This window comes from Brevundimonas sp. DC300-4 (assembly GCF_049897365.1).
Taxonomy (GTDB): Bacteria; Pseudomonadota; Alphaproteobacteria; order Caulobacterales; family Caulobacteraceae; genus Brevundimonas.
Map to the genome: position 1 here is coordinate 1 of NZ_JAFCWC010000006.1, position 167,150 is coordinate 167,150.

At 67.1% G+C, this 167,150-nt stretch carries 154 protein-coding genes, 3 tRNA genes, 1 other RNA gene, 3 pseudogenes and 1 riboswitch; of the genes and pseudogenes, 79 read left to right on the forward strand and 82 right to left on the reverse strand.

Annotated features, from left to right (window positions below; all coding sequences use genetic code 11):
• Nucleotides 1–912 (forward strand): annotated as a pseudogene (locus ACP7AZ_RS11145) (IS3 family transposase); the annotation flags it as partial.
• 91 nt (nt 913–1,003) lie between these two features.
• Here the strand turns inward: ACP7AZ_RS11145 and ACP7AZ_RS11150 are convergent.
• From ACP7AZ_RS11150 to ACP7AZ_RS11175, 6 genes are all read right to left on the reverse strand, one after another.
• Nucleotides 1,004–1,426 carry a prepilin-type N-terminal cleavage/methylation domain-containing protein gene (locus tag ACP7AZ_RS11150; protein WP_426038727.1) on the reverse strand — a complete coding sequence of 141 codons (423 nt, stop codon included), beginning with the start codon at nt 1,424–1,426 and terminating at the stop codon, nt 1,004–1,006.
• Nucleotides 1,423–2,631 carry a type II secretion system F family protein gene (locus tag ACP7AZ_RS11155; RefSeq protein ID WP_426038728.1) on the reverse strand — a complete coding sequence of 403 codons (1,209 nt, stop codon included), beginning with the start codon at nt 2,629–2,631 and terminating at the stop codon, nt 1,423–1,425. Before ACP7AZ_RS11155 ends, ACP7AZ_RS11150 begins: the two co-directional genes overlap by 4 nt.
• A complete protein-coding gene (locus ACP7AZ_RS11160; RefSeq protein ID WP_426038729.1) occupies nt 2,628–3,545 on the reverse strand; it encodes a glycosyltransferase family 2 protein in 918 nt (305 codons plus the stop codon). The genes ACP7AZ_RS11155 and ACP7AZ_RS11160 overlap by 4 nt, the downstream gene beginning before the upstream one ends.
• Entirely contained in the window at nt 3,542–4,222 is a 681-nt protein-coding gene (locus tag ACP7AZ_RS11165; protein ID WP_426038730.1) for a hypothetical protein, read from the reverse strand. Before ACP7AZ_RS11165 ends, ACP7AZ_RS11160 begins: the two co-directional genes overlap by 4 nt.
• Complete coding sequence (locus ACP7AZ_RS11170) at nt 4,219–6,000, reverse strand: GspE/PulE family protein (RefSeq protein WP_426038731.1); 1,782 nt, start codon at nt 5,998–6,000, stop codon at nt 4,219–4,221. The genes ACP7AZ_RS11165 and ACP7AZ_RS11170 overlap by 4 nt, the downstream gene beginning before the upstream one ends.
• Before the next feature lie 290 nt (nt 6,001–6,290).
• Nucleotides 6,291–7,865, reverse strand: a complete 1,575-nt coding sequence (locus ACP7AZ_RS11175; protein ID WP_426038732.1) for a hypothetical protein — start codon at nt 7,863–7,865, stop codon at nt 6,291–6,293.
• 370 nt (nt 7,866–8,235) lie between these two features.
• On the opposite strand from ACP7AZ_RS11175, the gene ACP7AZ_RS11180 reads away from it, so the two are divergent.
• Complete coding sequence (locus ACP7AZ_RS11180) at nt 8,236–8,871, forward strand: thioredoxin domain-containing protein (protein ID WP_426038733.1); 636 nt, start codon at nt 8,236–8,238, stop codon at nt 8,869–8,871.
• A gap of 128 nt (nt 8,872–8,999) precedes the next feature.
• Here ACP7AZ_RS11180 and ACP7AZ_RS11185 read toward each other — a convergent pair whose 3' ends face one another.
• A complete protein-coding gene (locus ACP7AZ_RS11185) occupies nt 9,000–11,513 on the reverse strand; it encodes a glycosyltransferase (protein WP_426038734.1) in 2,514 nt (837 codons plus the stop codon).
• Between the two features lie 639 nt (nt 11,514–12,152).
• Here ACP7AZ_RS11185 and ACP7AZ_RS11190 point away from each other — a divergent pair.
• The 5 genes from ACP7AZ_RS11190 to ACP7AZ_RS11210 all read left to right on the forward strand — a co-directional run bounded on the left by ACP7AZ_RS11190 (nt 12,153) and on the right by ACP7AZ_RS11210 (nt 18,949).
• Complete coding sequence (locus tag ACP7AZ_RS11190; protein ID WP_426038735.1) at nt 12,153–12,677, forward strand: hypothetical protein; 525 nt, start codon at nt 12,153–12,155, stop codon at nt 12,675–12,677.
• On the forward strand, nt 12,674–13,765 hold the full coding sequence (locus ACP7AZ_RS11195; RefSeq protein ID WP_426038736.1) for a glycosyltransferase: 1,092 nt from the start codon (nt 12,674–12,676) through the stop codon (nt 13,763–13,765). The genes ACP7AZ_RS11190 and ACP7AZ_RS11195 overlap by 4 nt, the downstream gene beginning before the upstream one ends.
• 1 nt (nt 13,766) lies before the next feature.
• Nucleotides 13,767–15,362, forward strand: coding sequence for a glycosyltransferase family 4 protein (locus ACP7AZ_RS11200; RefSeq protein WP_426038737.1), 1,596 nt, complete (start codon nt 13,767–13,769; stop codon nt 15,360–15,362).
• Complete coding sequence (locus tag ACP7AZ_RS11205) at nt 15,362–16,666, forward strand: glycosyltransferase family 4 protein (RefSeq protein WP_426038738.1); 1,305 nt, start codon at nt 15,362–15,364, stop codon at nt 16,664–16,666. Before ACP7AZ_RS11200 ends, ACP7AZ_RS11205 begins: the two co-directional genes overlap by 1 nt.
• Before the next feature lie 111 nt (nt 16,667–16,777).
• The gene (locus ACP7AZ_RS11210) at nt 16,778–18,949 is read left to right on the forward strand and encodes a glycosyltransferase (protein WP_426038739.1); all 2,172 of its coding nucleotides are present in this window, start codon (nt 16,778–16,780) and stop codon (nt 18,947–18,949) included.
• Nucleotides 18,950–18,954: 5 nt separating this feature from the next.
• Here the strand turns inward: ACP7AZ_RS11210 and ACP7AZ_RS11215 are convergent, their stop codons facing one another.
• Entirely contained in the window at nt 18,955–19,737 is a 783-nt protein-coding gene (locus ACP7AZ_RS11215) for an FkbM family methyltransferase (protein WP_426038740.1), read from the reverse strand.
• Nucleotides 19,738–20,056: 319 nt separating this feature from the next.
• Here ACP7AZ_RS11215 and ACP7AZ_RS11220 point away from each other — a divergent pair, with 319 nt between their 5' ends.
• The 3 genes from ACP7AZ_RS11220 (at nt 20,057) to ACP7AZ_RS11230 (ending at nt 23,310) form a co-directional block, all read left to right on the forward strand.
• A complete protein-coding gene (locus ACP7AZ_RS11220) occupies nt 20,057–21,283 on the forward strand; it encodes a class I SAM-dependent methyltransferase (protein WP_426038741.1) in 1,227 nt (408 codons plus the stop codon).
• 87 nt (nt 21,284–21,370) lie between these two features.
• Entirely contained in the window at nt 21,371–22,357 is a 987-nt protein-coding gene (locus ACP7AZ_RS11225) for a GDP-mannose 4,6-dehydratase (RefSeq protein ID WP_426038742.1), read from the forward strand.
• A 5-nt stretch (nt 22,358–22,362) separates the two neighbouring features.
• Nucleotides 22,363–23,310 (forward strand): NAD-dependent epimerase/dehydratase family protein, encoded by a 948-nt coding sequence (locus ACP7AZ_RS11230; RefSeq protein ID WP_426038743.1) that lies wholly within the window; start codon nt 22,363–22,365, stop codon nt 23,308–23,310.
• Nucleotides 23,311–23,355: 45 nt separating this feature from the next.
• Here ACP7AZ_RS11230 and ACP7AZ_RS11235 read toward each other — a convergent pair whose 3' ends face one another.
• Together ACP7AZ_RS11235 and ACP7AZ_RS11240 are read right to left on the reverse strand one after the other, a co-directional pair.
• On the reverse strand, nt 23,356–27,345 hold the full coding sequence (locus ACP7AZ_RS11235; protein ID WP_426038744.1) for a DUF4214 domain-containing protein: 3,990 nt from the start codon (nt 27,343–27,345) through the stop codon (nt 23,356–23,358).
• Between the two features lie 109 nt (nt 27,346–27,454).
• Nucleotides 27,455–29,668 carry an AGE family epimerase/isomerase gene (locus tag ACP7AZ_RS11240; protein WP_426038745.1) on the reverse strand — a complete coding sequence of 738 codons (2,214 nt, stop codon included), beginning with the start codon at nt 29,666–29,668 and terminating at the stop codon, nt 27,455–27,457.
• Nucleotides 29,669–29,828: 160 nt separating this feature from the next.
• Here ACP7AZ_RS11240 and ACP7AZ_RS11245 point away from each other — a divergent pair, with 160 nt between their 5' ends.
• The 7 genes and pseudogenes from ACP7AZ_RS11245 to ACP7AZ_RS11275 all read left to right on the forward strand — a co-directional run.
• On the forward strand, nt 29,829–30,590 hold the full coding sequence (locus tag ACP7AZ_RS11245; protein ID WP_426038746.1) for a sulfotransferase family protein: 762 nt from the start codon (nt 29,829–29,831) through the stop codon (nt 30,588–30,590).
• Between the two features lie 61 nt (nt 30,591–30,651).
• Nucleotides 30,652–31,578, forward strand: a complete 927-nt coding sequence (gene argB / locus ACP7AZ_RS11250) for an acetylglutamate kinase (RefSeq protein WP_303696045.1) — start codon at nt 30,652–30,654, stop codon at nt 31,576–31,578.
• Nucleotides 31,575–32,252, forward strand: coding sequence for a pyrimidine 5'-nucleotidase (locus ACP7AZ_RS11255; protein ID WP_426038747.1), 678 nt, complete (start codon nt 31,575–31,577; stop codon nt 32,250–32,252). Before argB ends, ACP7AZ_RS11255 begins: the two co-directional genes overlap by 4 nt.
• Nucleotides 32,249–33,121 carry a 2,3,4,5-tetrahydropyridine-2,6-dicarboxylate N-succinyltransferase gene (dapD, locus tag ACP7AZ_RS11260; RefSeq protein WP_426038748.1) on the forward strand — a complete coding sequence of 291 codons (873 nt, stop codon included), beginning with the start codon at nt 32,249–32,251 and terminating at the stop codon, nt 33,119–33,121. Before ACP7AZ_RS11255 ends, dapD begins: the two co-directional genes overlap by 4 nt.
• 123 nt (nt 33,122–33,244) lie before the next feature.
• Nucleotides 33,245–34,003 (forward strand): FkbM family methyltransferase, encoded by a 759-nt coding sequence (locus ACP7AZ_RS11265; RefSeq protein ID WP_426038749.1) that lies wholly within the window; start codon nt 33,245–33,247, stop codon nt 34,001–34,003.
• Nucleotides 34,004–34,149: 146 nt separating this feature from the next.
• Nucleotides 34,150–35,095, forward strand: a pseudogene (locus ACP7AZ_RS11270) (IS630 family transposase).
• Between the two features lie 112 nt (nt 35,096–35,207).
• Nucleotides 35,208–35,328 (forward strand): annotated as a pseudogene (locus ACP7AZ_RS11275) (IS630 family transposase); the annotation flags it as partial.
• 525 nt (nt 35,329–35,853) lie between these two features.
• Here ACP7AZ_RS11275 and ACP7AZ_RS11280 read toward each other — a convergent pair.
• From ACP7AZ_RS11280 to ACP7AZ_RS11290, 3 genes are all read right to left on the reverse strand, one after another.
• The gene (locus tag ACP7AZ_RS11280; protein ID WP_426038750.1) at nt 35,854–36,117 is read right to left on the reverse strand and encodes a hypothetical protein; all 264 of its coding nucleotides are present in this window, start codon (nt 36,115–36,117) and stop codon (nt 35,854–35,856) included.
• A 136-nt stretch (nt 36,118–36,253) separates the two neighbouring features.
• Nucleotides 36,254–36,751 carry a hypothetical protein gene (locus ACP7AZ_RS11285; RefSeq protein WP_426038751.1) on the reverse strand — a complete coding sequence of 166 codons (498 nt, stop codon included), beginning with the start codon at nt 36,749–36,751 and terminating at the stop codon, nt 36,254–36,256.
• Between the two features lie 334 nt (nt 36,752–37,085).
• On the reverse strand, nt 37,086–37,334 hold the full coding sequence (locus ACP7AZ_RS11290) for a hypothetical protein (RefSeq protein ID WP_426038752.1): 249 nt from the start codon (nt 37,332–37,334) through the stop codon (nt 37,086–37,088).
• Between the two features lie 1,356 nt (nt 37,335–38,690).
• Between ACP7AZ_RS11290 and recQ the strand changes: the two genes are divergently transcribed.
• Nucleotides 38,691–40,565, forward strand: coding sequence for a DNA helicase RecQ (gene recQ, locus ACP7AZ_RS11295; RefSeq protein WP_426038753.1), 1,875 nt, complete (start codon nt 38,691–38,693; stop codon nt 40,563–40,565).
• Here the strand turns inward: recQ and ACP7AZ_RS11300 are convergent.
• Nucleotides 40,562–41,095: a phosphoribosyltransferase gene (locus tag ACP7AZ_RS11300; RefSeq protein ID WP_426038754.1), complete on the reverse strand. Its 534-nt coding sequence runs from the start codon at nt 41,093–41,095 to the stop codon at nt 40,562–40,564. The genes recQ and ACP7AZ_RS11300 overlap by 4 nt on opposite strands.
• A complete protein-coding gene (locus ACP7AZ_RS11305) occupies nt 41,088–41,999 on the reverse strand; it encodes a zinc-ribbon domain-containing protein (RefSeq protein ID WP_426038755.1) in 912 nt (303 codons plus the stop codon). The genes ACP7AZ_RS11300 and ACP7AZ_RS11305 overlap by 8 nt, the downstream gene beginning before the upstream one ends.
• 77 nt (nt 42,000–42,076) lie before the next feature.
• On the opposite strand from ACP7AZ_RS11305, the gene ACP7AZ_RS11310 reads away from it, so the two are divergent.
• The 4 genes from ACP7AZ_RS11310 to ACP7AZ_RS11325 are packed head-to-tail and all read left to right on the forward strand — an operon-like array spanning nt 42,077 to nt 45,074.
• Nucleotides 42,077–42,787, forward strand: a complete 711-nt coding sequence (locus ACP7AZ_RS11310; RefSeq protein WP_426038756.1) for a cell division ATP-binding protein FtsE — start codon at nt 42,077–42,079, stop codon at nt 42,785–42,787.
• Entirely contained in the window at nt 42,784–43,716 is a 933-nt protein-coding gene (locus ACP7AZ_RS11315) for a cell division protein FtsX (RefSeq protein ID WP_426038757.1), read from the forward strand. The genes ACP7AZ_RS11310 and ACP7AZ_RS11315 overlap by 4 nt, the downstream gene beginning before the upstream one ends.
• Nucleotides 43,717–43,725: 9 nt before the next feature.
• Complete coding sequence (locus ACP7AZ_RS11320; RefSeq protein ID WP_426038758.1) at nt 43,726–44,352, forward strand: YdcF family protein; 627 nt, start codon at nt 43,726–43,728, stop codon at nt 44,350–44,352.
• Nucleotides 44,349–45,074, forward strand: a complete 726-nt coding sequence (locus ACP7AZ_RS11325; protein ID WP_426038759.1) for a lysophospholipid acyltransferase family protein — start codon at nt 44,349–44,351, stop codon at nt 45,072–45,074. The genes ACP7AZ_RS11320 and ACP7AZ_RS11325 overlap by 4 nt, the downstream gene beginning before the upstream one ends.
• Nucleotides 45,075–45,086: 12 nt before the next feature.
• Here the strand turns inward: ACP7AZ_RS11325 and hisC are convergent, their stop codons facing one another.
• The 6 genes from hisC to ACP7AZ_RS11355 form a co-directional block, all read right to left on the reverse strand.
• Nucleotides 45,087–46,184 (reverse strand): histidinol-phosphate transaminase, encoded by a 1,098-nt coding sequence (gene hisC / locus ACP7AZ_RS11330; RefSeq protein ID WP_426038760.1) that lies wholly within the window; start codon nt 46,182–46,184, stop codon nt 45,087–45,089.
• A gap of 29 nt (nt 46,185–46,213) precedes the next feature.
• Nucleotides 46,214–46,921 (reverse strand): hypothetical protein, encoded by a 708-nt coding sequence (locus ACP7AZ_RS11335; RefSeq protein WP_426038761.1) that lies wholly within the window; start codon nt 46,919–46,921, stop codon nt 46,214–46,216.
• Nucleotides 46,921–47,970 (reverse strand): DUF2125 domain-containing protein, encoded by a 1,050-nt coding sequence (locus ACP7AZ_RS11340; RefSeq protein WP_426038762.1) that lies wholly within the window; start codon nt 47,968–47,970, stop codon nt 46,921–46,923. The genes ACP7AZ_RS11335 and ACP7AZ_RS11340 overlap by 1 nt, the downstream gene beginning before the upstream one ends.
• A 401-nt stretch (nt 47,971–48,371) precedes the next feature.
• Nucleotides 48,372–48,956: a demethoxyubiquinone hydroxylase family protein gene (locus ACP7AZ_RS11345; RefSeq protein WP_426038763.1), complete on the reverse strand. Its 585-nt coding sequence runs from the start codon at nt 48,954–48,956 to the stop codon at nt 48,372–48,374.
• Nucleotides 48,934–49,470 carry a disulfide bond formation protein B gene (locus ACP7AZ_RS11350; RefSeq protein ID WP_426038764.1) on the reverse strand — a complete coding sequence of 179 codons (537 nt, stop codon included), beginning with the start codon at nt 49,468–49,470 and terminating at the stop codon, nt 48,934–48,936. The genes ACP7AZ_RS11345 and ACP7AZ_RS11350 overlap by 23 nt, the downstream gene beginning before the upstream one ends.
• Before the next feature lie 168 nt (nt 49,471–49,638).
• Nucleotides 49,639–50,214: a YqaA family protein gene (locus ACP7AZ_RS11355; protein WP_426038765.1), complete on the reverse strand. Its 576-nt coding sequence runs from the start codon at nt 50,212–50,214 to the stop codon at nt 49,639–49,641.
• A gap of 201 nt (nt 50,215–50,415) precedes the next feature.
• Here ACP7AZ_RS11355 and hppD point away from each other — a divergent pair, with 201 nt between their 5' ends.
• From hppD to ACP7AZ_RS11400, 9 genes are all read left to right on the forward strand, one after another.
• The gene (hppD, locus tag ACP7AZ_RS11360; protein WP_426038766.1) at nt 50,416–51,522 is read left to right on the forward strand and encodes a 4-hydroxyphenylpyruvate dioxygenase; all 1,107 of its coding nucleotides are present in this window, start codon (nt 50,416–50,418) and stop codon (nt 51,520–51,522) included.
• 357 nt (nt 51,523–51,879) lie between these two features.
• Entirely contained in the window at nt 51,880–52,932 is a 1,053-nt protein-coding gene (locus ACP7AZ_RS11365; protein ID WP_426038767.1) for an isoaspartyl peptidase/L-asparaginase family protein, read from the forward strand.
• Nucleotides 52,929–53,294, forward strand: a complete 366-nt coding sequence (locus tag ACP7AZ_RS11370; RefSeq protein WP_426038768.1) for a cupin domain-containing protein — start codon at nt 52,929–52,931, stop codon at nt 53,292–53,294. Before ACP7AZ_RS11365 ends, ACP7AZ_RS11370 begins: the two co-directional genes overlap by 4 nt.
• The gene (locus ACP7AZ_RS11375) at nt 53,294–53,554 is read left to right on the forward strand and encodes a hypothetical protein (RefSeq protein WP_426038769.1); all 261 of its coding nucleotides are present in this window, start codon (nt 53,294–53,296) and stop codon (nt 53,552–53,554) included. The genes ACP7AZ_RS11370 and ACP7AZ_RS11375 overlap by 1 nt, the downstream gene beginning before the upstream one ends.
• A gap of 114 nt (nt 53,555–53,668) precedes the next feature.
• The gene (locus ACP7AZ_RS11380; RefSeq protein ID WP_426038770.1) at nt 53,669–54,427 is read left to right on the forward strand and encodes a hypothetical protein; all 759 of its coding nucleotides are present in this window, start codon (nt 53,669–53,671) and stop codon (nt 54,425–54,427) included.
• Nucleotides 54,428–54,480: 53 nt separating this feature from the next.
• On the forward strand, nt 54,481–55,488 hold the full coding sequence (locus ACP7AZ_RS11385) for a fumarylacetoacetate hydrolase family protein (RefSeq protein ID WP_426038771.1): 1,008 nt from the start codon (nt 54,481–54,483) through the stop codon (nt 55,486–55,488).
• A gap of 83 nt (nt 55,489–55,571) precedes the next feature.
• Nucleotides 55,572–56,114: a CcdC protein domain-containing protein gene (locus ACP7AZ_RS11390; protein WP_426038772.1), complete on the forward strand. Its 543-nt coding sequence runs from the start codon at nt 55,572–55,574 to the stop codon at nt 56,112–56,114.
• A gap of 26 nt (nt 56,115–56,140) precedes the next feature.
• Nucleotides 56,141–56,926 (forward strand): hypothetical protein, encoded by a 786-nt coding sequence (locus tag ACP7AZ_RS11395; RefSeq protein ID WP_426038773.1) that lies wholly within the window; start codon nt 56,141–56,143, stop codon nt 56,924–56,926.
• A gap of 18 nt (nt 56,927–56,944) precedes the next feature.
• Nucleotides 56,945–57,739 carry a hypothetical protein gene (locus ACP7AZ_RS11400; RefSeq protein ID WP_426038774.1) on the forward strand — a complete coding sequence of 265 codons (795 nt, stop codon included), beginning with the start codon at nt 56,945–56,947 and terminating at the stop codon, nt 57,737–57,739.
• 3 nt (nt 57,740–57,742) lie between these two features.
• On the opposite strand, the gene ACP7AZ_RS11405 is transcribed toward ACP7AZ_RS11400, so the two are convergent.
• Nucleotides 57,743–58,786: an LLM class flavin-dependent oxidoreductase gene (locus tag ACP7AZ_RS11405; RefSeq protein WP_426038775.1), complete on the reverse strand. Its 1,044-nt coding sequence runs from the start codon at nt 58,784–58,786 to the stop codon at nt 57,743–57,745.
• Entirely contained in the window at nt 58,783–59,721 is a 939-nt protein-coding gene (locus ACP7AZ_RS11410; RefSeq protein WP_426038776.1) for an ATP-grasp domain-containing protein, read from the reverse strand. The genes ACP7AZ_RS11405 and ACP7AZ_RS11410 overlap by 4 nt, the downstream gene beginning before the upstream one ends.
• 154 nt (nt 59,722–59,875) lie before the next feature.
• Between ACP7AZ_RS11410 and ACP7AZ_RS11415 the strand changes: the two genes are divergently transcribed.
• A tRNA-Leu gene (locus ACP7AZ_RS11415) sits at nt 59,876–59,960 on the forward strand.
• 5 nt (nt 59,961–59,965) lie between these two features.
• Here ACP7AZ_RS11415 and ACP7AZ_RS11420 read toward each other — a convergent pair.
• A complete protein-coding gene (locus ACP7AZ_RS11420; protein ID WP_426038777.1) occupies nt 59,966–61,333 on the reverse strand; it encodes a DUF6880 family protein in 1,368 nt (455 codons plus the stop codon).
• A gap of 131 nt (nt 61,334–61,464) precedes the next feature.
• Between ACP7AZ_RS11420 and ACP7AZ_RS11425 the strand changes: the two genes are divergently transcribed.
• From ACP7AZ_RS11425 to ACP7AZ_RS11440, 4 genes are all read left to right on the forward strand, one after another.
• Nucleotides 61,465–61,785 carry a hypothetical protein gene (locus ACP7AZ_RS11425; protein ID WP_426038778.1) on the forward strand — a complete coding sequence of 107 codons (321 nt, stop codon included), beginning with the start codon at nt 61,465–61,467 and terminating at the stop codon, nt 61,783–61,785.
• 85 nt (nt 61,786–61,870) lie between these two features.
• Nucleotides 61,871–63,124 carry a multidrug effflux MFS transporter gene (locus ACP7AZ_RS11430; RefSeq protein WP_426038779.1) on the forward strand — a complete coding sequence of 418 codons (1,254 nt, stop codon included), beginning with the start codon at nt 61,871–61,873 and terminating at the stop codon, nt 63,122–63,124.
• Between the two features lie 80 nt (nt 63,125–63,204).
• Nucleotides 63,205–65,175 carry a M1 family metallopeptidase gene (locus ACP7AZ_RS11435; protein WP_426038780.1) on the forward strand — a complete coding sequence of 657 codons (1,971 nt, stop codon included), beginning with the start codon at nt 63,205–63,207 and terminating at the stop codon, nt 65,173–65,175.
• 496 nt (nt 65,176–65,671) lie between these two features.
• On the forward strand, nt 65,672–67,336 hold the full coding sequence (locus ACP7AZ_RS11440) for an amidohydrolase (protein WP_426038781.1): 1,665 nt from the start codon (nt 65,672–65,674) through the stop codon (nt 67,334–67,336).
• A gap of 193 nt (nt 67,337–67,529) precedes the next feature.
• Here the strand turns inward: ACP7AZ_RS11440 and ACP7AZ_RS11445 are convergent, their stop codons facing one another.
• Entirely contained in the window at nt 67,530–70,166 is a 2,637-nt protein-coding gene (locus ACP7AZ_RS11445; protein ID WP_426038782.1) for a TonB-dependent receptor domain-containing protein, read from the reverse strand.
• Between the two features lie 78 nt (nt 70,167–70,244).
• A complete protein-coding gene (locus ACP7AZ_RS11450) occupies nt 70,245–71,762 on the reverse strand; it encodes a hypothetical protein (protein ID WP_426038783.1) in 1,518 nt (505 codons plus the stop codon).
• Nucleotides 71,763–72,062: 300 nt separating this feature from the next.
• Between ACP7AZ_RS11450 and ACP7AZ_RS11455 the strand changes: the two genes are divergently transcribed.
• From ACP7AZ_RS11455 to ACP7AZ_RS11465, 3 genes are all read left to right on the forward strand, one after another.
• Nucleotides 72,063–72,136: transfer RNA gene (locus tag ACP7AZ_RS11455), tRNA-Gly, on the forward strand.
• 364 nt (nt 72,137–72,500) lie between these two features.
• Complete coding sequence (locus tag ACP7AZ_RS11460; RefSeq protein WP_426038784.1) at nt 72,501–72,707, forward strand: helix-turn-helix domain-containing protein; 207 nt, start codon at nt 72,501–72,503, stop codon at nt 72,705–72,707.
• Nucleotides 72,708–72,718: 11 nt separating this feature from the next.
• Nucleotides 72,719–73,435 carry an HNH endonuclease gene (locus ACP7AZ_RS11465; protein WP_426038785.1) on the forward strand — a complete coding sequence of 239 codons (717 nt, stop codon included), beginning with the start codon at nt 72,719–72,721 and terminating at the stop codon, nt 73,433–73,435.
• A 317-nt stretch (nt 73,436–73,752) separates the two neighbouring features.
• On the opposite strand, the gene ACP7AZ_RS11470 is transcribed toward ACP7AZ_RS11465, so the two are convergent.
• The 19 genes from ACP7AZ_RS11470 to ffs form a co-directional block, all read right to left on the reverse strand.
• Nucleotides 73,753–74,187 carry a hypothetical protein gene (locus tag ACP7AZ_RS11470; RefSeq protein ID WP_426038786.1) on the reverse strand — a complete coding sequence of 145 codons (435 nt, stop codon included), beginning with the start codon at nt 74,185–74,187 and terminating at the stop codon, nt 73,753–73,755.
• A gap of 104 nt (nt 74,188–74,291) precedes the next feature.
• On the reverse strand, nt 74,292–74,978 hold the full coding sequence (locus tag ACP7AZ_RS11475; protein WP_426038787.1) for a hypothetical protein: 687 nt from the start codon (nt 74,976–74,978) through the stop codon (nt 74,292–74,294).
• A 419-nt stretch (nt 74,979–75,397) separates the two neighbouring features.
• Nucleotides 75,398–76,180 (reverse strand): ABC transporter ATP-binding protein, encoded by a 783-nt coding sequence (locus ACP7AZ_RS11480; protein ID WP_426038788.1) that lies wholly within the window; start codon nt 76,178–76,180, stop codon nt 75,398–75,400.
• Entirely contained in the window at nt 76,177–77,163 is a 987-nt protein-coding gene (locus ACP7AZ_RS11485) for a FecCD family ABC transporter permease (protein ID WP_426038789.1), read from the reverse strand. The genes ACP7AZ_RS11480 and ACP7AZ_RS11485 overlap by 4 nt, the downstream gene beginning before the upstream one ends.
• Nucleotides 77,160–78,056: an ABC transporter substrate-binding protein gene (locus ACP7AZ_RS11490; RefSeq protein WP_426038790.1), complete on the reverse strand. Its 897-nt coding sequence runs from the start codon at nt 78,054–78,056 to the stop codon at nt 77,160–77,162. Before ACP7AZ_RS11490 ends, ACP7AZ_RS11485 begins: the two co-directional genes overlap by 4 nt.
• Nucleotides 78,056–78,211: a hypothetical protein gene (locus tag ACP7AZ_RS11495; RefSeq protein ID WP_426038791.1), complete on the reverse strand. Its 156-nt coding sequence runs from the start codon at nt 78,209–78,211 to the stop codon at nt 78,056–78,058. The genes ACP7AZ_RS11490 and ACP7AZ_RS11495 overlap by 1 nt, the downstream gene beginning before the upstream one ends.
• Before the next feature lie 3 nt (nt 78,212–78,214).
• Entirely contained in the window at nt 78,215–80,176 is a 1,962-nt protein-coding gene (locus tag ACP7AZ_RS11500; RefSeq protein ID WP_426038792.1) for a TonB-dependent receptor plug domain-containing protein, read from the reverse strand.
• Between the two features lie 154 nt (nt 80,177–80,330).
• Nucleotides 80,331–80,536, reverse strand: a riboswitch (cobalamin riboswitch).
• A 122-nt stretch (nt 80,537–80,658) separates the two neighbouring features.
• A complete protein-coding gene (locus tag ACP7AZ_RS11505; protein ID WP_426038793.1) occupies nt 80,659–81,630 on the reverse strand; it encodes a TraB/GumN family protein in 972 nt (323 codons plus the stop codon).
• 31 nt (nt 81,631–81,661) lie between these two features.
• Nucleotides 81,662–82,246 (reverse strand): hypothetical protein, encoded by a 585-nt coding sequence (locus tag ACP7AZ_RS11510; protein ID WP_426038794.1) that lies wholly within the window; start codon nt 82,244–82,246, stop codon nt 81,662–81,664.
• 5 nt (nt 82,247–82,251) lie between these two features.
• Nucleotides 82,252–82,449 (reverse strand): helix-turn-helix transcriptional regulator, encoded by a 198-nt coding sequence (locus tag ACP7AZ_RS11515; RefSeq protein ID WP_303695961.1) that lies wholly within the window; start codon nt 82,447–82,449, stop codon nt 82,252–82,254.
• A gap of 4 nt (nt 82,450–82,453) precedes the next feature.
• Entirely contained in the window at nt 82,454–82,873 is a 420-nt protein-coding gene (locus tag ACP7AZ_RS11520; protein ID WP_426038795.1) for a hypothetical protein, read from the reverse strand.
• Between the two features lie 109 nt (nt 82,874–82,982).
• On the reverse strand, nt 82,983–84,206 hold the full coding sequence (locus ACP7AZ_RS11525; protein ID WP_426038796.1) for a DNA recombination protein RmuC: 1,224 nt from the start codon (nt 84,204–84,206) through the stop codon (nt 82,983–82,985).
• A 289-nt stretch (nt 84,207–84,495) separates the two neighbouring features.
• Complete coding sequence (locus ACP7AZ_RS11530) at nt 84,496–85,542, reverse strand: SPFH domain-containing protein (protein ID WP_426038797.1); 1,047 nt, start codon at nt 85,540–85,542, stop codon at nt 84,496–84,498.
• Complete coding sequence (locus ACP7AZ_RS11535; protein WP_426038798.1) at nt 85,539–85,775, reverse strand: hypothetical protein; 237 nt, start codon at nt 85,773–85,775, stop codon at nt 85,539–85,541. Before ACP7AZ_RS11535 ends, ACP7AZ_RS11530 begins: the two co-directional genes overlap by 4 nt.
• A gap of 64 nt (nt 85,776–85,839) precedes the next feature.
• Nucleotides 85,840–86,454 carry a recombination mediator RecR gene (gene recR, locus ACP7AZ_RS11540; protein ID WP_426038799.1) on the reverse strand — a complete coding sequence of 205 codons (615 nt, stop codon included), beginning with the start codon at nt 86,452–86,454 and terminating at the stop codon, nt 85,840–85,842.
• 60 nt (nt 86,455–86,514) lie between these two features.
• Complete coding sequence (locus tag ACP7AZ_RS11545; protein WP_426038800.1) at nt 86,515–86,844, reverse strand: YbaB/EbfC family nucleoid-associated protein; 330 nt, start codon at nt 86,842–86,844, stop codon at nt 86,515–86,517.
• Nucleotides 86,845–86,949: 105 nt separating this feature from the next.
• A complete protein-coding gene (locus tag ACP7AZ_RS11550; protein WP_426038801.1) occupies nt 86,950–88,791 on the reverse strand; it encodes a DNA polymerase III subunit gamma/tau in 1,842 nt (613 codons plus the stop codon).
• Between the two features lie 47 nt (nt 88,792–88,838).
• The gene (locus tag ACP7AZ_RS11555) at nt 88,839–89,240 is read right to left on the reverse strand and encodes a DUF3597 domain-containing protein (RefSeq protein ID WP_426038802.1); all 402 of its coding nucleotides are present in this window, start codon (nt 89,238–89,240) and stop codon (nt 88,839–88,841) included.
• Between the two features lie 158 nt (nt 89,241–89,398).
• Nucleotides 89,399–89,492, reverse strand: an RNA gene (gene ffs / locus ACP7AZ_RS11560) — signal recognition particle sRNA small type.
• 75 nt (nt 89,493–89,567) lie between these two features.
• On the opposite strand from ffs, the gene nudC reads away from it, so the two are divergent.
• Nucleotides 89,568–90,494 carry an NAD(+) diphosphatase gene (gene nudC, locus ACP7AZ_RS11565; RefSeq protein ID WP_426038803.1) on the forward strand — a complete coding sequence of 309 codons (927 nt, stop codon included), beginning with the start codon at nt 89,568–89,570 and terminating at the stop codon, nt 90,492–90,494.
• Nucleotides 90,495–90,660: 166 nt separating this feature from the next.
• On the opposite strand, the gene ACP7AZ_RS11570 is transcribed toward nudC, so the two are convergent.
• Nucleotides 90,661–91,383 carry a 3-deoxy-manno-octulosonate cytidylyltransferase gene (locus ACP7AZ_RS11570; RefSeq protein ID WP_426038804.1) on the reverse strand — a complete coding sequence of 241 codons (723 nt, stop codon included), beginning with the start codon at nt 91,381–91,383 and terminating at the stop codon, nt 90,661–90,663.
• Between the two features lie 152 nt (nt 91,384–91,535).
• Here ACP7AZ_RS11570 and ACP7AZ_RS11575 point away from each other — a divergent pair, with 152 nt between their 5' ends.
• On the forward strand, nt 91,536–92,285 hold the full coding sequence (locus ACP7AZ_RS11575) for a c-type cytochrome (RefSeq protein ID WP_426038805.1): 750 nt from the start codon (nt 91,536–91,538) through the stop codon (nt 92,283–92,285).
• Nucleotides 92,286–92,378: 93 nt separating this feature from the next.
• Here ACP7AZ_RS11575 and ACP7AZ_RS11580 read toward each other — a convergent pair whose 3' ends face one another.
• On the reverse strand, nt 92,379–93,161 hold the full coding sequence (locus tag ACP7AZ_RS11580; RefSeq protein ID WP_426038806.1) for an NlpC/P60 family protein: 783 nt from the start codon (nt 93,159–93,161) through the stop codon (nt 92,379–92,381).
• A gap of 216 nt (nt 93,162–93,377) precedes the next feature.
• On the opposite strand from ACP7AZ_RS11580, the gene ACP7AZ_RS11585 reads away from it, so the two are divergent.
• Nucleotides 93,378–93,878, forward strand: coding sequence for a hypothetical protein (locus ACP7AZ_RS11585; RefSeq protein WP_426038807.1), 501 nt, complete (start codon nt 93,378–93,380; stop codon nt 93,876–93,878).
• Here ACP7AZ_RS11585 and ACP7AZ_RS11590 read toward each other — a convergent pair.
• Nucleotides 93,845–95,236: a leucyl aminopeptidase family protein gene (locus ACP7AZ_RS11590; RefSeq protein WP_426038808.1), complete on the reverse strand. Its 1,392-nt coding sequence runs from the start codon at nt 95,234–95,236 to the stop codon at nt 93,845–93,847. The two genes, ACP7AZ_RS11585 and ACP7AZ_RS11590, sit on opposite strands and share 34 nt — an antisense overlap.
• 72 nt (nt 95,237–95,308) lie before the next feature.
• On the opposite strand from ACP7AZ_RS11590, the gene ACP7AZ_RS11595 reads away from it, so the two are divergent.
• The gene (locus tag ACP7AZ_RS11595) at nt 95,309–96,142 is read left to right on the forward strand and encodes a tetratricopeptide repeat protein (protein WP_426038809.1); all 834 of its coding nucleotides are present in this window, start codon (nt 95,309–95,311) and stop codon (nt 96,140–96,142) included.
• A 3-nt stretch (nt 96,143–96,145) separates the two neighbouring features.
• Here the strand turns inward: ACP7AZ_RS11595 and ACP7AZ_RS11600 are convergent, their stop codons facing one another.
• Nucleotides 96,146–96,721, reverse strand: a complete 576-nt coding sequence (locus ACP7AZ_RS11600; RefSeq protein ID WP_426038810.1) for a DUF4168 domain-containing protein — start codon at nt 96,719–96,721, stop codon at nt 96,146–96,148.
• A gap of 147 nt (nt 96,722–96,868) precedes the next feature.
• Here ACP7AZ_RS11600 and ACP7AZ_RS11605 point away from each other — a divergent pair, with 147 nt between their 5' ends.
• The 4 genes from ACP7AZ_RS11605 to ACP7AZ_RS11620 all read left to right on the forward strand — a co-directional run bounded on the left by ACP7AZ_RS11605 (nt 96,869) and on the right by ACP7AZ_RS11620 (nt 100,140).
• Nucleotides 96,869–97,324 carry an iron-sulfur cluster assembly scaffold protein gene (locus ACP7AZ_RS11605; protein WP_426038811.1) on the forward strand — a complete coding sequence of 152 codons (456 nt, stop codon included), beginning with the start codon at nt 96,869–96,871 and terminating at the stop codon, nt 97,322–97,324.
• 13 nt (nt 97,325–97,337) lie between these two features.
• Nucleotides 97,338–97,604, forward strand: coding sequence for a membrane protein insertion efficiency factor YidD (gene yidD / locus ACP7AZ_RS11610; RefSeq protein WP_426038812.1), 267 nt, complete (start codon nt 97,338–97,340; stop codon nt 97,602–97,604).
• Nucleotides 97,605–97,617: 13 nt separating this feature from the next.
• Complete coding sequence (gene thrS, locus ACP7AZ_RS11615) at nt 97,618–99,552, forward strand: threonine--tRNA ligase (RefSeq protein WP_426038873.1); 1,935 nt, start codon at nt 97,618–97,620, stop codon at nt 99,550–99,552.
• 84 nt (nt 99,553–99,636) lie between these two features.
• Nucleotides 99,637–100,140 (forward strand): ferritin-like domain-containing protein, encoded by a 504-nt coding sequence (locus ACP7AZ_RS11620; RefSeq protein WP_426038813.1) that lies wholly within the window; start codon nt 99,637–99,639, stop codon nt 100,138–100,140.
• Between the two features lie 103 nt (nt 100,141–100,243).
• Here the strand turns inward: ACP7AZ_RS11620 and ACP7AZ_RS11625 are convergent, their stop codons facing one another.
• A complete protein-coding gene (locus ACP7AZ_RS11625; RefSeq protein ID WP_426038814.1) occupies nt 100,244–100,840 on the reverse strand; it encodes a CAP family protein in 597 nt (198 codons plus the stop codon).
• Between the two features lie 123 nt (nt 100,841–100,963).
• On the opposite strand from ACP7AZ_RS11625, the gene ACP7AZ_RS11630 reads away from it, so the two are divergent.
• Nucleotides 100,964–102,169 (forward strand): acetyl-CoA C-acetyltransferase, encoded by a 1,206-nt coding sequence (locus ACP7AZ_RS11630; RefSeq protein WP_426038815.1) that lies wholly within the window; start codon nt 100,964–100,966, stop codon nt 102,167–102,169.
• An 11-nt stretch (nt 102,170–102,180) separates the two neighbouring features.
• A complete protein-coding gene (locus ACP7AZ_RS11635; protein WP_426038816.1) occupies nt 102,181–104,358 on the forward strand; it encodes a 3-hydroxyacyl-CoA dehydrogenase NAD-binding domain-containing protein in 2,178 nt (725 codons plus the stop codon).
• Between the two features lie 76 nt (nt 104,359–104,434).
• Here ACP7AZ_RS11635 and ACP7AZ_RS11640 read toward each other — a convergent pair whose 3' ends face one another.
• Together ACP7AZ_RS11640 and ACP7AZ_RS11645 are read right to left on the reverse strand one after the other, a co-directional pair.
• Nucleotides 104,435–104,761, reverse strand: a complete 327-nt coding sequence (locus tag ACP7AZ_RS11640; RefSeq protein ID WP_426038817.1) for a hypothetical protein — start codon at nt 104,759–104,761, stop codon at nt 104,435–104,437.
• 122 nt (nt 104,762–104,883) lie between these two features.
• Nucleotides 104,884–105,720, reverse strand: a complete 837-nt coding sequence (locus ACP7AZ_RS11645) for an aldo/keto reductase (protein ID WP_426038818.1) — start codon at nt 105,718–105,720, stop codon at nt 104,884–104,886.
• Nucleotides 105,721–105,780: 60 nt separating this feature from the next.
• On the opposite strand from ACP7AZ_RS11645, the gene ACP7AZ_RS11650 reads away from it, so the two are divergent.
• Complete coding sequence (locus tag ACP7AZ_RS11650) at nt 105,781–106,740, forward strand: alpha/beta fold hydrolase (protein WP_426038819.1); 960 nt, start codon at nt 105,781–105,783, stop codon at nt 106,738–106,740.
• Nucleotides 106,741–106,893: 153 nt separating this feature from the next.
• Complete coding sequence (locus ACP7AZ_RS11655) at nt 106,894–108,249, forward strand: alpha/beta hydrolase family protein (protein ID WP_426038820.1); 1,356 nt, start codon at nt 106,894–106,896, stop codon at nt 108,247–108,249.
• Here the strand turns inward: ACP7AZ_RS11655 and ACP7AZ_RS11660 are convergent.
• Together ACP7AZ_RS11660 and ACP7AZ_RS11665 are read right to left on the reverse strand one after the other, a co-directional pair.
• Complete coding sequence (locus ACP7AZ_RS11660; RefSeq protein ID WP_426038821.1) at nt 108,246–109,181, reverse strand: pirin family protein; 936 nt, start codon at nt 109,179–109,181, stop codon at nt 108,246–108,248. The genes ACP7AZ_RS11655 and ACP7AZ_RS11660 overlap by 4 nt on opposite strands.
• Nucleotides 109,182–109,209: 28 nt before the next feature.
• Complete coding sequence (locus ACP7AZ_RS11665; RefSeq protein WP_426038822.1) at nt 109,210–109,698, reverse strand: Lrp/AsnC family transcriptional regulator; 489 nt, start codon at nt 109,696–109,698, stop codon at nt 109,210–109,212.
• A 143-nt stretch (nt 109,699–109,841) separates the two neighbouring features.
• Here ACP7AZ_RS11665 and ACP7AZ_RS11670 point away from each other — a divergent pair, with 143 nt between their 5' ends.
• From ACP7AZ_RS11670 to lpdA (ACP7AZ_RS11690), 5 genes are all read left to right on the forward strand, one after another.
• Nucleotides 109,842–111,074 (forward strand): 3-methyl-2-oxobutanoate dehydrogenase (2-methylpropanoyl-transferring) subunit alpha, encoded by a 1,233-nt coding sequence (locus ACP7AZ_RS11670; RefSeq protein WP_426038823.1) that lies wholly within the window; start codon nt 109,842–109,844, stop codon nt 111,072–111,074.
• Nucleotides 111,075–111,078: 4 nt separating this feature from the next.
• On the forward strand, nt 111,079–112,206 hold the full coding sequence (locus ACP7AZ_RS11675) for an alpha-ketoacid dehydrogenase subunit beta (protein WP_426038824.1): 1,128 nt from the start codon (nt 111,079–111,081) through the stop codon (nt 112,204–112,206).
• Nucleotides 112,206–113,909, forward strand: a complete 1,704-nt coding sequence (locus ACP7AZ_RS11680; RefSeq protein ID WP_426038825.1) for a 2-oxo acid dehydrogenase subunit E2 — start codon at nt 112,206–112,208, stop codon at nt 113,907–113,909. Before ACP7AZ_RS11675 ends, ACP7AZ_RS11680 begins: the two co-directional genes overlap by 1 nt.
• 90 nt (nt 113,910–113,999) lie before the next feature.
• Nucleotides 114,000–114,497, forward strand: coding sequence for a hypothetical protein (locus tag ACP7AZ_RS11685; RefSeq protein ID WP_426038826.1), 498 nt, complete (start codon nt 114,000–114,002; stop codon nt 114,495–114,497).
• 22 nt (nt 114,498–114,519) lie between these two features.
• Nucleotides 114,520–115,917, forward strand: coding sequence for a dihydrolipoyl dehydrogenase (lpdA, locus tag ACP7AZ_RS11690; RefSeq protein ID WP_426038827.1), 1,398 nt, complete (start codon nt 114,520–114,522; stop codon nt 115,915–115,917).
• Between the two features lie 179 nt (nt 115,918–116,096).
• Here lpdA (ACP7AZ_RS11690) and ACP7AZ_RS11695 read toward each other — a convergent pair whose 3' ends face one another.
• On the reverse strand, nt 116,097–116,852 hold the full coding sequence (locus ACP7AZ_RS11695) for a hypothetical protein (RefSeq protein WP_426038828.1): 756 nt from the start codon (nt 116,850–116,852) through the stop codon (nt 116,097–116,099).
• A 161-nt stretch (nt 116,853–117,013) separates the two neighbouring features.
• Between ACP7AZ_RS11695 and obgE the strand changes: the two genes are divergently transcribed.
• The 8 genes from obgE (at nt 117,014) to ACP7AZ_RS11735 (ending at nt 124,841) form a co-directional block, all read left to right on the forward strand.
• The gene (gene obgE, locus ACP7AZ_RS11700; RefSeq protein ID WP_426038829.1) at nt 117,014–118,066 is read left to right on the forward strand and encodes a GTPase ObgE; all 1,053 of its coding nucleotides are present in this window, start codon (nt 117,014–117,016) and stop codon (nt 118,064–118,066) included.
• 230 nt (nt 118,067–118,296) lie between these two features.
• A complete protein-coding gene (locus ACP7AZ_RS11705; RefSeq protein WP_303697095.1) occupies nt 118,297–118,944 on the forward strand; it encodes a nicotinate-nucleotide adenylyltransferase in 648 nt (215 codons plus the stop codon).
• Nucleotides 118,945–119,162: 218 nt separating this feature from the next.
• Nucleotides 119,163–119,663 (forward strand): ribosome silencing factor, encoded by a 501-nt coding sequence (gene rsfS / locus ACP7AZ_RS11710; RefSeq protein WP_426038830.1) that lies wholly within the window; start codon nt 119,163–119,165, stop codon nt 119,661–119,663.
• Between the two features lie 12 nt (nt 119,664–119,675).
• Complete coding sequence (gene rlmH, locus ACP7AZ_RS11715; protein ID WP_303697093.1) at nt 119,676–120,140, forward strand: 23S rRNA (pseudouridine(1915)-N(3))-methyltransferase RlmH; 465 nt, start codon at nt 119,676–119,678, stop codon at nt 120,138–120,140.
• Complete coding sequence (locus ACP7AZ_RS11720) at nt 120,140–121,192, forward strand: murein hydrolase activator EnvC family protein (protein ID WP_426038831.1); 1,053 nt, start codon at nt 120,140–120,142, stop codon at nt 121,190–121,192. The genes rlmH and ACP7AZ_RS11720 overlap by 1 nt, the downstream gene beginning before the upstream one ends.
• Before the next feature lie 179 nt (nt 121,193–121,371).
• On the forward strand, nt 121,372–122,733 hold the full coding sequence (locus tag ACP7AZ_RS11725) for a S41 family peptidase (RefSeq protein WP_426038832.1): 1,362 nt from the start codon (nt 121,372–121,374) through the stop codon (nt 122,731–122,733).
• A 276-nt stretch (nt 122,734–123,009) separates the two neighbouring features.
• Nucleotides 123,010–124,209, forward strand: a complete 1,200-nt coding sequence (locus tag ACP7AZ_RS11730) for a divergent polysaccharide deacetylase family protein (RefSeq protein WP_426038874.1) — start codon at nt 123,010–123,012, stop codon at nt 124,207–124,209.
• 143 nt (nt 124,210–124,352) lie between these two features.
• Complete coding sequence (locus tag ACP7AZ_RS11735) at nt 124,353–124,841, forward strand: RNA pyrophosphohydrolase (protein WP_426038833.1); 489 nt, start codon at nt 124,353–124,355, stop codon at nt 124,839–124,841.
• Between the two features lie 106 nt (nt 124,842–124,947).
• Here ACP7AZ_RS11735 and ACP7AZ_RS11740 read toward each other — a convergent pair whose 3' ends face one another.
• The 8 genes from ACP7AZ_RS11740 to ACP7AZ_RS11775 form a co-directional block, all read right to left on the reverse strand.
• Nucleotides 124,948–125,184 carry a DUF1272 domain-containing protein gene (locus ACP7AZ_RS11740; protein WP_426038834.1) on the reverse strand — a complete coding sequence of 79 codons (237 nt, stop codon included), beginning with the start codon at nt 125,182–125,184 and terminating at the stop codon, nt 124,948–124,950.
• A gap of 19 nt (nt 125,185–125,203) precedes the next feature.
• On the reverse strand, nt 125,204–125,632 hold the full coding sequence (locus ACP7AZ_RS11745; RefSeq protein WP_426038875.1) for a DMT family transporter: 429 nt from the start codon (nt 125,630–125,632) through the stop codon (nt 125,204–125,206).
• A 93-nt stretch (nt 125,633–125,725) separates the two neighbouring features.
• Nucleotides 125,726–126,049 (reverse strand): YnfA family protein, encoded by a 324-nt coding sequence (locus ACP7AZ_RS11750; protein WP_426038835.1) that lies wholly within the window; start codon nt 126,047–126,049, stop codon nt 125,726–125,728.
• A 15-nt stretch (nt 126,050–126,064) separates the two neighbouring features.
• Entirely contained in the window at nt 126,065–126,334 is a 270-nt protein-coding gene (locus tag ACP7AZ_RS11755; RefSeq protein ID WP_426038836.1) for an ATP synthase F1 subunit epsilon, read from the reverse strand.
• 2 nt (nt 126,335–126,336) lie between these two features.
• Nucleotides 126,337–127,884 carry a F0F1 ATP synthase subunit beta gene (atpD, locus tag ACP7AZ_RS11760; protein WP_426038837.1) on the reverse strand — a complete coding sequence of 516 codons (1,548 nt, stop codon included), beginning with the start codon at nt 127,882–127,884 and terminating at the stop codon, nt 126,337–126,339.
• 43 nt (nt 127,885–127,927) lie between these two features.
• Nucleotides 127,928–128,806, reverse strand: coding sequence for a F0F1 ATP synthase subunit gamma (locus ACP7AZ_RS11765; RefSeq protein ID WP_426038838.1), 879 nt, complete (start codon nt 128,804–128,806; stop codon nt 127,928–127,930).
• A 34-nt stretch (nt 128,807–128,840) separates the two neighbouring features.
• Nucleotides 128,841–130,376, reverse strand: a complete 1,536-nt coding sequence (atpA, locus tag ACP7AZ_RS11770) for a F0F1 ATP synthase subunit alpha (RefSeq protein WP_426038839.1) — start codon at nt 130,374–130,376, stop codon at nt 128,841–128,843.
• A 100-nt stretch (nt 130,377–130,476) separates the two neighbouring features.
• Nucleotides 130,477–131,031 (reverse strand): F0F1 ATP synthase subunit delta, encoded by a 555-nt coding sequence (locus ACP7AZ_RS11775; RefSeq protein ID WP_426038840.1) that lies wholly within the window; start codon nt 131,029–131,031, stop codon nt 130,477–130,479.
• Nucleotides 131,032–131,242: 211 nt separating this feature from the next.
• On the opposite strand from ACP7AZ_RS11775, the gene ACP7AZ_RS11780 reads away from it, so the two are divergent.
• From ACP7AZ_RS11780 to ACP7AZ_RS11790, 3 genes are all read left to right on the forward strand, one after another.
• Nucleotides 131,243–132,247: a cation diffusion facilitator family transporter gene (locus ACP7AZ_RS11780; RefSeq protein WP_426038841.1), complete on the forward strand. Its 1,005-nt coding sequence runs from the start codon at nt 131,243–131,245 to the stop codon at nt 132,245–132,247.
• A gap of 66 nt (nt 132,248–132,313) precedes the next feature.
• Nucleotides 132,314–133,144 (forward strand): TerC family protein, encoded by an 831-nt coding sequence (locus ACP7AZ_RS11785; RefSeq protein ID WP_426038842.1) that lies wholly within the window; start codon nt 132,314–132,316, stop codon nt 133,142–133,144.
• Nucleotides 133,144–133,980 (forward strand): glutaminyl-peptide cyclotransferase, encoded by an 837-nt coding sequence (locus ACP7AZ_RS11790; RefSeq protein ID WP_426038843.1) that lies wholly within the window; start codon nt 133,144–133,146, stop codon nt 133,978–133,980. The genes ACP7AZ_RS11785 and ACP7AZ_RS11790 overlap by 1 nt, the downstream gene beginning before the upstream one ends.
• A gap of 379 nt (nt 133,981–134,359) precedes the next feature.
• Here ACP7AZ_RS11790 and ACP7AZ_RS11795 read toward each other — a convergent pair whose 3' ends face one another.
• Complete coding sequence (locus tag ACP7AZ_RS11795; RefSeq protein WP_426038844.1) at nt 134,360–136,522, reverse strand: primosomal protein N'; 2,163 nt, start codon at nt 136,520–136,522, stop codon at nt 134,360–134,362.
• Between the two features lie 217 nt (nt 136,523–136,739).
• Here ACP7AZ_RS11795 and fsa point away from each other — a divergent pair, with 217 nt between their 5' ends.
• From fsa to ACP7AZ_RS11810, 3 genes are all read left to right on the forward strand, one after another.
• Nucleotides 136,740–137,393: a fructose-6-phosphate aldolase gene (gene fsa / locus ACP7AZ_RS11800; protein WP_425989386.1), complete on the forward strand. Its 654-nt coding sequence runs from the start codon at nt 136,740–136,742 to the stop codon at nt 137,391–137,393.
• Nucleotides 137,394–137,459: 66 nt separating this feature from the next.
• Nucleotides 137,460–138,170, forward strand: a complete 711-nt coding sequence (locus ACP7AZ_RS11805; protein WP_426038845.1) for a DUF484 family protein — start codon at nt 137,460–137,462, stop codon at nt 138,168–138,170.
• A complete protein-coding gene (locus ACP7AZ_RS11810) occupies nt 138,152–139,114 on the forward strand; it encodes a tyrosine recombinase XerC (protein WP_426038846.1) in 963 nt (320 codons plus the stop codon). Before ACP7AZ_RS11805 ends, ACP7AZ_RS11810 begins: the two co-directional genes overlap by 19 nt.
• Here ACP7AZ_RS11810 and ACP7AZ_RS11815 read toward each other — a convergent pair.
• The gene (locus ACP7AZ_RS11815; protein ID WP_426038847.1) at nt 139,111–139,398 is read right to left on the reverse strand and encodes a hypothetical protein; all 288 of its coding nucleotides are present in this window, start codon (nt 139,396–139,398) and stop codon (nt 139,111–139,113) included. The genes ACP7AZ_RS11810 and ACP7AZ_RS11815 overlap by 4 nt on opposite strands.
• A gap of 220 nt (nt 139,399–139,618) precedes the next feature.
• Between ACP7AZ_RS11815 and ACP7AZ_RS11820 the strand changes: the two genes are divergently transcribed.
• Nucleotides 139,619–140,623 (forward strand): retropepsin-like aspartic protease, encoded by a 1,005-nt coding sequence (locus ACP7AZ_RS11820; protein ID WP_426038848.1) that lies wholly within the window; start codon nt 139,619–139,621, stop codon nt 140,621–140,623.
• Here ACP7AZ_RS11820 and ACP7AZ_RS11825 read toward each other — a convergent pair.
• The 5 genes from ACP7AZ_RS11825 to ACP7AZ_RS11845 form a co-directional block, all read right to left on the reverse strand.
• Nucleotides 140,620–141,411 (reverse strand): SDR family oxidoreductase, encoded by a 792-nt coding sequence (locus ACP7AZ_RS11825; RefSeq protein ID WP_426038849.1) that lies wholly within the window; start codon nt 141,409–141,411, stop codon nt 140,620–140,622. The genes ACP7AZ_RS11820 and ACP7AZ_RS11825 overlap by 4 nt on opposite strands.
• Nucleotide 141,412: 1 nt before the next feature.
• A complete protein-coding gene (gene lpdA, locus ACP7AZ_RS11830) occupies nt 141,413–142,837 on the reverse strand; it encodes a dihydrolipoyl dehydrogenase (RefSeq protein ID WP_426038850.1) in 1,425 nt (474 codons plus the stop codon).
• 142 nt (nt 142,838–142,979) lie between these two features.
• Nucleotides 142,980–143,489, reverse strand: a complete 510-nt coding sequence (locus ACP7AZ_RS11835; RefSeq protein WP_426038851.1) for a hypothetical protein — start codon at nt 143,487–143,489, stop codon at nt 142,980–142,982.
• Nucleotides 143,490–143,563: 74 nt separating this feature from the next.
• Nucleotides 143,564–145,429: an ATP-binding protein gene (locus ACP7AZ_RS11840; protein ID WP_426038852.1), complete on the reverse strand. Its 1,866-nt coding sequence runs from the start codon at nt 145,427–145,429 to the stop codon at nt 143,564–143,566.
• Nucleotides 145,430–145,633: 204 nt separating this feature from the next.
• Nucleotides 145,634–148,351 (reverse strand): TonB-dependent receptor, encoded by a 2,718-nt coding sequence (locus ACP7AZ_RS11845; protein ID WP_426038853.1) that lies wholly within the window; start codon nt 148,349–148,351, stop codon nt 145,634–145,636.
• Between the two features lie 252 nt (nt 148,352–148,603).
• On the opposite strand from ACP7AZ_RS11845, the gene ACP7AZ_RS11850 reads away from it, so the two are divergent.
• Both ACP7AZ_RS11850 and ACP7AZ_RS11855 read left to right on the forward strand, forming a co-directional pair.
• Nucleotides 148,604–149,707, forward strand: a complete 1,104-nt coding sequence (locus tag ACP7AZ_RS11850; protein ID WP_426038854.1) for a phytase — start codon at nt 148,604–148,606, stop codon at nt 149,705–149,707.
• 32 nt (nt 149,708–149,739) lie between these two features.
• Nucleotides 149,740–150,165 carry a hypothetical protein gene (locus ACP7AZ_RS11855; RefSeq protein ID WP_426038855.1) on the forward strand — a complete coding sequence of 142 codons (426 nt, stop codon included), beginning with the start codon at nt 149,740–149,742 and terminating at the stop codon, nt 150,163–150,165.
• A gap of 364 nt (nt 150,166–150,529) precedes the next feature.
• Here the strand turns inward: ACP7AZ_RS11855 and ACP7AZ_RS11860 are convergent, their stop codons facing one another.
• The 4 genes from ACP7AZ_RS11860 to ACP7AZ_RS11875 form a co-directional block, all read right to left on the reverse strand.
• The gene (locus ACP7AZ_RS11860; RefSeq protein ID WP_426038856.1) at nt 150,530–151,708 is read right to left on the reverse strand and encodes a DUF819 domain-containing protein; all 1,179 of its coding nucleotides are present in this window, start codon (nt 151,706–151,708) and stop codon (nt 150,530–150,532) included.
• A 363-nt stretch (nt 151,709–152,071) separates the two neighbouring features.
• A complete protein-coding gene (locus ACP7AZ_RS11865; RefSeq protein WP_426038857.1) occupies nt 152,072–152,896 on the reverse strand; it encodes a DUF3667 domain-containing protein in 825 nt (274 codons plus the stop codon).
• Between the two features lie 710 nt (nt 152,897–153,606).
• A tRNA-Gly gene (locus ACP7AZ_RS11870) sits at nt 153,607–153,681 on the reverse strand.
• A 121-nt stretch (nt 153,682–153,802) separates the two neighbouring features.
• A complete protein-coding gene (locus ACP7AZ_RS11875) occupies nt 153,803–154,585 on the reverse strand; it encodes an SDR family oxidoreductase (RefSeq protein ID WP_426038858.1) in 783 nt (260 codons plus the stop codon).
• A gap of 57 nt (nt 154,586–154,642) precedes the next feature.
• On the opposite strand from ACP7AZ_RS11875, the gene ACP7AZ_RS11880 reads away from it, so the two are divergent.
• Nucleotides 154,643–155,053: a YkvA family protein gene (locus ACP7AZ_RS11880; RefSeq protein WP_426038859.1), complete on the forward strand. Its 411-nt coding sequence runs from the start codon at nt 154,643–154,645 to the stop codon at nt 155,051–155,053.
• Here the strand turns inward: ACP7AZ_RS11880 and ACP7AZ_RS11885 are convergent.
• Both ACP7AZ_RS11885 and ACP7AZ_RS11890 read right to left on the reverse strand, forming a co-directional pair.
• Nucleotides 155,050–156,051, reverse strand: a complete 1,002-nt coding sequence (locus ACP7AZ_RS11885; protein WP_426038860.1) for an NADPH:quinone oxidoreductase family protein — start codon at nt 156,049–156,051, stop codon at nt 155,050–155,052. The two genes, ACP7AZ_RS11880 and ACP7AZ_RS11885, sit on opposite strands and share 4 nt — an antisense overlap.
• 35 nt (nt 156,052–156,086) lie before the next feature.
• Nucleotides 156,087–156,815, reverse strand: coding sequence for a 2OG-Fe(II) oxygenase (locus tag ACP7AZ_RS11890; RefSeq protein WP_426038861.1), 729 nt, complete (start codon nt 156,813–156,815; stop codon nt 156,087–156,089).
• Between the two features lie 133 nt (nt 156,816–156,948).
• On the opposite strand from ACP7AZ_RS11890, the gene ACP7AZ_RS11895 reads away from it, so the two are divergent.
• Nucleotides 156,949–157,833: an isoaspartyl peptidase/L-asparaginase family protein gene (locus tag ACP7AZ_RS11895; RefSeq protein WP_426038862.1), complete on the forward strand. Its 885-nt coding sequence runs from the start codon at nt 156,949–156,951 to the stop codon at nt 157,831–157,833.
• Nucleotides 157,834–158,069: 236 nt separating this feature from the next.
• Entirely contained in the window at nt 158,070–160,916 is a 2,847-nt protein-coding gene (locus ACP7AZ_RS11900; RefSeq protein ID WP_426038863.1) for a M16 family metallopeptidase, read from the forward strand.
• A 166-nt stretch (nt 160,917–161,082) separates the two neighbouring features.
• Here ACP7AZ_RS11900 and ACP7AZ_RS11905 read toward each other — a convergent pair whose 3' ends face one another.
• From ACP7AZ_RS11905 to ACP7AZ_RS11925, 5 genes are all read right to left on the reverse strand, one after another.
• Nucleotides 161,083–161,628 (reverse strand): hypothetical protein, encoded by a 546-nt coding sequence (locus tag ACP7AZ_RS11905; protein WP_426038864.1) that lies wholly within the window; start codon nt 161,626–161,628, stop codon nt 161,083–161,085.
• A 78-nt stretch (nt 161,629–161,706) separates the two neighbouring features.
• Nucleotides 161,707–162,132, reverse strand: coding sequence for a translation initiation factor IF-2 (locus ACP7AZ_RS11910; protein WP_426038865.1), 426 nt, complete (start codon nt 162,130–162,132; stop codon nt 161,707–161,709).
• 70 nt (nt 162,133–162,202) lie between these two features.
• Nucleotides 162,203–162,715, reverse strand: a complete 513-nt coding sequence (locus ACP7AZ_RS11915; RefSeq protein ID WP_426038866.1) for a hypothetical protein — start codon at nt 162,713–162,715, stop codon at nt 162,203–162,205.
• A 78-nt stretch (nt 162,716–162,793) separates the two neighbouring features.
• On the reverse strand, nt 162,794–163,093 hold the full coding sequence (locus ACP7AZ_RS11920; protein ID WP_426038867.1) for a hypothetical protein: 300 nt from the start codon (nt 163,091–163,093) through the stop codon (nt 162,794–162,796).
• Nucleotides 163,094–163,203: 110 nt separating this feature from the next.
• Nucleotides 163,204–164,439, reverse strand: coding sequence for an argininosuccinate synthase (locus ACP7AZ_RS11925; RefSeq protein ID WP_426038868.1), 1,236 nt, complete (start codon nt 164,437–164,439; stop codon nt 163,204–163,206).
• Between the two features lie 132 nt (nt 164,440–164,571).
• Between ACP7AZ_RS11925 and ACP7AZ_RS11930 the strand changes: the two genes are divergently transcribed.
• The 3 genes from ACP7AZ_RS11930 to ACP7AZ_RS11940 all read left to right on the forward strand — a co-directional run bounded on the left by ACP7AZ_RS11930 (nt 164,572) and on the right by ACP7AZ_RS11940 (nt 166,343).
• Nucleotides 164,572–164,775 carry a DUF1674 domain-containing protein gene (locus ACP7AZ_RS11930; protein WP_426038869.1) on the forward strand — a complete coding sequence of 68 codons (204 nt, stop codon included), beginning with the start codon at nt 164,572–164,574 and terminating at the stop codon, nt 164,773–164,775.
• A gap of 56 nt (nt 164,776–164,831) precedes the next feature.
• Nucleotides 164,832–165,206: a hypothetical protein gene (locus ACP7AZ_RS11935; RefSeq protein ID WP_426038870.1), complete on the forward strand. Its 375-nt coding sequence runs from the start codon at nt 164,832–164,834 to the stop codon at nt 165,204–165,206.
• A 138-nt stretch (nt 165,207–165,344) separates the two neighbouring features.
• On the forward strand, nt 165,345–166,343 hold the full coding sequence (locus ACP7AZ_RS11940) for a hypothetical protein (RefSeq protein ID WP_426038871.1): 999 nt from the start codon (nt 165,345–165,347) through the stop codon (nt 166,341–166,343).
• Nucleotides 166,344–166,354: 11 nt separating this feature from the next.
• On the opposite strand, the gene ACP7AZ_RS11945 is transcribed toward ACP7AZ_RS11940, so the two are convergent.
• Entirely contained in the window at nt 166,355–166,927 is a 573-nt protein-coding gene (locus ACP7AZ_RS11945; RefSeq protein WP_426038872.1) for an SOS response-associated peptidase family protein, read from the reverse strand.
• Nucleotides 166,928–167,150 lie beyond the last annotated feature (223 nt).

A 167,150-nucleotide genomic window follows, 5' to 3' on the forward strand; every position in this document is an offset into this window, starting at 1 on the left:
GATGGAGCGGGACATCCTAAAAAAAGCCGCGCTCATCTTCGGAGCGGCCTCCCGGTGAAGTTCGGGTTCGTCGATGGGCATCGTCAGGTCTGGCCGGTTCGCGTGATGTGCGCGGTCCTCGGCCTGTCGGCCAGCGGGTTTGTTACGCCTGGCGTGGCCGCCCCGAGAGCCAGAGGTCAGTTGCCAACCGCGCTCTGACCGAGGACATCCGCCTGATCCATGCCGAGAGCAGCGGCTGCTACGGCTCACCGCGCGTCCACGCCACCCTGCGCCGGCATGGGCGACGGATCGGTCGTTCCCGCGTGGAGCGGCTGATGCGCCGCGGCGGCCTGCGGGGTCTGGCGGCCCTGCCGCGTCGGGCCCGGACGACCGACAGCCGTCACGGTTATCCGATCGCGCCCAACAGGCTCGCCCGCAACTTCGAGGCGGCGGCTCCCAATCAGGTCTGGCTTGCCGACCGGACCTACATCCCGACCGGCGAAGGCTGGCTCTACCTCGCCGCCATCCTCGACATGCACACCCGCAAGATCGTCGGCTGGTCGATGCGCCAGACCATGCACACTGAGATCGCCCTGGACGTGCTCGACATGGCCGTCGAACGCCAGCGGCCCGCGCCCGGCGATCCACTATTCGGACAGGGGCATCCAGTACGCAGCCGAGGCCTATCGCTCTGCCCTGGCCCGATCCGGGATCACGCCGTCCATGAGCCGCAAGGGCGACTGCTGGGACAATGCGCCCATGGAGAGCTTCTTCCACACGTTCAAAACCGAACGCGTCTATCACCACGTCTACGCCACCCGCGACCAAGCCCGGCGAGACCTGTTCGGATACATCGAGGGCTTCTACAATCCCCGCCGCCTGCACTCGTCAATGAGCTATATCAGCCCCGCCGAGGACGAACGCAGAGCGGCTAAACCCCGTCCACTTTTGCGGGGGAAGATCACAAAGCGAATCCCTCAAGCTCATGGGCAAAACTGCACCATCAAACTCCGGGATCAAACATCTAGTTCGTCCCGGACGCGTCCAGCCGGCGCCAACCAACACGATCGAAGACCATCGGCGCGGGCGAACGGCCCGTGGCGCGGTCTACCTCGACAGTCAGGGTGAACAGTTGAACGTCAAACTGGCCGTCGCCGGATGGAAAACCCGAATTCCGCTTTGGCGGGATCTTGGGCTCGGCCGTCCAGCGGATCACGTCTCCCGCCTCGAGCTCGATCCGCCCTTCCGGCTCCGCCATCGGATTGACCGATTGAATCAGGGCGATGGCGTTCTCCTGCGCCCTGACCTGATCCATCGCGTCGACGGCGCGCTGCTGTCCGCGGATCATCTGGATTTGCAGTTCGAAGATCGCGCCAAGGACCAAGGCCGCGATCAGCAGCGCAACGAGCGCCTCGATCAGGCTGAAACCTGGACGCCGCCTCGTCACACCACGCCCTCGTAGACGCTGGACAGGGCCAGAACCAGCGACAAGGCCACGAAGCCAACGATCAACGAGATGAACGCGATGGCCAGCGGCTCCAGCAGTGAGGTCATCCGCTTCATCCGATCGCGCAACCGGCCCTCGTAGTTGTCCGCCATGAAACCGAACATCGTGCCGATCGCACCGGATTTCTGGCCGGCGCGAAGCATGCTGAGGTCCATCGCTTCCAGCTTGGTGTGGGCGCCAAGGGACGCGTCCAGGGTCAGGCCGGCGCGGAGATCGCCCTCCAGAATATTCAGCCCTTGTCGGAAAGGCCCGATCGGCACCGCAGCCCGCGCCAGCGCCGTCGCCGACAAGATCGGCACGCCGTTGGTTAGTGCAAAGGCGGTCAGTCGCGCCCAGGACGCGATCTCGCGCGCCTGGATCACTGGGCCGATGACCGGCATGCCGTGCGCCAACGTATAGGCGCGGGCCCGGATCGCCGGGTTGGTGACGATCACCGCAATCAGGGCGAAGACCGCGGCGATGACGATCCCGACGATGGGCAGGTTGGCGTTCGCGAACTCCCCGGCCGACAGGACCCAGCGGGACATCATCGGAACATTGGATCGATCCTCTCCGATCATCTCGCCGAAGCGCGGCACGACCTGGGTGAAGATGAAGCCGACCGCCGACACGCCCGCGAACAGCAGGAAGGCCGGATAGGTCATGGCGTTGGAGAAGTCGCGACGCAGCCGGTCCTCATAGGCCATCTGCTCGGCGGCTTCCTTGAGGACCTCCGCGATACGGCCCGACGCCTCTCCGACCCGAGCCATCGCGTAGACGTAATCCGGGAAGTCCGGGACGTGGGTCTCCAGCGCGCTGCCAAGCGAATCGCCTCGTCGCAGAGCCGCGGTCGCCGCCTGGAACTGACGTCGACCCTTCCGCGCCTGCATCCCCTGGGCCACGGTCTCGAGCGACTCGAGCAAAGACACGCCCGCCTCCAGCATCAAGGCCAGCTGGCGCAGCACCAGGACCCGTTCAGCGGGCCGCAGGGCCCGCTCCTTGCCGTCCTCGCCCGCAGCGGCCGCAGGCGCGATCTTGACCACGGTTAGTCCGTCGCCGGCGAGCTTGCGCATAATTGCCGTCTCGTCGGAGCCGTTGAGGACGCCCTTGCTGACCTGCCCGTCGCGGCCGATGGCCTCGTACTGGAATGCGCGGGGTTCACTCATGGAGTCGTCGCCGGGAAGAACAGGGGCTTGACCTTCGCGTGGGTCAGCCTCCCATGCAGGACAGGATCGGGAAAGGACCGGACATAGGGTTGGCCGCGCAGGGCCTGATACTCACGAGCATAGACGTCGCTGAGCGGTTCGGCGGCCGGACCGACGGGGCGACGGACGCCGCCAGCTTGGGTCGTAGCGCCATAGTGCAACTGGTGGAACGTCCCCTCGCCGACCAGCATAACGAACGGCGCCGAGGGGTCGGCAGTGGCGCGCTCGAAGAAGTCATAGTTGCAGAATCCGCCGCCCAAGGCCTGGAAGCCCTCGTCAAAGCCGCCCAGGGCGCGAAACCGCCCGGTCGCCATGACGAAGAAGGTCGTTTCGGGCGGGGCGGCGAAGACGCCGTCGCGATAGCTTTCGCCCAGCGCGCAGATTTCGAACAGGCGATAGCCGTCGGACGGCCAGCCGATGCCGGCCAGCAGGTCGTCCTCCGCAGCCTGGGTATAGCCCTCGGTCACCGAGACCTGCTGGACCTTGGGTCCGAGGTGAAAGCCCAGGGTCGCGACGAAGGCGCTCGGGTCGATCCGGATTGCGTCGGTGGCCGCGCGCAACAGACCGGGCGAGGCCATGCGGGCGCCGTCGATCACCACGGCGATGAGCTCGCCCCGGGCCAGCGCGGCGGCGCGATTGATGGCGCGGCACGGCGAGACGCCGCCGTCCTCCACCCGGATCACGGTCACGTCGGCGTCGGCCGGAAAGTGGTCGCGCCGGACGGGTTCGCTGGAATTATTGTCCGCTACGATGATCTCAATCGCGTCCGCTGGAAACCCGCGCTGATAGGGCGGCAGCAAGGACTGGATCGTGCGCGGCAGTTCGCGGGCCATGTCGAACCCGACAACGACGACAGACAGTAGCGGCGTCGTCATCGCGCGGCCGCCCGGAGCGCGTCCCACAACGCCGTGGCCTCGGGTGGCGGCGGCGAGGTCACGGCCTGATGGTTGAGCTCGCCATCCCGGAACGGCATCGGGCGCTCTGACGGCAGGCCGAGGGCGGCGGCCATCGCGCGAACCCGGGCCTCATAGTCGGGCGCGTCATAGTCGACGACGGCGACAGGCATCCGCGAACGCCACCCCAGGACGGCGCGGTTGTAGGCCGCCCAGATCTCCAGAGACTGCTCCAGTGAAAACCCGTTGCGTGCCGCAAGGGAGCCGGCAACAGCCAACGGGTGACGGATCGAGGCGGTCAGCCGCAGCTCCGGCAGGACTTCGAGCCAGCCGTCCAGCAGGACCGTCGCGCGCGGATCCTTGAAACCCCAGGGGCGAGGCACGGCCTCGTACTCCGCCAGGACGGCCTTCAGCGCCGCCTTCTCTTCGACGGTCCAGGCGACGGGTTCCGTCGGCGGTCGATCCCAGGCGGCGCCGACGCGGGACAGGACGGCGTCGTGCACGACCCACAGGCGTGGATCCTCACGATTGCCCTTCTTGTTGTGCGGCGCGGCGGTGTTCACCTCGCCGAGGTTGAGGCCGAGATCCTGCAGGCAGCCGGCGAGGCACGAAGTCCCTGACCGATGCATGCCGATGACGACGACGGGCGCCCCGCTCATTCACCGCTCCCGGCGATCCGATAGACCTCGGTGAGGCTGGTTTCGCCGCGTCTCGCCTTGAGCAAGCCGTCGTCCGCGAAGCTGAGGAACCCATCCTCCCGCGCGAGAGCGGTCAGTGTGTCTTCATCTGCGCTGGTCCGCAGTCCGGCGATCATGCCGGCCGACATGGGCGCGACCTCATACAGACCGACACGACCACGGAAGCCGCTCAGGCCGCATTTCGGGCAGCCGACGGGCTCGCGCCATCTGGCCGGTTCGTCGCGGGCGACGGAGCGCAGGTAGGGCGGCAGAGCCAGTTCGTGGACGGCGGCCTCGTCCGGGGTCGAGGGGCGGGCGCAGTCGGGACACAGGCGGCGGACCAGGCGCTGTCCGGCGACGCCGCGCAGGACATCGGACAGGAGGTAGTCCTCGACGCCGAGATCCAGAAGGCGGGGGATGGCGGCCAATGCGGAGTTGGTATGGACGGTGGAGATGACGAGGTGGCCCGTCAGGGCAGCCTGCACGGCGATCCGCGCTGTTTCGGGGTCGCGGATTTCGCCGACCATGATCACGTCGGGGTCCTGGCGAAGGATTGAGCGCAATCCGGCGGCGAAGGTCAGGCCGATGTCGGCGCGCACCCGCACCTGGATCACGCCCGGCAGATCCAGCTCGACCGGGTCCTCGACCGTGATGATCTTGCGCTCGCCGTCATTCAGGTGAGTCAGCAGGCGATAGATGGTCGTGGTCTTGCCGGACCCGGTCGGGCCGGTGATCAGGAAGACGCCGTTGGGATGTTCGGCGAGATCGATCAGGGTCTTTTCCTGGGGGCCGCTGACGCCCAGTTCGCGCAGCTCCGGCAGGCGGCTGGTCTTGCCCAGAAGACGTAGCACGATCGATTCGCCCCACGAGCAGGGCAGGCTCGACACCCGCAGGTCGACTTCCTGGCCCGAGACGCGGATCGACTGGCGGCCGTCCTGGGGCAAGCGGCGTTCACCGATATCCATGCCGGACAGGAGTTTGATGCGCGAGGCCACGGCGTCGAAGCTGGAACGCGGCGCGGCGCGGGCTGTGGTCAGGACGCCGTCGATGCGCATCCGCACCAGCATCCGGTCCTCATAGGGTTCGACGTGAACGTCGGAGGCGCGCCGGGTCAGGGCCTCGGCGAAGACCGAGTTGACGAAATCGATGGTCGGAGCTTCCTGGGCCAGTTCGCGCAGCCGGGCCGCATCAGCCCCGCCGGAGAAGGATCCGTCCAGCGACGGGCCGCGATCCGCGTGGATGTCCTGGGTCAGGGCCTCGATCAGCGAGCGCTGGGCCAGCAGGAATGTGACGGGTTCCTCGGTCGCCTGGCCGATTCGTTCGGCCAGCAGGGGATCGAGGGGCTGGACGGCGGCGCACAGGACGGGTCCGGGAATGGGATCGGGGCCTGCGAGCGGGGCGGCGCGCCAGGCCACGGCCTCGCGATCGGCCCACCATGACAGCGGCGAGCGGATTTCGGCGAGGAAGGCTGCGACCGCTTCGGGGGCGGGCCCGTCTTCGGGAGCGAGGACGCCGAAGCCAAGGATATCGGACAGCACGTCCAGAAGCTGGGCCTCGGAAACGGCGCCGAGGCGGACGAGGTTCAGCCCCAGCAGCCCGCCGTTCTGCGCCTGCAGCGTCAGGCCGTTGGCCAGGTCGGCGGGACGGATCATGTCCCGCGCGATCAGCTCTTCGCCGAGACGCCGGCGGTCCGGCGCTGCGGCACTGTTGAATTGCGGAATGATGATTTCGGCGGTCAGGGCGCGGCTCCGGTCATCCACGCGAGATAGCGCGTCTTCAGGGCGGCGTCACGTCGAGAGCGCGGAGGCCAGGACGGGGTCGGTCGGTGAGGATCGCGAGCGGACGCCGGAACGGCTGATGCCAGGCAAGGAACACACCCGCCCGGTGGAGAGGGCGAATCGCAATCTTTTTCGCCCTGGAACCGCCAACACCGCCGACCGATTGGCCGACGCGGCCAAGACCGCAATCGTGCGCGACTTTGAGCATCAGGCAAAGAAAAAGGGAGGGCCGAAGCCCTCCCCTCCCACAGTCCCGAAGGAGGTGGTTTTTCTTAGAAGTTAGCGTTGGTAGAAGGCGAGCCGGAGAAGCGGCCCAGGGTCTGTTCGAAGACGTCGCCTGAGGCGTCTACGTTGCGAGCCTTGGCAGTCAGAGCCGTCGAGGACGACTGGATCGAGATCTGCAGGTCGCCGCGCAGGAACTGACCGAAGCAGGTGGTCAGGGTCGCGCCCGTGATCTGCAGCTCGCCGTTCGCCGGGATGGTGAACGAGGTGGAGCAGGTCTGGTTGGAGATCGCAGCACCCGGGCCGGTGGTCACGCCGGGGGCGCGGGCCTGGCTGCTCAGCAGGCGCAGGGTAACGCCGCCGGAGGCGTTGGAAGAGCCGTTCGACAGGCGGATAACCGTCTGCTGGCCCGACTGCGGGCCGGCGATCCAAGGCGCGATGAAGTTCACGCCGTCAAGCGACACGGTGCCCGAGTTCACTGTGGTCGCGGCCGGAGCCGTCCCCGAATACCCAGATGCGTATGTCGGGAGGAATGTGGTCGTGTAGAAGCCGGCCGGAATGGCATTCTGTAGAGCCGCACTCACAGGTTGCTCGAGAACGACGTTGCGCGTCCCATCGATAAACAAGTCAGCGTCCGTGTCGCCCAAAGTGAAGACCGCCGAGTTGGCGTTAGTCGCCGGAAGGGCGGTGATGCCAGACAGTGCAACAGTCATATTAGCCGGGATGCTGCCAGCGAAGCCGATGGTAGCTCCGTTCACGATGGCCGCGGCGCTGATAGCGGCATTGGATGCGAGACCGGCGTAGAAGACGCCGCCCGAGTTATTGGTGGTGCTTGCGGCGAATACAAAGTTCGAAGCGATTACAGCCGTCCGGCCGCCGTTAGAGATGACGGCCGCGGGAGTCACGCCAGCGCCGAACAGCTTGAAGTCCGGCAGCATAGCAACGGCGTTGTTGGAGGTAACGCTCATGGTACCAACAGCCGAAGCGTATCGAACGATGGTCTGGGCGGACGTAGTGTCGATGACCGATGCGACGCCGCCGGCCAGAACCGAGGTCGAGGTCGCCAGAGTGACCGAGGCTTCAGCAGCCGAGTTGGCGAGGACGCCGGTCAGGGTGAAGCCTGTGACGTTCGACGAAGCGACGGTCGGAGCGTTAACCGTCACGATGAAAGTAATGCTGTTGGCGTCACGGCTGCCCTGGACCACCGAGAAACTGCCGGGCGTGCTGCCACTGCCGGTAACGGTTGGGGCCTGCTCGACCGTCAACCCAGCGGCGGTGCCGGTCGGAATCGTACCGCCAGCGACCGTGAAGGTTACTTGATAGGTTTGGGCAGGAGCGCCGGTGGCAATCGTGCTCGGGTTGGAGAGCCTGAGAGCGGCAACGAAGCCGCTCGCGGGCGTCTGGTTGGCGGCGTTGTCGCGCTCCGAAGCGATCGTGTAGATCGTGCGGCTGCCGGGCGTGATGTTTTGCGGGTCGAACGCGACGGTGTTGATCGAGCCCGTGACCTGGCCGGCGTTAGCCGTGCCAGCAAAGACCATGGCAGCTACCGAAGCAGCGGCGAGAAGAGTGAACTTAGTCATCTGGATGGGGTCCCCCAAAGAAACCGGTTGTGTGGACGTAGCCAACGATTGAACGCCTTCCGGCCACAGTTCGTGCCTCGATATGAGACAGGGCTGCGCCCACGGCATACGCTCCATAGCGCGGGGCGTTTCCGAGCGTCAAGTGATTTGACGCCTCAGCCGGTATCCGGGCTATGTTAAAAATGTCATATAGACCCGCCGCTTACCCACGGACTCTAAGCAAGGAAAGCTTTGCTGGTTTTGATTGCGCGCGCCGACCTCGTTCGAGTTTATTGTAGCGCTGGAACAGAATTTCGCCTTCGACAGAGCTTCGTTCTGGACAGAATGCGGCCCCGGCCCTTTGGTGGCGTGAGTCTCTTCGCGTCACGGGCGATAAAGCCTATGCGACCCCTTTGATGCAGAAAGCCCCGACTTCATGCCGAGCACCCGGATTTTCCTCGCCGCTGCGGCGCTTCTGATCGGCTCGGGTCAGGCCATGGCCCAGTCGGAAACGGCCGAGGCCGTGTCCTCGCCCCCATATGAAATCGTCGTTCCCGTTCGGGCGATGGGCCTGGACGACGCGCCGGTTCAGATCGACTTCTATTCGTCGTTCAACTGCGTCGAGTGCGCAGACTGGTACCTGACCATCCTGCCGGAGGTGAAGTCACGCTACATCGACACGGGCCAGGCGCGGTTCGTGTTTCATGATGTCGCAGTCGAGCCGATCCAGCCCTCGGTCAGGGCGGCGATGATCGGCCTGTGCGCGGATCCGGCGCATTTCTTTGACGTCGCCCTATCGTTCATGAGCGGTCAGGCCGAGGTGGTCGAAGACGGATCCAAGGTCACCCAGTGGTACGCCGACGCCATCGCAGCGGCCGGCGGCGAGCCCGCAGAGGTCGAGGCCTGCGCCGCGAGCGAGGCGACCTATAATATGGTCATCGCGCAGAACGCCGATCCCGTCGCCCGGATCATGCCGTCGTTTCCCGGGGTCATGATCAACGGCCGGGTGATCGAGTATCCGACCTTGGACAGCATCGCCTCGGCCATCCTGTTCGCGCCCACGGCGCCCTGACCCAAGGCGTCCAGGGGGGCGTCCCGCGGGCGTCCAGGCCTGCAGCCGCGCAAGATCGGGGGTGAGCGTCTGGGGCCGTTCCTCGCGAGCGGCCGGGATATCCGGCGTCTCGAACGGCATTCACACGGCTACGACCGATGACTCAGGCTGTCGAAGACCGCCTTAACCTGACGGACGACGGCGTCGGGCCCGACCTTTGATACGCTCACCGCCCGCGACCTTGCCGGGCGGGCCGATCCGGCGGTCCCAGGCGGTTTAAGGCCGTCGCCGACTTCGAGAACCGGGCCGAGGCCGAGACTTTCGACCAGCGCCCGGTCCCGGTCGTCGACGGCCACCCATTGATCGACATCGATGGAAAGGATCAGTTCGCCGGCGAGGTCGGACAGGGCGGCCGCATCGCCGGCGTCGGGTCGTGTCCGCTCCGCCGTCTCCGGGCCGGACAGGGTCTCGAGGTCGCAGATCAGCTTCAGATTGAAATCGGCCCTGGCCTGGGCGAGGACGCCGCTATGCCGGGCAATGTTCCCGGCACGACAGACCCAGACGTGGCTGTAGTCGGCGCCGTGACGCTGGAGGATGTCCTGAAGCGATTGTCCCGGGAGCCAGCCCCGGAAGACCGTGGCCCGGGGGTCCTTGTGACAATCGACCTCCTCGTCGGCGCTCAAGGCCATGATGTCGAAAGCGATGCCGATCCGGGTGAAGGCGTCCAGGATCGTCTCAAGTCGTGCGAAGCGCGCGCCCAGGCCCGCCGCCGGGATCAGGTCCTGGACCACCAGGACACGGTTTCCGCCAAACACGGCCTGGCGCGAAGCCGACGCGCGGCCGGCGCCTGCGCGGCCGGTCATCTCTCTGAACAAGGCGGCATGTCTCGTCTTCAGCAGCAGCCTGTTCCGGATCGCACCAGACATGTTCACCGTGGCGGGGCGGCCCTTGGCGAAAGACGCGTTCTCGTAATGGATGACGGTCAGACCGGTATCGACCACCGTCGTCTTGTTCAGGTCGCGCCTCATCCGAAGTGCGAAGTCGACATCCTCGTAGTAGCCGGGCGAAAACGCCTCCTCGAACCCCGACAAGGCGTCGAAGTCGGCGCGACGGAAACCGATGAAACAGCCGGAGGCATAGTCCACCGCCAGCCGCCGATTGTTGGTGACCCTGAACGCGTCGACGCCCCGGCCCATGCCGTGGGTATTGCCGAGGCGGTCCAATGAGGCCCCAACCTCCTGAAGCGTCTCGTTCGGCAAGATGACCTTGGCGCCGACCAGACCGACGGACGGGTCGTCATCCAGAATGGCGAAAACCCGGTCGAAGGCGTCGGGCTGGAACTCGATGTCGTTGTTGGCCACCAGCAGGATATCGCCTCGGGCTTTCGCAGCACCGGCATTGACGGCGGCAGGGAAGCTGAATGGCGTTGTAAGCTTTTCCACAATGACATTCGGCACGGCGGCCAGCAGCGATTCCGTATGGTCCCGGCTGCCGCTGTCGATGATAAGGATTTCCGTCTCGATGTTCCGCCGCGCGCGGAGCACCTCCATGGCGAAGGCGGCGGATTTCAGGAAGCCGGCTGTGAAGTCGGCCTGGTTCGAGACCGGGACGATAACGGACAACCTCGGCGACCCGGCAGCCGGAACGACGATACCGCCGTCGAGGATTTCGCCATAGGCGCGACGGCCTCGCTTCTCGAAAAGCGCCCTGCCGTCGTCCGGCGTGACCGCCCGTTCGGCCAACGGCGGATTTGCGACCCAGCCCCGCGACTGCCCAATCAGAATGAAATGCTCCAGAGTACTGGAGATACCCAGACGCGCCATTTCTTCTGCGACGAAGGGATAGCGACTGGCGTAGTACCAGGCGTTGAAGAACGGGTTCGGCGCGCGACCTTCTCGGGCGCCATCGAACACGTAGTGCCACTCCGGAGACGGTATCCGGCCCTCGCCCAGGGCGTCGCCCACGTCCGGATTGCTGGATAGATAGAAGTGCCGGTCGAAGTCGGGCGAGAAGTCGTAACCGGCGGCCAAGCCTTGTCTTACGAAATGTTCGAGGGGCGACCCGAACAGTCCTGCCGCGATGTCGGTCCGGACCTGCGGCTGACGCGACAGGTAAAACTCGGGATCGAAAAGAGCGGAGGTTCTAAGATCGCACGCGTCAGGCTGCGCCACGAAGTGACGAAAACCGAGGGCTTGACTGACCGAATCACGATTCAGCGTGCGGTAGGCATGATGGCAGAAAAGCGGATGTGGAGAGACTCCCGCCTCGTCACCGACCGTCAGAAAATCCAAGAACGCGAGACCATCCGGCGGGCCCGCATCCAGGTCACTGTCGGTCACCGCACGGTTCCGTCGGTAGGTTCCTTCGTCCCAAAGCCAGTGCGTTAGCGCTCCCGCCAAGGCCGCGTTCTGGGTTTCGTCCAGCCACTCGCCAATCGTGAGGCGGCTGGGCCTGCGAACCCCGGACAGGCCTTCGCTGAACAGGGGCAGCATAACGGGTGCGGGCGATCGGCGTTCGATCGGCGCATTGAAGTCCAGCCCGCCCTGAGGACGGCAATATTCTTGATTGGCGGGATGCGCGGCGAATGCGGCGGCATCGAACGAGACCAACTCCTGGAAGGCGGCCTGCGCGCTGTGTCGTGCTTGTACGATGCCCTTGAGCACACCCGTCGCCTCAACGGAAAATACGGGTCCGCCCATTCCGATGAGATCGACAGAGGTGACCCCACTGAGAAGGAGATCTGCCCATCCTGCGCGGGGACTAGGAACGTGACCGGGCGCCATCCGGGCAAGCCAATAGTCAGCATCGATGACCTGCGCGCGCGAGAGGGTCTCGCCGCCTGAAAGAACAGCCGCATCGACCAGGATGTTTTGGATGTTTGCAAACTCATCCGAGCCAGCGATAACCCTGAGGAGCTCCGACAGCGGCCGAACTTTCCAGTAGCTCATCTGGGGCGCGACATCTTCTGGCGGCCGGCCGAGAAAGATGGCGAACACGGCGGCCAGATCCACCCTCTCGACGTGCCGGTCGCTCGATGACGATGCGTCAGTCAAATCCTGTTCACGCCTTCCCTTATGAGGTTCGTCGCGCACTACGCAGCTCCCGGCCAGCATGAGTTCGAGTGGGTAGCAGGGAACATTCCGCGTTGCGAGGGGCCCGGCCGGCCGCCCATTCGGGTTCAGGCCCCGCGTCTCGAGCGGGCCTGCCTCCTAGGGCTATCCTGCTGTAAGGATGCGATATTTGACTTGCGATGGCTAGCTACGTGTGTATAGCGATAAACTATAATGAGGGGAAGTTAAAGTATGGCCACTGGCGCATTGGCACCTGATGATGAATCCTTGGTGCGGGCAGCGCGTCGGATCGTCCGTCAGTTTGATGTTTCCGCCGCCGAGCAGGGCGCCCCGATCCGGGTCACCGAAGTCCGGTCTCCGCCGGCGTCGGATCCCGCGTCGACGCGGCTCGCTATCGACGGCCTGGTCACTCAGGTCGGCCACCTTAACAACCTGTTCGCCGTTCGCGAGAGCACCTACGAAGCCGTCGTGGAGCGGTTGGAGCGCCTGGTTGTCACCATCGAAGGCCGCGTCGACGCTTTGACCTCGGATCTCGACGAGTTCCGGAGGGGAAATTCGCTGACTCGGCTCGCAGAGGCTGACGAACTCGACCGGCTGAAGTCCAGCTTGGCTGCGGAACTTTCGCCGATCCTGGAATTGTGCCGGGCCATGATCTTCGATGCCCAGGCGACCCAAGGTCTGGTTGTGGCTGATATCCAGCAGGCCGTCTCGGCCCTTTCAGCCTCGCGGGATGAGCGGTCGACGCCCACCTCATGAGGGTCTTCCACTACTGCCAGTCTATCACTTCACGTGATGCGATAGGCTATTCGACCGTCCGCCTTCATGCAGCGCTCCTGAGCGCGGGCGTTGAGTCCTATTTGGTCTGCAACGATCACAACCGGCCTCTGGCTCCGGCGGGGACGCTCGCGCTCAAGGACCTCGCCGAGTTGTTGCCGACGCGGCGAGACGTCATCATTTTTCACTATTCGTTCGCCGATAACGACACTGATCTGATCCTGCGGTTTCGCGCCAAGATTATCCTCGTATATCACAACATCACCCCTGGGCATTTCTTCCGCGCCCATGGCCAGGACGGGCTCGCCAATGCATGTGACGTCGGCCGGGCGGCGCTACCAGCGATCGTCCAACGCGCCGATATCTGCATTGGCGATTCAGATTACAATCGGACGGATTTCCCGGCCGGCGCGCGTGTTGAACAAACGATTCCGGTTTTCTACAATGACCGCTTCTTCCGTCCTTCGGCCGCGGATCACGAGCGCTTTCTGAAGGTCGGCAGCACCGGCGCTGTGAATCTGACCTTCATCGGACGGTTGGTCCCGAACAAGCGGATAGACAACGTCATTCGTGTCGCGGGCGCGATCAAAAATACCATCGGCATGACGCCAAACCTGCGGATCTTTGGGAAGATCTGGGATCGGGAATACTTCCGCTACCTCGAAAACATCGTCCTGGACCTGGGTCTGGAGACGAACGTCAAGTTCGAAGTCAACCAGCCCGGGGCGGAGCTTCGCGCGGCCTTGGCGTCATCCGATGCCTTCATCTGCATGAGCGAGCACGAAGGCTTCATGGTGCCGCTTCTGGAAGCCTTCACCGCCGGCTGTCCCGTGGTCGGCATGATGTCCACGGCCGTGACCGAGACCTGCGGCCCCGCCGGGGCCCTCTTGCCGGCCGCGGATGTCGAGGCCGCCGCCGGCATGGCCGTCGCCTTGAAGCAGGACCGCGAAAGCCGAATGGCGCTCATCCGATCCCAGAGCCGTCGTGCACAGGCGTTTGCGGAGGGGCAGACCTGGAACAAGTGGCGGATGGTCCTCGAAGACTTCGTCCCTCAGCTAAGGAACGTCTGATATGCGCATCGCTTTCGATGGGGGATCTTTTCAGCAGGGTATTCTCGGAGGAATCCACAGCGTCGCCGTGAATTTCCTGAACGCTTGCCGGCGCCTTGATCCCACGTTCGATGTGATCTTGGTTCTGGATCCCCGCTTGGGACCGGTCAACCCGATCGCCATGGCGCAGCTCAGCTGGGAGCCGCAGACGATATCGGCCGGCGTTGGCCCTGCTTATCAGTCGGAGACCAGGGCCCCGGTAGGCAGCAGCGATCCGGGCGTCAGACTCTTTGTCGACGGCAAACTGACTGACCCTGGATCCAACGGCGATTCTGTGACCTACCAAGGTCCTCGCCCCGAACGGGAGTTCGTGATCCTAAGCCGGACGGCGATGCCTAGGGACATCAACGGATCGTCGGACCTTCGAAAGCTGGGCATCGCGATCACCGGCATAGTCGCAACCGATAGTTCCAAAAGACGGTCCATCGCCTTCGATGATCGACGTCTCCACCGCGGCTATCATGCGGCGGAAGCCACCTTCCGCTGGACCGAAGGCTCCGCTTTTGTCCCCGTAGAATTCTTTGCTGATTTCGAAGATCAAATCAGGGTTGAGATCACTTACAATAAACTCCCGATCTATCCACTTTCGCCCGGCCGCCTGAGCGAAAGTCTGGAGAGCTTCCGACGCGAACTCGACGCGTTGAAGCTCGAACACACGACGGCAGAGCTTGGGGCGCGGCTGAAAGCTGACGGGTGCGAAGCCTATTTCACCAACCACTTCATTCCTGCGAAAATGCCGCAGCTAAAGCGTTTCGCCTGGGCTTACGATCTCATCCCAGTCCTGTTCCCGCAGTTCTTCCATCCTGATGCCCGGCAAAACTTCGACGCCAACATCGAAGTCTTCCGGGCCGCCGATCGCGTCTACACAATCTCGAATTCGACACTCGTCGATCTGGCCGAAACCCTGAATCTCGACCGCGAGCGGCTGCGCTATGCCGGCATCGCGGCGGACGTGAACATAGGCCCCCGCAAGCCCGATGAAGTTCTGAAGGTCTTGAAGAAATTCGACCTTCAAAAATCCGAATATATCATCATGGTTTCGACCGTGGAGCCTCGCAAAAATCACCTGAGGTTGCTGCAAGCCTACGAGATGCTGAGGCAGAGACTTCCGAAATGCCCCAAGCTCGTGATGGTCGGGCAGATGGGTTGGGACTTCCAGGAGACCCTGAATTTTCGAGATTCGCGCGGCCTGACGGCCGACACTCTGATGCTGTCCAATCTTACCGTGGACGACCTATCGTGCCTGTATACCGGCGCGCTCTTCTCCGTCTATCCGAGCGTGTACGAAGGGTTTGGGTTGCCGATCCTGGAAAGCATGGAATGCGGCACGCCCGTGCTAACTTCCAACGTCTCAAGCATGGCGGAAATCGCCGCCGACGCCGCGCTCACCGTCGACCCCTACAGTGCCGAGGATATCAGCAAAGGAATGCACAGCCTCTGTACTGACGCGGCAATGAGAGCAAACCTGATCGCCAAGGGGGATCGTCGCCGCCAAGATTATACTTGGGAAAAGACCGCCGAGATCGTCCTCAGCGACATGCGCGGCCTGCTAGCCTGATGCGTATCGCCGTTTTCGCGACCTATGACGTCAGCCCGGGGGAGAACGGAGGTGAAGCGCGGTATCTCGCCCTGTATTCGCGCCTGGCGAAGAGCCATGAGGTGCGCGTCGTCGCCTACCATTCGGGCACAGGTAACGCCTCGGCGACGGAGGTTCTGACGCCGAACTTCATCAACGTGGTCTGTGGGATCTCGCAAGCCGACAGCCAGAAAATGCATTCCTTGTTCGCCAGAACAGGGCGGTATCTTCACGATATCCTCTGTATTGAGGAATACAGTTTTACTGACGCGTTTCGTGCCGAGGTGCGAGAGGCGATCGCTTGGGCGGACGCCGTCGTCATCTCGACGCCCTTCCTCGCGCCCTTCATCAGCCCCTTGTGCAAACGTACTCAGCTCAAGATCCACGAGTCTCACAACGTCGAAGCGGACGCCAAGGCCAGCTATCTCTCGGTCGGCCGCAACCCCGTTATGATGGCCAGATTCTTGGAGCAGGTAAGGGTCGCCGAAACCTTGGCCCTATGTTCGGCGGATGCGGTGATCGCCGTCAGCGACGGCGACGCGCAGAGATTCGCAGATCTGTACGATGTTCAGGCCAGCAAACTGGTAGTCGTTCCCAACGGCGTGACCTCAGCGGACTATGACGCGGTACCACCGGAGGCCGTGGAGGCGATGCGAGGCGTACTGTCGTCGCCGGCAGGCGTGGGCCTGTTCATCGGCAGCGCGTATGGGCCCAATATCGAAAGCTACAAGCAGACGAGACTCTGGTTAGACGAGGCGGGCTTCTCTGGAAAGGTCATCGTCCTGGGGCGGATGATCGAGGCAAGGGACGATAGCTGGCCCAAGGTCGGGTTCACGGAAAACTGGTTGGGTTTCGTCGATCTCGAAACCAAGCTCCTCTTGATGAGATCAGCGGACTTCGCCTTGCAGATCGTCACCTCGGGCGGCGGCACCAATCTAAAGGTCTTCGAATACATGGCCGCTGGATTGCCGATCATCGCGAACAACTTCGGGACGAGAGGGATCGCCGATGACGGGTGGTCGCTTCGGGCAGATGATGTCCCGGAGCTGGCGACCTTGGTAACGGATAAGGCGTGGGCGAGCCTTGCAGGAACGGCGGCCGCGACCAAGGCCAAGGCTGTCGTTGAACGGGAGTACGACTGGGATATCGGGGCGCGTCGATACGATGACGTTTTTTCCCTGGCCGCCTCTGTCTCTACCGCTCCTGCACCGCGCTTAGCGCCCAAGGTTCGGCGGACGACGCGCGCGCCGAGGGCTCAGGTGTCAAAGGCTGTGCGAAGCGTCTAGACGGCGGCCCGCTGCTTTGCTCTGAGGGGAATGCCTGCGAGACTGCAGGAGAGAGCGGCACCCAAGCCAGACTGCGAAGCCGGCATCGATGATCGCAAGGAGTTCAAGACGTTGCGCCTGAAATCTCTTTTGAATCCGAAGTCGTTCAGCCACCGCAAGACCGGCGACCGCCATCGCGACAGCCGGGAATGGAAACAGGCGGCGGCCGCCTACCGGAAACATCTGGTTTCTTATCCGGACGATGCGGCAATCTGGATTCAACTCGGCCATGCCCTGAAGGAGAGCGGGGACCTCGCCGCCGCTGAACAGGCCTATGACCGCTCCGTTTCCGCCGCGCCGAACGAGCCGGAAGGCCGAGTCCATCTCGCCCACGTCCTGAAGCGCCAAGGCAAACACACCGAGGCCCTGCAGTCGTTTCGCGGTGCCTCCCGGGCGGGTGCCGACGACCTGGGCGACGAGATCGGCATGCTCATGAAGGTGGTTCAAAGCGACCTGCCGCTGACCAAGGCGAAGAATGTCTATCTGTTCTCGCTCCAGGACATGTTCTTCTATCTGGGCGTCCACTCGACCATGTCCGGGATCCAGAGGGTTCAGGCGGGGATCACCCTGGCTCTGATGGAGATGCCTGACGTCGACGTCGGATTCATCCTGACCGACTTCTCCGAACTGCTTGAGAACGGCAGCTTCTGGCTGATGCAGAACAGCGACGTGAAGGCGATGATCGAATACGCCGCCAGCGCGCAAGTCGATCACAGCCGCCTTCGCAAGCTGCTTGCGGCTTGTGAGCACAGCGCCACGCCAGTCTTCGCGGGAACGGACAACACCATAGTGTTGTCAGGAGCATTCTGGGGCCTGAACAACACGATCGACCGCTACCTCCCGGCCAAGCGCGCCGGCGCCAGGCTCGCGGCCTATATCTACGACATCATTCCGATCTCTCATCCGGAGTTCTGCGAGGCGGAACTGACCCGAGAGTTCATCACCGGCATCGGCGAGCTCTGCCTGATCTGCGACTATATCCTCACGATCTCGGACTATACCCGCACGATCCTGGACAAGTTCCTGGCTGAGAACGGAGTGCGAAAGGTGCCCACGGCCACCGTGCCGCTGGCCCACTCGCTGACGGGACCACCTGGCGACATCCAGGTCTGGCCCAAGAGCATGCAGAAGCTGCGGGGCCGCGAGTTCGTCACCTATGTGTCGACGATCGAAGGCCGCAAGAACCACGCCTATGTCGTGAACGTCTGGCGCAAGCTGATCGAACAGGGCGTTGACGTTCCGGACCTGGTCTTCGTCGGCCGCAAGGGCTGGCGCATCAACGGTCTGCTCGACCTTCTGGACGGCACCCGCAACCTGGGGGGTCGGGTCCACATCGTTCACGACCTGACCGACGCCGAACTAAACGCGGTCTATGAGAACAGCCTGTTCACCGTCTTCACCAGCTTCGTTGAAGGCTGGGGCCTGCCGGTCGGCGAAAGCCTGTTGCACCACATTCCGTGCGTCGCCTCCGATACGTCTTCTATCCCGGAAGTCGGGGGCGATTTCGTGGATTACGTGGACCCCGAGAGCATCCAGACCGGCGTCGACGTGATCGGCCGCATGATCACCGACCGCGCCTACCTGGGCTCCCGCAAGCAGAACATCGTCGACAACTTCAAGCCGCGCGGCTGGGATGACGTCGCTCGCCTGTTCGTTGAGCAGATGAAGGCTCATGCCGATCTTCCGATCGCCCCGGCCCTGCTGCCGACCTTGGCCGAGGGCCTGCAGTTCAGGCCCGGCGATCTGCGGGAAATCCGCGCGGCTCTGATCGGATATATCACCACCCCATCCCGGCTGATGATCGCCGAGAATTTCTATGGTCCCGAGCGATGGGGTGCTTGGATGCGCGGCCGATACGGAGAGATCAGCTTCCAGACCTCTCTGCCGGAGGGCACTGCGATCACGGCTTATGTCGGGCTGAACGCTGCGCCTTGGTGCAACGCCTGCCACACCACGCTTTATTTCGCCGGTAGACGCGGCGCGGAAGCCCGGGCCATCCCCGGCGTAGAAATCGAAGAAAACGGTCTGTTCCGCTTGTCGGGCGAAGTCGGTCCGGATGGCGTCTGCCGTGTCGCGATCGACGTCGAAGGCGACTACGAGCTACCGCTCGGCGAGCCTCGGGATTTCGTCCTGGGTCTGACGGGTATCGGTTACGCGCGTCGTTCGAACCTCGAGGCGCGGGCCGACCTGCTGGAGTCCTTTACCTTCGGCGCCGCCTCGACGGCCCCCATTTCTGCCGGCTGAAGCGGCTAGAGGGGCGAGAACCGTCCGTAGAGATCCTCGACCGATCCAGCCGACACCAAGTTGTCGTGGATGAAGCTCAGCGCATCCATGTCCGATTCGATCAAGAGCAGGCCGTTACGCCAGCGGTAGACATAGGGGAAAAGGCTGCGGATTTGCGTTAGCAGATTCCTCGGGTTCATGTTCCTGAAGCCGACCATCGTGAACGCGTTATACTCGATCAACGCTGATGGCTGGAACTTGCGGATCGTTTCCTCGGCGCCCTTGAGAGCGTCGGTTTCGAACCCCTCGATATCGATCTTGATGAAGTCGAGACGGTCCAGGGCCTCTTGCTCGACGAAAAGATCCACGGTCGTGGCCGGCACGATCACCATGCCCTGACGACCCAGGGTATCGCCGCTCACCACATGGCTTGCGGAGTTCGAGGAAGGGTCTTCGAAGAAACTCAGTTCGCCTGGCGCGGCGCCGAGCGCCAAATTGACCGGCCTGACCTCGCCCGGGGTCTCATTGGCCGCCACGGTTTTTTGCAACAGGGCAAAGGTGTTCGGGCTGGGCTCGAAGGCATAGACCAAGGCCCCATGGTGGGCGGCCATGACCGACGTAAGACCGATGTTCGCACCGATGTCGAGAACGACGGCCTCCAATGGAAGTCCGCGCAGAGCCCCGGATAGCATGTCGTTCGCATGATCGTCGAGACTGACGTTTTCGAAATACGAATCCCCTGCTGAACCATGGATCGTGAGAATATGATCGCCGTAGGCAATCGACCGCGTCGCGTCAGATTGTTTCAACGTTACACCCCGGTGGCGCCGGTCCCCGGTTTTGCGCCGTCGCTCCCGCCACTGAGGGCGGGCGGCTCGACGTGCGGATACGGCTGTCACGTAGCGCGAAGCTCGACGGCCTGTCCAGTTCCCATCACGCGACGCGGAAGGCCCTCGGAGAGACCGCGCCCAACGCCTCCGGACAAAATAGTGTCGCTTCGCGCGGGCAAATCTGTATTCCGGGAGGCGGTAGGCAGCGGTCATGCGGTAGCGTGTTCGACCCGGCGTCGGGAATGCGCTCTGGTTACCTCGCCTTTAGCAAGAACGCGTCATCCATCAGGACCTCATCATGCGTTTCACCGAGCAGTCGCTGGACGAGTTCGTAAGCCTTAGCGACGCCCTTGGCGGTCCCGCCACGCCGGCCTGTGAGGAATACTGGGCGAACTTTGACTATGCGCCGACGGTGCAGGTGGATCAGTCGCTTGACCCTTTTTCGGAGGCGTATGTCGATCAACAACTCGAACTCTACAAGGAGTTGTCCGGTCGCCAGTTTAACCAGTCAATCAACGAGCTTTCGCCCTTCGCACTGGGGCCGCACATTCAAGCGGTCAATCCGTACAACCACCCCAACCCGGCCGAACTTGCGATGCATGTCCAGCGGCTTTCCAAGGCCTTTCGCAAGGCCGGCATCAAGCTGAACGGCCACTTGCTGGACATGGGATGCGGCTGGGGCCTGTCTTCCGAAGTCGCTGCCTATCTTGGCCTCCAGGTGACGGGCGTAGATATCAGCCCGGACTTCGTGGCGCTGGTTAATGCCCGCGCCGAGCGCAGCGGCTGGCGGATCAAGGCGGTTCAATCCACGTTCGACGACTACCTGCCTGAGACCGCGCACGACGCGGTCTTGTTCTACGAGTGCCTGCACCACGCGGTACGCCCGTGGACGGTGTTGCAGAGGATGGCGGACAGTCTTTCGCTGCCGGACGGCCGTCTGATCCTGGCGGGCGAGCCCTTCAACAACATCTGGTGGAAGAACTGGGGGCTCCGGCTTGACGCCCTGTCAATCTATTGCATTCGCAAGTTCGGCTGGTTCGAAAGCGGCTGGTCGCTGGACTTCATGGCGGCGGTATTCGAACGGGTAGGGCTGCGGATGGATACCTATTCTGACATCGACGGAGTGATCGGCTACACGGTGATCGGGGCGCCGACGCGCGGCGTGCATCGCCTCATGCCTGAACTCTTGGCGACAACAGCGCACGAGAATCTCCACGTCGAACAGACCTGGGTGCTGCTGTCCGGCAAGGGATGGTTCGAGGCGCAGTTCCCGGCCTGTTCGCAACAGGCCTGGCTGGAGATTTCCAATCATCGAGGCAAACCGGTCGCCACCTCTGTCCGCAACGGCGAAACCGTCATCTTCGAAGGCGAAATGTCGCCGGGAGAGAACAAGGTTCTCTTGGAACGACGCCAGGGCGCGAATCGGATCGAGATTGACGCTGAAACCTGGAGCCCCTCCGAAGAACTGGGCTTGGCGGATGACCGTCGGCTGTCGCTCCACCTCACTGGCATAACGTTCGGCTGACGGGCCCGCAGTCCCAAATTGTGGTTGTCTCACGGCCTCCAGCACAGCTAAACAATCCATTCCTCCGACAGATACTAAGGTTCTCAAATGGCTCAAAAATGCGCGGTGATCACGGGCGTCACCGGTCAGGACGGCGCCTATCTGTCGCAACTGCTGCTGGGCAAGGGCTACCGCGTCGTCGGCGTCGCGCGTCGGTCGAGCCACTACGGCATGGCGACGCACCGTCTCGACTGGCTCGGTATCGGTGGTCAGGTCGAGGTGGTCGACGGCGACCTTCTGGACCTCGGCGGCATGGCCCGCATCATTCGCGACGCCCAGCCTGACGAGGTCTACAATCTCGCCGCCCAGTCGTTCGTGAAGACCTCCTGGGACCAGCCGGTCCTGACGTCCCAGGCGACAGGCGTCGGCGTCGTCAACATGCTGGAGGCCGTCCGCCTCGAAGCGCCGAAGGCCCACTTCTACCAGGCCTCCTCGTCGGAAATGTACGGCCTGATCCAGGAGCCGATCCAGAGCGAGACCACCCCCTTCTATCCGCGCTCGCCCTATGCCGTGGCCAAGCTGTTCGGTCACTGGATGACCATCAACTACCGCGAGAGCTTTGGCCTGCACGCCTCCTCGGGCATCCTGTTCAACCACGAAAGCCCCCTGCGCGGCCTGGAGTTCGTGACCCGCAAGGTCACCGACGCCGTCGCCCGCATCAAGCTGGGCCTGGCCTCCGAACTGCGCATGGGCAACATGGACGCGACCCGCGACTGGGGTCATGCCAAGGACTACGTCCGCGCCATGTGGCTGATGACCCAGCAGGAAACGGCCGATGACTATGTCGTCGCCACCAACCGCACGGTCAGCGTCCGGGCCTTCGTCGAGGCCGCCTTCGCCCATGTCGATCTGAACCCGGACAAATACATCGTCATCGACCCCGCCTTCATGCGGCCGGCCGAGGTCGAGGTCCTGCACGGCAACGCTGACAAGGCCAAACGCAAGCTCGGCTGGACGCCCGAGATCACCCTGGAACAGATGATCGGCGAGATGGTCGATGCTGACATGGCCCGGCACCGCAAAGCCGGGGCCTGAGATCGATGGCCGCTGACCGGGCGGACCATCGGGTTCTGGTGACAGGCGCGGCGGGCTTCGTCGGCTCGCGCCTGATGCAACGGCTGAAGCAGACCCCGGCCACGGTCATCGGCCTGATCGGGCCCAACGGCACGAACGATCCGGTCGCGGTCGATCTGACCGACGCCCCGGCCCTGGCCCGCATCATCGCTGACTTCCGACCCACCACGGTGATTCACCTGGCCGCCATGTCGTCCGTTGGCGACGGCAGCGTGACGCCCGACACGGTCTGGACAGTCAACTTCGACGGCACCCGCGCCCTGGCCGAGGCGATGCGCGCCCTGCCCGACCCGTCTCGCCTGATCTTCGCCTCCAGCGCGGAGGTCTATGGCCGTCAATTCAACGCCGGCCCGCGCGACGAAACCTCGGCCCTTTCGCCGGCCTCGCCCTATGCCCGCACCAAGGCCGCCTGCGAATATCTGCTGGCCGATATGGCGAGCGAGGCCCTGTCGGTGGTCGTCCTGCGCCTGTTCAACCACACCGGTCCGGGCCAGGACGAGCGGTTCGTCGCCCCCAGTTTCGCAGCCCAGATCGCGCGCGTCCTGCGCGACGGCGGCGATGAAATCCAGGTCGGAAATCTGGATGCGGTGCGCGACTTCAGCGACGTCGACGACGTCATCGAAGCCTATGTCGCCGTCATAGAAGACGCCGCGCCCGCGTCGCCCTTCGATGTCTACAATGTCGGCTCGGGCCGGCCGGTCGCCATCCGCACCATACTCGACGCCCTGGTCGAGCAGTCCGGCAGGTCGATCAAGGCCGTACCGGCACCGAACCGCATGCGCGCGTCCGACGTGCCGCGGGCGGAAGGGGTCTTCGACAAGTTCCGCGACCGCTACGGCTGGTCGGCGACGACGCCGCTTCAGGCCACCGCCGCCGCCGTCCTGAAGCACGAGATCGGCCGCCACTCCGCCTGATCACTCCCGGGATAAGGCCCGGGGAACGATCAGGCGTTGGCCAACTCACATCCAGTCGCTGTGGGCGTGGCCGTTGTGCAGGGCGTCGATGACGCTGGCATCCGGCAGGATCGCAACCGGCACGAACTCTTCCGACGGCGAGGCCCAGCTCGGCGCAGCAGCGAAGACTTCGCGCGCGGCCAGCGCCTCCAGCTGATCGAAGACAATGGCGTCACCCCCGGCCGGCAGGACGAAGTCGTCGGCCAGCGGCGAGACCTGGACAAAATCGTCGATCACGGTCGGAACCGTCTGCGGCCCCTCGTCGACCCCGATCGCATCGAACTGGAGATCGACTTGCGCGTCGTCGGCCGGCGGCGAGACCTGGACGGCGGCGTCCTTCGCGTCGTGATGAGCGATAGCCGCGGTGTCTATCAGCGGCGAGACCTGCGGGGCCGCATCCTTGCCGTCGACAGGTTCCACCGGCGCGCCGACGTAGCCGACGTAGCGGATGCCGCCCGACCAGGACGGGGCGGTCAGCGAGATGTGCTCTGCGCTCTCAGAGAAGTTCAGCAGCAGCTGGGCCCGGCTGGTACCGCTGTTCAGCGCATTGACCTGGACCGCGATGCCTGCGGGATCACCCTCCCGGTCAAGGCAGAAGCGGTACAGTTGCTCCACGAACTGCTGGTTAGACAAGGCGCCGTAACGGGCCTGGAACTCGGCCGAGGCGGCGAAGTTCGCGGCCAGAGTAAGCAGAGGCACGCCAGAGACCAGGGCCGCCAGCTGCGCTGTCAGACCACCCACGTCGGGGAGGCGGTCGAAGGTCGCATCGTAAAGTCGGGCGATCTGCAGGGCCTGATCGTTGGGAACCCACAGCCCGGCGTTCAGCGTCGGCGCGGTGAGGCCGCGATGCTCCGGGCTTTCTGAGAAGTTGATCACCAACTGCGCCCGGCTGGTGCCGGTGTTCAGGGCGTTGACCTGCACCGCGATGCCGGCCGGGTCGCCCTCGCGATTGAGGCAGAACCGGTAGAGCTGCTCCACGAAGGCCTGGTTCGACAGGGCGCCGTAGCGTGCCTGGAATTCGGGCGAGGCCACGAAGTTGGCGGCCAGCTGCAGAAGCGTAAACGAGCCGCTCGAAACCGCCCGCGTCTGGAACTCGAGCCCGGCCTGATCCGGGAGACGGTCCAGCGTCGCATCGTACAGGCGCATCACCTGCGCCGCGACGCTGTCGACGTCGAAGGTCAGGACGCCGTCGACGAAGCGCAGGTTCTCAACCGAAGTGAGAGTGTCAGTTCCCTCGCCATTGCCCGAGACGGAGGTGGACGAGGCGACATACTGGCGGCGCACGCCGACGTAATCGGCGGTATCCACGCCTGCTCCGCCGTTCAGCAGATCGTTCCCGCCTAGACCCCGGAGAATGTCGTTGCCGTCGCCGCCGTTCAGAGTGTCGGCCAAGGGGCCGCCTACCAGCGTGTCCGGCCCTGCCGTGCCGTTCAGGGTCAAGCCGGTGGGCTGAACCGCGAGATCGACGACCTGGTCGGTGAACTGCAGGCGCTCGACAGTGGTGATCGTCGCGACCCGGGTGGTTCCCTGGGTGACGGTCGTCACGCTGCCGCTCGTCGACACCGTATAGGCGCTACGGGCGTTGGCGAAGATGACCGTATCGGTGCCGGCGCCGCCGTCGAAGGTGTCGTCGCCGCCGCCTCCGGTCATGGAATCGTCTCCGTCGCCGCCGTTCAGGGTGGATCCCAGAAGGGTCAGCGGCGTCACCGCGTGGTTCGGCGCCGAGATGTGGAGCGTATAGGTCTGGCCCGCCGCCGGCGCCTGGCTGGTGAAGGTGCTGCCCGAGTTCGCGGTCCATTGGGCGACCTGGACGTAGTATGTGCCCGCCGTCGTGAACGTATAACTCAGCCCGGAATCGGTGGCGTTGAAGCCATCAGTCGCGCTGTCATCGTTCTGGCTCAGTTCCATTCCGGCGGCGTCGAAGATCCGCAGGGTGCTGTCGAACGAGGCGCCGTCGATGTCGAAGACGACGCTGGCCCCGGCCGCTACGGTCACGGCATAGTACTCCACGCCGCCATGGGTGGTCGCCACGATGGTCGCATGGGGAATCGTGGCCGCGTTGGCGATTTCGAGGGACGGCATCAGATCGAAGCCGGCGTCTACGGAGATCGCGGTGGCGATGGTCGCGTTCGCTGTGCCTTGCGCCTTGACGATGTCCGGGGCGCCGCCCGTCAGGCCCGGCGAACCGGCAAACAACTGGTCGTTACCGCCCCCGCCGTTGAGGACGTCGATCCCACCCTCGCCGTGAATGATGTTGGCGTTGGCGTCGCCGGTCAGGGTGTCATTATAGGTCGAGCCGCGAATGTTCTCGATAGCGGACAGCGTATCCGATCCCGCTCCGCCGCTCGCCACGCCGGTTGTCAGGTTGACGGTCACCGCTGCGGTCGCAGACACATAGCTGGCCGTGTCCGCACCTGCGCCGCCGTTCAGCGTGTCGTTGCCCAGGCCCCCGATCAGCAGATCGTCGCCGTCGCCGCCGGAGATGTTGTCATCGCCGGAGCCGCCGTCCAGCGTGTCGTTGCCGCCGAGACCCGACAGGGTGTCATTGCCGCCGAGCCCGCTCAGGGTGTCGGCGGACGCAGTGCCTGTCATGGTGTTGGCGGTGATGTCGCCGCTGACGTTCAGCCCGCCGGTAAAGGCCGCCGCGATCGTCTGGTCGGCGAAGCGCAGGAACTCGACGTTCGAAATGACATCGGTTCCGTCTGGCCCGAACACCGTGGCCGTCTGGCCGTTCCAGGTGATGGTATAGGCCGAGCGATTGCCGCTGAAAACGACAGTGTCGGAACCCAGGCCGCCGTCGATCCGGTCGTTGCCGGCGCCGCCCGTCAGGACGTTGTCGCCCGCGTTGCCGAACATCGTGTCCGCACCCGAGCCGCCGATCGCATTCTCGATCACCGCGCCGATCGCGATGGAGACGTTGCCGATCAGGGCGCCCACGTTCGAGAAGCTGCCCTGGCGCAGATCGATGACCTGGGCGTTGTTGTAGCCCGAGAAGTCAAACGTGTCGGTCCCGCCGGCGTCCCACACCGCGAAGATTACGGCCGAGGTGTTCGAGGTCGCGCTGAACCAGGCCTGGCCGGCGTTGGAGTTGAAGCCGTAGGTGTTGTTACCCGTACGGGTCGTCATGTTCGCGCCGTACAGTCGCTGGGCCGCGGCGATATCGTCCATGAGCGGGGCCGAGGAGTATCGGCCGGAACCGAAACTGGCCCCGGTGTTGCTCTCGCTGAAATAGCTCATGATCGAGTACTGGCGGCTGTCCTCGAAATAGCCGGCGTTGGCCGCGTAGGTCAGGCTCTGGCCGGGTGCGGCGTTGTAGGCCGCGGGGTGAGACAGGCCGATGGCGTGGCCGATCTCGTGCGACAGCACCTGCTGCCCGTAGCCCAGCAGCACCGGCGCGGCGTTGTAGGACAGGCTGTTGTTGATCCAGACGTCGCCGCTGTTGTTACTGTCCGTCCGCGTGGCGGGCATATAGGCGAAAGCCGCCGCGCCGTCGGAACCGGACGCATAGTTGCCGAACAGCATGGTGGCGCCGTCGGAGAAGCCGTCGCCCGCGTCCACCCGGGTGAAGGTGATATTGGCGACCTCGGACCAGGACGCCAGGGCCAGCAGGGTGGCGGTGATCTGCGCGTCGGTGAAGCGAGTGAAGCCGACGGTATCCGACGGCATGGTCGTCGGGGCCGTGGAGCGGAAGGCAAAGGTGACAGTACCCGGCTGACCCAGCGTCGTGGTCCAGGCCAGGTTCGAGCGCGTGATCTGCGCTCCGGCGCCGCCCGTCGTCAGCGACACCCTGCCGTTGGTTCCCAAACCGCCGCGATCGTCGGCGTTCAGCAGGCCCATCGGTCCGCCGCCTTCCTCGAAGACCGCGTGGAAGCCACCGCAGCAGCCACATGGTGAATAACCACCAACATCGCCAAAATCGACGCGACCCTCCGTGGCGAACGAGCGGGCATTGCCCGGGAAGGTATCCAGCTCTTGCAGCGCCAGGGCAGCGGTCATGATGTTCGCACTCTGCTTACGTGAACGATCACCCTAGCGGATGGCTAGCCGGTCACAAGCGGTGCAGGCGATTTACGGAACAACTCCCGGTGAACCGTGTTCCCGGCGTCTACCCGAGGCCGATATCGGACATCCCGCGCAGCCCCTCGGCCCGGCCCGTTTCGGCCAACTGACCGAAGGCCGCGGCAATATGATAGAGCGAGCTCGCCGGCGCCGGTTCGTCGATGAATCCCCCGCGAGGCAGTCGCTTGTCGCGCCACAGCCCGTCCGGCGTCAGGTACAGCCACAGGGCTCTCAGCGCCGTCGCCGCATCGTCCATCAGCCGCTGGCGTTCGCCGTCCGTGGCCGTCTCGGCCAGGATCAGCGAGGCCTTCAGCCATTCTGTCTGTGGCCACAGCCGGGCCCGATGGCTGCGCACCGTTCCGTCGTCGTTCAACGCATCGATGGCGATCATCGGACGCTCGGAAACGCCCGTGCGACCGACGGCGTACAGACGCTGCGCAGCCCGGGTCACATCGGCCCGGTCGCGCGCCCGCCCGACCCGAGCCAGCAGCCACGCCCATTCGAACTGGTGGCCCGGCTCGACCAGCCGGCCGTCCTCGCCCGCCGCCGGAGCCCAGTCCGCGCCGAAGAACTCGCGCAGGAATCCGCCGTTCGGATCGATGAATTTGGTCAGGGCCAGGTCGACCACGCGGTCGGCCAGCGCCGTCCATCCGGCGTCGCCGCCCGCCGCCTCCCAGCCCAGACACGCCTCGAGCAAATGCATGTGGGCATTGGACTGATACGGCTGCTCTCCCGCCTCTATCAGCCCGCCGGTCGCCGGTCCCGCAGCTAGCAGGGCGTCGCGCAACCTGATCGCCCGGTCTTCCAGCATCGGGTCGTCGATCCCGGCGCTCTTCGCCGCGGACAGGGCGAACAGGACGAAGGCCTGGTCATAAAGGTAGGCCGTCTCGTCCAGCGGCGCGCCCTCGGGCGTCAGCGTGGTCCGGCACAGGCCGTCAGGCCTCAGATATTCGCTGTAGAGCCGTTGAAGGCCACGCTCGACGATGCCGCGCCACGGTCCCTGCCATCCGTTCATCCCGGCATTGGCGTAGACGAAGATCTGGCGGGCCTGCACCCGCGCCCGGCGCGGAAGCGTCAGCGCCCGCCCCTCCAGCGACAGGACTTCGGCGAAGCCGCCGTTCGTGGCCTGTCCCAGCGTCGACCAGACTGGCAGGGCTTTCAGCCGCATCCAGTCGGCGAAACGGATCGCGCCCTCGGCCAGCCCCTCCGGCGGCGCCGTCGCGAAATCCAGGTGGCGCGGCGAGGTCGCCTTGATCCGCTCGACCAGCTTCTTGACGCCTTGCGACTGCGACAGGTCGCAGACCAGGACCGCGTCCTGCTCGACCACGATGGCGAGGTTCCGCACCCCCAGGGCCGCCACCAGAATACCGTCCGGAGCTCGGACCAGACACCCTTCCGAGTCCTCGAAGATATGCTGCCCGGTATCGCCTTCGCCCGATGCGGCGATGGAGTCCCAGGCGCCCAGATCGGACCAGGCGAAATCGACCTCCAGCACCGAGGCGCGGGCGGTCTTTTCCATGACCGCATAGTCGATGGAGATTTTCGGCGATGTGACGAAGGCTGATCCCAGCGTCTGGACGGCTCCGGAACCTTCCTCCGGCAGGGCCGATCTCGCCGCATCGATGACGGCCGGAGCATGGGCCGCCAGTTCGTCGATCAGAGAGGCCGCGGAGACGATGAAGTTGCCGCTGTTCCACAAATAGCCGGCGTCGATGTAGGTTTGCGCCTGGGTCCGGTCGGGCTTCTCGACGAAGGAATCGACCGCCGACAGCCCGCGCCCGGACGGCTTGATATAGCCATAGGCCTGAGACGGCTCCGAAGGCATGACGCCCAGGGTGACGATCCGCCCCTCGGCGGCTCCGGCGGCTGCGGCGGTCACCGCCTCTCGGAAGGCCTCATGGTCGGGAATGTGATGATCTGAGGCGACGAAGGCGATGATCGCCTCCGGGTCGTGCCGCGCGGCCCAGGCGGCTGCGGCGGCCATGGCGGCGGCCGAGTCCCGCGCTTCGGGCTCCAGCAATACCTGGGCCTCGATCTCGAGCGCGTTCAACTGATCGACGATCCAGTCACGGTGACGCACGCCGCCCACGACGATCAGCCGGCCCTCATCGCCGGCCAGGGGCGCGACCCGGACCACGGTCTCCTGGAACAGCGACCGGTTTCCGGCCAGCGGGATGAACTGTTTGGGTCGAGACGGCCGCGACGCAGGCCACAACCGCGTCCCGGCTCCGCCGCACATGATCACAGGATAAAGAGCCATAGGCCTGCTTTAGCCGGATTGCGGAATTTGGCAAACGGGTCCGCCACGTTGTGCGACGCCCTCGACTGGGGCAAACAAGGTGCCGAAGGATCAGGGGGTTAGGCGAACCATGAAGACGGCTCTGGTCGTACTGGGAATGCACCGGTCGGGAACATCGTCCGTGGCCGGAGCTTTGACACTGCTGGGCGCAGCCGCCCCGCGGACCCTTATGGCCCCTGCCGCCGACAATCCCCGCGGCTTCTGGGAGAGCCACGTCGTCATGGTCCTCGACGACGTCCTTCTGGCCGAGGCCGGATCGAGCTGGAGCGACTGGCGGCGTCTGCTTCGCACGCCCGATCCCGCCGCCGCCCGGGACCGCATCGTCCGCGCACTAACGGACGAGTTCGGCGACGCCGGGACCATCGTCCTCAAGGATCCGCGCATGTGTCGCCTGTTCCCCGCCTGGCGCGGCGCGATGGAACAGGCCGGTTACCATCCCTTGATCATCACTCCCCTGCGCCACCCCTCGGAAGTCGCCGCCTCCCTCGTCGCCCGCAATTCGATCTCGCGCGAACAGAGTCTGCGCCTGTGGCTGCGCCATGTGCTGGACGCCGAGGCCACAAGCCGGGGCCTGCCCCGCCATTTCATGCGCTGGTCGTCCTTCATGGCCGACTGGCGGGCCGAGGTCGCCCTGATCAACGGCCGGCTCGGCACGGCCCTGGCCCCCACCGCAGGCGACGACGGGGCCGGGATCGACGCCTTCCTGACGCCAGACCTGCACCGCCAGCGCGACGAGGCCCCGACCCCGGCCCTGGTCGCCCAGGCCTGGTCGGTGCTCGGCGATCTGGCCCGCCACGGCGAGCATCCGGACCTGCACGCGGCACTGGACGCCCTGCGCCGGTCGGTCGACCAGGCCGAAGACCTGTTCCCGGACGCTCCATAAGCCGCGCCTTGGGCCGCGATCCCGCGTGACACGGCGAAGCCTCGCCGGTATCAGCGCCGCCATGGACGAGAACGACCGGCAATCCGAGGAACGGGGCTGGGCCACGGCGAAGACGCTGGCCGAAGCCCTGCCCTATATCCAGGTTTATGACCGCGAGACCGTGGTCATCAAATACGGCGGCCATGCCATGGGCGAAGTCGCCGTGGCCAAGCAGTTCGCTGCCGACGTCGTGCTGCTGAAGCTGATGGGGGTCAACCCCGTGGTCGTCCACGGCGGCGGGCCGCAGATCAGCGCCATGCTGGACAAGGCGGGCGTCAGGTCGAGCTTCATCGACGGCCTGCGCGTCACCGACAAGGACACGATGGCCATGGCCGAGATGGTCCTCTCCGGCGCCGTGAACAAGGAGATCGCCCACTGGATCACGGTCGCGGGCCGCGAGGCCGACGTTCGTGGCGTCGGCCTGTCCGGCAAGGACGCCGGCCTGCTGACCGTCGAGAAGACGACCCGCACCAAGCGCGACCCAGACAGCCTGATCGAGCACGAGGTCGATCTCGGCTTCGTCGGCGAGCCGACGAAGGTCGATCCCAAGCTGATCGCGGGCCTGATCGCCTCTGAGACCGAGGACTGGGTGCCCGTCATCGCCCCGATCGGCGTCTCCGAGGACGGCCTGACCTACAACGTCAACGCCGACACCGTGGCCGGCGCGATCGCGGGGTCGCTGAACGCCAAGCGCATGCTGCTGCTGACCGACGTGAAGGGCGTGCTTGACAAGACTGGAGCGATCATCCGCCAGATGACGGTCGCGGAGGCGCAGGCCCTGATCGATGACGGCACCGCCTCCGGCGGCATGATCCCCAAGCTGGAGACCGCCATGGCCGCCGTCCGCGCGGGCGTCGAGGCCGTGGTCATCCTCGACGGCCGGCGTCCCCACGCCATGCTGGTCGAACTGTTCACCGAATACGGTGCGGGCACCCTGGTGAAGGCGTGAGACTCGATCTCTCGAGCATCAACGCCTGGGTCTTCGACCTCGACGACACCCTCTATCCGCCTGACCAGGGCGTGATGGGTCTCGTCCAGGGCCGGATCAATGCCTTCATGGTGGACGCCGTCGGCCTGCCCGCCGACGAAGCCAGGACGCTTCAGCGTCAATTCCTGAACGAACACGGCACGACCCTGGCCGGGCTAATGGCCAACTACGCCGTGGATCCGGAGACCTTCCTCCGTGAGGTCCACGACGTGCCCCTGGACTCGCTGGAGCCGAACCCGCGTCTGGCTGAGGTGCTCACCCGTCTGCCCGGCCGCAAGTTTGTCCTGACCAACGGCGCGCGCTGCCACGCCTCGCGCGTCCTGGACCGGATCGGCGTCGCCGCCCTGTTCGACGGCGTCTTCGCCATCGAGGACATGGACCTGACGCCCAAGCCTGCACCCTCGACCTATCGGCATTTCCTGGAGCGTTTCGGCATCGATCCGACGCAGGCCGTCTTCTTCGAGGATACGCCGCGCAACCTCGAGCCGGCCAAGGCCATGGGCATGACCACGGTGCTGATCGCCACATCCGAACACCTTGCGGCCCGGGGGCTGGCGACCGGCGACTGGATCGACGCCACCGCGCCTGACCTGCTCGACTTCCTGACTCCCTATGCCCTCAAGGAGGCCGCATGACCGATCACGCCCAGCTTGAAGCCGTCATCGAATCCGCCTGGGAGGCGCGCGCCGACCTATCGCCCTCGACCCACGGCGAGACCCGCAAGGCCGTCGAGACCGCCATCGACCTGCTGGACTCTGGGCAGGCCCGCGTCGCCTCGCGCGCCCCGGACGGCGTCTGGACGACCCATCAGTGGCTCAAGAAGGCGGTGCTGCTGTCCTTCCGCCTCAACGACAACGAGATCATGCGCGCCGGCGAGCGCGGCCTGTCGGCGCCCTCCTCCAGCGGCGGCGTACCCGCCGTCGGCCCCTGGTACGACAAGGTGGCCAACAAGTTCGCCGACTGGACCGCCAACGAGTTCAAGGAAGCCGGCTTCCGCGCCGTCCCCGGCTCGATCGTGCGCAAGGGCGCCTTCATCGACCGCAACGTCATCCTGATGCCGTCCTTCGTGAACATCGGTGCCTATGTGGGCGAGGGTTCGATGGTCGACGGCTGGGCCACGGTCGGCTCCTGCGCCCAAATCGGCAGGAACGTCCACCTGTCGGGCGGCGTCGGCATCGGCGGCGTTCTCGAACCGCTTCAGGCCAACCCGACCATCATCGAGGACGGATGCTTCATCGGCGCCCGCGCCGAAGTCGCCGAGGGCGTCATCGTCCGCGAGGGCGCCGTCCTGTCGATGGGGGTCTATCTCTCCGCCTCGACCAAGATCGTCGACCGGGCCACTGGCGAGGTCACGCGCGGCGAGGTCCCCGCCTACAGCGTCGCCGTCCCGGGAACCCTCCCCGACGCCAACGGCGGCCCGTCGCTCTACTGCGTCGTCATCGTCAAGCGCGTCGACGCCCAGACGCGGGCGAAGACCGGCGTGAACGAGTTGCTGCGGGATTGATGAAGCCAGTTCGCTGCAGAGTAATAACTTTAAGCTGGAGTCAATCTGGCGGGCGACACCGGTGATTGCGTCTTTAGTGCAGGCTGATGTATCGACGAATCCTATGAATCGGAAACGAGTGAAATGAGCAAAATTCAAGAATCAGCGGATTACTGGCGCGATGAGCATGCTGCCGGCCGCTTTCCTGATTATGAGGATATGTTGCAGGCTGCCTATGAACGGTTCCTCATTCCCGGAAACACTGTCGTGGACGTTGGCGTTCATGTCGGACGTCACTTTTCCAGATTTCAGGAAATTGTCGGGGCGACAGGACGGGTTGTTGGATTTGAGCCGGTGCCTGCGTTCCTCGAGCGCAGCTTGCCGCTTTGCAAACAGCAGTCAGAAATCCGACAGCTCGCACTCTCAGAACAACCCGGCAGCAGCGAGTTTCTTTTCATGGCGGATGCGCCCGGGGAATCAGGCTTTAGGGAGAGGGTAACGCCAAGTGAGCGAGGCGTGACGCCTATAACCGTGACCATTTCCACGCTTGACATGGAAACAAGAGACTTATCTAGCCTAAGTTATATTAAAATCGATACTGAAGGTCATGAGATCAGCATAATAAAAGGTGGGCAGCAGACAATATCGCGCTTTCGACCAATTATCAGTGTCGAGTGGGGCCAGCCGACCTATGAGCTGTACGGCCATAGTAAGTCTGACATCTTCACACTAGCTCGCTCCCTTGGTTACGAGATGGGCGACCTGTTTGGAAATGTCGTGGTCGACCTCGATGAGTGGATGCGCGTTTCTGACTGGTCCTATTGGGACTTTTTCATGATTCCCGATGAACGTGTGATCGATTGGAAAGAACGCCTCCAAAACTCGTCTTACAGACTTGCCTGATCGGCCACGAAAAGAGGCGTCTGAATATGTAAGCAAGCTGGTCCCCACGAGGATTAGATCGCTTTGCGACCTGATTGAATCGCGGGGATTCCCAACGGACCCGGGTTCTGATTCAACCTTCATGCTGGGGGCGGAGGCCAGCATGAATGAGCAAGGCGCTTTCGGCGGATTTGCGGGATCGTGTGATCGCCGCGATTGAGGACGGAATGTGATGCCGTCAGGCGGCGGCGCGGTTCAGGGTCAGCGCGGCCAGTGCGATCCGCTGGCGCTCGCGGGTCCGCAGACAGGGCGACGTCCGGCCGGGGCCTCTGGGCGGGGATCGTCGCTCGGGGTGGATCGAAGGCCACGCCGACCTGATCCTCGGTCTGGTCGAGCGCAAGAGCGACATCACCCAGGCGGAACTCTGCGCGGCCCTGGCCGAACAGGACGTGGGGACCAGCCTGTCGAGCCTGTGGCGGTTCTTCGTGCGTCGCAGGATCACGCTCAAAAAAGTCGGCGCATGCGGACGAGCAGAGCCGCCCCGACGTCCTGAGCCGCCGGCAGGCATGGTTCGACGGCCAGCTCGACCTCGATCTCAAACGGCTGGTGTTCATCGATGAAACAGGAGCCTCCACCAAAATGGCCCGCCGCCACGGGCGTGCGCTGCGCGGCCAGAGGCTGAGATGCAGCGTGCCCAACGGTCACTGGAAAACCACGACCTTCGTCGGGGCTCTGCGGCTGAGCGGCATGACCGCCCCGATGGTGCTCGACGGCCCGATGAACGGGGCTTAGTTCCTGGCCTAAATCCAGCAGGTGCTGGCCCCGACCCTGAAGCCCGACGACGTCGTGATCATGGACAACCTCGCCGCTCACAAGAGCACGCCCATCAGGGATGCGTTCGAGGCCGTCGGCGCACGGCTGCTGTTCCTGCCGCCCTACAGCCCTGACCTCAACCCGATCGAGAACGCCTTCGCCAAGCTCAAGGCCCTACTGAGAAAGGCCGCCGCCCGGTCAATCGACCAGCTCTAGGATGCCAACGCCCGGATCATCCAGACCTACTCACCCAGAGAATGCGCCAACTACTTCGCCGCCGCCGGCTATGATGCAGACTGATCGGAAAATGCTCTAGAGCAATGGTTGGCTGAGTTGAAACGAATGTGATGTGCTTAGGGATTCCCTTGGCGAGCGAACCAGGAATCCATCGGCCTCTGTTCGGGAGGCTTTGATGGGCAAGGCGCATTTGGACGAACTACGGGAGCGGGTGGTCGCGGCGGTAGCGGCGGGGATGTCTCGACACCAGGCGGCGGCTCGGTTCCAGATGGGGGTGTCTTCGGCGATCCGCTGGGTGGCGCTGAAGGCGGAGACGGGCGGGATCGGACAGCGGCCTCGGGGCGGCAAGCCGAGGTCGCCGCTGGCGCCGCACACGGACTGGCTGGTGGCGTTGATCGCGGCGGAGAACGACCTGACGCTGGCCCGAATCGGTCAACGGCTATTGAACGACCGGGGCGTTCGGACCAACGAGGCCTCGATCCGACGGTTGTTCAAGCGCAACCGGATCACCGTCAAAAAAAACACTGCACGGCAGCGAGCAGACGCGGCCCGACCTGGCCGAGGCGCGCGCCCGTCGCATGCTGACATGCCAGGCAGCCCACGGATGATCCACGAGCTGGCGACGCCGGGCGGACCCTAAAGCTTTCGCTTGATCACATCCTGCAGCATTTCACGGTCCAGCGTCAGGTCCGCCTGACGCTGGATCATGGCCACCTGGGCCTCGCTGAGCTTCGACCGCTTCATCGTCTCTCCTCGTTCACAGGCCCAAGGGCAAAACGAGATAATTCTAGCTAAGATCGGTCCGATAATTCAGGGGCAGGTCAGTCCGTGCGTCGGACGAAACCCTTGCTCGTGCGCGTTTGCTGTTGGTCAGCGATGGACTTTACCCAGGCTCGAAAACGAGGCGTCCGATAGCGCTCAAGCTTTTCAAGCGCCGCAACGGCGCCGCTGATCTCCTCCAACCGCCGGCGGCTATCCAAAGTCTCGAGTTCTTCGGGTTGAATGACGAGGAGAGAGCTGAGCCGATTCAATTCGTGGCGGACCAGTACCTCTACTTCCAAGAATGCGGCTTCGCACTCTTGCATGTCAGGTGCTCGCCCCATCCGACCCGCACGGGACAGGCCATGCTTCACTGCGTTTGAGGCCGAGAGCCGCTTGCCCTCAAGAGACTTTGGACCCGTGCTTAGACGCGCATTTCCCCGATTGGCGCAGACACGCCGGTCAGACATCGCGGTCGGTGTCAACTAAGTTCACCACCTCTTCGGAGCGAGACGTATCGGCCGTCAACGCCAGGTTGGCGCGCCGCACTTGAACGTGTCTCAGTTTAACCAGAGGTCGGATGGCTCGCGAGTACTCGAAAGTCCGGACTGACCGATCGCGCCGACGCTCGGTGCGGTCGATCAATATGTCAAGCTTGGTCAGCTTATCGATCGCCAGGGAGTAGCCCTGCGCCAAAACGCTATCCAGGCGCAGTCCGATTGAGGCGAGTTGGTCCTTGAGTTCTTTGTGGTCGTTCTCTGTGCCGCCGAACACCCATTGGTTCACGATTCTGGTGGCTTTGTTCGGATCCGTCAGGTTCTCCGCCATCGACATTGTCGGCTTTACAAGCTTGATAAGATATTCAGACAACGCCAGCCTGATGACCCCAATCTTGGATTTTTCCAGCTGGTTCAACTCCCGTGTTTTACTGATCAGCGTCATGGCCAACATGGCTTCCATGCCAGGATCCGGGTCCATCTCCCGGAGAAAGTAGTCCTGAGCGGCCCGGGCTTCCGCAATGGTTTCGCCCACGAGCGGGCGAAGCGGAAACGGGTAAGCTTGTGTTGGCTCAGGTGGAGCTGCCGGAGCTGGTAGCGAGACCTGAGATTCTGCCGTTTCGACAGGCGCGAGTGTATCCGACGTTCGGTTAGGCGGCCGCGATCTTTGGCGAGCATCGGGCAGTGGCTGTCCAGACATAATCACGCTACTCCAAACACAGCCGTTACACCGCAGAAGGATTGGCCGATTTGCTCCACCGGGGCAATCGGCCAACCTCCACTTTCACAGCTGGGGTTCAGCCGTCGTCGACAGCGATCACCCGCGACCGCCTGCCTCTTTTCATGACCACCTGAGCGCCTGGGACATAGGCCTGCGGCGTCTGCTCATAGTCGATGTGCCAGCCTTTCCAGAGTAGTCTGCGATACTCGCGCACGGCCGGGTGCTGCTCAAGCGCTTTCTCGCTCGCTGACGCGCGCTGCTGGGATTGGACTCCTCCGAAGCCCGTCTTCAGACCATCCTGTCGCTGAAGCAGTTCTGCGATCATGCGGAACGTCTGCCCCAGAGACACACGACCCAACCGCCAGATGGACCCATAGGCCTGGCGATCGCGGTTCACACTCATCGAAGCGACCCCAGATCATCGCTGGTCGCGGGCGGCGGCCCCGGAAGATGTGAAATCATCGGCGCATGCCGCAGGCGGACAAACTCTTCATGGTCCAGCCTGTCGCGCAGCCACGGAACCACCGCTCCGTGGCTATCCACGCCGTGGAAAATCCATGTAACGTCTCCAACTTTCTGAGTCGCAACTATGTTATCTCCGCTTTCGAATACTCGAGCGCCGGGCCTCATTGTTCGCTTGTATCGAACGAAAACACACTGATCGCCGATTCTCATGATTAGTTTTCCTTGTGAACGCTTCAATACAAAGCAAGAGAATGCTTAGACCAGGTGTAAGACTAGTCAATAGTATGATTTAATTGAATAAAATATATCTCGCGCGCTCGTCAAAGGCGCTCTTCAAGATGCAAAGCGATCAAGCGCGCTCAGCCCGAACACCTCAGCGGCACCCACACAGGTGGGCCGCCTAACGCCATCAGCGCGAAGTCGGGTGGGCAAGGCGGGACGTCAGGTTCGCCCTGTCGCCTGCAGGCGCGCGGTACCGTGCTAGCTCAGTTGCCTCTAGCGCAGGCAATCCAGACGCAGATAGTGGCATGGCTACCTGGCTACCCGGAGCAGGTATCGGCAGAGCCCAGTCCGAGGGGTTCGCTTCTCGAGCTCTGGGCCGATCATTAGCGGCTACGGGCTGGGGCTTAGGCTGGGGCTTAGGCTGGGGCTTAGGCTGGAACTGGGGGGCGCCTGGGCTGAAAGCCAAGGGACAACGGATAAGACACGGGGCCGCGCAGCCAAGTGGGCCACGTGCTCAGGCGTGGTGTTGCTCGCGCTGCTTCCACGCTGTCGCCCGGGCAATCAAAGTTGCAACTGGTTGCAACGTCCGACGCCGAGATGGGCAGGGGTCCTTTTCGCAAAACGAACCCATCGTCAGTGGGGCGGCGGGTCTCAAGCGCAGAGGTTGATGCCTCCAAATCAGCAGTGAGTCACATCAGGGCGCATGGGCAGAACGACGACGGCTGACTGGCCTCATGTCCTGATGTCCTGGTGTCCCCGTGTCCCCGTGTCCACATCCTGCGCGCTTGGTGCCCCACACTGACCTGACCCCCACACATAGAACCCCACGCTCCTGCCCTCTTTCCTCTCCGCATTCACGGGGTGGGGCGCAGGTCGAGGTGAAACTCAAGGAGCAGATCCAGGGATCTCGGCCCGCAAACCGCGCGTGGGCCACCCTGCAGCTGGCCAATCAGGGACGGATGACACGCCAGCCCCTATGCGGCACAAGCCGTCCATGCTCGCCGACTCACCCACCTCCCCGCCCGGCCTCGACGCCGCGCGGCAGACGCTGGAACGGGTCTGGGGCCATGCCGACTTCCGGGGGCTGCAGGCCCAGGTCGTCACCGAGATCATGGCCGGCCGTGACGTCCTCGCCGTCCTCCCGACCGGCGGCGGCAAGAGCGTCTGCTACCAGATCCCGGCCATCCTGCGCCCCGGCCTCGGCCTCGTCATCTCTCCCCTGATCGCCCTGATGACCGATCAGGTCGAGGCGCTGAAGCAGCAGGGGGTGGCGGCGGCCCGGCTCGACTCCGGCCTGTCGCTGAACGAGCGCACCGATGTCCTGCGCGCGGCGCAGTCCGGTGAACTGGACCTGCTCTATGTCTCACCCGAAGGCCTGGCCTCCGGCGCCCTGACCGACCGTCTGCGCGACCTGCCCCTGTCGCTGATCGCCATCGACGAGGCCCACTGCGTCTCGCAATGGGGCCACGACTTCCGCCCCGACTATCGGACCCTCGGTCGCCTCGGCGAACTCTTCCCTGGCGTCCCCCGCATCGCCGTCACCGCCACCGCCGACGCCCGCACCCGCGACGACATCCTGGCCTCGCTCCGCCTCGAGCACGCCGCTGTCTTCGTCGACAGTTTCGCCCGCCCGAACCTGCAGCTCTCGGCCATTCGCAAGGAGAGCGCCTCGCGCGCCAGGACCGACGCCCACGTCATCGAACTGGTTCAGGCCCGACGCGGCCAGTCGGGCGTCGTCTATTGCGGCAGCCGCGACGGCTGCGAACGCGTCGCTGACGCCCTGAAATCCGCCGGGACCAACGCCATCGCCTATCACGCCGGAATGCCGGGCGGAGAGCGCGACAAGCGGCTCGAAAGGTTCCTGGCTGAAGACGGCGCCGTCATGGTCGCGACCATCGCCTTCGGCATGGGGGTCGACAAGGCCGACGTCCGCTTCGTCATCCACGCCGATCCGCCGGGCAGCCTCGAGGCCTACTGGCAGGAGATCGGCCGCGCCGGACGCGACGGCGAGCCGGCCGAGGGCATCACCCTCTACGGCCCCTCCGACATCGCCTGGACCCTGAAACGTCTCGACAGCCGCCCGATGGCCGAGGAGGTCAAACAGGTCCAGGCGCGGAAAGCTCGCCAGCTGTTCGCCATGCTGGACGGCGCGACCTGCCGGCCCCAGGCCGTGCGGCGCTATTTCGGAGAAACCGACGCCGGCGCGTGCGGCGTCTGCGACGTGTGTTGCGACCCGCCCGCCCTCTATGACGCCACCGTCCCGGCCCAGAAGGCGCTCGCCGCCGTCCAGCGCCTCGGCGGCCGCTTCGGCAAGGGGCGGATCGTCGACCACCTGCTGGGCAAGACGAAAGACGTCCAGCCGTGGGAGAGCGACCTCTCCACCTGGGGCATCGGCAAGGAGATCTCGTTGGGCGGCTGGCGCGACATCGTCGACCACCTGATGTTCGAAGGCCTGCTGCTCGAGGATCCCAACGACGGCAAGCCGCTGGTCGGCCTCGGCGACGCCGAACGTGTCCGCGCCGTCTATCGCGGCGAGATCGCCGTCGAGGTCCGCCGCACCCCGCCGGGTTCCGACACCGGTCGATCCGCCAGCCCGAGGAACCGCACCCGCAACGACCGCAACGCCGCGGTCGAGGCGCTCGACGCCGACGTCCGCGCCCGTTTCGAGACCCTGCGCGCCTGGCGCCGCGACCGCGCCGCCGAACAGCACGTCCCGCCCTATGTCATCTTCCAGGACAAGACCCTGCTGGAGATCGCCCAGCGCGAGCCCGGCTCGCTCGACGCGCTCGCCGCCATCTCCGGCGTCGGCCAGACCAAGATCGACCGCTACGGCAAGGGCGTCCTGGCCGCGCTGACGGGCGCGGATTAATCCAGCGCGCAGATGTCCGGCAGGCCGCGCAGGGCGCCGGCGTGGTCCAGGCCGTAGCCGACCAGGAACCGGTTCGGCGCCTCCCAGCCGACGAAGTCCGGCTCGGGGGCACGGGGCTTCGGCCAGGGCTTGCGGGCGAAGACGCAGGTCACGACCTGGGCGGCCCCCGCTTCCCTCGCATGCCGCACGGCCTCGGCCAGCGACAGGCCGGTATCGAACACGTCGTCGAGGATCAGCACCTTGCGATCCGTCAACGACCGCTGGAACGGCGCATGCACGTCGATCCGGCCCCGGCTCGACTTTTCGTCTCCGTAGGACGCCAGCCACAGGGCGTCGAAGCGGACATTCCGTCCGATCCGCGACAGGGCCCGCGTCAGGTCGGCGGCGAACCACAGGCCGCCGGTCAGCAGCACCGCCGCCACGGTCTCGTCGTCGATGACCGGGGCGATCTGTTCGGCCAGATCGGCGACGATCCGACCGATCTCGGCTTCGGAAAGGAGGACGGTGGGCGTCGGGGGAGCTTCAGCCATGCGAGGCGGATACCGCCTCGGCCCCATGGCTGTCGATAGACTCATGCGTCGGCGCGGCGGGGACCGGGGTCGCGTCGATCGGCTCGGCATGCATTGTCGGAGCCTCCTCAATCATGGCGGGCCGCAGGCCGTGGTCGTCGGGCGTCGGCAAGGGTCGGGCGCGGGCGGCGGGCGCGGCCTCCGTATGCGCGGCCGGTCCGGCTCCCGCCCTGGCGAAATCGACGCCGACATCGACGCCATGCGCGCCGGGGTCGCGGATCAGGGCGGCGAAGCCCTCGACCCCGCCCGGAAGGACGGGGGCCCCGTCCAGCTCGATCAGGGCGTACCCGACCTCGGCCCCATGGGCGTCGAGCAGGGCGACCCGGACCGGCGGCGCGACGATCTCGCGATCCCTGACGTTCCGAAGGGCGCCGGACACCATCACCATGTCCGGCCGTTCGGCCACGGCCTTGGCGGTCAGGGCCTCGAACTCGAGCCCGGTCGGGTTCACCGGCGTCCCGACCATGGCGTAGGCGGCCGCGGCGCGGGGATACAGTTCCACCACCTCGACCCGGAACAGCCAGCCGGCGCCGATCAGGCCGACGAACAGGCTGGCCAGACCGGCCCAGACCGCGCCGTGGGTCGCGGCACGGCGCAGCCGACGCTGCTGTTCGGCCCGGGCACGGAAGGCCTTGGGCAGTTCGGGCGCGGGAATCTCGGGCGAGACCGGCGGCGCGTCCTCGAAACTCCTGGGCTCCTGAGCGAGGATCGGTTCGCTGGCCGCCGTCAGCTCCAGCGGTTCGTCGCTCGGCATACCGTGCCAGACATGGGCGCAGGACTGGCAGCGCACCTTGCGGCCGCCGGGCGGAATGGCGCCGTCGGGGGCAAAATAGCTGGTGGCGCAGGACGGGCAGGTCAGTATCATGGTCGCTGACTGCGAGGCCGCTCGCCGGCCCCCTCCTGTCGGAACGCAATGCGGTCCGGTCCTAACGAAAACAATCGATGCCTCAGTCGCCCCGTCGCGCCGCCGAATCCGCGCCTTCGCCCGAAACCGTCCGCCTCTCGGCGGTCGGTTTCGGCTATGCCGAATCGCCCGGCGTGCTGCGGGACGTTAACCTCATCCTGCCGCGTGGCTCTTTCCACTTCCTTACCGGCGCGTCGGGAGCGGGAAAGTCTTCGCTGCTGCGTCTTCTGACCCTCGCCGACCGGCCCGCGGAAGGCCGCATCGCCCTGTTCGGAGAAGACGTCACAGGGATCACCGCCCGCGACCGACCCGCCTGGCGTCGGCGCATGGGGGTCGTGTTCCAGGACTTCCGTCTGCTGGATCACCTCAGCGTCTTCGACAACGCCGCCCTGTCGCTGCGGGTGCGTGGCGGCAAACGCAGCGACTACGCCGCCGACGTCCAGGAGATGCTGGCCTGGGTCGGGCTGGGCGATCGCGCCGACGCCCTGCCGACCGCCCTGTCCGGCGGCGAGAAACAGCGCCTCGCCATCGCCCGCGCCGTCATGGCCAAACCGGACCTGATCCTGGCCGACGAACCGACCGGCAGCGTCGACCCGGCCATGGCCGATCGGCTGCTGAAACTGTTCCAGGCGCTCAACACCCTGGGCGCCACCGTCCTGATCGCCAGCCATGACGAAGATCTGGCCAGGCGGTCGGGCGCGCGCCGGTTGCAGTTGCGCGACGGCCGCATCTCGGGGGTCGCGACGTGATCCGCTGGTCCACCCTGTTCGGCTCCGGCCCGCGAGCCCGACCGGTCCGGCCCGAGAGCGGTCTCCTGCCGCGCGACGCGGCCGGGGAGCGCTGGCTGGCCGCGGTCATCGCCGTCCTCTGCTTCCTCGCCTGCCTCGCCGCCGTCGGTGCGGTCGCCGCGGACCGGGCGGCGCACGGATGGGCCCGTGAACTGCGGGCCGAAGCCACGGTCCAGGTCCGTCCGCGTGTCGGTGAGAGCGGCGCCACCGCAGCCGCCCGGGCCGCCGAGACCCTGGCCGGCGTCAACGGCGTGGCCGAGGCCGCCGCCATGGACCGCGCGACCGCCGAGGCCCTGCTGCGTCCGTGGATGGGCGAGGCCGTGCTGGCCGACCTGCCCCTGCCCTTTCTGGTCACCGTCCGCCTGGACCGCAGCGCGCCCGCCAGCGCCCTGACCCTGGGCCGCGCCCTGGCCGAGGCGGGGCTGGACGCCACCGTCGACGACCACAGCCTGTGGCGCGGCGAGGTCGAACGGTCGGCGACCCTGATCACCGTCCTGGCGCTCGCCGCCTTCCTGACCACGGCCTTCGCGGCGGGGGCGGCCATCATCTACGCCGTCCGCGCCGGCATCCAGGCGCGCCGATCGGTGATCGAGACCCTGAGCCTCTCCGGCGCCACCGACGCCGCCATCGCCTGGTTGTTCCAGCGCCGCTACGCCCTGCTGGCCCTGGTCGCCGGCGCGGCGGGAACGGCGACAGCCATCGCCCTGCTCGCCCTCCTGCGGGCGCTCGGCGGATCCAAAGGCCTGACCCCCGCCCTGCCCGTCGCCTGGGCCGATATCCTGATGCTCTCGCCTTGCCCGCTGGTCGCCGCTACGGTGGCGCTTGTCGCGGCGCGACTTGGCGCCGGACGGGCGATGGCGAGACTTGGCGCGTCCCAGGTCGGCGGCTAGAGATTAAGCATGAAGTTTCTGGCGCTTGTCGGGATCGTGGCCCTGATCTGGCTGGTGGGGCTGTTCGCCTTCGCCGACCGGGTGCGCGGCTTCACGCCCGCACCGGAGCCCGCGCGCGCCGACGGCATCGTCGCCCTGACCGGCCCTTCCGCCGAGCGGGTCAACGCCGCCATCCGCCTGCTGGAACAGGACAAGGGCGAGCGGGTCCTGATCTCAGGCGTCAACCGCGAGGTCCGCCGCAAGGAACTGCGTGAACTGACGCCGGGGTCCAACCGCCTGTTCAACTGCTGCGTCGACCTGGGCTTCGAGGCCGAGACCACGAATGGCAACGCCCAGGAGATCGCCGCCTGGGCCCGCGCCAGGGGTTATGACAGCCTGATCGTGGTCACCTCGGACTATCATATGCCCCGTTCCATTCTGGAACTGCGTAGCGCAGCGCCGGATCTGGAGCTGACGCCCTACGCCGTCTCGACGCCGTCGCTGGACAACTCGCGCTGGTGGCGGGCGGCCGTCACGGCGAGACGGATGACGCTGGAATACGTCAAATACCTCGCCGTCCTCGGTCGGGAGACCTTGCACAAGGTCACCGGCCACGACGAGCGGCCGACGGCCGAGAAGGAAGCGGCGCCCGCGTGAAGAGCCTCCGCACATTCCTGTTCGTTGTCTGGTTCTACCTGTCGATGGCCGCCGTCGCCGTAGGCCTGTCGCCAGCTCTGCTGATGGGTCACCGCCAGGCGATGGGCGTGGTCCATATCTGGGCCCGGACGGCTCTTTGGGGTTACCGCTGGATTGCGGGCGTGAAGGTTCAGACCCTGGGCCGTGAGCATCTGCCGACCGGCGGCGCCCTTGTCGCGTCCAAGCATCAGGGGCTGCTGGATTTCGTCGCCCTGATCGCGGTCCTGCCGGACCCCTGTTTCGTGCTGAAGAAGGAGCTGACGCACATGCCCTTCCTCGGCTGGTTCGGCGTGAAGACCAGAATGATCGCCGTGGATCGCGACGGCCACGCCAAGGCGCTGAAGGACATGGTGCGTCAGGCCCGCGAGCGGATCGCCGAGGGCCGTCAGGTCATCATCTTTCCCGAAGGCACCCGAGCCGAAGTGGGCGCCGTGCCCGAGTACAAGCCCGGGATCGCCGCCCTCTACCGCGATCTGGAGGTCTCCTGCATTCCGGTCGCGACAGACTCCGGCGTCTGGTGGCCGGCGGAAGGGTCCATTCCGCAGGGCGTGGCCACCTTCGAATTCCTCGAGCCCATCCCCGCCGGACTGAAGCGCGCGCCCTTCATGGCGGAACTGGAGGGGCGAATCGAGTCGGCCTCGAAAGCCCTGCTGTCCCAAAGCGCGGTGGCGCCCCGCCTCTAGCCGCAAGGTCGATCAGCTCGCTGCGAACTCGCTCAGGGCGTCGATGACGGCGCGGTTCTGGTCTTCCGTGCCGACGGTGATGCGCAGGCCGTCGTGGATGCCGTAGCCCCCGACCGGGCGAACGATGATGCCCCTGGAGTTCAGGTAGTCGCTGGCGGCCGCCGCGTTGCGCTTCTCGTCCTTGAAAAGGATCAGGACGAAGTTGCCGGCGCTCGGCAGGACCTCGAAACCGAAGCCGCGGATGGCCTGGGTCAGGCGCGGGCGCCAGGTCTGGACCATCTCGCGCGACGCTTTCTGGTGCGCCTCGTCGCCAAGGGCGGCGGTCGCCGCCTCGATGCCGGGGATGGACACGTTGAACGGCAGGCGGATGCGGTCCACCGCCTCGGCCACGCCAATCGGCGCGTAGCCGAAGCCGACGCGCAGTCCGCCGAGGCCGTGGATCTTGGAGAAGGTGCGGGTGACGACCACGTTGGCCGCCTCGCGGGCCAGCGGGAAGGCGGTCTCCCAGTCGGCCTCCGTGACGAACTCGGCATAGGCCTCGTCAATGACCAGCACGATGTGTGGCGGCAGGGCCTCGTGCAGGCGGCGGATTTCCTCGCCCGAATTGTAGCTGCCGGTCGGGTTCGAGGGGTTGGAGACGTAGACGATCCTGGTCCGTTCATCGACCTCGGCCAGCAGCGCGTCGACCTCGGCCTTGTAGCCCGGTTCCGGCGCCAGCTTGACCTGGGCCTCGCAGCCAAGGGCGCTGATCCGGTAGGCGAGGAAGCCGTACTGGCCGGTGACGATATTGTCGCCCGGCGTCAGATAGGCCTGGTTCAGCAGGGCGAAGACCTCGTCAGACCCGTTGCCGAAGATCAGCCGCTCGGGCTCCAGACCGTGGTGTTCGGCGACCGCCGTGCGCAGCTTGGTGGCGCGGCCGTCGGGGTAGATGTGGATGTTCTTGATCGCGGCCTCATAGGCTTCGCGCGCCTTCGACCCTGCGCCCAGGGCGTTCTCGTTCGACGACAGCTTCATCGGCTCGGCGATGCCGACGATCGACGACTTGCCGCCGACATAGGGGGCGATGTCGAGGATGCCCGGCTTGGGCGCGGGCGCGTTGATCTCGGTCATGAGGCGGTCTTTCGGAACTCGGGGAGACGTCAGAACAGAGGAGCTGAGCCGATTATGCCGGACAGCGAACCGGGCGCATGGTGCAGCCGCCCGTCTTCGGCCTGCACATAGCCCGCCAACATGAACAGCTTCAAGCCGCTGACGGAGGCAAGCGGTTTGCCGACGAAGCCGCAAGCGGCCAGCGCCTCGATGATTCGTCCGTCGGACAGGGCGGAATCGGTCACCCAGAAGGTGCGGTCCGCGCCGGTCGGGCCGGTTGGCGCGGCGGCGATCATGAGCGTCGAAGGGAGGCCGTGGCGGTCGTCAGGCAGGGCGGCGATGACCCGCAACCCGGGCCGGGCCAGCAGCTTGCCCCACCAGGGATGGCCCGTCGCGAGGTCGATCAGGGCGCGGGCGCCGGACGCGGCCCGGGCCAGGGCGGCCTCGGGGTCGGCGACCGCCTGGGCCGACAGTCCGAACCGGTCGGCGGCCAGCAGTTGGGCGGCGGCGCCGGCGACGACCATGGCCGGACCGGTGCGGGTCTCGATCCGCCCCCAGAGGGCGCGTAGCATGGCGGCTTGATTAGGATCGTAGGCCTCGGCCAGCAGGGCGCGCAGGGCGAGGGTGGATGCATCGGGCGAGGGGTCGGGCCCGGCAGCCAGCCGGTCGGTCAGGGCCTCGATCAGGGCCTGATCGAGCACCAGCCGGTCGGCATCGACCTTGGGCTCCTCCAGCAGGGCTCCGTGCTTTCTCGCCATCAGAACAGCTTGGGCGCCGGGACGATGGCGAAGGGTCCGAGGAAGGTGCGGCCGTCGCGGAAGGTCAGCTCCAGCGCCATGTCGTCGTCGCCCCGCACGGCGGTGGCCGCGGCGGCCCCGGCCGCGCCCACGCGATTGACAGAGCCAGATCCCGAACGCGCCAGCCCGGCGATGGCGGCCATCGGCTTGACCGCCTGGAGTGAGACCACGCCCTGCAGACGGCCGTCGGCATTGGCGGACAGGACCTCGCTGGACAGGGTGGCGCGGCTCTCGCCCGCCGACAGTTCGCCACGCACGGCGGTGAAGCGTCCACCCGCACGGGTCCAGGCGGCGAAGACCCCGGCCGCATCCGCGCCCTGGAGGCGGTCGGCGTCTTCGATGACCGTCTCGATCTGCGCGGTCAGCTTGCCGTTGCGGGCCATGCCCTCGACCGGGCCGCCGGGGCGACCCTCCGCGTCGATCAGGCGGAACAGGACGTCAATACTGGTGTCGACGCCGGGGGAACCGGCGGGCGCCAGATGTGGCCGCAGATAGAGTTCGGCCTTCTCCGCGCGGGAGATGGGGAAGACCTCGGCCCCCTCATGCGAGGTGAATTCCGGCTTCGCCAACTCGATGGCGACATTGGGCCAGCGCTGGGTCAGGCCGTGGACGCTGGCGCGGATGAACTGGCCACGTACGGCGACCTTGCCCTTGCCCGGGCGGGTCAGGACCAGGCCTTCGCCGACGACGAGCACCCATTTGTCGGGATTCCACGCGTTGGCCTCGGCGGCCAATTCAGGCGCGGCGACGGCCAGGCCCGACGGCGCGGTGATGGAGACGTTCCCGGCGCCCAGCCGGACGCGGAACGGCCAGCCCGAGGTTCCCAGCGCGGTATAGGTCACATCCCATCCGCCGGCGCGCATCGCCTCGACCCGCTGGTCCAGCTGGTTGCGGACCTGACCGGCCAGGACGAACCACCAGATGGACCAAGCGATCAGCACGATCAGGAACAGGCCGATCGGCGCGAACAGACCGGAGCGTTTGTGGCGGATCGGCGGAGCGTCGGTCATCGTGGCCTTTGGCGAGCAAACGGGAAATGAAGTCCGAATAGTCCAGGAGGTCGGGACAACCGGACTCCCCGAAACGGAGTCTGGATAGTCTGTAGAGTCCGGAACGTCTGCCTGAGCAATAGGCGCTAAGACGGGCGGATATGGGGCTGGAACAATTCGGCGGCAAGCTGCCGCGCCGCTCACAGAACGGCATCGTCATCGTCATCGTGGTGCGGCCGTTCTGATCCGATCAGCGAAGGCAGACCGCCATGGAGACCCAGTCGCTGCATCAGCGTCGACGGATCGATTCTATCCAGGCGGTCATCCGCGACCGTCGTGGGCCGCACGAGCGGTCGGCGAAGCGTGGGGTGGTGACGTTCGAGCTGTGACCGCTTCCTGCTCCCGCAACCGGAGAAGGCAGGCTAGACCCGCTCCGACACCTTGATCGCCACCCGGCATCCCGCCTTGATCACGGCGCTGAGCAACCGATACCCCGGCGCCTCCCGGCTGCCATGCGCAACCGCGTGGTCGTGGTGTTCCAGCTCCTCGTCGCGGAATTTCGTCAGCTCCGCCGCCAGTTCCGGCTCGCGGTCCGCCAGCTCGGCGATCTGATCGGCGTAGTGTTGCTCGATCACGCTCTCCACCGCCTCGGTGCAGGCATGCGCCGCCTTCTCGCCCATCAGGGCTGTCGCAGCCCCCAGCCCGGTCGCCGCCAGGGACCATAGCGGCAGTATGGCCGTCGGCCGCACGCCGTGTTGTGTCAACAAGGCATCGAAGCGCGCCTTGTGCACCGCTTCGCCGGCCTGCATCTCGACCATGTCGGCAGTGATCGTCGCCTTGCCGCGCACGCCCCCGAAGATCCGCGCTTGCGCCTCGTAGATCTTCACGGCCCCAAACTCCCCGGCGTGATCGACGCGCAGGATCTGGGCCATCCGAGCGCGCATCGCTCCCCGCCCCGGACGGGGCAAAGGCGTGCGGCGGGGTTCAGTTGCGAGGGGCTCTGGCATCCTTGGGTCTCTTGGCGGCGAGCAGGCTGATCCCTGCAAGCGCAGCGGAGATCAGGGCGTTCCATCCTGCCATGGACAGGCCGAGGAAGCTCCACGTCACCGCGTCGCACAGGGCGATCCGAACGGCCGGACCGGTGCCCAGCGCCAGCGAGGTCAGGCCTTCCAGGTCCGCGCCCGCGCCGCCGCCGGCGCAAAGCGCCGGCAGGTCCCACCACTTCAGCTCACCCCCGGCATGAAAGCCGGCGGTGATCGCGCCGGTGGCAAAGACGGCGAACAGCAGGAAGGCGGCGATGCGCGGCGTGCCCCGGCGCGACTGACTGATGAGGGCCCAGAGCGTGGCCACGAGTGAGATGGCCACCGCGCCCCAGAACACCTCGCGCTGTTTGAGGCAGAGGTTGCAGGGGCTGAGGCCGGCGAACCGCTCGAACGCATGGGCTGCGCCTAGCATCGCCAGCGAAATCGCCAGGGCGAAGGCGGTCCACCAACGGGTCAGGAGACGATAGGCGCTTCTCATGATTTCGTTCTTAGACCGACCCTGAGCGTCCGTCGATCCAATCCTCCCCATCGGGGGAGGTGGCGCAGCGCGCCTTCGCGACGTGACGGAGGGGGCTAACGCCACACTCGGCGTCTGGAGTCGGCCTCCTCCACCACTGCATGGTCCCCCTCCCCCGATGGGGAAGGATCACAGAAGCTTCAGCGCAAGGAATCCGCCGACCAGCAAGACAAGGGCGATCACGAACGACAGGACCAGCCGCTTCTCGACGATCGCCAGCATGGACGGTCCCCAGGTCTTGAGAATCCAGGCCTCGAGGAAGAACCGGCCCGATCGCGTGATCGCCACGGCCAGGATGAACAGACCCAGATGGAAATGGGCCATGCCGGCGGCGATGGTCACCAGCTTGAACGGGATCGGCGTCAGCCCCTTGCCGAGGATGACGAGGAAGCCGTTCGACGCGAACCATGACTGATAGACGCGCATGTCCATGCCGTGGCCGAAGAACTCAAGCAGCCGCACGGCCACCGGCTCCAGGAAGACGCCGATCGCATAGCCCAGCAGCCCGCCCAGCAGCGATGCGATCGAACAGACCGCCGCATAGCGATAGGCCCGATCCGGCCGCGACAGGATCATCGGCGCCAGCATCACGTCCGGCGGGATGGGGAAGAACGACGCCTCGGCGAAGGACACCATCGCCATGGTCTTCTCGGCATAGGGCTTGCGCGCCTGTTCGAAGACCCAGTCGTAGAGTTTGCGCAGCATGAGCGTCCCCGGAGATCGTCTCCAGCCCTAGCAATGAACGGGATCGCCGGTCCATCCGCCTCGGCGCCGCAGCGTCGGTCTTTCCATCGTGATCATACCCGACTTGGCTTGTCGTCCCGGCACCACTAGGTTCCGCGCCAATCGACCGGCCCCGCCCTCAAAAAGCATGCTCCGGTCCCGCAACATTGCAGGAGACGCCCCATGGACGACCTGACCGCACGCACGGCTGACGCCACCATTCCCGCCTACGAGAACCCGCTGGGCGTCGACGGCTTTGAATTCGTCGAGTTCACCGGCCCCGATCCCCAGGCCATGATCAAACAGATCGAGGTGATGGGCTTCGTCCAGACGCATGTGAATCCGAAGAATGGCGTCGTGCGCATGAAGCAGGGCGACATCACCTTCCTCGTCCATACGAGGCCCGATGGTCACGCCGGCGAATTCGCGCGCGACCACGGCCCCTCGGCCAACGGCATGGCCTTCCGGGTCAACGATGCGAAGAAGGCCTATGACGAGGCCGTGGCGCGCGGCGCCCATCCGGCCGACATGCATGGCGGCGGGGCGCTGGGCGAGGGTGCCTATGCGCTGCGCGGCATCGGCGGGAGCCTGCTCTACATCATCGACGCCTATGGCGAGACCGGCTCCCTCTACGACAGCTGGGACGAGATCGAGGGCTGGGAGGAGGCCGAGCGCAAGAACAACGTCGGCCTGCACCTGCTGGATCACCTGACCCACAATGTGAAGCGCGGCCAGATGCGAACGTGGTCCGGCTTCTACGGCGACATCTTCGCCTTCGAGGAGCAGAAATATTTCGACATCAAGGGCAAGGCGACGGGCCTCTTCTCCCAGGCGATGATCGCGCCCGACCGCGCGATCCGCATCCCCCTGAACGAGAGCCAGGACGACAACTCGCAGATCGAGGAATACCTGCGTCGCTATAACGGCGAGGGCATCCAGCACATCGCCCTGGCCACCGACGACATCTTCGCCACCGTGGAAACCATGCGTGAGCGCGGCGTGGTGTTCCAGGACACGATCGAGACCTATTTCGAACTGATCGATAAACGCCTGCCCAACCACGGTCATGACGTCGAACGCATGCGCAAGAACCGCATCCTGATCGACGGCTCGGACGAGGAGGGCCTGCTGCTCCAGATCTTCACCCAGGACACCTTCGGGCCGATCTTCTTCGAGATCATCCAGCGCAAGGGCAACGAGGGCTTCGGCAACGGCAATTTCCAGGCCCTGTTCGATTCCATCGAGCTGGACCAGATCCGTCGCGGGGTCATCAAGGTCGACGCCAATTAAGATCGCGCCTCCCTCCTGGCTGCCGTTCCTCGGCCCGCTCGTCGCGGCCGTGGTCGGCGGCCTGATCGGACAGTGGCTCCAGATGGGCTTCTGGCCCGTCCTGGCCGGCGCCCTGATCGGCGGCTTCGCTCCGATCCTGGCCTATCGCGTCTGGAAATGGTCGCATCACAAGCGTGAGCCCTGACTGGTGTCTCCTCCCTGTCGCGAAGCGATGGGGAGGTGGCAGCGAGCCTCTATGCGAGCCGACGGAGGGGTTTTCGCCACCGTCCAGAACCCCTCGGTCTCTCCGCTTCGCTTCGAGCCACCTCCCCATTGCCTAAGGCGACAGGGAGGAGACAGATTGATATGGTGTGTCCCATGAAACTCCTGCCCGCCCTCATCGCCGCCTTGGCTCTCGCCTCTCCCGCCGCCGCGCAGGACCGCCCCCAGTGGTCCTTCGCCATCCATGGCGGAGCGGGCGTCATCGAGCGCGCGAACCTGTCGCCGGAACAGGACGCCGCCTATCGCGCCGCCCTCACGCGGGCGCTGGAGGCCGGGGCCGAGGTCCTTCGCAACGGCGGCGAGGCGCTCGACGCTGTCGAGGCCGCGATCCAGCTCATGGAGGACGATCCCCTGTTCAACGCCGGGCGCGGCGCGGTCTTCACCGCCGCCGGCCGCAACGAACTGGACGCCGCTGTGATGAACGGCTCGGACCTGACAGCCGGCGCCGTGGCGGGCCTGACCACCACCCGCCACCCGATCGCCGCCGCCCGCGCGGTCATGGAGCAGAGCCCCCACGTCATGCTGATCGGCTCGGGCGCCGATGCCTTCGCGGCCTCGCAGGGGTTGGAGCAGGTCGACCCGTCCTTCTTCTTCACCGAGCGCCGCTGGCAGGGGCTTCTGAAATTCTTGACTGACAACAACCTGCCGATCCCCGAACGGCCCGCCGGCGCCCCGCCCGCCGGCATGGCCTCGCTGGAGCCTGCCCCGCCCCTGAACGAGCGCAAGTTCGGCACCGTCGGCGCCGTCGCTCTCGACAGTCAGGGCCGCCTCGCGGCCGGCACATCGACCGGCGGCACGACCGGCAAGCGCTGGGGCCGGGTCGGCGACGTGCCGGTGATCGGGGCCGGCACCTACGCCTCCAACCGCGACGGCTGCGCGGTCTCGGCGACCGGCGACGGCGAATTCTACATCCGCGCCTCGGTGGCGCGCGACATCTGTTCCCGCATCGCCGACGGCGCGACCGGTCAGGTCGCAGCCCAGGCCGAGGTCGACGACGCCCTGTCGCTGGGCGGATCCGGCGGGGTCATCGTCATGGACGCGCAAGGCCGCCCGGCTTTCGCCATGACCACCACCGGCATGTACCGCGGCTCCATCCGCGCCGACGCCCCCGCCGCGGTCGCCATCTACGGCGACGAGCCGCGCCCGTGACCTCAGCCGTCGACCTCGTCGAAAAGTTCGCGGGCTTCTCCGACCACTGGCGGCCCCGGATCGCGGCCCAGCTGAACGGTCAGGACCTGCGGCTGGTCAAGGTCCAGGGCATCTTCCCCTGGCACACCCATGCCGAGGCCGAGGAGATGTTCCTGGTCTGGAAGGGCCGGTTCCGGGTCGAGTTCCGCGACCGCATCGTCACCCTCGATCCCGGTCAGTTCATCGTCGTGCCCAAGGGCGTCGAACACCGTACCGGCGCGGACGAGGAGGCGGAGGTCCTGATCTTCGAACCGTCCGAAGTCGTGAACACCGGCGACGCGCCCGTGTCCGGGTTCACCGCGCCCGGCGGAGTCATGGCCTGATGTCGGACGAACTGACGGTCATGGCGCAGGAGGAGCTCAACGCCGCCTGCGCCATGACCTGGCCCGAACTCAAGCGGATCACCCCCTGGGGCGACAGTTTCGAAGGCTTCGCCCCATCCGGCCGCACGGTCGAGATAGAGCGCCGCTACCTCTGGGCGCTGGATCCCGAGGGCGCGATCATTGTCGAGGTCGAGGTCCGCGACGCCGCCGCCGCCGCCCGCGAGGGCGTAGAAGCCCGCGCCATCCTGCACGCCCCCTGAGACGCTGAGCGGCGACACCCACAACCTTCACAGTCCGCCGTTAACCTTTTCCGTGGTCAGGCGTTCGCCCCTGCGCCATGATCGCACGGCGTTCGGCGATTGCGGGAAATGGGCATGTATCCATCGGATTTCGAAGCGGCCGAGGGCGTCTATTCCCGCGTGGACGAGCCCCTGTTCCTGGGCCTGTCGCCACTGCTGGCCCTGATCCTCTTTCTGCTCCTGCTGGCCGTCGCGGCGGGCATGTTCTTCCTCGGCCGGTGGCATCTGGAACAGTCGGGGGACCGGGATGCCGACAAGGCCCCGGCTGACATACACAAGGCCATCCTGAAGGCGTCCAACGCCGCCATGGGCGCCTCCAGCAACGACCTCAAGTCTCGTGCGGAAGCGCTGAAGGCCGTCATCCGCGAGCGCCTCGGCCCCGTGCTGGACCTGGCCGGCGGTATCGCTGGCCGGTTCGAAGCGCTCGAGAACGCACTGGCCGGCGAGGTCACGGCGGCCCCGGACGCCCATGGCGCGGGCCACAGCGCCGACCACGACGACAGAAACTCGCATGGCTGCACCTGCGCCACGCCCCGGAACTGCACCTGCAAGCCCGCGTCGGTGACGATCAATCAGGTCTACGTCGGCGGCCTGCCCGTCGCCGGGGCTGGAGGTTGCGGCGAGGCGGGCCATCATCATCCGGGCGGCGGCCACGACAATACGAATCACGGAAGCCACGTTGACGACGCCCATCCGGACGGGACCCGCCACATGACCGGGCCCGAACAGATCGATGCTCTCAGCCGGGCCGTGCGCAAATTCCACGATCACTGGTCCGACGGTACGGCGCGAATCCGCGAACTCCGTGAGGCGAGACGAGCGTTCTCCCGCTGATCTTGCGGCGCCTGATGGTTTGCAGGCGAGCCGAAAACGCCTAGCCTGAACTCATGAAACTCGCCTCGCTCAAGCACGGCCGTGACGGTCGCCTCGTGGTCGTCTCCTCGGACCTCGCCTGGTTCACCGACGCCTTCCTGATCGCGCCCAGCCTGCAGGCGGCGCTCGACGACTGGGAGCGTTGCGAGCCCAGGCTCCGCGCCCTGGCCGAGAGCCTCGATCACGAGGCCGTGCCGCGCGGACGCTTCCACGAACGCGACGCCGCCGCCCCCCTGCCCCGCGCCTATCAGTGGGCGGACGGTTCGGCCTATGTGAACCACGTCGAACTGGTGCGTAAGGCGCGCGGCGCCGAGATGCCCGCCAGCTTCTGGACCGACCCCCTGATGTACCAGGGCGGCTCCGACCACTTCATGGGCGCCCGCGACCCGATCCTGCTCGCCGACGAAAGCTGGGGCTGCGACCTGGAGGCCGAGATCGTCGTCGTCACCGGCGACGTGCCGCAGGGCGTGACGCCGGAGGAGGCGCGCGGCTGTATCCGCCTCGTCGGCCTCGTCAATGACGTCTCCCTGCGCAACCTGATCCCCGGCGAGCTCGGCAAGGGGTTCGGCTTCGTCCAGTCCAAGCCGGCCTCGACCCTGTCGCCCGTCTTCGTCACCCCCGCGGCCCTCGGCGATCGCTGGAAGGACGGCAAGCTGTCCGGTGCCCTGTCAGTCCAGTTGAACGGCAAGGACTTCGGCGCCGCCGACGCGGGCGTCGACATGACCTTCGACTTCGGCGTCCTGATCGCCCACCTCGCGAAAACCCGCAGCCTGGGCGCGGGCACGATCATCGGCTCGGGCACCGTGTCGAACAAGGGCGCCGACGGCGGCCCGGGCAAGCCGGTCGATCAGGGCGGCCAGGGCTATTCCTGCATCGCCGAGATCCGCACCGTCGAAACCATCACCGGCGGCGCGGCCGTGACCCCTTTCCTGAAGCACGGCGACACCGTTCGCATCGAGATGCTCGACGACGGGCGCCGCTCGATCTTCGGGGCCATCGAACAGGTCGTGCAACCCGTCTGACGCGATCCTTGACCGCTTCCCGGCACACGCTGAACGTGCTTATCTGACCCACACGGCGACGTGCCGTCACGGAGAGCCCGGCCATGACGCCGCAACAGTACGCACCGCTCATCGCGCTCGTGATCATGGTGCCGCTGATCCTGCTCAGGAACCGCGCGCCTCGGACGCTGCGACCGAAATGGATGTGGGTCACCCCTGCGATCATCGTTCCCCTGATGGGTCTGGCCCTCTGGGGCACCAGTATGGAGCCGGGTGCTGATCACACGCCGTTTGACGTGACCGCCTGGGCCATGCTCGCCCTCGGCTTCCTCCTCGGCTGCGCGGCGGGCTGGTGGCGCGGCAAGATGACCACCATCCAGCGCCACCCCGACGGCACGCTGAAGGCCCAGGCCTCGCCCCTCGGCATCATCCTGATCATCGGCCTTTTCCTCGGCCGCAGCACCCTGCGGTCGGTGCTGGAACCCCACGCTGCCGCCTGGCATTTGAATGCGTTGGCCATCGCCGACGCCTTCCTGGTCTTCGTCGTCGGCATGATCGTGGTCCAGCGGATCGAGATGTTCATCCGCGCCCGTCGCGTCCTCGCCGGCGGAACCGACAGCCACGTCGCGGCCGCCCCTGCCGCCTGATCCGTTCCCCAGTCGAGAGTGAGCGTATGCGTCTGAAAGCCCTCGCCTCCCTGATCGCCCTCGCCGGCGCCGGGTCCGCCCTGGCCCAGGACGCGACCACCGACTGGGAAATGGTCCGCCGGCCGGACCAGAAGTCGGTAATGGCCTTCATGCCGATGGACTCCGGTCTGACCGTGGCCTTCCGGTGCGTCGACGGGGTCTATGGCGCGGTGATCGCCGGCCTGCCTGCGGCGTCCCGCGGCGCCCGGACCCGTGTGCTGCGGATCGGCATCGGCGACGACGAGCCCCACGAGACCATCTGGAACGTGACCACCGATCTCACGGTGGCCGTGGCCGACTATCCCGCCCCTCTGGCGCGGGAAGTCCGGGAGGGCGGGCGCGTCAGCATCCTCATCCCCAACGGCGCGGGCGACGGTCGCAACCTTCGCCACGATCTCGAGCTGCCTGCCTCTCCGACCGCCATCGATGAGACCCTGACCGCCTGTGACCGGCCTACGGTCGATCCGCGCGACGAACTTCTGCCCGAGATCGAGGAGGACGGCCTGCCGCGCGGCGTGACCTGGGCGCGCGAGCCTCGTCCGCGTTATCCCCGAACCAACTACGCCGAGGCCTCGGCCATACTGTCCTGCGTGGTCCAGCCCGACGGCGGGCTGGAACAATGCGTCGTCGAATCCGAGTTCCCGGTCGACGGCGCCTTCGGACGCGCCGCCCTCGCCGCGATCGACAACGCCCGCATCGTCAGCCCGGGCGAAACGCCGGGCCAGTACGCGCCCCGCATGATCGCCTTCCGCAACGTCTTTCGAATGCGATAGCCGGTGATCGGAACCTGCATGCCCAGAGCCGTCATCGCCGGCGCACTGGCGCTACTGCTCGCCGCCCCCGCCTCAGCCCAGGACGGCGAGGACTGGGACTTCGGCCACGACGCCGATCGGGATCTGACCATCGCCGCCGTCACTTTCGACAATTTCGGCGTCGCCGTCCGCTGTCTGGGCGAGACGCTGAGCGTGGTCGTCTCCGGTCTACCGACGCGCGAAGGGATCCAGACCTTCGACTACCAGATGGGCGAGCGAACCGACGACGACAGCCTCTGGGTCAGCGGCGGTCGAAATCAGTCCGCCTTCGCCCTGTGGCCGGCCCACGTCGCGCGCGATCTTCGACGCGGCGGCCGCTTCGCCCTCGGGGTTCCTGACGGCGAGCGGGTGCGACGGATCGCTGTCGACCTGCCAGCCTCGCCCTCGGCGATCGGACGCGTCTTCGAGGCCTGCGGTCGCGAAATGCCGGAGGACAGCACCGCTGCGCCCGACCGCGAGAACCTCGCCGGGCTCCAGTGGCGTGACAGGCCGACGCCGAGCTTCCCCGCGCGGACTGATTCCGAAACGGGCGTCACGGCCCTGATCTGCGGGGTCGCGAGCAGCGGGGCGCTCCGCCAGTGCCGCGTCGAGAGCGAGTTTCCGGAAGGCGGCGGCTTCGGCCGCGCGGCCGTGCTGGGCGCGCACCGGACCGGACGCGTCGAGATGAAGGACGGTGAGACGGGGGCGATGGAGGACCGCCGGGTCTCATTCTACGTCCGCTACGGCCTCGGCCTCGACCTGCCGCCCATCCCGAGCCGTCTGCGTCCCCGCTGACGCTCAGTTCGGCCGGATCACCTGGGCCGAGAACCGCTCCATCTCTTCCTCCTGCGGCGACATCTGCAGCAGCACGAGGTCCAGACCGGCGGCCTCGAACTCTTCCATCCGTCCACGGACGGTCTCAGGCGTCCCCACGAAGCCGGGGCGCAGACCCCGGTTGGAGACGCTGTATTCGCGGATCTTCAGCTCCCGCTCCAGCTCGGTCCCCGACAGCCACTGGTCGAAGTTGGCGAAGCCCGCCGGGGGCGTGCCGTCCGCCAGACCGGGAATGGTCGTGATCCGCTCCAGCTCGCGTTCGGCCTCGACCTGGGTGTCGCGCACGATGGCATAAGCGGCCATGCCGTACGACATCGGCGGCAGGCCGAAACTCTCGCGCCGTTCGCGCATGTCGGCGATCTTCGCCGCGATATGCTCGGGCTCGTCGCCGTGCATGACATAGGCGTCGCAGTGTTTCGCGATCAGCGTCTTGGCCGCCTCGGATTCCCCGCCGGCATAAATGACCGGGCGTGGCCGTTCGGGGGTGGAGGTCGGCTTCGGCTCCACGATCGCGTCCTGCAGCGTGTAGTATTTACCCTCGAAGTCGACGCGCTTATCGGTCCACAGGCGCGACAGCACGGTCAGCCACTCCGCCGTCCGGCCATAGCGATCGTCGTGCTGGTCGAACTGCAGGCCGTAGCTCTCCGCCTCCTTGGCCCACCACGACGAGACGACGTTCAGGGCCAGACGTCCGTTCGAGATCCGGTCGATATTGGCCGCCTGTTTCGCGAACAGGGCCGGCTGGTGGAAGTTCGGACGCACCGCGACCATCAGCTCGATCGTCTCGGTCACCGCCGCCAGCGCCGCCGCCGTGGACCAGGCGTCCAGCGCCGGCGCCTCGATCCCCTTGATGTCGTTCAGGTTGAGCTCGGCGATCAGGGTCAGGTCATAGCCCAGGGCCTCGGACCGCTTGACCAGCCGCGACGCATTCTCCCACGACGCCTCCCGCTCATCGGCGACGTTGCGCAGCCAGCCGCCGAAGACGGGGGCCCAGTATCCATACCTCATGCGCGCTTCGCCTTTTCTTCCGCCACAATACCCTTGAGCCAGTCGACCAGATCGTCGTGCGGGTCGAAGCCCAGCACCTCGACCGGTCTGGCCACGAAGTTCGATAGTCCGTTGATGTCGTAAAACAGGACCGACCCGTCCCGGTCGTCGATCAGATATTCGACGCCCCCGATCTCCAGTTGGCCCGCGACGGCCAGCCGCTCGACCGCCTCGATGATCTCCGGCGGCGGCGTCGTCTTCGTCATGGTCAGGGTCGGCGCGCCCGGCCGCACCAGACAGGTGTCGGCGGGGCACAGATCAAAGGCGTCGCCCGGGCTCTCGATATCGATGGCGTAAAGATACTTGCCGTTCAGCGTCTCGACGCGGGTGATCTTGCCGTCCTGGCGCGGCGCATATTCCTGGATCAGGGAGATGCCGTTGACCCCTACCGGGCACCATTTTTCACCGGCCGCCTCGGCCAGCGCCTCAGGCGTCTCATAGCGGGTGATGCCGGCCCCGGCCCCGCCGATATCGGCCTTGACCAGCACCGGATAGCGCAGCCCCTCGGCCGCCCCCGGAATGTCCGCCTGCCGGTGCGCCACCCGCGTCGCCGGCCCCTTCAGGCCCAGACGGGCGATCAGGGACATCTGCCGCGCCTTGGAGGTGTCGATGTTCAGGGCCGAGGCGTTGACCACCCGCGTCCCCTGTCCCTGCCAGTGCTCGAACAGGCTCTGGGCGTAGAAGATCGGATGCTCCGGCTCGCGCAGGAAGGACGACATCGCCACCCTTGAGAACACCACCGTCGCCGGCGCCGGCGACCCGGCCGGATCGAAGGTGCTGTCGCCCAGCGGGACCTTCACATGGCTGACCCCGTGCCGGTTCAGGGCCGCGAACAGCGGCTCGAACCATTCGGGATGCTCATAGACGATGGCGAGGTCGGGGAGAGGCTCGGTCATGGCGGGGATGTGCGTTACACCATGATGGAACGCAAGGGGCGCAGCTGAGAATCTGGCTCAAGCAGCGAGCGACCGCGTCGCGAGCAGTAGCCCACAAAAAATGGCAGGGCTGCTGTAGCGCGAGGCCTTCCCTCGCTCTACAGCAACCCTGCGGGCCCCGGTGGTGGAACTGGTAGACGCGCCGGACTCAAAATCCGGTTCCGAAAGGAGTGCCGGTTCGACCCCGGCCCGGGGCACCACATTCTCAGCGCCAGCCGCGCCTTACCGGCCGCGCCGCCTCCTCCAGACCCATCAGAAACCCGTCCTGCCCGTCGTCGCCGGTCTGGGCCGCCAGCGCTGCGGCCTGCTGGACCAGATGCTCGATCTCCTCGCCACCGCTGCCAAGCGCGAGGCGGGCCAGGGCCACGGCTCGCGCCCGGATCAACGCCAGGGCCGCCGCCGGATGCCGTCCCTCCAGCCGCGACGCCCACAGCGGAACCTCATCGGCCGAGCCGCGCAGGTCGCCGGCCCGCGCCACGACCATCTCTCCCGCCTCGCGCAGCGCCGGCCAGGTCATCAGGAACCTCAGGCCCGCCGTCGCGTCAGGGTAGGCGGCGGCGTGGGCGAAGGCGCGGTCCAGGGCGACGACGTCCTCGAAGTCGGACAGTTTGGCGATCTCGGCCCGCAGCGGCGCCTCGGCCAGGGTCCGTTCGAACAGCATCCAGCGCGCATCGCTGGCGCCCTTCGCATCGCCCTCGGTTTCCAGCACGGCGATCTCGGCGGTCAGCCAGTTTTCCGGCGGAGGCGGCGGCGGTTCCGGTTCGCGCCGGCCCGAGCGTGACGCCTCGACCAACCTCGGCCGCGACGCCTCCAGCGCCGCCCGGGCCTCGACCGAACGCCCGGCCTCGGCCAGCCGTCGCGCGATCTCGGCGCCGATCTCCGGCTTGACCCGATCCTCCTCCGGCAGCGAGGAGACCCAGGCGTCCAGGTCGCCCGCCCGGTCCGCCAGCTTCCTCACCACCAGCGCCAGCCGCCCAGTGGGCCTGGGCCTCCCCTGGGTGATCCCGAGCAGCAACGCCCGCGCCAGGGGCCTGCTCAGCCCCGCCGCCCCGCGCCCGATCCAGCTTCCCCATTCCGACAGTCGCGTATTCAGCGCCTCGATCAGGATCGGCGCCGCCACCTCCGCCCCCGCCAGCGAGGCCGTCGCGGCCAGTTCCGTCGATGACCCGTCGAACAGCAGGGCCAGCTCGCCCTTTGGATCCTTCACCCGCGCGGCCAGCCCCGGATAGAGGTCGAACCAGGCCACCAGACGGTCCAGCCCCAGCCGCGCATCCATGGCCGCCAGCCTGTCCACAATGATCCGGCGGACGGTCGTCAGGTCGGCCAGCAACTCCGGCCGCTTCCGCCACGACACCCGGGTCCGGCTGCCCGCCAGGGTGTTCAGCCGCTTGTCGATCTCCAGCGCCAGATCGGCCGCCCCGACCTCGGCCGCCAGCTCCATGCGCAGCCGCCGCTTCCAGCCCGCGTCCTCGCCCGCCATCTCCATCAGCAGATCGGCCAGACGCGCGTCCCCGAGCGCCTTCAGGTTCGCCGCCGACAGGGTCTTCTTCGCCGTCGCCGGTCTCTTCGCCATGGATCGCCTTCCGTCAGGATCACACAGTGTGCCGAACGGGTCACATCAGCGATAGGTCCGATGTCGTCTGCCGCGCAGCGGGAACGCTCCGGTCCGCCGATCATTAATCCGGCAGTCCAAAGGCCCGTCCCATGATTGCTCTGACCCTCGCCCTCGCCCTGTTCGCCGACCCCTCGCTGGGCCGGCCCACTCTCACCCGCGCGGCGCTCACCGTCGAACCCGCGTCGATGACGGCGCTCGAACCCGCTCCGGCGCCGCTGCTCCAGAGCGTTGCGGTGACCCTCGAATGCACGGCCTTCGCCGACGGCCGCGTCGGTGAATGCGCCGTTCTGGAAGAGACCCATCCCGGCATGGGCTTCGGTGACGCCGCCATCGCCCTGATGGCGGATGCGACGACCGACCGGTCCGCGGTCGATCACAGGTTCGCCCGCACCATCCAGTTCATGCCCTAGTCCCTGCGTCGCAACCGTCATCTCGCAGTTGCGAAAAGTTACAGGCTGGCCGGTTGCGGGGCGGCGACCCAACACGCATCTGGACATGATGACCTCAACCACGGACGAAATCGCCAAGCCCAAAGGCCCGGGCTTCCCGGAGTTCGTCTGCATGATCGCCCTGATGATGGCGCTCAATGCCCTGGCCATCGACTCCATGCTGCCGGCCCTGCCGGATATCGGCGATGCCTTGGGCGTTGCCTCCGACAACAGCCGCCAGTGGGTCATCACCGCCTATCTGCTCGGCTTCGGCGGCATGCAGATCGTCTACGGCCCGCTCGCCGACCGGTTCGGCCGGAAGCCGATCCTGATGATCGGCGTCGGCATCTATGTCGTCTTCAGCCTGGTCGCCATGCTGGCCCCGACGTTCGAGACCCTGATCCTGGCCCGCGTCGGTCAGGGTCTCGGCTCGGCCGCGACCCGCGTTCTGGCCGTCTCCATCGTACGTGACCGCTTCTCGGGCCGGACAATGGCGCGGGTGATGAGCCTCAGCTTCCTCGTCTTCCTCGGCGTCCCCGTCATCGCCCCCTCCCTCGGTCAGGCCATCCTTCTGGTCGCGCCGTGGGAGGCGATCTTCGGCGTTCTCGCCTTCGCAGGCGTCGCCCTGATGATCTGGGCCGGCCTGCGCCTGCCCGAGACGCTTCACCCCCGGGATCGCCTTCCGATCGAGGCGAACCGCATCGTCCTGGCGTTCAGGGAGGCCGTCACCAACCGCGTCTCCATCGGCTACACCCTGGCCATGACGGCGATCACGGGCGCCCTGTTCGCCTTCATCAACTCGTCGCAGCAGATCTTCTTCGACGTGTTCGAGGCCCCGGCCCTGTTCACCACCGTCTTCGCCCTGATCGCCGGCGGCATCGCCATCGCCTCCGTCGTCAACGCGAAACTGGTCGAGAAGCTGGGCTCGCGCATGATCGGCCACACGGCGCTCCTGGGCTTCATCACCTTCGGCGCCCTCCACCTGATGGTCACGCTCAGCGGCCACGAGACCATCTGGACCTTCGGCATCCTGCAGGCCTGCACCATGTTCTGCTTCGGCCTTCTGGCCGGCAACTTCGGCGCCATGGCGATGGAGCCGATGGGCCATATCGCCGGCACCGCCTCCTCGGCCCAGGGCTTCATCTCGACCATCATCGGCTCGCTGATCGGCTTCGCCATCGGCCAGTCGTTCAACGGCACGGTCGTGCCCATGACCCTGGGCATCACCGCCTGCGGGATCGCCGCCCTGGGCTTCGTTCTGCTGGCCGAACGCGGCAGGCTGTTCGTGGCCCGCAATCCGGTCCCGGTCGCCGCCGAGTAGGCCGCGGGGCGCGACGCCCCCTTGATCTCGCCACGCTTTCAGGGCTCCCTCCGCGCCGAAACGTTTCGGAGTACGCCTTGATGTCCCGCGCCCGCCTCGCCGTGATGGCTTCCACCCTCGCCCTGCTCGCCGCCTGCGGTCAGGGCGACACGAAGTCCGACATGCCGCCCCTGCCCGCCTCGGCCACGGCGCCGGTGACCTATGAGCGGGACGTCCACTCCTGGGCCCAGCCCCAGATCGCGCGGGTCAGACACGTCGATCTCGACCTGACCGCCGACTTCGCCACAAAGACCCTGTCGGGCACGGCGACGCTCGACGTCACGGGCGAGCCCGGCGCGACCCAGATCATCCTCGACATCAAGAACCTCGAGATCCGCTCCGTCGCCGACGACAAGGGCAATGCGCTTCAGTTCGCCCTCGGCGCCGAGGATCCGATCAAGGGCCAGGCCCTGACGGTCACCGTCCCCGCCTTCGAGCCCGGCAAGGTGGAGAAGATCGTGGTGACCTATTCCACCCGCCCCGACGCCGCGGCCCTCCAGTGGCTGACCCCGGCCCAGACGGCCGGCGGCCAGCAACCCTTCCTGTTCAGCCAGGGCCAGGCCATCCTGACCCGTACTTGGGTCCCGACCCAGGACAGCCCCGGCATCCGCCAGACCTATTCGGCGAAGATCACCGTCCCCGAGGCCCTGACCGCGGTCATGTCCGCCGAGATGCTGACCCCCGACGGCGAGCGCGCCGCCGAGGGCCCCGGCGGCAAGATGCACAGCTACCGCTTCCGCATGACCAACCCGGTCCCGCCCTATCTGATCGCCCTGGCGGTCGGCGACCTGAAGTTTGCGTCCGAAGGCGCCCGCGTCGGCGTCTGGACCGAGCCCGGCCGTCTCGACGCCGCCAAGGCCGAATTCTCCGAAATGGGCCAACTGGTCGACGCCGCCGAGGCCCTCTACGGTCCTTACCGCTGGGGCCGCTACGACCTGCTGATCCTGCCGCCGTCCTTCCCGTTCGGCGGGATGGAGAACCCGCGCCTCACCTTCGCCACCCCGACCGTCGTCGCCGGCGACAAGTCGCTGGTCTCGCTGGTCGCCCACGAACTGGCCCACTCCTGGTCCGGCAACCTCGTCACCAACGCCACCTGGGCCGACATCTGGCTCAACGAGGGCACGACCACCTATTTCGAGAACCGCATCATGGAGGCGGTCTACGGCCGCGACCGCGCCCTGATGCTCCAGGTCCTGGGCTGGAACGACCTGCAGTCGTCGCTGGCCGACATGGCCCCGCTCGATACCCGCCTGCACGTCGACCTCGACGGTCGCGATCCCGACGACGGTCTGAACGACATCCCCTATGAGAAAGGCGCCGCCTTCCTGCGCACGATCGAGCGGATCGTCGGCCGTGAGCGCTTCGACGCCTGGCTGAAGGGTTATTTTGAACGCAACGCCTTCAGGCCCATGACCGCCGGCGGCTTCCTGATCGATATTCGCGCCAACCTGGTGCGTGGCGATTCCGCGCTGGAGCGCGAGCTGCAGCTCGACAACTGGGTCTATCAGCCGGGCCTGCCGTCGAATGCCCAGGCGCCGGTCTCGACCGCCCTGACCGCCGTGGACACGGCCGCCGACGCCTTCTTCGCCGACAAGGGCCCGGCCTCGGCCATCCCCTGGTCCGGCTGGTCGACGCAGGAACGCCAGCATTTCCTCGCCTGGCGTCCTGAAGGCGCCGCCGCCACGCGCCCGTGGCTGACCAGCGCCCAGCTCGCCGACCTCGAGACCACCCTCAACCTGCGCGCCGAGGGCAATGCCGAGGTCCTGTTCCAGTGGCTCCAGATCGCCGTCGCCCATCGCTACCAGCCGGCCGTGCCGACGCTGGAACGCTTCCTGACCTCGCAGGGCCGCCGAAAATTCGTCCTGCCGCTCTACACCTCGCTGTGGGGCCAGGGCGACTGGGGCCGTCCCATCGCGACGCGCGTCTATGCGACGGCGCGGCCGGGCTATCACCCGGTCACCACAGGATCGGTGGACGGGGTGGTGGGCGTTCCGTCTCCGGTCGCAGGTTAATCTTCCCTCTCCCGGTGGGGGAGGGCTTGAGCGCCCGGGAGCCGTCAGGCGATCGGACTTGCGCGAAAGGGTGAGGGTCGGATGCAAACCGGTGAGGCACGACCCTCACCCTTTCGGCTGGCGCATCGCTTCGCTCTGCGAGCCTCAAGCCCTCTCCCAGAGGGAGAAGGTTCGGCACCCCATACCCATCAACGGATCGGCCGAATCCGCCCTTGAAATCAACGGTCGGAATTATTCAGAGGCCTTATCCCAACCGCTCCCGAAAACCGTGAGACACTGGTCGCGGTCTTTGACATCGCCATCACGCCCCCCAGCCGAGTAGACTCTACGGACTATCTGGACTCCAATTTCCTGAGTCTGGACGTCTTCCCCGCACGCTTCGGACGCTTCGGACGGTGTTTTGGAGACCGGGCCGATCTCCGCTCGACCAAACCTTGACCTTCGCCGCGCGATCCCCGCAACTCCGCCGTCCGATTTCCGCCAGCCCGGTGACCCCATGTTCCGTTCGTTCCTGACCGCCGCCGCCCTCGCCGCCCTCGCCCTCCCCGCACAGGCCCAGGACCTGCTCATCCGGGGCGGAACCATCCACACCGGCAATGACGCCGCCCCGACGGCCGAGGTCGTGATCGCCCGCGACGGCCGCATCGCCTGGGTCGGGGCCGCCGCCGATGCACCCTCGACCGAGGGTCTGACCGTCATCGATCTTGACGGCGCGACCCTGTTCCCGGGCTTCACCGACGGCCATGCCCACCTCGACGGCATCGGCTGGCGCGAGCTGACGCTGAACCTCGAGGGCTCGTCCTCCGTCGTCGACGCCATGGCCAGGCTGACCGCCTGGGCCGAGGCCCACCCCGACGGTCCGATCATCGGTCGCGGCTGGATCGAGACCCGCTGGCCCGAAAGTGCCAACGGCGCCCGCTTCCTGACCGCCGCCGACCTCGACGCCGCCGCACCCGGCCGCGTCGTTCTGCTGGAGCGCGCCGACGGCCACGCCATCACCGCCTCCTCGCCCGCTCTCGCCGCCGCCCGGATCGATGCCTCGACGGTCGCCCCCTCGGGCGGAGAGATCGCCAAGGGCGCCGATGGACAACCGACCGGCTTCATCGTCGACGCCGCCATGTCCCTGCTCGCGCCCCTGATGCCCCAGGCCGATCCCGAGGCGAAGCGGAACGCCTATCGCGCCGGCTTCCGGGTCGAGGCCCGCTACGGCTGGACCGGGATCCATTTCATGAGCGCGCCCTGGTCCGACATCCCCCTGCTGGAGCAGATGGCCGAGGCCGGGGAGGCGCCGTTGCGAGTCTACAACTCGGTCACCCCTGACGGCGGCGCCGCCCTGATCGCCTCGGGGCCCCGCAGCGTCGCCGACGGACGGATCATCACCCGCGCCATCAAATACTATGTCGACGGCGCTCTCGGCTCGCGCGGCGCCGCCCTGCATGAACCCTACAGCGACGCCCCCCACACGTCGGGCCTGATGCAGACGACGCGCGAGGAAATGGCCCCGCTCTACGAGAACGCGCTGCGCAGCGGCATCCAGGTCGCCACCCACGCCATCGGCGACCGGGGCAATACCGAGGTCCTGACCTGGTACCGCGACGCCATGGCCGCCGTGCCCGCCGGTGAACGCGGCCTTGCCCAACCCCGCTGGCGCGTCGAGCACGCCCAGATCCTGCGCCCCGGGGACGAGCCGATGTTCCGGGACCTGCACGTCATCGCCTCGATGCAACCCAGCCACGCCATCGGCGACTTCCACTTCGCATCGGCCCGCCTCGGCGACGCTCGCCTGGACGGCGCCTATGCCTGGCACAGTCTGGTGGATCTCGGCGTCGTCGTGGTCGGCGGCTCCGACGCCCCGGTCGAGCGCGGCGATCCACTGATCGAATTCTACGCCGCCGTCGCCCGCCGCGATCTGGAAGGCTTCCAGGGGCCCGACTGGCGCCCGAACGAGGCCGTGGACCGCGCCACGGCCCTGAAGATGTTCACCCTGTGGCCGGCGTTCGCCTCGTTCCGCGAAAACGAGCTGGGCACCATCGAGGTCGGCAAACGCGCCGACTTCACCGCCTTCGACATCGACCTGATGACCGTCTCCGAGGCAGACATCCCCAAAGGGCACGCGGTGCTGACCATCGTGGACGGGGAGGTGGTCTACCGGGCGGACTAGATCCTCCCCCAACGGGGGAGGTGGCGCGGCGCACTTCGCGACGTGACGGAGGGGGCCAACCACGAACTCGATGTTTGGTTCGGGCCCCTTCCACCGCTTCGCGGTCCCCCTCCCCCAACGGGGGAGGATTGAACAGAAAAGGGCCGCCCACCTCGCGGTGGACGGCCCCGGTCTTTGAAATCGTAAGCCCCCTTTAGAAGCGGGCGGTCAGGCTGATCGAGGCGCTCTGGCCCAGGTCATAAGAGTTGACGTCGATCTTGGTCGAACCCAGCTCTTCGTACTCCGAGTAGCTGGTGCCGAGCAGGTTCCGCAGTTCCAGGGCGAAGCCCAGTTCACGGCCGATGACGTCGAAGTCCTTGCGGTAGACGAAGTCCAGGAACGTACCGGGATCCTGGATCAGGTCCGGATTGCCGGCGATGTTCCGGGCCGAGGTCCGCTCGGACACATAGTTGATGATGAAGGTCGCCTGCGAGCGAGCCACGTCATCTTCCCAGCCCAGTTGCACGTTGGCGACGTGGTCCGACTGGCCTTGCAGACGGCTGCCGTCGACCACGTAGAAGGACGCGTTTTCCGCCACGCCCAGCCCGCTCTGCGTCAGGACCTTGTCGCCGGCCTCAACGGTCACTTCAGAGTCCGAGTAGGTGTAGTTCGCCTGGATCAACCAGCGCTTGTTGGCGATGAAGTCCATGCCGTTGTCGGGGAACTCGAGATACTTCTTGGCCTCGATCTCGGCGCCTACGATCCGCGCACGGGGCGCGTTCAGGAAGGTCTGCGAGATGTTCGAGCCCTGGTCCACGACGCTGGATTCAACCGGATTTTCGAGGTCCTTGTAGAAGACACCGGCCGTGATGAACTGCTGGCGGGCGAAATACCATTCGAAGCGGGCGTCCAGGTTCGTGATCTCGGTATCGACCAGGAACTGGTTGCCGATGAAGGTCCGGTCCGTCTCGATATCGCGGTACTGCTGCGGGGCCAGTTCGCGGAACTGCGGACGGCCGATGGTCTTGGACGCAGCCAGACGCAGCTGCATGTCCTCGGCAAAGTTCCAGGTCACCGTGGCGGCGGGCAGGACGTACTGCTCGTCGATCGTGGTGCGACGCAGGCCCGTCGTGGCGCCGAACAGATCCATCGGGCTGACGGTCTGTTCGCCGTCCTCGTAGCGGACGCCGACGGTCAGGTTGACCAGCGGGATCACCTCGGCCTCGACCTGGGCGTAGACGGCGTTGACCGTCAACTGGCCTTCGTAGGCGGAGGCGCCGTTCGACCCGGTCACTTCCTCGAGCTGGAGGTAGGGGCCGATGTTGAAGTCCGAGAACAGATAGTCGACGCGCGATTCCAGCTGGTCGGCCGAAAGCGTGTTGATGGCGTTGAAGCGCAGGCGCCGCTCGGCCGAGTCGCGGTTGTTGTCATAGGCCGAGGCCCCGACCGTGAACTTGGCTTCGCGATAGTCCGACAGCGGCAGAATGTAGCTGAGGTCCGCGCCGCCCGAGACGACGTCGTCATTCAGTTCGCTGAAGGCGGTGGAGTTCGACTGGATCGAGTGGATATAGGCGCCGGCGGCGTTATTGCCGTAGCCAAACTGGGTCTCGTAGGGCGCGTCACGTGACGTCTGGGCGTAGGCCGCGCGCCAGTTGAACTCCCAGCTTTCGCCGAAGAAATGCTCGCCGGTCAGCTGGGTCGACAGCAACTGGCGAACGTACCAGGCGGTCAGATCCGTGCGACGGGTCGAGCCGGCGGCGTCGTCGAAGCCTTCCTGGCTGCGGGCTTCCTTGGTCACGTTGCGGACGTAGAGGTTCGTCCACTTGATCTCATTGTCGCCGTTGACGAGGCTGAGGCCGCCGAGGAAGTTCAGGCCGATGTCGTTCTGGGTCGACTGGAACCCGAAGTCATTGGCGATGACGAGGCGGCCCGCATCGAGGCGACCGGTCTGGCGCACGCCCTCGCGGCTCTTCCAGGCGTTGTCGTAGCCGGCGACGAAGACGGCGCCGACAGTGCCGATCTCGGTATCCATGGCCGCGCCGGCGGTCATGCCGAGGCCGAAGTTGACCGGGCTTTGCTCGCGCTGCAGCAGGCGCAGCGGCGAATTGATCAGCGACTGGCCCATGCGGCGCAGTTCGGCGGCCGTGTAGTTGTTGGCGTTGATGCGCTTGCCCGAACCGAAGGCAAGATCGATCGGACCGGGAATGTCACGAGTACCGTCGTCGAAGCCGAGGAAGTCCGTGCGGGCGCCGAAATAGATCAGGCCGTCCTGCGCCGTAGTCTCAGTGTTGGCGCCGAGCGAGGCCTTGAAGGTGAAGAAGGGATCCGACGGGGTCGAGATCGTCTGCAGGTCGATCAGACCGCCGCCGAACTCGCCGGGATAGTTGGCCGAGTAGGTCTTCTGGACGGTTACGCCGGCCAGAATGTCGGACGGGAACAGATCCAGCGGAATCACGCGCTGCAGCGGCTCGGGGCTCGGCAGGGGCGAGCCGTTCAGCATGGCCGAGGAGTAGCGCTCGCCCAGGCCGCGCACATAGATGAATCGGCCTTCCACGATCGACAGGCCGGTCACGCGGGTCAGGGCCTCCGCGGCGTTGGAATCGCCGGTGCGAGCCAGGTCTTCCGCGGTCAGGAAGGCCGCGACTTCCGGGCTCTCGCGGTTCGGTTCGGGAATGTAGCGGCCGAGGACGACGATCTCGTCGACCTGGGTTGAGTCGTCCTGCGGTTCAGCCGCCGCCGCGACCTGGGCGGGAGCTTCGGCAGGAGCGGATTGAGCGTAGGCGAGCCCCGGCGCGATCAACGCGCTGGTGGCCAGCAGGACCCCGCTCAGGGTCAGGGAGAGCGTCTTCATGATCTGCGCCTTGAAGGGGTTCAACGAAAGGGACGGCGAGATCGGGGCGGCCCGCAAGGGCCGCCCCGGTCTTCGTCATCAGCAGGTCGAACCGGCCGCCAGACCGCAGGTCCAGCCGAGGTACCAGGTGTCGGCGGTGTTCCGCACGGCGCCGATGTAGGTCACCGACGTGAAGAACGGGTAGAGGGCGTTGCCGTTGGTCGCCACGACGGCCGTCTCGTTGGCGCCGTTGATGAAGGTCAGGCCGTTGTTGGTCATCGTCGCGCCGGCCGGGGCCGTCATCGTCGAGGTTCCGGCGGCCGTGTTGTTCACGTTGGTGGCCGAGATGAACACTGCGGCGGTGGCCGCCGCGTTCACGTTCGAGTCGTCCTCATAGGGCCGCGAGCAGGCGAAGTAGACCGAGCGGAAGATCGGGGCATTAGTGACCGTCTGGGCGTCGTCGATGTCCAGGCAGGCGGCGGCCGAGGTCGTCGGGTTGGTGAACACCGAGTTGATGACCGTCGGCTGGGTGCCGGTGTTCATCGTGATGAGCGCGTCAGCGGCCACAGCGGCGTTACGGCCGACGATGGTGAAGTTCGAGACCTTGGGCTGGGCGAAGAAGGCGGTGCCCGACGGAGCGGCCGACCATTCCAGGCCACGGCTGCCGTTGGTCACGGCCGTCGGCTTCTGGGTGATGATGCCGAACTGGGCTCCACCGCGCCAGCCCGTGTCGGTGTCCAGACCGTCGTCATCAGCGCCGTTGATGACGATGTTGCGCAGGTTGACGGTGCCGCCGAAGATTTCGATGCCATCGTCCGACGAGTTGTAGGACTGGAAGAACTCGACCGTGGTGCCCGAACCGACGCCGGCCAGGGTCAGGGCCTGCAGTTCGTTGTTCGGCGACAGTTCGAAGCCCGAGAAGTTGACCTGAACGTAGCGCAGGCGGCCCGAGTTGTCGGCGAGGGTGTTGCCGCCGTAGTTGGCGCTGGTGCCCTCGACCTGACCGACGCACGAGGCGTTCGGGGCCGTGACGCCCGCCGGGCAGACGGCGGTCGGCGCGCGGCCGGCGATGACGAGGCCGCCCCACTGGCCTTGCGAGCTCAGGTTGGTGGCGCCTTCGACGTTCTGGCGGCTGGTGAAGATGATCGGCTGGGTCGCGGTGCCTTCGGCGAAGATCTGCGAACCGCGGTTGACCAGCAGGTAGTCTGAACCGCCCGAGGCGAAGACCTTCACGCCCGGATCGATGGTCAGGATACCCTGGACGCTGCCGGCGACCGGAGCGGCCGGGTCGGCGCCGCGATCGGTGCCGACCTGGGTGCGGCCCGAGATGGCGTAGATAGTGCCGGCGCGGACCGACAGGGTCAGCGAGCCCGAGATCGTCTCGGGCAGCTGGCAGGCGCGCAGGGTGCCGGCGGCGACGGTGCCGACATTGGTCAGACCCGTGGGGCAGTCAGCGGCCGGGGTGCCGGGCGGAAGCGGGGTGGGGCCTGTGCCGCCACCCGTGCCGCCGCCGGAGCCGAAATCACCCTCGCCGGGGGACGCCACTTCGGCGGAGCCGCAGGCGGCCAGCGCCATCACGGCCGCACCGGCCATCAGAACCTTGGTCAGACGAAGCATCGATATCCCCTCGGGTTGGAAACGGGTTGATCGCCGCCGCATCGTTCCGACACGATCTGGCGATCCCGTCGCCGCCTTTAGGACTTCAATGCAAAGTTCAAATGACAGAAAAACGTGCAATTATTACAGTCGATCCGGATACGGACTGATGTTCTCCAAACATTTGCTACGAATACTTTACGTCGCGCAGATGACAAAGACTCTGATGTCGGAGTGAATGTCACAGGATTGGAGAAATCGGCCGTGCGTCAGTCCGCGCTTGAGCGTCCCGCGCATTCCGCTAGGCTGGCGCCAGCTTCCGCGGGCGTGATGTAGTGGTAGCCTGAAAGCTTCCCAAGCTTTTCGTGCGGGTTCGATTCCCGCCGCCCGCTCCATTTTATCGAATATATTCACTGAGTTACGGGGAACGGCCCCGAAGCGGCATTTCCCAACCGGCCAGTCTTCAGGGCCTAAGCATCTGATTAATCACGAACCCCGATAGCTTTTCCGTTGTCGACGCCATTGGTCGAGAGCGCTCGGTTCGGTTTCTGGTCCCATCTCGATCTGGATTCGGCCGTCGGGATGAAGTGTGATTGCTCGCACGCTGCGGCCGGCGGCGGCCAGGCTTTCGAGCACATCGTCAAGCGCCTGGAGGCCTCGATTGTCGGGATCAGGCATCGGGTTGGACCTCGGGCGTCCAGCCCGAATAGGGACTATCGTCCCTAGAGACTATATGCCCGACCGCAGCCTATCCGTCGGATGGACTGGCGGGCGATCGTAGGACGGAACGTGCGGCAGCTTCGCCAGGTCAAAGGCCTGACGCAGGAGCAGCTGGCATTCGAGGCCGGCCTGGATCTGACCTATGTGGGCGGCATCGAGCGCGGTAAGCGAAATCCCAGTCTGCTGGTTATGGTAAGGCTGGCTACCGCGCTAGGCTCAAGCGTCATGGACCTAGTCCGACCCTAGAGGGACGCACGATGCCGGTAACGCAAGGCGCAGGTAACGCAGATTGGAATCGAGACGAGACGCTGCTCGCGCTCGACCTGCTCTATCGGTTCGGCGCGCCGATCCACAAGGGGCATCCAGACGTCGTAGACCTGTCGTCGCTTCTGAGGGGTGCCTTGATCCACCCGACCGAGGGACGGCGCCCTTCCTTCCGCAACGCGGACGGCGTCGCCCTCAAACTGCAGAACCTCTTTTCCGCAATCGACCCGACCCGGGGTTTGTCTTCGTCGATCTTGGATCGCGAACTGGTTGAAGAGTTTCCGAGATCACGTGCCATGGAGGTCGCGGCGCTGGCCAGCATGATCCGCGAAGCGATCGGTCAGGGCGAGGCCGCAGAGACCCTTCCTGACGACGAGGTGTTCGTAGAGGGCCATTTGTTGACCTCTCGGCATCGGAGCCGGGATCGCCGCCTGAGGAAGAAACTCCTCGCTCAAAAGTCAGATGATCAGCTGACCTGCACCATCTGTCGGTTCGCCGCGCCCCCGCTAGAACGCCGGCTGCGCGAAAGCTTCTTCGAAGCCCACCACATCCGTCCGCTGTCAGAGACGAAGGGGCTCACATCGACGCGGGTCGCGGACATGGCGCTGGTTTGTGCTGGCTGCCACCGATTCATTCATCGACTGATCGCGATCAAGAGACGGTGGGTCTCGATCGACGAGGCCGGGGATAGCTTACGCGTCGTCGGCTAACGGCGCGCCGACCGCTCCAGGAGCCGTCGCGCGAGGGCTGGCCCGATTTCGCATAACATCGGATATGTGCACGACGAAGGGTTCACACGGAGACCCACTGGCGCGATTTCCGTGCAAGCAGGCGCGGCCTTTGTCAGCCGCCGCTGTGACGGCCCATATGGGCCAATGCATAGATGATCTGATCCCGCGTTCGGCAACTGAAGGATCTAGGCTGACCACGAGTTTATCTGCCGGGTTGTTAAACAGCGGCATCTGATCGGCTCGGAGCGTCGATTATGCATTCAGGTGACCGCGATTAGGCGGCCACCACCACAGTCTCAAGCAGCGAAGGGTACAAAATAGTTTGAGATAAGAGCCTTGAGATGATCACAGTTATTACGTACCGCAGTTAGCGTAAAAGCGGTATTTTCGCCTAAGCGTCCCTCAACTCTCATAGACGAGGTATCGCCAGCTTGATGAAAATCATAGTTCACGGCAGATACATCTACCCATCGCGGCACCTCTTTAAGGCTCGTATAGTCAAAGTGCGTGTTTTCAATAAAGTTTCGGCATTCCGAATAATATTTATCCGTAAAGAACCAAATATTTGAGTACGCCCTAACTCCCTCTTCAACGAAAAGGTCGCACATATAAACGGACTTAAGCTCTGCAGGTGCCATAGAGGACACGTAACCCCAAAGTGTCGCTGCCCGCTCTCGCGCAACTTTAGTAGCTCCGATTTGAGCAAGGTATTCGAAGTGTTCAGCTCTCATGCGCTCTTCCTCTGGTTCTCTTCTCTTACTCGGACGATCATGCCTTCCACGTAGTGGATAATGTGTCCAAGGTTATTAGCAATAAATTCGTCGGAATTGAAATCTCACTGCCAATCCTTATTGCTGCCTTGTGCAGATATGCGAGCCCTCTCGTAAATTGGGTGCAGTATAGTCTTTACGGCCTCTTTGACGTGCGTAGTTATTTGGATTTCAATTTTTACGTTCGTGCGAACCGGATTAAAATCGAGGTCCGGAATTTCTACCTCTACATCGACTATCAAGTGACCCGCATAGTAACCAACTAGACTTGAGTTCAGATCAAAATGTACTGCTCCACCAGCAGATACTATTACATCCGAAAGCCGATCACTTAAAAATTGAATACCATCTACATAACTGACAGTCAGAGACGTCCGAAACACATCATTCAGTGAGCAAATCCAACCAGGCGGGAAAATCCAACCACCCTCAGGAGGCTCAGGCCAAAGGCTATTGTTGAGTACATTCTTCCTATAGTTCTTGTTCAGAAACGATTCGTAAGGTTTGACTAAAAGCAGGGGAGCTCGGGGCACGATTAGAGGTGTCTTGTATTTTACTCGATACGCGTCATTCGCTTCCGAGAGTTCATCGACTAAACACAACCAAATTTGGGATGTTAGGATGGCTTCTTTAGCCATTGCCGTTGCAGACAAATATTGAGTCGAAAGCTGTCTGGAGCTCCGGCCGACTTTCTCGCACAGCCAACTATCATATTGCGCAAGCTGAGGCTTTTCAGTGATAATTTCTGGCAATCGACCCGCCCCAAATACCGCCGACTGGCCAACCTTGGCCCGCTGTCCCGTCTAGTTGGGACATTTATGGCCACATGACACTTGCGCGATCAGGTTCGCAATCTGAATCCCACCTCCGATTCCTTCCGAGGCTGCATGGGCTTCGCGCGCCAACATCCAAGAGCTAGCTTGTTGTAGACAGACCCACCCGGTTGGGAAACCGGCTGTAAGCCATTGATCTGTTTAAAGCGGAAATGACAATCGTTGGGGGCGAGCAGATTGAAATCGTTGAGTTCCTCGCCGCTTCCCAAGCTTTTCGTGCGGGTTCGATTCCCGCCGCCCGCTCCAGCACCTGGCCCTTCAGGGCGGTGCAGTTTTGATCCTCCCCGTTTCAGTGGACACCCATGCTGGCTTTTCGGAGCTGGAGAGGAGCCTCCCTTCTAATGAGGCAGGGTCACACGGCGGATCACGTCGATCAGAGCCCCCCCCGGCCCCTGGGTGAGAGTCGCCTCGACGCCATAGGCGCGCCTCAGTACCTCGGGAGACAGGGCGGTCGCGGACGGTTCGTCGGACAGGACGCCGCCCTCGGCCAGGACGATGATCCGGTCAGACATGCGCAACGCCATCGACAGGTCGTGCAGGGTCACCACTATGCCGACACCGTCGTCCGCCAACCGGCGGAACAGAGCCGCGGCGCCAAGCTGATGCGCCGGGTCGAGGCCGGTCAGGGGCTCGTCGGCCAGCAGCCATTCGGGCTCTCCGGCCAGCGCTCTCGCAATCAGCACCCGCGCCCGCTCGCCGCCTGACAGGGTGTCGACGATACGGTGTTCGAACGCGATGACATTGGCGGCGGCCATCGCGCGATCCACGGCCGCATGGTCCTCCTCGGACTGACCGCGCGCGCCGATGAAGGGGGTGCGGCCCAGCTCGACCAAGGTCCGCGCCTCGACCGCCCAGGCGATCTCCGGAGTCTGGGGCAGGAAGGCGAGGCGCTTTGCCCGGTTGTAGGACTTCATGCCGGAAAGGGGGACGCTATCCAGCAGGGGCCCGCCCGAGGTCGGCTCCCGCAACCCCGCGAGGCAGGCCAGCAGGGTCGACTTGCCGGCGCCGTTGGGGCCGACGACGGCTGTGACCTTGCCGGCCTCGATCGACAGGCTGACGGCCGCCAGGATCGACTTGCCGCCGATGTGGACATTCAGGTCGGTGCAGGACAGGACGCTCATGCGATCTTCCTCCTCAGGCTCAGCAACAGAACGAGAAAGAACGGCGCGCCGAGCGCGGCCATGGCGACCCCCAGCTTCACCTCGCCCGCCGCCGGGGTCATCCGCACCAGAATGTCTCCGGCCAGCACAATGACCGCCCCGCCGAGGATGCTTGGAACAAGCAACGCCCCTGGTCGGGCGCCGACCAACGGACGCAGCAGATGCGGCGTCACCAGTCCGACGAAACCGATCACGCCCGTCACCGCGACACTGGCCCCCGCAGCCAGACCCACGCCGAGCGCCAGCACCCAGCGCGTCTTCGACATGGAGATGCCCAGCGACCGCGCTCCGATTTCGCCGAGCGTCAGCGCATCCAACGCTCGCCCGGTGGTCAGCAGGAGACCGCAGCCGATGGCGATGAGCGGCAGCGCCATCTTCACCTCCTCGAAGCTGCGATCCGCCAGCGATCCCATCAGCCAGTCGACGATCTCGTTCACCGCCCACGGGTTGGGCGCCAACGACAGGGCCAGCGACACGCCCGCACTGGACAGGATGTTGAGAATGGCTCCCGCCAGAATGAAGGTCACCAGACTCGACGCCGACCCCGACAGCAGCATCAGGATGGCGACCCCGATCAGCGCCCCGCTGATCGCCGCGACCGGCAGGGCCCAGGGCGCGTAGGCCGTTACGCCATAATAAAGGGTCAGCACCGCCCCCAGCGCCGCCATGGCCGAGACGCCGAGCACCCCCGGATCGGCGAGCGGGTTGCGCGTATAGCCCTGCAGCACGGCACCCGAGAGACCCAGGGCCGCCCCAACCAAGATGCCGAGGATCGTCCTCGGCAGACGCAGTTCGAAGACGATGGCCCAGCGCGGATCAATGTCAGGCTGGGTCCAGGCGCTGAACGGCACCCAGACCTTGCCGGCGATGAGGCTGATCCCCAACAGGATCACCAGCAGCGCGAGCAGCCCCGCATAGAGAAAAGATCGGCTGATCGGCTTCATGCTTGCCTCGCCCCCACCTGGTTGGCCAATGCGGAGTCGCGGGCGCGCGACAAGGCCGCCGCCGTTTGGATCAGAACCGGGCCGCCGCAGAACAGCAGACGTTCGGGGAACACAGCCCGCTGCATGTCGCCGGCGACGCGCGCCAGGGCCGGATGCTCCATCACCCGCTCGGCCCGGCTCGGTGCGCCGGGATAGGCTTCGCCGGACAGCAAGATGTCCGGCGGGTCGGCAACGACCATTTCGAGCGGCACGTTCATCGTGCGCTGAAGGCCGTAGCGCGACGCTGCGTTGGTCAGGCCGGTCCGGGTCATCATCTCGTCCATCAGAGTCCCCGGCCCGGAGGCGAACCCGCCCGGCATGAAGACCAGCGCCGACACAGGCCGCATTCCGGACGCGGGCGCGGCGGCGGCCAGGGCGGCCCCGATCTCAGCGACCAGCGCCTCGCCCCGTTCGGGATGGCCGACCCGCCGGGCGACCTCCTGCACCTGTTCGAGGCTGGCGGCGACAGTCTCGGGCACGTCGAACAGCGCGGTTGGGATAGTGAGCCGATCCAGTGCGTTGCGCATCGCCAGCGAGGAGAGCCTGCCCGTCATGACGAGGTCCGGTCGCAGGGCGATCACCTCCTCCGTCGTCTCGTAGGTAAACGGCAGGGTGCGGGCGATGTCGGCGATGGTCGAGCCATAGTCCTGGCGCGCATAGTGGCTCAGCGCCCCGATCTGGGCCCGATCCGCCACCCGCACCAGGATGACGTCGAGACAGGGGTTCAGCGACACGATCCGCTGCGGCCGACCGGGCGAGACCGGCGCGGGCGGCCCGGGCGGCCCGGGCGCGACGCTGCACCCGACCGTCATCGCCAGCCCGCCCCCCATCACCATCCGCCGGTCCAGCATCATCAGAAGTCGATCCCCATGGCGATGGCGTCCGTCCCGACAGGCCATTTACCGATCCAACGACGAAGCCGGGCGGCGGCGGCCTCTAGCGCGGCCACCCCCGCCGGGTCCCTCCGCGCCTCGGCCAGTCGCCCGCCGTGATGAATGGCGCCCGACATCGCCTAGAACCGGGCGCGCACGCCGACGAAGGTCCCGCGCCCCGCGACGCCGTAGTTGCGGGTGGTCTCATAGACCTCGTCGCCGACGTTCTCGACCCGGCCATAGACCTCCAGCGTCTCGTTGATCGGGTAGGACGCGCGCAGATCGACCAGGGTGTAACCCTTCAGACGCGCGGCGTTCGAGGCGTTGTCGAAGCTGTCGCCCGCGTGCTGGACCGCGACCGAGGTCGACAGTCCGAACGGCCAGACATAGCCGAGCGTCAGGTTGGCCGCATCCTTGGGACGGCGCGCCAGTTCACGACCCAGGTTGGCGCCCGGGGTGCGGTTCTCGGTGTTGGTCCGGGTGTAGTTGGCGTTGACCCGGAATGACCCGATCTCATAATCCGCCGCGAGTTCGAAGCCATCCGCCTCGGTCAGGGCGACGTTGTTGTAGTAGCCGAAGCGGCGCACCCCGTTGTGGAAGCACAGGGGAGCCGCCGCCGGCGTCGCCGTGCCGGAGCAGGACACGAAGTCGATCTGGTTCGTCGTCTCGCGCGCGAACAAGGTCGCCGACAGGATAAGATTACCGTCCAGCAGGTGCTGCTCGACGCCGGCATCCCAACCGTCCGCTTCTTCCGGCGCCAGGGCCGTGTTCCCGTAGTCGCTGTAGAGCTGATACAGGCTCGGCGCCTTGAAGCCCTGGCCGAAGCTGGCCCGCACGACGGTCGAGCCGTTGTTCAGAGACCAGGCCGCGGCAGCCTGGCCCAGGGTCTTGCCGCCGAAGGTGTCGTGCTCGTCGCGACGCACGCCGCCCGTCAGGGTCAGGCCGTCGATGACCTCCGCCTGTAGTTGAGCATAAACGCCGTCGAGACCGACCTCGGCCGTCGCCGGCACAGGGTTCGGGGTGAAGGAGGATGGCGAGGCGGAGCTGAACGCGCTGTCCTCGTGCTCGGCCCCGAAGGTGGCCGTCCAGCCTTCGCGAATGTCCAGCACGCCCTGGTACTCGTAGCGCCTGTTCAGACCCTCGGCGTCGAAGGTGACGTTGGTCGCCGCCTGATCGGGATTGAGCAGCGCCCGGTCCGTGCGGGTGTAGGCATAGGCGATCCGGTTGCTCAGGCGACCGTCGAACAGGTCGACGTTCAGGCCCGTGTAGGTGACCAGCTCCTTGGTGCTCGCTGTCTCGCGCGTGTCTCCGAAGGCGAACAGGGGCGCGGGGAAGCCATCTGCGTCGACGGTTCCGTCCGAATAGACGGCGCTCAAGTCGAGCGAGACGCCTTCCAGGATGCGGACGTTGGCTCGGCCGCTCAGCCCGAAGTTCTCGTAACCGTCCGTCTCGCTTCCGCGCGCGAAGGCCGAGAAACCCTCCGTCTCGTAGTGCGACGCAGCCAGCCGCCAGGTCGCGCGCTCGTTGGCCCCGCCTATGTTGCCGCGCAGATATGTCGTGCCGCGCGAACCGACCTCGGCGTCGATGCCGGCCTGGAACGGGCGGGTCGGTCCGGCGGTCACGATATTGACCACCCCGCCGATGGCCTGGGAGCCCCACAGGGTCGACTGGGCGCCGCGCAGCACCTCGATGCGCGCGATGTCGCCGACGAGCAGGTTGCCGAAATTGTAGCCGCCGCCGGTGCCCGAGGGATCGTTCAGCTTGACGCCGTCGATGACCGCGACCGTCTGGTCCGTCTCGGCACCGCGGATACGCAGAGAGGTTGGGGAGCCGATCCCGCCGTTGCGCGACAGGGTCACGCCCGGCGTGCGGACCAGAAGATCGGCGACGCCGACGGCCTGGCTGGTCCTGATGTCTTCCGTCGTCAGGACGGTGACCGACTGGCCGACGCGAGCGGCCGACTGGGCCGAGCGGTTGGCGGTGACCACCACGTCGTCCAGCAGGCTGGGGTCGGTGACGGATGTCGCGTTTTGTGCGCTCGCGGCGTTGGCGGCGAGCAGGAGAACAGCCGTGGCGGCGCTTGTGATCAGTGCGTTTCTCATGGGTCCAATCCCTCGTTTGACAACGAGCCGGCGCGCAGAACGGCCGCGATCGGACATGGAGACGCGCCCGGTCGCGACCGCGCAGCGATGCACGGCCCAACAGACGTCGCCATTCGGGATAGACCCCGTTTCGCTCGGCACACCACGTCCGCGCGAAGGACGACCACGACGGGCAGGTCTCCTGGCTCGCGGGTCAATGCCGGTGCGCACCGCCTTCCCAGGCTCTCCGGCTTTCGCCTTCGGACCCAGTGGCTATTGGTGCGCGGACTCGCCGCTTACAGTTGCGTGGGCAGCCCAGGTTTCACACCTGAGTTCCCTTTTCATCCCCATTACTGGGGAACCTGTCGCAAAGGGACAATTAGGCCATTGTGCGAAGCTCGGCAATGGAGCGCTGCATGGCGACCACTCTCGTCCTCGCGGCGCCCGGGCAGCAGACGAGGCCGTGCTGATCGTCGCCGGCCTGCCCCTGTCGCTGAAGTCCGCTACCGGCGCGCGACCTCGACGCCGCGCGCTTCCAGGATTTCCTGGACGCTGTCGTCGCCGGCGAGATGGGCGCTGCCGACGGCGATGAAGGTTGTGCTCGACCCGGCGAGCAGGGTCTGGATCTGGTCGGCCCAGGCGGTGTTGCGGCGGACCAGCAGCGCGTCATAGACCTCCTGCGATTCCGCCTTCATCTCGGCCACGCCGATACGGTCGATCGCCTCGACATCACCGGTGGCCCAGGCATCGACGAGGGCGTCGAGCTCGGTCGTGGCCTCGTCGAAATCCTCCAGCGTCGAACGCAGGAAGGCCAGCTGGGTGTCCTGCGACAGGCCGGCCAGAATCTCGACCTGCCGGTCGATGGTCTCCAGACCCGTGACCGGCTTGCCGGCCTCCTCGGCGCGATGCTTGAGGATCAGTTCAACGCCCGACGCGGGATCGTAGCCGGCCTTCACCAGCGGGGCGACCGACAGGGACAGGGCCACCAGCCAGGGACGGAGCGGGTCGAACTGGGCGGCGCTACCGCCGATGGAGCGCGCGGCAACATCGAGATGGGCCAGTTCCTCGGCCGTCAGCAGGCTGGACAGCGGGGTCTGGGGCGACAGGCCGTATTGCTGGATCAGAGGCATCAGCGCGGACTGATCGTCGGGATTGGATATCTCGAAAATGACGTTCCGGCTGGCGTCGAAGGCGGCGTCGACCATGGCCGAGCCCCAGGGCGTGTCGGGACGCAGCACATGGACCGTGCCGAACAGGTAGATGGTCGAATCGGCGTCAGAGATGGACCACAGCGCGGGGCCGTCGCCAACCGCCTGAACGATGACGGCGTGGTCATGAGCCGGGGCGGCGTCCTGAGCGAAGGCCTTGGGCGCGCCGGCCAGCAGGACTGCAGCGAGGCTGATCCCGAGAGCGACGCCGACGGCGGTCCTCCCCATGGAGACGGTGGTGGTCTTCAGGCGGCTGCTGAGCGTCATGCTGCAAAATCCTGTGGTTCGGTAAGGGCGTTCAGTGAATGCCGCGGCGAGCGGCGGCGGCGATGGAAGACACGAGGTATACGGCCATCAGGATGCCGGTCAGGCCCCAGCCGCTGATCGTGTCGACGAGTCCCAGCCGTTCGGCGGCGGCGTAGAGGAAAAGGGCGGTCTGCAGGGCCCAGAAGGCGATGGCGCTGGTCTCGGCCATGACCTGTCGCAGCATCTCGTCCGCGCGTCGCCAGAGCATGACGTTGGCCACGGTCTGGACGGCCAGGAGGACCGCGATGCCTGCAAACACAGTGTCGGCCGTAACGAACGCCGAGGCGTACATGGGCGCCAGGAACATCGCCCCGGCGAGCATGAAGACGATAATCTGCAGAACCCCGCAGCCCTTGGGCACGGTCGATGGACGCAGGGCCATGGTGATGGCGCTCAGGACGCCGATGGTGATCAGGGCAACCGCCATGGCCAGGGCCAGGCTGTCGGCCCACGGCATGTTGCGACCCTCGATGGCGTTGGCGAGGCCAGCGCCTGTCAGGGCGCCGACGGCGGCCAGGGCCAGACCGCCGAGGATCTTGACGACGAGCGGCTGGGTCGAGATTTCAGAACGCGACATGAGGCTCAGGCTCCTGTGTCCGAAAAGATGGCTTCGATCGGTTGTTCAAAGACGCGTGCGATCTTGAAGGCGAGCGGCAGCGAGGGGTCGTAGCGGCCCGTCTCCAGGGCATTGACGGTCTGGCGCGAGACGCCCAGGGCGGCGGCCAGGTCGGCCTGGCTCCAACCCCGGTCGGCGCGCAGGGTTCTGAGATGGTTGTTCATGCGGTCACCGCCGCCTGAGCCACCAGGCGGCCCAGGCGACGCCGTAGCCGACCATCTGGCAGCCTGTGACGATGGCGGTGTCCAACATCAGGATGGATTTGATCGGCGCCTCTCCGAGATCGCCAGCGCCGTAGAGCAGGGTCAGCAGGATGACGCCGGCGAAGCACAGGCCGACGGTGGAGCCCCACCACCAGGCCCATTTGTGCGCTTCCTGCGCGGCTTCATCGAGACCCTTCCACCACCGGAAACAGGCCCAGAGGGCGGCGGCCATGGCCAGGGCGACGGCCGTGGCCATGGCCGCGCCGCCGAGGCTGGCCTCGTCGGAGGTCGCGCTGACGACGCCGGCCACTGCGCCGGCGGCCATGCCTGCCAGGACGCAGATGCCCATGACGGCCCCGTAGCGCCTCAAGGGATGTTCCGACACTCGAGCCTCCAGAGCCAAGACACGCATCCTTGTCGATATGACAAGGCTGTTTTACACCCGCGGCCGTGGATGTCAAGCGACCTTGTCAGACGTCAGAGCGCCGGCGGAATCAGGCCCCGGCGGCCTTGTCGTGGATCAGTTCCGGACGGCTGAGGGCGCGCGGCGCCTGGTCGATGGCGGTCAACTGGGGCAGTTCCTTGCCCTCGTGATCGACCTGCAGATCCTCGAACCGTTTGGCCGAGACCATGACCTGGCTCTCCAGCGAACCGACGAACTGGTTGTACTTGCCGACGGCCTGTTCCAGCGCCCGGCCGACGCCGAAGACATGGCCGCCCATGACCGAGAGGCGTTTGTAGAGTTCCTTGCCCAGTTTCGCGACCTCGTCCGCGTTTCTCGACTGCTCCTCGGCCCGCCAGCCATAGGCGACGGCCTTGCACAGGGCGAACAGGGTCGAGGGTGTGACGATGATGACGCGCCGGGCCATGGCGTCGGTCATCAGTTCCGGCTCGCGATCCAGCGCCGCCGACAGGAAGGCGTCAGAGGGTACGAACAGGGCGACGAAGTCGGGGCTGGGCTTAAACTGGTCCTGATAGGCCTTGGCCGCCAGATCCCTGACATGGTTCTTGATGCTGGCGGCGTTGCGCGCCGACATGGCTGCATCGCGCGCCTCGTCGTCCGGCTCGGCGGCGTCGGGGAAGGCCAGCGGCACCTTGGCGTCGATGACGAACAGGCCCCCGCCCGGCAAACGCACCAGGAAGTCCGGCCGCATCTGGCGACCCTCGTCATTGGCGCTGGACGACTGTTCGGTGAAATCGAACCGGCCGGCCATACCCGCGGCCTCAAGCACATTGCGGCAGGTCTGTTCGCCCCAGCGGCCGCGCCGGCCGGTGTTGCCGCGCAGGACCTCGGTGAGCCGTTTGGCCTCGTCGCGGGTGGCGGTCGAGGCGATCATCAGGGCCGAGAGCTGTTCCTTGAGCGTGCCGGTCTCCTCCGCCCGCGCCTTCTCAAGCGCGGCGACCTGGGTTTCGAACTTGGCCAGGGTCTCGGCGACAGGTTTCAGCTGGGCCTCCATCCGCTCGCGGGCGACGCGGTCCTGGGCCTGGAAGGTCTCGGTCGCGCGGGTGACCATCTGGTCGGCGATGACCTGGGCCGACTGGGCCGCCTGGGCGCGCAACAGGTCTCCCATCGTGGTGCGGCTTTCCTCGATCAGGGCGACCTTCTCGTGGGCCGAAGACAGGGCGCCCATCGCCTTCTGCCAGCCGAGAAAGGCCCACAGGAAACCGGCCGCGAGAGCCAGCGAAACGATGGCGAGGACGATCGAAAGCGTGTTCATGCTCCGTTCCTTAGCGGGAGTCGCCGAGGCAGGCCACAGATCGGAGCGACTCCAGAAATGGACTCGACAGAGTCGACAGAGTCGCGCCGAGCCGAGGACCAGCCGACTCCGACTAACAGAGTCCACATAGTCCATTGAGTCCCGATCGGCCTGACCCGGTTCCGGAAAACGGGAGTCGAGATAGTCTGTTGAGTCGGGTTTGGTATCAGGAGAGCGTGGAGCATCACGCCCGATCCTGACATGCCCCTGCGTCAAAATCGGACGCAGGTTTTCTCCGGAACGATATTTCCTATTGCGCCGCCGCCGCACCGTCGCGCGAGGCGATCAGGGCGGAGATGTTGACGTCTGCCCCGACCACGCAGGTGTCGGCGCTGAGAGGGCAGATGCCGAGCGTCCGCTCAACCTCGCGCAGTCGCACCACCTCGGGGTTGGAACGGATGGATTCGGCGAGAAGGCGGTTGGCCTCGGCCTGACCGCGCGCCTGGGCGATGCGGGCCTCGGCATTGGCGCGTTCGAGGTTCACGCGTTCGAGGGCGGCGCGGGTGTTCTGTTCGGCCGTCGTGCGCGACTGGATGGCGGCGACCACGCTCTCCGGGTAGCGGATCGAACCGACCCATTCCATGCGAATGATGTCGAGCCCCTGGGGCGTCCACTCCCGCTGGAGCGCCTCCATGGCGCGTTGCAGGACGATCTGGCGGCCGGGGCCGATCAGCTGGCCGGGGGAGTCCTCGGCGTCCTGGGTTCCGACAGGAAGAGGCGCACCCTCGACCGGGGCGACGGCGACGATGGGCGCGCGACCCGGAGCCCCCATCTCGGCGTTGCAGGCGACGGGAAGCTTTTCCGTCTCGCGGGCGATGGCGGCGCGCACCGAGGTCCGCAGGGGCCCGTCGATGAAGGCGTCGAACTCCTGACGCCAGGTCGCATAGAGGTCCGCAGCCTTGTCTTCACGGACCTTGAAGGTCAGGGCGACGTCGGCGGTCATCGGCAGGCCAAGGACGTCAGAGAACATGATCTCCTCGTTCTCGCGCCCGTCGGCATTGGCCTCGCGCGTGTAGGAATAGGTGCGCTGGAGCGTCTGGTAGGTGCGGATTTTCTCGCCGATGCCTTCCCAGTGGAAGCCCGGGCCGAGTTCATCGCGCTGGACGCCGGGGTTGGGGCCGAACTTGGTGGTCTTGATGCCCATATAGCCGCTCTCGACCGTGACGCTGCACGATGAAACGCTGATGCCGCCAACCGTTATCAGTCCGAGGATCAGGACGATCAGGGCGATGGTCCGCCCCGCCGATGCGCCGGGGAGAGAGGGCTTCAAGCGGGTCACGCCGGCGCCGAATGTCATTGGTCGCTTCCCCCAGCGCCGAGCGCACGCGACGCCCAGACGAACAATTTCCATGCGGCCCAGACGAGGGCCAGAACCCCGGCGATGCCGACGATCGAGGCGGTGATCAGACTGCCCGCGAAATGGGCTTCCAGGATCGCCGGCACAGCGTAGCGGATCAGGAAGATGAAGCCGATCACGAGGGCGGCGATGCCGGCGGAGGCTCCGAGGGCCACCCTGATTTCACGTCCCATCGCACGGCCCTCCCCAGACTGGATCAGAGCGTGTTTGGCAGGGCCGTTCAACCCCCGCGTTTCGTCACGCCGGTCGTCGCGCCCGCAGCGCCTGGACGATGGTGCCGTCGTCGAGCCAGTCGAGGTCGCCGCCGACGGGGACGCCTCGAGCCAGGGAGGTGATCTCGACCGCGTTCCCGGCCCCCGTCGCCCCGATCCGGTCGGCGAGATAGTGGGCGGTGGTCTGGCCGTCGACGGTGGCGGGCAGGGCCAGGACGACCTCTCGCACCTCGCCGCCCTTCACCCGGCCGACCAGTTCGGAGACGCGCAGGGCCTCGGGGCCGACGCCGTCGAGCGCCGACAGGAGCCCGCCCAGCACATGATATTTGCCGCGGAAGGCGCCGGACCGTTCCATGGCCCACAGCGAACCCGCCTCCTCGACCACGCAGATCAGGGCGTTGTCCCGGCCCGGGTCGGAACAGATCGAGCAGGGGTCGCGGGTGTCGGGGGCGCCGCAGACCGAGCAGGACACGACCTTGGCCGCGGTCTCCGCCAGAGAGGCGGCGAGGGGTTCGAGCAGCTGTTCGCGCTTCTTCAACAGGGCCAGGGCCGCGCGCCGGGCCGAACGGGGCCCGAGCCCCGGAAGCTTGGCCAGGAGCGAAATCAGTCGCTCGATCTCGGGTCCGGCGGAGGCGGCCACTCAGACCTGTCCCGTTCCAGTCATGGCCGAACCACAAACTCGGCTCATCCCCGCCAAGGTCTAGAACAGCTTGGGCATGCCGGGGATGTTCATCCCCGCCATCGGGCCGGCGGCCTCACGCATCAGCTCGCCATTGACGGCGTCCAGCCTGCGCTTGGCGTCGGCGTGGGCGGCGACGATCAGGTCGGACAGAATCTCGGTGTCGCCCGGGACCATCAGACTGTCGTCGATCTTCACCGAGGTCACCTCGCCGGCGCCCTTGAGGGCGATCGTGACGAGGCCGCCGCCGGAGGTCCCCTCCGCAGTGGTTTCGGCCATTTTCGCCTGGGCGTCCTGCAGCTTTTGCTGCATCGCCTGGGCCTGCTGCATCAGGGCGTTGAGATCTTTCATAGGCTCTAGATAGGACCTTTCACTCGCGATTTCACCCCGACCTTTATCACCTCCGTCATCCTTGGGGCGCGAAGCGAACCCGAGGATGACGGAAAGAGACAGGGGTCAGTCGTTGTCCTCGTCCGCCTCATCCGGGATGGCCGGCATCTCGACGGAGGGCGCCAGGGTCTTGATCTCGCCGACGACGGCGCCGGGGAAGGCGGCCAGCACCGCCATGACAAAAGGATCGGCCTCGACCTCGGCGCGCTCCTCGGCGCGGCCGCGTTTCTCGACCTCGATCAGGGTCTCGCCGCCGCCCTGGCCGTTGGCGACCACGAACCACTGGCGGCCGGTCCAGTCCTTGAGCCGCGACGACAGGCGGGTGGCGAGGTTGGCCGGGGCGCCGTCAACCGGCTCGTAGGTCAGGGTCCCGGGCTTGAACGACACGGGACGGACGTAGCGCTGCACGTCCATCTGCAGGGCGATCTCGCGCTTCTCGCCGATCAGGGCGACGACGGCCTCGAAGGTCTGGGGATCCGGCAGGCTGGGCTGGGCCGCCGGACGCATGGCCAGCTGGGCCGAGACGCCGCCCCCTCCCCCGCCGCCGCGCGGCGCGCCTGAACCGCCGCCTGGAGCCTCGCCGTTCTGCAGCTTCTTCAGCGCCTCTTCCGGGCCGGGCAGGTCGGCGGCGTAGGCGAGGCGGACGATCACCATCTCCACCGCATCGGCGGGCGAGGGTGCGCGGCGCACCTCGTCAAGCCCCTTCAGCAGCATCGACCAGGTCCGCGACAGGGTCCCGGCCGAGACCGCCGCGCCCATGGCGGCCAGACGCTGGGCCTGATCATTGGGCAGGCGGGTGGCGTTGGGGCCCAGCATCTTGGCGACCGAGGCGGCGTGGCAGTGTTCCAGCAGGTCGTTGGTCACCTGAACCGGGTCGGCGCCGTAGCCGTAGAGGGTGCGGAAGGTCTCGATGGCCTCGGGCGTGCGCCCGGCCATGATCTGTTCGAACAGGGCGATGGTCTGGCTGCGATCGGCCAGGCCCAGCATGTCGCGGACGACATCGGTGGCGACCGGTTCGCCCTTTTCGCCCTGGACGAGGGCCTGGTCCAGCAGAGACAGGCCGTCGCGGACCGAGCCCTCGGCGGCGCGGGCGATCAGGGCCAGGGCGTCGTCCTCGACCTTCATCCCCTCCTTGCCGGCGATCCGGGCGAGGTGCTCGACCAGGATTTCCGGCTCGACACGGCGCAGGTCGAAACGCTGGCAGCGCGACAGGATCGTCACCGGGACCTTGCGGATCTCGGTGGTGGCAAAGATGAATTTGGCGTGGGGCGGCGGCTCTTCCAGCGTCTTCAGCAGCGCATTGAAGGCCTGGTTCGACAGCATGTGGACTTCGTCGAGGACATAGACCTTGTAGCGGGCCTCGACCGGCGCGTAGCGGACGCTCTCCAGGATGTCGCGAATGTCGTTGACGCCGGTGTGGGACGCCGCGTCCATCTCCATGACGTCCATGTGCTGGCCGGCCATGATCGCCGCGTCGTGGCGGCCGAAGGCGGTCAGGGTCAGCGACGGCTTGTCGATGACGTCAGTCTCGTTGTTCAGGGCCCGGGCCAGCAAACGGGCTGTCGTGGTCTTGCCGACGCCGCGAACGCCGGTGAGCATGAAGGCGTGGGCGATGCGGCCGGTGGCGAAGGCGTTGGTCAGGGTGCGGACCATGGCCTCCTGGCCGATCAGGTCCTCGAAGGTCCTGGGCCGGTATTTGCGGGCGAGGACGGTGTAGGCCTCGCCGTCCCCCTCGACCGCGGCGGGGGTGGAGACGGGGATGGGCTCGACCGGCCTGGCCTCTGCGGCGGGCTTCGATTCGGGCGCAGGCGCGGGGGCGCCGAACATGTCGTCGGTGTTCTCGTCGCGCTCGGGAGCGTCGTCATCCGCCCAAGGCGGATCTCCGGAATCAAGGTCGACGTCGGTCATGGGACCGTCTTACCGCGTGTAAGACGGTCCGTAGAGTCCTTGTGCGATCAGGACGTCATATCGCGGGGCAGCTGGCCGCCGTTGTCGACGATCTTCTGGATCACCTGCTTGTGGAGCCAGATGTTCATGGTCGCGCTGTCAGACGTGTCGCCGGTGTAGCCGAGCTCGTCGGCCAGTTCCTTGCGTTCGGCCAGCGAGCTTTCCATCCCCAGCAGCTTCATCAGATCGACGATCGAGGTGCGCCAGTTCAGCGTCTCGTCGCGGACGCTGTTCTTGAAGTCGAGGATGCCGGCGACATCGACGGGCTCGGCGGGCTGGGGTGCGACGGCGGCGGCGGTCGTGATCGGCGGCTGGACGGGCGTCGCGGTCGGGGCGGGCTGGGGTGGAGCGCTGGGCGCCGGCTTGTCGCGGTTGAAGATCTTGCCGAGGATATTGCCGAGAATGCTCATGGGGTCGCTCCGGTTGAACTGGCCAAGGGAGCGAGCGGGACCGGCAGAGGTTCCCGCGCTCAAGCAGCAAGCGACCGCGTCGCGAGCGTTAGCGCACTATAATGCTGCTCAAGCAGCGAGACGCCGCGCGTCGAGCGTTAGCGCACTGTAAAGTGAGGGAGAGTGGAGACCGCGACCCGAAGGGGAATTCGTTGTGGCTGCTGCCTTCCGGCCCTGACCAGGTTGGCGAAGCCTTCGCCCGCGATCTCCGAGGTCCATATCGCGAATCGCGACGGCGAGATCAAGGCGCCTCTCCCCGGCGGCGAAGAAGGCGAGTAGGAAGCCGCCATGGCCCTCCCTCTCCTCAATACCTTCGCCGGCAATCCGCTGGACCGCGCCGGAGACTTCCGCAACACGCCCGAATGGCTGGTCGAACAGGGCGAAAGCGCGGATGCGCTCGCCATGGTGTTCTGGGAGGGGCAGCCGCTGCTGGAGGATCATGCGGACGGGCCGCGCCTGGCCTGGCTGGCCCTGACCCATGCGCGCGACGTGATCCGCGACGCCGATCGCGAGGTCTTCCTGGGGCTGTGGAAATCGGCGCCGGTGTTCGCCGTCGAGTTCGAGGGACCGTCGGATCCGGCCGAGGGGCCGATCAAGGGGCTGGGCGCCTTCACCGGGATGCGGGAGGCGGCGGCGGTCCTGTCAGGCGCCGAGGCGGCCATGGCGGGCGGGGCCAAGTCCCTGTTCGACTGGCGGCGGAAGCACGGGTTCTGCGCCAACTGCGGGCATGAAACGAAATCGACGGCCGGTGGCTGGCGACGGGTCTGTCCGGCCTGCACGGCCGAGCATTTCCCGCGTGTCGATCCGGTGACCATCATGCTGCCGGTGTTCGAGGGGCGCTGTTTGCTGGGGCGTCAGGCGGCCTGGCCGGCGGGACGGATGTCGGCTCTGGCGGGCTTTCTAGAGCCTGGTGAGACGATCGAGGAGGCCTGCGCCCGCGAGATCAAGGAGGAGGCGGGGCTGACGGTGACGGCCGTCCGATATCACTCCAGCCAGCCCTGGCCCTTTCCGTCGCAGCTGATGATCGGCCTGATCGCCGAAGTGTCGGACGCGAACGCGACCCCGGACATGACCGAATTGGAAGAGGTCCGCTGGCTGACGAAGGACGAGGCGCGAGCGGTGCTGGCCGGCGCTCACGAGGTGAAAGCGCCGCCGAAATTCGCCATCGCCCGGACCTTGATCCAGGCTTGGGTGGACGGGTTCGAGGTGGAATAGGGCGCCGCGTTCTCACTCCCCCTCGGGGGAGGGGCGTCGCGCAGCGACGGGGTGGGAAGGGCCGGCGATGCGAGTGCCGGCCAAGGCTGGATTGCCTTGCCGCCCCCACCCGGTCTCCGCTGCGCTCCGACCACCCTCCCCCGAGGGGGAGGGAGAAAACTGCGTCTCAGACCAACCTTCTGGCCGCCTCGAGATCCGCCGGATTGTCCACCGAGATCGGCGCCGCGTCGATCACCCCGGCCCAGATCGACAGGCCCAGCTCCAGCGCCCGCAACTGTTCCAGCTTCTCGCGCTGCTCCAGCGGTGACGGCGGGGCCGCGCAGAAGCGTTTCAGGGCCTCGCGGCGGTAGCCATAGACGCCGATGTGGCGCCAGACCGGCGCGTCGCCGAACAGGATCGAGCGGGTGAAATACAGGGCGCGACCATGTTTCTCGCCTTGCACGATCGCCAGCACCGCCTTGACTACATCGACGTTGGACCGGTCCGAGACATCGGCTTCGGGCGCGACCAGGGTGGCGATGTCGCAGCTCGGCTCGCCGTGCAGCAGGGCCGCGCAGGCGGTGGCGATGCCAGGGTCCGCGAACGGCATGTCGCCTTGCAGGTTGATGACCGAATCATATTCGCCGTCGGGATCCAGTGTCTCCAGCGCCGCCAGCACCCGGTCGGAGCCGCTCGGCAGGTCGGGATCGGTCAGGACGGCGCGACCGCCCGCGGCCTCGATCACATCGACGATCTCCTGATCCCCCGCCGCCACGGCGACCGGCAGCCCGGACAGGACGGCCTGCTCCCAGGCCCGGATCACCATGGGTTTGCCGCCGATATCGGCCAGCGGCTTGCCCGGAAGGCGGGTCGCTGACATGCGAGTCGGTATCAGTATCAAAGGCGTCACGGCAGGCCTTCCGGTCATGCGACGTCCGGACGCTCAAAGTGAGGTCCGGGGCCGGTTGCGAAGGCGGCGCTAGCGTGTAAGAGACCGCCAATCAAGATTTCGCCCGGTTTGCCGAGCCGGCCGGGCCTCTAGAAGCGGGATGCGACGACGCGATGAGCGGCGATCTGAAGTTGAACAAGATATTTGGTGCGGGCCTGGGGACGGTGTTCGCCATCCTGGTGGTCCAGCAGGTTTCGAGCGCGGTCTATACGACGCACGCGCCTGAGAAGATGGGCTATTTCGTCGACGCGCCCGAAGAAGCCGCCAGCGGCCCCGCCGAGGTCGAGCTGGCGCCGGACTGGGGCATGGTCCTGCCGGCCGCCGACCTGGCCGCCGGTGAAGCCGCCTTCGCGCGCTGCCAGGCCTGCCACAACATCGCAGCGGGCGGTCCCGACGGCATCGGCCCGAACCTGTTCGGCGTCGTGGGTGGTCCGGTCATGCACCGCGCCGGCTTCGCCTATTCGGACGCCATGGCCGCGCACAAGGCCGAGGCTCCGAACTGGGGCTACGACCAGCTGGACCAGTTCATCACCGCGCCGAACCGTTATGTCCCGGGCACCAAGATGTCGTTCGCAGGCCTGCGCGACACCCCAACCCGTATCAACCTGATCGCCTATCTGCGCAGCCAGGGTTCGGCCGGCTTTGCGATCCCCGCGTCGGATCCCGCGCGTCAGCCCGGCGCCGCGCCGGCCGAGGGTGAAGTTCCCGCCGAGGGCGCCGTCGCCCCGGGCGCCGAAACGGCCACCGCCGGATCGGGCGGCCCCGCCGGCGCGGCTCCGACCGACGCCACGGCCGCAGGCGCTTCGCCGACCCAGGCGACCCCGGTCGCTCCGCCGGCCGCGACGAGCGCTCCAGCGCAGTAAGCCGGTCGGATATTCAGGCTTCGAGCAGGCGGTCCTCCGGGGCCGCCTGTTTCGTTCGGGACACCCTTCTCGCCGGGGTGCGCCGACGTTGGATCAGAGACGCCGGAAGACGGCGGGCTCGAAGCCGTCGGCCAGATAGCGGGCGTCGGCCTCGGCGAAAGCCTCAAGCGTCACCGCGCCGTGGAAGCCGGTGGCGTGGATGACGCGGGTCTCGTCCAGCAGGAAGGCCGAATGACCGGTCCAGCTGTGGTCGCTGGAGACGTTCAGCCAGACGACGATGTCGCCACGCCGGACCTGGTCACGTGAAACCGCGACGCCGAGCTGGGCCTGACCGTCGGAATGGCGCGGACCGGCGAGACCGCAGGCGAACAGGGCCTGCTGCACCATGCCGGAGCAATCCGTGGCCAGAGACGAGCGGGCGCCGAGGCTATGCGGCACGCCCAGCAGGCGTTCGGCCACGGCGACGGGATCGGTCTCGAACTCACCGATGGGCGCGCTTTCGGCTGAGGCGTCGTCGACGAGGGCATTGAGCGGCAGGGCGGCCGTGGCCGAAGCGATCCGTCGGGTCGGAAGGCCGACATGCGGAACCAGCGCCGAGGCGTCCATCCAGCCCACGGTCCCGTCCCGACGAGCCTGGCCCCAGACGCGTCCGCCGCGCCGGTCGAGGACGTCGAAGATTTCACCGTGCAGAAGCTGGTCGATCCGTTCGGAGGCGGTGTCGGGCTCGGCGTGGATATCCGCGACCGGAACGGCGCCGCGCATCGGCTCGGTCGCGCGGAAGGTCTCGGCCCGAACGCGGCCTTCCAACGCCTGCGCGGCCAGATCGGGCCGGGCGAGGGTGGTGCGGGCGTCGAAGTCGGTCGGGAGGTCGTTCAAGCGAAGGCCCTGACGGTTGGCCCATACGTCTGCCAGACGAAGGCAAAAGTCCCGTTAATGGCACGCTTTTTTGTGCGCGACCGCTCGCCGCGCCGCGGTCCGATCTCCGATCGGCCGGAGGACAGGCACCGGCTCGCGGCCTGAGCCCGATCCGTGGACATCTTGAATCGCGGGCCAGGAACGCCAGTTCAGTTCGACGTGATGGCGGAGGGGCCGATGCCGCTGGTGCTGGGTTTGATGTCGGCGGTGGTCATCGTGATGCTCGCGTTTCCGGACACCGGGATCGGGCGAGGTCTGAAACGCTGGCTGGTCGAGGAGCCGGCGCGGCGGTTAAACCGGATCCATCGCGGCAAGGCCGCCTTCTATGCCGTGCTGGCGGTGATCGGTTTCGTCCTGGTCCTGTTGTTCGAGGCGGACGGGATGCGGCTGTTCGGCTTCCTGCTGCCCGATACGCTGGTTTGGTTCGCGATGTTTGACGTGGGGGTGTTCGTCGACGCCCTGCTGATCACGGGCGCGATTCTGGCCACGAACGGGCTCAGAGCGATCCGGGCGCAGGCGACCGCCTTGCCCCGACAGGTTTTGGCGCTCCTGCGCAGGCGCGCCGCCCGAGCCCGCCGGGCCATCAGGCCGTCATCACGTCCGACCGGAACGACCGCCGACGACGACGGCCCGGGATGGGCGGGTCAGCGCGCGTACCGCGCCTTCAGCATGGCGTAGGCGGCACGGAGGCTCTGCGCCTCTCCACCCTCGGGATGACCCGGGCGGCCACGGCTGTTCCAGGCGAAGACGTCCAGATGGGCCCAGGCACCGCTGGTCGGGGCGAATTTCTGCAGGAACAGGGCGGCGGTGATCGACCCGCCTTGAGCCCAGGCCGCGGAGTCGTTGCGAACATCGGCGATGTCCGAGTCGATCGCTGCGCGATAGCCGGGCCACAGCGGCATCCGCCACAGGGGATCGCGCACGGCGTCCGCCGCCGCCAGGAGGTCGGCCGCCAGCGCCTCGTCGTCGGTGTAGAGGGGCGGCAACTCCGGGCCGAGCGCGATGCGCGCCGCGCCGGTCAGGGTGGCGAAGTCCAGGGTCAGGTCGGGATCGTGCTCGCCGGCCCGCGCAAGGGCGTCGGCGAGGATCAGCCGACCCTCGGCGTCCGTATTGCCGATCTCGATGGTCAGGCCCTTGCGGCTCTGCAGCACGTCGCCTGGCCGGAAAGCGTCGCCGGAGATGGCGTTCTCGACCGCTGCGACAAGCACGACGAGGCGCACATCAAGGCCCGCCTGCAGGACCAGTCGCGCCAGCGCGAGCGCATGGGCCGCGCCGCCCATGTCCTTCTTCATGTTGCGCATGCCGGCCGCCGACTTGATGTCGAGCCCGCCGGTATCGAACGCCACCCCCTTGCCGACCAGGGCGACCAACGGCCGGTCCGTCTTGTCCAGATTCCAGCCGATCTCGATGATCCGGGGCGCACGATGCGGGGCGGCGGCGCGGCCGACGGCGTGAATGGCCGGATAGTTCTCCTCTAGCAGGTCATCGCCGGCGATGACCGAGATCGAGGCGCCGTGGGCCTCGGCGATCTCGCGGGCGATGGTCTCCATCTGCAGCGGGCCCATGTCGGCGGGCGGGGTATCGACCATTTCTCGGGCCAGGGCGCAGGCCGAGGCGATGCGCAGAGCCTCGGCGACATCCAGCCCGTCCGGCGCGACCAGCCGCACCTCGGGCCGCTCCCGGGTCTTGTAACGATCGAAGACGTAGCGCCCGAGGAGGAAAGCCAGGGCCGCGACGCGGGCGTCTTCGGGTTCCGCCTCGAGCCGATAGAGGCCCTCGGGCAGTCTGGCCGAAAGGGCGCGGGCGCTCATCGGATCGAAGGTCTTGCCCGCCCCGACCAGCACGTGATCGATGCCGCCGTCCGCGCCGGGTACGACCAGCACCTCGCCCGCCTTGCCCCTGAACCCCATCCGCGCGGCCCAGGCCTGGGCCGGGCCGTCGAGCGCAGCCTTAGGCCCGACGAAACGGGCGGGTGTGGCGGTCGCCGCGCTGGGGCTGTCGGAGGGGACGAGGGCGTCGGGCGAGATCACGGACATGGGGCGACTATTAACCAATGCTTGACGCGAAGCGCCGATTCTTGAGGGGCAGAAATCCGATCGGATCGTCCCATGTCGCGCACCCGGGCCTCAAGCTCAATCGCACTGATCGCCCTGACCCTCCTGGGTGGCCTGGCCCTGACCGGCCCCGCCTCGGCCCAGGCCGAACAGGCCGCCGCCCCGCGCGTGGCCGCCACGGCCGAGCAGCGCGCCGCCTACGGCCGGCTCGATCCGCTGGCGCGTTCGGTCTTCTGGTCGCGAGAGGTCGAGGTCAATCCGGCCGATCCGGTCGCCGGGGTGAAACTGGCCGAGGCCTTGCGTCAGCTTGGCCAGCACGAACAGGCCGCGACCGTCGCCCAGCAGGTGCTGGTGACCCAGCCGCAGAACGTCGACGCCATGCTGGAGATCGGGCGGGCCCATATCGCGCGGGGTCAGGCCTTCTACGGCATAGCGGCCCTGGAACAGGCGAAGGCTCTGGCGCCCAACGACTGGCGGCCTCTGTCGCTGCTGGGCGTCGCCTATCAGCAGGTGCGGCGCGCCGACGACGCGCGCGCCGTCTGGAACGAGGCCCTGCGCCTGTCGCCGGACAATGCCGAGGTGATGAACAACGCCGCCATGGCCCAGATGACCGGCGGCGATCCGGCCGGCGCCGAGACGCTGCTGCGTCGAGCGGTGGCGCAGCCGGGCGCTTCGCTGCAGATGCGGCTGAACCTCGCCATGGCCCTGGGACTTCAGGGCAGGATCCCGGAAGCCGAACAGATCATCCGCCGCGACCTGCCGCCCGAAGCCGCCGAGCGCAATCTGGAATGGCTGAGGAACCAGGTCCGGCCGGCGACGGCGGGGGGCGAAACCGACACCGCCTCCCCCGCCCTGGTCCGGACCTGGTCCTCGCTACAGGGTCAATAGGCTTCAGCCGCCCTTGGCGTCGGCGAGCTCGAGACGGGCGCGCAGGCGTTCGTCGGTCGAGACGGCGCCGGCGATCGCATTGAAGCGATCCAGGGCCAGACCCGAGGCCGAGACGGCGGCGGCCATGGCGGCCTGCTGTTCCGTGGTCGGGGCCGTGCCGTCGGACGGAGCCGCCGCGCGGACCTGAACCATGGCGGCCCCGAACTGGACGACCTCAGCGTCGGTCACCGAGGCGGCGACCGAACCGGCCGGCGAGTCCGGGGTGGCGAGGACGGCCAGACGAGCTTTCAGCACGTCATCGGTCGAGACCGCCGTGGCCAGGGCGTTGAACGAGGTGATGTCCATGCCGGCGGCCTCGATAGCGGCGGCCATGGCGGCCTGCTGGTCAGCGTTCGGCGCCGTACCGTCGGTCGGGGCGGCGGCGCGCACGGTGACCATGGCTGTGCTGAAGGCCTGAAGCTGGGCGTCGGAATATTCGGTCGCCCGGGTTGCGGTCGTCAACGACGCGGCGGCGGAAGCCTGGGCGGCTCCGCCCAGCAAGGCGACGGCGGAAACGGCGGCGATCAGGGTCAGGCGCATGAAAAATCCTTGGCAATCTGAAGACATAAGCGTCGGGGACGGAAAGAACGGTAACCCGGCAATCGTTCCGGTGGCAAATCACCCGGTCTGACGTCGGCGTGATGTCGCCGTCTTCTCCCCGTGGCGTCCAGCGCCTATATCGCGGGCATGATCGACGATCTTTACAGCACGCGCATCCTGACGCTGGCGGCCAACCTGCCGCACGCCGGCCGGCTGGCCGAGCCCGAAGGCACGGGCGAGAGGGTCGCGAAGCTGTGCGGATCGAAGGCGACGGTCGATGTCGTGCTGGATGCGGACGGCCGCATCGCCGACTTCGCCCAGGACGTGAAGGCCTGTGCGCTGGGCCAGGCTGCGGCGGGCGTGGTCGGCGAGGTCGTCATCGGCGCGACGACCGAAGAGCTGCAGTCCGCCCGCGACGCCATGCTGTCGATGTTGAAATCCGGCGGCGAAGGCCCGGACGGCCGGTTCGAAGGCCTGCGCGCCCTGAAGCAGGTCGCCGACTATCCGGCGCGGCATGCCTCCACCATGGTCGCCATTGAAGCGACGCTGGACGCGGTCTCACAGGCGTTGGATGCACGAACTCGTCTCGCCCTCGCGGGATGAGCGGTAGAATCTGATGGCGCCCGGCACTCTCTACGAACGCGGCGTCCGCGCGGCCCATCGGGGCTACAAGGTGACGCTCAGCCCCTTCTTCGGCCAGTCGTGCCGGTTCTTGCCCACCTGTTCGGACTATGGCCGCGACGCCCTGATCCAGCATGGTTTACGCAAGGGGGGATGGCTCACCCTGCGTCGGCTCTGTAAATGCCACCCCTTCGGCGGGTCGGGATATGATCCGGTTCCGCCACGCAGCGTCGTCGCCCCGACGCGCGAAAGCGAAAAGTGACGAACACCCCATGATGATCGAACTGAAATTCCCCGACGGCGCCGTGCGCGAGTATGCAGCCGGATCGACCGCCCGGGACGTGGCCCACGCTATCTCGCCTTCGCTGGCCAAGAAGGCCGTTCTGGCCGAACTGAACGGCGAGCAGCGCGACCTGAACCGCGTGCTGGAGACCGGCGGCGACTTCCGCCTGATCATGCGCGACGACCCGGAGGCGCTCTACACCATCCGGCATGATGCGGCCCACGTGCTGGCCGAGGCGGTGCAGACGCTGTTCCCCGGAACCCAGGTCACGATCGGTCCGGCCATCGAGGACGGGTTCTATTACGACTTCTTCCGCGAGCAGCCCTTCTCGACCGACGACTTCGCCGCCATCGAAAAGGAGATGTCGCGGATCGTGGATCGCGACGCGAAGTTCGAGCGCGAGGTCTGGGACCGCGACGAGGCGATCACCTTCTTCGAGGCGCGCGGCGAGGCGTTCAAGGCCGAGCTGATCCGCGACCTGCCGGGCACGGAGACGATCACCCTGTACAAGCAGGGCGACTGGATCGACCTTTGCCGGGGCCCGCACTTCCCCTCGACCAAGTCGGTGGGCAAGGCCTTCAAGCTGACCAAGCTGGCCGGGGCCTACTGGCGCGGGGACAGCAATCGCGAACAGCTGCAGCGCATCTACGGCACCGCCTGGGCGACGAAGGAGGATCTCGACGCCTATCTGACCCGTCTGGAGGAGGCCGAGAAGCGCGACCACCGCAAGGTGGGCAAGGCGATGGAGCTCTTCCACATGCAGGAAGAGGGCCGCGGCATGGTCTTCTGGCATCCCAAGGGCTGGGTTCTGTGGCGCGTGCTGGAGGCCTATATGCGCCGCCGCCTGGACGCCGCCGGCTATGTCGAGGTCAAGACGCCCCAGGTGCTGGACCGCAAATTCTGGGAACAGAGCGGCCACTGGGAAAAGTACCGGCCCAACATGTTCGTCTGCGAGACGGTCGAGGGCGAGGAACTGAGCCTCAAGCCGATGAACTGCCCGGGCCACGTGCAGATCTTCGATCAGGGCCAGCGCTCCTATCGCGAACTGCCCCTGCGCATGGCCGAGTTCGGCGCCTGCCACCGCTATGAGCCGTCCGGATCGCTGCACGGCCTGATGCGAGTGCGCGGCTTCACCCAGGACGACGCCCACATCTTCTGCCGCGAGGACCAGATCGTCGAGGAGACGTCGAGCTTCATCGCCCTCGCCCGCTCGGTCCACGCCGATCTCGGCATGGAAACGGCCTATATCAGCCTCGGCACGCGCCCCGAGACGCGCGCCGGCAGCGATGAATTCTGGGACAAGGCCGAGGCCCTGATGGCCGAGGCCGCCCGCGCCGCCGGGACCGAGCCGGTGGTCACGCCCGGCGACGGCGCCTTCTACGCGCCCAAGCTGGACTTCATCGTCAAGGACGCCATCGGCCGCGAATGGACCTGCGGCACGATCCAGCTGGACTATGTCCTGCCGGAACGGCTCGATGCGACCTACATCGCCGAGGACGGCCAGAAACACCGGCCGGTCATGCTGCACCGGGCCATCCTGGGCTCGTTCGAGCGGTTCATCGGCATCATGATCGAGAACTACGCCGGGGCCTTCCCCCTGTGGCTCGCGCCGGTGCAGGCGGTGGTCGCGACTATCACCTCGGACGCCAACGGCTATGCGGAAGACGTCGCCGCAAAGTTCAAGGCCGCAGGCCTGCGGGTCGAGACTGATCTGCGCAACGAGAAGGTCGGCTACAAGGTGCGTGAGCATTCGGTCGGCAAGGTGCCGGTCATCGCCGTGGTCGGGCGGCAAGAGGCGGAAGAAGGCAAGGTCGCCATCCGCCGTCTTGGGTCGCAGGCGCAGACGGTCGTCTCGGTCGAGGAGGCCATCCGCATCCTGACCGACGAAGCCACGCCGCCGGATCTGAAGCGGCTCAAGACCGCCTAGAGTCGGCTGCCGAACACAGGAACCATCGGACGCAGAGCTTCTTTTTTGTGCGCGCGCTGGGCGCATCATCAAGGAGTTTGCACCATGGTAGAGAAGACCCTCGACACCCTGTTCCACGACACGCTCAAAGACATCTATTACGCCGAGCGGAAGATCCTGAAGTCCCTGCCGAAGATGGTCCGCGCGGCGCAGTCGCCGGACCTGAAGGCGGCGTTCGAGAAACATATCGGCCAGACCGAGGTCCAGATCGAACGCCTGCAGCAGGTGTTCGAGATCATCGGCAAGCCGGCGCGAGGCAAGACCTGTGACGCCATCGAAGGCATCCTGGCCGAGGGCGACGAGATCGCCGAGGAGTACAAGGGCACGGCGGCGCTCGACGCCGGTCTTCTGGCCGCCGCCCAGGCCGTCGAACACTATGAGATCACCCGCTACGGCACGCTGAAGCGATGGGCTCTGGTGCTCGGCATGAAGGATGCGGCCGCCTTGCTGGATGAGACCCTGCAGGAGGAAAGCCAGACCGACGAGGACCTGACGACCATCGCTGACGCGACCGTCAACGAACAGGCTACGCAGCCCAGGGCCGCGTAGGTTCCCGTTTCTGTCCGAACGGATCCGGCGGGAGCAATCCCGCCGGCTTCCACCTGCGCCTATGATCGTCCGTGCGGCTGTCGCCCTGGCGCCGACCTCGCCTTCACGGCCTTTGGCCGTCGATATTGCCGGGCGGCGAATAGCGGCAGGCCAGCACGGCCCGGTCGCCCCGGCTTGCGACCGCGCAGCCGACGTGGGTCGTGCCGCGCCAGATCAGCTGGGTGTAGTGGCCGACCGCAATCCAGTCGCCGGTGCGGCTGACGTCCGGAAAGACGCCGGGGCGATAGTCTCGCCGCTCCGTGATCCAGTCGCCGACCATGTTTTCTGGCGTGAAGACCCGGTCGCCCCAGCCCATCCACAGGTTTTCGCCGTGGCCGTGCGGGCGCGGATCGTGGGCGAAACGGCCGCTGTCGATCAGTCCGACGGCCCAGTCGCGCGCCTCCGCCTCCAGGATGTCGCTCCAGATCAGCGGCTGGCTGTTGGCTTGCGCGCGCTCGCGGTTGTGGGCCGCCAGGAGGCGCGCCTCGAGCTCGTCGGACGGCCGGGCGTCGTCGGCGGGCGCGATGGGCTGCAGGGTCCGGGCCTGTTCCGAGGCCGGTTCGATCCAGACCCGTTCCTCCGCCGGACCGGACTGGGCGCAGGCGTTCATGGCCGGGGCGAGGACGGCGACGATTGCAGCGAGAAGGGATCGGGTGTTCATCGGAGATGAAATCCCCCGCGATGGGGGCTGTTCCAAGGCGAGACAACTCTTATCTTGACGTTGACGTAAACGTCGGCTTTAGACGCTTCACCTTCCAATCCGTCCTCAATGGAGACTGACCCCATGACCGAGGCCTATATCTACGACGCCGTGCGGACGCCGCGCGGCAAGGGCAAGAAGGATGGATCCCTGCACGAGATCACCGGGCTGAGCCTGGCGACCCAGGTGCTGGAAGCGCTGCGCGACCGCAACGGCCTGGACACCTCGAAGGTCGACGACGTCATCCTGGGGTGCGTCACTCCGGTCGGAGAACTGGGCGCGGACATCGCCCGCACCGCCGTGCTGTCGGCGGGCTGGGCCCAGAGCGTGGCCGGCGTCCAGATCAACCGCTTCTGCGCCTCGGGCCTGGAAGCCGTGAACATGGCGGCCGCCAAGGTGAAATCCGGCGAGGCCGATTTCGCCGTCGGCGGCGGCGTCGAGGCCATGAGCCGGGTGCCGATGGGCTCGGACGGCGGCGCCTGGCCGGTGGATCCCTCCTCGGCCTTCCCGACCTATTTCGTGCCCCAGGGCGTCTCCGCCGACATGATCGCGTCGAAATACGGCTTCAGCCGCGATGACGTGGACGCCTATTCCGTAGAGAGCCACAAGCGCGCCGCCGCCGCCTGGGCCGACGGCCGCTTCTCGAAATCGGTCGTCCCGGTCAGGAACCAGCTCGGCCTGGTCCAACTGGACCGCGACGAGACCATCCGTCCGAACACGGACATGCAATCGCTGGGCGGACTGAACCCCTCCTTCGCCATGATGGGCGAGATGGCCTTCGACGCCGTGATCAGCCAGCGCTACCCCGAGGTCGAGCGGGTCAACCACGTCCATACGCCCGGCAACTCCTCGGGCATCGTCGACGGCTCGGCCGGTGTGCTGATCGGCACCCTGGAAGCCGGCAAGGCCCTGGGCCTCAAGCCCCGCGCCCGCATCGTCGGCGCCGCCTCGATCGGCTCCGAACCCTCGATCATGCTGACCGGCCCCGAGTTCGTGACGAAAAAGCTGCTCGGCAGGCTGGGCATGTCGGTCGCCGACATCGACGTGTGGGAGCTGAACGAGGCCTTCGCCGCGGTGGTCCTGCGCTACATGCAGGCGCTGGACATCCCGCACGACAAGATGAACGTGAACGGCGGCGGCATCTCCATGGGCCACCCGCTGGGCGCCACCGGCGCCATGATCACCGGCATCGCGCTCGACGAGCTGGAGCGCTCCGACAAGTCGACCGCCCTGATCACCCTGTGCATCGGCGGCGGCATGGGCACCGCCACCGTCATTGAACGCGTCTGAGGATCACGAGCATGGAAAACTTCAAGATCGACGTCGACGCCGACGGCATCGCCCTGGTCACCTTCGACGTGCCGGGCCGTTCGATGAATACCCTGACGTCCAGCGTGATGGCCGAGCTGCCTGAGCTGGTCGAACGCATCAAGACCGACGACGCCATCAAGGGTGCGGTCCTCACCTCGGGCAAGGCCTCGGGCTTCTGCGCCGGCGCCGACCTCGGCGACATGGCCGGCGGATCGCTGGCCGGCGGCGGCGACCTTCAGGCCGCGTTCGACGCGGGCTGGAAGATGAACGGCTCGCTGCGAGCGCTGGAAACCTGCGGCAAGCCGATCGCGGCGGCCATCAACGGCCTGGCGCTCGGCGGCGGTCTGGAACTGACTCTGGCCTGCCACTACCGCGTGGTCGGCGACGATCCGAAGATCCAGCTCGGCCTGCCGGAGATCAAGGTCGGCCTGTTCCCCGGCGGCGGCGGCACCCAACGCCTGCCGCGCATGATCGGCGTGCAGGCGGCCATGACGGCCATGAGCGCCGGCTCCTCGTGGCGTCCGAACGACGCCAAGGGCGCGGGCGTTGTCAATGAGGTCGTGGCCAAGGGAACTGAAGTCGAGGCCGCCAAGGCCTGGATCAAGGGCGGCGGCAAGGCCGTTCAGCCCTGGGATTCGAAGGATTTCAAACAACCCGGCGGCGGCCCCTACCACCCGGCCGGCATCCAGAACTTCCTGGTCGGCAATGCGATGATCCGCAAGCAGTCCTACGGCAACTATCCGGCCGTCATCAACCTGATGAAGGCCGTCTATGAGGGCATCCAGGTGCCGATGGACGCGGCCCTGCGGATCGAGACGCGCTACTTCATCAAGACCCTGATGACCCCGCAGGCCCAGGGCATGATCCGCTCGCTGTTCCTGTCGAAGCAGGAGCTCGACAAGGGCGCCGTGCGGCCGGCCGGCATCCCGGCCTCGGACGCGAAGAAGGTCACGGTCATCGGCGCCGGCATGATGGGCGCGGGCATCGCCTATGTGCAGGCGCTGGCCGGCATCCAGACCATACTGATCGACCGCACCCAGGAAGACGCCGACAAGGGCAAGGCCCACGTCGAGGAGCTTCTGAAGAAGCGCCTGTCGCGCGGCCAGCTGACCCAGGACAAGTACGACGCCCTGCTCGGCTCCGTGATCGCCACCACCGACTATGAGCAGATCAAGGGCTCGGACCTGGTCATCGAGGCGGTGTTCGAGAACCGCGAGATCAAGGCCGACGTCACCAGGCGTGCCGAGGCCCAGCTTGAAGCCGGAGCCGTGTTCGGATCCAACACCTCGACCCTGCCGATCACCGGCCTGGCCGAAGCCTCCGTTCGTCCCGAGGACTTCATCGGCATCCACTTCTTCTCGCCGGTCGACAAGATGATGCTGGTCGAGATCATACTGGGCGAGAAGACGGGTCAGGCCGCGATCGCCAAGACGCTCGACTACGTCATGAAGATCAAGAAGACCCCGATCATCGTCAACGACGGCCGCGGCTTCTACACCTCGCGCTGCTTCGGCACCTATGTCGCCGAGGGTCTGGCCATGCTGGAAGAGGGCTATGCCCCCGCCCTGATCGACAACATCGGTCGCATGACCGGCATGCCGCGCGGCCCTCTGGAAATGCACGACGACGTCGCCCTCGATCTGTCGATGAAGGTGTCGAAACAGACCGCCCTCGACCTCGGCGACAAATACGTTCCGCTGGCCGGCGCCGAGATCATCCGCACCATGGTCGAGGACCTGGGCCGCTACGGCCGCAAGAACGGCAAGGGCTTCTACGACTACGACGTGAAGCCCAAGAAGCTCTGGTCGGGCCTGTCGGAATTGGCGCCGGTCAAGATCAACGATTCGACGCCGGAACTGGTCGAGGATCAAAAGCAGCGCCTGCTCTATCGCCAGGCGGTGGAAGTGGCGCGTTGCTGGGAAGAGGGCGTCATCGACGACCCGCGCGAGGCCGATGTCGGCGCCATCCTGGCCTGGGGCTTCGCGCCCTGGACCGGCGGCCCGATCACCTACATCGACCAGATCGGGCTGAAGGCCTTCGTGACCCGGGCCGACGACTACGCCGCCCGCTACGGCGAGCGCTTCAAGGTCCCGCAGCTGCTGCGCGACATGGCCGCCAAGGGCGAGACCTTCTACGGCAGGTTCACGGGCGCCAAGGCCGCAGCCTGATCGCGCCTGAAACCTGAAAAGACAACGGCCCCGGGATCGCTCCCGGGGCCGTTTCTTTGGGCGATCCGTGAACGGATCAGCCGCCGGTGAACTCGTAGGTCGTACCGTCGATCTCGCACATGTCGACGCGCTCGGCGTAGGCCGACCCGTCATCGAAGCTGTAGGCGAAGTCGTACATGCAGTCTTCCAGTTCGTCGTCGACGGTCACCTCGACCGTGTCGCCGGGCTCGACCTCGACGTCGAGGATGTTGTCGCTCCACTCGTCCGAGGACGACTGGCCGTAGAGGATGGCGTCGATGGTGTGCTCGCTGTTGTTCTCGATCGAGAAGGACACAGCGCCCGTCTGGGCGACGGCCGGGACGCCGATCGCGGCGGCCGCGACAATCATGAGCAGGCTACGCATGGTGGAAACTCCCCCAGCCGACGGCATGTCGGCGTCATGGAGATTTCTGTATCCGAACAACGGTCAGCCGAAAAGCGTGGCCGTATGCGGCGTCATTTCTCGTCAGCGCCGGTCCGGCTTCTTTAGATAATGTCCAGCGGCTGTGCGGTCGAGGGCGGCGGGAAGGCGCGGTCGAGGGCTTCGAGGTCCTCGTGGTCCAGTTCGATCTCCAGCGCCGCCGCATTGGCCTCGACATGGGCCACGGTCGAGGCCTTGGGGATGGCGATGATGCCCTCCTGACGCAGGACCGCCGCCAGTGCGATCTGGGCCGGAGTGGCGTCGTGTCGGTCGGCCACAGCCTGCAGCGCCGGATGAGTCAGCAGATCGCCGCGCCCGAGAGGCGAATAGGCCATCACCGGCATCAGCCGCTCCTGCTGCCAGGGCAGCAGGTCGAACTCGATCCCGCGCGAGCCGAGATTGTACAGCAGCTGGTTGGTGGCGCAGCGCTCCCCGCCGTCGACCTCGTCCAGCCGGTTCATGGTGCGGATATCGAGGTTGGACACGCCCCAGCGGGCGATCATTCCCTCGTCGATCAGTTCCTCGAACCCGGCGACGATCTCCTCCAGCGGGTGACGGCTCTCCCAGTGCAGCAGAAAGAGGTCGAGCCGGTCGACGCCGAGCCGTTCCAGCGACTTCTCGCAATGGAGCATCATGGTCATCTCGCCGGCGTTGTCGGGCCGGATCTTGGAGACCAGGAAGACCTCGTCCCGGCGATCCTTGATGACCTCGCCGACCAGCCGTTCGGACCGGCCGTCGCCATAGATTTCCGCCGTGTCGATCAGGGTCAGACCCAGGTCGATGCCGCGAGACAGGGCCGCCTGTTCGGCGTCGCGGGTCCTGGGATCGTCGCCGATCATCCAGGTCCCTTGGCCCAGGGCCGGAACGATCGTACCGTCGGAGAAGCTGGTCATGCGCGTCATGGCGACATCAATGCACGACGTCGCGGTCGGCTTCAAAGGCCTCATCGGAGAACCCGTCCCATGCAGACCCGCATCGTCCAGACAGACGGCCTCAGGCAGCAGATTCTGGAGGCCGGCGAAGGGTCTCTCGTGCTGCTGATCCACGGCTTCCCCGAATTGGGCATCAGCTGGCGGGCGCAGGCTCAGGCCCTCGCCGAAGCGGGCTACCACGCGGTGGCGCCGGACATGCGCGGCTATGGCGGCACCGACAAGCCGGAGCGGGTCGAGAACTATTCGATCCTCAATCTGGTCGGCGACATGGTCGATCTGGTCCGGGCCCTGGGAGCGGAGACCTGCACCGTCGTCGGCCACGACTGGGGCGCGCCGGTCGCCTGGCACTGCGCCCTGATGCGGCCGGATATGTTCACCGCCGTCGCCGGACTGTCGGTGCCGTTCCAGCCGCGCCGTCCCAAGGGCCCGCCGACCGCCGCCATGTCTGCGCTGGCCAAACGCGCCGGGCTCGGCGAGCTCTACATGGTCCAGTTCCAGGACCCCGATCATCACACGATCTTCGAAGCCGATGTGGCGGGAGGTCTCCGCAAGGGGTTCTATTCCTACGACGGATCGACCCCGCCCGATCGCCAGTCGACCGGCTTCATCGCTCCGGGGGAAAACTTCCTGTCCGAGGCGCCCGAGGACGCGACCCTGCCGCCGTGGATGAGCGAGGCGCACCACGCGGAATATGTCGCCGCCTTCACCGCCGGAGGCTTCAGGGGGCCGATGGACTGGTATCGGAACATCGACCGCAACTGGGCCCTGACCGCCTTCCTGCAAGGCAAACAGATCCGCCAGCCGTCGATGTTCCTGGTTGGTGAGCGCGATCCCGTCCGCCACTATGCGGGTCAGCACGAGGCGGGGCTGAAGGACTGGCTCACCGACCTGCGCAGCCAGACCGTCCTGCCGGGTGCCGGCCACTGGCTGCAGCAGGAGCGGCCGGATGAGGTCAATGCGGCGCTGCTGGAGTTCCTTCGGTCTCTTTAGAGGAGACACCGCCCGTTTCTCTTTGTCCGTGCAGATCACAGACCCGTTCGTCTGGATGCGCCACCGCATCCAGCCTGCCGATAACTCGATTTCCATCTGGACCCCGGCCTTCGCCCGGGTGCACGGTGGAGGTTGGCTTGTTGAGAGAGTCGTATGATCGCGATGTCCGTCCCACCCGTCGTCGCCCCCGCCCAGGCTGAAGCCGCTGATCTGGTCGGTCGCTGGGAAGGCGCGCTGAACGTCGGCGGGACCTCCCTGCCCCTCGTCATCCGCGTCGAGGCGGGCGGACAGGTCTTCATGGACAGCCCGGCGCAGAACGCGCGCGGCATTCCAGTCACCGAATTGAGCGAAACGGGCGGCGTCGTCCGCTTCACCGTCCCCGTCGCTCACGGACGGTTCGAGGGCGCAAGATCGGCGGACGGTCAGACCTGGACCGGCGCCTGGTCGCAAGGCGCTGCCTCACTGCCGCTCATCCTGACGCGGGCGGCGACGGGAGCAGAGCCCGCGGGTCCGGCGCGGCCTCAGACGCCCATCCCGCCTTTTCCCTATCCCGCCGAAGACGTGACGTTCCGTAACGAGGGCGCGGGGATCACCCTGGCCGGGATCCTGACCCTGCCGGAAGGCGATGGGCCATTCCCGGCGGTGGTCCTGCTGACCGGGTCGGGCGCCCAGGACCGGGACGAGACCATCTTCGATCACAAGCCCTTCGCCGTCTGGGCCGACGCCCTGACCCGGCGCGGCGTCGCCGTGCTGCGCTACGATGATCGAGGCGTGGGTGGATCGGGCGGGGGCACGACCGAAGACACCTCTGCGGATTTCGCCGCCGACGCCGCTGCGGCCATCGCCTTCCTGCGGACGCGGTCCGAGATCGATCCCGCGCGCATCGGCCTGATGGGTCATAGCGAAGGCGGCATGACCGCGCCCTTGGCCGTCTCGGAGGGTGCGCCCGCCGCCTTCGTCGTCATGATCGCCGGGCAGGCCGTCTCCGGGGCGGACATTATCACCGAACAGGCCGCCCGTCTGGCCGAGGCCTCCGGCGCCGCGCCCGATCAGGTCGCGGAAGCGCGGCGCGTGCAGGGTGAGGTCATGGCCGCCGTCGTCCGAAACAAGGACGATGGCGCCGCAGCCGCCCGAGATGCCGAGGCCGTTCTCATCGCCGCCGGACAGTCGCCCGCACAGGCCCAGGCGGGCCTCCGCCTGCTCAGTTCACCTTGGTACCGCTGGTTCGCTGCCCATGATCCCGCGCCGGCGTTGGCCGGCCTGCATGTGCCGCTTCTGGCGATCTATGGCGGCAAGGATCTGCAGGTCCCGGCCGACCAGAACGCCGAGGCCCTGGCCCGCATCCAGCCGATGGCCGAGATCGTCGTCCTGCCCGGTCTGAATCATCTGATGCAGACGGCCGGGACCGGCCTGCCGGGCGAATATGGGACCATTACCGAGTCCCTGGCGCCTGAGGCGATTTCGACCGTGACGGACTGGGTGGTTCGAGTGACCGGCGCCCGACCCTAGACCGGGTGCGTCGGTTCCGGCTTGATCGGCTCGGATCGGGTCGTGACGGCGGAATCCTCCGGCAACGGAATGAACTCCAGATCATCCTCGTCGGGCAGCTTCATCCGCCCGGCCTTCCAGTCTTCTTTCGCCTGGTCCAGCCGCGCCTGGGACGACGACACGAAGTTCCACCAGATCATCCGCTGGCCGACCGGTTCGCCGCCGAGCGCCATAACGGTCGCCTGGGTCAGAGACTTCACCGTCGGCTCGGCATTGGGCTCCAGCACGATCATCTGGCCCTCATGGAAGGTGCGGTCGCCGACCTCGATCGAGCCCTTGGCGACATAGAGCGCCCGCTCGGACATGCCGCCCGAGCCCTTGCCCGGAGGCGGGGCGGTGCGCACGCCTTCCTGCATCTCCCAATGAACATAGAAGAGCGGCGACGAGGTCTTCACGTTGGCCGTGGCGCCGTAGGCCTCGCCCGCCACCAGACGGGCGAACAGGCCGCCGTTCTCGTAGGCCGGCAGGGCGTCCTCGCCGTAATGCTGGAACGACGGGTCGATCTCCTCGGCCTCATTCGGCAGGGCGATCCAGGCCTGCATCCCGTTCATCGGGCCGCCCTGCGCCTTCTTCAACGGGTCCGTGCGCTCGGAGTGGGTGATGCCCTTGCCCGCGGTCATCCAGTTGACCTCGCCCGGCCGGATCGCCTGGGTGTAGCCGAGGCTGTCGCGGTGCATGATCTCGCCCTGGAACAGATAGGTCAGGGTCGACAGGCCGATGTGCGGGTGCGGGCGGACGTTGATCGCATCCGCGCCCGGCGCGAACTCGGCCGGTCCCATGTGATCGAGGAAGATGAAGGGCCCGACCATCCGGCGCGAATGGAAGGGCAGGATGCGCCCGACCTCGAACCCGCCGAGGTCCTTCTTGCGGGCGTCGATCACTATCTCGATCATGGGCGGGCTCCTCTATCTGTAACCGGTCCTATTGCACGTGAGGCGTGATGATGCCCAGCGGCAGGGTCGTCACATTCTTGACGCCGCGGGTGACGATATGGCTTTCGCAGTCCGAGACGATGCCGAGGGTCAGCAACTTGTCGCGCAGGAATTTGTCGAAGGCGTGCATGTCCGACGTGATGATCCGCAGCACATAGTCCTCGCGCCCGGTGATGGTGGCGCACTGGACCACCTCGGGCCAGTTGGCGACGGCGGCCTCAAAGGCGTCCAGGTTCTCACGCGAGGGCAGGCTCAGCTTGACGATGGCATAGACCTCGAAGTCCAGACCCAGCAGGGCGGCGTCCAGAAGAGTCACCCGCTTGCGGATCAGGCCGGAATCTTCCAGTCTCTTGATCCGGCGCCAGCACGGCGAGGCCGACAGTCCCACCCTCTCGGCCACTTCCGCGACCGACAATCCGGCGTCCTGCTGCAGGATGTCCAGAATTCGAGCGTCGATGGGATCCAGTTCGTCCGCCAATGCGTTTCTCCATTTGTCGTTATGGCGCAATAAAATACCCTAAAACCGCTTGACGCAAGGCTAAAATAGGCGAGCCTTGATTTCGCGCTCATGCTATCCAGCCGCCAAGAAGTGCGGTCGGATCAACCGAACGGCAGGATGGAATGACCAGGAACACCAAGCCGCTCTCGCTGCGCGTGCCGGAGCCCTCGGGCCGTCCGGGCGATGCCCCGGATTTCAGCCACCTGAAACTCGACGCTGCCGGTAGTGTGGACCGCCCGCCGGTCGACGCCCGCCCGGTGCAGATGCTGGACCTGGCCTTCCGCCTGATCCGGGTGCTGGACGATGAGGGCCAGGCCATCGGGCCGTGGAACCCGCGCCTCGACGCGGAGACCCTGAAGAAGGGTCTGAAGGCGATGATCCTGACCCGCGCCTTCGACGACCGGATGCACCGGGCCCACCGCCAGGGCAAGACCAGCTTCTATATGAAGTGTACTGGCGAGGAGGCCATCGCAGTCGCCCAGGGCATGATCCTGAGCCGCGAGGACATGGGCTTCCCCACCTATCGCCAGCAGGGCCTGCTAATCGCGCGCGGCTATCCGCTCGTCGACATGATGAACCAGATCTATTCCAACGCTTCGGACCCGATCAAGGGGCGTCAGCTGCCGATCATGTATTCGGCCAAGGACTATGGGTTCTTCACCATCTCGGGAAACCTCGGCACCCAGGTGCCGCAGGCGGTCGGCTGGGCCATGGCCAGCGCCTACAAGGGCGACGACAAGATCGCCATCACCTGGATCGGCGACGGAGCCACGGCCGAGGGCGACTTCCACAACGCCCTGACCTTCGCCAGCGTCTACCGCGCCCCGGTGATCCTCAACATCGTCAATAACCAGTGGGCCATCAGCTCCTTCCAGGGCATCGCCGGCGGGCTTGAGACGACCTTCGCCTCCAAGGCCATCGGCTACGGCCTTCCGGCCCTGCGCGTCGACGGCAACGACTTCCTCGCCGTCTGGGCCGCGACCCAGTGGGCCGAAGAACGCGCCCGGTCGAACCAGGGCGCGACGGTGATCGAGCTGTTCACCTACCGCGGTGCCCCGCATTCGACCTCGGATGACCCGAGCCGTTATCGGCCTGGCGACGAGCATGAGAAATGGCCGTTGGGCGATCCGATCGCGCGCCTGAAACAGCACCTGATCGCGCTCGGCGAATGGTCCGACCAAGCCCAGGCCGAAGCGGAGGCCGAGGCCGTCGCCCAGGTCCGCGCGGCCGGCAAGGAATCCGAAGCCATAGGGACGCTGGGGCAGTCGCGCCCGAGCGTGAAGACGATGTTCGAAGAGGTCTATGCGACCGAAGACTGGCGCCTGACCGAACAGCGCCGCGAAGTGGGAGTCTGATCCGATGAGCGAACAGACCTTCACCGACGCCGACCAGCACGACGGCATCGCCCCCGACATGGTCGATCAGACCGAGGCCCCCGCCTCGGTCGCGCCGGAGGCCGGCGCCGTCCAGCCGATGAACATGATCCAGGCGCTGAACTCGGCCCTGCATGTGAAGATGGCCGAGGATCCCAACGTCCTCAGCTTCGGCGAAGACGCCGGCTATTTCGGCGGCGTCTTCCGCGTCACCGACCAGCTGCAGCAAAAGCACGGCCTGACCCGCAGCTTCGACACTCCGATCTCGGAATGCGGCCTCGTCGCCGCCGCCATCGGCATGGGGGCCTACGGCCTGCGTCCGGTCGTGGAGATCCAGTTCGCCGACTACATCTATCCGGCCTACGACCAGATCGTCTCCGAAGCGGCCAAGATGCGCTATCGCTCGGGCGGCCAGTTCACCTCGCCCATCGTGGTCCGTTCACCCTACGGCGGCGGCATCTTCGGCGGCCAGACCCACTCGCAGTCGCCGGAAGCCCTGTTCACCCACATTGCGGGACTGAAGGTCGTCATTCCGTCCAACCCCTATGACGCCAAGGGCCTGCTGACCGCGGCGATCGAGGACGACGATCCGGTCATCTTCTTCGAGCCCAAACGGCTCTACAACGGCCCCTTCGACGGCTGGCACCAGAAGCCGGTGAGCCCGTGGAAGACCCAGGATCTGGCCCAGGTCCCGACAGGCAAATATGTCGAGCCCATCGGCAAGGCGCGGATCATGCGCGAGGGCAATGACGTCACCATCCTCTGCTACGGCACCATGGTCTGGGTGTCGCTGGCCGGCGCGGAACACGCGGGCGTGGACGCCGAGGTCATTGACCTGCGCTCGCTCGTGCCGCTCGATATCGAGACCATCGAAGCCTCGGTGAAGAAGACCGGCCGCTGCGTCATCGTGCACGAGGCGCCGAAAACCTCCGGGTACGGAGGAGAGCTCTCCGCCCTGGTGCTGGAGCGCTGCTTCTATCACCTGGAAGCCCCCGTCACCCGCGTCTGCGGCTGGGACACCCCCTACCCGCACGCCTTCGAGTGGGAATATTTCCCCGGGCCGGAACGGGTCGCCACCGCGCTGAAAGCCGTCATGACCGGAGGGTCGCGCTGATGGGCCGCTACGTCTTCAAACTGCCCGACGTGGGCGAAGGCACCGCCGAGGCCGAACTGGTCGGCTGGCACGTCGCGATCGGCGATGTCGTCGCCGAGGACCAGCTGCTCGCCGACATTATGACCGACAAGGCCACCGTCGAACTGACCAGCCCGGTCTCCGGCGTCGTCACCGCCCTGCACGGCGAACCCGGCGCCATGTCGCCCGTCGGCGGCCCGCTGGTCGAGTTCGAGGTCGAGGGCGCAGGCAATGCCTCTGCCGAGGCCCGGCCCGCGCCGGTCGCTGAACCGGAGCCGGACGCCGCGCCTGTTCTGGAAGCGCCCGAGGCCGAAGACGTCGTCGAAACCCCGTCGTCGCTCGCCGCCGGCAACTATGTCTTCAAACTGCCCGACGTCGGCGAAGGCACCGCCGAGGCCGAACTGGTCGCCTGGCACGTCGCGGTCGGCGACACGGTTCAGGAAGACCAGATCCTCGCCGAGATCATGACCGACAAGGCTACCGTCGAGCTGACCTCGCCGGTCTCCGGTGTCGTCGCCGCCCTGCACGGCGAAATCGGCAAGGCCTCTCCGGTCGGCGGCGCCCTGGTCAGCTTCAACGTCGAGGGCGCCGGGAATGTTGAGGCGTCCAAGAGCCCCTCCGTCTCTCCGCTGCGCTCCGAGCCACCTCCCCCCGCTGCGCGCGGGGAGGAGACCACCGCTGCCGCATCGTCTCCTCCCCGTGCCGAAGGCATGGGGAGGGGGACCGCCCGCGACTTCGCGGGGGGTGGAGGGGCTCTTGCCGCAGCACCGGCCCGCACCGCCCAGACGCCCGGCGTCCGCCCCCTGGCCTCGCCCGCTGTGCGTAAGCGCGCCCGTGAACTGGGTCTGGAACTGCAGTTCGTGCCCGGCTCCGGCCCGGCCGGCCGCATCGAACACGGCGACCTCGACGCCTTCGTATCGGGCGGCGCACGCGGTCCGTCCGAACACGGACCATCGGCGTCCGCCTCGACCTATGTGAAGGCCGAGGGCACGACCGAGGTCCGCATCATCGGGCTGCGCCGCAAGATCGCGGAGAAGATGGCCGAGAGCGTCCGGCGCATTCCCCACATCACCTATGTGGAGGAGATCGACGTCACGGCGCTGGAGGAGCTTCGCGCCCATCTGAATGCCCAGGCGAAGACGAGCGGCAAAGGAAAGCTCAACGTCCTGCCCTTCATCGCCCGCGCCATCGTCGTGGCCCTGCGCGACCAGCCGCAGATCAACGCCACCTATGACGACGAGGCCGGAGTCCTGACCCAGCACGCAGCCGTGCATCTGGGCATCGCCGCCCAGACCCCGAACGGCCTGATGGTGCCGGTCGTCCGCCACGCGGAATCGCTCGACCCCTACGCCACCGCCGCCGAGATCGCTCGCGTCTCCGGCGCGGCCAAGGACGGCTCTGCGAAACGCGAGGAACTGTCCGGCTCGACCATCACCATCACCTCGCTGGGCACGCTCGGCGGCCTGGTCCACACCCCAATCATCAACCACCCCGAGGTCGCCATCGTCGGCCCCAACAAGATCGAGGACCGGGTCGTGGTGCGGAACGGCCAGATGGTCGTGCGCAAGATGATGAACCTGTCGTCCAGCTTCGATCACCGCATCGTCGACGGCCACGACGCCGCCGTCTTCGTGCAGCGGATCAAGGGCCTGCTCGAGCATCCCGCGACACTGTGGATGGGCTGAGACGGCTGTGGCGGCATCGTCAGGGACCGTGGTTTGCGAAATGTCGCCCGGTGGCGTTCATGGACCTCTGATCCGCGAGGAGAGAGCGCCATGACCCGCATCCTGATCGCCGCCGTCACCGCCGTGGCCCTGCTGGGGACGGCCCCGGCCTGGGCCTGCCTGCCGCCACCACCAAACACGTCCTACGAAACCGCGACGGCCCGCGCCGCCTTCGTCGGTCGGGTCGTGTCGGTCGAACGAACCGATCCGACCGACTGTCTCGCCGACGCCCGGGCGCGTGTATCGGGCCCGTCCTTCCAGGGCGACCCCGGCGAACGCGGCTGCGAGGCCTTCGGCTTCGCGACGCTGGAGCCCGCCTGGATCATCAAGGGCGAGGACGTCGTCACCGGCCCGTTCCGCGTCGCCTGGAACCGGACACCCTTCTGCACGATTGGCTGGACCCCGGAGGTCGGCGCCCTGGCCGTCGCCCTGGTCCCCGAGGACGCCTCCAACCTGCGCGACGGCACGACCGCCACGGTCGACGCCGTCCAGCAGGGCGATCCCCTGTTCCGCACCATCCTCGAGCTGGTCGAAGAGATTCAGCCCTGACTTTTCCGAGTATCGACGACGCATGACCCAGACCCTGAAGACCAAAGTCCTCATCATCGGCGCGGGCACCGGCGGCTATGTCGCGGGCATCCGCTGCGGCCAGCTGGGGCTGGACACCGTCCTCGTCGACGGCGGCGACGGGCTGGGCGGCACCTGCCTGAACGTCGGCTGTATTCCGTCCAAGGCGATCATCCACGCGGCCTCGAAGTTCGAGACCGTGTCGAAGGCCGCCGGCGAAGGCACCCTGGGCATCACGGCGTCGGAGCCGGCGATCGATCTGTCGAAGACCGTCGCCTGGAAGGACGGGATCGTCCGTAAGCTGAACAACGGCGTCACGGCCCTGCTGAAGAAGGCGAAGGTCAAGGTCATCAAGGGATGGGCGACCTTCGAGGACGCCAAGACCTGCCGCGTCGAGACCGCCGACGGCCCGATTACGATCACGGCCGAGCACGTCATCCTGGCGACGGGGTCCGAGCCCGTAGAACTGCCCTTCCTGCCGTTCGGCGGCGACGTCGTCTCCTCGACCGAGGCCCTGTCGCTGGACGCCGTGCCGGGGAAACTGGTCGTGGTCGGCGGCGGCTATATCGGTCTGGAGCTGGGCATCGCCTACCGCAAACTGGGGGCCCAGGTCGCCATCGTCGAGATGGCCGAGCGCATCCTGCCGCTCTACGACAAGGCCCTGACCGACCCGGTCATGAAGTGGCTGACCGACCACGGGGTCGAGATGCACCTCGGCGCCCGGGCCGGCGGGTTCGGGGACGGGAAACTGTCGATCAACACGAAGGAGGGCGAGCCTCTGTCGCTCGACGCCGACAAGGTGCTGGTCACCGTCGGGCGTCGTCCTCGCACCGCCGGCTGGGGTCTGGAAAACATGGGTGTCGCCATGGCCGGGCCGTTCGTGAAGACCGACGACCGTTGCGCCACCTCGATGAGGAACGTCTGGGCCGTCGGCGACCTGACCGGCGAACCCATGCTGGCCCACAAGGGCTCGGCCCAGGGCGAGGTCGTGGCCGAGATCATCGCCGGCCACGACAAGCGCTTCGACCCCGTGACCATCGCCGCCGTCTGTTTCACGGAGCCGGAGATTGTCTCGGCGGGCCTCGGGCCGCTCGACGTCGCAGGACGCGACGACGTGATCACCGCTGTCTTCCCGCTGGCCGCCATCGGCCGGGCGCTCGCCATCGAGGCGGCCGAGGACGGCGGCTTCGTGCGCGTGCTCGCGTCAAAGGACGACCACCGCCTGCTCGGCGTCCAGGCCGTCGGCCAGCACGTCGCCGAACTGTCCAACAGCTTCGCCCAGATGCTGGAGATGGGCGCCGTGCTGGAGGATGTCGCGGGGATCATCCACGTCCACCCGACCCTCGGCGAGGCCTTCCACGAGGCGAGCCTGAGGGCGCTGGGCCACGCCATCCACATCTGACCCCCTGCCCCTCCCTATCGGGCCGCTGCGTTATTCCCTGTCTGTGAGTCCCTGTCCTTGACGGAGGCTTTGCGCTGTCGGTGAAGCGGACGGGGCAGTTGGGGTTTGGCGACGTCGGTCTGGCGCCTCGGGACGGCCCCCTCGGGGAGGCACAGACACGCGTGGAGACCCAGGGCAGGTCAGGCCTTGACCGACGCCCCGCCCGAAACCAGCCCGGGCATCCCCGTCGGAGCGAAATCCAGAGCCTTCTCCAGCTCAGCCATGTCCTTGTCGGCCGCCTTCCAGTCGTCCCTGTCCGGCGATTTCGGGTTGGCCCGGTCGGCCTTGATCTTCTCGCGCGCTTCCTTGAGCTCACCGAGCGCCATCTTCACCTGCTCGAAGAAGCCCTGGTCGACCATGGCCGCGCCGAACACGGCTTCGGCCCGGTCCGCCGTCTCGTCGCGCCCGTCGGCGATGTCGAAGGCGGCGGCATAGGCGGCCTGCGCCCGCTTCATCTCCGCATCGACCGTCGGAGCCTCGACCTCGGCATCCTTCGGTTCCGGGGGCAGCCCCTTCAGCGCCGCGTCGGCGGCCTCGCGGGCGTCCTTCGCGTCCCGGCGCATCATCGCCATCTCGCCGTCGGTCACGTTCCTGCCGCCGGCCTCGACATAGTCCTTCACCGCCGATTTCAGCTCCTTCGCCAGTTCGGCCGTCATCTTCAGCGCCGCCCTGGGGTCGATCTTGACCATCAGCATCAGGGCGTCGCGGCGTTCACGCACGGCCTGGACCTTTTTGGCCGCCATCTCCTTCTTCATCGACTTCTGCGCGTCGCGCATGTCGGAGAGGGACGGCAGGCCGAAGCCCGGCGACGCGTCCTGAGGCGTTTTCGCCTGCCCCGGCAAGGGAGTGCGCCAGAACGGCAGCGGCTGGGTCGCCGAGGTCGTCAGCGAGATCATTCTGATCTCTCCTTCTGTGTTCTCGATGATCCTGGACGACGACCGCTTTCGATCCGCTTAAGCGGCCTGCCTGTAAATCGCCGCTCTCTTGGGCTATGGGCCGCCCTCAAGACGCGCGCGATCGCGTCGCACGCGTCCGCGCCCCTACTTAGAAATCCCCGATGAAGTTTCTCGACCAGGCCAAGATCTACATTCGTTCCGGCAACGGCGGCGCGGGCTCCGTCTCATTCCGGCGCGAGAAATTCATCCCCAACGGCGGGCCGGACGGCGGCGACGGCGGCAATGGCGGCAACGTCTGGGTCGAGGCCGTCGACGGGCTGAACACCCTGATCGACTACCGCTACCAGCAGCATTTCAAGGCCCCGACAGGGACCCACGGCATGGGTCGCCAGATGCACGGCGCCCGGGGCGAAGACGTCGTCCTCAAGGTCCCCGTCGGCACCCAGGTGCTGGGCGAGGACAAGGAAACCGTCGTGCTCGACATGGTCGAGGTCGGCCAGAAGGAACTGCTGCTCTCTGGCGGCAACGGCGGCTGGGGCAATGTCCGCTTCAAGGGTCCGCAGAACCAGGCCCCGCGCCACGCCAACCCCGGCCAGGAAGGCCAGGAGATGTGGATCTGGCTGCGGCTCAAGCTGATCGCCGACATCGGTCTGGCCGGCCTGCCCAACGCCGGCAAGTCGACCTTCCTCGCCGCCGCCTCGGCGGCGCGGCCCAAGATCGCCGACTATCCGTTCACGACCCTGGCCCCCAACCTCGGCATGGTTGACCTTAGCCCCGGGGAACGGTTCGTCATCGCCGACATCCCCGGCCTGATCGAGGGGGCCTCGGAAGGCGCCGGTCTCGGCACCCGTTTCCTCGGTCACGTCGAACGCTCGGCCTCCCTGATCCACCTGATCGACGGCACCCAGGACGATGTGGCCGAGGCCTACCGCATCATCCGGGGCGAGCTCGACGCCTACGGCGAAGGTCTGGGCGACAAGCAGGAGATCCTGGCCCTCAACAAGATCGACGCCCTGACCCCCGAGGCGCGCGAGGAGAAGGCCGCCGAGCTGGAGGCCGTCGCCGGCCGCCGCCCGATGATGGTCTCCGGCGTCTCCGGCGAAGGCGTGCCGGAACTGCTCCGCGCCGCCTGGGCCGAGGTCCGCAAGACGCGCGGCGAGATCGACGAAGAGGGCGACGAGATCGAGGTCTTCGCCGACGGCTGGAAGCCCTAGAGAGCCCTCCCCTCCCCCCTGGGGGAGGGCGGCTGTGCGCAGCAAGTCGGGCGGGGGCGGTCGAGCCGCATGGCGACGGTCCGGGTCTGGCTCGCCGGCCCCGACGCCGGCGTCATCGGCGAGACGGTCAACAAGACCGGCGGCTGACCGCGACAAGCCGACCGACGTCGTGTTAGCTGCGCTTTCGTTTGCTCATCCGTGAGCATAAGTCCGACGCGAGCCCGCCCGCCTTGTCCTTCTTTCACGCCGGTCCCGCGCCCCAGGCGAGCGGCCCCCGATCAGGGGCGCTGAGAGACGGCCTGGGCCTGGCCGCCGGGATGAAGGTCGGGCTGTTCGGCGGCTCGTTCAATCCGGCCCACGACGGGCATGCCCATGTGGCGGAGACGGCGGTCCAGCGGATGGATCTCGACCGCGTGATCTGGCTGGTCTCGCCCCAGAACCCGCTGAAGGACAGGCGCCAGACCGCGCCCCTGGCCGATCGCATGGCCTCGGCCGAGACCTTCGCGCGCGGCCCGCACATGGTGGTCTCCGACTTCGAGACCCGCGTCGGCACGACCTGGACTATCGACACCCTGCGCGCGCTCAAACTGCGTCACCCCGGCGTGCATTTCGTCTGGCTGATGGGCTCCGACAATCTGGCGAATTTCCATTGCTGGCGGGGCTGGACCGACATCATGCGGATGATGCCGGTGGCCGTGATCGCCCGGCCGGGCAGCCTGCTTGAAAGCCGCGCCGCCCCCGCCGCCCGCCGCTTCGCCGGCCACCGGGTTTCGTCCAACGAGGCGCGCCTGTTGCCCACGATGGCGGCTCCCGCCTGGACCTATCTGACGGCGCCGCTGAACCCCAGTTCGTCCACGGCCTTGCGGGCCCAGAAATGACCTTACGGCTCAAGCAGCGAGACAGAGCCTGTCCTCCGGCCGATCGGAGATCGGACCGGGGGGCGCGTCGAGCGTTAGCCAACTAAAAAGCCACCGGGTGACGTTTTCGGGCTTTCGTGCTAGAGAGCCTCTTTAGTGAACCCGCCCGGAGCCTTCCGCTGACCCCCTCGCCCGCGCACGACGCGCAAGAAGACGCCGTTTCGAACACGGCCCATGAGATGGAGCCGATCGCGCCCATCCACTCAGAAGACGGGGCCGAAGACGGTCACGACGAAGACCTCTCCGACGATTCCGCCGAAGACTTCCCGCTGTTCAGCGCGGACGACGGCGGCGACGACCCCTCGAACTTCGACCGTCAGGGCGTCGTCCCGACCGGCGCCACCCCGCTTGAAATCGCCTTGCTGACCAAGCTGGACGACGACAAGGCCCAGGACATCGTCCTGATCGACCTGAGGGGCAAGTCGCCCATGGCCGACAGCATGATCGTGGCCTCGGGCCGGTCGCACCGCCATGTCGGCGCGCTCGCCGACCACCTTCTGCGCACGCTGAAGGAACAGGGTCTTGGCCGCGCCAAGGTCGAGGGCCTGCCGCACTGCGACTGGGTTCTGATCGATGCCGGCGACGTCATCGTCCACCTGTTCCGGCCCGAAGTGCGGATGTTCTACAACATCGAAAAGATCTGGGCCGTCGACAGCGCCCACCGCACCGCCAACGCGTAAGCATCCTCCGGGATGAAGCTGGCCATCGCCGCGATCGGCAAGCCGGGACGCGGGCCCGAGGCGACGCTCGCCTCGGACTATGCGGCCCGGGCGACGGCGGCCGGCCGGGTGCTGGGCCTCGGCCCGCTTGATCTGATCGACCTCGAACCCCGCAAGACCGGCAAGGCGCCGGAAGCCGAACTGCTGCTGGCGGCGGCCGACGGCGCGCACCTGATCGCCTGCGACGAGCGCGGCAAGACGTACTCCAGCCGCGCCTTCGCCGACCATATCGCGACCCTGCGCGACCGGGGCGAGCGGCGGCTGGTCTTCGTCATCGGTGGGGCGGACGGGCTGGACGCCGGCGTGCTCGCCGCCGCCGGATCGACCCTGGCCTTCGGACCCCAGACCTGGCCCCACGCCCTGGCGCGGGCCATGCTGGCCGAACAGCTCTATCGCGCGGTGACGATCCTGGCCGGATCACCCTATCATCGGGACTGATGAACCGCGCCGCCGTCCTGTCTATCCTGATCGCCCTGTCCGGCCTGCCCGCTGCAGCCTCGGTCCAGGACGACCTCGAACAGCTTCAGGCCCAGTACCGCGACGAACAGGTGCGCGCGCGGCGCCTGCGCGCCGACGCCCGCGACGCCCAGACCGAGATCACCGGCCTGGACCGCGAACTGGCGACCCTGCGCAGCGACCAGACCGCCGATGACATGCAGTTGTCCGCCCAGCGCCAGCGGCTGCGCGACCTGGGCCGGCGCGAGGCCGCCATCGTCGCCGAACTGGCCCAGGCCCGCGACGGTCAGGGCCGGCTCCTGTCCGCCCTGCAGATGATGAGCCGCAAGCCGCCGCCGCCGTTGCTGATCCCCGCCGACCGCGCCGTCGACACCGTCCGCGCCGCCATCCTGATGAGGGCCATGGCCCCGGAGATGCAGCGCCGCGCCGCCGCCTTCGCCACGCGTCAGGCCGAGGTCGTCCGCATCCGCCGCCTCGCCGTCCTGTCCAGCGAACGCCTCCTGACCACCGAAAGCGCCCAGGGCGACCGCCGCGCGGAGATCGAGGACCTGTCCGGCCGCCGCACCGCCCTGCTGGCCGTGCTGCGCGCCGACGCCGCCCTGGCCGAGCGCGCCGCAGCCGCCCTGGAGACCCGGATCCGCAACCTCGGCGGCCGCCCCGCGACGGTCACCGACGCGCCCACGCCGTCCACCCGCCTGCCCGGCGGTCGCACCCGCCTCACCGCGCCGGTCAGCGGCGCGCCTCTGGCGAAGTCGGGACAGGGCCTGCGCTGGGCCGCTCCCGCCGGTGCAGTCGCCTCCCCCGCCGCAGGCCGAGTCGATCATGCCGGCCCGCTCAGCGGCTGGGGCGAGGTGGTCATCCTGGATCTCGGCGGCGGCTGGCGCGCCGTGGTCGCCGGCCTCGACACCCTCTCCGTAGAGACGGGCGAGCGGGTGGCGGACGGCCAGGGTCTGGGCTCGACCGCGCGCGGCGGCGAGGTCTATTTCGAACTGCGCCGGGAGGATCGGGCCGTGGATCCAGCGCCGTATCTGTGAGGGGGCCATGGCCCCGGCCCTCGTCACCGGGCGCGACCTGGCGAAACCGCTTCCCAAGCCGACATGACGCTGATTTTATCCACTGAACGCGGGACCGCCACGATTTGGTCGTGTGGTCCTAGGCCCTAAGCTCGACTCACTTAGCCCTCTGCTGCTCCGGCGGCTCCGAAAGAGACCGAATGCGTAAACTGCTCATCGTCGGCGCCGCCGTCGCGGCTCTTGGCCTCAGCGGCGTGACCGTCGCCAGCCAGACGCCACGCAACGAAACCTTCCGTATGCTGCAGCTGTTCGGCGACGTGCTGGCGGTGGTGGAACAGGCCTATGTCGTTCCGGTCGACAACAAGAAGCTGATCGAGGCGGCCCTGGCGGGCATGATGACCGCGCTCGACCCGCACTCCAACTATCTGCCGCCGCAGGGGTTCGAGGACCTGCAGGAGCGGACCTCGGGCGAATATTCAGGCGTCGGCCTGACGATCACGGCCGAGGGCGGCCTGGTCAAGGTCATCTCGCCGATGGACGGCAGCCCCGCCGCCCGCGCCGGCGTCCAGGCCGGCGACATCATCTCGGCCATCGAGGGCCAGAACGCCTCGGGCCTGACCGTGACCCAGGTGTCGGAGAAACTGCGCGGCGCCATGGGCACCTCGGTCTCTGTCACCTTCCTGCGCGACGGCGAGGAGCCGCTCGAGGTGACCCTGGTGCGCGAGGTCATCAAGGTCGAATCGGTCACCAGCCGCATGGAGGGCGACTTCGGCTATCTGCGCATCTCGACCTTCAACGAAAACACCGGCCGCGAACTGACCGAGGCGATCGGGAAGATCCGGCGCGACAACCCGGCGGTGAAGGGCTTCGTGCTCGACCTGCGCAACAACGGCGGCGGCCTGCTGACGGCGGCCATCGACGTCTCCGACGCCTTCCTCGAACGCGGCGAGATCGTCAGCCAGCGCGGTCGCAAACCCGAGCAGATCGAACGCTACGCCGCCCGCCCGGGCGACCTGACCGGCGGCCTGCCTCTGGTGGTGCTGATCAACTACGGCTCCGCCTCGGCGTCCGAGATCGTCGCCGGCGCCCTGAAGGATCAGGAACGGGCCACGCTGGTCGGCCTGACCAGCTTCGGCAAGGGGTCGGTCCAGACCGTCATCCCGCTGGGCGGCGGCCGCGACGGGGCCCTGTCGATCACGACGGCGCGCTACTACACCCCGTCCGGCGCCTCGATCCAGAAGATCGGCATCGAGCCCGACCTTGAGGTCGCCCGCACCGAGGCCGAAGCCCGGATCGTGTCCCGCTCAAGCTTCATCTACTCCGAGGCCGCCTATGCGACCGCGCTGGACGCCTCCATCGGCGCCGAGCGCAAGGGCGCCCACACCCCGCGCGAGGCGCCGGGTGCGGACTATGACAAGGACGCCGACTACCAGCTCCAGCGGGCGCTCGACGTCCTGCGCGCCGGCGGCGACCTGACCCGGTTGGCGGCCGCCCCGGAAGGCATTGTGACCAGCGACGGGTCGGTCGAGGTCGCCGCAATCGACACGACCGAAGAAGAGTAGCGCCCTCAAGTCTCTTCCCTGTTCGCCGCTTGGCGAATGGGGAGGTGGCGGCGAGCCTCTTCGCGAGCTGACGGAGGGGTTCTTGCCGCACGCAGAACCCCTCCGTCTCTCCGCTTCGCTCCGAGCCACCTCCCCATGCCTGCGCCGCAGGGAGGAGACACTGAAACATGCCTAACGCGCCGTTAGGCTTTCTTAACCGCCGCCTGTTCATAGTCGTGCGCGATGATCGCCGTCCGGAATCCGTCCGGCCGCCAGATTGCAGAGCGTACTTCGTCCATGTTCGCCAAGCGTCAGTCCGCCCTCGCCGCCACGGCCGGCGCCCCGCCAACGGGGCGGCTGCCGAAGTTCGACCTCAAGTCGGCCCTCGCCGTGTTCAGGAAGCCGCCGGTCGCCGTCGGCGCGGCCGGTCTTCTTCTGATGGGCACGGTGGCCCTGTTCCTGACCGTTCTCGGCGACCCCCGCGCAGGAACCCCGACCGCCCGCGTGGCCCTCGAGCGCGAGGCCCCGGTCGCGGCGCCGGCGCCCACCGGCCTAGAAGCCTTCTCCATGGGCGGGTTCGCCGCCTGGCAGGGTCTGGGCGCGGACCCCGCCCTCGATCCGACCGGCGCGGCCGGCGGCGACGCCCTGATCACCCTGCCGGACGGCGCGACCGTCGCCGGCGGCTCGGCCATCGCCGCGCCCCGGATCGCCCCCTCGCCCCTGCCGGCGGCGCCCATCGCCGGTCTCAGCCAACCCGGGCCGCAAGGCGCGCTCCCTGTCATCGCCGCCGACGGCCGCGTCCCGGCCCAGGCCTATGCCCGACCCTTCCAGCCCAACGGCAAGCCGCGCATCGCCCTGATCGTCGGCGGCCTCGGCCTCAACGCCGTCACGACCCGCGCCGCCATCGAACGCCTGCCCCCGGACGTGACCCTCAGCTTCGTCCCCTACGCCCAAGGGCTGCAGGGCTGGATCGACCTGGCCCGCGCCCAGGGCCACGAGGTCATGATCGAGATTCCGATGGAGCCGACCGGCTACCCCAACAACGATCCCGGCCCCTACACCCTGCTGGCCAACGCCACGCCCAACGATGTCGAGGCCAGGATGGCCTGGCTGCTCGGTCGGGCGACCGGCTATTTCGGCGTCACCAACTATCTGGGCGACCGGTTCATAACCTCGGACACGGGCATGGCGGCCTTCCTCGGGACCCTCCGCCAGCGCGGCGTCGCCTTCCTTGACGACGGCTCGGCCCGCCGCAGGCCCGGCGCCTGGGCTCGCGCCAGCGCAGACGCGATCATCGACGAGACCCAGACACCGGCCGCCATCATCGGCCGCCTGAATGCGCTCGAGGCCGCCGCCAAGTCGCGCGGCGCGGCTCTGGGGACTGGCTTTGCCTATCCGGTCACGGTCGAGGCCGCCGCCCGCTGGACCGCCGGTCTGGACGCCCGCGGCCTGCAACTGGCGCCGGCGTCGTCGATGACGCAGCGGCCGGGGCGGTAGACCTAAAGGTCTTTTGCATCGCTTCAGAGGCGGGGCCCCGGGCCTTTAGGCCCGTGGCTGGCTCTGCGCGCGCTTTGAGGCTAATCCCGCCCAGCGTGCCTCACAACAGAACTGGGTCCCCGCCTTTGCGGGGATGCTCGGATATGAACAGCGATCTCCACCCCACCCACCGTCCCAACGTCGGCGTCGTCCTGTTCAACCAGCACGGCAAGGTCTGGTTCGGCCGTCGCGCCGGACAGGCGGGCTCGCACGCCTGGCAGTTCCCGCAGGGCGGCGTCGACAAGGGCGAGGACATCGAGGCCGCCGCCCGGCGCGAGCTGGAGGAGGAGACCGGCGTCGTCTCAGCCGAGCTGATCGGTCGCACAGAGGGCTGGATCGTCTACGACTTCCCCGAGGCCCTGAAGGCGCAACACAAACTCAAGGGCAAGAAGCCGTGGGACGGCCAGAAACAGGTCTGGTTCGCCTTCCGCTTCACCGGCGACGAGGCCGAAATCCGCCTCGACCAGCACGACGAGATCGAGTTCGACGCCTGGCGCTGGGGCGATCTGTCGGAAGCCTGCGACCTGATCGTGCCGTTCAAACGGCAGGCCTACGATCAGGTGGTCGCGGCCTTCTCGAAGTTCGCCGCCTAAGTTCCTCTCTCACCGGCGCACCCCGGCGATGAGCGACGCGCGGCGCGATATCCCGGCCGTCCGCATCCGTGATCTGGACCCCGGCCTTCGCCGGGGTGCACGGAAATCAGGGACAGGTCGCTCGCGTGACCCGCCGTGCGCTCGCGGGAAAGCGCGCCAGTTTTCCCACCGGCCGGATCGGGCGCGAGACGAAGTTACCCCCGCAGTTGGGGCAGACGCCGTTCAGCGGACCTGCCACGCACGACGCACAGAAGGTGCATTCGAAGGTGCAGATCCGCGCGTCCGGGCTCTCCGGCGGCAAATCCCGGTCGCAGCATTCGCAGTTGGGCCGAAGCTCCAGCATCCGCACCTCCTCATGGGCGTCAGTGCGACGAACCGCCGGGCGCCAGGCGGAAGATGACCAGGCCGGCCACGACGAGCAAGGCCGCGACCACGCGCAGCACCGTCAGGCTCTCGCCGAGCAGCACCACGCCGACGATGAAGGCCCCGACCGCGCCGATACCGGTCCAGATGACATAGGCCGTGCCCATCGGCAGCGACTTCATCGCCATGGACAACAGGGCGAAGCTGACGGCCATAAAGCCGAGCGTGAGCAGGCTGGGCCACAGCCGGGTGAAGCCCTCGGACTGTTTCATGAAATAGGCCCAGACGATCTCGAACAGGCCGGCGATGAGAAGATAGACCCAGGCCATTGGATACGGCCCTCCTTGCGAAAGGCCGGGCCGTCCCGGGCTTGGCCCGAGGCCCAGCGGCGTCGGGGCGAGGGCGTGGCCTCGTCTTGCCGCCGATATCTAGGGCCGTTTTAGCCCCGATCAAGCCGATTGGTCTGGTTGGCGAGATTGGCGTCGGCGCCTGATCGGTTTGGCGACGGACATTGGCGACCGTCATGCCCCTCGCGGACCGAAAAGGATCACACCTGCCCCGACCAGACAGATCCCCGCCCCGAGCATATCCCAGCGATCGGGCGCCCGATGCTCCACCAGCCACAGCCACAGCAGTGACGCGGCGATATAGACCCCGCCATAGGCCGCATAGGCCCGCCCCGCCGAATCGGTCTCGACCCGCGTCAGGAGCCAGGCGAACAGGGCCAGGGCGGCCATGCCGGGGATCAGCCACAGCGGCGAACGCTCCAGCCTCAGCCAGGCCCAGAACGCAAAACAACCGGCGATTTCCGCGCCGGCTGCCAGCAGATAGATGAGCGCCGTCATGACGGCGCGCGGACCCTAGGCCGCCGCGACCTCGGTCGCCGCCTCGGCCAGGATGGTCAGGCCGGCGGGAGTCACGTCGGCGAAGCCACCCTTGACCTCGAAGGTGCGCTTCGACGAGCCGTCGAACACCGTGACCGGGCCTTCGCGCAGGGCGGTCATGAAGGGGGCGTGGTCGGCGAGGACGCCGAAGTCGCCCTCGACGCCCGGCGCATCGACCTGATCGACGAGGCCAGCGAAGACCTCGCGCTCAGGCGACACCAGCGAGAAAGAAAGCTTCCCGGCCATGCTTATGCAGCGTCCGCGGCGAGCTTGGCGGCCTTTTCGACGGCCTCTTCGATCGCGCCGACCATGTAGAAGGCGGCTTCCGGCAGGTGGTCGTATTCACCGGCGACGATGCCCTTGAACGAGCGGATCGTGTCTTCCAGCGACACGAACTTGCCCGGCGCGTTGGTGAACTGCTCGGCCACGAAGAAGGGCTGCGACAGGAAGCGGCTGATCTTCCGGGCGCGCGAGACGACCAGCTTGTCCTCTTCCGACAGCTCGTCCATGCCGAGGATGGCGATGATGTCCTTCAGCGACTTGTACTGCTGCAGGACTTCCTGGACCGAACGGGCGACGCGGTAGTGTTCCTCGCCGATGACCAGCGGGTCCATGATCCGCGAGGTCGAGTCCAGCGGGTCCACGGCCGGGAAGATGGCCTGGGCGGCGATGTCGCGGTTCAGAACGGTCGTCGCGTCCAGGTGGGCGAAGGAGGCGGCGGGCGCGGGGTCGGTCAGGTCGTCGGCGGGGACGTAGATGGCCTGGATCGAGGTGATCGAGCCCTTCTTGGTCGAGGTGATGCGTTCCTGCAGGTTGCCCATCTCGGTGGCCAGGGTCGGCTGATAGCCCACGGCCGAGGGGATACGACCCAGCAGGGCGGACATTTCCGAACCGGCCTGGGTGAAGCGGAAGATGTTGTCGATGAAGAGCAGGACGTCCTTGCCCTCTTCGTCGCGGAAATATTCGGCCTGGGCCAGGCCGGTCAGGGCCACGCGGGCGCGGGCTCCGGGAGGCTCGTTCATCTGGCCGTAGACCAGGGCGCATTTCGAGCCTTCGCCGCCGCCGGCGACGTTCACGTTGGACTCGATCATCTCGTGATACAGGTCGTTGCCTTCGCGGGTGCGCTCACCCACGCCGGCCAGAACCGAATAACCGCCGTAGGCCTTGGCGATGTTATTGATCAGTTCCTGCATCGTAACGGTCTTGCCGACGCCGGCGCCGCCGAACAGGCCGGTCTTGCCGCCCTTGGTGTAGGGGCAGATCAGGTCGATGACCTTGATGCCCGTGACCAGGATTTCCGAAGACGTCGATTGTTCTTCGAACGACGGCGCCTCGCGGTGGATCGGGCGGTACATCGTGGTCTGGATCGGACCGGCTTCGTCGATCGGCTGGCCGACGACATTCATGATGCGGCCGAGCGTGCCCGGGCCGACCGGAGCCAGGATCGAGGTGCCCGTATCGGTCACCGGCTGGCCGCGCGTCAGGCCCTCGGTCGTGTCCATGGCGATGGTGCGGACCATGTTCTCACCCAGGTGCTGGGCCACTTCCAGGACCAGGGTGAAGGGCTCGCCCGTCTTCTGGTCGACGTTCCGGGTTTCCAGCGCGTTCAGGATCGCCGGCAGTTCGCCGGTGAACTCGACGTCCACGACGGCGCCGATGACCTGGGCGATCTTGCCCACGCCCGTTCCGACGGTGACGACGGCGTTGCCGGTCGCGGAGGCGGCGGGAGCCTTGGGAGCCTTGGAAGCAGCGGGCTTCTTGGGGGCGGCGGGTTTCTTGGCGACGGTGTCGGTCATCGGGTGCAGTCCGTTTATCGTGTGTTCTGTCAGGATCGGAGGATCAGAGCGCTTCCGCGCCGGCGATGATCTCGATCAGTTCGGTGGTGATCTGGGCCTGGCGCTTGCGGTTGTAGCTCAGCGTCAAGGCATTGATGAGGTCGCCCGCATTGCGCGTGGCGTTGTCCATGGCGCCCATCTGGGCCCCGAAGAAGCTGGCCTGGTTCTCGTACAGGGCGGCCAGCACCTGGGTGGTGATGTTGCGCGGCAGCACGACGTCGAGAATTTCCTCTTCCGAGGGCTCGTAGTCGTAGACGGCGCCGTTCAGGTCGATCGGCGGGGCGTCGCCATCGACGACGGCGGGGATCAGCTGTTTCGGCGTCGGGACCTGCGAGATGACCGACTGGAAGCGGCTGTAGAACAGGGTCACGACGTCGGCGTTACCGGCCTCGAACTCCTCGGCGATCAGGGCGGCGATCGGCTCGGCGGCGGCCATGCCGATGACCTTGTGCTCGCTGAGCTCGAAGGTGCGCACGATGCGGGCGCCGAACTGGCGGGTCAGGCCGTCGCGGACCTTGCGGCCCACGGCGATGATCCGGACGTCCTTGCCGGCGGCGATCAGGCTGTTGATCCGTTCCTTGGCGGCCCGGATCACATTGGTGTTGAAACCGCCGGCCAGACCCTTGTCGCCCGTCGCCACGACGACGAGGTGCTTCTTGTCTGAGCCGGTTCCGGCCAGGAGTTTGGGCGCGCCGTCGCCGGACACGCCGGCCGCCAGGTTGGCGATCACGGCGGCCATCTTCAGCGCATAGGGACGCGCCGCCACGGCCTGGTCCTGGGCGCGCTTCAGCTTGGCCGCGGCGACCATGTTCAGGGCTTTCGTGATCTTCTGCGTGGATTTCACGCTTCCGATCCGATTGCGCATTTCCTTGAGGCTGGCCATCGGGTGGTGCTCTTCTAATCCCTACCGGTCAGTCTTACGCGAAGGTCTTGGCGAAGGCTTCGATGGCGGCCTTCAGTTCGGCTTCCAGCTCCTTGGACAGGGCCTTGGTCGTCTTGATGGCGTCCAGCGTCGACTGGTGGGCCGAGTGCATGCGAGCCAGCAGTTCGGACTCGAAGCGGGCGATGTCGGCCACCGCGATCTTGTCGAGGAAGCCGCGCGTTCCGGCATAGATTGACACGACCTGCTCCTCGACCGTCAGCGGCGAGTACTGGGGCTGTTTCAGCAGTTCCGTCAGGCGCGCACCGCGGGCCAGCAGGTTCTGGGTCGAGACGTCCAGGTCCGAGCCGAACTTGGCGAAGGCGGCCATCTCCCGGTACTGGGCCAGCTCGCCCTTGATCGAACCGGCGACCTGTTTCATCGCCTTGATCTGGGCCGAGGAGCCCACACGCGACACCGAGATGCCGACGTTCACGGCCGGGCGGATGCCCTGGTAGAACAGGTCGGATTCCAGGAAGATCTGGCCGTCGGTGATCGAGATCACATTGGTCGGGATATAGGCCGAGACGTCGTTGGCCTGGGTCTCGATCAGGGGCAGGGCCGTCATCGAGCCCGAACCGTTGTCCTCGTTCAGCTTGGCCGAACGCTCCAGCAGGCGGCTGTGCAGGTAGAAGACGTCGCCCGGATAGGCTTCGCGGCCCGGCGGACGGCGCAGCAGCAGGGACATCTGGCGATAGGCGACGGCCTGTTTGGACAGATCGTCATAGACGATCAGGGCGTGCATGCCGTTGTCGCGGAAGAACTCGCCCATGGCCGTGCCCGAGAACGGGGCCAGGAACTGCAGCGGGGCCGGCTCGGACGCCGTGGCGGCGACGACGATGGTGTATTCCAGGGCGCCGCGCTCCTCGAGCGTCTTGACGATCTGGGCCACGGTCGAGCGCTTCTGGCCGATGGCGACATAGATGCAGTAGAGTTTTTCGCCTTCCGACGCGCCTTCGACGTTGATCGACTTCTGGTTCAGGATGGTGTCGATCGCCACAGCGGTCTTGCCGACCTGACGGTCGCCGATGATCAGTTCGCGCTGGCCGCGGCCGACGGGGATCAGGGTGTCGATGGCCTTCAGGCCGGTCTGCATCGGCTCGTGAACCGATTTGCGGGGGATGATGCCAGGAGCCTTCACGTCGACGCGGCGACGCTCGGTGAACTGGATCGGGCCCTTGCCGTCGATCGGCTCGCCCAGCGGGTTGACGACGCGGCCGAGCAGGCCCTTGCCGACCGGAACGTCCACGATCTCGCCCAGGCGGCGGACTTCGTCGCCCTCGGCGATCTGGTTGTCCTGGCCGAAGATCACGGCGCCGACGTTGTCGCGTTCCAGGTTCAGGGCCATGCCCTTAACGCCGGCCTTGGGGAATTCGATCATCTCGCCGGCCTGGACATTGTCCAGACCGTGGATGCGGGCGATGCCGTCGCCGACCGACAGGACCTGACCGACGTCCGAGACGTCGGCTTCAACGCCGAAGTTGGCGATCTGGGACTTGAGGATGGCCGAAATCTCGGCGGCGCGGATGTCCATTTGGATCTCTCTGTCTTGGTCTTCAGGGCGGGCCGTCAGGTCCGCTGCATGCTTGTTTCGGTGCGTGCCGTGGCCCGCTGCTTTTTTAGTGTGAAGCGGGTCAGGCCCGCTTCAGGGCGAACTTCATCTGGTCGAGCTTGGTCTTCAGCGAGGCGTCGAACAGCTTCGAGCCGACCTTGACCTTCAGTCCGCCCAGGATCGACGGATCGACGCGGGCGGTCATCTCGGGAGCCTTGCCCAGCGCCTGCGACAGGGCCGAGCGAATATGGGTGGTCTGGGCGGCCGACAGCGGCACGGCCGAGACGACTTCCGCCGCGACGACGCCGGTGTGCGCCGCATACAGGCTCTCGAAGCCGGAGATCACGGCGCCCAGGTCGCGGGCGCGGCCGTTCTGGGCCAGGAGGCCGAGGAAATTCTTCGTGGTGGCGTCGAACTTCGCCTTGGTCGCGATGGCCGCGAGGCCCTTTTGCTGGTCCTCGGCGGCGATCACCGGCGAGGTGGCGAGGCGGCGCAGGTCGGCGCTCTCGATCCAGGCGGCCTTCAGCGACTTCAGGTCGGCGCGAATGGCCTCCAGGCGGCCGGTTTCCAGGGCCAGGTCGAACAGCGCCTGTGCGTAGCGCGCGCCGACTTCCGTAGTTCTGAAATCGTCAGCCAAGGCCTGTCCGTCCGCTGTGCGTGTCTGTTCAAACGACCGGCCGCGAAGCTCGCGCCGGTCAAAGGCTTGTAATGCTTAAGGAAAGCACGCCAAGGGCCGTCTCGTCGGAAACGCCCCCTGGAAGCCGGGCGCCTGATAGCATGGGCTTTTCGCTGTCGCAACCGAAGCCGGGGAACGATACGGTCGCACCCACGCTCACCACTGCGACATTATGGCAGCCTCAACCTCAAAGAACGTCATTTTCGCCGCCCTGGCCGGGAACCTTGCCATCGCGGTGACCAAGCTGGGCGCCGCCCTGTTCACCGGCTCGGCCGCCATGATGTCAGAGGCGATCCACTCGGGCGTCGACACCGGCAACCAGATCATCCTGCTGATCGGGCTCAGACGCGCCGCCCGGCCGGCGAGCGTCGGCCACCCGTTCGGCCACGGGCTGCAGCTCTATTTCTATACATTCGTGGTCGCGGTCCTGATCTTCGGCGTCGGCGCGGTCCTCTCGATCACCCACGGCATAGAGCGTATCCGGTCGCCCGAGCCGATCCAGAACGCCTGGGTCAACTATGTCGTGCTGGGCCTGTCCGTGCTGTTCGAGGGCGCATCGTGGCTGGTGGCGTTGAACGCTTTCAACAAGCAACGCGAGGGCCGGCCCTTCTTCGCCGTCATCCGCTCATCCAAGGACCCGACCATTTTTACCGTCCTGTTCGAGGACACCGCTGCCCTGGTCGGTCTCGTCGTCGCCCTGGTCGGGGTGGTCTGCAGCCATCTGTTCGATCTGCCGGTGCTGGACGGAGTCGCCTCGGTCGTCATCGGCCTCATCCTGGCGATCACCGCCGCCTTCCTTGCCGTCGAGAGCCAGAGCCTGCTGACCGGAGAGGCGGCCGATCCTGCGACCCGCGAAGGCATCGAGGCCATCGCCCGCGCCGCGCCCGGGGTCATGGGGCTGAACGACGCCCGCACCATGCATTTCGGTCCCAACGAGATCCTCGTCTGCCTCAGCCTCGACTTCCGCGACGACCTCACCGCCGCCGAGGTCGAGGACACGGTCGCCCGGCTGGAGCACCGCATCCGCGCCGCCTACCCCCAGGCTGGCCGCATTTATGTCGAGGCCCAGAGCCTCGCCAGCCATGCCGCGGTCCGGGCCGCCGTGATGGCCTGCGGCGGGGCGGGGGCCCTGGTCAATCAGGTCCCGGAAGTCATTTCGACGCGGCCTGCGTCCTAGCCTGGGCTTGAACTGCGCCGCGCGGCGTGCGCTACAGAGAAAATCCTTCCCGCCAGAGAGACCTTGATGTTCGACAGCATTATCCCGCTGCTTAGCGACCCGGCCGCATGGGCCGCCCTCGTTACCCTGGTGGTGATGGAGATCGTGCTCGGCATCGACAATCTGATCTTCATCTCGATCCTGTCGAACAAGCTTCCGCCCGAGCATCGCCAGCGCGTGCGCCGCATCGGCATCGGCCTGGCCCTGATCATGCGCCTGGCCCTGCTGTCGGTCATCGCCTGGCTGGTCGGCCTGATCCAGCCTGTCTTTACGGTGATGGGCAACGAATTCTCGTGGAAGGATCTGATCCTGATCGCGGGCGGCCTGTTCCTGATCTGGAAGGCCACCAAGGAAATCCACCACACGGTCGACCCGACGCCGTCGCATGACGTCCTCGACAAGAAGGATGTGATGATCTCCAACGCTGGCTCGGCGATCGTCCAGATCATCATCCTCGACCTCGTCTTCTCGATCGACTCCATCCTGACGGCCGTCGGCATGACTGAACATCTGCCGATCATGGTGGTCGCCGTTCTCGCCGCAGTGACCGTCATGCTGTTGGCCGCCGACCCCCTGGCCAACTTCATCGCCAAGAACCCGACCGTGGTCATGCTGGCGCTCGGCTTCCTGCTGATGATCGGCCTCGTCCTGATCGCCGATGGTTTCGGCTTCCATGTGCCCAAGGGCTATATCTATGCCGCCATGGCCTTCTCGGCCGGGGTGGAGGCGCTGAACATGCTGGGACGCTCAGCCACCTCCAAACAGGAGAAGGCCAAACTCGCACGTCAGGTCGCCGATCAGGCGGAAGTGCGCGCGAGGGAAGCGGAGGCGGAAGCCGCCGCCGACCCGGCCCACTGATGCGTGGGCGGGCGTTCCGTCCGGTCGCGGCGTTCGCGGGGCTGATCGGCCTCGCCTTCGCCCCGGCCGTGGTTGCACAGACGTCAGCGCCCGCCGCCCCCGTCGCGCAGGCCGTCGCGCCCGCGACCCAGCCCGCCCGACCGCCGCGCTACGGCTACGATATCGTCGCCACCTATCCGCACGACCCCGCCGCCTTCACCCAGGGCCTGGAGTTCCACGACGGCATCCTGCTGGAGAGCACGGGCCGTCATCCGTCCAGCGTGCGCCGCGTGCGCCTCGAGGACGGCGTGGTCCTGCAGAAGCGCGATCTGGATATGCAGTTCTTCGGCGAAGGCCTGACCGCCGTCGGCGATCGCATCATTACCCTGACCTGGCAGGGCGGCCACGGCTTCGTCTGGGACATCGACGACCTCGAACCGGCCGGGACCTTCTCCTATTCCGGCGAGGGCTGGGGCCTGACCCACGACGACACGCGGGTCATCCTGTCGGACGGCTCCCCGTCGCTGCGTTTCCTCGATCCCGTCACCCTGCAACAGACCGGCTCGGTCCCGGTCACCTACATGGGCCGGCCGCTGGAGCGGCTGAACGAGCTGGAGTTCATCGAGGGCGAGGTCTGGGCCAACGTCTGGCAAACCAGTTTCATCGTCCGCATCGACCCGGCCACGGGCGTGGTCATCGGCGTCATCGACCTGACCGGCATCCTGCCCGACCCGGTCGCCAATCCTTCGGACGACGTCCTCAACGGCATCGCCTGGGACGCCGAGAACAGGCGGCTTTTCGTCACCGGCAAGAACTGGCCGAAACTGTTCGAGATCCGCCTGACCGGCCCGCGCTGACGTCACAAGTCCCCCCCTGTGCGCGCTTGCGCATGGGGAGGTGGCAGCGAGCCCTGCGCGAGCTGCCGCAAGCGTTCTTGCCGCCGCTGAGAATCCCTCCGTCTCTTCGCTACGCTTCGAGCCACCTCCCCACGCCTGCGGCGCAGGAAGGAAACAGGTTGCAGGAATTTATTCTCTCTCGCCTCTTGCGACCGCCAGCCGTCGACCCCACGTCCCAGTCAGGTCTTTGACATCTCAATCCGCGAAGCGCGTCGTCCGCCCGATTTTCGTCCGCTGAACAAACCGCCCACGCACAAGTCCTTGTTTTCCCTCGTCCGACCAGTCGTTTCGTCCGTTTCGTCAGGGTGTTTTACGTCCGCACCCACCGGACGAACGGTCGCTACAGGAAGCTGTACGGATCCACATCCACCGTCAGCCGAACGGATCCCGGCACCTTCACCCGGCTGAGCCACGACCGCAGGAACCCCTGCAGGTCGACATCCCGGTCCGCCCGCACGAGCAGTCTCTTGCGACGCCGCCCCCGGATCAGCCCCAGGGGCGCATCGGCCGGGCCATAGACCTCCAGCCGCTCCGCGTTGGGGATCGCCGCCGCCAGGGCGTTGGCGACCTTCTCGACCGCCATCGCGTCGATGCCCGACAGGATGATCGCGGCCAGCCGTCCATGCGGCGGCAGTGAGGCCGCCTCCCGCTCAGCCATCTCGGCCTCAACGAAGGCGTCCCGGTCCCCGGCCGCCAGCGCCATCAGCACCGGATGCTCGGGCGTCCAGGTCTGCAGGATCGCCCGACCCGGCTTGTCCGCCCGCCCCGACCGGCCCGTCGCCTGGGTCAGAAGCTGGAAGGTCCTCTCCGCCGCCCTCAGGTCCCCGCCGCGCAGGCCGAGGTCCGCGTCCACCACCCCGACCAGGGTCAGGTGCGGGAAATTGTGGCCCTTGGCCGCGGCCTGGGTCGCCACCAGGATGTCGATCTCCCCGTCCGTCATCCGCTGGATCAGGGCCCGCATCGCCCTGGGGTCCGGGATGGTGTCGGAGCTGAACACAGCCGTCCGCGCCTGCGGGAAAAGCTGGCGCACCTCCTCCTCGACCCGTTCGACGCCGGGCCCGACCGAGACCAGACTGTCCTCGGCCCCGCACGACGGACACAGCTTGGGCCGCACCATCGAGAAGCCGGTCAGGTGACAGACCAGCCGCCCGGTGTAGCGGTGCTCGACCAGCCAGCTGTCGGTGTCCGGCGAGGTCATCCGATGCCCGCAGGCCCGGCACAGCACCACCGGCGCATAGCCACGCCGGTTGAGGAACAGCAGGGTCTGCTCCCCCGCCAGCAAGGTCTCCGCGATCGCCTCCCGGAGCGGCTGCGACAGCCAGGTCTGGGGGTCGGGCGGGTTCTGCCTCAGGTCCAGCAGGCTGATCGCCGGCAGCACCGCCGCCCCGTGCCGGCTCGACAGCCTCAGCCAGCCGTAGCGGCCGTGATGGGCGTTCCACAGGGTCTCCAGCGACGGTGTCGCGGAGGCCAGGACCACCACCGCCCCCTCGATCCGCGCCCGCGCCACGGCCAGGTCGCGGCCGTGATAGACCAGCCCGTCCTCCTGCTTGAACGACCCGTCGTGCTCCTCGTCGACGACGATCAGCTTCAGCTTCGTGAAGGGCAGGAACAGGGCCGAGCGCGCCCCGACCACGATGTTGCAGCGGCCCGCGACCACCGCCTCCCACACCATCCGCCGACGCGGCGGCGCGACCCCCGAATGCCACTCCGCCGGCGCCGCCCCGAACCGCTTGGTGATCCGCTCGATCAGGGCCTGGGTCAGGGCGATCTCGGGCAGGAGGATCAGAATCTGGGCCGACGGGTCCCGCTTCAGCGTCCGCGCCACCGCCTCCAGATAGGCCTCGGTCTTGCCCGACCCCGTGACCCCGTCCAGCAGGAAGGGCTTAAAGACGCCGGCCTCGGTGGCCGCAGACAGCACGTCCGCCGCCGCGGCCTGGTCCGCGTTCAGCGTCGCCGGCCTATGGTCGGGATCGGGCGGATCGAAGGCGGCCTCCGCCTCGATCTCGATGACCTCGAGCACGCCCTCGTCGACCAGCCCCTTGACCACGGCAGAGGAGACCCCGGCCGCCCGGGCCAGCGCCGCCCCCGGCATCGCCGTCTCGCCGAGCGCCTCCAGCACCGCCGTCCGCCCGGCCGTGGGTCGCGCCGGGACCCGGTCGCCGACGCGCCTGAGCCGCCGCTCCGGCCGGGGCCTCGGCGCCCGCAGTCCCTTCAAGGCCGTCGCCGCCATCTCTCCGGGCGGGCTCAGGGTCCAGCGCGCGGCCCATTCGACGAAGTCCACGGTCCCCGGCGGCAGACGCGGATCGTCCAGCTTCGCCTCGACCGCCTTCAGCCGCCGGTTCGACCCCGTCGTCTCACGCACCTCGGCCACGATGCCCCGCATCAGGCGCGGCCCCAGGGGCACAGAGACCTGATCGCCGCGCGCCAGGTCCATGCCTTCGGCCACCTCGTAATCGAAGGCCTCGTGCACCGGCAGGGGAATGAGAACCGAGGCGACTTGCACCTATTCCTCCCCCGTCGGGGGAGGGGGACCGCCGCGCGCTTGCGCGGGGGTGGAGGGGGCCCGCCGCCTCCGTCGGACTCCGGATCGGGCCCCCTCCGTCTCTCCGCTTCGCTTCGAGCCTTGAGGATCGGCTCGTACACGAGCCGACCGCAAGCCCCCGACGGGGGAGGATTTAGAGGCTCGCTCTCGCCTGCCTACGCCGTTAAAACCCGGACCCATGAAACTCTTCCTCGACACCGCCGACGTCGCCGTCATCAAGGACATGCTGCCCACCGGGATGGTGGACGGCGTGACCACCAATCCCACGCTGATCGCAAAGTCCGGGCGCAACATCGCCGAGGTCATCGCCGAAATCTGCGCCCTGGTCGAGGGCCCGATCTCGGCAGAGGCCGTGGCGACCGATTTCGAGACCATGGTCAAGGAAGGCGACAAGCTCGCCGCCATCGCCCCGAACGTCGTGGTGAAGCTGCCCCTGACCTGGGACGGCCTGCGCGCGGCCCGCGCCTTCGCCGACAAGGGCGTCCAGACCAACGTCACCCTTTGCTTTTCCGCCGCCCAGGCCCTGCTGGCCGCCAAGGCCGGCGCCACCTACGTCTCGCCCTTCGTCGGCCGCCTCGATGACCACGGCGCCCAGGGCATCGAGCTGCTGGAAGAGATCCGCGCGATCTACGACATCCACGGCTTCGAGACCCGGATTCTGGCCGCCTCCCTGCGTCACCCGGCCCATGTGACGGCCGCCGCGCTCGCCGGATCGGACGCCGCCACCCTGCCCGCAGACACTTTCAAGGCCCTGATCAAGCACCCGTTAACCGACAAGGGTCTTGATGCCTTCCTGGCGGACTGGGGCAAGACGGGCCAGTCGATCCTCTAGAGGATCGACAAACCGGGACGCTCCATTCTGTAGTTTACGACCCGGCGTTCCGGGAGGAGCGCCGACGTGACGTCCAGGGACCAGACCGCAGACCTGTTCGCCGCCGGCGACCTTCACTGGCCCGACGTCCGCGCCTGGCTGCAAGCCAACCCCCAGACCCTGCTGGACGACCGTTCCCTGCTGGCGGAGGTCGGTCTGAAGCCGCCTGGGCGCAATGTCGTCGAGTTCGGCCGCGCCGCCCTGACCCGGCTCGAGGAAGCCGCCGAGCGCGAGGCCGACGCCAGGAAACGTATCGAGTCGGTCGCCCGTGCGAACTTCGCCGCCCAGACCCAGACCCATGTCGCGGCCCTGGATCTGATGGAGTCGCGCAACCACTCCGATCTCGCCCGCAGGCTGGATGCGGTGGCGCAGGGCCGCTTCGGCCTCGCGGGCGCCGCCATGGCCATCGAGAAGCCGGGTGGCGTGCCCTTCGGCTGGCGGGGGCTGGAGGTCGGCGCCGTCGACACCCTGCTCGGCGACCACGGGCTGACCTGGCTTGGGCCCATGTTCGACGGTCTCGACCTTTTCGGCCCTTCGACGGAGCAGGCCAGGTCCGTGGCCCTGATCCGCATGGCGCCGCACCTCGGCGGCGAGCGCCCCGAAGAGGCCCGCCCCGGCCTCTGCGCCTTCGCCTCGCCCGAGGAAGAAGGCTTCACCCCCGGCATGGGCTGCGAACTGGTCGCCTTCATCGCCCGGGTCGTCGAACGCACGGCCGAGCGATGGCCGATCCTCAACTGACCGCCCCAAGGCGCCTCAGCGCAAATGAGGCCCTCTCGGCCTGGCTTGAGCATCTGGCGCATGAGCGCCGCCTGTCGCCCCGCACGCTGGAGGCCTACGGCCATATCGGTCGCCAATATCTCTCCTTCCTCGAACGCCATCGTGGCGAGCCGCAGCGTCTCGCCGACCTCGGGACCGTCGCCGCCGCCGAACTGCGCGCGCACCTCGCCGAGCGACGCTCCGGCGCCAATTCCTGCAAGAATGGGCCACTCAATGCCCGCTCGCTCAGCCAGACCCTGTCGGCGATCCGCACCTTCCACGTCTTCCTCGACCGCCGCTGCGGCACGCCCGCGCCCCAGTTGGCCCTGGTGCGCGGGCCCCGGGTGAAGCCCTCCCTGCCCCGCCCGGTCAGCGCCGATCAGGCCCGGGGCATGCTCGCCGAGCCCGCCCTCGATCCGGACGCCGAACCGTGGGAGGCGTTGCGCGACGTCGCGGTCCTGTCGCTGCTCTACGGCTGTGGCCTGCGAATCTCGGAGGCGCTCGGCCTGACCCGCGCCGATGCGCCATTGCTCGAAAGCCTGCGCATCACCGGCAAGGGCGGCAAGACCCGGATGGTCCCGGTCCTGCCCGCCGTGCGGTCAGCGGTTGACGCCGCGCTCGCCGCCCAGCCCTTCCCGCTCGAGCCGTCGGACGCCCTGTTTCGGGCCCGTCGCGGCGGCCCGCTCAGCGCCCGCCATGTGCAGGCGACGGTACAGAAATTGCGCGGCCGACTAGGCCTGCCGGCATCGGCCACGCCCCACGCACTGAGGCACAGCTTCGCCACCCATCTGCTGGGCGCGGGCGCCGATCTGCGCAGTATTCAGGAGCTGCTGGGCCACGCCAGCCTGTCCACGACCCAGAAATACACCGCCGTCGACGCCGCCCATCTGCTGGGCGCCTACGCCGCGGCCCATCCACGAGCCTAGTGGGCCGGAAGGCGATCTCCGCGTCCGGGCGCGACGGCTTCACGACCGATCGCGTTCGAGCCGGGCACCCGGTAGTTGACGACGATCGGTTCCGGACAGCCGTTCACTCGGCGATCCAGCAGGCGATAGAGGCCGACCGGGTCGCCGCCGTCGCGCCATAGAAGGCTGTTTCCGGCATTCGGATACGTCGCCAACCTGACATCGCTGTCGCAGCCGAAACCGGTGTCGCTCAAGACCGGCATCCGCGCGGCGTTCTCTTGCGCAGGACGCTCCGGCACGATCATCTCTTGAATTGTCCCGGGCCGAAGGGAAGGGGCAGGAATCTCGGCGGTCTGGGACGCGGCGGTGAGAAGGAGCAGCATCGACAACATCGGAATCTCCATTCTGAACGCCCGGTATACACCCTCCGGCTGCACTCCGACATGACCAATCGGTAACGCGGCGCAGGCTAGGCGCGCCCCGGCCGCCGTCCTAGGCTCGGGCAAATGCTGCGGGGAGGCGGCCATGATCGAGCGGACAACGCAGACCAGGGACGAACCCGGGCGCGAGGGCCTCGACCGCCGGCTGATGCTGGGCGGCGGCGCCCTTCTGCTCACCGGTCTCGGCGGCTTCACGCAACAGGCCGTCACCCCGCCCGCCCCGCCGCCCGAAGCCCTGTCGCTGTCGGCGAACCTGCTGACCCGGATGGCTGCCGCCGTGCGGCTGAACGGCCGCAGCCCGCGCCTTTTCGTGCTGGACACGGGCGCCGAGCGCACCTCCATCGCCCGCGATCTGGCCGAGGCCCTGGGTCTGCCGGCCGGTCCCACGGTGGTCGTCCACGGCATCACCTCCGCCCAGGAGACGCCCACAGCCGTGGCCGGGCGGGTGACTTTCGGGCGGCGACGTTTCAACAACGTGGTCATGCCCGTGTTCGAGCGGTCGCTGCTGGCCGCCGACGGCTTGCTGGGCCTGGACATCCTGTCCCAGTTCCGGCTGTCGATGAACCTGGCGGACCGGACCGTCAGCCTGACGCCCTCGGGCCCCGCCTTCTACGCGGGGGGCTCCGCCTCCGTCATCCCGACGCGCCTGCCAGGCGGCGCGCGGGCGCGACTGGATTCCTCGGGCCAGTTGATTCTGACCAACGCCGTGGCCGACGGCGTCCCGGTCCAGTCGTTCGTCGACAGCGGCGGCCAGTATTCGATCGGCAACACCGCCCTGTTGCGCGCCATCGGCGGTCAGGTGGGTTCGCGGCCCATCCCGCTCTACGGCGTCACCGGCCAGACGATCGACGCCTATGCCGGTCGCCTGAACACCTTGAGGATCGGCCGGCATGAGCTGGGCGCCACGCCCCTGCTGTTCGCCGAGCTGCACGCCTTCAACACCCTGAAGCTGGGCGACCAGCCGGCGCTGCTGATCGGCGCCGACGTGCTCTACCGTTTCCGCCGGGTCGAGCTCGACTATGGCGCGCGTCGCATGGGCTTCGGCGGGCTGCAGCCGCGAACCACGCCCTCGGCCATCGAGCGCCGCTAGATCGCCCTTATGGCTCCGCCATCAATGCGGATCAGGGAACCCGTGACATAGGCCGCCCTCGGACTGGCGAGGAAGGCCGCCACGGCGCCGAACTCGGCCGGATCGCCCAGCCGCCCGACCGGAATACTCTCGACCGACTTCGACTGCGCCTGTTCCGGCGTGCCTCCCGTGAGTTCGGCGGCGGCCTTGTCCAACTGCTGGATACGCGGCGTGTCGATACGGCCGGGCAGGAGGGTGTTGACGGTCACGCCGTCCGCGGCCACCTCGGTCGCCAGGCTCTTGGCCCAGCCGGTGATTCCGGCGCGCAGGGTGTTGGACACGCCCAGCATCGGATTGGGCTCCACCGCCGAGGACGAGGCGACATTCAGGATGCGGCCCCAGCCCGCCGCGCGCATGGCCGGCAGGACCCGGTCGCTCAGACGGAAAACCGACAGCACCATGGACTCGAACTGAGCGCGCCACAGGTCTGGATCGAGCCCCGCGACGCCCGACGGCGGCGGCCCGCCCGTGTTGTTCAGCAGGATCTCGATCGGCCCGCCCAGCAAGCGCTCGGCCGTATCCACCGCAGCCAGCAGGCCCGCGTGATCCGCCAGATCGGCCGTCACGATCACGGCTCGGCCGGTCGACGTCGCATTGATCCCGTCGGCCACGACTTGCAGCTTTTCCGCGTCCCGCGACAGCAGGGCGACATGGGCACCCTCCGCCGCCAGCGCTTCGGCCACGGCGCGACCAAGACCGCTGGATCCGCCGCAGACGAGCGCGCGTTTGCCGGCAAGGTGGAGGTCCACCCTAGGCCTGCATCGTCCAGCCCTCGACGCCCATAGCCGCCTGTTTGACAGCTTCCGAGCGGGTCGGATGGGCGTGGGAGGTGCGGGCGATGTCTTCCGATGAGCCGCCGAAAGCCATCGTGATGCAGGCCTCGGCGATCAACTCGCCGGCAGAGGGGCCGAAGATGTGCACGCCCAGCACCTTGTCCGTCGTCGCATCAGCCAGAACCTTCACGAAGCCCTCGGTCTCGTGGTTGATCTTGGCGCGGCTGTTGGCGGTGAAGGGGAATTTGCCCTTCTTGAACGCGACGCCGGCGACCTTGAGCTGTTCCTCGGTCTTGCCGACCCAGGCCACTTCCGGCCCGGTGTAGATGACGCTGGGGACTAGATCATAGTCGACGTGGCCCGCCTTGCCGGCGATGAACTCGATGACGGCGACGGCATCTTCTTCCGCCTTGTGGGCCAGCATCGGGCCGTGGGTCGCATCGCCGATGACCCAGATCCCGTCCTTGCCGGTCTTCAGATGGTCGTTGACGAGGAAGCCGCGCTTGTCGGTCTCGATGCCGACGCTCTCCAGGCCCAGCCCGGCGGTGTAGGGACGACGACCGATGGCGACCAGGACCACGTCGCCGGTCAGGGTTTCGACGGCGCCGCCAGCGGCGGGCTCCAGCGTCAGGACCACGCCGTCCTTGGCCAACTTCGCCGAGGTGACCTTGGTCCCCATCTTGAAGATCATGCCCTGTTTGGTCAGGCCGCGCTGGAAGGCGGTGGCGACCTCGGCATCCATGCCGGCGCCGACCTTGTCGAGGAACTCCACGACGGTGACCTCGGCCCCCAGGCGACGCCAGACGGAACCGAGCTCCAGCCCGATCACGCCCGCGCCGATGACGATCAGCTTCTTGGGAATCGCCGACAACGACAGTGCGCCGGTGGAATCGATGATCTTGCCCTCGACGAAGTCCACGCCCGGCAGAGGGGTGGGCTCGGAGCCTGTGGCGATGACGATGTTCCTGGCGGTCAGGATCGTGACGGTTCCGTCGGCGGCGGTGACTTCCACCTTGCCGGTACCGACGATCTTGCCCGTGCCCTTGATCCACTCGGCCTTGTTCTTCTTGAACAGGAACTCGATCCCCTTGGTCAGGGCCGTCACGCTTTCAGCCTTCTGCTTCATCATCTGCGGCAGGTTGACCTTGGGGGCGCCAACATCGATGCCCAGGGTCGGGAACTCCTTGTTGGCGATCTCGAACAGTTCCGACGCGTGCAGCAGGGCCTTCGAGGGCATGCAGCCGACGTTCAGGCAGGTGCCGCCCAGGGTCTCGCCCTTTTCGACGCAGGCCACCTTCAGCCCCAGCTGCCCCGCCCGGATTGCGGCATTGTAACCGCCGGGTCCGCCGCCAATCACGACGACATCGTAGGAAACGGGAGCGGCGGGGGCGGCGTCTGCCATGAGAACCTCTGTATCGGGCGCAGTCGGGGAGTCGGCCGCTGTCCTAGCGCCTGACCGTTCCGGGTCAACCGCTGGCGGGGATATGGGGGTCCCTTCCGGCCTCAAGTAGCCCAAGGGGCGATAGGCCGACGAAGAATGTGGATCAGGCGGCGAGATGGCCGGGCGAACGATGTCGCCGCCTCCGTCGCGAGACGGCGACAATGATGAGGCCGACCACCAGCAATATGCCCAGCACCAGCCAGGTCGGATCGACCGACAGGCCGATCGGGGCCACCGCCTCGGCCGACTGTCGGGCGATCTCGCCTCCGCCGGCGGAGGCGTCCGCCTGGATCGAGGCGCTGGCCGGACCGCCGCCGCCCGATCGGTCGATGGCCAGCCTCAGCACCGCATCAGCGAGGAAGCCGAGGAAATAGGCCACAGCCGCCTTCGGATTGCCGGCGCCGAGCATGAAGGCCGCAACCAGATACAGGGCCACCGCTCCGATCCACAGCGCCGTCTGGGGGATGCCGCCTCCGGTCTCGACGACGGCGGAGGCGCGCTCGGTCGCTACCGTCGTGGAGGCGCCCTCGAAGAAGGTGGAAAGAAAAGGCCAGGCCAGCCAGCCCGCATAGCCGATCACGGCCAGCACCAGAACGAACCGAAGGATCTTCATGGCCGGGCTCCGAACGCGATCAAACGACGTTCGTTAATCTAACACGCCGCCCCGCCAAGCCAAGCCGTGAAGCGTCAGGCCGCGCCCGCGATCGCCGGTTCGACGGGCGGCAGGATCACGGTCGCCTCGGCGCCCTCGCCCTCGGCCCCGGTCAGGGTCAGGGCGCCGCCGGACTGGCGGGCGAAGGCGTGAACCTGGGCCAGGCCCAGACCCGCCGCGCCGTCGCGGGTGGTGAAGAAGGGTTCCAGCGCACGGGCCGCAGTCGCGGCATCCAGCCCCGGGCCGGTGTCGCGCACCGTCAGCCGCGCCCCACCCTCGGCGAGCGCTTCCAGCCGCACGGCCACGGATCCCGCGCCGCCCAGAGCCTCGACCGCATTGCGGACCAGCGCCTGGACCGCGCCTTCGAAACCGACCGGATCGACGCGCACCGGCGCCGCGTGGGAAGGCCCCTCGATCAACAGATCGACGCCCGGCCCGGCAAGGGCCCGCAGACGGGTCTCCATGGCGCGCAGCAACACGCCGGAATCCAGCACCTGGGCATGGGCGTCCTCGCCCTGCGAGAAGGCCGACAGACGACGGGTAAGGGCCTCTCCTCGCTGCCCGGCCGCCAGCGCCGCCTGGCCCAGACGTCGCACGCGGGCCGGGTCGTCGGCGGTCTTCAGCAGCATGTCGAGCGCGCTGGTCATGACGGCCAGCAGGGCGTTGAAGTCCTGGGCCACGCCACCGGTCAGGCGGCCGACGCTCTCCAGCCGACGCGAGGCCTCGTTGCCGGTCTCGACCTGGGACAGGGCCTGTGCGCGCGCCTCTTTGGTCGCCCGTTGAGCCTCGGCCCGTTCCGCTTCGATCTGGGCGCGAGCGGCTTCCAGCTCGGCCTGCAGTTCCGCCTCGCGGGCCGCGGCGGCTTCCAGTTGCGGCGTCAGGGCGGCGGCCGGCTCGGCCAGGAGGACGGCTGCGGGGGCCATGCCGGGTTCAAACTCAACGACGGGGGCGGACTCGACCTCGATCTCAACCGCCGTCTCCGGCACGACGGGATCGCCGGCGAGCAACAATGCGTCGACCGCCTCGTCCGGTGCGTTCAGCGGCAGGATGCGCCAGGCCACGCCGTTGTCGCCGCCCATCGTCGAGACGATGCCATCGGCCTCACCAGGCTGGGCGCTGATCGCGGCGCGCAGGTTCTGGCGACCCTCGACCCGCTCGGTCTCGCCCAGGAACTGGTCGGCGAAATCGGCGCCGATGACATCGAGCGTGCGCCCGAACAGAGCCAGGGCCACCGGATTGGCTTCGCGCACCACGCCGTGAGCGGACACCACCACCAGGGCGCTGGACGCAGCTTCGAACACGCGGCGGGTCAGGTCGTCGCCGGCCGCGACCGACGCGGTCTCGGGCTGGAACGCTTCCGGCGTGGTCAGACCTTCGGTCTCTACGAGGGCGGCTGTCGAGCCGATGATCTGGCCGTGGGCGTCCTCGATCGGCATGGCGGTCACCGAGACCAGCATCTTCCGCCGGGTCGCCGGGTTGGCGAGGATGTGCTGAAAGCCCTTTACCGTCTGGCCGCGCAGGGCCCGCGCGCTGGGCAGCAGGTCCGGCGGCACGGGCCGGCCGTCGGGATAGGTGATTCCCCAGGTCGCCGAGTGGAACCGCAGACCGATCAGCTCGGCGTCGCGGCGGCCCATCAGCTGGTGGGCGGCCCGGTTGGCGAAGACGAATTTGCCGCCGCGATCCGTCTGGACCAGGGCGACGGGAATGGCGTTCAGGGTCTCGTACAGCCGCGTCTCGGCCGCCTCGCGGGCCCGGGACACCGCCCCCAGCTCATCCGAGGTCGAGACATGGCGGGTGCGGTTGGTCACCGCGAACACCAGAGCCAGAATGGCGATGACCGAGGTCACGGCGGCGACGATTCCCAGAACGAGGACCCAGTCGATGTCGCCTTCCATGAACATGTTCGGTCTTCCTGTCTTGGCACGCGGCGCGGCGTTCGACCGGCTGACTGCAAGCCCGGCGCCGCCCGGCGTCACAAGCCGGTTACGGCCTGTCCCGGCGCGGGTCCAGTCGCTTTCGCGCGATCCGGAGAAGCATCCCCGACTGACGCAGAAGGACCGGGCGTCGCCGCCCGGCCCTTCCCGTCTTGATACGTTTTATTCGCCTTAGAAGTTGAAGCGAATACCTGCGTCGAAGCGACGGCCGAACCGTTCCCACTCGATCGTGTACTGGCTTTCGCGAGAGTAGCGACGGCCCGGCGTGTTGGTCAGGTTCGAGGCGTCCAGATAGACCTCGAAGTTGTCGGTGACCGCATAGCGGACCGAGGCGTCCATCTCGTCATCGGCGGCCCAGTAGGTGCTGCCGCCGTCCGCGACCGGACCACAGGCGTCGAGCCAGGCCGTGCGCTTGCGGAAGTTCAGGCGAGCCGACAGGCCGTATTTCTCATAGTAGGCGCCCAGATTGTAGACGACGTCGGAGGTGTTCGGCAGCGACACCCGCGACCCGTCCGGAGCGGTGGCCTGGCTCTGGTTGGCGGTGACGTTGATGGTCAAACCGAAGCCGCCCATCCATTCCGGCAGTTCCAGCTGTTCGACATACGGGTCCAGCTGCAGCTGGAAAGCGCCTTCGAAGCCCCAGATATAGCCTTCGCCGCCGTTGACGAGGGTAGACAGACGATACTGCGAACGATCCGTGCCCGTGGTGTTCAGGACGGTCGAATTGAACAGGCGCGTGTCGGTGAACAACACGTCCTCTACCCGCTTGTAGAACAGGCCCGCCGAGAAGAACCCCTGCGGCTGGACGTACCATTCATAGTAGGCGTCGACGCCGTATGCCCGTTCCGGCTTGGCGTCCGGGTTGCCGCCCGAGACGGTCTGGTTGGCGTCGTTGAAGGTGAAGTTCGGACGCAGCTGGTCGTAGTCGGGACGGGCCGCGCCGGTCGAGAAGGACAGGCGCAGCTTGCGGTCCTCGTCGATGTCGTAGTTCACGTGGACGCTCGGATAGACCAGCGTCTGTTCGTTCTCGACCTCGACCCGGGTGTTGGCGCCGCCCAGGGCCACGATCGCCTGGCCGGTGTTGGTGATGTGCTCGATGCGGGCGCCGGCCAGGAACGAACCCCAGTCATAGCCGAGGCGAACCATGCCGTAGGCCGCCGCGACCTGTTCCTCGACATTGTAGAAGTTGGCGTTGATCGGCGTGTAGGGGTTCAGGGCCGCGGCGCGCGACACCTGGTCCCGCATGGCCTGCAGGTCGAAATAGCGGAAGGTGTAGCCCAGCGGAATCCTGCCCATGAAAGGCGTGCTGAGCGAGACCGGCAAATAGGTGGTCGACACCCCGGCCGCCGCGAACTGGGCGGCGGTGGTCAGCGCCATCTGGCTTTCGTTCGATTCCTTGGTGCGCTGATCGTACTGCCCTCCGAGAGTGACCCGGGCGTCAGCCCCGAACAGCGACAGCTCGCGCCGGGCGTCGAAACGGCCGGTGTAGGCCTCGGTTTCATCGATCGCCCGCAGCGAGGTCAGCTGGGTGAGAGTGCGCTGGAAGTCGTCGATGTTGGTGACGCGAGCGCCGCGGCTGTAGGTCGTGGCCGCGCCTGTTCCCGTCGTGATCGTATTGTAGAGCTCGATGTTGTGGCGGTCGATATTGGTGAAGTCGTAGAAGATCGTCGGACGCAGGTTGCGGGTCGACGGGCTTTCGTAGCGGGCTTCGCCGACCACCGAACGATCGTCGATCGAGCGGGTGAAGTTCAGGCGCCAGTCCAGGTTCCAGGCGCCGAGCTCATGCTCTCCGCCCAGGGTATTGGTGAAGATCGACTGCTCGTAGGCGCGCAGGGTGGCGCGCTGGTTGATGTCGATGCCGTAGACCGTGCCCAGCAGCGAGGTGTTGCCGATGCAGCTGTCGGCATAGCCGGTGTTGGTCACGACGCCCGTGGGCACGACGGCGCAGGGCGCGGCGGCCGAGCGCGGCGGGACCGACGGATCGGCCTGACGGTCGTCCATGTCGAACAGGAAGTTGTCGCGCGCCTCGTCGTCCTGGAATGTGGTGTAGATGGACTCGAAGAAGACCCGGTTCGTGTCGTTCGGACGCCAGTCCAGACGGCCCGATTGCGAATAGTTGGTGCGGGTCAGGCGATAGAGCTTGTTCTCGGTCTCGCGCGCCCACAGGCGGTTGGCTCCGCCGGGCTGAACGTCCTGGGACACGATCTCCCAGTCGATCTCATAGTTGTCGGTGACCATGTTGCGCTCGTAGTACGAGCCCGAGGCCAGGATGCCGATCTCTCCTATGCCGGTGTCGAAACGGTCCGACACGACCAGCTGGCCTTCGTATTCCTCGCGGTCGCCCAGTTCGACGACGCCGGCGCCCAGCTTGCCGGCGACGCGCAGGCCTGGATAGTCGAAGGCCGAGCGCGTGACGATGTTGATGTTGCCGGCGATGGTCTCGCCGGTCAGGTCCGGGGTGACCGCCTTGTTGACGACGATCTGCGAGGCGATGGCCGAGGGCAGGCTGTCGAAGCGGGTGTCGCGGCCCTCGGGGCTGACGACGCCGATGCCGTTGATCGACAGGGTGGTCCAGTTCACCGGCGCGCCACGCAGGCTGATGTAGCGGGGCTGGCCCTGGTCGCTGGCCACGGCCGCGCCGGGCACGCGGGCGATCGCCTGGGCGATGTTCTGGTCGGGCAGACGGCCGACGGCGTCGGAAGCGATGACGCTGACCAGGCTGTCGGAGTTGCGCTGGACCTGAAGGGCGGCGGCTTCGGATTCGGCGATCGGCCGGCGGCCGGTGACGACGATTTCGTCAACCTGATCGGCGGCCTGTACCTGAGCGAAGGCGGCGTTGCCGATGAGCAGGGGCGCGACAGCAGCCCCCAGCAGAAGTGCGCGTTTCATTTTGAGCATCCCCGATGGTCCGATCGACCCCCCGGCCGTCGGCTCTGGAGGCCGCTGCTAAGCCACAGCGACGACGCCACAGCGACGCTTGTGCGACGCTGTGGTAGCGGTTGCCTGGCCAGGATGTGACAGTTCTTCCGTAGACGGTGAATGACCGCTGCGGCCGTCCGAGAAAGCCGGAGCCCGGGGTTGACCGGCGGTTTCCCACGTGGTCTGCGCCGCCGCGCCACGCCCTTTCATTGAGGATCCGCCATGCGCCAGATCGGCCTCTGCACCGCTGCAATCGCCTCACTGCTCCTCGTCGGTTGCGCCACCCACGAGGTCGACTACCAGGGCGAGGGCGAAGGTCTGGTGGGCGCCGGCGTCCGCGTCCGGGCGGCGCTGGAAACGCCGTCGGTCGGCACCGGCGGTGGCGAGGATGCGGCCGACGATCCCGCCATCTGGGTCGGTCAGCGACCGGTCGAGGTCATGGGAACCACCACCGCCGGCTTCGTCGCCGGCACCGACAAGAAGGCCGGCCTCTACATCTACGGCTTCGACGGCGTCGTGCTCCAGTTCCTGCCCGAGGGGCTGCTGAACAACGGCGATGCGATCGAAGGACTGACCGTCGCCGGCCGGCCTCAGGTCGTGCTGGGCGCCAGCGACCGGACCCCGGGCAGGGAGGGGGTGTCCCTCTATCTGTTCGATCCCGCCGGGACGGGCCAGAACGGCGTCCGGCCCTGGGGCGCCATCCGCACCGACGTGGTCGAGCCCTACGGCTTCTGTTTCGCGCGTCGTAGCGGCGAGATCCATGCCATCCTGGTCGGCCACAAGGGCGAGGTCCGCCAGTTCGTCCTGACCACCGACGCCGCCGACCGGCCGGTCTCGCGCGAGGTCCGTCGCTTCGAGATCGGGTCGATCTCCGAGGGCTGCGCCGCCGACGAGGCGACCAACGCCCTCTATCTGGCCGAGGAGAATGTCGGCGTCTGGCGTTACGGCCTCGACCCGGCCTCGGGCGACGTCCGCACCCTGATCCAGGGCATCGAGACCGACAGACTGGTCGCCGACGCAGAAGGGTTGACGATCCTCGCCGACGGCGCGGCCCGCTATCTGATCGGCTCCAGCCAGGGCGACAGCGCCTTCCCGGTCTGGCGCATCGACGGCGCCGCCCCCGAATACAAGGGCCGGTTCGTGGTCGAGGACGGGGTCGTGGACGGCGTCACAGGCACAGACGGTCTGGCGGCCATGGGCGGTCGCGTCTCGGACGCCTTCCCGGAAGGGCTGGTGGTCGTGCAGGACGACGTCAACGACGTCGGCACCCAGAACTTCAAATACATCGACTGGCGCGTGATCAAGGCGGCCCTCGGCCTCGATTGATCCTCAGGGCCTCAGGTCGCTAGTCTGGCTGGATGACCGACGACCACAACACCCACGATTCGCCCGAAGGCCCTGGCGAAGATGGCGGAGGCTTCGACGCCGACGACTGGTCGCGGCTGAAGCCCTTCACCGGCCGCGTCGCCACCCTGGACGACGTCCAGGCGCGGCGCGCGGTCTTCGCCCTGGGCGACTCGGAAGACCCGAAGGTCATCGACATGGACCTGCCCCAGCCCGTCATCTGGTGGGACGATGACGGCGAACAGGGGGCGGTCGCGGTCCAGGCGGAGGTCCATGCCGGCGCCTTCGGCGAACCCATGGAAGTCCTGGGCCTGATCCTGCCCGACGGCGACGCGGTGGTAGCCCTGCTGGATGACGTCGATCTGGTCGACGACACCGATCCCCACTGGCGACGTCTGGTCGATGAGGCGATCGACCCGAACGCGGCGAACGAGGACTGAGGGCGACCCTCCTCTTCGGCGGTCTGGTCCGGGTTCGTCCGCCGAAAACACCCTGACGAAATGGACGACACCGCAACCGGACCTCATAAAATCAATCACCTGGCTCCCCCGCCTTCGTCCGGCGGCGGGATTATGCGAAATGCCGGCGAGTGGCGCGTCCTGGTATTGTCAAAGACCCTGGCGATGACATGGGCGCCAACACGCCCAGGCACAAGGACGCAATGGGAATAAATTCTTTCTCCGCACCTTTTGGCCATGGGTGGCCGGACCGTCTTGTGGCCGAAGGTCCCTTTCGACCGTGGGCCAGGGTCGCAAATGGAGCCACACAAGACCTTCGGAGGACCCGCTCCGGGCCAGGTCGATCTCAGCCCGTGGCGGCCAGCAGGGCGACCATGGCGAAGCCGGCATAGGTACCGATGGCGTTGCCGATGGAGCCGATCAGGATGGCGGGCAGGACCAGGTCCTGACGACGCTCTGACTCGGCCAGGACGAAGGCGGTGGAGGAGCCGCCGATGTTGGCGCTGGAGGCCAGGGCCAGGACGATGGGCTCCAGCTTCAGCACCGCGCCAACGCCGAACAGGACAACGGAATGGACTGCAAAGACGATGCCGACATAGGCGAACAACACCGGCGTCAGGCTGCCGGCCGCGACCAGGGCGGCGAGGTCGGCATTGGCCCCGACGACGGCCAGGAACAGATAGATGCCCCACAGGCCGAGCGTATTGGCCTGGGTCAGGCGGGCGACGGCGGGCGCCTGGGCCACGAGCAGGGCCAGGGTGGTGACGATCAGGATGGAGGGAACGGTGATGCCCCGCGCCTCCAGCCAGGTCGAGGCGAGGCCGGACAGCCAGATGGCGACGGCGGTCAGGGCCAGGGGAATGGCGATGGCCAGCGTGCCGGTGAGCGGTGGCGGCGGCGTGTGGGCGTGGACCGGAGCCTGTGCCGGATCGCCCGGCTTGCCGAACCATCCGGACTTCAGCAACAGGGCGGGCAGGGCCAGGGTGACGATGATCCAGACGTCGGTCATGACGTTGTCGACCACGGTTGCCGCCGTATAGAGCCCGCCGTCGCGCGTGATGTCGTAGGCCTGGGCCACAGCGTTGAAGTTGGCGCCGCCGCCGATGTAGGTGCCGGTGAACATCCCGGCGAGCGGGCCGTAGGACGCCCCGACCATGCCCTGGATCGGCGTGACGACATTGGCGATCCAGACGCCCAGGAAGGTGCCGACCGCACCGATCAGGAAGGCCCCAATCATCGGAGCCCCGGCCCGCTTCAACGCCTTCAGATTAACGTCCAGCAACACAAGAAAGATCGCCGCCGGGATGACGTAGGTGAAGATCGGATCATAGACCGGCCCGCCCGAGGCGGCGGGCGGAATGACCCGGAGATTGGCCAGTAGCGCCCCCAGCACGATGACGATCATCGCCGCCCCGAGCTTTTGGAACACTCCGATCCGGCCGAGCGCATCGGACAGGGCTACGATGACGACCAGGACAGTGAGAACGCCGAGCGGGCTGGAAATCAGGGCGGCCGATGAAGTCATCGAACGACACTAGCCGGATTGGGGACGGTGGCAATCAGGCCGGCGCGCGAGGCCTGACGGGAGGCTCCGCCTGCCTCTCGCTCATGGTGCGCGAGGCCTAGGTGACGTCCATTGGCGCCTGCCCCCAGGCATGGTTTCGGATCGTGGATGCATGACCGCGTTCGGCCCTAACCGTACGCTGCTGATTGCACCGATCAGGGGTCGACCGGGTTTCACGCCGGCCAAATCGTATCGCCTCGGGGCGTCAGGCGCCGTTCAAGATGCTGCATGCTGCGCCTGACATTCAGGACTGATACCCGTTGTCTCTCGGGAGCATTTGACCCGTGATCATGACGTGCCGGAAACCAGATGTCAGGCCTTCGTCTACGGCAAGATCACGCCCCAGTCGGCGACGGTCATCATGATCACAACCACCATCGGCAAAAGCACGAGCAACCCATAGGCGGTCAGGTGGGCCACCCCACGCCACAGGGCCGAGATCGGGCCCATCTCATAGTACCGGGCTGCCGCCACGGTGAAATAGGCCAGATAGGGCAGGATCAGAAGGTAGGCCGGCAGATTGCCCCCCAGGCTGTTGATCCCGGCCAGGATCATCATCATCACGAACGAGATCGCATGGGCCCACATGGCGAAGATGACGTGCTCCAGGAACAGCCGTCGTCGCCCGAACAACGGGATCAACAACGTCGCGTAGAGTGGCATCAGCAGCCACAGCAGGTTCGGCAACCAGGCCGACATCCGCTTCGCTGCCTTCTCGTCGATCTGGATCCCGGCGATGACGGCCTCGAGCGAGGTGCGTTCTGGCGGGGTCTTCGCGGCCGCCGCAGCCTGTTGGAGCGCCAGTGTCACCGCCGGATCGACGGCAGGCTCGATATTCTTCTGCAGCCAACGCGATTGCTCGACTGCCCCGGTGACGATGTTGCCCACACCCGGATCACGGGTCACCACGACAGTCTGACCCGGCACGACCTTCCAGGTGGACTGATACAGACGGGTGTCGCCGAAGTGCAGCACGGCCAGAAACAGGGCCGTCGTGGCCACGAAAAGCTTCAGCGGCGTGATATACAGCGACCCCGCCCCGGCGCGGTAGGCCTCCAGCAACCGACCCGGCCGCACCGCCAGTACCGCCAGGGTGCGGGCCAGCTTGCCGTCGATCAGGCTGTAGGAGGCCGCGACCTCCTTCGCCATGGCAAGTAACGGCGCGGGCCTGGCCTGAGAGTCCTGACCGCAGGCATGACAATATCGCCCGGCGAGAGGCGTTTCACACGCCGCGCAGACACCCGGTTCAGTCGCCATGGCTCGCCCTCAACCCTTAGACGACACTCTAGAAAAATCCCGTCTTCCCAAGCAAGCGAATGCGGCGGCTGCCCGCCGGCGGCCAGGAGATGAATCTGCCGCCAGCGCTCCTTCCTGGAAGAGCCAGACCAGATCACAGCAGCGGAGCGGCGGTTGCCGTTGAAGTGACGAATGTCTGATTTGGGAAGGTCCGCTCGCCCACCCCCTCCCGGACCGTCCGAATGTCCGCTTTTGAGGCGCCAGGCCGGCGAGCCAGATCGCAATAAGAGAATATCCAGGGCTGTCATAGGCGCGGGCGCCGGGAGTCGACCCTGGCAAACTCACGCAGTTCGGCACGGAATGGATAAAGGCCCGGTCGAAACCGGCCTCTTCAAATCGACTGGAGCGGGCGAAGAGATTCGAACTCTCGACCCCAACCTTGGCAAACTCACGCCGCCCGGGGCGCAGACAGCAAAAAGGCCCGGTCTCGCGACCGGGCCTCTTGGTTCGACTGGAGCGGGCGAAGAGATTCGAACTCTCGACCCCAACCTTGGCAACCTCACGCCGCCCGGGGCGCAGACAGCAAAAAGGCCCGGTCTCGCGACCGGGCCTCTTGGTTCGACTGGAGCGGGCGAAGAGATTCGAACTCTCGACCCCAACCTTGGCAAGGTTGTGCTCTACCACTGAGCTACGCCCGCACTTCAGTCGGAGGCGGGCTTGTAGCGGAGACGTACGACGGATCGCAAGTCCCCTGTAGAAACTTTCCTTGCGCTCAAGCAGCGAGCCGCCGCGCGGTGAGCGATAGCGCCCTGCTTCGCCTCAGCGCGGCGCCATCCTGATGGCCCCGTCGAGGCGGATGCATTCGCCGTTGATGTAGACGTTGCGGGCCAGCTCCAGCACGAGGCTGGCGTAGTCCGCCGGCCGCCCCAGGCGGCTGGGGAAGGGGATCTGGGCGGCCAGGGCGTCCTGGATCTTCTGGTCCATGCCGGCCATCATCGGGGTCCACATGATGCCGGGCAGGATGGTGTTGCAGCGGATGCCTTCCTGGGCGAGGTCGCGGGCGACCGGCAGGGTCATGGCGTAGACGCCGCCCTTGGACGCCGCATAGGCCGCCTGACCGACCTGACCGTCCTGGGCCGCCACGGAAGCCGTGTTGACGATCAGGCCGCGCTCGCCGTCCTCCACGGGCTCCAGGGTCATCATCCCTGCGGCCGATTGGCTCAGGACACGGAAGGTGCCGAACAGGTTGACGCGGACGGTGCGCTCGAACTGGGCCATGTCGTGGGGCTTGATCTCGCCGGTGTCCCTCTTGCGCGAGACGGTCTTCATGCCGGTGGCGATGCCGGCGCAGTTGACCGTCAGCCGCTCCTGGCAGTGGGCGGCGCGGGCCTTGTCGAAGGCGGAAGCGACCGAGGCGTCGTCGGTGACGTCGACGGAGCAGAAGATGCCGCCGATTTCTTTGGCGATCGCCTCGCCCTTTTCAGCGTTGAGGTCGAACAGGGCGACCCTGGCGCCCGTGGCCGCGATGGCGCGCGCGGTCCCCTCGCCCAGGCCCGAAGCCCCGCCTGTCACCACTGCTGCGATCGACCCGTCGAGTTTCATGGAATTCGTCCCTATGTTCTGATTTGAACTTCTGATTGCCGCGGGGATTTAGCCGCCATGACCGCCAAAGCCAAACCCGCGTCGGGGCCGATCACCCCGGAAGACGCCATTGATCCGGCCAGGGCGCTCGTGCCTTCGGTCCAGAAGGTCAACGAGGTGCGGGTGCGCACCGGCTTCTGGCCCAAGCTGGGCCGGGTCGCCTCGCGTATTCCGTTCGCCGACCAGGTCGTCGCCGTCTACTATGCCGCGCGCGACCCGGAGACGCCGATGGCGGCCAAGGGGATCATGCTGGGGGCGCTGGCCTATTTCGTCATGCCGCTGGACGCCATCCCGGACGTGCTCGCCGGCATCGGCTTCACCGACGACGCGGCGGTGATCACGGCGGTCATCGCCACCCTAGGCGCCAATGTCCGCAAGAAGCACCGCGAGGCGGCCGAGAAGGCTCTCGACCGCCTGCGCGACATCTAGCTCTCGACGGTCACCACGACCTTGCCCATGACCGTGCGGTCGGACAGGGCCTGGATGGCCTCGTGGGCGCGTTCCAGCGGGAAGGTGCGGCTGACGCGCGGCTTGATCTTGCCCTCGGCCCAGAACTTCATCAGGTCGGCGACATTGGCCCTGTGCCCCTCGGGATCGCGCGCGGCGGCGGCTCCCCAGAAGACGCCGACCACCGACACCGACTTCAGCAGCGTCAGGTTCAGCGGGAAGGACGGGATGCCGGCCGGGAAGCCGACCACCAGATAGCGGCCGTTCCAGTCCATCGAGCGCAGGGCCGGTTCGGCATAGTCGCCGCCGACGCCGTCATAGACCACGTCCGGGCCGTCGCGGCCCGAGGCCAGCTTGAACTCGCCCGAGAGCTCCTTCTGGGCCGCCTTGTCCATCGGCCCCGACGGATAGATCAGGCCGTTGTCGGCCCCAAGCTCGAGCGCGAACTGGACCTTGTCATTGGTCGAGGCGGCGGCCGTGACCTGGGCGCCCATCGCCTTGCCCAGTTCGACGGCGGCGGCGCCGACCCCGCCCGCGGCGCCCAGCACCAGCAGGCGTTCGCCGGCCTTTAGCTGGGCCCGGTCTTTCAGGGCGTAGTAGGAGGTGCCGTAGGTCATGATCAGGGCGGCGGCCTCCTCGAACGACATGGCGTCCGGCATCTTGATCAGCGCCTCGGCCCGCACCGCCAGCCGCTCGACCATGCCGCCCCAGCCGGGCATGGCGATGACGCGGTCGCCCTTGAAGACACCCTTGACCCCCTCGCCCACAGCCTCGACCACGCCGGAGACCTCGCCGCCCGGCGAGAAGGGGCGCTGGGGTTTGAACTGGTATCTGTCCTCGATGATCAGGGTGTCGGGGAAGTTCACCCCCACGGCCTTGACCTCGATGATGACCTCGCCCGCCTTGGGGGTGGGATCCAGCACCTCCTCGACGACGAGGCTGTCGGGGCCGCCGACGGTCTTGGACAGGACTGCGCGCATGAAATGCCTTTCAGGGGTGATGGGAAGAGAGCGGCTCAGGCCACGGAAACAGGTTTGTCCTGGCGGATCCAGCCAGTGACCGACAGGCGGTTGCCGCCGGCGAACGGGGCTACATAGGTCACGGCGTGTTCATAGGGGACGGTGAACAGGTTCAGGGCGTTGAACCTGGGCGTATAGGCCTCGGACACATGGCCGTCGTCGTCGATAAAGGCCAGCAGCCCGCCCCAGTCCGCCCGCCAGTCCGGCGTCAGGCTGAGCACATAGGCATAGAGCCGCTGGCGTCTCTCGTGGGCGTCGTTGTGCTGGTTCAGATAGTGGCCCGGCTGGAATCGCGTGGCCTGGCTGTCGACATAGAGGGGCCGATCATCGCCCGTCGTCTCGCGCACGAAGCCCAGAAACGCGTCGCTGTTCAGCATCTCGTGCAAGGCGCGATAGACCGGCCGCACCAGTCTGCCGTTCTCGATGTCGGTCGAGATGCGCACCGTGTCGAACATGAAGTGCAGGCCGCTGGAGGTCTCCGTGTGCGCCACGGCCATGAACTGGCGATACTGCTCGGGCGTCAGGGCCTCCAGGGTCTCGACCGGAATGTCGGCGTTCTTGCCGCCGCTGATCGTCGAACAGACCCACAGAGTTTCGGCGACGAGGGTCTCGTACAGGGTCGCGGCGCTGTCCGGCGTCAGGAAGCCGGGGATATGGACGCGGCTGAACGATTTGAACGCCGGGCGGATGTCGCGCCCCTTCAGCCCCGGATCGATCTTCGCCACGTCTCGTCGCCCTGTGGTCAGCCTGTCGTGCGGCGACGGTTGTCACAGGATGGCCCCCGTGTCATCGCCCCCCGACGCTAGCCAGTCGAACCGCTCCATGGAAGGGCGGACGAGCGGCCCAAGGAGAAACGCCATGACCCGACCCGCCCTCATCCTGCACGGCGGCGCCGGCGCGCGTCGCAGCCGCGACTACACCGCCGAGATCGCCCATATGCGCGAAGTGGTCGAGGCCATGCGGGTGCGGCTGGAGGCCGGCGCCCAAGCCCTCGATGTGGCGGTGGAGACCCTGGTCCTGCTGGAGGATTCCGGCCTCTATGTCGCGGGTCGCGGGGCCTCGCCCAACCTGGCCGGCGAATACGAACTGGACGCCAGCCTGATGGACGGGCCGAGCCGCCGCGCGGGCGCCGTCGCCGCCTTCCAGGGCTATCGCAATCCGATCCGGGCGGCCCGCGCCGTGATGGAGCACAGCCCGCACGTCCTGCTGGCCGGGTCGGGGGCGGCCCGGTTCGCGGGTGAACACGGCCTGGCGCCGATCGACGATCCCGATGCCTGGTTCACCCGCGCCGGCCAGGGTGAGGACAACCATCCGCCGGGCCAGGGACCGGCGCTGAGCCACGGGACGGTCGGCTGCTGCGTGCTGGACACCCAGGGTCGTCTGGCGGCCGCCACCTCGACCGGCGGCGTGTTCGGCAAGCTGCCGGGGCGGGTGGGCGACACGCCGATTCCGGCGGCGGGCGTCTGGGCCACGGACCGGGTCGCGGTCTCCTGCACGGGCCAGGGCGAGTATTTCATCCGCACCGCCGCCGCCGCCCAGATGGACTGGCGGGTCGAGGCGGGCGCCTCGATCACCGAGGCCGGTGAAGCGGTCATCGCCGGCATCGGCGCGATGGGCGGCGACGGCGGCCTGATCGCGCTCGACGCGCTGGGCCACCGCGCCGATCCCTTCAACTCCCAGGGGATGAAGCGCGCCTGGCTGACCCCGGACGGCGAGGTCGGGGTCGAGGTTTTCGGGAAGTAGCGCGGGCGTTCTCCCTCCCCCTAGGGTGAGGTCTTCGCGCAGCGACGGGGTGGGAGCGGCCGGTGATGCGGATGCCGGCCCGGGATGTTTCGCCTTGCCGCCCCCACCCGGTCTTCGCTTCGCTCCGACCACCCTCCCCCGAGGGGGAGGGAAAACGCGCGCCTTACATTACAGCGCCGTAACTTACGCCGGTCTTCCAGCCTGATACGGTTGCTCCGCAACTCCGGAGTCCGTTCATGAAATCCCGCCTGAAGTCGGCCGTCGCCGCCCTCGCCCTCGTCACCGCTCTCGGGACCTTCTCGCCGGTCCTGGCCCAGGACGCTGCGGGGGCGCCGCCCGCCGCCATCGAGGTGCCGCCGCTGGGCTTCGTGAAACGCACCCTGCCGAACGGCATGGACGTCTACACCGCGCGCGACACGACGACGTCGAACGTCACGGTCCAGGTCTGGTACCGGGTCGGCTCCAAGGACGACCCGCAGGACCGCTCCGGTTTCGCCCACCTGTTCGAACACCTGATGTTCAAGGCGACCAAGGACTTTCCGGACGAGACCTTCGACCGCCTGACCGAGGACGTGGGGGGCAACAACAACGCCTTCACCAGTGACGATGTCACCGCCTATCACGAGACCATCCCGGCCAATCACCTGGAGCGGCTGATCTTCGCCGAGGCCAGCCGTCTGGGCTCTCTGGTCGTCGACGAGAGCGTGTTCGAGAGCGAGCGCGACGTGGTCAAGGAGGAGTACCGCCAGGGCGTGCTGGCCAACCCCTACGGCCGGATGCGTCTGTTCCTGCCCATGCTGATCTTCCAGCACAGCCCTTATCGCCGCTCGACCATCGGCTCGATCGAGAACCTCGACGCCGCGACCATCGAGGACGTGCGCCGTTTCCACGCCACCTATTATCGCCCGGACAACGCCGTCCTGATCGTGGCCGGCAATTTCGACCAGGCCGAACTGGACGGCTGGATCGACCGCTATATGGCGCCGATCGCCAACCCGGACCGCCCGCTGGAGGTCACAGACGCCTCCGAGCCGGAGCCGACCGGCCCGCGCGAGATGACCGTCCACGCTCCGAACGTGCCGCTGCCCGCTGTGATGCGCGCCTGGCCGACCGTGCCTTACGGCCACCCGGATCGCGCCGCCCTGACCGTGCTCGACGGCATCCTGTCCACGGGCGAGAGCTCGCGGATGTATCGTTCGCTGGTCTATGAGCAGCAGATTGCCGCCCAGGCCGGGTCCTCGCCCGACTTCTCGCAGCAGGCCGGATATCTGATGGCCCAGGTCATCATGTCTGACGGCCATACGGTCGACGAGGGCCTGACCGCCATTGATGCCGAGATCACGAAATTCCGCGACCAGCCGGTCACCGACGCCGAGCTGAACGAGGCCAAGAACGAGCTGGTCGCCGACGCCCTGCGTGGTCGCGAGACCATCGATGATCGCGCCAGCGCCCTCGGCTGGGCCCTGATCAACACCAATGACGCCGCGACCGCCGACCGCGAGATCGCCGAGATCCAGGCCGTCACTGCCGCCGAGGTCCAGCGCGTCGCCCGCCGCTATCTGACCGACCAGCGGGCTGTGACCCTGCGCTACCTCAACGCCGACGAGGCCAATCCGGTGACGGCGCAGCAGACCGGGATTACCGCCCCGGTGACCCTGGCCGACCTCGCCCCCGTAGGTCAGGTCTTCACCCTGCTGCCGGAAGCCGAGCGCGCGGCCCTTCCGGCGACGACCGATCCGGTCGCCCCGACCACCCCGCCCGTCGCTGACTTCCGCCTCGACAACGGTCTGCGCGTCCTGGTCGTGGAGAAGGATGGCCTGCCGCTGGTCTCCGCCCGACTGAACTTCGACGCCGGTTCCGGCGACGAGGCGGGCGGCAAGGCCGGTGTCGCCGCCCTGACCGCCGCCCTCCTGACCCAGGGGACCGCGACCCGCAGCGCGCCCGAGATCGCCACGGAGATCGAACAGCTGGGCGCCTCGATCGGCGCCGGCTCGGGGCCTGACTTCACCAACATCTACGCCAACGCCCCGGCCAACGTCTTCCCGCAAACGGTCGCCCTGATGGCCGATCTGGTGCGCAACCCGGCCTTCGCCCAGGAGGAGCTGGACCGTCAACGCGACCAGACCCTCGACGGCCTGCGCGTCGCCCTCGCCACGCCCGGCCCGGTCGCCTCCCAGGCCGCCGCCCGTGTGATCTACGGCGACGCGGCCTACGGCGCCCCCGGCTCCGGCACCCTGACCAGCATCCCCGCCATCACCCGAGAGGACGTGGCCGCCTTCCACCAGCACCGCTATCGCCCCTCGGAGGCGACCCTGGTCTTCTCGGGTGCGATCTCGGAGACCGACGCCCGCGCCCTGGCGCAGTCGGCCTTCGGCGACTGGCGGGACACGAACAGCACCGCCGAGGCGCGCGTCGCCCCGCTCGGCCAACCCCTGCCGCCCCGCGTCGTCGTCATCGACCAGCCCGGGGCCGGCCAGGCGGCGGTGACGGTTGCCCTGCGCGGCGTCTCCCGCACCGACGCCGACTACTTCCCCCTGACGCTGGGCAACACCCTGCTGGGCGGCAGCTTTACCTCGCGCCTGAACCAGGAAATCCGCATCAAGCGCGGCCTCAGCTACGGCACGCGCTCGTCGCTGGGCGTGCGTCGCGAGGAGGGCCTGTTCACCGCCAGCGCCCAGACGCGCAACGATGCGGCTGTGGAGGTGTCCGATCTGATCCTCGCCGAGATCACCCGCCTGTCGACCACCCGGCCGACGGCGTCGGAATTGACCACGCGTCAGGCCATCCTGACCGGCGCCTTCGGCGACTCGCTGGAAACCGTGGATGGCCTGGGCGGCCTCGTCGCCAACCTGGCGCTCTACGACCTGCCGATGAGCGATCTGGCGGCCTATGTCGGCAAGGTGGAGGCCATCGACGGCGCGGCGGTCCAGGAGGCGTTCGCCGCGCACCTGCCGGTCGACCGGGCCAGCCTGGTCATCGTCGGCGACGCGGCCCGGTTCATCGACGCCCTGCGCGCGAAACACCCGAACGTCGAGGTCATCCCGATCTCGGCCCTGAACCTCGACAACGCGGCGCTGCGGTAGGGCTTCAAAGTCTCCTCCCTGTTCGCTTCTTGGCGAATGGGGAGGTGGCGGCGAGCCTTTGCGAGCTGACGGAGGGGCTCTGGAGGCCGCAAGAACCCCTCCGCCTCCTCCGCTCCGCTACGGATCCACCTCCCCATCGCTACGCGACAGGGAGGAGACGCGGCTGTCAGTTCTCGCCCGCTTCGTCGTTCGGCTTGTCGTCAGCGGCATCGGCTTTCTCGGCCACCACGACGTCGGAGGCCTGGTCCGGGGCGTACTGGGCGATCAGGCCATAGGTGACCATCTGTTCCGGGTCGTTCGCGGCCCAGGCGCCGTTCGTGACCAGGCCCTGGGCGAGAACCGGGGCGGTGCGCAGCGCTTCCTGCACCTCGGGGTCGTTCATCGCATCGGCGACCAGCGCCTCGACGTCGATATTGGCCAGGGCTTCCTGGGCGATCTGGCCGGCGTGGCGGCTGACCTCGGCGGTGAAGGCCGCGATCTCCGGCTGGTATTCGGTCCAGATGGCCGCAATCCGCGCCTCGCGCTGGGCCTCGGTCAGGCTTTTGTCCTCGGAGATCGCTTCGGCGCGTTCGCCGAACGCCTCCATCCGCGCTTCGAAGGCCCCGGCTTCAGCTTCGATGGCGGCCTCCGATGCGGTCTGGGGCTCGTCCGCGAGCGCAGCGGACAGCGGCAGAACGGCGAGGGCGGCGGCGAGCGAGAGGGCGCGGATCATGGCGGGCAGCTCCTTGAGTTCGCACGCAAGGTCGGTCCGCCAGCCCGTCAGCTCAAGTGAAATCGCGGTAAGGCGGGCTCAGGGCGCCGGGGCCGCGGTCGCCGCCTGTTCGATCTGGGTCCGGACCAGACGCGGGACCGAACGCAGTTGCGGCAGGGCCTGGGTCAGGCCGGCGAGCATGCCCGGGCGCTCGGTCTCGGGCGCCGCAGCCATCTGTTGATTCATGAAGACCTCGAACGCTGTGGCGAAGGCGTCGGCGTCGGGCTGATAGCGCGCTTCGATGGCGTCCAGAGACGCGGCCCGTCGGGCGGCGTCCGCCTCGGCGGCGGCCGTCTGCATCTCCGCCTGCATGGCCTCCACCTTCGCTCCGAAGGCCTCGGCGGTCGCCTCGAACGCCGCCTCACCCGGCGAGGGAGCCTCGGCCGGCGTCGCGGGAGCCGTCTGAGCGCTGACGGCGGGGGCCATGGTGGACAGGGCGGCGGCGATGACGAGGGCGCGGATCATGTGAGGGCTCACGAGTTCGGGATTTGAATTCGCCCGACAAACGACGCCGAACGGGTCGCAGGGGGCGGTCTCAGTGCGAAGGCGCGGCCTCCGGGGGCGGCGGCAGCAGGGCGGCGGCTTCGGCGCGATCGCGCATGGCCTGGGGCAGGGTCGCCAGCTGTCCGGCGGTATTCTCGACATTGGTGCGCAGGGTCTGCTGCTCGGCCTCCGGCAGGGTCGCGAACTTCTGCGCGGCGAGGTTGAAGAAGTCCTGGATGAAGGCGTCGATCTCGGCCTGGAATCCCGTCTGGATGGCATCGAGCTCGGCCTTGGCCGCATCGGGATTGAGCGCCGTCAGGCGAGCGGTGTCCTTCATCTGCGCATCGACGGCGAGCACCCGATGGCCCAGAGCCGCGGACCGCTCGTTGAAGGCGGCTTCTTCCGGGGAGACAGGGGCTGCGACTTCCTCCGGCCCGGCGTTCGGCGCCGTTTCGGCCTCGGTCGCCGGAGCGACTTCGGCTGGGGGAGAGGCAGGCGCTTCGGTCTGGAGCGAAGACGAAAGGACGCCGATCAGCAGGAACAGGGGGAGGGACAAGAAGGACATTCAGACTCTCTCGGGTTCAACCGTCGTCCCGTCTCGCGAAATCGTCGCCGGCTCAAGTCGAAATTGCGTGAAGCCGTCCTACTTCGGGCTCGGCCGGGTCCGTGCGCCCTGGGCCTGGGCGTTTTCCTGGTAGCGGGCGACGATGGCCGAGATGGCGCGTCGGGCCTGATCCTGGTCGCCGTCGGCCTGAACGATCGCCTGGACGATCTCCTGGTTCATCAGGGCGCGGGTCTCGCGGTCGGTAACCGCCGGGACGAGGGCTGGAATGTCCACCCACGCCGATGCCGCCGGAATCACGGCCGGAATGGCGTTCTGCGCCAGCGAAGGCGTGGCGGCGACGAGGACGGCGGCGACCGCCAGGAACACGAACTTGCGCATGGGACCCTCCCTGAAAGAAAGGCGGACGATGTCCCCGAACCCTTCATTGCGCAAGACCGTGTTCGCTGAACGGGCCGAAGAGGCGCCTTTCGTCAGACGCCTCCGTGGTTTCAGGTGCGGCGGTCGCGCTTGGCCAGGACCCGCAGACGCAGGGCGTTCAGCTTGATGAAGCCGGCCGCGTCATTGTGGTCGTAGGCCTGGACGCCCTCTTCGAATGTCACAAGATCCTGATCGTACAGGCTGTTGGCGCTCTCGCGGCCGATGACGGAGACATTGCCCTTGTAGAGCTTCATCCGAACCGTGCCCGAGACCTTCGCCTGCGACAGGTCGATGGCGGCCTGCAGCATCTCGCGCTCGGGCGAGAACCAGAAGCCGTTGTAGATCAGCTCCGCATATTTCGGCATCAGCTGGTCCTTCAGGTGCATCGCGCCCCCGTCCAGGGTGATCGACTCGATGCCGCGGTGGGCGGCGATCAGGATCGTGCCGCCGGGTGTCTCATAGACGCCGCGCGACTTCATGCCGACGTAGCGGTTCTCGACCAGGTCGAGGCGGCCGATGCCGTTGTCGTGGCCCAGTTCGTTGAGCCTGGTCAGGATCGTGGCCGGCGACATGGCCACGCCGTCGATGGAGACGGCGTCGCCCTTCTCGAAGCCGATGGTGATGATGGTCGCCTTGTCGGGCGCGTCCTCGGGCGCGATCGTGCGCTGGTGGACGAACTCGGGGGCCTCGACGGCCGGGTCCTCGAGGACCTTGCCTTCGGACGACGAGTGCAGAAGGTTGGCGTCGACCGAGAACGGGGCCTCGCCGCGCTTGTCCTTGGCGATCGGGATCTGGTTCTTCTCGGCGAAGTCCAGCAGGGCCTCGCGGCTCCGGTATTCCCACTCGCGCCACGGGGCGATGACCCGGATATCGGGCTCAAGCGCATAGTAGCCCAGCTCGAAGCGGACCTGGTCGTTGCCCTTGCCGGTGGCGCCGTGACAGACGGCGTCGGCGCCGACCATGCGGGCGATCTCGATCTGGCGTTTGGCGATCAGCGGACGCGCGATCGAGGTGCCGAGCAGATAGTCGCCCTCGTACTGGGCGTTGGCACGGAACATCGGGAAGACGAAATCGCGCACGAACTCCTCGCGCAGGTCGTCGATGAAGATGTTCTCGGGCTTGATGCCCATCTTCAGCGCCTTCTCGCGGGCGGGGGCGAGCTCTTCGCCCTGACCGAGATCGGCGGTGAAGGTCACGACCTCGGCGCCGTATTCCGTCTGCAGCCACTTGAGGATGATCGAGGTGTCCAGGCCACCGGAATAGGCCAGGACGACCTTCTTGACGGGCTTGTCGGAGGCTTTGGCCATGAGGGCTCTTTCGCAGAACGGCGTGGGAGGATTTGGCGGCGCTTAAACGGCCTGACGCCCCGCGATGCAAGGGCGAGACTGTGGCGGACGCCGGCCTATCGCATCGCGTCGCCGCGCATTATGTCCGTCTGCATGACCGACACGCCTGAAACGCCGTCCGACGTCCCGCCTGAACGGGTCCTCAGCGAGCCCGCCAAACGCGCCCTGGCCGAGGCCGCCGAACGTCGCGCGAAGGCCGGGGCGCTGGCACCGGCGACCGAGCACGGCGGCCCAACCGGCCCCGAACCGACCCGCTACGGCGACTGGGAGAAGAAGGGTCTCGCGGTCGATTTCTGAGGGCCGAACAAATCCGGCCGAACGGTGTTAACCTTTTCGTCCTGCTGGAGAGTTTCATGCGTCGCCTCGCCCTGATCATCCTCACCACCGTTGTCCTCCCGGGCGCGGCCGACGCCCAGACCTGGGGCCAGCCCCGCTACAGCGTTCAGCCCGCGCCTTACGGCCAGCCGTATGGAGGGCCGGTCGCCTATGGGTATGGCGGCTACGGCGGCCACAGCCAGTCCTACGGCGAGGGCTACGGGGCCGGATATGGCGATCCCCGCGCTTATCGCCCGCCTCTCCGGTACGGCCATGCCTACGACCGGGGCGGCCGGTACGGCCACAGCAACCGCTCCGACCGGTGGACCCGCTGGTCCAGCCCGCCGGGACGCGGCTATCACGACGTCTATGGCTACAACGACGATCGCGCGCCGCGCGGGGCCCACCGCTGAGGGGCTGAAGACGCCAGCTTCACGCCAGAAAAGCGAGATTTAACCACGTCTTGAACGGATTGCTCCCGCCCGGGGAGCATCCGGAACCCTTCCGCGCGCGAAGACCTAGGGTGGCCTCGAACGTCGCGGAGCCGCCCAGTGAAAACCCTAGTCTCGATCCTGACCGCCCTCCTGCTGCTCGGCGCCTCGCCGGCGCTGGCGAGCGAACGTGGCGGCGGCGGCCAGCATGGCGGAGGAGGCGGCTATGGCGGCGGCCATGGGGGCGGCTGCGGCGGAGGCTGCGGGGGCGGCGGCCACGGCGGCGGCAACATCAATGTGAACGTCAACGCCAACGCCAATGCCAGCGCCTATGCCGGCGCGGGAGCCGGCGCCTACATCAACGCCCGGGCCTATGACGTCGGCGCGATCAGCGGGCGCGGCGGCCATGGCGGCGTGATCTCGACAGGCGGGGGCTATGGCGGCGACTATGGTTACGGCTACGGCGGCGCCGGATATGTGGTGGTGGTTCGCGGGCCCGGATATGGTCCCAGCCGGCCGTTCGGCTATGTCGCCCAGGGGTTCGGTCGCCGTTACGTGACCACCGACCGCTGCTGCGGCCTGCGCCCGGCCCCCTGCTACGACAACTGCGGCGGCGGTTATCCGCCCCCTCCTCCGCCGCCTCCCCCTCCGCCCCCGGCCTGCGACTGCCGGGACGGCCACGGCCAGGGTCACGGCGGCTATGGCTATGAGCAGGGCTATTCCGGCGGCCGGGGCGGTGCCTCCTACAGCGTGCGCGAAAGCTACAGCGAAAGCAGCAGCTCCGCCGGCGGCTATTCCAGCGGCTATCAGGCCGGATACGGCAGCGGGGACCGCTATTCCGATCGCCGTGACGACGGCCCGCGCTATGCGCCCGTCCCCTATCAGGCCTCGCCCCTGGAGCCCGCCCCCTACGATCAGGGCGGTTACGACCAGGACTATGCCCCGCCGCAGGTCCACTACAGCTCGCCGTCCTATCCCGAGCCGGCCTACGCCCCGCCGCAGGTCTATCAGCCGGCCCCGGTCTATGTGCAGCCGCCGCAAGACTATTACGGCGACCTGCCTCCCGGCGACACCGGCGACGGCTATACCTACCGTCAGGAGCCCGGCGAACGGGGCTGACCCCCCCTGGATCAGGCTTGTTCCGGATAGACCTTGCGCACCGACAGCGACCCGGCCGGCAGGGGCCGCAACACCGCCCCCTCTGCCTGAGTCAGGTCAAGCCACTCCAGCGCCTGACCGGGCGCCAGAACACAGACCTGCCGGTCGTGATAGGGCGCTACATCCGGCCCCGGTCCGGTGGTCAGGATGGCGAAGGCGCCCTGTCTGACCACCCCCGCCATCCACATCCACGGCGCGTCGACCAGGTCGAACCGCCATTTGGTCTTCCGCTTGTGGCCCGGCTCGGCGTCCGTGAACTCGAAGAAGCCCGCGGCGGGGATCAGGCAGCGCTCCGACGACCCGAAGGTCCGCCCGTCGGAGCGAAAGTTGAACACCGGCTTCCCGCCCGGCCCCTTCCACGCCCAGGTCATGGGGGCGAGGCTCAGGCCCTCCCCGGCGCGCAGGACCACGGGCGGACTGTCGCCGATGGCGTATTCGGGCGGCATGTTCGGCCGCCCGGCTGGAAACTCCAGCACCAGCCCCAGCTGGCGGATGTCGTCATCGATCGTGCCGAGCGTCGGCGGCGGGACGAAGCGGTTGCGCATCAGGCGTCGGGCTCATGACCGGTCAGTCGCAAACCCTGACACAGGCTGTCGGATGAGGGGAGTCACGCCGTGATCCTCCCTCGTTTCAGTGGACACCCATGCTAGCTTTTCGGAGCTGGAGAGGAGTGTCTGATGAGTGTTCAACGCCGGGTGTTTCCGGAATCGTTCAAGCGGGAGGCCGTTGATCGGGTCGCCAACAGCGGGCTGAGCGCCGGCGCAGTGG

Excerpts from the sequence above, each read along its gene's own strand:
- thrS (WP_426038873.1), top strand. The coding sequence starts at position 97,618 with ATGATCGAACTGAAATTCCCCGACGGCGCCGTGCGCGAGTATGCAGCC.
- ACP7AZ_RS11875 (WP_426038858.1), bottom strand. The coding sequence starts at position 154,585 with ATGAAACTCGACGGGTCGATCGCAGCAGTGGTGACAGGCGGGGCTTCG.
- ACP7AZ_RS11300 (WP_426038754.1), bottom strand. The coding sequence starts at position 41,095 with ATGGCTGAAGCTCCCCCGACGCCCACCGTCCTCCTTTCCGAAGCCGAG.
- ACP7AZ_RS11465 (WP_426038785.1), top strand. The coding sequence starts at position 72,719 with ATGCCGGTAACGCAAGGCGCAGGTAACGCAGATTGGAATCGAGACGAG.
- ACP7AZ_RS11290 (WP_426038752.1), bottom strand. The coding sequence starts at position 37,334 with ATGATCGCAGAACTGCTTCAGCGACAGGATGGTCTGAAGACGGGCTTC.
- ACP7AZ_RS11695 (WP_426038828.1), bottom strand. The coding sequence starts at position 116,852 with ATGATCTCGCTGACGACCTCGGCGACCCAGCCGCTGCCGTTCTGGCGC.
- ACP7AZ_RS11195 (WP_426038736.1), top strand. The coding sequence starts at position 12,674 with ATGAGGGTCTTCCACTACTGCCAGTCTATCACTTCACGTGATGCGATA.
- ACP7AZ_RS11555 (WP_426038802.1), bottom strand. The coding sequence starts at position 89,240 with ATGAGCATTCTCGGCAATATCCTCGGCAAGATCTTCAACCGCGACAAG.
- ACP7AZ_RS11380 (WP_426038770.1), top strand. The coding sequence starts at position 53,669 with ATGTATCCATCGGATTTCGAAGCGGCCGAGGGCGTCTATTCCCGCGTG.
- ACP7AZ_RS11515 (WP_303695961.1), bottom strand. The coding sequence starts at position 82,449 with ATGAACAACCATCTCAGAACCCTGCGCGCCGACCGGGGTTGGAGCCAG.
- ACP7AZ_RS11460 (WP_426038784.1), top strand. The coding sequence starts at position 72,501 with ATGGACTGGCGGGCGATCGTAGGACGGAACGTGCGGCAGCTTCGCCAG.
- ACP7AZ_RS11385 (WP_426038771.1), top strand. The coding sequence starts at position 54,481 with ATGAAACTCGCCTCGCTCAAGCACGGCCGTGACGGTCGCCTCGTGGTC.
- hppD (WP_426038766.1), top strand. The coding sequence starts at position 50,416 with ATGGACGACCTGACCGCACGCACGGCTGACGCCACCATTCCCGCCTAC.
- ACP7AZ_RS11765 (WP_426038838.1), bottom strand. The coding sequence starts at position 128,806 with ATGGCCAGCCTCAAGGAAATGCGCAATCGGATCGGAAGCGTGAAATCC.
- ACP7AZ_RS11620 (WP_426038813.1), top strand. The coding sequence starts at position 99,637 with ATGGTAGAGAAGACCCTCGACACCCTGTTCCACGACACGCTCAAAGAC.
- ACP7AZ_RS11240 (WP_426038745.1), bottom strand. The coding sequence starts at position 29,668 with ATGGCTCTTTATCCTGTGATCATGTGCGGCGGAGCCGGGACGCGGTTG.
- atpA (WP_426038839.1), bottom strand. The coding sequence starts at position 130,376 with ATGGACATCCGCGCCGCCGAGATTTCGGCCATCCTCAAGTCCCAGATC.
- ACP7AZ_RS11340 (WP_426038762.1), bottom strand. The coding sequence starts at position 47,970 with ATGACCGACGCTCCGCCGATCCGCCACAAACGCTCCGGTCTGTTCGCG.
- ACP7AZ_RS11355 (WP_426038765.1), bottom strand. The coding sequence starts at position 50,214 with ATGCTGCGCAAACTCTACGACTGGGTCTTCGAACAGGCGCGCAAGCCC.
- ACP7AZ_RS11405 (WP_426038775.1), bottom strand. The coding sequence starts at position 58,786 with ATGAGGTATGGATACTGGGCCCCCGTCTTCGGCGGCTGGCTGCGCAAC.
- ACP7AZ_RS11730 (WP_426038874.1), top strand. The coding sequence starts at position 123,010 with ATGTTCGCCAAGCGTCAGTCCGCCCTCGCCGCCACGGCCGGCGCCCCG.
- ACP7AZ_RS11305 (WP_426038755.1), bottom strand. The coding sequence starts at position 41,999 with ATGATACTGACCTGCCCGTCCTGCGCCACCAGCTATTTTGCCCCCGAC.
- rsfS (WP_426038830.1), top strand. The coding sequence starts at position 119,163 with ATGGAGCCGATCGCGCCCATCCACTCAGAAGACGGGGCCGAAGACGGT.
- ACP7AZ_RS11190 (WP_426038735.1), top strand. The coding sequence starts at position 12,153 with ATGGCCACTGGCGCATTGGCACCTGATGATGAATCCTTGGTGCGGGCA.
- ACP7AZ_RS11435 (WP_426038780.1), top strand. The coding sequence starts at position 63,205 with ATGTCCCGCGCCCGCCTCGCCGTGATGGCTTCCACCCTCGCCCTGCTC.
- ACP7AZ_RS11840 (WP_426038852.1), bottom strand. The coding sequence starts at position 145,429 with ATGTTCATGGAAGGCGACATCGACTGGGTCCTCGTTCTGGGAATCGTC.
- ACP7AZ_RS11740 (WP_426038834.1), bottom strand. The coding sequence starts at position 125,184 with ATGCTGGAGCTTCGGCCCAACTGCGAATGCTGCGACCGGGATTTGCCG.
- lpdA (WP_426038827.1), top strand. The coding sequence starts at position 114,520 with ATGACCCAGACCCTGAAGACCAAAGTCCTCATCATCGGCGCGGGCACC.
- ACP7AZ_RS11200 (WP_426038737.1), top strand. The coding sequence starts at position 13,767 with ATGCGCATCGCTTTCGATGGGGGATCTTTTCAGCAGGGTATTCTCGGA.
- ACP7AZ_RS11545 (WP_426038800.1), bottom strand. The coding sequence starts at position 86,844 with ATGAAAGATCTCAACGCCCTGATGCAGCAGGCCCAGGCGATGCAGCAA.
- ACP7AZ_RS11585 (WP_426038807.1), top strand. The coding sequence starts at position 93,378 with ATGCCGCTGGTGCTGGGTTTGATGTCGGCGGTGGTCATCGTGATGCTC.
- ACP7AZ_RS11930 (WP_426038869.1), top strand. The coding sequence starts at position 164,572 with ATGACCGACACGCCTGAAACGCCGTCCGACGTCCCGCCTGAACGGGTC.
- ACP7AZ_RS11480 (WP_426038788.1), bottom strand. The coding sequence starts at position 76,180 with ATGAGCGTCCTGTCCTGCACCGACCTGAATGTCCACATCGGCGGCAAG.
- ACP7AZ_RS11265 (WP_426038749.1), top strand. The coding sequence starts at position 33,245 with ATGAGCAAAATTCAAGAATCAGCGGATTACTGGCGCGATGAGCATGCT.
- ACP7AZ_RS11285 (WP_426038751.1), bottom strand. The coding sequence starts at position 36,751 with ATGGAAGCCATGTTGGCCATGACGCTGATCAGTAAAACACGGGAGTTG.
- ACP7AZ_RS11160 (WP_426038729.1), bottom strand. The coding sequence starts at position 3,545 with ATGACGACGCCGCTACTGTCTGTCGTCGTTGTCGGGTTCGACATGGCC.
- atpD (WP_426038837.1), bottom strand. The coding sequence starts at position 127,884 with ATGACCGACACCGTCGCCAAGAAACCCGCCGCCCCCAAGAAGCCCGCT.
- ACP7AZ_RS11600 (WP_426038810.1), bottom strand. The coding sequence starts at position 96,721 with ATGCGCCTGACCCTGATCGCCGCCGTTTCCGCCGTCGCCTTGCTGGGC.
- ACP7AZ_RS11390 (WP_426038772.1), top strand. The coding sequence starts at position 55,572 with ATGACGCCGCAACAGTACGCACCGCTCATCGCGCTCGTGATCATGGTG.
- ACP7AZ_RS11915 (WP_426038866.1), bottom strand. The coding sequence starts at position 162,715 with ATGTCCTTCTTGTCCCTCCCCCTGTTCCTGCTGATCGGCGTCCTTTCG.
- ACP7AZ_RS11320 (WP_426038758.1), top strand. The coding sequence starts at position 43,726 with ATGAAGTTTCTGGCGCTTGTCGGGATCGTGGCCCTGATCTGGCTGGTG.
- dapD (WP_426038748.1), top strand. The coding sequence starts at position 32,249 with ATGACCGATCACGCCCAGCTTGAAGCCGTCATCGAATCCGCCTGGGAG.
- ACP7AZ_RS11675 (WP_426038824.1), top strand. The coding sequence starts at position 111,079 with ATGAGCGAACAGACCTTCACCGACGCCGACCAGCACGACGGCATCGCC.
- ACP7AZ_RS11895 (WP_426038862.1), top strand. The coding sequence starts at position 156,949 with ATGACCCGACCCGCCCTCATCCTGCACGGCGGCGCCGGCGCGCGTCGC.
- ACP7AZ_RS11510 (WP_426038794.1), bottom strand. The coding sequence starts at position 82,246 with ATGTCGCGTTCTGAAATCTCGACCCAGCCGCTCGTCGTCAAGATCCTC.
- ACP7AZ_RS11655 (WP_426038820.1), top strand. The coding sequence starts at position 106,894 with ATGATCGCGATGTCCGTCCCACCCGTCGTCGCCCCCGCCCAGGCTGAA.
- ACP7AZ_RS11375 (WP_426038769.1), top strand. The coding sequence starts at position 53,294 with ATGTCGGACGAACTGACGGTCATGGCGCAGGAGGAGCTCAACGCCGCC.
- ACP7AZ_RS11860 (WP_426038856.1), bottom strand. The coding sequence starts at position 151,708 with ATGACTTCATCGGCCGCCCTGATTTCCAGCCCGCTCGGCGTTCTCACT.
- ACP7AZ_RS11680 (WP_426038825.1), top strand. The coding sequence starts at position 112,206 with ATGGGCCGCTACGTCTTCAAACTGCCCGACGTGGGCGAAGGCACCGCC.
- ACP7AZ_RS11440 (WP_426038781.1), top strand. The coding sequence starts at position 65,672 with ATGTTCCGTTCGTTCCTGACCGCCGCCGCCCTCGCCGCCCTCGCCCTC.
- ACP7AZ_RS11605 (WP_426038811.1), top strand. The coding sequence starts at position 96,869 with ATGATCGACGATCTTTACAGCACGCGCATCCTGACGCTGGCGGCCAAC.
- ACP7AZ_RS11335 (WP_426038761.1), bottom strand. The coding sequence starts at position 46,921 with ATGGCGAGAAAGCACGGAGCCCTGCTGGAGGAGCCCAAGGTCGATGCC.
- obgE (WP_426038829.1), top strand. The coding sequence starts at position 117,014 with ATGAAGTTTCTCGACCAGGCCAAGATCTACATTCGTTCCGGCAACGGC.
- ACP7AZ_RS11495 (WP_426038791.1), bottom strand. The coding sequence starts at position 78,211 with ATGTCGGGCGCCATTCATCACGGCGGGCGACTGGCCGAGGCGCGGAGG.
- ACP7AZ_RS11590 (WP_426038808.1), bottom strand. The coding sequence starts at position 95,236 with ATGTCCGTGATCTCGCCCGACGCCCTCGTCCCCTCCGACAGCCCCAGC.
- ACP7AZ_RS11790 (WP_426038843.1), top strand. The coding sequence starts at position 133,144 with ATGCGTGGGCGGGCGTTCCGTCCGGTCGCGGCGTTCGCGGGGCTGATC.
- yidD (WP_426038812.1), top strand. The coding sequence starts at position 97,338 with ATGGCGCCCGGCACTCTCTACGAACGCGGCGTCCGCGCGGCCCATCGG.
- ACP7AZ_RS11880 (WP_426038859.1), top strand. The coding sequence starts at position 154,643 with ATGACCGCCAAAGCCAAACCCGCGTCGGGGCCGATCACCCCGGAAGAC.
- hisC (WP_426038760.1), bottom strand. The coding sequence starts at position 46,184 with ATGACCGAGATCAACGCGCCCGCGCCCAAGCCGGGCATCCTCGACATC.
- ACP7AZ_RS11180 (WP_426038733.1), top strand. The coding sequence starts at position 8,236 with ATGCCGAGCACCCGGATTTTCCTCGCCGCTGCGGCGCTTCTGATCGGC.
- ACP7AZ_RS11165 (WP_426038730.1), bottom strand. The coding sequence starts at position 4,222 with ATGAGCGGGGCGCCCGTCGTCGTCATCGGCATGCATCGGTCAGGGACT.
- ACP7AZ_RS11425 (WP_426038778.1), top strand. The coding sequence starts at position 61,465 with ATGATTGCTCTGACCCTCGCCCTCGCCCTGTTCGCCGACCCCTCGCTG.
- fsa (WP_425989386.1), top strand. The coding sequence starts at position 136,740 with ATGAAACTCTTCCTCGACACCGCCGACGTCGCCGTCATCAAGGACATG.
- ACP7AZ_RS11810 (WP_426038846.1), top strand. The coding sequence starts at position 138,152 with ATGGCCGATCCTCAACTGACCGCCCCAAGGCGCCTCAGCGCAAATGAG.
- ACP7AZ_RS11815 (WP_426038847.1), bottom strand. The coding sequence starts at position 139,398 with ATGATCGTGCCGGAGCGTCCTGCGCAAGAGAACGCCGCGCGGATGCCG.
- argB (WP_303696045.1), top strand. The coding sequence starts at position 30,652 with ATGGACGAGAACGACCGGCAATCCGAGGAACGGGGCTGGGCCACGGCG.
- ACP7AZ_RS11755 (WP_426038836.1), bottom strand. The coding sequence starts at position 126,334 with ATGGCCGGGAAGCTTTCTTTCTCGCTGGTGTCGCCTGAGCGCGAGGTC.
- ACP7AZ_RS11855 (WP_426038855.1), top strand. The coding sequence starts at position 149,740 with ATGACCGACGACCACAACACCCACGATTCGCCCGAAGGCCCTGGCGAA.
- ACP7AZ_RS11155 (WP_426038728.1), bottom strand. The coding sequence starts at position 2,631 with ATGAGTGAACCCCGCGCATTCCAGTACGAGGCCATCGGCCGCGACGGG.
- recQ (WP_426038753.1), top strand. The coding sequence starts at position 38,691 with ATGCTCGCCGACTCACCCACCTCCCCGCCCGGCCTCGACGCCGCGCGG.
- ACP7AZ_RS11205 (WP_426038738.1), top strand. The coding sequence starts at position 15,362 with ATGCGTATCGCCGTTTTCGCGACCTATGACGTCAGCCCGGGGGAGAAC.
- ACP7AZ_RS11345 (WP_426038763.1), bottom strand. The coding sequence starts at position 48,956 with ATGCCAGAGCCCCTCGCAACTGAACCCCGCCGCACGCCTTTGCCCCGT.
- ACP7AZ_RS11635 (WP_426038816.1), top strand. The coding sequence starts at position 102,181 with ATGGAAAACTTCAAGATCGACGTCGACGCCGACGGCATCGCCCTGGTC.
- ACP7AZ_RS11395 (WP_426038773.1), top strand. The coding sequence starts at position 56,141 with ATGCGTCTGAAAGCCCTCGCCTCCCTGATCGCCCTCGCCGGCGCCGGG.
- ACP7AZ_RS11535 (WP_426038798.1), bottom strand. The coding sequence starts at position 85,775 with ATGGGACGTGAAATCAGGGTGGCCCTCGGAGCCTCCGCCGGCATCGCC.
- ACP7AZ_RS11780 (WP_426038841.1), top strand. The coding sequence starts at position 131,243 with ATGGCAGCCTCAACCTCAAAGAACGTCATTTTCGCCGCCCTGGCCGGG.
- ACP7AZ_RS11365 (WP_426038767.1), top strand. The coding sequence starts at position 51,880 with ATGAAACTCCTGCCCGCCCTCATCGCCGCCTTGGCTCTCGCCTCTCCC.
- ACP7AZ_RS11660 (WP_426038821.1), bottom strand. The coding sequence starts at position 109,181 with ATGATCGAGATAGTGATCGACGCCCGCAAGAAGGACCTCGGCGGGTTC.
- ACP7AZ_RS11500 (WP_426038792.1), bottom strand. The coding sequence starts at position 80,176 with ATGAGAAACGCACTGATCACAAGCGCCGCCACGGCTGTTCTCCTGCTC.
- ACP7AZ_RS11885 (WP_426038860.1), bottom strand. The coding sequence starts at position 156,051 with ATGCGCGCAGTCCTGTCCAAGACCGTCGGCGGCCCCGACAGCCTCGTC.
- ACP7AZ_RS11530 (WP_426038797.1), bottom strand. The coding sequence starts at position 85,542 with ATGACATTCGGCGCCGGCGTGACCCGCTTGAAGCCCTCTCTCCCCGGC.
- ACP7AZ_RS11910 (WP_426038865.1), bottom strand. The coding sequence starts at position 162,132 with ATGATCCGCGCCCTCGTCATCGCCGCCGCCCTGTCCACCATGGCCCCC.
- ACP7AZ_RS11400 (WP_426038774.1), top strand. The coding sequence starts at position 56,945 with ATGCCCAGAGCCGTCATCGCCGGCGCACTGGCGCTACTGCTCGCCGCC.
- ACP7AZ_RS11820 (WP_426038848.1), top strand. The coding sequence starts at position 139,619 with ATGATCGAGCGGACAACGCAGACCAGGGACGAACCCGGGCGCGAGGGC.
- ACP7AZ_RS11935 (WP_426038870.1), top strand. The coding sequence starts at position 164,832 with ATGCGTCGCCTCGCCCTGATCATCCTCACCACCGTTGTCCTCCCGGGC.
- ACP7AZ_RS11845 (WP_426038853.1), bottom strand. The coding sequence starts at position 148,351 with ATGAAACGCGCACTTCTGCTGGGGGCTGCTGTCGCGCCCCTGCTCATC.
- ACP7AZ_RS11485 (WP_426038789.1), bottom strand. The coding sequence starts at position 77,163 with ATGAAGCCGATCAGCCGATCTTTTCTCTATGCGGGGCTGCTCGCGCTG.
- ACP7AZ_RS11735 (WP_426038833.1), top strand. The coding sequence starts at position 124,353 with ATGAACAGCGATCTCCACCCCACCCACCGTCCCAACGTCGGCGTCGTC.
- ACP7AZ_RS11280 (WP_426038750.1), bottom strand. The coding sequence starts at position 36,117 with ATGCAAGAGTGCGAAGCCGCATTCTTGGAAGTAGAGGTACTGGTCCGC.
- ACP7AZ_RS11490 (WP_426038790.1), bottom strand. The coding sequence starts at position 78,056 with ATGATGCTGGACCGGCGGATGGTGATGGGGGGCGGGCTGGCGATGACG.
- ACP7AZ_RS11900 (WP_426038863.1), top strand. The coding sequence starts at position 158,070 with ATGAAATCCCGCCTGAAGTCGGCCGTCGCCGCCCTCGCCCTCGTCACC.
- ACP7AZ_RS11925 (WP_426038868.1), bottom strand. The coding sequence starts at position 164,439 with ATGGCCAAAGCCTCCGACAAGCCCGTCAAGAAGGTCGTCCTGGCCTAT.
- ACP7AZ_RS11685 (WP_426038826.1), top strand. The coding sequence starts at position 114,000 with ATGACCCGCATCCTGATCGCCGCCGTCACCGCCGTGGCCCTGCTGGGG.
- ACP7AZ_RS11670 (WP_426038823.1), top strand. The coding sequence starts at position 109,842 with ATGACCAGGAACACCAAGCCGCTCTCGCTGCGCGTGCCGGAGCCCTCG.
- ACP7AZ_RS11235 (WP_426038744.1), bottom strand. The coding sequence starts at position 27,345 with ATGACCGCTGCCCTGGCGCTGCAAGAGCTGGATACCTTCCCGGGCAAT.
- ACP7AZ_RS11350 (WP_426038764.1), bottom strand. The coding sequence starts at position 49,470 with ATGAGAAGCGCCTATCGTCTCCTGACCCGTTGGTGGACCGCCTTCGCC.
- ACP7AZ_RS11420 (WP_426038777.1), bottom strand. The coding sequence starts at position 61,333 with ATGGCGAAGAGACCGGCGACGGCGAAGAAGACCCTGTCGGCGGCGAAC.
- ACP7AZ_RS11550 (WP_426038801.1), bottom strand. The coding sequence starts at position 88,791 with ATGACCGACGTCGACCTTGATTCCGGAGATCCGCCTTGGGCGGATGAC.
- ACP7AZ_RS11630 (WP_426038815.1), top strand. The coding sequence starts at position 100,964 with ATGACCGAGGCCTATATCTACGACGCCGTGCGGACGCCGCGCGGCAAG.
- ACP7AZ_RS11625 (WP_426038814.1), bottom strand. The coding sequence starts at position 100,840 with ATGAACACCCGATCCCTTCTCGCTGCAATCGTCGCCGTCCTCGCCCCG.
- nudC (WP_426038803.1), top strand. The coding sequence starts at position 89,568 with ATGGCCCTCCCTCTCCTCAATACCTTCGCCGGCAATCCGCTGGACCGC.
- ACP7AZ_RS11220 (WP_426038741.1), top strand. The coding sequence starts at position 20,057 with ATGCGTTTCACCGAGCAGTCGCTGGACGAGTTCGTAAGCCTTAGCGAC.
- ACP7AZ_RS11225 (WP_426038742.1), top strand. The coding sequence starts at position 21,371 with ATGGCTCAAAAATGCGCGGTGATCACGGGCGTCACCGGTCAGGACGGC.
- ACP7AZ_RS11640 (WP_426038817.1), bottom strand. The coding sequence starts at position 104,761 with ATGCGTAGCCTGCTCATGATTGTCGCGGCCGCCGCGATCGGCGTCCCG.
- rlmH (WP_303697093.1), top strand. The coding sequence starts at position 119,676 with ATGAAGCTGGCCATCGCCGCGATCGGCAAGCCGGGACGCGGGCCCGAG.
- ACP7AZ_RS11310 (WP_426038756.1), top strand. The coding sequence starts at position 42,077 with ATGCCTCAGTCGCCCCGTCGCGCCGCCGAATCCGCGCCTTCGCCCGAA.
- ACP7AZ_RS11785 (WP_426038842.1), top strand. The coding sequence starts at position 132,314 with ATGTTCGACAGCATTATCCCGCTGCTTAGCGACCCGGCCGCATGGGCC.
- ACP7AZ_RS11445 (WP_426038782.1), bottom strand. The coding sequence starts at position 70,166 with ATGAAGACGCTCTCCCTGACCCTGAGCGGGGTCCTGCTGGCCACCAGC.
- ACP7AZ_RS11850 (WP_426038854.1), top strand. The coding sequence starts at position 148,604 with ATGCGCCAGATCGGCCTCTGCACCGCTGCAATCGCCTCACTGCTCCTC.
- ACP7AZ_RS11450 (WP_426038783.1), bottom strand. The coding sequence starts at position 71,762 with ATGCTTCGTCTGACCAAGGTTCTGATGGCCGGTGCGGCCGTGATGGCG.
- ACP7AZ_RS11575 (WP_426038805.1), top strand. The coding sequence starts at position 91,536 with ATGAGCGGCGATCTGAAGTTGAACAAGATATTTGGTGCGGGCCTGGGG.
- ACP7AZ_RS11505 (WP_426038793.1), bottom strand. The coding sequence starts at position 81,630 with ATGACGCTCAGCAGCCGCCTGAAGACCACCACCGTCTCCATGGGGAGG.
- ACP7AZ_RS11750 (WP_426038835.1), bottom strand. The coding sequence starts at position 126,049 with ATGACGGCGCTCATCTATCTGCTGGCAGCCGGCGCGGAAATCGCCGGT.
- ACP7AZ_RS11905 (WP_426038864.1), bottom strand. The coding sequence starts at position 161,628 with ATGATCCGCGCCCTCTCGCTCGCCGCCGCCCTCGCCGTTCTGCCGCTG.
- ACP7AZ_RS11650 (WP_426038819.1), top strand. The coding sequence starts at position 105,781 with ATGCAGACCCGCATCGTCCAGACAGACGGCCTCAGGCAGCAGATTCTG.
- ACP7AZ_RS11725 (WP_426038832.1), top strand. The coding sequence starts at position 121,372 with ATGCGTAAACTGCTCATCGTCGGCGCCGCCGTCGCGGCTCTTGGCCTC.
- ACP7AZ_RS11410 (WP_426038776.1), bottom strand. The coding sequence starts at position 59,721 with ATGACCGAGCCTCTCCCCGACCTCGCCATCGTCTATGAGCATCCCGAA.
- lpdA (WP_426038850.1), bottom strand. The coding sequence starts at position 142,837 with ATGGCAGACGCCGCCCCCGCCGCTCCCGTTTCCTACGATGTCGTCGTG.
- ACP7AZ_RS11430 (WP_426038779.1), top strand. The coding sequence starts at position 61,871 with ATGATGACCTCAACCACGGACGAAATCGCCAAGCCCAAAGGCCCGGGC.
- ACP7AZ_RS11525 (WP_426038796.1), bottom strand. The coding sequence starts at position 84,206 with ATGAACACGCTTTCGATCGTCCTCGCCATCGTTTCGCTGGCTCTCGCG.
- ACP7AZ_RS11945 (WP_426038872.1), bottom strand. The coding sequence starts at position 166,927 with ATGCGCAACCGCTTCGTCCCGCCGCCGACGCTCGGCACGATCGATGAC.
- ACP7AZ_RS11645 (WP_426038818.1), bottom strand. The coding sequence starts at position 105,720 with ATGACGCGCATGACCAGCTTCTCCGACGGTACGATCGTTCCGGCCCTG.
- ACP7AZ_RS11470 (WP_426038786.1), bottom strand. The coding sequence starts at position 74,187 with ATGAGAGCTGAACACTTCGAATACCTTGCTCAAATCGGAGCTACTAAA.
- ACP7AZ_RS11595 (WP_426038809.1), top strand. The coding sequence starts at position 95,309 with ATGTCGCGCACCCGGGCCTCAAGCTCAATCGCACTGATCGCCCTGACC.
- ACP7AZ_RS11920 (WP_426038867.1), bottom strand. The coding sequence starts at position 163,093 with ATGCGCAAGTTCGTGTTCCTGGCGGTCGCCGCCGTCCTCGTCGCCGCC.
- ACP7AZ_RS11835 (WP_426038851.1), bottom strand. The coding sequence starts at position 143,489 with ATGAAGATCCTTCGGTTCGTTCTGGTGCTGGCCGTGATCGGCTATGCG.
- ACP7AZ_RS11720 (WP_426038831.1), top strand. The coding sequence starts at position 120,140 with ATGAACCGCGCCGCCGTCCTGTCTATCCTGATCGCCCTGTCCGGCCTG.
- ACP7AZ_RS11230 (WP_426038743.1), top strand. The coding sequence starts at position 22,363 with ATGGCCGCTGACCGGGCGGACCATCGGGTTCTGGTGACAGGCGCGGCG.
- ACP7AZ_RS11865 (WP_426038857.1), bottom strand. The coding sequence starts at position 152,896 with ATGGCGAAGGAGGTCGCGGCCTCCTACAGCCTGATCGACGGCAAGCTG.